Here is a 230,686-nt window from a genome sequence, read left to right on the forward strand (position 1 = left end):
AGCTGGCCAGCACCCAGCAAGCCCACCTGGGCTACTGGCAACAGGCCCTGGGCGAGCCCCTGCCGCCGCTCGAACTGTTCAGCTATCGCCCGCGCCCGCAGGTGCTCAGCGGCCAGGGCGCACGGTTGTCGTTCCAGGTCGCCGCGGCCCCGGCCCAGGCACTGAAACAGCTGTGCCTGGGCCATGGCGCGACCTTGTTCATGGGCCTCTTGGGGGTGCTGCAACTGAACCTGTACCTGCACAGCGAACGCGCCCAGGCGGTGATCGGCACCGACGTGGCCAACCGCGAGCACAGCGAGACCGAGGGCCTGGTGGGCTTCTTCATCAACCAGCTGGCGCTGCGCGTCGATGTCGGCGGCAACCCCAGCTTCAACGCCCTGCTGCAACGCCTGCGGCCTCAGGTGCTGGAAGCCTTCAGCCATCAGGCGTTGCCGTTCAACACCTTGGTGGAGGTGCTCAACCCGCCGCGCAGCCTGGCCTGCAACCCGCTGTTCCAGGCCAAGCTGGTGCTGCAGAACCACCCGGACGGCGCCCTTGAGCTGCCGGGCCTGACGATCGCGCCCGAACGCATCGAGCATGGCCAGTCGCAGCTGGACCTGCACCTGAGCGTGGAAGAAAGCCAGGGCAGCCTGGCCTGCACCCTGAAATACAGCACCGACCTGTTCGAGGCCCACAGCGCCGAAGCGTTTGCCGCAGCCTTCGTGAGCCTGCTCGAACAGCTGATCGCAGCCCCTGAAGTACCCGTGCAGACAGTGGTCGAACCGCTGCGCCGGCAGCTTCAGGAACAACGCATGCAGCACGTGAGCGCACGCAGCGAACAGAGCCTGGCCCGCCTGGGCAGCAGCCGTCGCCGCGCCCGCATCAGCACCGACTCTATGGAGGGATAAGACATGAACGGCCCCGCGATTGCCAAACTCGGCGGCATGCGCCGCAAAACCATCCGTGTGGATGAAGACGCACTGGTCCATTTCACCCCGCTCAACCCGGGCAGCACCTACACCGCGGTGTGCGAACCGGCCGGCCCCGGCATCAGCCTGGTGGCCTGGGCCGAGGCCAACCGTGAGCTGATCGAGCGCAAACTGCTCGAACACGGTGCGCTGCTGTTTCGCAACTTCCAGGTGGACAACGCCGAAGCCTTCGACAACTGCATCAGCGCACTGTCCGGCGGCGCCCTGGAATACAAGTTCCGCGCCTCGCCGCGCACCCAGGTGGACCCGCGCCTGAACATCTACACCTCCACCGACTACCCCAAGGACCAGCGGATCTTCCCGCACAACGAACACTCCTACTCGCCGGTGTTCCCGCTGAAGATCTTCCTGTGGTGCGATATCGCGCCGCTGTCCCGCGGCGAAACGCCGATCGGCGACACCCGGGCGATCAGCCAGGCCATCGACCCCGAGGTGCGCGAGCGCTTCGCCCGCCTGGGCATCATGTACGTGCGCAACTATGGCGACGGCTTCGGCCTGCCCTGGCAGACCGTGTTCCAGACCGAGGACCGCGCCCAGGTGGATGCCTACTGCGCCAGCGTCGGCATCCAGACCGAGTGGAAAGCCGACGGCCGCCTGCGCACCCGCCAGGTAGGCCCGGCCCTGGTGCGCCACCCGCGCACCGGCGAGACGCTGTGGTTCAACCACGCCACCTTCTTCCACGTCAGCACCCTGCCGGCCAGCGTGCGCGATGCGCTGCAGGCCGACTTCGCCGATGACGACCTGCCGCAGAACACCTTCTATGGCGACGGCAGCCCGATCGAGCCGCAGGTGCTGGAACACCTGCGCGGTATCTACCTGCAGCACATGACCGAGTTCCCCTGGCGCCACGGCGACGTGCTGCTGCTGGACAACATGCTCTCGGTGCACGCACGCAACGAATACGACAGCCCCCGACGCATCCTGGTGTCGATGGCCGAAGCCCTGAACAGCACGGACGTGGCGCTCAAGCCCTGACGCGCCCCCACACGGTTCACGGTTTTCGACTCTGCCCCCTATTCAAGGCCTCCACATCATGTCCAGCATCGCCATCGAGGGCTTTCGCCCCGCCCTGCAACAAAACGCTCACTGGTCCCATGCCAGCGGGCGCGACGCCACCCTGTTCCTGACCTTCAGCCTGCCTGAGGGCACCGACCCCAGCCGCCTGCGCACGACCCTAGAGCAGGTGCTGGAGCAGCACGAGATCCTGCGCACCCGCCTGGTGGCCAGCCCCGGCATGCAACTGCCGGTACAGGTCATCGCCGAGCAACTGCTGATCGACTGGCGCGAGGTCGCCGACGACCTGCCCCAGCACGCCCTGCACAGCTTGCTGGGCGCGGCATTGGCCGAGGCCAGCCTGGCCGTCGCGCTGACCCAGGCAACGCCGCCACGGGCCTGCCTGGCGCTGCCGGCGGCCAACGCCGACCACACCACCCTGCAGCTGCTGTTGCAGCAATGGCAGGCGCTTTACCAGGGCCTGCCAGCGGACGAGGAAGCGGTGCAGTTCGCCGATTTCGCCGAATGGCAGTTCGAGCACCTGGGCAGCAGCGACAGCGACGCCGGGCGGGCCTTCTGGCAGCGCCAGCAGGCCGACGCCGCCGACCAGTACCTGGTGCAGCACCCGTTACAGCGCGGCGAGGCCGCGCTGCCGGCACAGCCAGCCTGCCTTGCGCGCACCCCGGACGCGGCCTTCCAGGACCACATCGGCAGCGCCCTGGCCGGGCTCGACGCTCCGGCCGAGGCGCTGTTCGGCTGGTGCTGGGCACTGCTGCTCAAGCGCCACCTGGGCCAACCACAGGTGCTTCTGGGCTGGGCCCACGATGGTCGCAACAGCGCCACCACGAACGCCCAGGGCCCCTACGGCAAACGCCTGCCGCTGCACCTGCAGCCGGACGACCAGGACACCCTGGCCAACGCCCTCGCCGGCTTCACCCAGCTGCTCGAACAGGCCCGCACCTGGCAGGAAGAATGGCCGGCCCAGGCCCAGGACACGCCCTTCGGCTTCCGCCTGCGCCAGCCGCTGGCCTCGGCCTGGCCGGTGCTGGCGGTGCACGGTGAAACCTGTGCCCATGCCCTGTTGCTGGAAGTCCTGGAACAGCCCGAAGGCTTTGCCTTCCACCTGCACTACGATGCCGCCCGCCTGGACGCCGACGCCGCCGGGCTGCTACTCGACCAGTTCCTCACCCTCGCCCTGCAGGCCAGCGCCGCCAGCCAGCGCGCACTGGGCGAGGCCTCGGGCATCAGTGCCGCGCACCAGGACTGGCTCGCGGCGCTGAACCGCACCGAGGTGCGGCAACAGACCCCGGCGCTGCTGCACCAGCTGTTCGAACAACAGGTCGCCGCCCGGCCAGAGGCCATTGCCGTGCGCCACGGTGATGCGCAACTGAGCTACCAGGCACTGGAGGCGCGGGCCAACCAGCTGGCGCACCAGCTGCGCGACGCCGGCCTGGCGCCGGGGCAGGCCGTGGGCCTGTTCATGGGCCGCGGCCTCGACGCGATCGTCGGCATCCTCGGCATCCTCAAGGCCGGCGGTGCCTACCTGCCGCTGGACCCAAGCTACCCGGCCGAACGCCTGAGCGACGTGCTCGAGCAGACTCGCGCCAACCTGCTGCTGAGCCTGAGCAGCCTGGAGACACAGCTGCCCAAGGGCGACTACCGCACCCTGTGGCTCGACCGCCTCGCCGAGCACGACCTGCCCACGCAGCGTCCGCAACCGCTGAACGACGGCGACAGCCTGGCCTACCTGATCTTCACCTCCGGCTCCACCGGCCGGCCCAAGGGCGTGATGGTGTCGCACCGCAATGCCGTGCACTCCACCGCCGCACGCCTGCTCGCCTACCAGGAGCCGCTGCAAGCCTTCCTGCTGGTGTCGGGGCTGGCCTTCGACAGCTCGGTGGCCGGGCTGTTCTGGACCCTGGCCCAAGGCGGCGAACTGTGCCTGCCCCAGGACGACCAGGTGCAGGACGCCCTGGCCCTGGGCCGACTGATCGGCGCCCGGCGGATCAGCCACACCCTGATGCTGCCGTCGCTGTACGGGCAGGTGCTGGAACAGGCCGCCGACCAGCTGGGCAGCCTGCGCTGCGCCATCGTCGCCGGTGAAGCCTGCCCGGCCAGCCTGGCCCGCCAGCACCGCCAACAGTGCGCCCAGGCGCAGCTGTACAACGAGTACGGGCCGACCGAGGGCACGGTGTGGTGCAGTTACTACCGCGCCCAGGGGGACGAACAGGGCGTGCTGCCGATCGGCAAGGCGATCGCCAACATGCAGATGTATGTGCTCGACGCCCAGCTGCGCCCGGTGGCCGCCGGCGTCAGCGGCGAAATCTACCTCAGCGGCGCCGGCATCACCCAAGGCTACCTGGGCCGCCCCGACCTCACCGCCGAGCGCTTCCTGGACAACCCGCTGAACCCGGCCGGCAGCCTGCTTTACCGCAGCGGTGACCTGGGCCGGGTCAACGCCCAGGGCGACATCGAGTTCCTCGGCCGCATCGACGACCAGGTGAAGATCCGCGGTTTCCGCATCGAGCTGGGCGAGATCGAGGCGCGCCTGCTCAACCACCCAGGCGTGCGCGAGGCCGCCGTGGTGGCACGCGCCAACGACACCGGTGACAACGAGCTGGTCGCCTACGTGGTCGCCCGCGATGCCTGCCCGGGCGCCACCGCGCTGCAGGCGCACCTGGGCCTGCAGATGCCGGAGCACATGGTGCCGAAAACCTATGTGATGCTGGCGGCCTTCCCCCTGACCCCCAACGGCAAGCTCGATCGCAAGGCCCTGCCGGCACCGGTGCGTGAGCGCCGGGCCAGCTACCGGGCACCGGCTACCGAGCGCGAAGCCACGCTGGCGGCGCTGTGGGCCGAGGTACTCGGCGTTGAACAGGTGGGCCTGGACGACAACTTCTTCGAGCTCGGCGGCCACTCGCTGACCGCCACCCGCCTGGTTTCGCGCCTGCGCAGCAGCCTGGGCCTTGAAGTGCCGGTGCGAGCGCTGTTCCAGCACCCGACCCTGGGCGCGTTCGTCGAACAGGCCCTGCCCCGGGCCGAGGCGTCGACACTTCCACCGATCCGTGCGCAGCGCCGCGAAGCGCCAGTGCCACTGTCCTATGCCCAGGAGCGCCTGTGGTTGTTCGACCGCCTGCACCCAGGCAGCACCACCTACAACGTGCCCGAGGCCGTACGCCTGCGCGGTGCCCTCGACCTGCCGGCCCTGGAGCGCTGCTTCAGCGTGCTGCTGCAGCGCCACGAAAGCCTGCGCACCACCTTCGCCCTGGACGGTGACCTGCCGGTGCAGCGGGTGCGAGCGGCCGAGGACTTCGCCCTGGGCCTGATCGACCTGGGCCGGCTACCCGAGGCGCAGCGCAGCGCGCGCCTGGGCCAGGAACTCCAGGCCCAGGCCGCGCACCGTTTCGACCTGGAGCACGGGCCGCTGTTGCGTGCCGGCCTGGTGCGCCTGGCGGACGACGAACACGTGCTGTGGCTGACCCTGCACCACATCGCCTTCGATGGCTGGTCGATGCGGGTCTTCACCCGCGAACTGATCGTCCTGTACAGCGCCTTCAGCCACGGCCAGGACTCGCCGCTGGCAGAGCCACAGTTGCAGTACGCCGACTTCGCCCAATGGCAGCGCCGTGAGCTGAGCCAGGCGGCGCTCAAGCCGCAGCTGGACTTCTGGCTGGGCCACCTGGGTGAGGACCGCAGCCTGCTGCAGTTGCCATGCATGCTGCCGCGCCCGGCCCTGCCCAGCCATCGTGGCGCCGAGCACAGCCTGATGCTGGGCCCGCAACTGGCCCAGGCCCTGCACGCCTACAGCCGCGAACAGGGCTGCACGCTGTTCATGACATTGCTGGCGGCATTCAACGTGCTGCTGGCAGGCCATAGCCAGCAATCGGCGATCCGCATCGGCATCCCCATCGCCAACCGCCATCACCAGGAGCTGGAGGGGCTGGTCGGCTTCTTCGTCAACACCCTGGCGCTGCGCACCGACCTGGCCGGCAACCCGCGTTTCGACAGCGTCTTGCACCAGGTGCGCGACAACCTGCTGCACGCCCACGCCAACCAGGACCTGCCGTTCGAGCAACTGTTGCAGGCCCTGCCCGGCGCCCAGCAGCACAGCGCGCCGCTGATCCAGGTGATGTTCGACCTGCACCAGGAGCGCAACCTGCGTTCGTCGGCGTTCGGCGACCTGAGCATCGAGCCGCTGAGCGAAGACCACGGCAAGCGCAGCACGCTGTTCGACCTGATGCTGGATGTCAGTGAGCGTGAGCAAGGGCTGATCGCCACCTTCACCTACAGCACCGACCTGTTCGAACCTGCCAGCATCGAGGCCCTTGGCGAGGACCTGCAGGCCCTGCTCGAAGCCCTGCCCGGCCAACCCGCGCCGTCGTTCGAAGCGCTGGTGCAACGCCTGCGGCCACAGCCGGCGGCGCACGCCGGGCAGCAGCCCGAGGCCCGGGAGCAAGTGGCGCAGCTGGTGCGCGAGGTGCTGGAACTGCAGACGCTGGATGAGCAGGCGCACTTCTTCGAGGTAGGCGGCAGCTCACTCAAGGCCGTGCTGCTGTGTGCCCGCGTGCAACAACTGTGGGGCACCCAGGTACCGGCCCACCTGGTGTTCCTCAACCCACGCCTGGACGACCTGCTGAACGTGCTGAGCCGCTACAGCCACGCCTGACCCTGACCCGCCCGCTGGCCAGGGCCAGCGGGCGGGCTCAACGGCAAAAGCACCGGCCCAGCCGGTGCAACCAGGGCTTGCGCCAGCACAACAACAGGCTCACGCCCAGGCCACAAGGCACCAGGGCCAGCACCCAGAACAACGTCCCCATCGCCAGCCCCAGGCCGGCCTGCCCCACCAGCCATGCCAGGCCCGATGCCAACAACGCTGACAGGCGCAGCGTCCGAGTACCGGGGAACGCCTGCGGCTGCATCACTTGCCGCCAATGGCCGGCCTGACTCAGGGCCAGCAACGCCAGGCCCAGCGTCTGCAGACCCAACCCCACCCCGCTCGCCAACCACTCAGGCATCCTTGACCTCCGCCAACCTGCGCACAGCCGCGGCGCGCCGCCGCAGGCGCCAGCCCAGGCCGCCGGCAATCAGGGCGCAGGCCAGCAGTGCCAGATCGACACCGGCCACCGCCCACAAGCCCTGGCTGAGCGCTCGCCACGGATGATCACCCGTGCTCCAGGCGTTCGACAGCACGGCCAGCAGCGCCAGCGCGCTGATCGCCATGCACTGCGTCGCCCACGGCGCACGGGCCTGCGCGCAACGGCCAATCACCCACAGCGCGTGCAGCCCGGCCAGCAGCCAGGCGGCGAAGAACACCCGCACCTCCCACTCGGCACGCCCGCTCAAGGCCAACGGCAGCCAGCGGTTGGCCACCAGCATGGCCAAGGTGGCCAGGGGCATGCCGGTGATCAGCACGCTGCACAACAGGGTCACCGACATCCCGCCCGGCTCCCGGGCAGGCTGCTGCAGGCGGCGCTTGGCCAGCCAGTACAGCAGGCCGCTGGCAAGCATCACGCAACCGCTCAGGCCTGCGAAGAAGTACAGGGCGCGCAAGGCGGGCTGGTGGAAGTGCGCCACGTGCAGCCCGGCCAGCACATCCAGGGTCGCGGCGGCTGGCGGCAGCCGCGATTCATGCAGCAACCGTGCGCTGGCGCCGTCGAAGTACAGGGTCTGCCCATCCAGGCTCAGGCGGTCAGCCAGGCTGCGGCTGACCTCGACATAGGCATTGGCGTCACCGGGATGCCAGACCCTGACGAACGCAGGCTCACCACCGCCCCAATGCTGGCGGGCCTGGGCCAGCATGCCGTCGAGCGAGGCCATTGGCCCTGGGGTGCCCGTCGCCGGGCGGCTGTAGGCGGCGTTGGCCTGCACCGCGAACTGCCCGGCCTGGCCTGGATACAGCGCATCGATGGCCGCCGGCAGGTACAGCGGGAACAGGATCAGCAGGCCGCTCAGCAGGATCAGCGCATGAAACGGCAAGGCGAACACGCCGGTCAGGTTGTGCAGGTCGAGCAACCGGCGGGGAGCCTTGTCGGCACGCAAGGTGAACAAGTCCTGGAACAGCCGCGCATGGATGCACACGCCGGCGATCAGGGCGATCAGCCCGACCATCGCGGCCAGGCCCAACAGCCGGGCACCGAGGTTCCAGGCATGGATGTTCAGGGTGTAATGAAGACGGTAGAAAAAGTCGCCGCCACGGCTACCGGCGGCGGCCAGCACGCCGTCGCCGCCAGGCTGCAGGAAGCGGCTGAAGCCTTCGCGCTCGACGCTCCAGGCCTGGAAGCGCAGCAGCGGGCGGCGCGCATCGGGCAACTCGACGTACCACTGCAGCAGCGCCTTGCCCTCGCTCAGGGCAGCCACCCGTGGCAGCACCTGCTGGTCCAGCGACAGCGGCGCGGGCGCCGGCGCCACCCGCAGCGCCGGCAGCATCCAGCTGTCCAGCTCGCGGTCGTACAACGCCAGGCTGCCCATGAAGAACGCGACCAGCAGCAGCGCGGAAAACCCCAGGCCCAGTACCCGGTGCGCCCACAGCATGGCCTGGCGGACACTGTCGAACATCAGCTCGCCCCCGCCAGCGCGCGCAGCGTCGCCAGCATCACCAGCGACACAGCGGCCAGGCACAGGCTGTTGCGCACCAGCCGTCGCGCGCACAACAACCAAAGCACCAGTGGCGGATAGAGCACGAAGGCGGCGATAGAGCTGCTCAGCACCGCCTCGCTGGGCGCTTGCCCAAGCCAGGCCAGGGCCAGCGCGGCCAGGGCGCTGAGTGGCCAGATGAACAGGTAGGCCAGCAGCAAGGCCAGCAGCAGCCACAACCCGCGCTGTCGGCCCCGGACGCTTGCCTTGTGTGACGCCGGTCGTTTCACCCTGTTCTCCTCGTTGCTTCACGGTGTTTCGACGCCCCAACAAACACGCCCCCGCCGGTGCCCTGCTGGATCAGCTGGGCACCGGCGGGGGCGTGCTTGCCGAGCATTGATGCTCGGCAGCGGCGCCGACGCAGTATGCCGGGCGGCGCCGCTGCTGTCGCGGGTCAGAACTTGGCGCGCAAGGTCAGCGATACCGCGCGAGGGTCACCGAAGATGTTCCCATCCTGGAAGGTGTTGATGCGCTGGTAGTACTTCTTGTTGGTCAGGTTGGTGCCGAGCAGGTCAGCCGACAGGTTCTCGTTGATCTGGTAGCCGATACCTGCGTCGTACAACGCGTAGCCGCTCTGCTGCAGCTTGGTGCCTTCCATGCCGATGCCGGGAACGTGCAGCTTGTTGTAGGTTTCGCTGACAACGCTCACGCCGCCCTGCACGCTCCACTTCTCGAGCTCGCCAGGCAGCTTGTACAGGGACCAGACCCGCAGCATGTTTTTCGGCAGGTAAGTCTGCAACTGCTCGTTGGGGCTGTCGTAGCGCTTGTAGGTGTGGGTGAAGTTGGCGGTGAGGAACCAGTCAGGCGTCATCTGCCCGGTCACTTCCAGCTCGTAGCCACGGGTACGCGCCTTGCCACCGGCCACCACGGCCCGCGAGTTCGGGTCGTTCATGTCGGGGATGGCGCGGTTCTCTTCCTCGATCTGGAAGGCCGCCAGCGAGGCATTCACCGCGCCGTCGAGGAACTCACCCTTGATGCCGAGCTCGTGCTGCTTGCCTTCGATCGGCTCGATGATGTTGTTGTTGATGTCCAGGTTGCTGACCGGCTGCGGGTTGAACACCTCGGCGTAGTTGGCGTACAGCGAGTAGTTTTCGTTCAGCTCGTAGATCAGCCCGTAGAACGGGGTGAACTTCTGCGACTCGCTCTGGCTGGCCTTTTCCGACGGCGAGCCGGCCTCTGGCTGGTGCTGGCTGCGGTGCATGTCGAGCCAGGTGACACGGCCGCCCAGGACCAGGGTCAGCGGGTCGGCGAGGCTGATGCGCATGTTGCCGTAGACCGCCTTGGAGCGGGTGTTGGCGACGTTGGTCGGCAGGCGGTCTGCATCCGGGAACGCCGGGTAGCCGAAGCTCGGCTGCGGGTCGTAGAGGTCCACGTCACCGAGGAAGCTGGAGAAGTAGCCGCCGTTGGAGGCGAACTCCGAACGCGAATAGTTGGTCCCCACCAACAGCTTGTGTTCACGACCGAACAGGCTGAACGGGCCGTCGGCGTACAGGTCGACTTCGTCCTGTTTCTCGCGGTAGTCGAACATGATCGAGTTCATCGACACCAGGTTGTCGGCCGGGTCGATGCCACCGCCATTGCGGGCGTAGGCCTGGGTCAGGTCGTAGTTGTTGTCGGCGTGGCGCACCGACAGCTTGGTCTTCCAGTCGCCGCCGAGCTGATGCTCGAGCTCGGTGAACACCGCGGTGCTCCAGAAGTAATCGCGGTTCCAGTTGGCGCCGTAGAAATTCTTGCGCGAGACGTCCGGCAGCGACATGGCCGCTTCGCCGGCGGCGTTGGTGTAGCGGAACGCCGGCAGCGAGCGCTGGGCGCCACGGATGTCGGTGTTCTGGTTGCTGGCACCGATGGTCCAGACGGTGTCCGGGGTCAGGTCGATGTCGACGATGCCGTAGGCCTGGCTGGTCTCACGCTTGCCGCTGCCATCGTAGGGGAACGCTGTCTTGTTCTCGCTGAGCACCAGGCGGCCACGGATGTTGCCGGCTTCGGTCAACGGCCCGGTGACATCGACCATGCCACGGTAGGCGTCCCAGGAGCCGGCGCTGATTTCTGCCGATACCGCCGCGTCAGCCTGCGGGCGCTTGCGCACCAGGTTGATGCTGCCACCCGAACCACCGGCGCCGGTCAGGCTGCCGGACGGCCCCTTGAGCACTTCGACGCGGTCGTACATGGTCAGGTCCGGCGACAGGAAGATCCGGTTGTCCATGGTGGTCGGCGTGCCGTCCAACTGCAGCGAGGTGATCTCGAAACCGCGCGAAAAGAAGCTCAGGCGGCTGGCGTCGATGCGCTGCACGGTCACACCGCCCACTTTGCCCAGGGCATCCTCGAGGGTGTAGAGGTTCTGCTTCTGGATGCGTTCCTGACCGATGACGTTGATGGTCTGCGGCACTTCCTTCAGGCGCAGCGGCACCTTGGTGCCCACCGAGACCGTCGGCGCTTCGGTCTGCATGCCGACGATGGTCTGGTCAGGCAGTGTGATGGACGCCGGCGGCGCCTTTTCCTCGGTGCTTTCCTCGGCCCAGACCGCCGGGGCGAGCAGCATGCCGCTGCTCACCAGCGGCACCAGCAGCCAGTTACCAGCCTTGCCTGGCTGGCGCCCCTTTTCAACTTGACTCATATCGCAAGCTCCTGTGCATGGCCTTTTTCGGGCCATTATTTTTTTAAGTGTTGTGCTATGAAAATCGCGCGCCGGTCACACCGGCGCCGGCAGTTCGCTGGACGCGCCTGCCCCGCTGCCGAGGGCAACAGGGTCATAGGGATGGAGCTGGCCGCCGTCGCACTTGAGCACGCGGTCGGCAATGGCGAAGTAGTGATCGTCGTGGCTGATGGCGATGATGGTCTTGCCCTGCGCCTTGAGCTCGGGCAGCAGCTCGCGGTAGAAGAACGCCCGGAAGCCCGGGTCCTGGTCGGCGGCCCACTCGTCGAGCAGCAGGATCGGCCGCTCCTCGACCAGCGCCACCAGCAGGGCCAGGCGCTTGCGCTGGCCCTGGGACAGGCGGGTGGTGGACAACCCGCCCTGGGCGTCGATGCTGACCTTGCGCTGCATGCGCAGGCGCTCAAGCCAGGCCTGGGCCAGTTGCGGGTCGAAATCGCCCTGGGGGCCGACCAGGCGCTCGAACAGGTAGAAGGTGGAGAACACCGTGGAGAAATGCGCGCGGTACCAGTCGCGCAACGCCGGGGTGATCGCCACGCCTTGCAGCTTGAGGGTGCCGGCACTGGGTTCGTAGAGGCCGGTGAGCAGCTTGGCCAAGGTCGACTTGCCGCTGCCGTTGCCACCGACGATGAACAGGATCTCGCCCTTGGCGATACTCAGGTTCACCGGCCCCAGACGGAAGCCATATTCGTCGGCCTGGTGCGGGTAGTCGTAGCTCAGGGCCTGCAGCTCGAGCATCGGCTGGCCGCTATCGACCTCGCCGCCGCTGGCCGAGGGTGCCTCGCGGTAGTCGGCGAAGGCCAGGGTCTGGATCTTGGCCAGGGACACGTTGCCGACCACCAGGGTCGGCAGGCTGCCGATCAGGTCGTTGAGCGGCATGCGCAGGAACATCAGCACCAGCACGAAGGCGCCGATCACCCCATTGCTCACCCCCAGCCAGGTGCCCGCGGCGAACAGCCCGCCGGCCAGGGCGAGGATCAGCGCCACGGTCCAGTTCAGGCTCAAGGTCCAGTAGCGGTCGGCATGCACCTCGTTGCGCCGCGCGTATTCGGCCGCCGGTTGCAGGTCGAGGGTGTAGAAGCGCTCCTTGCGCTGGGCATTGAGGGCCAGCTCGAATCGCCCCTCGATGGCACCCTGGTAAGCGGCATACAGGCGATCGTCGGTTTCCCGCACGCGCGTCATCAGTTGGCGCATCTTGGCGAACCAGCCATGGGCCAGCCAGGTGCCCAGGCCCAGGCCAACCGCGCAGATCAGCAGCAACTGCCAGGACAGCCAGGCCATGTACAGGCAGCCCCCCAGCATCAGGACCAGGTTGTAGAACACGAACGGCATGCGGTTGAAGGCCTGGCCAATACTGACGATGTCCTTGCTCAGGGTCGCGTACAGGCTGGCTTCGCCGATCTTTTCCAGTTGCTCGATGGAGGTGTCCAGCAGGCGCTTGACCATCTGCAGGCGCAGTTCGTAGACCACCCGGTGGCCCAGGGCCGTGAGCAATGCCTGGGAACCGAAACCGCAACCGAACAGCAGCACCAACAGGCCGAAGAACTTGGCCCCCAGGGCCAGGTTCATGCTGACGCTGCCGGCGATCAGCCGGTTGATCTCGTTGATCAGGCCGATGCCGGCCGCCGCGCTGATCAGGCTGGCCAGCAAGCCCAGGCTGAGCAGGGCGCGATGACGCTTGAGTAGTGATAGAAACAGGGTCATGCGAAATCCTCGGGGTGGCCTGTGCAATGGCCCAAATGGTTCACTCGAAGGCGAGCAGCAGCTTTTCGATCTCGGCCAGCTCATCGACGACCGGCGTGGCGCAGGCCTGCTCGATCACCGTGGCCATGTCGGCCAGCACCGGATTGGCGAACAACTGGGCCAGGGCGACCTCACAGGCGAAGTGCTGGCGGATGCGCGCCTGGATCCTCACCAGTTGCAGGGACTGCGCCCCCAGGCGGAACAGCTCGGCGCGCGGGGCGATGGGCCAGATACCGAGCACCTCGCGCCAGATATGCGCCAGGCCTTCCTGCCATGGACCGGCCAAGGCTTCGTCATCAGCTTCGCCGGCACCCTCCCACTCGGGCTCGGGCAAGGCCTTGCGGTCAACCTTGCCATTGGCATTCAGGGGCAGGCAGCCCAGGATCACGAACGCGCTCGGCACCATGTAGGCCGGCAGGCGCTCGCGCAGCTGCTGCTGCGCCCAGGCGCTGTCGAACGCGCCCGCGCCGTGGCACAGATAGGCCACCAGCAGTTCCTGGCCTGCCGGCGCCCGGCACAGGGTGACCACCGCCTGGGAGACACCCGGCAGGGCCACCAGCGCGCTTTCGATCTCACCCAGTTCGATTCGGAAACCGCGCAGCTTGACCTGGAAGTCGCTGCGCCCGAGAAACTCCAGGCTGCCATCTTCGCGCAGGCACGCCCGGTCGCCGGTGCGGTACAGGCGGCTGCCGGCCCCGCACCCCGGCGCCAACGGCTGGACGAAGGGGTTGGGCACGAAGGCGGCGGCGGTAAGCTGCGGACGGTCGGCGTAGCCACGGGCCACGCCGGCGCCACCGATGTACAGGTCGCCCGCCACACCCACCGGCTGCGGCTCGAGGTAGTCGTCGAGCACATACAAGCGGTTGTTGGCCAGCGGTCGGCCGATGGGCAGGATCGCGCGGGTGACGGCTTCGACGGCCTGTACCGCCGACCACACAGTGGTCTCGGTCGGGCCATAGACGTTCAGCAGGCGTACCTGGCGGGCCAGCAGGCGCTCGGCCAGCTCGGCCTTGAGCGCTTCGCCGCCGCACAGCAGGCGCAGCCCGGCCCAGGCCGGCGAGTCGTGCTCGACCAGCATCTGCCAAGTGGCTGGCGTGGCCTGCATGACATTGATGCCGTGGCGCTGCATCAAGCCGAGCAATGCGCCCGGGTCGAGGCTATCCGCGCGGCTGGCCAGCACCACGGCAGCGCCATGCACCAGCGGTAGGAACAGCTCCAGCCCGGCGATGTCGAAGCCCAGGGTGGTCACCGCCAGTAGCCGGTCGGCGGCGCTCAGTTGCACATGGGCCTGGATGCCATGGAGGAAGTTGACGAACGCCTCGCGCTCGATGTCGACGCCCTTGGGGCGCCCGGTGGAGCCGGAGGTATACAGGGTGTAGGCCAGTTGCCGAGGGTGTACCGGCAGCCCGAGGCCGCTCTGGGGCAGCCGTGCAAGCTCGCTGTCCAGGGTTTCCAGCAGTACCACCCGGGCCGTGCTGCCCACCACCTGCCGCAGGTTCGCCCGGGTCAGCACCAGCCGAGGACGGGCCTGGCCAATGATGTCGCTGTTGCGCGCGGCCGGTTGGCCGGGGTCGATCGGCAGGTAGGCGCCACCGGCCTTGTGCACTGCCAGCAGCGCCACCAGCAGGTCAGGCTCGCGCTCCAGGCAGATCCCCACCCGCTCGTCGCAACCCACCCCATTGGCCACCAGCCAATGGGCCAGGCGGTTGGCCCGGGCATCGAGGTCGGCGTAGCTCAGGGTCTGCTCGCCGCAGATCAGCGCACAGCGCTGCGGCGCGGCCGCGACCTGGCGCTCGAACAGCGCCAGCATGTCCTCGCCCGGTACCAGTGCCTGCTCGCTGGCGTTCCAGCCGTCGAGCTGGCGGGTGCGCTGGGCCGGATCGAGCAGCGGCAACTGCCACACCGAGGTGTCGGGCTGGTTCATCAGGCCGTCGAGCAGCAGGCTGTAGCCGGCCGCGAGGCGTTCGATGGTCGCCGGGGCGAACAGCTCCAGGCTGTATTCCAGCTCACAGAAGATGCCGTCGGGGCGTACCGCGGCATCTAGGGTCAGGTCGAACTTGGCGCTGTCCTGCGCCGGCAGGACACGCTCGATCTGCAGCCCCGGCAAGCTGAAGTTCACCGCCGCGCCGCTGCTGAGGTTGAACATGGCCTGGAACACCGGGGTACGGCTGGCGTCGCGCTCAACGTCGAGGTGTTCGAGCAGCAGCTCGAACGGCATCTCGGCGTGCTGCAGGGCGTCGAGGGACTCCTGGCGCAGCCGCTCGCACAGCATGCGGCCGGTCAACCGCGGGCCCAGGTCAACGCGGTAGACCAGGGTGTTGACGAAGAAGCCCAGCAGCTCGTCGAGCTCTTCACGGTTGCGCCCGCCATGGGGCACGCCCACCGCGAAGGCCTGCTGGCCGCTATGGCGAGCCAGCAGCAGTTGCCAGGCCGCCAGCAGGATCACCAGGGCGCTGCTGCCGCTGCTGCGGCAGAAGGCCTGGACCTGCTCGGCCTGCGCCTCTGGCAGTTGCCAGCGCAGGCGCTGCCCGCGCAAGCCCTGCTGCGCGGGGCGAGGGAAATCGGTGGGCAGTTCGAGCACCGGTACCTGGCTGCCCAGGTAGTGTTTCCAGTAGTCAAGGTCGGCCTGGGGCCCGGCGCCCCCCAGGCGCTCGCGCTGCCACAGCGCGTAATCGATGTATTGCACCGCCAGCGGCGGCAGGCGCGGGGTGTCGCCGCGCAGCGCCTGGGCATAGGCGCTGGCCAGGTCGGCCACGAGGATCGGGTTGGACCAGGCGTCGCTGACGATGTGGTGCATCTTCAGCAACAGCCCGTGACAGGCGGCGTCATAGCGGATCAGCTCGACCTTGAGCAGCGGCGCCTGGGACAAGTCGAAGGCAATGCCATCCTCGATGCTCAGCAAGCCCTGCAGATGTTCGCGCCGCTCGGCTTCAGCCACACCTGGCATGGCCCGCTCGTGCAGGACGAACACGGCCTCGGCCAGCAACTCCTGGCGCGGCTCGCCATCGACCTCGATGAAGCGCGTGCGCAGCACCCCATGCCGCTCGACCAGGGCGCTGAACGCCTGGCGCAGGGCCTGGACGTTCAGCTCGCCGTTGAACAGGAAGGCACGGGCAAGGTTGTAGGCAGTGGAAAGCGGCGCCATGCGCTGCAGGAACCACAGGCGTTGCTGCGCGAAGGAAAGGAGCTGCGGACCGTCATGGGCGCGCGATACGAGCGGGTCTGGCTGCGCCTGGACATCGCTTTGCAGGAGGGCAAACAACGCTTCATCAAGATTGTCCATCGGCGCTCATACTTCCTTATAAAAACCGACCAGCTATTTGTGCGCGAGATGTTATTCGCAAATGATAATTGATGTCAATTGAGTAAAATACTCACTACCTCTGCTGCCGCGCAAGGCGCTTCTAGCCACTCCTGCATCGTATACAACCACCTAGACGAGTCCTGTGCCTCGCCTATCACCATCATCACATTTAAAAATGAAGGGACCGTTTTTCATTTAACGCATGTCTGAAAGCAGTCTGCCAACTCAAGGTAAATACCAGATCCCCAGAAGGATTTTGCCATGAGACCTCCCTGCCTATTGCTCATATGCTCAGTACCACTTGGCGCCTTCGCTCAAGACATTCGTGAAAATTCGGATTTTGGCTTGATGCAGCGGCAGATCGATGCCATCGAGCTGTTGGCCGATCGAGCTCGTAGCAGCGCTACCGGTGCTGACCGAGTTCGTTATCGCTTCGACTATCCCAGGTTGACTGCGGACTTGGAGCGCGTGCGGGACGGTATCAACAACTATCTGTCGCCTTCCCGCGCGCAGCCAGCTGACCTGGTCGAGCTGAGCGTCGATTACCGTGCCGATGCGCTTCATTCGAGTAATTCCGATGAGCATGAGTGATGCCCAACTTAGCGCGTTCTCTGCCGTGGCCGGGTTTACGCCGCAACTCAGCTCGGCGCTATGGCGCTCATCGGTGTTGGTGCTCGCGTTGCTCTGGTGCACCTGGGCGCTGTGGACCGGCTACCGCGGTTGGGCGGCCGGCAACCTCAATTTTGGCGCACTCGGCGGCAGCACGCTGCGCCTAGCACTCGCCCTGATCGTGCTGATGTTTTTCATGCTGTCGTAATCCGGAGGCCCTGCCATGAAACTCTTCCACCATCGCCACCGCCCGCTTCTCCTGCTGCGGGAATTCTGTTCGAAAGTCCTGTTCGGCGGCCTGGTTTTGCTGAGCTCGACATTTGCCAGGGCCGACCTGCCGACCATGGAGGCCCCCTCTCGGGGTGAAGGTTCGGGGTTGATCGATACCATCAAGAACTACGCCTACGACGGCGGGATCCTACTCGGACTGTTGATCGCCACCCTCGCCTTCCTTGGCGTGGCCTGGCATTCGCTCACGGTTTACGCCGACGTACAGAACCAGCGGAAGACCTGGAAGGACCTCGGAGCCGTGGTCGGGGTCGGCGCGCTGCTGGTGGTGGTGATCCTGTGGTTCCTCACTAAAGCCGCGACTATTCTGTGAGGTCCGCATGTCCGACACCCCTGCCACGCTGCCTGACGGCACGCTGACCTTCCTGCCGGAGCGCCTTAACCGTGACCCAGCGGTCCTGCGCGGCCTCACCAACGACGAGATGTGGGTATCCCTGATCGTCGGTGCCGGGCTTGGTGTGATCTTCGGTGCGCCGCTGGCGGTGGCTACCGCCTCCATCGCCACCCTCCCCACCTGCATGTTCGTCTGCATGGCGTTGGTGTTGCTCGGCGGCGGCAAGCTGCTGCGCCGGGCCAAGCGCGCCCGCCCGGAAACCTGGTTGTACCGGCGCCTGCAGTGGCACCTGGCGGTGCACTGGGGCATCAGTTCGCACCAACTGATCCTGCATTCGGGGCCGTGGACCGTGCGTCGGACGCGCCGGCATAGGAGGGCCAACCCATGAGCCGCTTCCGCAACAAGGTGGATGCGCAGCAGGCGCATATTTTCAGCCTGCGCCTTGCCGTGGCCATCCTGGCACTGCTGTGCTGCGGGCTGTGGTACGGCTGGCAGGCAGCGCCCTCCGAACTCACCATTCACGTACCGCCCGATCTGCGCTCCGGCAGCACGCGCAAGTGGTGGGATGTGCCGCCCGAGAACATCTACGCCTTCGCCCTGTACATCTTTGGTCAACTCAACCGCTGGCCCACCGACGGTGAAGTCGACTACCACCGCGCGATTTTTGCCCTGCAGCCCTACCTGACGCCCGCGTGTAAAACGTTTTTTGACGGTGACTTCGACTATCGCAAGGCTGCTGGCGAACTGCGTGGCCGGGTGCGAGGGGTGTATGAGGTGCTCGGCCGCGGCTACAGCGACGACCCAGACCTGCGGGTGAAGCAGCTGGATAAGCACAGTTGGCTGGTCAAGCTCGACCTCAACGCCGACGAGTACTACGCCGCCGAGCCGGTAAAACGCGTGGTAGTGCGCTATCCGCTGCGGGTGGTGCGCTTCGACGTCGACCCTGAACGCAACAAGTGGGGCCTGGCGCTGGACTGCTACGAAGGCACACCGCAGAAGCTGACGCTGCCGGGAGGTGCGTAATGATGCGTGTCTTGATCCTGATTCTGGTGATGGCCAGCGGCTGGTGTTCAGCGGTCGGCGCCGTCGAGGTCAAATACTGGGACCGCCTGCCCTTGGCCGTTCCGCTCACGGTGGGCCAGGAGCGGGTCTTGATGCTGGACGAAGACGTTCGCATCGGGCTACCCAGTGCGATCGCCAGCAAGCTTCGCGTACAGTCGGTCGGCGGGACAGTTTATCTACGCGCCGCCGAAGCACTCCCCCCTACCCGGCTCCAACTGCAATCAGTAAAGTCGGGCGACATCATCCTGATCGATATCGAAGCGCTCGAGGGCAGCGAGTCGCTGGAACCGGTCAAGATCGTGGCCCAGGCTCAGGCGCCGGACACGGAGCCCCAGAAAGATGCAGCACCCGAAGCGACTCCGGTGCCGGTGGTGCTTACTCGTTATGCGGCGCAGAACCTCTATGCGCCTCTGCGTACCGTGGCGCCATTGCCCGGTGTGCGGCGTGTGCCTTTGACCGACTCCATCGCATTCAGCACCTTGCTACCGACCGAGCGAGTTTCGATCAAGGCGCTTGCAGCGTGGCGGCTGGGCGATTACTGGGTAACGGCGGTGAAGATCGTGAACCGCGGCCCCGGCAAAGTCGCGCTGGACCCGCGTCACCTGCAGGCCACGCTGTACGCTGCGACGTTCCAGCACGCAGACCTCGGCCTCGCTGGTACGCCTGAAGACACCACCGTCGCCTACTTGGTTACCCGCGACGGGGACTTGAAGCACGCGCTGCTGTTGCCTCCACCAAAACCGGAGGCTGCCGGTCATGAAAGCTAACAGCCTGCTGAAGTGGTTGGTGCCCGGGGTCCTGCTGGGCATCGTGCTGATCATCGGCAGATCCTGGATGGCCTCGCCGGAAAGCCAGACCGCGCACGATCCGGACAAGACCACACTTAGCGCGGAACAAGCCAAGGCCCTGGGCATCGCGGGCGACACCCCGCGCGACACCGTGGCCACGCTGATTGGCCAGGTCAAGGCGATGCGCAGTGAGATGCAGACACTGAAGAAAGGCAACGATGCGCTGCAGACCGAAAACAACCGGCTGCGCTCGCGCGAAGGTAATATCGACACACGCATCCAAAGCACCTTAAGCAGCGTCACTCAGCAGGTCACCGAGCAGCGCCAGCAAGCCAACGATGCCCGGCAGAAGGCCGAGCAGCAGCACCGCGAAACCCAGGGCCTGCTGTCCAGGCTCAAGGACCAGCTAACCAGCAAGCCGGCCGCGAAGTCGGATCTCCCCGCAGGCTTTGGCCTTGAGCCCGGCGACGAGCAACAGTTTTCGGGTGCGCAATCAGCGCCTGATGCAATGCAGTGGATCGAGCCGTCAAATGTCCGCGTCGGCCAGGATGACGCCAGCAAAGCTGAAGGCCCGCTGTCATCGCTGACGTCGACGTTCAAGGACCTGCACGGCCTGGACAACAACGCCATTGATCGCGGCCAGGACCGTTTGCGTGCCGTTGCCAAAGGTGAGCGTGACCTGGAGAACGCTCAGGACCGCGCCGAGGGCGCCAGGCCCGTTTACACCCTCCCGGAAAACTCGACACTGATGGGCTCGATCGCCATGACCGCGCTGATTGGCCGGGTCCCAGTGGACGGCACCGTGAACGACCCTTATCCGTTCAAGGTACTGGTGGGCCCGGACAACCTCACCGCCAATGGCATTGACCTGCCGGACGTGGTTGGCGCGGTCATGAGCGGCACCGCTGCCGGCGACTGGACGTTGTCCTGCGTGCGCGGCCAGGTCGAGTCGATCACCTTTGTCTTCAGCGATGGGACCGTCCGCACGGTGCCACAGCCGCAGAAGGTCGTCAGCCGCAATCGCAGCAGCACCCAAACCTCAGACACCGAGAAGATCCGTGGCGGGCTGGGCTACATCTCCGATCCCTATGGCATTCCCTGCATCTCCGGGGAGCGCCGTTCCAACGCCCAGCAATACCTGGGCAGCCAGAGCCTGATCACCGCAGCGGGGGCCGGCTTCGCCGCGGCCCTGGGCAGTGAGCAGACCAACACCTCGTTCATCAACTCGGCCGGCGGCAGCCTGGGCTTGACCCAGAACAGCGGCAACAGTGCGCTGAACTCAGTCATCAGCGGTGTCATTGGCGATATCCGTGAGTGGATCAACAAGCTCTATGGTGAAGCCTTTGCCGCCATTTACGTGCCGCCTGGGGCCAAGGTGGCCTTGCACCTGGATCACGAGATCAGCATCGACTACGAGCCGAAAGGCCGGAGAGTGAACCATGAAAGCCCATCCGTTTCGGTACTGGATCTGGATTAGTCTGCTGCTCGCCCTGCACCTGAGCGGCTGCTCCACCAGCAAGGAGGAAATGCTGCCCCATGGCGATCACACCATGCTGGACATCTGGAATGGCGGTGGCTCCGTCGGTTCCCAGCAGCAGTTGCAGGAAGCGCGTGGTGAACTGCGCCGTCCAGTGCTCGACCCTGAGCGCCTGATAGACGACCAAAGCGCTTACACGCGCACCGCTGCCAACGAGATCCGAACCCAGTTCCCGCGTCTGCCCAACCCGGACTTGGTCATGTACGTGTACCCGCACCTGGCCGGTACCCAGCAGACCCCGGTGCCAGGTTACTCGACGGTGTTCCCGCTGTACGAGAAGGTGCAGTACGCGCTGCCTGGTGAACGCCTGGACGATCTGTGATGGCCGATGACGCAAGTCGCGATCCCCCGCGCTGGAAGCCCTGGCGTGCGGCGCAGCGCCGGCGCGCGACGCTTGCCGACGAGGCCGCCCAGTATGCGCACAATCCTAGCTTTGCTGATCACCTGCCCTGGGTCGAATACCTTGAGGACGAGCAGTGCTTTCTGCTCGACGACAACCGCTCGGTGGGCGCGGTGTTCGAGCTGCAGCCGATAGGGACCGAGGGCCGTGAGCCCGAGTGGTTGATGGCGGCCCGCGACGCCCTGGAGGATGCGCTGCAGGACAGTTTCGACGAACTGGACCAGGCCCCTTGGGTGGTGCAGTTTTTCTGCCAGGACGACAGTGACTTTGCCCCGTACCTCGAACGCCTGGAGCGCTATATCGCGCCGAGGGCTCGCGGCACACCGTTTACCCAAGCCTTCCTCGCTTCGATGCAGCGTCACCTCGACGCCATTGCTAAACCGGGCGGGCTGTTCGACGACCATGTCGTGTCTCACCTGCCCTGGCGCGGCAGCAATCGGCGGATTCGCCTGGTAGTCTATCGCTGGCTCGGGGACCAGGGTGACGATGACGGGCAGAGCCCGACTCAGTTGCTGAACCGCACCTGCGACCGCCTGGTGGCCTCGATGCAGGCCTGCGGGGTCAACCCTCGACGATTGACCGGCCGCGACTTCTACACCTGGTTGCTGCCCTGGTTCAACCCGTCTCCAGCCCTCACAGGCGAATCCCCCGCAGCGTTCTATCGACGCGTGCCCTATCCGGAGACGGACGACGGCGAGGAGTTGCCGCTGCCGTTCGACCACGATTTCGCGGAGCGGCTGTTCTTCCAGGAGCCGCGCTCCGATAGCGAACAGGGCCTCTGGTACTTCGATCAACAGCCCCATGCGGTGATGGTGGTCGACAAGCTGCGTAGGCCGCCGCATATCGGCCAGCTTACCGGCGAAACGCGTAAAGGCGAGGCGTTGAACGCCTTGTTCGATCAGTTGCCCGAGCAGGCGGTCATGAGCCTGACCCTGGTGATCACGCCTCAGGATGTACTCGAGGAACAGCTCAACCGTCTGGCGCGCAAAGCCATCGGCGAAAACCTCGCCTCGACCCAGACCCGTCAGGACGTGGAAGAAGCGCGCGCGTTGATTGGGCGCCAGCACAAGCTGTACCGCGGCACCTTGGCGCTATACCTGCGTGGCGCCGATGAACAGCAACTGCGCCAGCGCTCGATTCACGCCGCCAACGTGCTGCTCGGCGCTGGCCTGCAGCCGGTGCGCGAGGGCGACGAAGTGGCCGCCTGCAACAGCTACCTGCGCTGGCTGCCGATGGTCTACAACCCGGCCCGAGATGCACGCAATTGGTACACCCGCCTGTTGTTCGCCCAGCACATCGCCAACCTACTACCCCTCTGGGGGCGCAGCATCGGTACCGGCAACCCGGGCATCACATTCTTCAACCGTGGGGGTGCACCGCTGTCGTTTGACCCGTTGTCACGTTTCGACCGCTCCATGAATGGCCACCTGCTGCTGTTCGGGCCGACCGGCGCCGGCAAGTCGGCCACCCTGGTCTCAATCCTGATGCAGGTCATGGCCGTGTACCGGCCGAGGCTGTTTATTGTCGAAGCGGGCAACTCCTTTGGCCTACAAGGCGATTACTTCGCCACGCTCGGCTTGTCCGTCAACAAGGTGCAGCTCAAACCAGGCAGTGATGTAAGCCTGGCACCGTTCGCCCATGCCCGGCGGCTGATCGAGCACCCGGATCAGGTGGCCAGCCTGTCGACCGAAGACCTGGATGAAAACGCGCCGGACAGTGATGAGCAACGCGATGTGCTGGGGGAATTGGAGATCACCGCACGGCTGATGGTCACCGGTGGTGAAGCCAAGGAAGAGGCACGCCTGACCCGCGCGGATCGCAGCCTGATCCGCGAGTGTATCCTCGATGCCGCCCAGCACTGCGCCGCGACCGAGCAACAGGTACTCACGCGTCATGTCCGCGATGCCCTGCGCCAGGTCGCCAGCGACGCCCGCTTGCCTGACAAACGCCGGGAACGCGCCCAGGAGATGGCCGAGTCCATCGACCTGTTCTGCCAGGGTTTTGAGGGCGCTCTATTTGATCGGCCCGGCACGCCCTGGCCGGAGAGCGATGTGACGATCGTCGACCTCGCCACCTACGCCCGTGAGGGTTATGAGGCGCAGATGTCGATCAGCTACATCAGCCTGATGAACACGGTGAACAACCTCGCCGAGCGCGATCAGTACCTCGGGCGACCGATCATCATGGTCACTGACGAAGGCCACATCATTACCAAAAATCCGCTACTCGCCCCCTTTGTAGTCAAGGGCACGAAGATGTGGCGCAAGCTGGGCGCCTGGTTTTGGCTGGCGACGCAGAACCTGGCCGACTTCCCCGACGCGGCGCAGACCATGCTCAACATGATCGAATGGTGGATCTGCCTGAACATGCCGCCGGCGGAAATCGAGGAAATCGCCCGCTTCAAGAAACTCACACCGGCGCAGAAGGCGCTGCTGCTCTCTGCGAGCAAGGCTTCGGGCAAGTACACCGAGGGCGTGGTCTTGTCGAAGAACCTGGAAACACTGTTCCGTGCGGTGCCCCCGAGCCTGTACCTCGCACTGGCCATGACCGAGCCCGAGGAAAAAGCCCAGCGCTGGCGATTGATGGAGGAGCACCAGCAGTCCGAGCTGGAGGCCGCCCTGCAGGTCGCAGCGGAGATCGATCGCCTGCGCAACATGTTGTGACCGATACCGCCAGGACTGTTCGCACCCCCTTAGTTCAGCAAAAAATCGACAAGAGCACATTTGTACTCTTTCGGTATTTTGCCTGATTCGCTCTGCCAAATCTGCCGCCAGAAGAAATCGATAAACCCGGGCTCAGTTTGCCTCCCCTCCTCCAGTGCCGGATCTGGGATGCTGAAACTTGGCGCATGGACGCACACCGCTGCCACCTTCTGAGCGTTGCCCATGAACGTGACCGTCTCTACCCGCCGCAGATCACCGATGCCCAAGAAGGCTGGCCGAAGTCGTGCGTTCACTGCGGCGGTTCTGCTTATCGCCACCGAGCAGTGCCTGGCACTGACCACCCCGACCATCATCGCCTCCGTCACTTCGCTGGAGTGCCTGGAATACCGGGTCGTCGGTATCTGCTACTGGCTGCTGTGCACGCCGTTCGGCTGCACGGTGCGCACCTCGCCGAAGATCCGTCATTTCATTCCCGAGCTAGTGGTGTCGAGCTACGCCGACACCGGGGGCAACCCCTGGAGCGAGATGTCCGCACTGTCGATGCCGACGTCAGCATCCCAAGGCGGTGGCAACCTCATCACGCCTTCGCTGCAGCGCGATAACCTGCCTCGGTTCAAGAATGTCGACGGCATCGGGCACCCCGGCGGGGCTGCCCTGACGGCCTTGGCGCACACGTTCGGCTATGCGTGCCCAAGCGGTGCCGTGCCGTTTGCGCCCTACTACCTCAGTACCCTCGACCCGCTGGCGTGGCGCCAGGCCATTCCCGAATCCGTCTACCCGCAAGCACTGGTGCCGGGAATGCGCGAGATCGGCAACCAGGCACTCGGCGACATGTGGGGTAGCGTCTACCCACGCCACGGATTTCTGGTGCAGCCCGACGACTTCAAGGCGGGTGCCGTAATGGCGCAGCGCGCCAGTGACTTCATCACCCGCATTGGCCAGCCGCACGTCTATCGGCCGCTGCAGCCGATGCCCGCGCCCGGCTACTGGCCACCGCAGCCGGTACTGGAGAACAACGTCAACAACCACCGCTGGCAATTGCTCACGCCGGTGATCCAAAGCACCTGCGCCATCTTCCCCAGCCCAACGATCCAGAGCGCCGACGGCGCCTATGCCTGGTCGCTGTGGCGGCCCTACCGCTGCTGCCAGCGCATGGGACAGACCTTCCTGTTCAGCATCGATTTTGACGGAGGCCAATGATGAAGACCCTCTCGCTCGGTTTGCTGTGCTTCCTCGTCTGTGCCGTGGGCCACGCCGCCGAGAACGGCTACCACCTTGGTGACCAGGCTCCGGTGCTGGATGACCGGGTGATGTACACCATCGGCGGTGGTTCGGCGGCAGGAGCGCCCTCCTCGCTTTACCGACCCAATGGCCTTGGCGTGGGCATGTCATGGCGCGCCAACATGATGTGCGGAAACATGAACCTCTCGAACACCCTGCAGAACCAGCTCAATGGCGCCACGCAGGGTTTCCAGCAGATCATGGGCAACGTGATCCAGAACGCCACACAGGCAGTGATGTCGCTGCCGGCGATGATCATCCAGCGCGCCAACCCCGGGCTGTATGAGCTGCTGAGCAATGGTGTTCTGCAGGGACGGATCGACTTCGACCGCTCCAAGCTCACCTGCCAGGCAATGGCGGCGAAGATGGCCGACAAGGTCGACCAGGCCGGCTGGGGCGCGCTGGCGCAGAACCAGGAGATGCAGCACAACCTCGAGCAGTCCGGCGGGGATGCCGTGACGGCAGTGAAGGACACCGAATCCAATAACGGCAACAACGGCGTCAGTTGGGTCGCTGGGCAAAAAGCCGGTGGCAACGGCCAGCAACCCATCCGGGTGACGTCGGACGTCGTCAAAGCCGGCTACAACCTGCTGCACAACCGGGCGGTCGAGGATACCTCTGCTCTGGGTTCGGGTTGCCAAAATGGCGCCATCTGCCAAGCCTGGTCGAGTCCCGAGGAGGCCTCCGAGTGGGCGACGCGTGTGCTTGGGGAAACCGAGGTGCAGACCTGCGACGACTGCGAGACGCTGCGCGTGACTGCCGGTACCGGCCTGTCACCGCTAATCCAGGAAACCTACACGGAAAACCTTGAAGGCTTGCATCGCATGGTCTCAGGCGCCGAGCAGCCGACACCGGAGAACCTGGGCAAGGTCTCCAGTCCCTTGTTGCAGGTCTCGCGCGGTGTCATCGAAGGGCTGCGCGACGACCCCGACCAGAACCTGCTGGCCCGACGCCTGGCCAGCGAGACCGCGCTATCGAGCGTCATTTACAAGGCGATGCTGCTGCAGCGCACGCTATTTGCCGGCAGCCACGAACCCAACGTGGCTTCGGCGCATCCTGCCACCAGCGCCCTCAACGGCAACGTGGAAACGCTGGAGCGCGAAATCCGCCTGCTGCAAACCGAGCTGCAGGTACGCCAGGCGCTGGCCACCAACACCGCCAGCCTGGTCCTTGATCGCCACGCCGGCGGTGCCGACGCCTCGCGTAGCATCGATCAGCGCGATCCGGAGCCGGACCGACTGCGCCGGGCCGAACAGGAGAGGAGCACGCCATGATCTTGTTTTCGGTGAGGTCCACGCTCGCACGTGTGCTGATGATCCTCGGCGCCATGCTGGGCATGTTGCTGATTGCTTGGATGGCGCTGCACCTGTCCGTGACCCTGTTGAATTGGCTCGAACCTGCACGAGGGACACCGCCCTACTTCGCGTGCTGGCGCGCGCTTATGTACACCCTGATTTTTGCCGGTTGGGCCGCAGCGTTGCGCAGGCGGCCCACGCATGCAGATCAACAACGGCTGAAGCGCCTGGGATTGATCGGCTTCAGCTCGATCATCCTGGTCGAGCTGTCTCGCGTGTGAGGTGCAGCCATGAACATGAGCACCAACAGCTATCTCGAGTACTACCTGTCGCTGCTGGCCTGGATCATCAATAACGGCATCTGGAACACGCTGGCGGACACCGGGCTGTTCGCCGCTCCGTTCGGCGCGATCATCCTGCAGGAATGGCTGTCGGCCCGCCAACAGGGTGCCGACGAGGGCAACAAGGGGCTGTTGTCGATCCCTCGCGTCGAGAACCGGCTGTGGATGAGCTACGTGGTCATATTGTTTGGCTGCATGCCGTTTTTCCCGCTGAACCTTTCATCCGTGAGCTTTGACGATGCTGCGAGTCAGCGGTGTGGCGTGTCCATGACCAAACCTGCGGATACGGCTTGGGGCACAACCTTCAACACTATCGGCGAGAAGTCAGCGAACGTGCCGGTGTGGTGGTTCCTGGTGCATGCCATGAGCAAAGGCATCACCGCCGCCGCGACCGCGTCGATCCCCTGCGCACCTGACATCCGTGCGATACGCATGGAGATCGACAGCTCGCGGATCAACGACCAGGTACTGCTGCAGGAGGTCGCCGACTTCACCCGGGAGTGCTACGGCTTTTCGCGCTCGCGGCTGTTTACCAATCGGCCCGAACTGGACGAATCGCAGAGCTACGACGCGTCCTGGATCGGCTCGACCTACCTGCTCAATACACCGGGTTACTACGATACCGATCGCTCGCGAATGCCCAGGGTCGATTGGCCATACGACGAGGCCCGTGATACCTCCCTACCCCAGCTCGACAACGGTGCCGGCTACCCCACCTGCAAGCAGTGGTGGGGTGATGCCACGGTCGGACTGCGCGATCGATTGGTGGCCGAGGTCGATCCGTCGCTGATGTCGCAGTTGCGAGGCTGGCTGACCGGGCGCACTTCTACTGAGATTGAAGACGCCACCCTTCGCGAATTGGTAAGCCCACGCCAGCAATCGTTGAGCATGGCACCTGGGCAGGTCTTCCAGGACTACGGCAGCAGTGCCCGGGGCGGTTCACTGACGCAAGGGCTCAACAACCTCGCCACCAACACCGGCCTGGCCTTGGGTTCGTTCAGCAATTTCCCGGCGATGAATGCCTTGCGTGCAGCCTTACCCATGGTCCAGGCCTTCCTGATCATGGGCACGATCATCAGCTTGCCACTGGTCCTACTGATCAGCACCTACCAGTTGAAGGCGCTCATGACGATCACGTTTGCACTGTTCACCCTGCACATGCTGACGTTCTGGTGGGAGCTTGCGCGCTGGGTCGATTCGAGCATGCTGGAAACGCTATACAACCAAGTGTCGGTCACAGACCAGGCACTGTTGTCGTTGCCGACGGCCGGATTCATGGACGGGACTGTCACCGCGCAGGTGATCGAGTACGTCATGGGCGCAATGTTCATTGTCTTGCCAGCGTTGTTCGTGGGCACCATGAGCTGGGCAGGTTATGCCGTGGGTAACGGGATCCAGAGCATGCTGGCAAGTGGCGGCAAGAATGCAACCGACGCTGCAAGCAAAGGCACAGCGCAATTGACGAGTGCCGGCAAGAAATCAATCAGGTGACTTAAAATCACCTATGTAATGGCCGTTGCTATCATAATCGCCAATATAGAGATCAGCACCCAGAGAGTCTGGGACTGATTCTTCTCGACTCGCCACAGGTTCGGCGCTCTCCCACCAGCTTCGAACTAGAGCAAATGCCAGACTGGTGACGATCAGCAAAATAAAAGAAAGAGCGACAGCAACAAGACCAAACACGCAAAGTGACATGCTGGCTGCCATAACCAAAAACTTTCTACATGGAGCTTGGGCCGGGCTCTGATAGCTAACTAACTTGGAGGCCAAATTTCGCCAGGCTGCTCCAAGGCTCGAACCCATACGGCCCGAAAATGAATGAGGACGGACTTGGCTACGCATCTTGTACCTCCCACAGGCAGATAGCCCGTTGGATCCAAGATTCAAGTCTACTCCTTTCCGCCCACGAACAGCACCGCTCATCGTTCAGCAGCGGACTGAAACACCGCCATGGAACAATGCGGACACTACGACTGAATCTGCATCTGCCCCACCATTGACCACAACCAACCTGCCTGATATTGAATAAGTGCAATCGCTGGTTATCCAGCATCCCAGGTAGCCATGACCTTCGAGGCTACGTCACACATGTGATGGTTGTCCCAAGTGCGATTAGCGTTCGGCAGCTCGCATGGTCACCGCTCCCGCGGTGATGAACGCCCTCTAAATCCCCGGGCTCCCAAAGCCTGCACCCTCGACGCGCCTACTCAACATTCCAGTGCTGGGAATTCTCCCGCACGGGTGGAATTCCTCCGCACCTCTTGGAGGATTTCATCATGCTGCGCTTCACAGGCTCTGAACTTCACGCGGTGTTGGCCGAAGCCGGTATCAATGGCTGCAAAGTGATGCTGGTAAAGGACCACGGCGTTTACCTGATGGCGGAGATCGGCGAGAGCAAACCCGATGGAAGCGGCCGCAAGCGAGTGGCGTATGCCATTGGCTGCAACCCCGAGGTCGACGACTTCGATACCTGGTGGAATCGCGCTAAAGACGAATTCGGCGGTGACGATTTCGCTGAGTACTTCGACATCGAAGATCCTGTCCTGGCCAGTCTTCGCGGGACAGCAGGATCTTTGGTGGTTGAAGCCACTTCCACTCACCTGTACTTGGCCGCCGAGGTCGAGCCCACGGGAAAATCTTGACCACCTGACCTAAGTCACAGGCGCTTCCAGAGGGCTCGCTGTCGGGACCTCTGGAAGCGCCTTTCCGGGTGCCTTCCGTTCCATCCGAGGTCGCCATTTATCAGAAAGCCAAAGCGCCCTTCCTTCCTTGGAACGCTCTGGATAGGCGTATTTGCGATGTTCCTGAGTGGCCATTGACCACCGCTCAACACAGGTTTTTTACTGCTTAGGCACTCCCAGCTCGCGGCAATATTTACAGCGACTAAGCCCCGCCACACTTCGACTGAGGTGCTCGCGCGATCTACTCTGGAGGTACTCATGTCAAGCCACTGCAGCCTCTCCACGGCCGTCGTGCTCAGCCCTGGCGTATGGCAGCAACTCATGGAGCCTGGCCCAGGAAACGTCTCCGCAGATCAGGTAGCACAACGTCTGGCCATCCTGCTCACCAGTGCTCTGGCGGCTGCTACTCATTCGTCACCCTGTCCAACTGATCTGCACATTCAGTTGCCACAGGACGGCGTGCCATCTGCGGCCGAACAACTTTCGCTGTTGCAGTTGGCCCACATCACGCCACGTAGCGCCCCTTCTTTCCTGCACATCCGCTTGCCAGCTGAGCATTCGGTGGATCTCAAAGTCCTCTGACACACCAGCACTTCCTCTGCCCTTACCCCAACCGGGAACACCTCCCGGATGGGGTGGCGTTCCCCTTCACAATCGGAGAACGTCATGTCCGACATCTATCTGGACGTCACCAACAAAATCGTCAGCGCCCTGAGCCAAGGCGTGATCCCCTGGATCAAGCCCTGGACCACCACAGCTTCAAGCGCTGACGGTCCTTTTCCCATCAACGCCATTACCAAGCGTCCCTACGCCGGCATCAACATTCCGCTACTGTGGGCGGAGGCGCGACTACGAGGCTTCACCCAAGATCGCTGGCTGACCTACAACCAGGCGCGCAAAGCCGGAGGCCATGTGCGCAAAGGCGAGCAATCCACCCTCGCGGTGCTGTACAAACCGATAAGCAAGGAAGCGCACGACGAGGACGGCCAAGTCGTTCGTGATGAACAGGGCAATATCAAGATGGTGCAGTTTGCGCTGCTTCGGACGCACTGCCTGTTCAACATCGAACAGACCGAAGGCTTACCAGGCGAGGAGCCAGCCTCCGCTGAGCACGCCGAGCCCGCGACCTTCATCGATCATGAACCGGCCGAGCAACTGCTGGTCGCCAGCGGGGCGCGCATCGAGCATCGCTACGGCGATGATGCGTTCTATCAGCCGATTCGTGATCTGATTCAGCTGCCTACCAAGGCGCAGTTCGAGGACGTCGGCAGCTACTACGCAACGGCTCTGCATGAGCTGACACACTGGTCGGGCCACCGGTCGCGTCTGAACCGTGAGGGTATCACCGGCGGGCATGCATTCGGCTCCACGGCGTATGCCTTCGAGGAACTGATCGCAGAAATGAGCGCCGCGTTTCTCTGCGCACTCACCGGTACCACGGGTGAGTTGCGGCACGAGGAATACCTGGCGTCCTGGCTGAAGATACTCAAGGAGGACAAACGAGCCATTTTCCGCGCCAGTGGTCAGGCCCGGGAAGCCTCTGAGTACCTGTTGGCCTTGCAGTCTGACCAAGCCACGGATACACCCGCACGCCTCACCGCGTGATTCCACACATCCAGCAAAAAGGCCCCTATCCGGGGCCTTTGTTTTATCTGCTGCGCGGCATCCGCCGCCGTCATAAAGCCAGTGATTACTGCAGCCAGCTCTCGACAGTGTCCGAGCCGTGCTCCTGCTTCCACTGCTTGAGGATCTTGTGGTTGCCGCCCTTGGTTTCCACAACCTCACCGCTCTGCGGATGCTTGTAGCGCTTCACCTCGCGAGGCTTGCGCTGGCTGCTGCTGGATGCACTCGCGGTCGGTACGCTCAGGCCCTTGGACGGATCCAAAATGCTGATCACCTGGCGCAGGCCCATGCCGTACTCTTCCAGCAACGCTTTGAGTTTCTGTTCAAACTCGATTTCCTGCTTCAAACCGGAGTCGTTTTTCATGGCATCCAGCTGTTGCAGCTGCGCGGCCAGTTGCGCTTCCAGTGCCTTGAACTCGGCAAGTTTGGACATGAATAATCTTCCTAGGCGTGGGACAAGTGCTGGGATAGTAACTGAGACCGCGGATTTAGCCGAGGGTTTACTTAAAGCGCACGCGCTCTTGCAAGGTGCCGGTTAAAACGACCTCGCTTGGTCGCTCAATCAGACAAGTGCTGACACAGGTGCGCCACAAGTTGCCGCGGATTTGCGCTGTTTCCAATCTTGAACACGATATCGCGCTGGCTGCGCGGCAGCTTTTTCGCACAGCGCTTGGCCGCAGATCGGATGGCCGCATCCGTGCCATGAATCCGATCGGCCAATAACACGACCAACACTGCATCACTCAACGTCATCCGCGCCCCTGCTCTAGAAATCGTGCTAGGCAGTCTACGCCCTGAACAAAGGGTCCGCTATTCCGAGCGGCCGCCGATCCCGATGCGCCTGGCTTCGAATTATCACACGCGTAAAAAGGGCCAAGGCGGTAAAGGGTAACGGCGGCAATGGAAGGGGGCGCAAAGGTAAGAGCTCTATCCGAAAAGGCAAAAGGACCTCCCGAACGAACAGCAGGTCATGCGATGAAACGCTGGTGGTTAACATTTCAAAAAGGTGAGGCGGCAGAGCCCACCCCCACGCTCATCGCCGAGGGCTTCATGCTCCCCCAGTCGGCCGAATCTCTGCTCGCCGCCGATCACCGGAGAAAGCTGCTCGAACGCATCTGGCAGTACACGGCCCTCTCCGAAGCACAATTTGATCAGCTCTACCTCGAGCCCATCCGCCGTTACGCCAGTTACGTACAGCAGCTCCCGGCGAGCGAAAGCCATCATCACGCCTATCCCGGGGGCATGCTCGATCATGGGTTGGAGCTGGTGGCCTGCAGCTTGAAGCTGCGCCAGTCCTACCTCCTCCCCAATGACGCGGCACCAGAAGACCAGGCTGCTCAGGCCGATGCCTGGAGTGCTGCGATTGCCTACGGCGCTCTGCTCCATGACATCGGCAAAATCGCGGTCGACCTGCAGGTCGAGTATCGGAATGCCGAACGCTGGCACCCCTGGCACGGCCCACTGAACCAGCCCTACCGTTTCCGCTACCACCCAGGCCGCGATTACAAGCTGCACGGCGCCGCGGCGGGGTTGCTCTGTACGCAGATCCTACCGCCCGCCCTGCTCGACTGGCTCAGCGATTACCCCGAGTTGTGGGGCCAATTGCTGTTCCTGCTCGCAGACCATTACGAGCACGCTGGGACCCTCGGGGAATTGGTGCTGCAGGCTGACCGGGTGTCCACCGCCCAAAACATCGGTGGCAATCCCGCGAAGGCTTTGCAGGCACCCAAGCACTCGCTGCAGCATCATCTGCTGACGGGACTGCGCCATCTGGTGAAGAACGAGTTCAAGCTCAACCAGCCCGGCGCAGCCGGCTGGCTAACTAAAGACCACCTGTGGCTGGTCAGCAAGACCACAACCGACAAGCTGCGCGCACATCTGCTGGCTCAGGCTGTAGACGGTATCCCCTCCTCCAACATCGCCTTGTTCGATGAGCTGCAATCCCATGGATTGGTGGAAGCGACGCCGGAAGGCAAAGCGGTTTGGAACGCCACTGTCACAGACGGTGACTGGCAGCACCGCTTCACCTTCCTCCTCCTGCAGCCGAGCCTGATTTGGGCCGATGAGCTCCGACCAGACTACTTTAGCGGCACGATTGAAGCGATGACGATCGCCCCCCTGCCAACTAGTGAAACCAGCGAATCGAGTATAGCTGGGCCGCAAACTGCCGCGGATGAGACGCGGCCGGCCGCCGCTCCCCAGAGTCAGGAGTTCGATTACCTCGACGATCTGATGGATATGTTGGAGGAGCCGCGTCAGCCTGAGACCAACTCAAGCACTAGAAGCGAGCAGTCTGCAAATGCGCCACCCCAGGATGCGGAGGGGATTGCGTTTCTAGAGTGGCTGCGCGAGGGCATTCAGCACCATCGATTACTAGTAAATGAGAGCAGGGCTAAGATCCATACTGTCAATGGAATGTTTTTCCTAGTCACTCCAGGTATATTCCAACGTTATGTGTTGGAACATTCAGAGCAGGCTCAAGGAGAGAATCCGTCCGATGAATGGCGACGAATTCAACGAGTTTTTGAAAAACTAGGCATTCATTTGAAGCGTTCGGATGGCAGGAACATCTGGACATGTGGAGTCAAAGGTCTTCGTAAAAGCAGCCTGGTCAATGGATACTTGATGCAAGAAAGCGAATCCATTGGAGCTAAGCTTTTACCGAACAACCCATATCTTACCTTAAGGGATTGAGAAGCGGTCGCCGCAAGCGCATCGAAAGGGAGTTCCTGAGTCTTCGGTCAAAATCGGTAACCGCCGTGGCTGCGGAGGCAGCGTTGGTGCACGAACGTAGCACGCCCGATTGCGCGGCAGCGTTCAAATGGGGATTACCGTACCGACAAGTGGTGGTAGAATGCCATCATTTTACAATCATGCAATGAGCATCGTTATGAACACTCCGCGAAAAATAAAAGGGAAAAAGTATACTGTTGACCTGTCAATCCTATCTGCTCGGCGTGAAGAAAAGGCGCAGCAAACGGCAAATAGAGTAGCAAACCAGGTGTGCGAACTTGATCGCGGAAAAGAATACGACTTAATATTTCAGCTGGCGAGCCACCCCAAACTACCTGAAATGTTAAACCCAGTATATGCATTCGACAGAAAGCATTACGACGCACTTATTTTCAGCAATCGACTTAGTGCCGACGGCTTCATGCATTGGACCCTTGGACTCTTTTATAAAAATGAAAAAACCTTAAGCGAGTTCCTAGAACTACAACAAAAAGTTACATTCAAAATATTGAAAAATGAACCTGATGCCGCATTCAGTCTACTTGATGAAATTGACAGCCTCAGCAAAAGTTGGTGGTCCATCCATACCAGGACTCACATCACAAAAGAAATAAAAAAAGAAGACACTAAGAGCTTCTTATCTACACTGCAAGACTTATTTCCAAAGGCGAATGTATCAAATTCAATAATCAAATTGCAGCTAATGTCAGAAGGTAGCGCTATAGGTGTTTATCTGAATGACACTCGCTCCAGGCTCGCGGAATATCGTAGCTCTGGTATACAACAAGCTATAGAGCATGGCGGTATTGAGTCTTGCACGCACCTGCCAAAATATTTAGATCCAGACAGAAGAGTTGAACTCTATCACTTAAAATCTGAAGTCGCCGAATCAATCATAGATCAGTTTGTAACATTCAAAGAGGTCGTATTTGAAAAAATTGCAAATGGGTCTCTTTCGAGAGATCTGAAAGACAAGATTTACAAGATAGCTGATCGACTTGGCGACCATCCACTTAAACATGCAATAACAGCCAAAAACTCAACCTCAGAACAAACCTTAAGCGTCGTAAATGACTACACTATTGGAAACTATAGCAATGTAGTACTAACAATTGGAGAAATGCTCAAAAACGAAAATCCAGCTATATTTGGATTAATTGAGATATATGCAAAATCAAAAATATACCTCGAATCAAACAATTCCAGAGAAACATTTCTAGATCAGCTGGCTGGCGACCTCTCCTCAATACTTCAGTGCGAAAAAAACACAGTCGAAAAAATTGAGAACCTAAGCAAGCTAACGGTAAAATTTAAAACTGAAGCATGGGCGAAATCCCTATCTTTCCATCTACTGTCCATACTTGAGGAGACAACGGAGCCACACAGCCTGGAGCTAGCCCGGTTGGAAACAGTCGCTCTCGGCGACTATAACACTCCAAAAGCTCTACATGGCAAATCGGCTGTCAACCTAATAAACCATGAACTGCTAACGATGCTGCCTAGCTACCGAGCAGCTAAGTACTTTACACCCCAAGAAATTGGTAGAGATCTAACCGAGTCAACCTTCCCAGTTAAATCCGATTATCTGAAATTAAAAGCACATACATTTCTGGAGTCCGGAGCGCTAATAGAAGCAGCATACTTCGCAGTTGCAGAATACCAAAAAAACAATGTTAGCTTTCACCATCTGCCATTCGGGCGAATCTGCGATGAGATGAACGATATTGAACCAGATTCGGACAACGATAGAATAGTATGCCTTGCAGCTCTTGACATATATCACAAAGAATTCAATAGCAGATTCGAAGAGTTAAAATCGGAAAAGTTTGAAGACTACATTTTTTCAGCAAAAACACACCGACTATCTTCAGTATTTAGTGCAAGGGAGCTAACACCTAATGAGGTTTACTTCTTGCATCAGATCTGCATACCGTCACAGCTCGATAACTTATTCCAATACAAATCGAATGATGAAGTAGTTCATGAAAGAGTTGCCATTATCGATCTTCTGATCAAGGCCAGACCCCAAATTGAAAAACAGCTGCGCCTAGAACGCGACAGCGTGCTGGAAGGTCTGTTCGTTGAAAAACTAAGAGCAAAAATCGAGTCTGGAAAACTTTACGTTGACGTGCAAGAGATTGAAGCACAACGCAAACATGTATATGCGGCTCTATTTAATCAAGCTAAATCGATACCCGGCGGCGTTGCGCTGAGTCCTTTACCAGATACTAACTCGCTTGAAGGATCAAGAGATCTATTCAGGCTGTCGGACACAAACGCGATCGCGGCAACCGAAAAAGCAGAGATCCTTTACACCATATTCGTAACTGCAGTGGATGATTTTGCACTGAATGAAAACTACGGCCTTGACAAATACCTGAGCGCTGAAATTCGCCATATTGTTTTTGAAGCACAACTTCGATCATGTTTTGAAAAAACCCATTTGGTCACTCCTCAAAAAGAAGGTGTCTACACTGAGAATACCCATTGGAAAAAGCATTATCAGTATGTCAATACCTGGGTAGTCAGCTCCATTGATGCTGTGCTGCGTGAATTTTCCAAGAAGGTAGATGACACACTATCCCTCACAAATGAACAGTTCAGAGTAGATGTACGACAAGAGAATTCAGAAGGCATATTCGATTTTAAAGCTTACCATCACCGATTGGTACGTATTTCAGAGATTGTCGAGTCTTCCGAAAACGCAGAGCATTTCTTCAAGGCGCTTATTGACTATATGTGGGAGATCGCCAGCGAGAGTGCTCGTCGAGCTCAGCTTCTAATAGCGAACGACCTAGCAGGCGATATCAACGACCTGCTAAACGGCCTTGAGGATGCTATTGCGGCTGCTAAAGCTGATACTGCCATGCTTGATCTGACGCAAGAAATAAAAACCGCCAGATCAATGTTCACGAAGGAAATCGAGGTTGTACTTAACTGGTTCAAATTTGTCGGAGATCAAAGCACTGACAGTCTAGAGCGCCTGGGAGTGGTTATTGAAGCTTCGGTCTCATCCTTTGAGTCCATATATGGCCACGGCCACCACAGCCTTCAATTTAGTCAAAGCAAGAGCAATCTACTATTGACTTACCGCGAATCCCGCTCTCTCTTCATTGCCATATTCACAGCGCTTGAGAACGCACAGAAATACAGTAAGGATAGCTCGCCTATAATTCTGGAGCACCAAGTAACAGAAAGCAGGAACACGATCAAAATCATTAATTCTGTATCAATACAACTTGCAACTGAGCTTGACGATATAATTACGGCGCAGAAACTCAAGTGGACTCCAGAAAACCTATGCCTCAACACAAGCGAAGGCGGAACAGGCCTCTACAAGATCTTCAGCATCTTAACTAGTTGCTCAATAGGCTTTGAATTTGACATAACCCGAGACAATGATACCTTTTCGGCAATAGTGGAGTTGAATAATGAAAGTTTTAGTGATAGAAGACAACCCGCTTAAAAGGCAAAAAGTCATGGACTTTCTCAGCACTCATCCTGACTTAATCGTTTCAGAAGCCGCGTCATACAACTCCGGACTAACACTGGCACATGAAATAAACTTTGACTTTCTCATCGTCGACATGAGCATGCCGACGTTTGATCGAAGTGAATCCACTCAGGGTGGTAGGTTCAGGGCACTCGGGGGAAAAGAAATCGCAACCAAACTTTCTAAAATGAAGCGCCTCCCTCCTTTCGTCATACTAACTGGATACAAAGACTTCAGCATTGATACGCAAAGCCTTAGCATAGATCAAATCCACGACTTACTGGGCACACTTGGCGACTCATATAAAGGCTGTATAATATTTGAGTCAAGCGACTCTACGTGGCAGGATGAACTTGAAAAAAGGATTGTTGAAATAAAATGCTGAAAGTGATATTTGTTGACGATTCTAAGCCCAGACAAGCCTTGTTTGAAAATGCCGTAAGGGAGTCTGGCCTTATCAACCATTTTACATTGATCGCTTGTGAAAGCGCTGACTCTGCGCGCTCTGAACTTTTAGAGCCCGCAGACATTCTCATACTCGACGTACTGATTCCCAAAAAGGACGGTGGAATAGCTCAAGCATCTCATAGCGCGTCACTGCTAGATGATTTAGACAATACGGCTAAGCCTTTTATTCGCCCCAGAACGATAATAGGCCTAACTGCCGACATTGATAGATTAGCCGCGCACCAGAGCAAGTTTTTATCCACCGCATCACTTGTTCTTGAAGGAAGCCTAAGCAAGCTGGATTGGCTTGCTACTTTGACCTCTCAAATAAAGGCTCACGTGGAAGCTGCCCAGCGAACTGCTCGCCTGGTGAAAGACAACTTACTCATTACTATCCATGGAATTCGAACACATGGTTCATGGCAGGCCGACTTAGTACAAGACATTAAAAAATACTCTCGATCTTTCGAGTTCGCAGAGCAAAAGTATGGATATCTAGACCTCCTTTATTTTTTCTTCCCCGCAACAAGACAAAAGAAAGCTCGAGCGGTCGGCGCAAGAGTTGCTCGTATTATCGACCTAAATCAGGACAAGCAAATTTCTATAGTTGCCCACAGCTTCGGATCAATAATATTGAGCGAAGCATTTAAGCAAATCTCGGCGTCATCAACAGTTGAAAACATTATAATTTGTGGCTCTCCACTTCTAGAGTCGACATCTATAGACCACATAGTAAGCCGCTCAAAACTAACAGTAAATGACTGCGGAACCAGCGACAGCGTACTAATTCTTTCAAAACTTTTCGTGCCAGGGCTAGGCTTTGCCGGCCGGGTAGGCTTTCAGAGAGAGCATACTTCAAGCTTCATGAACCGATACTTCAAGGGAGGCCACAGCTTATACTTCAGCAAAATAGAAGACGGGAATGATTTTTACAGTAAGCATTGGTCTCCCATCATTAACGGACAGGCGCCTGAAACTATCGATAGCCGCCCAGACCCCGTATTTAATGATCTCACCGCCCCTATAGCAAGGATGGTATCCATAGTCTTTTCGTCAAGCTATACCTATATCATAACTGCATTAGCCGCGCTGTTGATTTTTGCTATATTGCGCTAACTCTTAGTGCTTACTTAGCCTGATTGAGTACATTAGTACAGCCCTCAGATACCGAAGATAAAGCTCCAAGCAACTATCTCAACGGTTTAGGAGTAGGATACTGTGGATAGACCTGCAATACCGATGGAAATCCAAAGGACGGTAGTACTCGAGGCTGGCCATCGGTGTGCAATCCCAACGTGTCGACATCCGCCGCCGCGTTGTTTCCTTCTTGGCGTTCACGCGCACAGAAAAGGTAGACCATGCCTCTCGACACCAGGCAGCGAGTTCTGGCCTCTTCTAGCATCACTCTAGGGGACAGCGGCGTCACCTAGCTGTGCTTCACACAGGTCACTGGCGGTAAGCTGCGTCTCCTGTAGGCTATTGGCGAAGCCACGTGAGCGCCTTCAACAACGGCACTTATGGGTCGAAACTAACCGGTAACACAAGCATATCTTCTACATGCGCCGCTCTCGAAAACAACCCCTCGTGACTCGAGTCAGTACGCCTTGGATTAGATCAGCACGTCCATCACAATCCGCAGCAGGCCAGAGAAAGCCTAACTGTAAATGGGGGACCAGGTGGGGGACCAAAAAAGCTAAGGCACAAAAAAGCCCTGATAAATCAGGGCTTTAATGAGAATTAATGGCGGAAGCGTAGGGATTCGAACCTTCCAGCGCCCCACCCCCTCGCCTAATCGCCATTTCGCATGAAGGGATGCAAATGCCCGAGACTCTGCCGTTTCTGAATTCGTGACAAACGGCTGTTGAAATTCGGTGGGGCAAAAAAGTGGGGCAAAATTGCTAACCAGACGAAAGCGGACAGACATAAAAAAATCCAGTCACCATTAAGTGACTGGATTCTTTGGAGTTATTTGGTCGGGACGGAGTGATTCGAACACTCGACCCCTTGCACCCCATGCAATGCCATAGGGTTCGATAGCGGTCCATCGTGACCGGCTGCTATCGACCAATTCATTCGAAAGGTTGAGCCGTAATTCATGCTGAGCTAGCTGAACAGACCCCACTGAGAGAGATATAAAAAATCGCCATTCTCGATTGCGCATCCTCCTGAGGTTGTCGATGGGTTCAAAATAGTTTTGGCTCAGACCATCGAGCAAGGCAGTCGTCTGACACGCCTGAGCTTTTGAAACCTTGAATCAACGATGCGAGCCCTTCTCAGTGCCCTCGTCGGGGCTAATGACATCATCAAAGGCTTGTAAGTCAGCGAACCGGATCCACTCCTCAAACGCAATCCGGATGCACGTGCCAACGGGCCCTTCAACTTCGCCGGCCGCGAACACGAACTGGTGCTCAATGGCGATGTGCCAAACAACATCCTGCTCAAGGGCAACATCGATATCCACAACTGGAACTCTGGCGCCACGCCGAAAGTGCCGAGCCAGACCAAGTACGGCTGGCAGAACACCAACGCCAAGCTCAACAGCGCATACGCGGCCACCCGTCTAAGCCTGGCGGACCCGTTGAAGCTGATTGTGGGAAGCCGTCTGGATTGGTACGACAACGAAACCACCTACCCCTACCGCAATACAGAGGCGCATTTGAAAGTCACTCGCCACGTGACAAAGTACGCCGGACTTATCTATGACCTGGACGCTCATCACTCGGTCTACGTGAGCTACACCGATATCTTCAAGTCACAGAGTTTCATGGATGTCAGCGACGGGATCATCGCGCCCATTACCGGCAAAAACTATGAACTGGGCATAAAAGGTGAGTACTTCGATGGTGCTTTGAACGCGACAGCGGCGATCTTCCAGATCGACCAGGAAAACCGCGCCAATTCCGTGACCGGTCGCGACCTGTGCCCGACCTATCCGACCACCGCGTGTTATGAATCGGCGGGCAAGGTTCGCAGCAATGGCATCGAACTGGAGGTTCAGGGCCAGCTGACACCTAACTGGGAGTTGGGCGCGGGGTACACGTTCACCGAGGCGAAGTATGTCAAAGACAGCCTATCCAATGAAGGACGATTGTTCGACACCGACATCCCGCGTCACCAGTTCAAGATGAGCACCACCTACCATCTGCCTGGGCAATGAAAAAGTGGCGTGTGGGCAGCTCGCTGTATGCGCAGAACCGCATCTACAGCACCAATGCTACGAAGACGTTCATCATCGAGCAGGAGGGCTACGCGCTGGTCGATTTCATGATTGGTTTCAAACCGACCAGCCACATTGACGCCCAGTTGAACCTGCACAACGCGTTCGACAAATCTTATTACAACTCCTTCAGCAACACGGTTGCGGTACCAAGCAGCGTGTATGGTGATCCGCGCAACCTGATGCTGTCGGTGAAGTACATTTTCTGAGCGTATGCACAACGAGCACGCCGAACACCTGTGAGCCCGAGCAGACCGCGGCCTGATGGATCAATACGCGTAACGCAATGTTGTCATGAAGTTACGTGGCGCCCCGTACAACCCTCCCGCAGTGGTCGTCAGGTATTCCTTGTCGAACAGGTTGTTGACGTTCACTGTCGCCGACAGCGTTGGCAAAATCTGATAGCGCGCCATCAGACTGGTCACGGCATAGCTGCTCTGGGTGGTGGCGTAGCTCAAGGCATAACCCGACTCGCTCTGCCAGTTCACTCCCCCACCCACGGTCCATTTGTCCAGTTCGCCTGGCAGGCGGTAGGTGGTGAAAAGTTTGACACTGTTACGTGGGATTTCCGTGACGATGCGCTGGTCGTCGTCATTGAAACTGACGTTGTAGGAGTATCCACCTGAGACCTGCCATCCTTCAGCAAGCTCGCCATTGACTTCCAACTCGACGCCTTCACTGGTGGTGCCGCTCTCCGCCCGATAGGCCTGATAACCGTTAGGCTGCAGGCGGTTACCGTCGGCCACGGCCAAGTTGTCCTGCTCGACGCGGAATAGCGCCAAGCTGGCGTTCAAGCGGCTGTCGAGAAAGGCTGCTTTAAGGCCGACTTCATAACCGGTACCTTCCAACGGGTCGAGCGGCGAGCCATTGACGTCGCGGATTCGATCGCCTTGCGGGTTGAAAATCTGGGTATAGCTGGCGTAAGCGGTCCAGGTGTCATCCAGGTCGTAGACGAAACCGGCGTAGGGAATGACAATACCGCTCTCGGTGCGCTCGACTTTCGTGGTCGCGTCAGTGCTGTACAGCCAGCTTTTGTTCTCACGCTTCCAGTCCACCACCCGCGCCCCCAGTATCAGGCTGGCTGCATCGGTCAGATGCCAGCGCGAGGTGAGGTAAGCGGCGTACTGGGTTTCGGTCATGTCGCTGGCGCCTACCTTGTTGAACACTGGTTTGGGCGAATGACCGTTCCACGTGAAGATGTTGTCGATGGCATCGTCGTACCCGGTCCACGAACCCTGCCAGCCCCCGTAGTTCGGCGTACCGCGCTCTTCGATGCGAGACAGAGTGGCGCCGGTGATCAACTCATTCTCCCTGCCCAACAACGAGAAAGAGCCGGTGGCGTAAGCATCGAGGTTGTCTTGTGTCGGCGCGGCCTGCCAACGTGTCGGCATGATGGTAGCGCCGCCACCTGTCACGGGGTCTATCTCGCCATCCACGTAAGCGATGACTGAGTCATAGTCGTTGCGCGAATGACTGTACTCGACCTTGCCGCTCCAGCCATTGGCAAAGTGTTGCTCGATAGAGGCAAACAAGGTGCTCTGTTCGCGATCATAGTAGCTCCAGTCCGGGGAGGTATTGAACGAGCGCTTGAAGTCAGTCCTTTCACCCGTCGTGGTGAACAGCGGAAAACCCGTGCGCATAGGAGCATTGCTGTGGGTTACCTGGTGGTTGAAGCCCACGGTGAGCAATGTCGAATCACTCAGGTCCAGTTCGGTAATACCGTAGAGTGTGGACAGTTCCTGGCTGAATCGGTCGATCCAGGCATGCTGGTCCTTGTGGTCTGCGACGAAGCGCCCGCGAATATTGCCTGCATCGTTCAACGCACCGCCCACATCCACACTCAAGCCATAGCGATCCCAATTGCCTGCCTCGGCCGACAGCAGAACCTGCGGGTCAGTGGTCGGCCGCTTGCGGATAAGGTTGATGGTCGCCGACGGGTTGCCCAGTCCGCTGATCAGACCTGTGGCGCCGCGCACCACTTCCACCCGGTCATACATGGCAGTGTTCTGGGTGTAGTTGTCCATGTTTGCCGAAGTTGGTACTCCGTCGATCTCGAAGTTGCGGATGGCGAAACCTCGGGACATGTAGGTTGTGCTGTCGGCACCCAGGCTCTCACGAATCACCGTCACGCCCGGAGTGGCATTGAGGGCGTCGGTGAGGTTATCGAGCTTCTGGTCTTCCAGTCGCTGACGCGTCAACACGGTGATCGACTGGGGGGTTTCCTTCAGCGACAGGTTCAGGCGAGTCGAGCTACTGGATGACTCAGTGGTGTAGGACCCCGAACCTTCGGTGGTGGACCCAGGCGCCTTACCGGAAATGCTCAGTGCGGTCAGTTCTACCGCGGTGTCGCCTACTGCGGCCTTGGGCATCAGCAGGTAACCGCCGTTGCTTTCGCGGCGCACCTGCAAGTCGCTATCTGCCAGCAAGCGTGACAGGCCTTCCTCCAGGGTGTACTCACCGCGCAGACCTGGTGAAGTCAAACCCTCGGTCTGTTCGCTGGCGAACGACAGCGTTATACCGGCCCGATTGGCGAATTGCCCCAGCACCAACCCCAGTGGTCCCGGTGCGATGTCGAAGCGCGCGACCTGTTGCTGGGCAATGGCAACCCCTGGCAGGACCACACAAGGGATGACGGCGAACCCCAAAGCCAAGTGGATAGCGCGAGCCAGGGGGCTCGCCGCTTGCAGCAGACGACGGGACATACAGATTTCCTTCGGTTGGCGTGGCAAAAGCGCGGCAGTGATCGCCGCTTCAATGCTTGGCCGTATGAGAATGCAAATCGGTAACCCCTGAGGCGAATTTTTTAAACGGCGTCGATACGCACCCAGTAACGGGTCAGATAACGCACGCGGATTGGCAAGGCGTGTGCGAGGTTTTCCAGCACGGTATCGATGTCATCCAGGCGGAACGATCCCGTCACTCGCAAACCGAAGACCGCATCGCTACAGGTCAGATAACCAGCGCGGTAGCGACTGATTTCACGCACCACGTCCCCCAAACGCCAGTCCAGCGCCATGAGCATGCCTTGCGTCCAGGAATCGCTGGCCGGCGGCAACGTGCTGACGGGGTTGAATCGAGATTGATCGAAGCCCGATTGCTGCCCGGCCTCCAGGCGCAGCTTGGCGCTGAGCGCCTGCGCCGGGCGCAACTCCACGGCATGCTCGAACACCCGCACGTCGCTGCGACCATCGTGGCTGTAGACACTGAAGCGAGTACCGAGGGCGCGCACGCTACCTTCAGAGGTGTGGACTACCAACGGGCGTCGAGAAGCGTCTTTAGCGGTCTCTAACAACACTTCACCCCGGTAGAGGCAGATTTCCCTCAGTCTGTGGTTGAAGTCCGCATCAATTGCACTGTCGGTGTTGACCAACATCCGGGTGCCGTCACTCAACCGTACATCGCGGCGCTCGCCCTTGCCGGTGCGATACTGCGCCATACGCGAATTAAAGGGCTCCACCGCATAAAAACCGACGCCCGCCCCCCCTGCGGTGAGAAGTACGGCGAGCATCTTCGAAACCGCCCGGCGCCGGGCGCGAACACCAGCCAATGCAGGCAAGGCCATCTCTGGTGAAAGTATTGCCAAACGGCGCTGCAGCTTTTCCACTTGACTCCATGCCTCGGCATGCCGGGCATCCTTCGCCAACCAAGCCTGCCAGGCCCTCCATTCGTGCTGATCACCCGGCGCTGCGCTGAGTTGCACATACCAGGTGGCCGCCGCTTCAAGAATATTTCGATCTGGCACAGCGTCAACCCTGAGCCAACAACAGGCAGTTGGTGAGGGCGCGAATCATGTGTTTTTTTACGGTGGTCACCGACACGCCAAAGCGCTCGCCCGCCGCTACGTAACTCAGACCTTCCAATTGCACGGCAAGAAAGATCGTGCGGGTACGTTCGCCGAGATTGTCGAGCATAGCGTCAACTTCAGTCAGCGTTTCAATGATAAGCAGGCGGGTTTCCGGCGAAATGTCCATCGGCTCGGGGCGCAGCGCCAGCACATCCAGATAGGCCTGCTCTACCGCCTGGCGGCGAAAGCGGTCGATCATCAGCGCTCGAGCGATGGAGCTTAGGTAGGTCCGCGGCTCACGAATCGCCTCGGCATTGCGCGCTGCCAGTACCCGCAGGAAAGTATCCTGAGCTAGGTCCGCGGCATCAGCGGTATTGCCCAGCCGCGTGCGCAACCAAGTTTTCAGCCAGCCGCTGTGCGCCTGATACAACTGATGAAGAGGGGTCGAATCGAGAGCGTGCATGGCGGCCTGCATATGAGAATGCTTCTCTATATTTTTTGCGAAAGACTGTGGGGATGGCAAGGAATTTATTGCGCGCAGTGATCAGAGATCAATGCGCCTGCGATTCCAGTGTGTGCACCCGTTCATTGTTGATAGGGTTTGCATCTTCAGACTGTCACCTCAGGAGAACGTGGTGATGGGGCCGTTCAGTCTGGGAGCTCGACCAACTGATTTGGATTGGTAGCTGCCGTGCGTGAAAAACGCCCCGATACCGACACGGCCCGACCGCCTTCCGGCCATCCCGCCATGGAGGTACACTGAATTCCAGCGTGCACCACCTCGTCAGCTGTCAGAAATCGCCGTTCTCGATCGCGCATCCTGCTGGGGGTATCGCGGGTATTTTTGGGGTATATTTATAATTTTTCGACCCTGAAACGGCGCCCTAGAGCCATGTCAAGATGTTCTTTGGCGACCCTGACAGTCTTTAGGGGCTTCGTGCATGCTTGTTAGGCCCTGTACGAAAAGAGATGTCGCAAATACCCATGGAGCAAGCCAGTGAGGCCATCGCGGCATAACTTTTCGCGAGCTTGTTGAAGCGGGTCACTATTCGGCGGTTCTCTTTCAGCCAGCCAAACATGCGCTCGATGATATTGCGCTGTCGGTATTTGGGCCGGTCAAACAGTCTTGGTAAGCCAGGCTTGAGCTTGCGCTTCATCGAGCGCAACGGGATGACGGTCGCAGTGGCGAGCAGCCATTTGCAGCGCTTGCGCGGGCGGCCACGTTGGCTCGATGGAGTGCTGACCTCGTCCAACAGTGGTTGTGCGTAGCTGATGTCACTGGCTTGACCGCCGGAGAGGAGAAAGCGCAGCGGTGTTCTGTTGGCGTCGCAAAGCATGTGGACTTTGGTAGTCAGGCAGCCGTGACTGCGACCTAGAGCATGATCGGCAGGCTCGTCAGCCCCCCTTTTTCCCCGGCGCCAGATGAGGCTTGGGGTTGCGTGTACTGCGGTTGAGTCGATCATCCAGGTTTGCAGATCGATCAAGCCTTGCTCATTCAATCTCGGATGCAGACGTTTGAGCATCTGCTCGAAAGTCCCTTGGTTTCGCCAGCCCCGAAACCGTTGATACGCCGTTGACCATGGGCCGAAGCGCTCAGGCATATCTCGCCATGCAGCACCCGAGTAAAGCACCCACAGCACGCCATCGAGCATCAGGCGGTTGCTTAGTCGGGGCCGGCCTCGGCCATGGGTTTCGATGAAGAGATCGGAGACACATCCCAGGCCTCGTCCGTGAGTTCGTAGCGCCTTGCCATCACAGAATTCCTTTCCGTTAATGGCGCGTGACTCTACAAAACCTCAGCGCTGGAGGAGCGACGATTAGGATTCTCGGGATTTCGTACAGAGCCTACGTTAGCTGAGTGAGGCACCAATGCAATGCCAAAGCCCGCCCTCCTTGGTCCGATAAGCCCAACGAGCCAGCTATTGGCAAAATCAGGCCCACTCACTAAAGAAATATTCACTTACAAATTTTAAAAGAATCTCATTTTGAGCTTGGATTGCGGTCTTATTCGGCTCAATGCGCATTATTTTCTTAGAAAAAACCGGTAAAAAACGCGATCCCGCCCCCCTATCGTTGATTGGATCCACATCTTGAATTGTCATGAGGGGGTCGGTGATCATGCTGGCACATCAACATGCAATGGAGCTCAATGATGTCGTCAGCAGCACTGAAAATTGACGAGTCGACCTCGTCGACTATCCGCCAAAGCTTGTCCAAAGGCCAAAGCACCAACCCTGCAATCCAGCGCCTGCGCTCTCGCGTACTGACCGAGTCGGATGTTGGCCAAGTCATTACCAGCTACGACCGCATGCACCACCGTCACAACCGTTCGTGAGTCACCCGCATGGACGCCGCTAAGTTCTCGTCGTTTTTGGTTAAGGTGGCATCGCGATGCAACCTCGATTGCGATTATTGCTACGTCTACCACCACGCGGATCAGAGTTGGCGCTCCATGCCCAAGTTCCTCTGCCTCGAGCATCGCGAGGCATTTGCCCGCCGGCTCGCAGAATACATCCAGGCCGCTGATCTCAAGCATTGCGCAGTCATTCTCCATGGGGGGGAGCCGCTATTGGCCGGGGCGCAGATACTGGCCGACTTCGCAGCCCTGCTCCGCAAGCAATGCACCATCCAGGTTGATGTCAGCATGCAAACTAATGGATTGCTGCTGACTCAAGAGGCGCTCGACATCCTTGCAGCAGCAGACATTGGTGTATCTCTGAGCCTGGATGGCCCGCGCGCCGCAAACGACAAACATCGTTTGACGAGAAAAGGGCGTTCCAGCTTTGAAGCTACCGAGGAGGCCCTGAAGCGGCTTGAACAGTATCCATCCATTTTCGCAGGCGTGATTGCCGTCGTGGATGCGTCCACAAGCGCGACGGAAATGTTCGAGTATTTCAACCAGTTCACCATCCCACGCCTGGACTTCCTGCTGCCTGATGCCCATTGGCTGCGTCCACCTCCCGGTCGAAATCAGAATCCCGGGCTGTATGAGCAGTGGCTGGTGAACGCCTTTGATGTGTGGTTTGACCACTATGCCCATATTCCGTTGAGGACGTTCGAGGCCTTGCTAGATGTCTGTTCAGGCTTACCCTCCGGGACAGACGCATTTGGCTTCGGTGATGTTAGCCTGCTGTCGATCGAAACGGACGGCAGTTACCACGATCTCGATGTCCTAAAGGTGACCCAAGACGGAGCAACACGCCTAGTAGGTACCGTTGTGGACACGCCCATTTCCGAAGTCGCACACTCTGCGGCAATAGCTCAGCATCGTCGGTTTTTGCGCAAAGAAGGATTGTGTGACACCTGCAAGTCCTGCGAGATAGTCGACATTTGCGGTGGTGGATCCCTCCCCCACCGCTTCGCTGAGAACGGATTTGTCAATCCAACCGTGTACTGCAACGAAATGAAGCGCCTGGTGAGGCATATCAGCCAACGTCTGAGCGAACACCTAGCGCTTTGTTCAGAAGATGAAACTACGCAGCCTCTGCCGGATGCATTCGTTCTGGATGAGTTTGAACTGGCTGAGAACGCTGCCACTCATCTGTCGCACCTCTACGACAGTGCTGTGGTCGATGCCGTGCAGCGCATGCGGGACGCATTGCAACTTTACGCTGATGACGACTGCGCGGTTCAACTGCTGTCTCTAGACGGCACTCGCTTTGAACATATCGCCGCATTACCCGGGTCGATCGCTTGGGCCAGCGCCGTCCTCGCGCAGCATCGCGGGCACGCCTTGTTTGCAGTCGACGGCCAGCCGATCGATATCAACACTGCTTATCTGAGCAATCTCGTTCGACATGCTGAGCAGCTTCCCCCTTGTTCTGAACTGGCCATAGCCAAAAACGATCTCTGGCTCAGAGCCCCTTTTGGCACATCCATCTATTTCGAAAGTGAGGAGTTGACCCCGGCTGGTGTCGAGCTGGTCAACCAGGCGCTAGAGATTGTCCGGGCCTGGCGACCGGCGTTGGCTGCGGAGATTCTAAAAGCCTGCAGCGCTGTTCAGTTCGTACGAGATCCTTCAGCGGATCCTCGCAAGATCGTTTCTTTCAGCGATAACTCAGTCCCTGGCGCGTTGTATGTGTCCATCTCGCAGGGAGATCGACTGATTGATCCCTACGATCTGGCTGATTCGTTGATCCACGAACACCGCCACCAAAAACTGTATCTGCTCGAGCGCTTTGCACCGACGGTAGAACGCACCTCTGCCCAGGTCGTCTCGCCATGGCGAGAAGATCTGCGCCCACCTTCTGGCTTACTGCATGCTGTGTTCGTATTCGTTGAGCTTCGGCGGTTCTGGTTGCATGTAAGAGATCACGGGCCCGCTCAGCTTAATTCGCGGGCGGTCAACCAGCTCGCAGATACTGATCTGCATCTCAGCCAAGCGTTTGTCACACTGCAAAGCTGCCCTTTGACTGTTATGGGGCAGAACCTAGTCGATGTTCTCCAACGAGCAGCTCTTGAAGGTGATCAGCAGTATGAGTCGAACCCTGACCATTCCGCTCTCCAGACTGTCAACTGATCCTCAGATCCGACACGGGCAACTACGCGACTACTTTTGCGACAAGGACGCAGTGGCCACGCAGGTTGGTGATCAATGGTCATTGAGTTTGTATTGGTCTGACGACCCCTACCGCTACGTGGATCCTCGACTTGAAGAGGGGCTTGCTTGGTGGGGTGGACAACTTCGGTACCAGGACATGTCGGCAGCACGTAAGCGCAGGGGCAAAGTGCTGCTGTCGCTCAATGACACCTGGACACTGGAGAGCTGGAGCGAATGGCTTGCAAAGCAGCCGAAATCTTGCGAAGTCGTCGTGCTCCATGTTGATGACCATATGGATCTAGGTGCGCCTCGGATATTCATGGAGTCTGCCGCATGGTTGGATCCCATTGATAACCGGCAAATCGACCTTCTGAAGCCCGAGTCGATCACTCGCGCCATCCATAGCGGTGCATTAGGCATGGGAAGCTTCCTCACACCATTCCTCCACAGCTACCCCCTGACTGACGTGCGTCACCTCTGCCAAGCACCGAAGTGCATCGGAACGATTGATTCGGTGATCAAGCTCAAAACCGATGCCGATTCCCTGCTAGATCCTTCTGCGAGGAGGCTCGCTGTTTCGTTGGAGGAGGACGCGCCCGGTGCAGGCCAGGGGCGCTATCGTTTTACGTCCGACCTAGATGCTTGGCTTGAAGGCTTGAGTGCAAGCGATGCCGCCATTCTGCTGCACATAGATATGGACTACTTCTGCAATCGCTACGATGGAGACAGCGATCACATTGAACAGCCGGGCCCACTGGACGTGTCGCTACCCTGCGTATTACTGATGATCGACAACCTGATCGATGCATTACGCCGGCACAACCTTCTGGATCGACTTGCAGATATCGTGATCGCGTTCTCGCCTGGCTTCTTCCCTGCCGAGTTCTGGAAGCCAAGCTGTGACCGTCTTCTGTCGGGTTTAGGAGAGGCACCGTGGCAAGACCGGTAAAAGAATCGAAAGCACGGGCGACGCCTCGCAAAACGCCGAAGCCACCCGCCGTGCCCGCGAAATCCAAGCTCGGCCCGATTGCCCGTGAACATGTCCACTTCGTTCGCACCCCAGGAACCCGCGATCATGGTGGCGGGCCTGGCGGAGAGGCATGGATCATCCTGGCTGAAGGGAAACGGGCAGGCACAGCCTACATCAATATGGTCGAAGACCCTCAAAGAGGCCTTCACGCCTCTTTTCATGTCTTTTTGAACCGCCCCAGTCAAGGTCGGCAAATCGGTCGAACAGCCTATGAGCTGTGCTGCCAGGAAAGTCAGCACGACATCATCTTCGCCCACATGCGAAAATCAAACATCGCGTCACGTAAAGCCGCAGAGCATGCAGGCTTTGTGAATGCATCCGCTCCAGACGACGCTCAGTTGGTCATGGTGTGGCGTAAACCCAAGCCCACCGCTGACACCGCCCCATTATGAAGAAGGACAGCACGCCTATGGCCAGTCGTTAGCCGGCCACCTTGAAACGTTAGGGCAACGGCGACCTGCATGAACGCTCACTCATTTCCTTCAATTTTTTCTCTCGGATCTCTTACATGGACATGAATCACCCTGCGGTTGAGTTGGAAGCGGCAATAAAGCGAATCAAACCCACTAAGGACACCATCCTTGTGATCGGAACAGGGTTGAGCATGGCACTGACCAACGGTGACTACAAACAATTGTCCTGGATTGGATTGATTCGCAGTGGCTTCAGCTATGCAGTAGATCTCGACAAGATCACGCAAACCAAAGCTGATACCTGGCTCGCTCTTCTGGAAGGTGCTCCCAGCACAACTGAGATACTTCACGTGGCGGGACTTCTGTCGGATATCCTGTCGGAAGGAGACGCCTTTGACTACACCGCCTGGCTCAAGAAAGAGTTCGGTGAAATCGAGGTGCGCAACAATGAGTTGGCCGCAACCATCAAAGCCTTGTCCGAAGCTGGTGTTAAGATTTGCACCCTCAATTACGACTCGCTTCTAGAGGACGTCACCACACTCATGCCCGTTTACATGTCCGACTCGGATGAGGTCATTGAGTGGTTCAAAGGTGACCGAAAGGGGATCCTGCACCTGCATGGGCACTGGAAGAAACCTACTTCGTGTATCCTTAGTAAACAGAACTATCAGGATACGATAAAAAGCAGCACTCGCAATTTCTTCCAGCAGCATCTTACCGTCTTCCAAAACCTGGTCTTTGTTGGCTGCGGCGGTACTTTCGAGGATCCAAATTTCGACAAAACACTAGGCTGGCTCAGGGAGGAGCTCCAATCTACCAAACCGGCGACGTTTGCCCTCGTAAAAAACTCAGAGGTAAACAAGCGTAAAGCAGATCCGGCCTGGAAAAATATAGTGGAACCCGTCGGCTTTGGTTCCGAGCATTCAAGCTTGCTCCCTTTTCTACACGGTCTGTTCGCGCACCTGCTCGATCAAAGCCCTCCGACGTACCCCGACCTCACCGGCAGCAATCCGATCCAACGGATGGAGCAAGGAGAGAAAGCTGCAAGCCTGGATGCCATCCATTTCACTCTGACGCCGTCGCCACAAGCCGAAGGAGTGAGGCACGGGGAAAACTATCAAGCAGAGCAGCTCCTAAAAAACCATCGGCGCCTATGGTTGGCCGCAGATTGGGGCATGGGTGAAGAGGAGTTCGTAGCTGCACTGATTCAGCGTGCGTCAACTAAACCACCTAAAGTCTACGCAGTAAACATCGGTAATTTCATCGACAAATCCTCGTTCACCAGTCAGATCGAGGAACTGATCGGGGACTCCTTTGCCTCCTTCTGCAGTTCGTTAGCGCTGGTAGAGCATCCCTATCTTATTCTCAAAGATGCTCCTTTTGACTCCAGCGCAGACAAGGGCAAGCTGCATTCTGAACTGCGGGGTATCACTGATATTCTGACATCGTACTGCCCAAACCTAAAGATCATCGTAATCAGTCGCACGTTGCCCGATTGGCGACATGAAGCCGTTGAATTGACCTCACTAGATGGCGCAGATACCAGAGCGTACATTGAATTGCACCCGCTCTATCAAGGCGGCCTGGGCAACGATGACTTTACCCAGCTCCATGAGCACACCACTGGTGTTCCCCAGCTGATCAAGGAAGCCCTAGGTAAGCTGGTGGTAGCATCGCTGGAAGACGTTATCAGTGAACGCAGCGGATCGCGGGTCAATTTAGCAGGCCGGTTCAGCGATTCCATCAAAGCGCTGGCAACTTCCCAGGAAATCGAAAAACGCTACGCCTTCTCCCTACTGAAAAGCTTATCGGCTTTCCCATACGGCGAGTATCTGGAGAACATCAAGCGCGTTGACAGAACCAAGAAATATACGATCGCCCACGTGGTCATCCTCCAGCGCGAAGGTTTCATCTACGTCGAGGATCAGGACAAACTTGGCCACACAGGTACCCGCGGATCCAAAAAAAGGCTGATCGTCACTCGCGCGGTACGGCAATGGCTCATTCAGGAAACGAAGCCTAAAGAAGTCGCCAAGATTAATAACCAAGCGTACAAGCTCTATTTCGGCGACGACTGGGAGGTGCAAAAGCCAAGCTTCCACCTGATCTTCAAAGCCAGTGACATCACCGAAAAATCATCGGAAATCAATAATGCAAAATACTTTATTGTTGAAATTGTTGCTGAGGGCGCGAAAAATCCGCGGTGGCGTACCGTGGGCATTGACCTAGCCTCTCAATTTTGCGCGACCGTGAGCAAGAAATCGTATTACAAGGTCGTACAAGATCTCTACATCTCATTGAAACCCATGCTCGATGATAATGAAAAGAAGCATCTGTATTGGTATTTCATTTATCAGTGCGCTCAGTCATTAAGAATGTTTGACTCCAAGGCAGCCAAGGACGAGGCATTGCAAATGCTGCTGGATTGCCTCGAACATTTGAAAGAGCCTAAATTAGAAGGCTCCATAAAACTGCATATTGCGATGATTTACTCCGCTCGCAAAGACCATAAGAATGCTTTGGAATACGCCACTCAAGCGGAAAAACTGACGAAGGGCAGCATTGCCATGCAAGCGGCGCACATTGCGCTCAAGAACAGCAATCTAGCCACCAAAGAAGCCGAGATTTCGAAAATTCAGGCAAAAGCAAAAACTAAAGCTAGCACGCTCTATTCGAATATCGCATTGGATCGCGCGGAAGAATTGGCCGAAGGCCAGGCCAAGGTCGATGCCTTAAAAGCTATCGTTGATTACTGCCATGAGCACAAAGATCTTTACAACCACATTCGCGCCACTCTTGCCCATGCGGATACGCTACTCCAGGTGAAAGGCTCTTTGGAATCTAAGGAAATCTCGGCCCTCATCAGTATTTACCACCACTTGCACCATGACAACCTGAGCAACCTACACGAAAAGTGCCACCGAGTGCTTTGGGGGGCATTCGAGCGCAACAATGACTTCATCAACCTGCTACAACTATTTAAATATAGTTCACTTTATTGGCGCCTCAGGGACAATCAGAAACCCGAATTGGACGCACTCGAAAAGTTCAGGGTTTTGAGCCTGCCGTCGTCCCTTCCAGAGCGAGACCCGGCCACGTCCTATTACTATGGTCGTCTCGCAACAATAGACAATTAACGTCGAAGGGGCGACGCAGCCCTACCACTCATGGTGAAGAAAAAATGGAGCAGAAGGCGTGAGCGCCGAAGCGAAGCTGGCCCGCAAAGCTCAAAATGTGACAAGAGTCACAAAACAGCGAGGGCTGAGCACCTCTGACATCAAGTGCCCAGACCACACGCTCTATCTCGAGGGTATCGAGGTATGCTCAACCCCCGCGTGCGCCAGCGAGATCACGCCAAAGCCTAAGCTTTATGACGGAACCAAGAATCCAGAAAGTGCTGATTGATGCAGGGGTGTTACTTGACCACCCGGACATCATCTCCAGCATCCGTAACAAACACAATGTGCCGATTCTGTTAGCGGAAGCGATACCGATCCTGATTGACTATCGGACGCAGCCTTCCGCTCAGGGCCGCAATGCCGAGCGCGTACTGAGCCAGATCCAAGGTACCCATGCTTCGCAAGCGAAGGCGTTCCCAACCAAAGAACCGATCTTCGAAGGCGACTTGCTCGCTGAGTTCATCTTTGACGGTGACCCGGCCTACATCCTCAAGCGCCAGACATTCGCAGCCCAAAGCGCTGCGGGTCGACTCTTGGAGGTGGCCAATCAATACGGCATGACGCTAGTCACATGTGACGACCATTTGTTGGCCCAAGCGAAAGCCAACGGTGTGCCCTGTCACAAGTGGCCATCCACAACGCCCGCTCGACAGACCACGATGAAACCTGTTGCTGCTTCCCCCTCAGTTGAGCTGACGCCATTTACCCTACACCGAACTCCCAAGAGCGTGGCAATGCAACGCTTGCCCTGCAAAGCACTGCCAGGCGTTGGGGAAGTGGTAACGACACCTGCCGGGAAGGCTCTGAAGCTGACTAAGCAGATCAGCCAAGGTGGCGAAGGCGTTATTTACGCAACTTCAAACCCTGGCCTGGTCTGCAAGATTTACCACGCGGAAGAGCTCACCGTGTTCAGGCGTCAAAAGATCGAGCTGATGGTTACCAGGAGGATCGAGCGCCCAGGCATCTGCTGGCCGACAGATGCGGTGTTCAATCAACACTCGGAGTTCGTGGGGTATCTGATGCCCATGGCGCAGGGCAAAACATTGTTCTCAGGCGTTTTCGTCAAGCCTGAGTTCTTGATCAATTTCCCAAGTTGGGGTCGGATTGACCTGCTCAATCTGTGCTTGGCCTTCCTCGAACACATTCGCTACCTACACAGCATGAATATCCTCGTGGGGGATATTAACCCCCACAACTTGTTGGTCACCCAGGACAGCAAGAAGCTATGGATGGTCGATACGGACAGTTTTCAGATCGAAGGATTTCCGTGTCCTGTCGGTACCGTCACGTTTACAGCCCCAGAAATTCAGAACGTCGACTACAAAACGTTCATGCGCACCAAGGAGCATGAGCTTTTCGCCGTGGCCACGATGCTGTTCATGATTCTGTTTCCAGGTAAGCCACCCTATGCCCAGCAAAATGGTGGGACACTGGCGGACAACATCAAGGCTAAAAATTTTCCGTATCGCGATTTCGACGACAAGGAAAATTTCTCAGGGGAGAATGCTCCAGAAGGCATCTGGCAGTCCATCTGGAACCATTTGAAACGTGATGTTCGTGTTGCTTTTCAGCATACGTTCCGCGAGAGGAAACACGTCTCGCTAGAGGAATGGATCAAGCTACTTAGCCGATATCGCCACAACGTGGCGAGCAAGTACTTCGGGAACGAAGTCTTCCCGACTTCGTTTTATTTTATCCGGGATCCGATCCAGGTCGCCTGTGGCAGGTGCAACAAGACGATCACAGCCTCAAAAAACCTCATCGACAAGAAGGCGCTAAAAGGTCACAAGGTCTGCTGCCAGGACTGCCACAAAAAACACAGACTCACGCGCATGGCTCGGGAAAGCTACGAGAAGGGTCAGCAAGCTGAGCGCAATAATCAAGGCCGCCCAACACCTCCGCCGCCGATCACTCGGCCTGTCGTGTCGCCTTGTCCAGTTCCCGCTCAGCCACAACCTCGACCTCAGCCGACGGCGCAAGCTCAAGCGGCGCAGAGCCGTCCGGTGCAGGCACAACCACCTCGCCCTCAGCTCCAGCAAACTAGCCCAACGCAGAACAATCGCCCCCATTCACCTGCTCAGCCGCAACGCCCGGCGCCCCAGAGTGTCCGCTCGCAGTCCCTGACAGGTAGGCGCAAATCCAAAGTAGCGGTCTTTCTGGGCAAGCTATGGCGCGCCCTCTTTTCCAACTGAAGCACCGATAGGAGATCAATCGTGGACGACGACTTCATCCTCAGCCAAGAAGACTTGGTAGATAATCCGACAGCGAGGGTACCCATCTGCCTGGTATTGGATGTGAGCGGTTCTATGGCCGGCGAGCCTATTCGCGAGCTCCAAGCTGGTGTGCAGATGTTTTACGAGGCAATCCGGGAGGATGAGGTTGCCCGGCACGCTGCAGAGATCAGCATCGTTACTTTCGGCAGTGAAGCGAAACGAACGGTCGAATTCATGGCGATAGGCCGTCAGGATGTGCCTGCCCTAGTTGCCGAAGGCACGACGGCCATGGGCCAAGGCGTGAACCTCGCTCTGGATCTGCTCGAAGTGCGCAAAGAAGATTACAAGCGCGCCGGCGTCGACTATTTCCAACCCTGGATGGTCATCATGACTGACGGTGAACCTACGGACGATATCAGTCGTGCAAGCCAGCGTGTGCGCGCCCTGTGCGAGAGCAAGAAGCTGACGGTGTTCCCGATTGCGATAGGTGCGGCTGCGAATCTGGAAACGCTGGGAATGCTGTCTCCCGGACGCCCTCCGTTGCGACTCAAAGCGCTTAACTTCAAAGAGTTCTTCCTCTGGTTGAGCCGCAGTGTTTCACGTGCGTCGCAATCAACGCCTGGTGAAAAAGTGATTTTGGATACGGCAGGCATCGCCGCTTGGGGGCAGCTGTAAAATATGTCTGAAACGAGCCGCAGCTACATCTATCGGACATCATGTGGGCAGCACACAGGACGGTCGCACATCCTGAGTGGATTGCCATGTCAGGATTACGCTGCGGCTCGCACTCAGCAGGATTTCGCGTGCATTGCTCTGGCCGACGGTGCTGGCTCGAAAACCCACTCAGCAGATGGTGCACGTGCGGTGGTGAAAGCTGTGATGCGTGCATTGGCTGATCGCTTCGAGGAGCTGTGGACGCTGTCTCAAGACGATCCAGCCGAGGCGTGCGCGGAACTACTAGCGGGTTGTCGGAGCGCTTTGGAACGGCAAGCTATCAGGTTGTGCTGCGAGTATTCGGAGCTAGCGAGCACCTTGTTATTCGTCGCCCATTCCAAGGGTCGATACCTTGCCGGTCATGTGGGGGATGGTTGCGTTGTACATCAGCAAGAGGATGGGCAGATAGCCGTTCTGTCACACCCTGAAAACGGCGAATACACCAACACAACCTTTTTCATGACTGACAAAACCGTGGAGCAGCACTTCCGGCTCTACCGCGGAGAATGTGGCCTAGGTTCAGGGTTTGTAATCATGAGCGACGGTACAGCCGAAAGCCTGTATCGAAGAGCCGACAGATCACCTGCCACTGCAGCGGTAGGCAAGATCATCGCGTGGTGCTGCACGGCATCAGCGAAGAAAATGAGAGACGCGCTGACGGCTAATCTGGAAAATTCTTTTGCCTCCAAAACCACCGATGACTGTTCCATCGCTGTCCTTTCCTTGACGACCTTAACGAGATCTGCGAGCGCCTAGCGGCGCTTGGCTCCATCTCGCCCAGTGTCTCATGATCGTCATTGCCCCCACCATTTTCAGACCATCCGCAAATAGAGTTCAGCATCACGGATTAACGTGCTGGATCGTGTCCCAGGAAGTGGTGTAACTCATCCTGCGGCGCTATTGAGCGTCCTCCCCGCCTATGCTTGATCAGAAAAAACCAAGATTGACCGCGTAAGGATTATTCCTTACCATTCAATCAATAGATCCGGAGAACACTCATGCCTGCCATCCACGAAATCGCCACATTGACCTCGAAGGGACAGGTCACACTGCCCAAATCCGTTCGCCAGCTTTTGGGCATTGACACTGGTGGCAAGATTGCATTCGACGTACGCGGCGGTGAAATCGTGGTCAGCCGCGTAGACGCCATCCACGAAGACCCTGCCATCGGTGCATTCCTGGGTTTGCTGGAGGCTGATATCCGAAACGGACGCAACCTCACCACCCTGCCGGAAGACTTGGCGCAAACCATGCTCGCCAACGCAAATCACTGCGTAAACCTGGACGAAGATATCGACGGTGAGGTCGTGCTCTGATGGTGCGACATGGCTGGACACTGTTGTTCCATGAGGGTGTGACTTTACAGCTACGCAAATTGCAAGAAGCCGCCGCCCGGGCCGAGCAGAACGACCCGCAAGGCTTTGAAAGCAACGCCAACGTGAAGCTGTTTCGGGCATTGAGCCATCTGATCATGGAGGCTGTGCCTGCCGACCCGGGCCGTGATGAGTTCCGCCAAGGCAATACGCTGGGCACCGCCTACCGACATTGGCGCCGTGCAAAAATCGGCAGGCGCTTTCGGCTCTTCTTTCGCTACGACTCAAGATCCAAGGTCATCGTCTATGCATGGGTCAACGACGAAAACACCCTACGGTCCGCAGGCAGCAAGTCCGATCCCTACGCCGTATTCGAGAAGATGCTGGGCCGCGGCAACCCTCCTGATGACTGGGATGCGCTGACTGCTGCGACGCGTAGCGACTGGGACAACCCCAAAGCGTAAGCGGCACGCTTTGGCGAGTGATAGAACCTTCAGCACCGCCCCTCAGTGCTTCCACTATCGTCCACTCGTAACCACTGCAAAAAGGGGTACTTCTGGGGGTACAAATTCAATTTCCCACTCATAACCTTTTGATTTATATCGATGTCCAAATGTTCTTTGGCTTGCCTGAGAGCTTATGATCCGCACGTCGAGACTATAAATGTGAGAGTGCCGAGGGAACTAGGGGCGATTCGTGCGTTACCGATAATATCATCGCGGATCAGCTCATCGCGCGAAGCACCATAAAGCAGGTCTCTAATATTCAATGCGTCCAGCGCCCCTTCTGCATGGTCACCGCACACTCGATCGGCGATCAGCCCCATAGTGGCCAGGAGCACCTGGGGCGCTGCTGGTGCCAAGCCCCCTGATGCCGCACCAGTTGGCCGATCTCACTCGCCGGCTACGTCGGCAGCCACTGCAGCATATCCTTCAGGCAGTCATTTGGATCATGTCCCTTTTCTACGTACGCTAGATCAGACTCATGATTGCTGTTGCCCGTTTGCCCTGCGTAGCGCGCCAGCGAACAGCCAGTTCGTGCAGCGTCCACGACCGTTTCTGGTTCTCGACCTTCCCTTCAGATTGGGTCCCGGATTATGCTTGATGGCAGCCCTTAGCCATCAGAATGGTTCATGACCTAAGGATCAGTTGCAGACATGGAAGAGGATAGTGAAGTGCTATCTAAGGAACGCGCGTGGGCGCTGATTCGTGGGACAGTCACAATCATCAATCTTGATCAAAATCCTGTCAGCGCAAGCACCCGTGGTGCATTGCTCACGGAAAAGGGAATTCTACGTGCCACTTGATCAATGGATCTCGGACTTTCTGTCCGGGCGTGGGCTGAAAGAGCCAGATGGACGCCCCCTTTTCGCTTACAAAACTTCTTTTGAAGAGTTTGAGGTACTCCGCCAACTCCTGCAGAAGCTTCCCGCAGGGCAAAACATCAATCCTTGCTACCCTCAAGCTTGGCTGCTGTTCGCCGCTGAGTGGTGGAAACGAGAATATCCCGGTGGCGCATGGCGCTGGGGGCCGCTGTGCGAGGCCGCCGGCCAGCGGGGAATGACCCACGATAAGACTCGCAAGCTGGTCATTGATGGGCGCTGCTTATGGCGTCTGCAGACCGACATAAAGGATGAAGGTAAGCGCTTCATTGGCCTGGTCGCGGTGAATGGCGGTTTGCCCATGCGCCTGGTCGAATCGGCGCAGGGCGCGCTATCCGGCCTGCTGCGCATGGTCACCGAGCAGGCGCTGGGCTACGGCCTGCACGATGAGCAACTACGTCAGGCGATCGAGGCCCAGGCAGCGCTTTTGCCCGTCTGCTACCAGCAGGCGCCGGTTTATGAGTTGCTGGACAATCTGGCTAAGGCGGTGCTTCATATCCGCAGGACCTATGCCCTGCAAGGTGCCGATGATCCGATTGCAAAGCTGCAGGAGGAATGCCCTCAGTGGGAAGAGCTCTTTCCCATCGCGCTCGACAGTCAGGCCGCAGCCAGCCTCATCAAGGGTCTGGTCCGGGGCATTGTCACCATCACGCCCAATTCCAGACGTCCCCCCTTTCAGATTCAGCGTGGCCTACGCTTCAGCTCCGACGGCTCCAAACCCGTCTACGAGCTGACCTTTGCAATGCAGGCACAAGCCAAACGAGATCAGGTTGCCGCATCACTGGGGTTGGCTTCTGATCGACTGCCACCACACTTCCAGATGCTGCTGCGCATCGGCGAGCGGGAATACCTGGTCGGCGAAGCCCTGCTCAGGGATGAGGAGTATCAGCTGATAGCCAGGCAGCTGCCGGCCATTCACAACCTAAATGAGGCCGCGCAATTGATCGTCAGTCGCTGGGGCGCGACACTGCACATCGCCGACCTGCCTGGAGGCGAAGCGCTGAGCCCAGACGAGCCGTTGATATTCGAGAATGCCTATCCCTTTGCTCGATTGCTCGCTCAAGGCGATGCGCTGGTCAAGGGAGAATCGGCGCTGGCAGTCATGCCGGCAAAAACCATAGTGTTTACAGAGGATGGCGAGGTTCGCGAGCTTCACGATTGCCTTTCCGATGAGCAAATGCTGTTGGAACTTCCGGCCGGCACAACCCGGCTCACTTACCGCAAACAACCTTTCATTGTCACCGTAAGCGCCAACGCTCCCCACCACCCCGAAGCCTACTGGCAAGGCAACAGCTTGGAGGCACTCTCCATACCGGGCCTGCTGTACCACGGCACACCGCGCCTTCGAGTAGAACAAAGTGCAGGCTTATCCAACTTCGCACCCGCCCATGAGCTGTTTGTTCGCACGCAAGGCAAGGAGTTACCGCTCGCCCAGGCCCAGTCACCGGGGCTATGTCGGCTAATTTGGCGCAGGAATGGCCAGCGCCTGCTAAACACCCGTGCCGTGCTCCTCCCAGAGGGCGCGTCCGTCACCTACGTGCCAGGTGCCTGCGCCCTTGAAGGAAGTATTCGTCTCACCAACTGGCCTGACTTGCCCGTACGCTGCGAGAACGTAGAGATTGAGCTGAAAAGCCGCCATGATGGGAAAGACTTGGTTCTCATACTAAAGAGTTCGAGCGCCCGGCCCAAAACCTCGGTGTCGCTATGCCTGCAATGGCCCGATGGCGAGCAAAGGATCACGCTGCCATTCCCTGGCAATGGGATCACTCTGCAGCGCAACAGTACCCCTCTCAAGCCGAATCAGGCCTTGACCATTGAGGAGTTGATTGGTTGTCGCGCTGTACTGATGTCGTCACAGGGCGCTGAACACTGGCAGGTTCGCCTAACGTCCAGTGGAATCGACGCCCGCTCCACTCTGTCCCAGGAAATTCGCTACACCGGGATTCGCGAAATTCGTCTGTTCGAGCTGATCCCGGCGATCCAGCAGATGCTTTCCTGTCGCCCAGGACTCGATCATGCTGTCCAGTTGGAGCTTATGCATGCTCACCAGACACGTGCTCGCCTTCAAGTAGGACGCTATTCGACACGCATCCGCCTACACAGCCAAAGAGAGATGGCGTCCCTGAGCGATGGTGGTCGCGATCTTCTGCTTGAACAGACCCAGGCCGAAGGCCTGATGCTGGGTTTGCCACTGGCGGAGCCAGACCATGAGCCGGTCAGACTGCCACTACATTTCTCCGAGCAAGTGTTCACCGGGAGCTGGCTAGTTAGACTGCCGACAGATGTAGTAGGCCCCTGGCTGCTGTACACCCCCGACGACTCACTGTTGCACAGTCGCCCGACCGTTGTCCCTCCGACCACAAGCGACCTTTCGAAGGCATTTACCCCGCTGACCCAGGCGCTCTGCGAGGCGGATGATAAAGAGCGCATGCTCCTGCTCAGATCGGCCCTACACTCGATGACCGCTGATCCGCAGGCCGCGGATTGGCAAAGGTTGGAGCTGCTGTTGGACCGATTGCACCACCTGCCGCTGGCCAGCTTGGATATTTGCCAGGCACTGATACGTGAGCCGCAGGCTCTTGCCATGGCAACACTGCTGCTGGACGGTTTCTCCACCCGCCTGGCTGAACGCCTACCCTCCGAGTTGCCCTTCGAGTGGTTGCTTATCGCACCAAACCACTGGTTCGACACCTTCGCGAAAATTCGCAAGCAGTTTGCCGCCAGCGATGCCCGCCTCTTGTCGGTCATTCGCAACGACATCCAGAGCAAGAGCCAGTACCTGTCCCGCTGGCAACCCGCGCTGCGCTTCATTTTCGAGCAGGGCTTTCACCGCTACTTCGATCTCGAAAGTCCGGATGTTGGATTCTTCCTGAGAAATCCCTCAATGCTCACGGGAATTTGGTTAGATCGACTTTTTGACGATGGAGAGAAATCTGCCATGCAGCAGATGTTCCACCGTAATCCTGCTGAAACCCATCAATATCCTGGCGCAGGGAATACAGATATCGGGGCATTCTTGAAAACTACTCACGGCCAAATGCTACTCCGCCGCAGCAAGCTTCCTGCCAACGACTTCAAGTTGGCCGTAGTGATGCTGCCTTTCATGGCTGCCTTCGATACCCATGCCGGTCATGGCCAACAATGGCAAGCCGACCCGACGCGCCTGTTCAGTCTCAGAAACGCTCGCCAGTTCGATACGGTCTGGTTTGATTTGGCCTATCAGCTAGGCCTAGTCATGGCACAAGTCGACTCGATCCAGAAGTGATGAATCCCATGCTCTATCAAAAGAATTATTTTTCCGCCCTGACCACCAACCTCAGCATCCGCAGTGAACGTGCGGCTCAGGGCCTGCTCAGCCTTGGCAATCCCCATCTGCGTCAGTTCCTACATGATCAGCTGACCGCATCTCCCGGAACTCCGGGTGCCTGGCTTGCGGATCCGGTTTTCGAGCCGACCTTTGGCTGGGATGAAAGCGATGAAACCATGAGTTCTCTGGCAGGAGGCAGCTTGCTGCACCGACGACTTGCCGAGGCCATGGCTTCCCCGCCCAAGGATCTTGCCCAGGAGTACTCCTTCCCCGGCGACCGCCATCTATTCACCCATCAATTGGCGGCCTGGAAAATCCTCAACAGTCCGGAGCGGAAATCTCTGGTGGTGACCAGCGGCACCGGTTCGGGCAAGACCGAATGCTTTCTGGTGCCCGTCCTCAACCATTTGGCAAAAGAGATCGAGGCTGGTGAAGACCCAGAAGGTGTTCGCGCCCTGTTTATCTACCCGCTGAACGCGCTGATCAACTCGCAGCAAAACCGCTTGGATGCCTGGACCGATGGTTTTGGCGGCCAGATTCGACACTGTCTGTACACCGGCGCCCTGGAAAATGAACGTAAGGCTTCGGACCAGCAGTACAAAGGTCAGGTAATCGACCGTAAGAGCCTGCGCGAACGTCCGCCACAGATGCTCGTAACCAATGCCACCATGCTGGAATATATGCTCATACGCAAAGACGATGAGCCCATCCTGAAGAAATCTGCGGGCAAACTGCGGTGGATCATTCTTGACGAGGCGCACACCCATATCGGCTCCCAGGCTGCCGAAATGGCACTATTGCTACGGCGTGTGATGCTTGCCTTCAAGGTTGAAGCGAAGGATGTGCGTTTTGTTGCGACTTCGGCCACTTTTGGCTCGGATGAAAAGACCATCGAAAGCCTGCGCGAATTCCTCGCTGACATAGGCGGAGTTGCTCCGGAACAGGTAGAGGTAGTGCAGGGCCATAGGGATATCCCCGGCCTGTTGGATGTGACGCCCGATGCCAAGCATGACCAGCCTGCCGCCATTGCAGCCATCGATGCCGAGCAGGAACAATCCGCTCCGCGCTACCAGCGCCTCGAGTCCAGCCCGACAGCCAGGCGTCTACGTTCCTTGTTCATTCCTGCGGGACAAGTGAAACCACAAAGCCTAAAAGGGATGACCCGGGAGTCCGATCTAAGTCCTGTCCAACTGCTGGCCTGGCTGGATTTGATGTCAGGCACCAAGAATGCCGCTGGCATTTCCTTCCTGCCATTACGTGCCCATCTCTTCCATAACGTGATCCCAGCGATCCGAGCCTGCGTGGACCGTAACTGTACACACAAGGCCAGCACCGCACTCAACCATGCCGACTGGCCATTTGGCATGGTGTATACGGAGGAGCGAACCCATTGCAACTGCGGCGCGCCGCTCATGCCGCTAGTTTCCTGTGAAGAGTGCAACGAGAGTTTCTTGCAGGCTGTTGCTACCAACCATGGGAAACTGATCGACCCATCACAACAGCAGGTCGATGAATTCTCCTTGGACGAGGAAACTGCCGATACAAATGATCCGACTGAAGACCGCATCTCACTAACCCAAACCCTGATAACCAACCGACCAGTCAACTACAGCTACCCGGAGTTTCTGGATCCTACCAGCCAGAAGCTGATGTTCGACGGCCCCAAGGACGGATACATCGGGCTGCAGCTATTCAGCAGCAACAAAAATGAATGCCCATGCTGTGGTGCAACCATTCAAGGGCGCAGCCTATTGCGCCCCGCACGTATTGGCACCCCCTTCACCCTGAGCACAGTGATTGGAACCCTGCTGGAGTTCTGCACGTCAGACTCGATGCCGACAGGCAAGCCGTTCCAGGGCCGCAAGCTGATCTCCTTCACTGACAGCCGCCAAGGTACCGCTCGTATTGCGGTCAAGCTGCAGCAGGACTCCGAGCGCAACAGAGTTCGAGGACTGGTTTATCACCGCCTTTTGCAAGCGCAGCCCGCCTGCACTCTATCAGGGGAGGAACAGCACGAACTGCATGAGCTGCTGGAACTTGAGGCAGCGGAGAAATTGGGGCGCTTCGAGCAAAAGTACTTACAACAGTTGCTGGAAAAGCAGGCTGAATACGCCAAAGGTGCAGAAATCAGCTGGACCGATATGGTCAACCATCTGGCCGGCACGCCGGAGCTGCAGATGGCCATGCTGGACTATTATCACAGCCTCGCCCCGAAGACTTTTGGCAAGCAAGACAGCATCGCCCTAGCCAGTATGCTTCTCGCACGCGAGTTCTATCGCCGACCAAAACGTGCCAATAGCTTGGAAACACTGGGACTGGTGCAGGTTTGCTATCCCAAGCTGGCAAGCATCAGCAGCAAGCCCATGGCCTGGCCTGCGCACCAGACGGTCGAGTCCTGGCGCTCTTATCTGAAGGTGCTGTTGGACTTCTTCGTTCGTGAAAACACCGCTCTGAATATCGACAAGCGGTGGCAATCGCTGATCGGCGCCAAAGTCAGTCCCAAGTGGGTGGTAGAGCCTATTTTCGATGGTAAGGCGGACAAGCTTTCCCGGCGTTACACGCGCTGGCCGGCAGTCAATACCGTCAATGGCATTCAATCACGCGCAATCCTGATGCTCTGCAAGGCTTTCAACTACTCCACGTCTACACACAGGGATCAAATTGACTCGATCCTGAGGGAAGCCTGGCATGCACTTACCCAGCAGACGAAGCTGCTGATTTCGTCCGGCGACGGATATCAGCTTGATCTCAAGGACGTGAGCTTTCGTCTGCCCAACGAGGTCTATCTCTGCCCTGTATCTCGGCGCTTTATCGACACGCCGTTTGAGCAGCTCAGCCCTTACACCCCCCGTACCGACCGTAACATGGTCATAAATGTGTTGCCCTACACCTTGCCCCGCCCACCGGAAGCCCTTCTGCATATTTCCGGCGATGATGGACTGCTGGCGATCCGCGAATGGCTAAATCAGCACCCTGATATTCAGCAGCTTCGTAAAGCTGCTCTCTGGTCGGACGTTATGGATCTGGTCATTGAGGGCGGAAACTATTTCCGTGCAGCCGAGCACTCGGCCCAACAATCCAAAAGCAAACTGGATGTCTACGAAGCCCTGTTCAAGACAGGCAAGCTGAACCTGCTTAGCTGTTCGACCACAATGGAGATGGGGGTAGACATCGGCGGCATTAGCGTGGTGGCCATGAATAACGTCCCACCGCACCCAGCCAACTACCTGCAGCGGGCTGGCCGTGCAGGCCGCCGCCGCGAAGGACGCTCTCTGGCCTTGGCCGTCTGCAAGAATACCCCGCATGACCAGAGCGTGTTCAACAGCCCACTCTGGCCCTTCAACACCCCCATGCGCATGCCCAAGGTGTCTCTGCAAAGCCCCGATCTGATCCAGCGTCACGTCAATGCCTGGTTGCTCTCGCACTGGCTCAAGCACGTTGTCACAGCCCAGGAAATCAAGTCGATGACTGCTGGCACGTTCTTCCTCGAAGGCGAAATGCCCATGTCGCTGGCGACTCGTTTCTGTCTGTGGTGCAACAATCAGGCAAGCAAAGTGGAGCCACTGGTGGCTCAGGCCCTCAAAGACATCACTTGTCGCAGCATTCTTGATTCAACTCCGCAGCCTGCACTGCTTAAGCGCACCAGCACCAACCTGAGCGGAATCACGCAGGCATGGCAACAGGAGCACTCGGCCAGCTACGCGCAACTGCAGCAGATTGACGACAAGAAAGCCGCAGCCTCCCGCGCCATGGAAGCCCAGCTCAGTCGCATTGAGAAGGAATACTTACTCAGCGAGCTGGCTAACCGGCGCTTCCTGCCGGGGTATGGCTTCCCGACGGACATCGTCAGCTTCGACAATCGCTGTATGCAGACCCTGAAGCAGGAAGAAACTGACAAACGCGAGGACAACCGCGCCCGCTATCGCTCGCTGGCATCTCGAGACCGTATCACCGGGCTACGCGAATATGCACCAGGAGCCGAACTGGTCATGGACGGTCTGGTCTACAAATCATCCGGCATCACACTGAACTGGCACGCCCCGGCATCTGCCGAAAACGTTAAGGAGCTGCAGCTCTTCAAAAAAGCTTGGTTCTGCCGTCATTGTGGGGCCAGCGACGCCGCAATCAACCCAGGACTGGAAATCAACTGCCAGGAATGCGGTGCCCCTATCGGACGGGAGGATATCCGGGAGTATCTGGTGCCTGCAGGCTTTGCCGTGGACTTCTTCGACGAACCGCACAATGACATTAGCCAGCTGCAATATGTGCCTGTCCAGGCTCCGTGGCTGAATGTACCTGCTAACTGGATCTGCCTGGCCAACCCGGCATTCGGTCAGTTCCGCTTCAGTCAGCAGGCCCACCTGTTCCACTACACCTCAGGAGCCAGCCAGAAGGGCTTCGCCATCTGTCTTGAGTGCGGGAAAGCAGAGCCCATGCTAAGCCATCCCGATACGGCTGCTCCAGCCAACGAACAACATCTGCCAGCCATCTTCCGCCAGAAGGCGGAACACAAACGCCTGCGCGGCGGCAAGAGTGACGATGGGGAGAATATCTGCCCCGGCAGCCACAACAACTGGAAAATCAAGCAAGGTATCCACCTAGGCCATGACAGTCTCACCGATGCGCTTGAGTTGGTACTACGCAATCCCTCCAGCGGTGAGCTCTTGTACGATGATGTCTCTGGCTATTCGATCGCGGTAGCACTTCGGGAAGCGATCGCAGCGGAACTGGGCGTGCAAACTGAGGAGTTGGGTTGTGACTGCCGCCCGATCAGGGTTGATGGCTATCCTGCCAGTGCCATCCGGGTCTTCGACCTGCGTAGCGGTGGGTACACCACACAGGCAGCAGAGCGACTGAATGAGTCCAGCCTGTGGCAGCGGGTTATCAGCCGTCTCGACAGCTGCAACTGCACGCATGCCTGCCAGCGTTGCTTACTCAGCTTCGACACTCGCTTTGAGGCTGATCGCCTCGATCGCCATGCCGCACTGGCATGGATCAATCAGGCCTGGCTTGCCGGGCTGGCACTGCCAACCGAGCTCGCGGTCTTCGGCCCGCAAAGCCGGGCGGAAATTTCCACCCTACAGGAAGCCGTCGAGCAGGCTCTCACCCAGGACGACACTGCGAAGACCCTTGCTGTTTATCTCTCGGCTCCAGCCGAAGACTGGGATCTGGCCGTCGCACGCCGTCTGCGACATCAACTGCAAAGCTGGGAAGCAGCCGGGCATCAGGTGCAATTGCACATACTGGATAGCACCTATGCAGCCCTGCCAGCTGACCAGAAGGAATGGCTTGTAAGACTCACCTTCAGCGGCATCCAGATCTGCCTCCATGAGACCATGCCGGATCTTGGTGCTCTAGCGCTGAACATCACCCTGCAGGGGCCGCGATGCAACACCGCCTGGGCCAGCGACAATGTGCACCTGACTATCCCGGGCCATACTTGGGATCTAGCTGCGGCCGGTGCGCGGATTGTTCGGGGAGCACCACCCGCGCTGCTATCAGATCGAATACTGAATGCACCTGACCTGATGCCAACCACAACCCCCGGCCTGATCAAGGTTGAGATCGGAGGTCAGTTGGATGGTTCGCTCAGCGGCTTTGCCAAACGCTTCTGGGAACATCTCAGAAATGAGGCAGGTAGCATCCTAGACGAGGCATTGTCAGGCGATGACCCTATTACAGAGCTGGTCTACAGTGATCGATATGTATGCAGCCCGCTGGTCGTGAACCAGTTGGTCAACGTTGTTCATGAGCTTGGACGAGTCAGTGCTACCAACTTCGCCATCCGCATCCAGGGTCGCCAGTACCAAAAGGATGACAACCGGGCGCCATGGCAATGCCGGCATGACTGGCACTCATCTCGCGAGCGCGACGATGCCATCTGCCAAGCATTGGAATACTGCGGCCTTAGCGGCGAGGTGCTCAGCCTTTCGTCCTTGCCGCACTTCCGCCAGTTGCACCTGCAACTCCGCTCCGGCAAAAAACTGACGGTCCAGCTTGATCAGGGACTTTCGTATTGGGAGGCCGACCGTAGCGAGAAGTCCTATATGCTCAAATTCGACTTCGCAACGAATCAACTTGGAGAGGAAATTCTGGAACATATCCGGTGCAGGGTTGTAGCTGCCAGCGATGAGAACACCCAGGTTTTCCTTTCCGTTACCTGATAGCCCCGTAATGTAGGGCCGGCTCACGTCGGCCATTTACAATAAACTGAGACAGGCTCGGGTCAAATCAACTCCACTGACCATGGCGTCACTTCTTCAATGGACCATGTCACCATGTTCAACCGTAAGGGGCCGGCGAACACACCTTACGAAGGAGCACCGCCGCCTGGCGACTCGCTACTGTAAACTCGCAACAAGTTATGCAGCGATGGTCACATTGGCCTGCTGCCGGCGGTGCTTACGACACCTCTTTTCGTACAGTGCCTAGGACTCGTTATCTACCACGTGCTTGTGCCCCGCAGAAAAGTGGCGCTTTGCTATCTATATGGGTAGCATGGCCTAATCTCCCGCAACCTGATGTCGATAGACGACGGTTAAGAACAAGGAAGTCTTATGCGCCAGATGGTCACACGCTGCCCGGACTGTTTCTCCTCCTTTAGCCCCCTTACTCCTTTCTCTAAGCCTTCCCGGCATCACTGGCTGCCATCAGCCCCTATGCGTCCTTTCCACTCTTCGTTAGCACTTTCCGTTTTTCAATGAACTCGTGCGACCAGCGCGGCCTGCACACCGGCCTATTCATCATCATTTCCAAGGAGTATCGCGCATGAACACTCCCTTTGACCCATCGAAATTTACGGCTCCAAAAGCCAAGCCACTGCCCGTTATCCTTTTGCTTGATGTCAGCGGCAGCATGGGCGGAGAAAAGATCGACAACATGAATGAAGCGGTGCGCGACATGCTCGACGTGTTCCGTGGCAACGAGACCAGCGAGACCGAAATCTGGGTCTCGATCATCACGTTCGGCTCAGAGGTCACACTGCATCAACCCCTGGCCAGTGCCAACAACATTCAGTGGCAGACACTTGCAGCCAGCGGCATGACCCCGCTGGGTGTCGCGCTTGAAATGGCCAAGGCAATGATTGAAGACAAGGACGTTGTGCCATCGCGCGCTTATCGCCCGACCGTGGTGCTGGTCTCGGACGGACAACCGAACGATGGCTGGAAAGGCGCGTTGCGTGACTTCGTAAACGAAGGACGCTCCGCGAAATGCGATCGTATGGCCATGGCCATCGGGGCCGATGCCGACGAGGCGGTTCTTGGAGCATTCATCGAGGGCACGCAAAACCCGCTTTTCTACGCAGAAAATGCCCGGCAAATGAAAGACTTCTTCAAGTTTGTGACCATGTCGGTGACCCTCCGTACCAAATCGCAGGCACCTAACGCCATACCGCCAGCGAGCTCGATCAATGTCCAGCCAACGACCATTGGCGCCCGACAGGAGTCAGCGGTGCCGACGGCACCCGATGCAGATGATGGAGGCTACTGGTAATGGCACAGGCAATTGGCGATCCGGAAGAACTAGAGCGCTTTGCGTATGCACTGCAAAGATTCACCGACGCGCTGAACGACAGTGTTGGCGCTCTGGATGGCGCATTCCTGTCGCTCGGTGACACCTGGCAGGACGAGAAGCGCTCGCAGTTCGAAGACGAGTTCAACATGCTCGTCCAGCAACTCCATCAGTTCAACGCGAATGCGACTGAGCAGGTGCCCTACTTGATCGCCCTGGCGTCACGCCTGCGCGATTACCTTCAGAGCTGAGGACGTCGCAAGGGCAATGGCACTCGTATCCATAGGGCAAGTGGAAAATCTCGAAGACCTCGTACGCGATCTGCAGGCCATCCATGTGGCCCTGGAGTTATCCTGCCGAGCACAGGTTGCCTTGGCAGAGCACAAGTACGAAGACGCTCGAAACGCCTCACAGCACAGCGAGGGCTTGCTGGACAACGCCATACAGCTGGAGCTGGACGCCAGCCAGGCCTCCGAGGATGCCCGACAGGCCGTGGACACTGCATACGCCAGTCTCGACGCTGCCGAGAGCTCGCTGTCCAGTTGCATCGCTCAACCGCTCGCCGAAGACGGGTCGAATCCTGATTGCTCCTGGGAGCAAGACTGCGCTGAGCAGGCCAGAGCCGAAGTGGACCAGGCCTGCAACGCACTGGAGCAGGCACGGGTCGATCACGAACGGGCCATGGAGAACCGCATGGCCATGGAACGTCGCCTGGAAATGACCAGGCAAGCGGCCTCGATGGCCGCGCAGGCACTGGCGCAAGCGCAGCAGGAGTGCAATGCACGGCTTCTCGGCGTCGGCCAGGCCATTGATCTCGGTGTTACACGCCTTTCTGCGGCCCAGCAAGCGCTGGAGGCCTACCTGGCGACCCATCCCGTCGCTGCGGACTTCCATTCCTGGCTGAAGTGGGACCCGGTAAAACAGGGTGGCGTCGTCACACCAGATGTACTGCGGGATCGAATGAACCTGTCGGCGGAGCATCGGCAGATGCTCCAGGAGTACCTGTACGAACGAAATCCCGAGTATCGGGCGAAGGTCGACAGGTTCCGCGAGCAATGGGTTGCCGCGAAAGGCGATGTCGAGCGCAACGGGGTCGTGCGCAAGGTCCGCATTGAGCTGTGCGGCGAATTCGGTGAGCAACTGGCTCGCCACGCCCTGGCGCCACTGGGTGGTCGCATCGAGACACAAGGGCGGACGTTCGTTGGCGACAACGGCCGCTACACCAAGACCGACCTGCTGATAACCGACCTGCGTGTCCCAGTCGTACTGGGGCGTGGGCCGGGCATGGGGGCACCGGTGGGCGGCTCGCTGGCGTTGGAGGTGAAATGCGGCAAAGCCCAGTACCTCTTCGCGCAGAAGGACCACATGGTGTTCCAGGCCGAAGGACACAAGCAAGCGGATGCGCAATGCACGCTCTGCTCGCGGGACATCAAGGACCTTTCGCCCGAGAAAGAGAAAGAATTGCGCGATGCCTTGCGCGAGGCGGGCTCGCCTCTGATAGGCATGCTGCCGAGCAAGAACGAGATAGACCGGTCCTGTCTTGATTTCATCCGCCAGAGCCAGGAGGAACAGCCATGAAAGTGCGATTCGCCATAGTGGAGCCTGCCATCCTTGAACAGGTCCGGGCAGGAGTGGAACAGTTGCAACGCGCGGTCGATACCGGTGACATGGATGACGTGGACGAGGCCACGGCGCACTTGCTGAACTTGACCGCAGGCTGCCGTTCGATCGACCTGTCCGAGGAGCGGTGGCAGAGGTTCCTGAGCGAGATCAGGCGCGAGGATCCGGACTTCGAATCCCGTTACCTGCTGCCGGGCAAGCGTTGTACGTCGTTGTTTCCAGGCATCTCCACCGATGCGCATGTCCTGGAAATCCCCATGGACGATGAGTCGGGAGATGTCGATGTTTGACGATGTCATGGGTCTGATGGCGGCCTGCGCAAACAGGTTCAACACCGGGGTGCGGGATGGATTCGGCATCTCCATCGCCAACGAAGTGCTCTCCCCGATCCAGGAGAACATCGCCTGCCTGCGGAGTTTCAACGAAGACTACCAGCGTCAGGTCACGGCCATCGACGGCATCCTCGAGGAAGCGCAAGACGTCGGAACTTCACGAGGGGAGCGTGATGTATGAAGGGATCGCCCGAGCATCCGGACCAAATCGTCTCCAGGGTCATGCAAGCCATCGCCGACTATCAGGAAGGCCTGGCCCGCATCGACCGTGAGTTCAATGCCGCCGCGAGCAGAAGAGAGCAAACCCTTCAGGGGCTGCGCAAAGACTTGCAAACGCCCCTGGCTGCCTCGACGGAAGAGGCCTTGCGGCGGCTGGCAGATGAAGAACGACAGACGAACGCCAGCCGCGCGCAGCGGACAACGGCCTGGCGATCGGCGTTCGTGCGGCAATGGGAAGGTATCGCCACGGACGCGATGCGTTCGGGTGAGCGGCTTCGCCGCGAACAGCCAGCGTTGACGGATCTGGTCCCTACGACATCATGGGCGGTCACAGAAATGCCTGCGCGTCTGTACCTCGGCTCCCGGCAACTGGGCTTCGAGGACCTCTGCTGTTCGACGCCAAACGCCATCCCCTTCCCGTTCTCCAGCGCCTTGGCGTTTTCCCAAGGCCACACGGGCCATGCTCAGTGGATATCCGGCCTGCTGCTGCGCTTGCTTTCTGCCCTGCCCCCGGCGCAGCTGGAGTTGACGTTCATCGATCCGCTGCGACTGGGACAATCAGTCGAGCCGTTCCTGCCCCTGCTCAAGGTCGAGCAACTGGTACCGGCACAGCGGGTGCTGACGCGCGCGGACGAGATCGAGACTGCGCTCGGCCGGCTGACGGATGACATCGAGGAACTGCTCCAGCATCGCTTCAATGACGAGTCCGCGAACTGGTCGGCGTACAATGCGAAGAACCCCGACTGCCGTCTTGCGTACAAAGTGCTGGTGCTGTTCGATGCGCCAGAGCAACTGTCCGAAAAAAGTCTGTGGTTCCTCCAGCGATTGTGCGAGAACGGCCCGCGCTGCGGCGTCCTGCCGATCATCGCGATCAACGAGCACCGCCTGCAGGACCAGCGCTACGAGAAATTCCGCGCAACCGCAGCACAGGCTGTCGCAGCGTTCGACGCCCTGTTCGCGACGTCGTCCGTCGCGCGCAACGGCCTTTCATCGAGCTGCAAGACCGAGCAATGGCCCAGGCAGGAACAGCTAGGCCCCTACCTTTCGGCGCTCGCCGAAGAGTGTGCCCGGCAGGCGCGCTTCAGCCGGTCGATGAAGGATCTCTGGTCCGGTTTCTCCAAGGGCGCCACGACCTGCACAGGCTTCGACATCCCGATCGGCTGGTCAACCGCGGGCGCGCCCGCTTCCTTCGTCCTCGGTGCCACAACGTCCGAACACCATGCACTGCTCGCTGGCAAGACCGGGTCAGGCAAGTCGAACCTGCTGCACGTCCTGATCCACTCCCTGTGTCAGCGCTATTCACCGGCGGAAGTCGACCTTTATCTGCTGGATTACAAGGAATCGACGGAATTCAGTGTCTATGCCGACCCGCCCCTTCCCCATGCCCGGCTGGTCGCCACGGAAAGCGATCCCGAATACGGCATCACAGTCCTTCGCCACCTGGTGGATGAATTGCAGAGGCGCGGGCGCATGTTCAAGGAAAACAAGGTCTCTGACTTCGCTAGTTTCCGCGCCAGCACAGGTGAGCAGCTACCCAGAGTCCTCCTGGTCATCGACGAGTTCCAGGTGCTCTTCGCCGGCACACGCTCAGTGGCAGAGGCGGCAGAACACTTCCTGTCGCAACTGTTGAAGCAGGGGCGCTCATTCGGCATTCATGTCCTGCTCGCGACGCAGACTCTCAAGGGCATCAATGCCATGTCCCTGGGGAGCATCATCACCCAGTTGGGCTGCCGCATCGCCCTGGCCTGCGGCCAGGAAGATTCGGCGATGATCCTGAGCGCGAACAACTGGGCCGCGGCGGAGCTGCAGAGCCCGCCCGAGGGCATCATCAACAATGCCAACGGGGCCAGGTCCGGCAACGTCAAGTTCCTGATACCCCTAGCAGACAGCGACACTTGCCGCGAACACATCAGCACGCTGGCGCAACATGCCTCGCGTCAGGGCATGGCGGACAAGACCCGGATCTTCAATGGTGCCCACCTGCCTGAGCCGCCTTGCGCCACTACCTACCAGAACGTCTGTTCAGGGGACGGTGCCCTGCTCCTCGGGCAACAGCTGACGTTCGACGCCGACATGCTCACGGTCCCGCTCATCCAGCGCACGGCCTTCAATGTCCTGTTCAGCGGCTATAACGATGCCATCCACGACGGTTTGCTCAACGCAACGCTGTCCAGCCTGGTGGCATCCAGCCGTTTCGACGAGATCATCTTCTTCAACGCCCGCGGCGTCACCGCGAAAGGCGAATTCACCTCAGGGACGCGCGCGCCCGGCGGTCCCGTGCAAGTGTTCGACGACATCGCGGCACTCCCGTTGCAAGCGATAGCCGATGCCATCGGCAGTCGCCGCGTCGCCTTGATCATCGACGGTCTCGATTCGGAAAGACTGCTGCACCCACCGACCGCGTTCAGGCCCCCCAAGCCGGGTGAACCACTCGGCCCTGGCGATCTGCTCAAGCGCATTGCCGAGGATGGCCCGCGTCAGGGGGTGTTCGTATTCGCCTTCGTCGAGCGCTGGCAGCGCTGCGCATCGACCTGCAAGGAGCTTCTTTCGTACTTCGAACTGCGCCTGGGGTATTGCATGAGTGAAGATGACGCCGGCTCGCTGGTCTCCACCGGCATCGGCAAGTTCAAAGGTCTCGAAAAGCCCAACCGGGCCGTTCTGGTAAACCGAATGACCAGCGAAACGACCTGGTTCCGCCCCTACGTCGCCAAGAGTTCCCTATGAAGAAGTTTTTGCTCACCTGGTATGGCATCACGGACTTTCGCGCGTCGCTGGGATTCGAAAGCACGGAAGGTCCGATTGCCGCAGCGCTGGCGGCAGAGGACTATAGCGAAATCGTGATTCTTGGCTACACGCGAAACGACCTCCAGGATCACGTGTCGGCACCCACCTGCGCGGACCTGGCGACACGGCTGGCGGCGATCCATGCTGCCAACCAGCAACAGGATCGCGGCGTTACCAACGATTTCGTCTCCAATTTCGCCAATACGCCTGCCGCCCACGCGCACTTCGCCCGCTGGCTGGAGGCGCAACTGCCACGGTTTGCCAGGCAGGCACGCATTTCGCTGAAGAGCGAAACACTCCGCGAGCTGAACGACTCCGAAGGCATCTACGCCTGTGCCATGCGCGCCCTGGATTTTGTCGCCAAGGCCGCTGGCGAGAAACTCGTGACGCTGTACCTGAGCCCTGGCACGCCGGTCATGGCGTTCATGTGGGCACTGGCGGCCCTGGCTCATCCTCACCTGAAGAAACGCCTCATCGTCTCGCCCGTTGTCGGCAAACCGCCGGAAGCCATTGCCCTGCCCGCCGAATGGCTGGAGCGCCACGGTGCCAGCCAGGCCGCGATCGGCAATGCCCACAAAGGGTTCGCCGTGACCTATCACCTCTTCGGCGAGCAACGCATGCCAGCCCTGCTGGGTATCCGCCAGTTCGCCTCCGACCGGCATGTGTTCGTGAACTCCCTGGACTTCCCGGCGGCCTGCATGAGCGCGTTCATCCAGGAAGCGGACTTCGACGAACTCCCGGTCAACCCGTGGGACGCCATGGACGTGCAGGAAAGAATCATCGCCCACGCCAGGACCTTGCCGCCTGGCGCGCGTATCGGCATGAACCTTACCGGCGGCACCAAGCTGATGTTCGCCGGCGCGCTCTCCGCAGCCCGCGCACTGGGTGCAGTGCCCTTCTACTTCGACAGCCGCAACCAGCGCGTGACCTATGTCGATAGCCTGCGTCGGGAGACCATCCGGCCCATCGACTCGATCGAAACCTTCCTGCTGCTCAATGGCGATGGGCTGAAAGTGTCGACCGTCGAGCCCCAGGACGAGTTATCGCCGGACCGACGCCGCCTGACCAAGACACTGTGGAAATACCGGAGCAAAGTCGCTGACGCCTACCCCGAATTGTGCAGGTACAACAACGAACACGAAAGAAGCCTGCAAAGAGGTGAGCCACTGATACCGTTTCGCATCGAATGCCACGGGTTCGTATTCGCCTTCACTCGGGAAGCCGAGGCATCGGTTGTCGGCAACGGCCTGAACCTGCACTTCAAGCATTGGGCGGGCTTCGCCAAATACATGTCCGGTGGCTGGTTCGAAGAGTTCGTCTATCTGCAGTGTAAAACCTACGAGGAGCGCGGCGTCATCCGGGACCTGCGAATCAACCTCACCCTGCAACTCAACCAGGACGGTTCATTCCATCGCGACGTGCAACACAACGAGCTCGACGTCACCTTTACCGACGGGCATTCGCTCTACATCGTCGAGTGCAAGGCGGGCAAGGTCACGCAGGAGCAAGTGATGAAACTGCAGAACCTCGTCCGCTTTTATGGTGGTGTCGAAGGTCGCGGCATCGTCGCCTGCTGCTTCCCTCCAAGGTCGGACTCAGTGCGCAAGAAAATCAGCGACGCGAAGCTGGCACTTTGTTGCGGCGGCTCCTTCCTGGAACAGCTCGATAGCTTGATGAGCGGGATTGCCGCACGCGCCAGGCTGGCCAGGGAGCCGGCATGACGCTCTTTCTGGTGTGCGACACCTCCGGCAGTATGAGCGAGGGAGGCAAGCCATTCATCACGAGGACGGTGGTCACGACTATCGCCCAGTGGATGCTTCTGGCGGGTAGAAAGGAACAGATCAGGTTGTGTGCCTGGGGTACCGAAGCGGTCTTCGACGACTGGACCATGACCGACGACTACCCGGAACACATGCTGGTGTGCCGCGGCACCTCCAGCGCGACCGCCCTGACCCGTCTGCTGGGTGATTCACCGAACAGAAAAATACTGCTGCTGACCGACGGTTTCTGGTCCAGCACCGATGCCCGACACCTGAAACAGTGGCGGTCGCGGCTTCCCGACGACTCGGTACGCGTCATCAAGATCGGTGCGGACGCCAATCCGCAGCTCAAGGGTCCGGACGTTTTCCTAGCCGAGGACCTGTTCGCTGCGCTGGACGAATGGCTGGAAGCGCCCTCGGCATGACGCTGTGGAAGAGCTTCGGTGCCAGCGTTCCAGGCCCCGCGCACCTGGCTGCCGGCCTCCCCAACCAGGACGCATGGGCAGCCTTCCACCGCGACGGGGGAGACGGCATCGTGGTTTCCGACGGCCTCGGTTCGAAGCCGTTTTCCAGTTTCGGCAGCAATGCAGCCTGCCAGGCTGTAGCACAGGCTTTCCGCTCCCGCACCGAAGCCGACCCGGCGCCCCTGCTACAACGCATTACGTCGAACTGGCTGTCTCTCGTCGCACCACTCGAACCCCGTGATTGCGCCGCCACGTGCCTGTTCGCCTTCCGGGCGGGAAACGGCGTGATCCACCTGGGAATGCTGGGCGATGGCCTGGTCGCCGCAATCAGGTCGGATGGTTCGGTGATGTCCCTGGCGGACGACAAGTCGCAAGGCTTTTCCAACATCACGGCAGCACTTTCCCAGCGTGTGTCCGAGCGGGACTGGCAGGTCGCCTCGCTGCCGGAGCGGGATTGCCTGGCCATCCTGCTCTGCTCCGACGGCGTGGCGGACGACCTGGAGGACATTCCCGGCTTCGTGACCGGCTTGATCGATGCGCACCGTTCGCTGGCCGCGGTCACCGCCAGCCGGCGTCTTCAAGCGATGCTCGATAAATGGCCCACCCCAAAGCACAGCGACGACAAGACCATCGCCTGTCTCTGTCGCGAGGAGATTCACCATGGACAAGACTGAAGGAACACCGCCGCTGTGCGACGAATACGGTAATCACCATACGCTTGCCGATGAGCTCGCCAGGGGCGGTCAAGGCGTCGTGTTCCGCACCAAGGACGCGGACCTGGCCATCAAGCAACCGCTCAATCCCCAAGGTGAGCCGGACACCAGCAGCGACCTGCTTCAACGCTTCAAGAATATCCGCCTGCTGCCCCTGCCACCGCGCATTTCACTGTCGTTACCGCTGGCCATCCTGCGGGATCAGCCAGGGTACGTGATGCGCCTGCTAAACGACATGACGCCCTTCAGCGTCTTCGATCTCGACGGCAAGACGAAAAAGGTCCTCGAAGAACAGCAGCTCATTCTTCCTGAATGGCTGGCGAAGGTCCCTGACAGGGACTTGGCATTGCATCTCGTCCATTACGCTCGTACGGGCTCGACCCGCCGCCGCTTGTTCGCGCTGTCGGAATGCGCCGCCATCCTCGCCCGCCTGCATTGTGCGGGCATCGTCTATGGCGACATCTCCAGCAACAACGCCTTCATCGGTGCGCAATCGAACGATGTCTGGCTCATCGATGCCGACAACCTGCGATTTGAATTGGCCAGCGGAGGTATCTCGGTCTACACGCCGGCTTACGGTGCACCGGAAGTGGTGCGGGGCATCGATACCGCGCGCCCACGCTCGGATTGCTGGGCATTTGCCGTCATGGCCTTCAAGACCCTTGCACTCTGCCATCCGTTCATCGGCAAGGCAGTGCTCGAGCCCGAGGAAGATGACGGTGGCTGGGACTCCGAGCCAGATGAAGACGGCCAGACTGCCGACCTGGATGAACAGGCGTACGCGGGGTATCTGCCCTTCATCGATGACGCGAAGGATGACTCCAACTCTGGGGTTGGCGGGCTGCCGCGTGCGCTGGTAGCTACGCATGGGCTTCGCCGGCTCTTCCAGGAAACATTCGGGGCCGGGCGACTACAGCCGCATCGCCGCCCCACCATGGCGCTCTGGGCGATGGAGCTGAAAAAGGCGTTCGACCGCTCGCTGCACTGCAATGCCTGCACGATGAGCTACCTGTTCGACGAACACACCAACTGCCCTTATTGCGATGCACCCCGTGCGCCGTTTGCCCGCGCCCAGACATCGCGGGGCGAGATCGTGATTCCCTCCACCACCCAGCATTTCGCCCTGCCGCACCGACTTTTCCATCCTTTTTCATTCGAGCATAACGAGACGCAGGCGTACGAAGTCGACCTTGACTTCGCCGCCAGGACGGCACGTCCTGTCCGAGGCACCCCTGCTTTCCCCGATAGCTTGACCTTCACCTTCGAGGCGGGCGTGCAATGAAGTTCCAGGACATACCAGCCGATATCCTTACCATCCGCATCCAACCGGTTGGCCACGGCTCGGTAGAGTGGCGCGACCAGGCCGTCTATTCGATCGAGAACGATCTCTCGCGCCCCAATGAGTTCGACCTGCGTCTCAAGGACGCAATGATCGCGGTGCAGACCGTCACATCTATCGATAACCGGCGGCTGAACGCCGAACTCGCCATTGGCCGCGCACTGCTCGCGCAACTGGCCAATCGTGCTGCCGACGGCAGCATGGAACTGCAGATCGCCTTTTTTTCCGGCCCGTGCCTGGAGATGGGTGAACTGGAAATCGGCGTGGACGACTATGCCGAACGAGCAATTGCAGACCTCGAGCGCCGCAGAAACGGTCCTAAGGGTGAACAACTCTACAAGCTGCTGGAGCGCCATTTCTGCTTTCGGCAAGGCGACATCGACTTCTTTTTCCTGACCGCAGGTCCGGCCATCGACGAGATGCTCAAGCCCGACCCCGTCCAGGAAGAGGAAGCAGCAGACGCTAACGACCTGGTGCCGGATCCGGAATCGCAAGCTAGCCAGGACGCAGCGCCCAGTGCCGTACAGCCCGCTCGAAGCCAGCAACCAAACCGCAGCAACTCGTTCTGCATCAGCGGGAATGGATTGCGCTTCGTAGCGACAGAGACGCCGTTACCCCAGGGCAAATCGATTTTCCTCACCACACGCTTGACCAAGGCCCGCAAGCATCCGGACCGTGCACTACGCCTGGTCAAGGGCAAGCTTCACTTCGCAGACTGGAGCCGGACCGGACATATCCGTCTCCTCGCCAAAGCGCAGATGACAGCCTTGACTCAGGACCACGTCAGTTACTTGAGGAAATGGGATGAGTTCGGCGATCTCGAAGGTGAACTGCTGCTGGACAAGGCGCGCCTGGTGGGGGTATTGCACGTCGCCGGCAGCGTCGAGAACAGGGACGGAACCGTGGCCGTATGCGTGACCCAAGCCTCCGAGGCCGCACTCAAGGCCCTGGAAAAGGGCCAGGTCGGCGAACTCCGGTGGGTAGAGGAACTCCCGGACTATCTGCTGGATCCCGCCCTGCGCTTCAAGGATTTCGCCAGCGGCATCGAGCACACGGCGGAACGGGAACCCACGCCCCCCCAGGAAGAGACACAGGTCAGAAATAGGCATTACGGGGTGAGCGAGTTCGACAAGGCATCGAACACTCTCAAGCTCAAGACTGAAAGGCTGCCGGAAAAGTCGGGCATGCTCATCCTCTCCCTGGCAGGCGAGGTTGCCCAGATCAAGCGCCGCCTGGTGGCGCGCCGGATGATTCTCGAAGGCCGGGCCGCCAATCCCCAGCTCGGCCTGCTGATCGAGGAAAAAGGCGTCATTACCCAGACCCGCAGGCCGTCACCTGTCAAGCCGCTGACGGCGTTCGTCCTGGACAAGGTCTTCAAGAACACGCCCACGCCAAAACAGCTGGATGCCATCAGCTGTGCCTTGGAAACCCCAGACATCGCCCTTATCCAGGGACCTCCCGGAACCGGCAAGACTACGGTCATCGCGGCCATTCTCGAGCGTTTGAACGAAATGGCGGACAAGCGTGGCATCGCCATCAAGGGCCAGGTGCTGCTGACAGGGTTTCAGCACGACGCGGTCGAGAACATGATCGAGCGCCTGTCGCTCAATAGCCTTCCCGTTCCGAAATTCGGCAAGCGCTCCAATGCAGCCACGGATGACGCCAGCCTATTCGAGGAGCGGCTCGATGAGTGGTGTGGGAAGCTCGCCGCCGAATTGCGTGACCGCAACCCGCAGATCGCCGAAATCGAACAGGAAACGGAGATCAGGCACCTGTACCTGCAATACCTCCAGACGCCGACACGGGTACTCGGCGCCCGCCTGGCCTCCCGGATCGCAGCGCTCGGCATTGCGGTCCTGGGCGAGGAGCGGGTACGTCAGGCCGAGAACCTGCAGAAGAAAATGGGCCTGGAAGAAAAGCTCAATGACACCAGCCACCAATGGCTCGACGTTGTGCGTCGCCTTCGCTGCCGGCCGGAAAGCTTTGCCGACGATGGCCCCGAGCGCGCCGCCGATGCGCTGGTCGATCTCGGCGAGGTGCTGGACAGCGAGGACCTTGCGTTGCTCGACGATGCCAGCCTGTGGCGTAACGAAAATGGCCTTCCGCCGTTCCTGCAGCGGTTGGCGGCACTGAAGAGGACGCTGCTCACCCGCTTCAGCGCCCCCCCGGTTTTCCGCATCGAGAAAGCCAACGACGAGATCGTCGTCCTGGCAGACGTAGCAATCGAGCAGATCAAACTCAAGGGACACTCGGGCCGGGACAGGAAGTCCGCCGCGCTGGCGGAGTTTCTCGCCCAGCTCGACAACAATCCGCGCGCCATGCTGGAGGCTGTATCCGACTACAGCTTCGCCTTCGCCGCGACGTGTCAGCAAAGTGTCAACCGCAGGATGCAATTCCAGAAAGGCATCAAGGGGGGCGACACCAACCTGAACCAGCAGCGCCTGGAATACGAGTACGTGATCGTCGACGAAGCCGCTCGCGTCTCGCCACGTGACCTGATGGTGCCGATGGCACAGGGCAGGCGCATCATCCTGGTCGGCGACCACCGCCAGCTGCCGCATATTATCGATGACGAGGTCGCACGCCGGATGGAAGACGGCGAAAACGGCCCGTCGGAAACCGACTGGCTGAAGAAATCGATGTTCCACTACCTGTTCTCGGAACGCCTGAAAACCCTGGAGGAAGGCGACAACATCACTCGCCGGGTCACGCTGGACAGGCAGTACCGCATGCATGAGCTGCTGGGCGACTTCATCAGCCGCAACTTCTACGAGCGCTTCGACCCCTCCGAGAAGTTCGGCTCAGGAAGGCCAGCAGTCAATTTTGCCCACGCCCTCCCCGATACCGGCGGAAAACCCGCCGCGTGGTTGGAGGTACCCGTGGAAAAAGGCAAGCACCGACGCAGCGGGACCAGCTGGATTCGCCCGATCGAGGCCACGGTGATCGTGCACCAACTGCTCGCATGGATGAATTGCGAGGCAGGCAAAGACCTGACTTTCGGGGTGATTTCCTTCTACAAGGCGCAGGCCGAGTACATCAGGCAGCAGCTCGGCACGCTCGGCGACAATGACAAGCGACTGCGTATCGGCACGGTTGACTCGTTCCAGGGCATGGAGTTCGACGTGGTGTTCCTATCGACGGTGAGGACCGTGCCGCAGTCGTGGAAACCCGCTACCGATGACCGCGAAAAACAGGCGCAATCACTGTTCGGTCACCTTTGCCTCTACAACCGCCTGAATGTCTCGATGAGCCGCCAGAAGAAACTGCTGGTGGTGGTCGGCGACCCGAGCCTGCTGGATGGCGATCTTGCAGCCGAGTTCATTCCCGGGCTCGTTGATTTCCATAAGCTCTGCCGCGAACAAGGAGTCGTGCTGGAATGTTGAAACTTCTGGATTACGGCACCCCTGATCCCTTCGGGGCAATTGTCGGCCGACGCCGCAATCTGTCCTGGCCCGTCGATGCCTACCGGATCACCCTGCCCAGGCCTGACGAAGACGGCCTGAGCCTCAACCCGTTCGAGCAGGTCATCCTCAGTCTGCTCTCCCTTGGGAGGATGACCTCACAGGCACTGGCCGAGGACACGTGCATTCCGCGCGACCTGGTCGAAAGCATTCTGTTGCGCCTTCGGGACAGAGGGTTGATCGACGATCTCAACAGCGTCCTCGAAGCGTCCGACAGCAACACGGCAAGCGAGGCCAACAACCCGGCATTCGTGACCGCGCTGCTGTTTCGCGAACGGGTCAGCGGGCAGGTCCTGCCCTTCATGCAACTGCTGGAGAACCAGCCGTTGTGCAAGCAGGAACAGAAGCAGGCCGCCTACAGGATCCGATCCATCAGTACCGGATCCGCACCGCTCACCCAGCGCGATGTGATCAAGGTGGCGCGAGCGATGCAGCGCAGATCCGCAGTTTTCGGGAAGGGGCAGCAATTGCCGGCACTGCACAAGATCGTGATCATGGACAAGCCGGAACAGTACTACCTGGACTGCCCTATCGCCATTCAGAGACGCGACGGCGAGTTCCGCATCGCAGACCCCTTCGGCAACGGTTTTTCACTGATACTTGAACGGGCATTCGAACAGTTGCTAGAGCAGGACGAGCGTACGGCGGACTGGCTGGGCAAGTGGAAGGCAGCGCTGCGTCAGCCACGCTCGCCATCCCCCGATCAGCGTGCAAAAGAACCCTTCGACACACCTTCCAACCAGTTGCGCTACCCCAAGCTCCTCAGCAACTTGCGGCTGCTGCCGAACGCCGCGTTCCGCTCGATCGCCCAGCTCTATGCCGCCGTGGAGTGGTCGTTGTTCCATGCCTGTGCCAGGCGCCCCTTCGAAGGTGATATTCAGCGCTTGAAATTCACCCCGCAGGCGGAGCACGCACAACTGCTTGGCCTCGCGGCCAGCAAGGTTGGGCTGCTACCACCGGGAGCCGGTTTCAGGCCTGTCCGGGAGGGCAAGCTACGGGACTTCCAGGAGGGAAAGGCAGAGCTGGAAACGCTGCTCGCCCTGAGCATCCTTCGCGCGCAGGACGATGACTCTCATCCTTTGCGACATCTGGCCGCGCGCGATCCCGCACTGATCAGCCACCTGCTCGAAATCAAGAAGGCACGTGACGAGAAGGGGCATGGGAAAGGCAGTGCCGACGCCCCGGAATCGGAGTTGCTGGCAGAACCGCTGGTGCGCGAGATCATCGAGACCATGGTGCCGGAGGTGGCCTTTTCCCGCGAGCCGACCGCCAGCAGCAACCCTGACTCCTATGCGGACGTGTTGCTGGATGCCCGTGCTGGCATCCAGGACGAGTTTGGCTTCGGCGCATTCAATCGCCTCGGGGCGAACGTGAAAGAGCGGCTCGTCCATGCGGAACGGGTCTTTCTCTCTTGGCAGGAGGGAGACGATGCCCTGGCGTTCGCCCGCGATCTCTATGCGGCTGTGCAGTCCGTCCTCGAGCTGTCGCTGAACCATTGGCTGCCACCGGACATGGCAGATGCGCTGCTGATCGAGGTAGCGCAAGACAAGGCCATCGCGGCCGGCCTGTGCCATCGACTGCCGTCAAGCCTGCACACCGTGAGGGCTTCGGTTGTACGCCAGACGCTGCAAGGCAGCGGCCAGTCGCTCGGGGCCTGCATGATCGCCTTCCTGCTGATGGCCGACGAGCAGACCCTAAAGTCGATCGCGGCGACCCAACCGACCTTTGTCGACGATGTAGCCGCGCTCATCGCCAGACGCGGGCACGGTAATGAACCACTGCCACTGGCAAGCACGGATGTCGCGAAGCTGCGCGAGGCATCGTACAAAATCATCAAAACACTGATCGAGGTATAGGAAATGGAGCACTCCGACAAGAGGGAAGACGTCGCGAAGCAGGATGCCGCCGCGCACTTGCTGCGTGACGCCGAAATCGCGCTCCGCGAAGCAGCTATTGCCAAGGGCCAGCAAACCCTGGAGGAAAAAGAGCAGCGGCTGACTTCCCAGCAAGAGGCCCTCGCCAGAAAAGCCGCCGAACTCAGCAAGCGGGTAGAACAGCTCAAGGTCGTCGAACAGCAACGCGCAGCGAGCCATGACGAAGAGCGCGTAGCCTTGAATACGGAATTGCGCCAGAAGCGCGCCGAGGGCGAGCGCCAGATGTCGGAAATCCGCGAGCAGCAGCTATCGGCGCTGGAAGAGGAACTTGCCAATCTCCGGGGCAAACGCCTGTCGGAAGTGTCGGCCGCCGGCGACGCCGAGCGCGAGCGCATCCGCGAAGAGCTCAGCAGGCAGCGTGAGGCCTGGACCAGGCAACAGGACGAGGCCCGCGCGCGACTGGATGCAGAAGTGTCCGAACTGGCAAGGCAGAAGGGTGCATTGACCGCCCTGCAAGGCGAAGTGCATGGGCGAGCGATGGAGCTGGAAGCCGCCGAGCGCAACCTGGAACGCAAGGAGCAGCGGCTCGAGGAGCACGCCAGGCGGCGTAGTGAAAAATTCGCGGACGAACTCGAGAGCAACCTGGAGGAAGAGCGCCGGTCGCTGGAAATGCAAAAGCAGTCCTGCATCGAGGACAACCGGCGCCTACGTGAAACCGTTGCCAAACAGGCCGACCTGCTGGGCCTGTTCGAGCTCCTGAAACGCCAGCTCGGGGACACGGACCCGTCCGAGATCCTGCGAAACCTGAACAGCCAGACCGATGAACTGAAGCGCCTGCGCGAAGAGCTCGCCAACCGGCCCACCGAGGAGATGCGCGACAGAGCCCGCGCGCTTGAAAGCGAAACCAAGGCCCACAAGGCCCGGGCGGATGAGCTTGAGCGACAGATCGCGATCAGGGAAGCGGAGTATGAACAGGTCGGTCAGCTACGCCGGAAGAACTCCGAGCTCACTGCGGAAAACCAGTCATTGATGCAAAAGGCTTCGATCTTCGAAGGCGCGGCAAACGAAGCGCAAGTCGAGCTCGACCGGCTGCGGGCCGCTTATGAACGCCCTGCCGAGGTCGAGGCGCGGCACAAGGAAATCGAACGGCCACATTTTGCCGTGGACCGAGCCAGGCTGCCGGTGAAGGCGCAGATCGACGAGCTGACCTGGCTCAGAGGTATCGGCAATGCGTGCAGCCACTACGGCCTGAGTTTCAACCCACGGATCCTCAACGCCTTCCACACGGCCCTGAAGACCGCAGAGTGGTCGCCCCTGACCGTGCTCTCGGGCGTCTCCGGTACCGGCAAGTCCGAACTGCCGCGCCTGTACGCCCACTTCGGCGGCATTTTCTTCGAGCCGCTGTCGGTGCAGCCAAACTGGGACTCGCAGGAGTCCATGCTCGGCTTCTTCAACTCAATCGACAACAAATTCGACGCCCAACCGGTGCTGAACTTCCTCGCACAGAGCCAGAAGCCCTGGAGCGAGGACTACCCCGGCCTGTCCGAGGCCATGTGCCTGGTCCTGCTCGACGAGATGAACCTTGCCCATCCGGAGCTGTACTTTGCCGAATTCCTGAGCAAGCTCGAACTGCGCCGTGGCAGGAAAGGCAGCGACGTGCCCTGGCTGCCGGTGAAGGTCGGCGCAGGCATGCCAGCCTACAAACTACCGCTGGGCCGGAATGTGTTGTGGACTGGAACGATGAACCAGGATGAAACCACCAAGTCTCTTTCCGACAAGGTGCTGGACCGCTCCATCATCGTCAATTTCCCGCGGCCGACCGAATTGAAACGCCGCCTGAAATTGCTGCCGCTCGATGAGCGCAATCGCGGCCCGGCGCTGCACAAATCCGTCTGGCAAAGCTGGCTGGCAGAGGGCAGCAGCTTCTCGGAAGACGAAGTCAAGCCGTACATGGCCTTCATAGAGGCGTTGAATGGAGCACTCTGCGTGGCTGGCCGGGCACTTGGCCATCGGGTATGGCAATCCATCGAGTACTACATGGCCAACTACCCGGAGGTCCGGGCGGCGAAGAATGACAACTCCCCATCCCGACTTGCCGAGGCGATGCATACTGCGTTCGAAGACCAGCTGGTACAGAAGGTCATGCCCAAGCTCCGCGGCATCGACACCCGCGGCAAGAGCAAGACCGACTGCCTCGACAAGATCCGCCACCAGTTGGACAGGGGCATCGCTGGCCGTCCTTTCCACCTCACCGAGGACTTCGATATTGCCTGCGAACTGGGCTACGGCCAGTTCATCTGGCAATCGGCGAACTATCTCAACGCGCCTGGTTCGTCAACAGCGCCGACACAGGTCGACCACCCTGCCCCCACAGCCTCGAACACCCAGGAAGAACCGCCGTCACTGTTCAACATCGGCCTGACTGATCCTGACGAGCGCCGTAGGGCTTGGAACCTGAGGTCCCCGGAGAAACGAGACGAACTGCGCAAGACGTTGGAGGAGAACGCCAGGAAAGGGGGAATCACCGGCCATGACCAGTGAGCACCTGTCGAGCCTTGACTCCGTGCCCCGCAACAAGGCGCACGACAGCACCGCCATCAGCGAGGTGCTCGAGCAGTCGGACTGGTTCTGCCATGCCGTCGACTTCGACCCCAGGAGCGGGCAGGCACTGCCGCAATCGCTGTCGGTGTTTCTGGCCAGGATCGAAGGGTACTCACCGCCCGAGACCGGGTCCCCGTACCGCGACCGCCTATGGCGCATCACCGAACATTGCAGCGCGGCGGTGGATCGGCTTGTCCACTGCCTCAACGAGGCTCCTCGCCGGGAACACGCTTTACTGCCCGCCCATGCGGTACGCGAACTCGATGCCAACAGTTTCATCAAGCTGAGCAATCGCCCGGGACGCACACTGAGGGAAAAGCTGGCAGGCAACCCCTATCTGCAAGGCGTTCGGCGCTCCCAGTCCGTCGACCTGCCGGAGAACCGCCTGTTCAAGGCATGCATGGTGCGTCTGGCGCAATACCTGGAGCTGTGCGTCGAGCGCCATGAACACCAGAACGACCTGTTGTTGACGATTCTGTCCTGGCTGCGCTCCGGCGAAGCGCGGGACATTGGCCGCTGGGAGAACCTGCCGCCCAACAACACGCTTTTGTCACATCGCGATTACCGACAGGTATGGGACGCCTGGCGTTGGCTGCAGTCCCTGGAGGATGACACTGCTCGCGACCTGTCCGAGGTCCACGCACGTCGCCAGACCCGGCATCGCTGGATCACCTACAGCCGTATATGGAGCGAGGGCCGCCACTACCTGGCGGACATGCCGGTTTTCTTCGACTTCGATACCTTCGAGATCCGTCCCTGGTTCAACAGCGTCGCGATGCAGTCGGTACAGGAAAAGATCAAGCGCGGCGCCAGGATCGAAATCCATACACCGGTGTGCGTCGATCTGGCGACCTCACTCCCACGCTATGCTGCGGGCAAAATGGCCAGGCACCTACCTGGTTCTTTTGCATGGCAACTATGGCAAGGCGAGGATGCCGAGGTAGCACTCGACCTGTTTACCTCCGACGCGATCTATCGGCACCCGCAGGTGACGACCCTATTCCCGACGGACCTGTTCTTCTCCCAAGCCGCGCACGAGCACTTGGAGCGCGCCGCACACGCCTTCACCGGCAGGCTGCAGGAAATGTTCAGGCACGACACGCTGATCTGGCTCGTGCCCGATGTCCTCAATGATTTCGAACTCGACGTCACCCGACGCAATCTCAATGCTCGCTTCCAGGGCGCAGTGCCCCTGCCGCGCAGTATTGCCGCCGCGATTCAACACGTGGACTACTCGAAAGTGAGCGCTGGCTATCCGATAGTCGTGATCGACAATGTCGGCGGCAAAACCTGCGTCACGAAACTGGTCGCCAGGCTCGAGCCGGCCCTCAAGGACAAACTCCCGGAAACGAGAGGTTTCTACTGGGAGCGGCATCCTTCGGTGATCATTTCGGACACCCCAGCGGATGAGTCGGAACCCGGCTGCGCCATTACGTCTATCGATGGCCAGAACCAATGGCAACCGCCAGCTATCGCCGCCAGGCCTCCCGTCCTCGACAACTCGGTGCTGAAACAGGACCCGCGCATCGGCGGCTTCGCCTTCGCCATCACCGTGACGCAAAGCCCGGTATCCGGAGGCCTTCATTTTCATACGCTGCAACAACGTGCGGGAGATATCCCCCTGTGGCGCGACGAGATACCTGAACTGACGATCAAGGTGTTCAAGGACGGACGTCCTCAGCGCTTCCAACTGGTGTCCCGTGGCACGACGGTCACGCCGATCCGTGGCAGGCCAGTCAGCATAGAGGTAAAGGAAGATTTCACCCTCCCGGCGGACAGGCCGTTCTACCAGTTCCCCCTCTTCCTGGGCGACAGCCGCGAAGACTTGGGCTACTCGGCCCGCCTGGACTCCTGCGCGTTTCCACTCAAGGAAAGTGTCGACTGTGCGCTCCACCTGACGTTCGAATACGGTGCGGACGCCCCCTATCAGCTGACCTTCATGCCGCGCAATGGCGCGTTTGCACAGGTGCAGGCTACCTGGCGGCGTACCAGGGACCTGGTCGTCAGCGATGCCCCCGCTCCGGAGTACCCCGCTCCGATGGCCTGGGCCGATCTGCGTCATTTGCCAAAACCCGGCAGCAGTGAAACCACTGACTTGCTCAACTGGATAACCCGCGCGATCGCACGACTGGACCAGGATATCTACATCCGTCCCAAGGCCAGGGCCAAGGCCGTGATCAACAAGGAGTGGCGCCCTGACAAGAACGGAGGCTATTTCACGTTCGCTACCACCAGCGCCACTCAGGAACGAGTGTTCGTCCATCAGAAAAATATCTTGGACGGACATCTGTACACGGACTTCGGCGTTGGCGACACCATTTCATACGAACGCCATGAGCAGGGCGGCAAATGCTCTGGCCGTCGGGTTGCCGGCGAGTATCACGAGGAGGTGGAACGACTCAAGCGGTTCGACGAAACAACCAGCAAGAATCTCGTTATGCAGATCCGCAAATCTGTCTATTACCCCATCATCCAGATATGGCGCGATGGTCGCTCCATCGACGATATCGACTGCCCCGGTGTTTTTGCCAAAGCAGCCCGCAGCAATATCGACTACCTCGTTTCTCTGCTGCAGGAAAACGATTTTCCAACGTCGGTGAAAAGTGTAATTCTCGTGCTGATGTGTTGCATGCACAAGAACGTCCCAAGTGGCTTCATCCAGCATCTGTCCGGGCAGCTCGAGAACGGCAGCATTCGCAACCCACAAGCCATTGGCTTCGCCCTGGGACGCCTGGATCAACCCTGGCAGCGGGCGCTTTTCTCGGGCCTCATGCGCAACATCACGGAAAGCGTTCTGCGCACCTTCGCTTGTGCGATCTGGCGAGACCGGCACTTTGTTGAACAATTCGAAGCGACCCAAATGACAATGGTGCTGAAGTCTCTCAACCTGGCGTTGGGGCAGATCAATCCATGCCCGGGAATAAAAGGTGCCGATGACAACAGAGCTGCTGTCAACTGGATGCGCACAACCACCGAGTTACTTGAACTCCTGCTGGGTGTGCTTCGAACGCGAGATGCAGCGGATATGCAACTGAGGATGTTGCTCCAGCCTCATCAGCAGATCACCAAGGCCTTGGCCCGCAGCGTCGAGCGGGTGAGCGAACTCGTTGCACAATCGACTGTCGCTTTGTCTTGCCGGGTACAGATCAATATCGAAAAACCCGAAGGTGATCATACCCCGGACCTGCTTTTTGCCCTGCGCCTTTATCTGACCGGCGACGATGGCGCGAACGCGATCCACATCACCAGAATTTCCGACAGTCAGGACGCATGATCAGCGCAAACCCAGGCGAAGGTGCCTGGGTTTGGTGAGGTTGTGGTCGACGATGGGCGTTGGAAGGCTTCGTACGCGGGAGTAACGGGAAGGCCGCGCTTGCTGGGCATGCTGTGTCCGTATGCCCAGCTCAGCAACTTCCTTCCCAACCTCACTCACTCGGACTATAGGCCTCCAATGGAACCGACCCCGTGCCAAAACACGCAGGGAACGGGTCCGCCGAATTCATCCCCTTCACTGGCGTTCGCAGGTATCGCTTCCAGTCATCGGCAACATGGCGCAAGTCGATTTCATCATCGAACGACGTATGTCGGCAGGCATCCATGCGCGCCTCGACCGCGTATTTGAGAAGCACGAATGAAGCCAGTTGTTCCTGGTCGAACGACTGCGCGAGATAGGGATAGTGGATCGCCAGCTCAGCCTCGCCCTTCTCCTGCAATTGCCGGTTCACCCGGCCGAACAACCTGTCCACACGCCCGACACGCTGCTCGTTGTCACCGGGTGTCCAGGCAATTCCGTAGTGGTGCACCTTGCTGCATTGAAGATGCAGGTTCACACCCTCCTGAAAGACCGAAGTCGCTACCAGCACGTTGGGGTAGAACGGGCTGTTAAAACCGAGAATCAAGCGCCGGCGATCGCCGGAATGACTACTGGCGTACCAGGCAGGGCTTTGCAGGCTGGTAAGAATGCGCCAGTCCTTTTTCCAGTCGGCCAGTCCGTGGGCCGTGATCTTTCCACAGATCTGCTCGAAGCAATCCAAGGCCGCAATGAAGTACTGCCGAATCAACGAGTCGTGAAGGCGCGGGCTCAGCCAATCGATGAAATCCAGATAACGACGTTGAACATCGCCCCCCGTATGCTGGCGACGAAACTCCGTGAACCAACTGTAGAGCTCAATGATGACCGGGCTGGCAAACAGAAAACCCGCTTTTACATAATTGGCGAAATTTTCTGCAATCGCTCGGCCGTGTGGCCCAAGCGCCAACCACGCCTCCAGCCGCCGGCGTGTGGCATCAGGCAACCCTTCATACATCAGGCCCCACAAGGTCGGCATCATTTCTTCGTATTGTTCACCCGCTGGCGACGCGTGTTCCCCGTGCAGCACAAGACGCGCTCGCAGCGCCGCACCGCCATAGTCGTCCCGATTACGCTCGCCCACGCGCTTGCGGTCATACCCGGTGTATCCGCCCTTGCGGTAGTCACTTGCCGGCTCCAGCAACAACGAAAACAGACTGTCCGGCTTGCGCAAGCGCAAGCTGAAGTTCGAGCAATCCGTACTGCGGTCCTTTCCCTGTTTCTTGACCACGAACAGGTCAGCAATGTGCGAGGCCAGTTTTTCATCACCCTCCAGGCCATCAATGGCTTGCGCCTGGTCGTCATCGTGAAGAAGATCCTCGTCGTCCGATTCTTCGGCCGTCTGCTGGCAGACATACCGGCTGAAAAACGCCCGCGACCAGTTCTTCTTCTGCCACCCCTTCAACAGCCTTTCCGAGTCTTCCGGACGCCAGGCCTGGACGATACGCCGCGCCAGCTTCAGGTCACTGTCCGCGTTCATGCGCTGGGTAATCTCCCGCACCGAAGCGATCCGCCGCACAAATACCAGGTGCTTGTGCTCGTGCAATGGTAATCGCGTGTCGAAGACATCCTCGGGCTGACATTCATGCATCAGCGTATCGTACTTGGGATGATCAGGGTGGCTCTGGAAGTACTCACGGTGCAGCTGGGTAAGCTGAGTCAGGATCCCGGTATCCGGAGCACCGGAAAATGCCTGAGCGGAGTGTTCCTGTTCCAGCGGTGCGGTCGCGCTGGCCGCGCTACCTGGCTGGGTACCAACGGACTCGAAGCCTTCGAGATAGCCGTACAGGAACCTGCGGCCGCCACTCTTATGGCCTTGTTGCTGCACCAGCTTCTTCTGGTACAGCGCGAAAAACATCTCGGCCTCGGGGTTGTTATGGAAACTGGCTGGCAGCGTTTTTTCATGACGGTAGTTATATTTGTTACGGTAACCCTCAGCCCCCTGCATCAGGCGCAAACGACGCAATGCGTACTGGGTCAGCAGCTTATCCGGAGCGGGTTGCGACCCGTCAGCCGGTGGGTCGATGAAGTAGCCGAGAATGGAGGCTATGTCCCGAAGCGAGGAATGGCTGGGCGTCGCGGTAAGCAACAAAACTTTCTGTGCGAGCCGCCCCCCCACTTCCCCGAAGAACTTTCGTGCGGCCTTGGCACGTTGAGAACCGCCATCGGCATTACGGAAATAATGAGCCTCATCCACAACGACCAGGTCGAAACCCTTGTTTCCCAGCGATGACTTGAGCTCACGGTGAATCCTGGCAGCCTCAACCTGGGCTTTGCCGGCCACATCACCCGATTGCTTGTCCTGCCACTCAACCAGGTTGCTGAGGGAATGGATAGTGGTGAAGTAAAACTGCCCGCTGCCCTCCTTCACCGCATCACTCAGTTCACGAAGCCGCTTGTAAATCTGCGCCTCGTGCAACGGCTTTTTCTCAGGCCCATTGCAGGTCAGGTGCGAACCGCCTTTATAGTGATCGCGCAGGAACGCGGCATACTCACGCGCCCACTGGTGGCAGATGTCTTCCCTGGGAGCCATGACCAGCACCTTGGCATTGGGCTTCAGCTTCCACAGCAACGCGATGATGCCCAATGCCTGGAACGTCTTGCCCATGCCGACCTCATCGGCCAGCAATGCCACATTGTGCATGGACAACTTGTTCCACAAACCGGCAACACCTTCGATTTGCCGGGCGGGCATGGAGATGTCCTGGCCCGAGTACTGCCACGCGTCATTGCCTGCGTCGAAGTTGATCCAGTTCGCGACCTGTTCCGGCTTCAAACCACCCCAGTCGATTTCACGCATAGCCACACTCCTTCTGCACGCGGCGAACATAGGCCAGCTTTCTTTGCAGCTCCTTTGGCAAGCGCGGCGTCTGCACCTTCAGTGTCGACCACAGTTCGTCCCCAGGCTTACGGTGCCCGGCCTTGCGGTACAGCCCGGCGGCCAGTTGGTGAAGCGAATTGACCTCCTGGGCCAGGAACCAGTTGAACACGCTGGGCTGGCTGCCGCTAATCTGCTGGCGTGCCTTGGCCGCCAGTTCCTGAAGGCAGCCCGGATGAACGAATGCCCATTGTTCGATATCGGAAGCTGCGCGCAAACGCTCGCGATACTGCTCGATTGCCTGGAACAACCGGAAGTAAGACAACGCGTCCTGTTCGATGACAGGTGAAGGCGCCGTTGGGTCCTCATCCGGCCCGGCACCATTGCGCAGGCAGGCACGCAACACGGTGTTGTTATCGCTGTTCGGATCGACCCCGGCCACCAGGCTGTCGAGCAGGTCCTTCAGCGATTCGAAACCTTGTACACGCCGGAACGACTGGTCGCTCTCGACAATGATGCCCCTAAACACCGCTGGGCCCTTCTTGCGCAGAAGAATGGCGTAGCTATGGTCGGCGAGCATGGCCTCGTTATCCGGCGTCACCTGCTCGATCGGTATCAGCAACCACTTGCCCTGCTGGCGCCGTGTGCGCCACTGCAGGGGTATCGGTTCGCTTACACCCGGCAACTTCAGCCAATAAAGATTGCCGGGTTTGTCTACCCACCAATTGCCTGATACCGAAAAACAGGCACGCTTCCAGTCGTAGTGCACCTGCAGGTCGAAGGGCAGCTCTTGCGGCACATCCAGGCGATCCTCCGCCAACAACTGGTCGCTGGCAAAATCGGCCTCGGTGACGCCAATGCGCGCTCCCAGCATGTCTGCGTTGCGTTTGACGTTCAGCACGATACCGGCTTCGATATTGCGCTGATCAAAACTGCTGGTCCCGGCATGGGTGAAGTTCCACGAGCCGATCGCCAGGCGCCCCCCCTGATGGGTGTGAAAGAGCCAGGCCTTGGCATGGGTGATTTCGGTGAGCGGATCAGGCGCAGACGGGTTTTTGTGGAACGCGAGCGCGTCCGTCTTGATGCAGGCCGCCAACGCTTCGCTCCAGGGCGTCCGGAGGTACCGGCCCTCCAAGCGGTCTGCGACCAGAGCCACCTTCAAATCAGGATTACCTGTTTGCGCCCGGAGTCGCTCCAGCAAGTCGGGCATGTCGGCCGCCAGGTAGGGGGACCAGACCTGCAGCGAGGTGATGCGGTCCTGCACCATGAGATGCTCAAGGAAGGTGCGTTTGTCGAAACTGTGCACGAATTGCCAATCACGCCCCTCGGCCAGACGAGGCTGGGTGCGCCAGCGGAGCTCAAGCTCCAGAGGCTCGGCCAAGGCATCGAAGAACTTCTGAATCTGCCTGTATTGCTCGTTATTGCAGACGCGCTGGAAGGTGAACACCTCCTGATTGCGCCCCCAGCCGCCGACGCTCAGGTTCGCGCTGCCCGCACCCAACACCATGTCCCCTTTCTTACTCTCCAGAAAGATGAGCTTGGGATGAAACAACGTGTGCTCGGTAAAACCAGGGTAAGTGTTCAGGGCGCGAGCAGACACACAGTGAACGTTGATGGCCGTGCGCTTGTACTGGTCGGCCCCCATCATTCGCTTGTCGCAGAACACCCGGAAGTCGATGTCTTTCTCAACCAGGTGTGTCTGGAAACCTTCGAAGTCCAGGCGGTTGCGCGGCGGGTCCATATTCAGCACTGCCGGCAGCAGATGGGATTCGACAAAACCCAGATTGAGGTTGAAGGTGGTCAGCCAGACCCGTTTGAGCTCGCCCATTTCCTTCAGTTGCTGCTTGAAGGCCTCGATCAGTTTCATGCGGCCACCCCGTGCAAGCCCGCAAGCAAGTGCCGGAACTGGGGAATGTAGTACTGGTGCACCCAGCCACCCAACGGTCGCTCGGCAGGGGTCGGCTCACTGCGGGGCCGCACATGAATCTTTAGCTGGTTACCATCTGCCCGGGTCACCCACGGCGACTGGCCACGACTTTCCATGATGAGCGCGTGATAGCTCAACAATGCGTCCATCTGTGCGTCGGCACCGCCCTGCCCTGCCACGTTCAACAAACTTTGCAGACGTGCTTGCCCGGTAGTGGAAAGCACCGTCGTCATGGACGTGTCTGCATTGATGGCTGCCGCACAGGTGGCCAGGGTCGAGGTATTACGCCCCAAGGCTTTCCAGCGCTGCCAGACCCTTCTGACGGGCTGGGACTTCTCGGCCAGCATCAGGTGGAACAACAGGTCCACCTCGCTGAGCAGCGGTTCCAGCAAGCGTACATGCGCGAGCTTTCGCTGTGCGTCTTTCGCCAGCGGCTGCTTCATCGCCTCCTCGAAGACATTCGCAGCAGACCCGTCGCCGTGCTTGGGCGAACTCAACACGTTATACAAGGCTCCCGGGGCACCCCGATCCAGGCCTGTGATGGACAACCAGAAATCGCATGTTCTGGCACCTACCGCCGCCGATGACGCAAAGGCCTCGACCATAGCCTTGGGAAGCGTTGCTGGTATGTCCTGGAAGGCAGTCTTAGGCTGGCTGCGACTGCTTGCCAGCAGGTCTTTCAAGTGAGGACGCAGGAGGTTGTAGAGACGAAAAAGCGTTGGGGTTTTGCTGATCAACGCATCTACGTCTTTCCACAGCAGCGTGGCTGTGGGCAGGTTGTAGCGATAGTGACGGTCGAAGAAGCCCATTTCCACCAACGGCGTCTTGTAGCGGCCGCTCACGCCCAGCAGGGTTTGCCGAACCAGCACCTGCGCTTCGGGGACATGGCTGAAGGTGAGCGAAGGGTTCCCTGTACTGTCGAACCAGACTCTTCGCGCCTTGCTGATCCCCAGCACGCCAGTGGTTTCGAGGCCCGCGGTATTTTCATGGGCGATGACGCTGTAGACGTTGAGGTTTTCCAAGTACACCAAACAGGCATGCTTGAACTTGAGGTCGTGTTTGCCGTTGTAGATCTTCCTCAACCCGATGCCTAGCGCAATCGAGTCGTCCTCGACCAGGCTCTTGATCAAGAAGTGATTGAACAGGTTCAGGGTGAAATTGCGGATATCGTTGGAAATGGAACTGATCCGGTTCTGGAAAATCTGCTGGCCAAACCCAGACCAGATCACCTGCAACCCCAAGGGGTCGATATTCAGTTCATTACCGAGGCTTTCGTCGTACTCGGTCAGAAAAGCATCTAGCAACACACCCGGATACCTCTAAAACGGACAATCCCTTTGTATCCGCCCTTGAAGCTGGCTGGATCCAACCCGGCCCGAAAAATTGCATTTTGCCACTATCACTGTCAAGGCCGGTGCCGTCGTCGAGCAGGGTATTTTTCAAGCCAGGATGCCCTGCTCCGGGGTAGTGAAAAAAAATGATCCGCGCTTCATCTTCTGGATCCGCAGGGCTAATCCACCTCCCCTCATATTTGATGTGCTCGGGCCGTTATCACACAGTCAGGGTGGATATAGCTGCCGCTCGAGGCAAGCGCCCCCTAAAGGCGCGGCCTCGCCCTGCTTCTGGCCCTCTCGCCATGTAGCTACTCTGAAGTCCAGGGTGCACCACCACGACAGCTGTCAGGAATCGCCATTCTCGATCGCGCATCCTGCTGGGGGTATCGAAGGGTATTTCTGGGGGTACATTTCTGCTTCTGCAAACCACAAATACTGCCCCAGAGCCCTGTCCAAATGTTTTTCGGCAGCGACGAGAACATGTAAAGACAACATGGGCGTATTCGAGTAGAGCAGGTTGACGCCACTCAATGGCGATCCATCACGTGCAAGCCTGCTCGAACGAACCATGTCACCTCGGCGCTCCCGCATGCGGTGGAAGCCCGCAACGCCGGCGAAGTTCCGCTTTTCTCGCACCCATGCCCTGCTGTTGTTCACCCGCTAAATGTTTGTCCTGCGGCCCTTCAGGCACCTGGTCCGAAAAGCCGCGAATATTTGCAGTGCGATGAGTGCCTGCCCAGTCACAACTGCACACAGACCTTCCTGTGTTCGACCAGAGGTAAGCCATCATGGCTAACAATCAAGACAAGGGCGGCGATCAAACCCGTAGCACCGACACCAACGCAGGTCAGCAAGGGGGACAGGGCTCGGCTGGCGACATGACCGACCGGCAGAAAGGCGGCCAGCGGCCTGAAGACAAGACCAACAAGGATTGGACGCAGTCCCAGGATACCGGGCGACAAGGCGGGCAATCGGTTGAGCAGCCTGACGAAAGGGAAAACCTTTCCGACACTGGAAAAGCCGGTGGCCAGCAGCGCGACCAAGGCCCGGGCATAGACAAGGAGCGCTGATTCCGAAGCGGTCCAACCAGGGCGACAAACGTTCGCCCTGGGGATCGCATTGAACAGCCCCTGTACCGGTGGATTGGAAGGCAGCTAAAGCCCTTTACGAGGTGTCAGAACATGATCGACCCCAATCATCCAGATCCTTATGTCGATGAGGTGCCGCTCGATCCCGGCGAACAACTAACCACGCCTGCCCCAGAACAAGAGGCACCCGACTGGCCGGAGGGCCAGGTGCCACCAGAGGAACAATCCGACGGATGACAAAACCCACCCCAGCGCCACTCGTCAATCCTGCTGAACCCTCTCGCTCCCCTGCCAGTCGCTACTGATGAGTACTTGAACACAGGGGGCTATGGTGAGCGAGATCCGTATTGGTATTGCCGGTTGGCGCTGTGGCTCTTGGCGCAAGGACTTCGACCCCGAGGGGCTACGCCAGGACGACGAGTTGGTGACCGAGCCAGGGGTCGAGCCGCAGGTGCCGCTATGAACGGAACCCTGCCCGCCCCCCGCTGCATCATCGACAAGGAGACCGCCGTACATCACCTGACGGTACTGACCCTCAATGTGCACAAGGGCTTCACCCTGTTCAACCGCCGTTTCATCCTGCCGGAGCTGCGCGAGGCGGTCCGCACTACTGGGGCCGATCTGGTCTTCCTGCAAGAGGTGCACGGCAGCCACCAACAGCATGCCGAGCGCCATCCGACCTGGCCGACTGCACCTCAGTACGAGTTCCTCGCCGACAGCATGTGGCCGCAGTTCGCCTACGGTCGCAATGCGGTCTACCCCCATGGCGACCATGGCAACGCGTTGCTGTCCAAGTTTCCGATCCGCGCCCACGACAACCTCGACGTCACGATCCGTGGCAACGAGGAGCGTGGCCTGCTGCACTGCCGGCTCGAAGTACCCGGCCATGAGCAGGTGCACGCAATCTGCGTGCACCTAGGCCTGCGTGAAGGCCATCGCCAGCAGCAGGTCGATCTGCTGCTGGCGTTGCTTGACAGCCTGCCGCCGGACGAGCCGGTCATCGTCGCCGGCGATTTCAACGACTGGCGTCTGAAAGCGGATGCGCGGCTTTCGGGCCACCTGCTCGAGGCCTTCGGCAAGCCGGCACGCAGCTTTCCCGCCCGCCTGCCGCTGCTGCGCCTGGACCGCATCTACCTGCGTAATGCACACGCTTGCCAGGCACGCGTGTTGTCCAGATACCCCTGGTCACACCTCTCCGACCATGCCCCACTCGTGGCGCAGGTGACGCTATGAAGCAGCCCTGGTGCGACGGCAACCACATCGAGTTGCTGATAAACGGCGAGCAGTACTACCCGCGCGTGTTCGAGGCCATGGCCCAGGCATGCGAGGAGATCCTTCTGGAAACCTTCATCATCTACGACGACAAGGTCGGCCAACCCTTGCGCCAAGCCCTGATCGACGCCGCGCGGCGCGGGGTACGGGTCGAGGTGGTGGCGGACGGCTACGGCACCGCCGACCTGCCCGAGAATTTCATCTCCTCGATGACCGAGGCCGGGGTGCGTTTCCATTCATTCGATCCACAACCACGGCTGGCCGGCATGCGCACCAACCTGTTCCGCCGTTTGCACCGCAAGATCCTGGTGATCGACGGAAAACGCGCCTTCATCGGCGGCATCAACTACAGCGCCGACCACCTTGGCGACTTCGGCCCGCAGGCCAAGCAGGACTATGCCGTGGAGGTCGTCGGCCCGGTGGTGGCCCAAGTGCACGCCTCCACCTGCCGGATGCTCGCGCCGGTGCTGGAAAACGCCAACCAGGTCGAACCGAGCAGCGCCGCCGGCTCGGCCAGTGCGCTGCTGGTGGAGCGCGACAACCTTCGCCATCGTAACGATATCGAGGTCTGTTACCTGCAAGCGTTTCGCGAGGCCAGGCAACGCATCGTCGTCGCCAACGCCTATTTCTTCCCCGGCTACCGCCTGCTGCGCGAACTGCGCAACGCCGCCCGGCGCGGGGTCGAGGTGACGCTGATCCTCCAGGGGCAACCGGACATGCGCTGGGTGCGCACGCTCTCGCGGCTGCTCTACAACTACCTGTTGCGCGACGACGTGCGCATCCACGAGTACTGCCAGCGCCCGCTGCACGGTAAGGTGGCGTTGGTGGACAACCATTGGTCCACCGTAGGCTCAAGCAACCTCGATCCCCTGAGCCTGTCGTTCAATCTCGAGGCCAACCTGCTGATTCGCGACCGTACGTTCAACGATGTGCTCTATCGGCACTTGAGCGAACTGACCCGCGAGCACTGCAAGGTCGTGACGCTGGAGCGCATGGTACGTGGCTACTGGTGGCGCGCACCCTTGATCTTCCTGGGTTTCCACATCACCCGCTACTTCCCGCGTATCGCCGGCTGGTTCCCGGCGCACCGGCAGCGCCTGCAGTCGCTGCAAGCTGACAGCGAGGCCTCGGCCGACTACCACGGGGGCAAGACCTGATGGCCACGCCACGCTGGAAGACCTGGGGCAAACGCCTGCTGACCGTGCTGTTTCTGGTGTTGATCCCGATACTGCTGTTCACCCTGGCACGTAACCTGGACTGGAACGAAGTCCGCCACTCGCTGCTGGCCTACCGCCTCTCGACCCTGGCCATGGGGTTGCTGCTGGCACTGTGCAGCTACCTGGTATTCGCCAGCTACGACCTGCTCGCCCGCGCCTACACAGGCCATCAACTACCAGCGCGCCAGGTGTTACCGGTGGCGTTCGTGTGCTACGCATTCAACCTCAACTTCACTACTTGGGTCGGCGGCGTGGCCCTGCGTTATCGCCTGTACAGCAGGCTGGGTCTGGATACCCCGACCATCACCCGCATCCTGACCCTGGGTCTGTTGACCAACTGGATGGGCTATCTGCTGCTGGCCGGCACGGTGTTCGCCCTCGGTATGGTCAAGCTGCCGGAAAGCTGGGCGGTGGGCGCCGGCGGCCTGCGCCTGATCGGCGTGCTGATGGTAGCGATCGCATTGGCCTACCTGTTCGCCTGCGCCTTCGCCAGGCGGCGCACATGGGACATGCGCGGGCACGAAGTCACCCTGCCGAGCCTGCGTCTGGCGTTGTGCCAGGTGGCCCTGGGCGCAAGCAACTGGGCGCTGATGGCGGCCTTGATCCACCTGCTGCTGCCGCCGGAGCTGTTCTATCCCTCGGTGCTGGGTGTGTTGCTGATCAGTTGCGTGGCGGGCGTGGTCGCCCATATTCCCGCAGGGCTCGGCGTGCTCGAGGCCGTGTTCCTCGCACTGCTCCACGGCCAACTCGGCCAGGGCACGCTGGTTGCCGCGCTGCTGGGCTATCGAACGTTGTACTACCTGATCCCACTGTTGTTGGCGGTGGTGACGTACCTGGTCCTCGAGAAGCGCGCCAAGGCCTTGCGCCGACAGGCCGGGCCGGCCCTAGACAAGCGCTGATGGGCCCAAGGATGCGCGGATCATCACCTACTACTACAACACCCCAAGCCTGAGCCAGGCGCGTAGCGATTGCGAGCGTCCACACGAGGCAAGCCCAGCGCTGTGCCCTTGCCCTTGCCCTTGCCGTTGCCCTTGCCGTTGCCCTTGCCGTTGCCGTTGCCGTTGCCGTTGCCGTTGCCGTTGCCGTTGCCGTTGCCGTTGCCGTTGCCGTTGCCGTTGCCGATCAAGAGTTTAGCGCCATAGCCGCTAGCGACAGCTAAAGCCAGCCCAGGCGCCGCCCCTAACTTCGCGACTTCAGGAGGCTGAGCGTAGGCGTCTGGAGGGCCCTGGTGCGCAGCACCCTTCGGCGTTAGCCGAAGGCGCGAGATGTAGACTTGCGCAGCAAGTCGGAGGCCGCGCGGGCCCGGAGGACGCCGGAGCGAAGGGACCCGGAGCGCAGCGGAGGGCCGTATGAATGGAGCGAGCGGTTTTTGGTTACTTTTTTCCAAGAAAAAAAGTAACCCGCCGTAAGGGCGGAAAGGTGACTCTGCGTCTTCATCGCAAATGAATGCACTTAAATCTATTAAAACCGACGCCGACCGACTTTGACTTTGACTTTGACTTTGACTTTGACTTTGACTTTGACTTTGACTTTGACTTTGACTTTGACTTTGACTTTGACTTTGAGAGAGTGTGTTTTGAAAACTATATGCGCATTCATTTACGATGAAGACACAGAGTCACCTTTCCGCCCTTACGGCGGGTTACTTTGGTCTTGGTGTATGGACCGGACACATGGTGGACACGTGTGCGGAGACATGGTGGACACTTTTCGGCAAGCAATCTGCCGGGAATACGACCATGCCTTGGAACGCGAGAGATGCCATGAGCTTGAGAGAAGAGTTCGTTAACCTGGCCAATCACCCGGACGCCAACATGAGGGAGCTGTGCCGCCGGTTCGGCATTAGCCCTCAGACGGGTTACAAATGGCTCAACCGATTTCGACAGGACGGCCTGCCTGGCTTGCAGGAGCGCTCTCGAAAGCCGGCCGTCAGCCCTCGCAAGACTCAGCCTGGGCTAGAAGAGGAAGTGATTGCCATCCGTAAGGAGCACTCCACGTGGGGTGGCCGAAAGATCAGTCATCTGCTTGATCAGCGAATCTGTGCCAGCACCGTAACCAATGTCCTGCATCGGCATGGATTGATCACCGCAGAGGCCTCTGAGGCTGCTAAACCATGGACACGCTTTGAGCGCGAAGCCCCAAATGATCTGTGGCAGATCGATTTTAAAGGCTTCTTCCAAACGGCCCAGGGACCTTGTTATCCGCTGACGCTGATTGATGACCACTCTCGCTTCAACCTTGTGATACAGGCCTGCGCACATCAGCGCACAGGGTTGGTCATGGAGCACCTGACCGATCTATTCAGCCGGTATGGACTGCCTGCGCAGATCAACGCGGATAATGGCTCGCCCTGGGGAGCACCAAGAAATCCTGGAGAACTCACACCGCTAGGTATCTGGCTGGTTCGCCTGGGAATTCGACTGACTTTCAGCAGGCCAGGCCACCCACAAACCAATGGCAAGGATGAGCGATTCCATCGGACGCTCAAGGCCGAGGTACTGACAGGGCGCAGCTTTCGGGATCTGCGAGAAGCGCAGGAAGCTTTCGACCTCTGGCGGGGCATCTACAACTACAAGCGTCCTCATCAGCAACTGGACTACAAAGTGCCGGCAGATCGCTACCAGATGAGCAGGCGGGCTTTCCCAAGCCGTCTACCGACCATTGAATACGGTCCCGACGATATTCTGGTGAAGCCCTACAGCAGTCAGTTCCGCTTCAAGAAGCGCTCATTTCGGATAGCGAAGGCGCTAGCGGGCTATGTGTTAGCGCTCCGCCGTAGCGATCAAGGAGCTGACCATTTTGATGTTTACTTCTGCCAACACAAGCTGCGAACCATCGACTTCAACAACCCCGACGGTAAGCGATAATGTGTCCACCATGTCCCCGCACAGGTGTCAACGATGTCTCAAGTCCATACATCTTGGCCAAAGTAACCAAAGCCGCCCGCTCCCATCATACGGCCCCTGCGCTACGCTCCGGGGTCCCCTCGCTCCGGTGCCTTCCGGGCCCGCGCGGCCTACGACTTGCTGCGCAAGTCTACATCTCGCGCCTTCGGCTTACGCCGAAGGGTGCTGCGCACCAGGGCCCTACAGTCACCTCCACTCGGCCTCCTGAAGTCGCAATTTGTGTTGCCTGGACTATTGCGCGCTTAGAAGCAAGATCAAAAGCAGATCAAGATCAAGATCAAGATCAAGATCAAGATCAAGATCAAGATCAGCAGAGTTGCTATTGAACCGTGGGCACAGCGATATATTGATTGGCCCTTCGCCGAAGATACCAGCGAAAGGGCCATGGAGAGAAAGGGAACTTACGGTGAAATAGGATCACTCGCCGGGAATGTTTCATCCAGCGCATTATCAACAGAACTTTCCTTCGGCTGGGTCAGCTCACCACATTTACAGTCGGCCATACGACAAGGCTCGCCATCACGATGGCCCCTCGCGCAGGCCTCGCAGCAATAGGCCTTGCCATCCTGGACCACGGCATTGGCATCCACAGTGCAGGAACAGTGGTTGCAAGAACAGCGTTGCTCGTTCATCAGGGTTCTCTCCTGTCGTCATCGGGCACCACGTCATCACTCCACGGCTCGCCGTCCAGCGGCGCGGAGCGGGCCAATTCGACCTCGTCCAGGCCGATGCCGCCACCGATCTCGTGGGCCTCCACCTGGCGCAGGGTCATATCTGCCGGGCCGCCTGCCGTCCCGGGCTCATCCGCGTCCCAGGCATCGGTTTCATCAAACAGCGTCTCGGGGCCCAGGTCATCAAGACGGACATTGTCCTCGAGCAGGCTCCCGCTCAGGGTCTCGCCTCCGGTCATGCGTTCGCTGAAATCCAGCTCGTGGACACTACCCATGCGGTCCTCGGTGTCGTCGATCTCAATCTGCGGTCTTGGGTCATCGGGTCTAGACATGAACGTTCTCCGTCAGTGGGTTTCACACGGTCGACTGCCCCCACGAAGAAATGATTCAGAGTTTCTTCCAAGCCACCGCCCCGCGCTTTTTTTGAACTCCGCACCGCGCCGCCATCTCCCAATCTTGAGACCCGCGAACCGTCCCGGAGCACGTCATGGCCAAGCCCCTGCAGGAGTACCAGCGCAAGCGCGACTTCGACGCCACACCCGAGCCAGCGGGCCAACGCGCCCGCCCCCGCCCGGCCCATGCGCTGCAGTACTGCATCCAGAAGCACGACGCCAGCCACCTGCACTACGACTTCCGCCTGGAGCTCGACGGCACCCTCAAGAGCTGGGCGATCCCCAAGGGGCCCTCCCTCGACCCCAAGGTCCGCCGCCTGGCGGTGCACGTGGAAGATCACCCGTTGGACTACGCCGATTTCGAAGGACGCATCCCCGAAGGGCACTACGGCGCGGGCGACGTGATTGTCTGGGACCGAGGTGTCTGGCAACCCGAAGGCGACCCGCGCGAAGCCTATGCCAAGGGCAAGCTGCGCTTTCGCCTGCAGGGCGAGAAGCTGTCGGGGGTGTGGAATCTGTTTCGCACCCACCTGGCCGGCAAGAAAGAGCAGTGGATGCTGGTCAAGTCCCATGACGGGCAGGCGCGCAGCGAAACCGACTACAGCATCGTCGAAGCCTTGCCAGACAGCGTGCTGAGCGAGCGCACCCTGCCGCCGCGGCGCCCCGCCAAGGCGAGCACCTCTACACGCAAGCCCAAGGCCGGCCGCAAAGCCCTGCCGAAAGTGCTGCAGCCGCAACTGGCTACCTTGGTCGACTCCCCACCCAGCGGCGACTGGCACTATGAAGTCAAGTTCGATGGCTACCGGATTCTGGCGCGCATCGACGGTGACGACGTACGCCTGTTCACCCGCAATGGCCACGACTGGAGCACCAAGATGCCCCGTCAGATCGAGGCACTCCGCGCCCTGGGGCTCGACGCAGCATGGCTGGACGGCGAGATGGTGGTGGCCGGCGACAACGGTGTGGCCGACTTCCAGGCCCTGCAGAACGCATTCGACACCGAGCACGACGAACGCATCACCTATTACCTGTTCGACTTGCCCTGGCTGGGAAGCGAAGACCTGCGCGACTTACCGCTACAGGCGCGACGCGCCACCCTGGCCAAGCTGCTGGAAGGCAATGCTTCGCCGCTGCTGAGGTATTCCGCCGATTTCAAGGAATCTGTCGACTCGCTGCTCGACAGCGCTTGCCGGCTGGAACTCGAGGGGCTGATTGGCAAGCGTGCCGACAGCCCTTATGGGTGTCGGCGCAGCAGTGACTGGATCAAACTCAAGTGCAAGCAGCGCCAGGAGTTCGTGATCGTCGGCTACACCGACCCCAAGGGCAGCCGCCACGGCTTCGGCGCCCTGCTGCTGGCCCTGCACGATCACGACAGCGGCCAGTTGCGCTACGCCGGCAAGGTCGGCACCGGCTTCAGCGCCGCCACCCTGGACAGCATCCTCGCCCGGCTGAAACCGCTGCAGACCGCCAAACCACCCCTGCCCAACCCTCCCACTGGCGCCGAAACCCGCGCCGTGCATTGGCTCAAGCCACAGCTGCTGGCCGAAGTCGCCTATGCCCAGATGACCCGCGAAGGCATCGTGCGTCACGCGGTGTTCCACGGCCTGCGCGACGACAAACCCGCCACCGCCATCGACCTGGAGCAGGCCATGCCCGCCAAGCGCGCAGCACAAACTAAACCCGAGGCTCTGGGTACCCTGCGCCTGACCCACTCCGACCGCGTGGTCGACGCAACCACCGGCGCCACCAAGCGCCAGGTCGCACAGTACTACGCCCAGGTCGCCGACTGGCTGCTGCCACAGCTGAAGGATCGGCCTGTAGCCCTGGTTCGGGCACCGGATGGCCTGGCCGGCGAGCTGTTCTTCCAGAAAAACCCCGGCCAGCTGCATATCCCCCACGTGCTCAGCTACAGCAAGGCCCAGGCCGGCCAGACGGCCATGGTGCTCAACCGCGCCGACAGCCTGTTGGGCGCGGTGCAGATGAACACGCTGGAACTGCACACCTGGAATGCCACCACCAAGGACTTCGACAAGCCCGACCGCTTCGTCCTCGACCTGGACCCTGATCCCGCGCTGCCCTGGAAAGCCATGCTGGAGGCCACCCAGCTGACCCTTACCCTGCTCGATGAGCTGGGCCTTAAGGTCTTTCTCAAGACCAGCGGCGGCAAGGGCATGCACCTCGTCGTGCCACTGACCCGGCGCGCGGGGTGGGACGAGGTGAAGGACTTCAGCCATGCCCTGGTCGAACACATGGCCGGGCTGTTCCCCGATCGCCTCAGCGCGGTGTCCGGCCCGAAGAACCGGATCGGACGGATATTCATCGACTACCTGCGCAACGGCAAGGGTGCCACCACCGTCGCCGCCTACTCGCTGCGGGCCCGCGAGGGCCTGCCGGTATCGGTGCCGATCTGGCGCGAAGAGCTGAGCCAGCTCAAGGGCGCCAACCAATGGCACATCGGCAACCTGCAGGCACGGCTTGCCGAGGTGGACGATCCGTGGGCCGAAATGGCCAGGACCCGTCAGTCGATTACCGTACGTATGCGCAAGCAACTGGGGATCGACTGATGGAACGATGGCCGAACCTGCGTGACGGGAAGAAGAACACCCAAGGAGCGCCGAGCCCATGAGCAACATCCAGGACTTCGACCTGAGCAACCTCGATCACCTGTTGTGCCGTTTCAGCGGGCGACCGCGGGCCATTGACCTCGATACCCTGCTGCTGGAGCTACTGCATGCGCTGCAAGCCGATCACCTCGACCTGCTCCCCCTGCCGGGCCAGGGGCGGACTCTCGACCGCTGGCGGGCTCTGGCACGGGTCGCCGGTTGCGATCTCAGCCTGGCCAAGCTTTATGAGGGCCATACCGACGCCTTGGCGATTCTCGCCGAGTGCGGTGCCGCTCATCATGCCGGCAAAGGGATCTGGGGCGTGTGGGCTGCGGAGCCACCGGATGCCCGCACCCACATCGTCGCCCAGGACGGCGAGCGGGTTCGCCTGCGAGGCCGCAAAGCCTGGTGTTCGGGGGCGTTGCAGATCGACCGCGCGCTCGTGACCGCCTGGGAAGGCGACCAGCCGCAATTGGTCGCCATCGAGCGGTCCCATCTCAGCCAGCGTATCCAGGTCGATCACTGGCAGGCCGTTGGCATGGCCAGCACCACCAGTGTCACCCTCGAGTTCGACAATTCGCCGGGGCTGGCCATCGGCACGCCCGGCCAATACCTGGCCCGCCCGGGATTCTGGCAGGGCGGCGCGGGCATCGCCGCCTGTTGGTATGGCGCAGCGCAAGCCCTGGCGCAATACCTGCGCGAACACTGTCGCAAGCCCCGGCCCGACCCACACGCCGATGCCCACCTGGGCGCGGTCGATGCTGCGTTGTTCGGGGCCCGCGCCGCCCTGCGCGAATGCGCCGCCTGGATCGACCAGCACCCTCGCGACGACGCCAGCTTGCAAGTGCGCCGCACCCGCGCCCAGGTCGAGCAAGCGGTCGAGCAGGTCATCCGGCATGTCGGCCGTGCGCTCGGCGCCACACCGTTCTGTCGCAGCAGCCATTTCGCCCGGCTCAGTGCCGACCTGCCGGTATACCTGCGCCAAAGCCACGCAGAGCGCGACCTGGCCGAGCTGGGCCAGCAACTGACCGGCTCGCCGGCAAGCGTATGGCAACTATGAGCCAGAACCTGATACAGGCCGCCACCGGCACGCCATGGAGCGCCTGGCAGCAGTCCACTCAGCTGGCCCGCGCAACCTGGCTGAAGCCCGACCGGCTATGCCCGCCCGGCAGAAGGCTGGTGCTGCTGGCGCCGCATCCGGACGACGAGATCCTCATGGCCGGCGGCCTGTTGGCCAGCTTCCAAGGCCGTGAACAGGACGTGCTGCTGATTTCTGCCAGCAATGGCGAGGGCAGCCATCCGCATTCCTCGCAGTGGACCGAGCGTCGCCTGCGTCATCAGCGTCCGCTGGAAAGCCGGCATGCCTTGCAGCTGCTGGGCCTGGACCTCAACCGCCTCGATTGGCGACGGCTCAACCTCAAAGATGGCGCCCTGCCCCATGATGAAGCCTTCCTGGTCACCCACCTGGCGCAATTGCTCCAGCCCGACGACCTGCTGCTGACCACCTGGCGCGGCGACGGGCACTGCGATCATGAGGCGGCAGGACGTGCCTGTGTCCGGGCGGCCCAAGCGCGCCGTGTGCAACTGGCCGAGGTACCGGTGTGGGCCTGGCATTGGGCCGCACCCGACGATCCGCGCCTGCCCTGGCCCCAAGCACACCGCCTGCAGCTCGACGAAGCGCGCCTGGCGCGCAAACGCGAGGCCTTGGCCGCCCATGCCAGCCAGTTGCAACCCGATGGCGATCATCCGCCGGTAGTGCCCGAGCAGCTGCAAGCCTGCCTGCTGCAACCCTTCGAACTGGTCTTCCTGTCAATGGAGTCGCCATGAGCCTCGACGCACAGTACTTCGCTGACTTGTATGCCGACAGCGATGACCCGTGGGCCTTTCGTACCCGCTGGTACGAACGCCGCAAGCGCGACCTGGCCTTGGCCTGCCTGCCGCGGCAATGCTATGAACGCGTATTCGAGCCGGCCTGCGCCAACGGCGAGCTGAGCGTCCTGCTGGCCGAGCGCTGTGCCGACCTGCTGTGCCAGGACCTCGACGCAACGGCCGTGGCCTTGGCCCGCCAGCGTCTTGCGGGCGTAGGCCACGCCCGCGTCGAACAGGGTCACCTGCCAGGCGACTGGCCGGGTGGTCAGTTCGACCTGATCGTGCTCAGCGAGATCGGCTACTACCTTGGCCCCACCGACTGGCTGCAGGTGATCGAACAATCGGTGGCCAGCCTGGCCCATGACGGCGGTCTGCTGGCCTGTCACTGGCGTCATCCCATCGCCGGCTGCCCGCAGGATGGCCGCGAGGTGCATGCCCTGCTGGCCAGGCACCTGCCGCTTTACCCGCTGCTGCGCCACGAGGAGGCTGACTTCCTGCTCGAATACTGGTCGTGTCAGCCCAGCGTCGTGAGCCTCGACGAGACCTGCCCATGATCGCCGTCATCATTCCTGCCCACAACGAAGCCCGTCGCCTTGGGCACTGCCTGGCCGCCGTCAAACGGGCGGTGGTGCAGGCCGAGGCGGCGGGCCTGGAGGTGGAGGTGCTGGTAGTGCTCGATCGCTGCGTCGACGCCAGTGCGCGCATCGCCCGTCACCATGGGGTGCATACCCTGGCGTTGGAGGCCGGCAACGTCGGCATCGCCCGGCGCCTGGGCGCGGCATGGATGATCGAGCGCGGCGCCCAGTGGCTGGCCTTCACCGATGCCGACAGCCGTGTGCCAGGGCACTGGCTGGTGTCACAGCTGCAATGGCATGCGGATGCGGTATGCGGCACGGTGCATATCGAGCGCTGGCAGCCCTGGCAGAATACCGCTTTGCGCCAGCTCTACCTCAGCCGTTACCAGGCCCGGGATGGGCACCGGCATATCCACGGCGCCAACCTGGGGGTATGCGCCAAGGCCTATGAACGCGTCGGCGGTTTCCAGCCCTTGCCGGCCCACGAGGATGTGCAGCTGGTGCTGGCCCTCGAGGCCAGCGGTGCGCAGATCGTCTGGACAGCGGCGCATAGCGTGGCCACCAGCAGCCGGCGGGACAGCCGCGCACGCCAGGGCTTCGGTGATTACCTGAGGGGACTGGAAGGCCAGCTACCGTAGCGATTGTGCAATTGGCTATGACGCTTTGCGCGGTCGCTTGGCCGCCGGTTTCTTCGCCTTGGTCTTGCCGCCGAGGCTGCGCTTGAGCAGCTCGGTGAGGTCGATGATGTCCGCCCCCTTCTCGGCCGTCGTGCCCTCGCCTTTGTCCACGGTCGCGATCTTGCCCTTGCTGGCCTTCTCCTCCACCAGGTCGAGGATGGTCTGGCGAAACGCATCATGGTATTCGTCAGGCGTCCAGGCTCCGCTCATGTCTTCCACCAGGCGCCGGGCCATGTCCAGCTCACGCTTGTCGACCTTGCTTTGGGTCACGCTGTTGTCCAGCTCCAGCGTCTGGAGCCCACGCACCTCCTCGGGCCAGCGCAGGGTGATCAACACCAGTGCATCTTCCAGCGGGCGCAGCAGCGCCAGGTGCTGGCGGGTGTGCAGCACCACGGTGGCCAGGGCCACCTTGCCGGTGCTGTGCAGGGTCTCGCGCAGCAAGGCATAGACCTTGCCGCCACGGCGGTCGGGGCTCAGGTAGTAAGGCGTGTCGAACTGCTGCAGCGGGATGTCGCTGGCGTCGACGAACGAAAAGATATCGATGGTCTGGGTCGCCTCGGGCCTGGCCTTGCGAATTTCCTCCTCGCTGATCACCACGTAGCGGCCCTTTTCGTACTCCACGCCCTTGACGATGTTGTCTTTGTCGATGTCCTTGCCGGTGATCTTGTTCACCCGCTTGTAGCCGACCGGCTCCATGCTGCGCTTGTCCAGCCAGTCGAAATCCACACGCTCGCTGCGCACGGCGGTGTTGAGCGAGACGGGGATGTGCACGAGGCCAAAGCTGATCGCGCCTTTCCAAATTGCCCGGGCCATGGTCGGCTCCTACGTATCGAAGGGTTGACCGGTCTGGCTGTAGCGCAACGCGCCACAGCGATCGCAACACTGGCAGTGAAGCCCGGCGACTTCACACGCCAGCAGGCTGCGCCACTGGCAGCCACGCAGCAGGCAGACAAGTTTCATCAGCCACCTCCCTGGCCCTGGGACGTCCAGGCCCTTATTGAAACTGACTGCACGGCGCCGCGAAGGTTTATCCGGATTACTCAGGGCAACGAGTTGCCACCGGTCACGCCGAACACTTCGCCGGTGATCTAACTCGACTCTTGGGTGACCAGCAGTTCCACCGGTAACCGGCAAGGCTTGACTCTACCGTTAGGGGCAGACTTTACCCTTGGCACTTCATTGTCTGGAGTTCGTCATGAAGAGCAAACGCATGCTCGTAATCCTCGGCCACCCTTCGAACGACAGCTTTTGCGGAGCGGTGACCGAACGTTATGTCGAGGCCGCCACGCAAGCAGGCCATGAGGTACGTCTGCTGCGCCTGGACACCCTGGAGTTCGATCCGGTCTTGCACGATGGCTATAACCAGATCCAGTTGCTTGAGCCCGATTTGATCGACGCACAAAACGACATTACCTGGGCCGAACACCTGACATTGGTGTACCCGATCTGGTGGGGCGGCATTCCGGCGTTGCTCAAGGGGTTCTTCGACCGCGTGTTTCTGCCCGGTTTTGCCTTCAAGTACCGCAAGGGCTCGCCCTTCCCGGACAAGCTGCTCAAGGGCCGCACGGCTCACCTTCTGGTGACCATGGACACGCCGCCGTGGTACTACCGCTGGGTGTATCGCATGCCGGGCCTGCACCAAATGCGCAAGACCACCCTGGAGTTCTGCGGCATAAAACCGCTGAAAACCTTGACCTTCGGTCCGGTACTGGGCTCCAAGCCGGAACAGCGTGAAGCCTGGCTCAAACAAGTCCAGGCGGTCGCCAGCCGCTGATCGCCCCCGGTTGGGCCGTGCCCCTGCGCTGCCCAGCCAAGTCTCCTCCTGTGACACCTTGTCCAACCACGCTTCCCGCCCCCTGACGCTTGTGCAAAGATGTCGCGCGCCTGTACGAGCGCACGACATCTTTTCGCTTCTGATGCGTCAAAAAAGGGACTTTCATGTACATCGGCAAAGCCGCCCAGCTGTCGGGCACCACCGTCAAAAGCATTCGACATTACGAAGAAATCGGCCTGTTGCCGCCCCCGCAACGCGAAGGCAAATACCGCATCTACAGCCAGCAAAGCGTCGAGCTGCTGACCTTCATCAAATGCGCCCAGCAACTCGGTTTCAAACTCAAGGAAATGCAGGCCATTCTGCAGGATCATCGCGGCCAGGAGCTGCCCTGGGATCTGGCCATGCAGGCCATCGATAACAAAAAGCAGGAATTGATGGGGCAGATCCAGGCCTTGCAGCAAGTGCATGACGGCCTGGTCGAGTTTGAGCTGAGCCTCAAGGATGCGCAGATGCAATGCCAGTTCGAGCACCTGGAAAAAGCCCGCTGAATCCGCACCGCCGCCCCTGAACGGCCATGGCGCCCCGTGCCCTTTGCAGCACGCAGGCGCCCCGGCGATTTAGCCTGGCACGCCCTCAGCCGTACACCGTCACCGACGTGGTCAGCAACGTCAGCATGCCGAGGATGCCCAGGCGGACTGACTTGAGCCAGAACATCATCATCAAGGTCACCGCCAGCAACGCCAGCGAGAAGCTCAACACCTGACCCTGGGTGATTTCCTGCAACACTCCGGTCCAGATGTACGGCGTGCCGGCATGGGTGACTTGCAGGTTGGCCGGTTTGTTGATGAGCAGCCAGGCGTCCAGTTTGTCGAGCATCGCCTGGTAATCGCCCGCCACGGAGGACGTCATGGTGAACAACGTCACCGCCTTCGATTAATCGGCATTGAGCACGTTCTGCAAGTCGGTGCCACCACCGTTCTCGAACATCATGATGTGTTGTTCGATAAGTGAATTTTCGACAAACCGGGTGGCGTCGCCGAACACCGCTACTGCGTGATCCAGCACGCTGGTTTTCGGCAAGGTGCAACCGTACTGACGGCCCAGTTGGAAGCTCAGGTCGACGATGTCCAGCGAGTCGGCGCTGAGGTCGTCAACGATACTGCTGTGCTCTGCCACGTCGCCCATTTCCATCACCAACAACTGCGCAAGGATCTCCCGTGTACTGTTGATAACGCTGTCCAATTCCAATGGATTGTTCATTGACTGTTTCCCTACAAAAGCCGCATTGAATGAATGAAGTCATCGGGCCAGAAAAGCTGTTTTCAGGCCAAATCTGTCGAGGGCCGGGAGTCTAAAGTCTCCCCTTAAGGGGAGAGTCAACTTGCCATCATTGCTTTTAAGAGAAATCCCGACGAGCCCTTAAACCCTTGGTTTAAGCACTTCAATGGTGTTTGCACAGGAAGTGTAAATTGACAAAATCAATGGCTTGAAACAGCACGGTAGTTCCAGATTGGGCGCCCGAAAAAAGTGCACATCGAGAGCGCTAACACTTATTTGGCGTGAGAAGAGATCCAGCACTACCACTGGGCAACGCCATATGCTGACCCGTGCCGATTCGCCGATCGCCTGATCGTCCGCAATGCAACTCATTGCTCAAGCGGGCAGCACAACACCGCGCGCTTCGAAATATCGGCTCAATGTGGACGCATCCGCCTCAGGATCAGCCAGCGCGACATAGGTGTCAGGCCGCAACAGATAAGCAGCATTTCTGGCAACGCCGGCTTTCTCGTACGCCGGCCCCCAAGGGAAAACATGCAATGCAATGCCGTGCTGCGCGCACCATTGGGCCAAGTTTGCCTTGGCCTCACCGTAAACATGCACTTGCCACTCGATGGCTGCCAACGAATCGTAGTTGTCCGCCGTGCCCCCAGGCAGCCAAGGCAGGCGATCACCCCCCTGGACCTCGCCTGCCTTGCCTTGGCTCAGCGGGCTGTCGCGGTAATCAAGGGTGGTTTGCGAAACCACGCGGAACAGGTACTCACGCACGCTCGCACGCTTGTACGCAACGCTGGCGAAGATCGGTGCGATGCGCGTGCGCACAAAGTCAGCCAACCCGCCCTGGGCGGTAACGACGGTGAACAGCTTGTCAGTGGTCTCTACCAGCGTGCGGGCAAATGCCTGGCGTTCGATCTGGTAGCTGTCGAGCAAGGTCTCGGGCGCCTTGCCTTTGACCACCGCTGCCAGCTTCCACGCCAGGTTGATCGCATCCAGAATGCCGGTGTTCATGCCCTGCCCGCCTGCCGGGCTGTGGACATGCGCGGCATCGCCGAGCAGAAACGCTCTGCCCCGGCGGAAATGGTCCGTGACACGATGATGAACCCGGTAGCTGGAAAACCAGTTCACTTCGCTGATCTTGAGGTTCAAGCCGTTGATGGCATCGTGGCCAACGTCCGCGAACGTCAGTTGCTCGGGATGCTCGGCACGCTCGTCTCGCACGGTGCCAATCAGGCGGTATTGGTCCTTTTCGCCATAACACAGGAGCAGCACAAAGTCGGACTGGTCAAAAGCGATGTGCGCCTCACCCGCAGGCTCGATGCCCGTTACCCTGACATCCGCGACATAGAAAAGCTGCTTATAAGTGCCGCCCTCGAAAGCGCTGCCGATCTGATGTCGAACGAGCGACCGAGCGCCGTCGCAGCCCGCCAGGTAAGCCGCGGTCAGGACCACTTCCTGCCCATCGGCCTGTTTCAGCATGGCCGTGACGTGGCTTTCACCCTCTTCGAAGCGCAGCAGTTCGGTCTGCCAGTGCACGTCCACGCCGAGGGCATGGAGTTGCTGCATCAGCAGGCGCTCATGGCGATCCTGGGGGTAGATCAACACGAAGGGGTATGCAGAAACCGCTCTGCCGGCATCGACCAAGGGAATGCGCGCTCTGTGGCTGCCTCGGGCCCACATGTTCATGGCAGGTGTTTTATAGCCGGCATCTATCACTGCATCGGCTATATCGAGCTGGCGATAAAGCTCTAGCGTGCGGGCTTGAACAGCCATGGCACGAGAAGCTTCGCCGGGCCCACTGTTCTTGTCGACGATCGTTACGCCGACGCCTTGCTTGGTGAGCCAAAGAGCAAGCACCAGCCCGGTCGGGCCGGCCCCAACAATAAGAACGTCGGTTTGCGCCGCCATGATCTCACCTCGAAAATAAATGGCCACTGCGTCATGAATGTTCCCGAGCGCAGCCAAAGTCCATCCGCAATTTTCTATTGATACCCCGAATACCTCTCGGTAGAGTCCTTCCTCCCTCCTTTGCGGCCAGATCTGCCGTGCACCGCCCAGGCGTTAACTCGCGAAGCGGTCATACAGGTTGCCGACACTTATACGGGCGCTATCAACGAACGCGCCTCATTTCCGCTATCAAGTGTAAAGGCTGATTCCATGATCATTCGTCAGGCTACCCATGCCGACCACCCACAACTGCTCAACCTCTGGCTGCGCTCTGTTCGCGCCACTCATCACTTCCTACAAGCGTCCGATATCGAGGCATTGCTACCTCAGCTTCGGGATGTCTACCTGCCCGCCGTTGAGTTATGGGTTGCGGTAAATGCCGAGGACTGTTCACTGGGCTTTATCGGGCTCAATGAAAACCACGTAGAGATGCTCTTCATCGAACCCGATCTGCGCGGCAAAGGTATTGGCCGCGCGCTGCTGGATCATGCCCGCAATTCGCGCAATCAGCTGAGTGTTGACGTGAACGAGCAGAACCCCGAAGCGGTAGGGTTCTATTTGCATTACGGGTTTGCGCAAACAGGTCGTTCGCCGCTGGATGGCGAGGGGCGCCCCTTCCCTTTGCTGCACATGAGCCTGCATCACTAGCCCAATAATCCCATCGACCCCAAATGCCTGTTGACTAAACACAGTCGCCTTGCGCACTATCCCGATGCACCTCTTGGCAACGGATCAACCATGACTCCCAACACTGACCACATGCTGACTGCCATGGGCCTCTACGCCCAGGCATGCGCGTGCGTGTCCGTTGCCAAGAAATCCAAGAAACAGTCGCTCATTTGACCGGGGCGCTGTCCCGTCAGATGAGCTGACAGGACAGATAGCGCCAGGTCTCCCCCGCTTGATTCCCATCCCCTCCTCTGACGTCGACTAATCGGTCTGCCTGAGGAGTAATGCATGTCTAATTTGCGCGGTATCTGGGTTGCACTGGTCACACCTTTCCGTTCGGGGCAGGTCGATTTCGACGCCCTTCAAGGCTTGGCCAAGAAGCTCCTCAATGAAGGTGTGAGAGGCTTGGTGGTATGCGGTACCACGGGTGAAGCTGCGGCGATGAGCAAGGATGAACAGCTCGAGGCGCTGGATGCCGTGCTTGAAGTCGCCCGGCCAGGCCAAGTGATCATGGGGCTCTCGGGCAACAACCTGCAGGAAGTCCTGGCGTTCCAGCAGAAAATCCAGCGCCGCGACATCGCTGGCGTGCTTGTCCCTGCGCCCTACTACATCCGCCCATCACAACAAGGCATCGAATCCTTCTTCCAGGCCGTGGCTGATGCATCGTCAGTGCCCGTAGTGGTCTACGACATTCCGTATCGGACAGGTGTGAGGATCGAGCGCGAGACACTCCGACGGATCGTGCGTCACTCGAACATTGCCGCGGTGAAAGACTGCGGTGGCGATATCGAAACAACGATGGCACTGATCAACGACGGCCATGTTCAAGTGTTAACCGGAGAGGATATCCAGATATTCACCAATCTCGCCCTGGGAGGTGCCGGCGCCATCTCGGCATCAGCTCACATCCATGCTGAACTCTACGTGCAACTGGTGCGCCACATGGACGAAGGCGACGTTGGTAAAGCTCGCTCGGTCTTCTATCGGCTTCTGCCCTGGATTCAATCGGCATTTGCGGAGCCGAACCCCGCCATGGTGAAGGCAGCGCTCTCTGTTCAAGGGCTCATCGCCAATGAACTTCGTGAGCCCATGCAACCCTGCAGCGCACTGGCCATGGAACGGCTCCGGTCAGTCCTGCCGTCGATAATGCTATGACCGAACTCGGACGGTGGCTTTCGCCGAGCCACCTCCAGGTACCCGCATTACCATGAGCGATGGAGACGGTCGCAACTGGTCGCGTAAACCGAGCATTCGCAACGCGTATGCGGCTGCTCGGTTGCAATGCCAACAAACGCCTGCGATCAAAACCCGACAGTGGCCGAAACCAGATACGTCCGTGGCGTAGACAAGCTCAACCCCGGCTCACTGTCATCGGACGCCCCCGCCGAAATCCAATACTGGTCATCCAACACGTTCTCGACACTGGCACGCAGGGTGACGTCCTTGTCCGAGACCTTGAAGGCATAACGCGCGCCCAGGTCGAAGCGCTCCCAGCCATCGATCTTCTTGCTGTTGGCCTGGTCCAGGTACTGCGAGCTGGAATGAATGCCTCGCGTGGTCAGGGTCAGCCCCGGCACCTTCGGCACATCCCATTCAGCACCCAGGCTGACGTTGTATTCGGGCGTGGCCGGGGCGCGGTTGCCGTCGGCAATGCCGCCCACGGTACCGGTCAGCTCGCTGTCGATGAACATAACCCCACCGAGCAGGCGCACGCCTTTGAGCGGCTCGCCGAACACATTCAACTCGATACCCTTGTTCTCACGCTTGCCGTTAGGCCCGAACACCCGCGTGGCGGCATTGGTTTCGTAGGCTGGTTGCTTGATGCGAAAGGCGCTGGCGGTCAGCCCGAAGGTGCCCAGGTCGTACTTGGCGCCCACCTCGACCTGGCGGCTGATGAAGGGTGCGAAGATCTGGTCGGAGTTGATCGAGGTCGATGGCGCGATCTTGCCCTGGCTCAGGCCCTCCATGTAGCTGGCGTAGAGCGAGAACTGCTCACTGACCTTGAACACCACGCCACCCGAGGGCGAGACTTTTTCCTCGTCGTAGGCGGTGACGCCTTTGACGTCGTTGCTCCAGTCGTCGACCTTGACCCGTTGCCAGCGTGCACCCAGGGTCAGCAGCAGGCGGTCGTCGAAAAAGCCCAGGGTATCGGCCAGCGCCACGCCGGTGAAACGGTTCTCGGTGTACACCTCGGCATCCTGGCGCGTTGGCCTGCCGGGCGTGGGGGTGGCTACCGGGTTGTACAGATTGCTGGGCGCTGCCGCGTAGCGCGCCCCGCCGTTGGTGAAGTCCATGTAGAAGTAACTCGCCGACAGGTTCAGCTCATGGCTGACCGGGCCGGTGGTGAACCAGTTACGCAGCCCGGCCATGGCCGTGCGCACCGACTCGTCGCGGGTAAAGTCCCGGGGCAAGACGCTGAAGTCGCCGGCGTCGTTGCTGACCGGCACGTTGTGCCGCAGAAAATCATGGTTGCTCTCGCGTGCACCGAACGCGGCATAGGCCATCAGCGAATCGCTCAGGTCGTACTCGGCGTTCACCGCGCCGAAGGTGTCCTCGGTGCGTGCCTTGCTCCAGGCCTGGGCATAGTTACGGCGCACATCCTTGGCGTCTGGCACCTTGGCGTTTGCGCCGATCAGCACCCGCTCCTGGGGGGCATTGGTGTCGCGCTGGGTGTGGCCGATGTCGGTGGACAGGCGCAGCCGCTCACCGCGAAAATCCAGGCCCAGCACGGCCATTTCGCGCTTGACGCTCTGGTGATCCCAGTTGGTGTCGCCGGCCTGCTTCACCGCGTTGAAACGCAGGCCGAACTGGTCGCCCTCACCAAAGCGCCGGCCAACATCCACGGCACCGCCCACCTGGCTGTCGGAGGCATAGCTACCGGTGAACTCGGTCAGCGGCTTGTCGCCCGCGCGCTTGGGCACCACGTTGATACCGCCACCCACGCTGCCACGCGGTGAGATGCCGTTAATCAGCTGGCTCGGCCCTTTGAGGATATCGACGCGGTCGGCCATTTCCATGTCGATGGAATAGGTCGGCAACACGCCATACAGCCCGTTATAGGACACATCGCTGTTGAACAGGCTCAGGCCACGGATGGTGAACTGCTCGAAGCGCCCGCCTGCCGGGTTGGTGGCGCGCACCGAAGGGTCGCTGGCAACCAGGTCATTCAGGGTTCGCGCCTGCAGGTTCTTCACCGTCTGGCTGGTGTAGGTGGTCATGCTGAACGGCGCTTCCATGAAGTCACGCGAACCGAGCAGGCCTAGCGCGCCACGGCGAGCGACCTGGCCACCGGCATACGGCTCGCCATCGTCCCCCAGGTGCCCGCTGTTGATGGTGGTTGGCGCAATTTCCAGGGCGCTGGAGCCCTGGCTTTCCGGCGCCAGGATGTAGGCGTCGGCGCCTGCCGACTGCAGGCGCAAACCGCTGCCCTGCAGCAGGCGGGCAAAGCCTTCCTCGACACTGTAGGTGCCCGACAGCCCGGCACTGTCGCGGCCATTCACCAAGGCAGGGCTCACCGACAGGTTGACGCCCGACTGCGTGGCGAAACGCGTCAACGTGCTGCCCAGGCTACCGGCCGCGACTGCATAGCTGCGCCGAGCGGCGTCATCGGCCCAACTGACAGGGGTAAAAAGCGTGGTGGCGCTCAGGCTCAGCACCAGGCCTACACGCTGCAAAGACTGACGGCCTGAACGGCAAGGCATTACTACGGACATTGGGGCAAGCTCTCGTTTTCAGTTCACTTGCCTGGAATGACCGGTGAGGTGAAAAAAAGGGACATGCCTCACACCTGATTATTGCGCGGCACCAGGGTGACCCAATACCGCGTGCGCGAATGCACCTCCAGCGGCAGGCTCGCCGCCAACAGCGACAGCACGCGGTCGGTGTCGTCGAGGCGGAAGCTACCCATTACCCGCAGGTTTTCCAGCACCGGGTCCCAGCGCAACAACCCCGGGCGGAAGCGCCGCAGCTCGCGCAGGAAATCGCCCAGCGGTTGGTTCTGGGCGATCAGAACGCCCTCTCGCCACCCCGGCAGCGAAGCGTCGAAGCTGCCGACCTGGCCTGCGCCGCCAACCTTCAAACGGACCTGCTCACCTTCGCGCAAGAGCAGCGCAGGGCCGTGCAACGGTTGCAGTTGCACCGCACCGCTGGCCACTGCGATCTGGCAGTCACTGTCATTGAGCCGCACACAAACTTCACTGCGGCTGACAATCACCCGACCGTAAGGCAGGTGCAGGGTCAGCCCTGCGCTGCCAGCCACCTTGAGCGCCATCTCGCCGCGCACCAGGGTCAGCTCACGCTTGCCCAGGTCGACATTGACCGCGCTGTCGGTATTCAACTGCAGCAGGCTGCCGTCGGCCAGTTGCAGTTTTTTCTGCTCGCCGATGGCGGTGTACACATCGGCCATCCACACCTGCACCGGCAACTGCCGCCCGATCAGCCAGGTAGCTGGCAACAGTGCGGTAATGCCCAATGCGCGCTTGATGGCGGTGCGCCGCGCCAGGTCCGGACGATCCAGCGAGGCCATCGCCAAGGTTGGCGGCAGCCCGGAAAAGCGCTGGCGCAGCAGCTGCGCCTTCTGCCAGGTGGCTTCATGGCTGATGCTGCTGTTGCGCCAGTGTTCAAGGCGGGCATGGTCTTGTTCAGTGGCCGTGCCTGACTCCAGCAACGCCAGCCACCGAGCCGCCGCGCGTGCCACCTCGATTGCCTCGCCGCTGGACGCCGCACGCATCACAGGTCCACCAGCAGGCAATGCTCGTAGGCCTGCGCCATGTAGCGTTTTACCGTGCGCTCCGACACCTCCAGGCGCTCGGCGATCTCGCGATAGCCCAGGCCGTGCAACTGGCTCCACAGGAATGCCCGGCGTACCAGACGAGGCAACCCGTCCAGCAGCTCATCCAGTGCCTGCAGCGTTTCCAACAGCAGCCAGCGCTGCTCTGGCGACGGCACACACGCTTCCGGCAGCTGCGCCAACGCCTCCAGATAGGCCTGTTCCAGGCTGCGGCGGCTGTAGAAATTGCTCAACAGGCGCTTGCCCACGGTCAGCAGGTAGGCACGTGGCTCACGCAGTTCCTCGAGCTTCTGCGCGCTGGACAGTACCCGCAGGAAGGTGTCCTGGCTCAGGTCGGCGGCATCCCAGCTATTGCCGACACGGCGGCGCAACCAGTGCTCCAGCCAGCTGCGATGGTCGCGGTACAGGGCACTCAGGCGGTGATCGGGTGGCGTAGCGGCTTCAACCATGTCGTGAGGCTCTGCACATCAGTTAATGCGATTGATTCTATTTAATAACAACGTCCCATTCCAGATTTATATCCGAGGACATCTCGCAGGGATTGCTTTGCCGCGCACTAAACCGGTAACTCGGTCGTCAGCTTGACCTTCTCCATGGGCACTTCGGTCTTGACGTTCTGCACCACATCCAGGCTGGTCAGATGGGCCACCTGGAACCGCCGGTAGGCTTCCAGGTCCGCCGCCACCACCCGTAGCAACAGGTCGCAGTCGCCCGCCATCACATGGCACTCCACCACCTCGGGCAGCTGGCGCACCGCGTTGATGAAGGTATCGGTGGTTTCCTGGTCCTGGCGCTTGAGCCACACCCGCACGAACAGGGTCAGGCCCAATGCCACCTTGGCCGGGTCCACCAGCGCCACGTAGCGCTCGATTACCCCCGCGTCCTCCAGCAGCCGTACCCTTCGCAGGCACGGCGACGGGGACAACCCCACTTGCTTGGCCAGCTCCTGGTTCTGCAGGCGCCCGTCCCGCTGCAGGGCACGCAGTATACGGCGGTCGATGGCATCAAGCTTGATTGGCATTGAAAACCTCAAATCGAGTGTTGTTGGTAGCAGATGCCAAATCCTCAGCGAGGCATTGCAATTACGCAAGCCTATTTCAACCTTACATTGGAATAATTCTCCTCCACTGGAGGTGACCATGAATACCCTTGAACCCACCCTGAACGATCCCACCGCCCCCGACAGCGAACTGCGGCGTGGCGCCGTGGCCGCCCTGCCGATGCTGCTGGGTTTCATCCCATTCGCCCTGGTACTCGGTGCGCAGGCGTCGCAACACCAGCTCAATGCTGGTGAGGTTGCGTTGATGACCGGCCTGAACTTCGGTGGTGGTTCGGAGTTCGCCGCCATCGAACTGTGGACCTCGCCCCCGGCGATACTGGTGATCGTCGCCATGACCCTGCTGGTCAACAGCCGCCACCTGCTGATGGGCGCTACCCTGGCGCCCTACCTGCGCCACCTGCCCCTGAAGCAAGCGCTTGGCGCCGTGTTTTTCATGTGTGACGAGAGCTGGGCCATGGGCTTGGCCGATGCCCGTCGGCGCAATGGCTTCAGCCTGCGCTACTACATGGGCGTGTCGCTGTGCCTGTGGGCCACCTGGGTAACCTTCACTACCCTGGGGGCGCTGGTCGGGCCGCTGCTGGGCGACCTGCGCAGCTATGGCTTCGACATGGCTTTCGCCGCCGTTTTCCTGGTACTGCTCAAGGGCATGTGGAAAGGCGTGCACGCCGCCCTGCCCTGGCTGTTCAGCCTGGTAACCGCCGCGCTGTTCCACCTGTTGATCCCCGGCGGCTGGTACGTCCTCGCGGGCACCGTGGCAGGCCTGGTCAGCGCCTACCTGTGGGCCAAGCCATGATCGACATCACTACCCTGGCCACGATCCTCGGCATGGCCCTGGTCACTTACCTGACACGCGCACTGGGCTTTTTGCTGTTGCGCAATCGCGTCATGGGGCCGCAATTCACTCAAGTGCTCAGCGCCGCACCTGGCTGTGTGCTGATCGCGGTGATCGCGCCCAAATTCGTCAGCGGCGACCCCGCCGACTCGATCGCACTGGCCCTGACCCTGTTGGCCGCCACGCGTTACTCGATCCTGCCGGTGGTGCTGTTCGCCATCGTTGTCACCGGTGCGTTGCGTGCGGTGCTGCATTGATCCCGGCAGCGGTAAGAGCGTGGTGGCCTGGCGCACTCGCAGTACTCTGTTGACGCTGGGGGTTGGGATGGGGGTGTTGTGGGCGCTGAAATATTGGGGGATGTGACAGGAGTTGGGGCGTGATGCCCTAGGATCAGAGGGCGCTCCCGAAAGCCGATGAATACAGCCTCAAACAATCATTAACTACAGAGTGTTTATGCCCGCCAGGGGCGTGTAGCCGTTTTTCCACACTCGAACAGGAATGCTCCTTCCTGCATGCGAGACACCTTCTGACTTCTTCCTGAATACCGCCTCGGTATGGTTTCCCTCCTGCATTTTCAGGTCGCCCGACCGAGGCCATTGCACTGCACCACCCACCTTGTGGGAGCGGGCTTGCCCCGCGATGCGTAGCCACCAGGCGACCTCCTTTCCAGCAAGGAGCGCCAAACCAAATGGCAACCCCCCCCGGCAAGGCCAGCCCTTCAGGCAAGGGCATTTTACAAGTAGCGATCACACCACTCGCCGAAATCCAGGCCAAGGACGTCGGCCGTGGCGCCGCAGTGTTCGACGCCTGGCTACGTGAAATCAGTGCCGGCCATGCCACCCTCGAGCGCCTCAAGACCGTCGCCGGCAATGTGCCAGTGGCGGGAAACAGCATCGCCCTGATCGAAGCACTGAGCGCTATCGTTACCCTGGCCCGCAGCCAGGTACCCGACCCACTCGACTGCGCCACCTTTGCCCTCAATCTGATCGCCTTGGTCACCTCGCCCGCCGGTGAGGCACCAGCGCGCATGAGCTTGCGGCCGATGCTGCTGTTCGTGCGCCAGGAGGGTAAGCAGGTGCTCGACGATGCCTCGGTCGAACTGCTGGCCGGCCACCTCAACGCCGATATCGTCGGCAGCCTCGATAATTTCGTCAGCCAGGCCACCGGCAAACTCAAGGGCATCCTCGCCGAGGCCGCCACCCTCGGCGAGCAGATCATCCTCGACATTGCCAGTGGCCTGGCCACCCTGGCCGAAGGCGCCGGCCCAAGACACGCCCGCCCGGCATCCACCCCAAGCAGCGCGCTGATGCACAACCCGCTGGCCACGCTCGACAACTACCTGGCCGGTGCCTTCAGTGCCTACAAGTGCGCTGGCAAGGGTATGACCAGCGCCAACGTCAGCCCCACCTTCAGCCCTACGACCAAGGCCGAACTGCTGGCCCACAGCGCGCACCTGCGCACCTTGGCGCCTCTGGTGCGCGGCATGATCCTCAAGCTGGGCGATGCCAGCAGCCCCGGCTCCATCGAGGCCCTGAGTCAGACCCTGGCCAGCAGCGTCAAACAGTGGCGCCAACGCAACCCCCAGGTGGTGGTGGCCAACATCAAGCCAGGCGGCACCAGCAAGGCTCGCCACCAGCTGGCCGAAGGCAAGCTGGAAACCCAGAAAGAGCAGGCGCCCGCGTCCCAGGCCGCCAACCCGTGCAAGAACGGCGCCCCGGCCAACACCTGCAACAGCATCAACTTCGCCCTGGGCAGCGAGACCCTGCAGCACACCGATTTCAGCCTGCCCGGCCCGTTCCCCATCACCTGGACCCGCACCTACCACTCGCGCCTGGCCGCCCTCGACAGCGGCAGCCTCGGCGCCCGCTGGATCACCGCCTTCACCACCTGCATCGATGTGCAGGACGATGGCCTGCTGCTGCACGATATCGATGGCCGCAGCCACGCCTACCCACTGCCCAAGGTCGGCAAAACCCATTACGACGCGGTGGAGTACCGTGGCCTGACCCGCACCACCGACACCCAGCTCATCCTGTCGCGCGGGCAGGAGCGCCACGAGACCTACGAGCGCGTCGGCGAGCGCTTCCACCTGGTGCATATCGTCATGCGCAACGGCGTCGGCGCGATGCTGCACTACGAGCACAGCCACAACGGCCGCCCGGTGCTGTCGGACATCAACACCTACGCCGACAACGACCCGACCAAGGTGCACCTGCAACTGGGCACGCTGCTCGATGAGCACGGCCATATCCAGGGCCTGTGGCAGGTGGTCGACGGCAAGCCGCTGCGCCAATTGTGCGCCTACCACTACGACGACCAGGGCGACCTGATCGCCGCCCAGGACGAACACGGCGCCGCCTGGCGCTACCAGTACCAGCACCACCTGATCACCCGCTACACCGACCGCACCGAGCGCGGCCTCAACCTGGAATGGGACGGCAGCGGCCCCCACGCCCGGGCGATCCGCGAATGGGCCGACGATGGCAGCTTCGAAACCCGCCTGGCGTGGGATGAGCACATCCGCCTGACCACCGTGACCGACGCCCACGGCGGCCAGACCCGCCACTACTACGACGCCGAGGGCTACACCTACCGCATCCAGCACGCCGACGAGCGCTCGGAGTGGCTGTTCCGCGACGCCCGCAAGAACGTGATCCGCCACCTGCACGCCGACGGCAGCCAGGATCGCTACACCTACGATGAACGCAGCAACCGCCTGCAGCACATCCGTGCCGACCACAGCGTGGTGCACTACGCCTACGACGACAAGGACCAGCTGATCAAGATCAGCGATGCCGAAGACGGCCTGTGGCTGCGCGGCTACGACGATGCCGGCAACCTGGTCGAAACGGTCGACCCGCTGGGCAACAAGACTGAATTTGCCTACACCTCGACGGGACTGTTGAAGGCGATCAAGGACGCCAACGGCAACGAAAAGAAGATGGCGTACAACGACGCCGGGCAAGTGCTCGAGTACACCGACTGCTCTGGCAAGACCAGTAAATGGGCGTACGACGAACTGGGGCGTCTGGTGCAGGCCAGCAATGCGCTGGGGGAGAAGACTCAGTTCATGTACGAGGCCGGTCAACTGGCGAAGGTGACCTATCCGGACCTGACCGAAGAACGCTTCCACTACGATGCCGAGGGCCGGTTGCTGGCCCATGTCGATGCGCTGGAGCGGTCTACTACCTGGAGCTATACCCATGCTGGGTTGCCAAGTGAGCGTGTTGATGCAGCGGGGTACACGTTGTGCTACCACTGGGACAAGCTAGGTCGGTTGGTCTGCCTGGACAACCAGAACGGAAGTAGAGCGACATTCTGCTATGACCTGGTCGGACGCTTGTCGCAGGAAACCGGTTTCGACGGTTTGGCTAGGCACTATCGGTATGACGTGCATACCGGGCGGCTGGCGTTCACGCAGGTTGGCCAGCGTCGCGTAACCATGCGTTTCGATCGTATGGGCCGACTGATCGAACGTACTGCCGGCCTGGGTGAACAGGTGGAATCGGAGCATTATGCCTACGACGGCAATGGCCAACTGCTCCAGGCCCGCAATGCCGTCAGCATGTTGCAATGGTTCCATGACGAAGCCGGCAACATGGTCCGCGAGCACCAGCATTATCTGGGCATCGGCACACCCATGGTTGCCGTCTGGCAGCATGAGTACGATGCGTTGAACCAGCGTGTGGCAACCATCCGGCCCGATGGCCACAAGGTCAGTTGGTTGACTTACGGTAGCGGCCATGTCGCCGGCATGACGCTCGATCATCACGAAATGCTCGCCTTCGAGCGTGACGACTTGCACCGCGAAATTGTCCGTCACCAAGGCAACAAACTCATGCACAAGCAGCAGTGGACTACGCGGGGAAGGCCGCAAGAGCAATTGATTGGCGGTGCCGATGGCGAATCTGTCCTGCTCAAACGGGAGTATCAGTACGACACGGTCGGCCAACTGACCGGTATCCGCGATACGCGTCGTGGGCAATTGGCTTACCAATACGACCCGCTTGGCCGGCTGCTGCAGGCCGCCAGCCGTCTAGGCGTTGAAACTTTCGCGTTCGATCCCGCAGGCAACCTCATTGACGAAGCCCAACAACTCAATCGCCCTCTGGAAGAAAAGGCCAGGCATGGGAAGCTGATGGACAACCGCTTGCGCGAATACGGCGGTGTCCATTTCAAATACGACGAGCGCGGTAACCTGATTCACCGGCTGCATGAGGGCAAGCATGCTCATCTGACCTGGGACTTGTTCGATCGCCTGACGCACTACAACGATGACCGGCTCAAGGTCGACTACAGCTATGACGCGCTGGGGCGCAGGTTGCACAAGCATTCCGTTGCCCATTACTGGGATAGGCCTGAAGCCGGTACTGGCTGGAACCAGATGCAGCGAGCCAAACGACAGCGCGAGTTGAAATGCGGCTTCACGCTGTTCGGCTGGGATGGCAACGCGCTTGCCTGGGAGAGTTCCCCGCCACGTGACGACAGTGATACCGGCAGGACGGTGCACTACCTATATCTGCCAGGCAGTTTTGTGCCAGTGGCCCAAGCGGTGCGCAATGGTCCGGTTCGCCTGCACAAGCAACCAGACTGGAATGGCCGTGAATATGATTTTGACCAAGACCCTCTGTGGCACACCGAAGTGAAGCCTCAAACGTTCGACAGCATGTACTGGTACCAATGTGATCATCTGGGTACGCCGATGGAGTTGACGGATGAGGAAGGGCGTGTGGTGTGGGCGGCACGTTACACGGCTTGGGGAGATCTTGCCGATTTGCAGGATGGTCAAGATGCTATTGGCGCAGTGAGGAACCCGATACGCTTCCAGGGACAGTATCAAGATCACGAGACAGGGCTGCATTACAACCGGTTCCGCTATTACGATCCGAGGAGTGCTCGTTACGTATCGGAGGATCCGGTCGGGTTCATGGGTGGACTGAATGCATACGAGTATATCGGTGGAGATCCCGTAAGCGGTAATGATCCGTTGGGGCTGGCGCCGTGGGAATTGAATGGGGATGGCGACACCAGCATATGCACGTATTACGATTTTCGGTCTTGTGAGACTACAGGTGATCTAAGTAGTTACTACCAAACCGCTGCGAAGATATGCCGTGGGGGACGAACAGATGTGAATTTCGTGCTAGGAGCAGGTGTATTAAATGCATGGATTTGGGGTGGGCAGGATTCGAGTGCTGAAATTTCCGACAAGATCAGACGTAGTTTGATAGCCAGTGATAAAGCAGAGGTGGCAGTGCATGGGGTAAATGGCGTGACAGGAAATGCCATCGATGCTTATCATGACAAGGCATTCGGTGAGGCGGGACTGGGAACTCGTTTTTATGGAGGTAATATCTGGTTTCAAGGCATTTCACCTAACCCGGTTCCTTTTGATTCGGAGGGGGAATTCAGGTTCGATCCACGGCGTTTACTTCCTGCTGGAGATAGCCGTGAGTCTTTGGGTTGTTTAAAGGATTGAATTTAAAAGGATTGAGTTTATGAAATGGATCAATTGCTTGTTGCTGTTGAAGTTGGCTTTTTTTGCCTTATTGCTTCTTATTTATTTTTTGTTTTGCTATATCTCCCTGAAGGTTGGTGGCGGGGCTGATGTTCTCAGCTTTATTCGGCATGTAGTGCTGGTCACTGGATTGGTGCCTTTGCTTGCGTGGCTGATTTTGATTTTTTTTGCAGTTCCTCCGATTTTTATCAGGCTGGTCATTTTTGTTGTAGTGTTGATGGTATACCACTATTTCCTATTTGCGGTATCGGCACATTATGATGGGCTTTATTATTGGAGTGTTCAATTGGGTGAGGTGTTGATTTTCCTTTTGATGGTGCGAGTCGTGAGAGCGAGGGCGGAAGCTGAGCGAAACACCTGAGCTCAGTATTTAAGGGTGATTTATGTGAGCATTACAAGAGGGTGAGAGAGATCTGTCGCGGGAATGATTTTGTTGTTAATAGGGCTATTGCAGTCGGTCTTGCTAGTGCCTGGATTCGTGGAGTTGCATCAGCATCAAAAGCCGATGTGTATGATGTCATCAGGAATAGTCTGATTGCTAGTGACAAAGCAAAGGCGAGCACCCATGGCTCCAATGGCGTAACGGGGACTATGATTGATACATACCATGATTAAGCATTTGATGCGGCAGGGATTGGCGCGGGGTTCTATGGTGGGAATATATGGCCACAAAATATAGCACCTAACCCTGTCCCGTTTGACCCAGACGGTAAGCTACGTTTTGATCCTCGCAGACTGTTGTCTGAGACAAGCGAAAGTAAGTCGGTAGGTTGTTCGAAAAATTGAATGACCGAATTGAAAATTATGTGGTTGCTTAGCGTTGTCAAGGTGGTTGTGGCGATCCCATTTGTGTTGGCTTATATGTTTCTTTGCTATGTTGGGCTTGTGGGGGGCGACCTTCGAGTTTTGTTGATGTCGTGTTTTATGTGTTTTTGATAAATGGGCTTATTCCTTTTATTTCGTGGCTGGCTTTGATTTTTGCATCGAGCAGCACTGCTTTTGTAAGGCTACTTATTTTTCTATTGCTATTACTGCATTTCATTACGTTGTTGCTGTTTTTGGTGCGCATGGGCATTTTCTTTATTGGTGGCTTCAACTTACTGAAATGGCAGCTATGTGGTTGTTGGTTTGTTTGATTAAAGGGTGGCGCCTATTTGTGTTTGCGGGGCGATAACTAATGGTGCCTAGTGGGTTTATTTGTGTGCTCTTTTTGGGGGCGAACAGAGAAAAGGACAGATTCATTTTTTTCGCTCTAATTGCTGCCTGCGCGGAGCCGAAGGGGACACGAAACTCAGGCGATGACGGCTGAAGAGCTCAGTACGATTCGATAGGCCATCCAACGAGAAAACTGACCTGCAACAGTCGTTTCGTGGGCGATCCTATGCGAATCACCGGAAAATGTATCGTGCAGATGAAGCAGGGTAGGCGGAAATTAGAGTAGAGAAAAACAGTCCATCCCGGTTTATGGAGGAATATATGGTTTCAAGGTGTACCTCCCAACCCTATTTCTTTGATGCTGACGGTAAGCTCAAATATGATCTGCGACGATTGATGCCTGGCGCTAGTGACTCAGAGTCGCCAGGCTGTGCTAAGAAATAATTTTCTAGAGATCTCTGAAGGTGGTTTGTTGTGTTGAAGGCATTAAGGTTTTTCCTTGCGATTCCGCCGATTCTGGTTTATGTGCTTTTCTGTTATTTAGCGACACGGGGAGGAGAGCTCACTTTGCTTCAAATATTAAGGCATGTGATTCTTGTTACCGGGCTCGTGCCTCTCTGCTCGTGGCTACTGGTGATATTCAAGAGCACTTCAGCTACGATTGTAAAATCGTTTATTTTTGCCATTTTGATAACGATGTATCATGTTTTTCTTTTCGCAGTCTCCGCGCATCGCGATGGACTTCATTATTGGGGGGGTTCAGCTTGTTGAATTGTTGGCTTTGTTCGCATTTGTAAGATTTATTCGCAAGGGTCTAATTGATTAAGGTGGTCTAATCGATATCGTTAAGAGAGGGCGGAGTGCTAGATCCTGGCGCGAAGCCGCTGAAGTCAAATCTAGGGTTTCTCCGATCAAGTCAGCACAGGCCATCTCACCTGTGCTGAAATAGCCCTTCGTCCAACTGACCACTCTATTTGCCCTGTCGAATCTCTGGATGGTACGCCGGCAATTAAAGGCTGTAACACTGGATGCCCTGACGCCAGCCCTAGGGTCTGTGTGAAAAGTCTTGAGACGAAGGTCAGGCAAGGCGAAAACAGCCGAGGAAGCGGAGTTTACGGGTTGTAAATGAGCATTCCGAGGCTGTTTTCAACGCAGCATCACCGAGTATCAAGGCTTTTCACACAGAGCCTAGTAGGCCGCCAAGCGTACGTCGACACAATTGCAGCGCCTAGAAAATCGAGCGCCGCCCGCGCGGCGCATCGCTGGCAAGTCGCAGCGGCGAACCGCAGCTCCCACATTTGTTTCGGGCCAAATATTCCTGTGAAAGTACCGGCGCCAGCCTTGGCGCAAGGCTTGAGTCAGGTGGGGCGGCAGAGGTGCCTGCCGAGATTCCACGTCAATGCGCGCCGCTCACCCCCGCCGCAACCACTCGATAAACTGCGCAAACAACTCCGACTGCGAATTGACCTCCAGCTTCAGATACAGGTTCTTGCGGTGCATGCGCACCGTCTCCGGTGAGATCCCCAGTTCATGGGCGGTGGACTTCACCGAATGCCCCTGCAACACCATCTGCGCCACTTCCCGCTCGCGCTCGGTCAGCACCCCACAACCAAAGCTGTCGAACGCCGCCTGCACACTGCCCTTCCCCTCCGGCTGCTGCGCCAGCCCATGCCGCGCAAAACGCAGCAGCAGTTCACGCACCATCGGCTCGACCGCCTGCAGCAGGTGCAGTTGCTCGATACCCAGCCGGGCACCGCTGCAACCTTGGAACAGGCTGAGGGAGATCTTGCTGTCATTCTCCAGGTCGACGATGAAGTAGCTGTCCTCGCTGCAACCGGTGCCCAGGTAGTAGGCCTTGTAGTAGTCACTGTCGAAGAAGTTGTCCGGGGCGATGTCCTCAAGGTGGTAGAACCCCTGGGCCAGGCCCTTCTGCACCGCCAGGCAGAAGGGATCGAGCAGGTAGCCGGCGGCGAAATAGCGTTCCAGCACCGCCTCGTGGTAACGGTCCGGAATACCCTGCTGGTACAGCAGCTGCGGCGCCTGGGCCTTGCGCTCCAGGCTGATCAGCATCGACTCGGCGCCCACCAGCTGGCTGATGGCGGCCGCCAGCCAAGCCAACGCATCCGGGCCCTCGCTGTGGGCGAAGGCCTGTTGCAAGGCTGCGTGCCATTGCTGCAAGGCATGAAACGGCAGGCTTATTGTGGTGTTTTCGTGTGCTCGGCTCATGCCCCGCAGTCTACCGGCCGGGGCATGGGCGCGCACCTGTGGCGGCAGGTGGGTCATTGGCCGTGGTACAGGCCCTGTTCGGCCAGCTCCCGCGCGGCATCGAAGATGCAGCTGCGCAGGGTGTCGACGATCTGGTCCACCTGGGCGTGGGTGATGATCAGCGGCGGCGACATCACGTTCAGGTGCATGATCGGCCGCACCAGCAAGCCCTTGGCCTGGGCCCGCACATGGATACGCTCGCCGATGTTCACTGCATCGGGGAACAGCGCCTTGGTCTGCTTGTTGCTCACGAACTCGACACAGGCCATCAGCTTCATGCAGCGCACCTGGCCCACCAGCGGCAGGTCGGCCAGGGTCTGCAACTGCTGCTCCAGGTAGCTGCCGACATCGTTTACATGGGCCAGCAGGTTTTCCCGCTCGATGATCTCGATGTTCTTCAGCGCCGCCACGCAGCACACCGGGTGCCCGCTGTAGGTGAAACCGTGGGTGAAGCAGCGGCCCTTGCCGGGTTCGGCGATAACCTTCCACAGGCGCTCGGAGAAGATGCAGGCGCCCAGCGGCAGGTAGGCCGAGGTCAGGCCCTTGGCGGTGGTGATGATATCGGGCGTGACGCCGAACAAGGCCTCGGACGCGAAGAAAGTACCCAGCCGGCCGAACGAGGTCACCACTTCGTCGGCGACGAACAGGATGTCGTAGGTCTGGCACACCTGCCACATGCGCTGGAAGTACCCTTCGGGCGGGATGATCACCCCGCCCGAGCCCATGATCGGCTCGGCGAAGAAGGCGGCGACGTTGTCGGCGCCCAGCGAGAGGATCTTGTCCTCGAACTCGGCCACCAGGAAGTCGAGGAACTCGGCCTCGTCCATGTCGTCGGCGGCCCGGTAGAAGTTGGGGTTGGACACGTGGTGAATCAGCTCGTGGGCGTAGTCGAACTCCGGCACCCGGTCGGCGGCCTTGTTGCCGATCGACATGGTCAGGCAGGTGGAGCCGTGGTAGGCGTTGTAGCGAGCGATCACGTGTTTCTTGTGCGGCTTGCCGCGGCAGTTCTGGTAGTACTGGATCAGCCGGTAGGCGGTGTCTACCGCGGTGGAACCGCCGGTGGTGAGGAACACATGGTTGAGGTCGCCCGGCGCCAGGCTGGCAAGTTTCTCGCACAGTTCAATGGCCTTGGGGTTGGCCATGTCGGAGAACGGGTTGGAATAGGCCAGTTGGCGCACCTGGTCGGCGATGGCCAGGGCCATTTCCTCGCGGCCCAGGCCGATGTTGGTGCACCACATGCCGCCGACGGCATCGAGGAAGCGGTTGCCCTCGGTGTCCTGGATGTAGGCGCCTTCGCCGGCCTGGATGTTCAGCGCGCCCTGCTCGGCGTGCTCGTCGAACACATGGTAGCCGTGCATGTAATGAGCCTTGTCGGCCTGCACCAGGCGGTCGTTGTCAACGGTGGCGGCCAGCTTGCGAATGGGGGTAGCCATGAGCGGTTCCTTGTCGAAGCGATACGGTGAAAGGTGTCAGATGCCGGTCTTGACCGTGCTCCAGACCCGGGTGATGGCGCGCATGGCCTGCGGGTCCTGGGCTTTCTGGGTGAACAGGCGTTCGCGGGTCTGGTCGTCCGGGTAAATCGCCGGGTCGTTGCGGATATCGGCCTGCACCAAGGGCGTGGCGGCAGCATTGCTGTTGGCGTAGTGGATGTAGTTGGTCACCTCGGCCATGGTCTTGGGTTGCAACAGGTATTCGATGAAGCGATGGGCATTGGCCGCATGCGGGGCATCGCTGGGCAGGTAGAGGCTGTCGAACCAGATCAGCGAGCCTTCCTTGGGGATGAAGAACGCCAGGTTGATGTCCTTCTTCGCTTCCACCGCGCGGGCCTGGGCGGTGGCGTAGTCGCCGGACCAGGTCAGGGCCATGCACACGTCACCGTTGGGCAGGCTGGTGAGGTAGTTCACCGAGTCGAACTTCTTGATGAACGGGCGGATGCCCAGCAGGACGTCCTGGGCCGCCTTGAGGTCGGCGGGGGCGGCGCTTTTCGGGTCTTTGCCGAGGTACTTGAGGGCCAGCGGAATGACTTCGCTGGGGGCGTCCATCAGGGTCACGCCGCAGTCGGCAAAGCGCGAGACGATCTTGGGGTCGAACAGCATGGCCAGCGAGCCGATGGGCGCGTCGGGCATGCGCTGCTTGATCTTGTCGACGTTGTAGGTGATGCCCGAGCTGCCCCAGGTGTAGGGCGCCGAATAGACCATGCCGGGGTCGTAGGCTTGCATGCTCTGCAGCACGTGCGGGTCGAGGTTGGCCCAGCTGGGCAGCTTGGCCTTGTCCAGCGGCTGGAACACCTTGGCCTTGATCAGCGGCGGTACCAGGGAGGCGTTGAGCATCACCAGGTCGTAGCCGGAGCGGCCGGTGAGCAGTTTGGTCTGCACCGTTTCGTAGCCGTCGAAGGTGTCGTAGATCACCTTGATGCCGGTTTGCTTCTCGAAATCGGCGAGGGTGTTTTCGCCGATGTAGTCGGTCCAGTTGTACAACCTGAGTGTGTTGCCGTTGTCCGCTTCGCCGGCCAGGGTGGCGGTGGCGGTACAGCACAGCAACAGACTGGAAATCACCTTGAATGCCTTGCGCATAGCAACTCCATCATGTGATCAGGATCGGCTCGGGTGAGCGGATGGGGTAACTATCGGGGGGATTGCGGGTGGGGGCTATAACCCGAATGGGTGGGGGGCGATGCGATTTTGTGTCGGGCCAACAGGGCAGGCAGCGGAGATACCACAGGCAGGACTGGCCCGAAACAAACTGTGGGAGCGGGTTTACCCGCGAAGCGCCGCGCGGGCGGCGCTCGATCTTGAGAGCGCTGCAAGACTGCCGTCATGCACCTGGCGGCCCTCATGCGATCTCAAGACAGGCGGTTGGGCGTCACACCATCGATCTTGGAAAACCAGGATTCGGTGATGGCCTCCAAGTGCATGGAGGGATATCGCGTGAGGGCCACCAGGTGTCCGCCGGTGTTCTTGCAGCGCCTATGAGATCGAGCGCCGCCCGCGCGGCGCTTCGCGGGTAAACCCGCTCCCACAGTTTGTTTCGGGCCAATTACTCCTGTTGTTTCACCACTGCCTGCCCTGTTGGCATGGCGCAATTTCTCGGTGCGCGCTGCTATTGCGGCTTCAGTGGATACAGCGCGTCGTCAAATTGCTCCAGGCGCGGGAACACCATCGGCAAATCATCCGAAAGCTGCTCCAGCCGCTGCTGGTAACTGCGCAGGAAATCCTTGCGCGCTTCATCGCTGATATACGGCACATGCCACGCCACGAACGGCTCCAGCACCTCGAAGCCGACATAGGCCAAGGTGCCGCGCAGAATCGGCCGCAGCATGTCCTCCAGCGGCCCGTGGATCGCCCCTTCGCCAAACATGTGCTCACGCCCGCCCAGGGTCACGGTGACCAGCGCCCGCTTGCCCGCCAACCCGCCCTGGTCATAGAAACGCTTGCCGCCGTAGCACACCCCCGACACCAGCACCCGGTCGATCCAGCCCTTGAGCATCGCCGGCGCCGAGAACCAGAAGATCGGGAAGTTCAGCACCAGCAGGTCGGCCCACAGCAGCTTGTCCAGCTCCTGCTGGATATCCGCCGCGATGGACCCGCTCTTCACCCCCAGCCGTTGCTCCAGCGCATACACCAGGTACTCCGGGTTTTCCCGGTGGCTGAAGTCTTCGGCGCTGGCCACCGGGTTCCAGCCCATCGCGTACAGGTCACTCACCTGCACCTCATGGCCCTGGGCGCGGAAGGTCTCGGCCGCCTGGTCACGCAGCGCGGCAGTGAAGGATTGCGGCTCGGGATGAGCGTGAACGATCAGTACTTTCATGGATGTTCCTTAAACGGTTTCCAGGGGGGATTCGGTTTTGCGGGCCGCCAGCAAACGGTCGAGCCAGTCGGGGTCCATCTCCGGCTCGCAGGAGAACAGCAAGCCGGTGTAGTCGCGGTACGGCGGCCGGAAGATCGCTTCGCGGCTGCCGTGGTCGACCACCCTGCCCCGCTGCATCACCAGCACCTCGTCGGCGATGGCGCGCACGGTGGCGACGTCGTGGGTAATGAACAGGTAGGCCACGCCCAGCTCGCGCTGGATGCGGTCGAGCAGCTTCAGCACGCCCTCGGCCACCAGCTGGTCAAGGGCCGAGGTCACTTCGTCGCAGATGATCAGTTGCGGCTCGGCCGCCAGCGCCCGGGCGATGCAGATCCGCTGCTTCTGCCCGCCGGACAATTCGCGCGGCAGGCGATCCATGTACTTGGCCGGTTCCAGGTCGATCATGCGCAGCAGCTCGGCGACCCTCTCGCGCAGCGCCTTGCCCTTCAAACCCAGATAGAAACTCAGCGGCCGGCCAATGATGTCGACGATGCGCTGGCGTGGATTGAGTGCGGTGTCGGGGATCTGGTAGATCATCTGGATACGCCGCAGCTGCTCCTTGCTGCGCAGGCGATAGTCCGCCGGCAGCGCTTGCCCCTCATACAGCACCTGGCCCGAGGTCGGCTGCAGCAGGCCGCTGATCAAGCGTGCCGTGGTGCTCTTGCCACTGCCGGACTCGCCGATCACCGCCAGCGTCTGGCCGCGATACAGCTTCAGCGAGACATCGTGCAGCACCGGCTGATGGCCATAGCTTGCATCGACCTGGCGCACTTCCAGCAACGGTTGTTCATGGCTGGGGCAGGCCTTGGCAGAGGTATGGAAATTGCGCACCGCCCACAGCGATTGGGTGTAGGCCTGCTGCGGCGCACTGAGCATGATGCGGGTCTGCGCCTCTTCCACCAGGCTGCCATGGCGCAGCACCATGATCCGGTCGGCCATCTGCGCCACCACCGCCAGGTCGTGGCTGATGTACAGCGCGGCACTGCCGAAGGTCTTCACCGCATCGCGGATCGCCGCCAGCACCTCGATCTGGGTGGTGACGTCCAGCGCCGTGGTCGGCTCGTCGAAAATGATCAGGTCCGGGTGGCAAGCCATGGCCATCGCCGTCATCACCCGCTGCAGTTGGCCGCCGGACAACTGGTGCGGGTAGCGCTGGCCGATGCGCTCGGGGTCGGGCAGGCGCAGGATGCGGTACAGCTCGACCGCCTCGGCCTCGGCCTGGGCGCGGTCGATGCTGCCGTTGATCACGGCGGTTTCCACATGCTGGTCGATCAGCCGGTGCGCCGGGTTGAACGAGGCCGCCGCGCTCTGCGCCACGTAGGCGATGCGCAGGCCGCGCAGCTTGCGCAGGGTGTCGGCGCTGGCCTGGAGCAACTCGATGCCATCGAAGCACACGCTGCCGCCGGTGATCCGGCAACCGTCGCGCACATAGCCCATGGCGGCCAGGCCCAGCGTGGACTTGCCGGCCCCGGACTCGCCGATAAGGCCCAGTACCTCACCGCGCTTGAGGGTCAGGTCGATGCCTTTGATCAGCGGGTGCCAGGCGTTTTCGTAGTAGCCTTCGATACGCAGGTCACGGATCGTCAACAAGGTGTCTTGGCTCATGTTCAGCACTCCTTCAGGCCACTGGACAGATGCAGCACCCAGTCGACGACAAAGTTCACGCTCACGGTGATCAACGCCACCGCCAGCGCCGGCAGCAGCGGGCTGACGTCACCAAAGGTGATCAGCACCGCGTTGTCGCGCACCATGCTGCCCCAGTCGGCAGTCGGCGGCTGGATACCCAGGCCGAGGAACGACAAGGCGCTGATGAACAGGAAGACGAAGCAGAAGCGCAGGCCAAACTCGGCGATCAAGGGCGCCGCGGCGTTGGGCAGCACTTCCCGGCTGACCAACCACCACAGCCCCTCCCCGCGCAACCGCGCGGCCTCGACGAAGTCCTGCACCACCACGTTCATGGCCACCGCCCGCGCCAGGCGGAACACCCGGGTGGCGTCCAGCAGCGCGATCACCAGCACCAGCGAGGTGGCCGTGGTGCCGACTACGCTGAGGATCAGCAAGGCGAAGATCAGTTGCGGGATGGCCATCAGGATGTCCACCACCCGTGACAGGCCCTGGTCGATCCAGCCGCCCTTGATGGCCGCGACCAGCCCGCACAGGCCACCCAGCAGAAACGCCAGGGTGGTGGTCAAAAAGGCGATGCCCAAGGTATTGCGGGCGCCATACAGCAGGCGGCTGAACATGTCGCGGCCGAGGTTATCGGTGCCCAGCAGGAACTCCGGGCCCCAGGGCGCGAAACCCTCGCCCACCACCTGGGTTTCGCCGTAGGGCGCCAGCAGTGGCGCGAACACCGCCACCAGCAGGTAGGCGACTATCACCAGCAGGCCGAACTTGGCGCTCAGGGGCGCGCGCAGTAAAGGTGTGATCAGGCTCATGGTCTACCCCTTCGGGTGCATCAGGCGTGGGTTGCTGGCGATCGACAGCACGTCGGCGCCGGTATTGAGCAGGATGTAGGTGCCGGCGAAGATCAGGCTGCAGGCCTGCACCACCGGGATGTCGCGCTTGGCCACCGAGTCCACCAGCAACTGGCCCAGGCCCGGGTAGACGAACACCACCTCCACCACCACCACGCCCACTACCAGGTACGCCAGGTTCAGCGCCACCACGTTGACGATCGGCGCCAGGGCGTTGGGCAAGGCGTGCCTGAAGATGATCCGTGCAGGCGACACGCCCTTTAGCCGGGCCATCTCGATGTAGGGGCTGGCCAGCAGGTTGATCAACGAGGCGCGGGTCATGCGCATCATCTGCGCGATCACCACCAGGCTCAGGGTCGCCACCGGCAGCAGCGACACCTGCAGCACCTCACCCAGCGACGCCCCCGGCGCCAGGCTGGAGATGCCCGGCAGCCATTCGAGCTTGACCGCGAACACCAGGATCAGGATGTAGGCGACGAAGAACTCGGGGAACGACACCGCGCTCAGCGCACCGGTGTTCAGCAGCCGGTCGAACCAGCTGTTGCGGTAAAGCGCCGCGAGCATGCCCAGCAGCAACGCGGTGGGCACCGAAAACAGCGCCGCCAGCAGGGCCAGGCTGAAGGTGTTGCCCAGCCGCGCGCCGACCAGCTCGACGATCGGCCGCTGGTTGGCCAGGGACACGCCCAGGTCGCCGTGCAGCAGGCGCCAGGCCCACTGCACGAAGCGCTGCACGGGCGACAGGTCGAGCCCCAGTTGGGCGCGGAACGCCGCCACGGTTTCCGGGGTGGCCGACTGGCCGAGCATGGCCTGGGCGATATCGCCCGGGAGCATGCCGACGGCCAGGAAGATCACCACCGACACCGCGAACAGCGACAACAGGCCCAGGGCCAGGCGCTGCATCAGTAACTTGCCAAGGGTATTCACCATTGCACTCCTTCAACGCACGCGAAGTTCAGGCCTGCCACCAGCGCTCGATCACCCGCAGGCCATCGAGTTCGCCGTAGGGTGCGGTCTGCCCGCCATGCACCACCCGGGTCGAGCGTGCGGCCACGGAGCTGGCGAACAGCGGCACGATCGCCCCGCCATCGTCGCGGCACAGCGCCTGCATCTCGTTGTACATCTCGCGGCGCAGCGTCTCGTTCATTTCGCCGCGGGCGGCGTTGAGCAGCTGGTTGAAGCGCGGGTTGTCCCAGTGGGTCTCGTTCCACGCCGCGCCCTTGGCGTAGCCGATGCTGAACATGCGGTCGGCGGTCAGGCTGGAGTACCAGAACGAGGTGGTGAAAGGTTGTTTCATCCAGACATTGGAGAAGAAACCATCGGCCGGCTCGCGCACCACGTCGATGTCGATCCCGGCCTGGCGCGCCTGCTCCCTGAACAGCACCGAGGCATCCACCGCGCCGCTGTAGGCGGCATCGGAGGCCTGCAGGCGCACCTTGAGGCTGTCCATGCCGGCCTGGCGCAGATAGAAGCGCGCCTTGTCCGGGTCGTAGGCGCGCTGTTCCAGGGCCGGGTTGATGAAGCGGTTGGCCGGCTGCAGCGGATGGTCATTGCCGACCTGGCCGTAGCCATACAGCACCGAGGCCAGCAGCGCCTCGCGGTCGACCGCGTGCTTGAGGGCCAGGCGCACGTTGTTGTCCTTGAACTGTGCGCTGTCGGTGAGCATCGGGAAGGTGTAGTGCTGGGCGCCCTTGGTTTCCTCGATCACCAGTTTCGGGTTGCGCTTGAGCAGGGCCACGGTCTTGAGGTCGACCTTGTTGATCACATCGACCTTGCCGGTGACCAGGGCGTTGACCCGCGCGGCGCCGTCGGCGATGGCGAGCAGCTCGGCGCTGGCGAAGTGCGCCCTGCCCGGCTTCCAGTAGTCGGGGCTGCGCTCCAGGTCCATGCGCACGCCCGGCTCGAAGCCCTTGATGCGGTAGCCGCCGGTGCCGATGCCGGCCTGCCAGTCGGCCAGGCCGTCCTTGGCGGGCATGATCACCAGGTGGTAGTCGGCGACCACGTAGGCGAAGTCGGCGTTGCCCGAGTGCAGTTCGAACACCACGGTGTCGGGGGCGCTGGCATGAACCTGGGCGACATCGCCCAGTACGGTCTTGGCGGCGGAGGTAGATTTCTCGCCCAGGTGGTGCTGGATCGAGGCGACCACGTCGTCGGCGGTGAGGGTCTTGCCATTGTGGAAGGTCACGCCCTGGCGCAGGGTGAAGGTCCAGGTTTTCGCGTCCGGGCTCGAGACCCAGCGCTCGGCCAGCTCAGGGATGGCAGTGCCGTCCACGGCGATTTCGGTGAGGGTGTTGTACACCGCCGAGAAGCCGATGAAGGTGAAGGTGTCGACCCAGGAGCCCGGGTCCTTGGAGTCAGTGGTGCTGCCCCCCGCCAGGCCCAGGCGCAGGGTGCCACCGGGTTTTGGCATGGCATCGGCAGCATGACCGCCGAGTGGCAGGCCGAGGGAAAATGCCCCGGCGATGGCCGCGGCGGCAGCGCTGTATTTCAGGAAGTCCCGGCGCGGCAAACCGCCGTCGAGAATGGCCTGAGGACTGTTCTTGTTGTTATCGCTCATGCATGTGCCCCTGTTGAACCGCAAGGAATTGTTGTTCGGTCAAAGCGGAGTGCGTAGAAGCTGTGTATTATTTGTAATTGTTACCGTAACAAATACATTAGCGGCACGACAAGCTGTTTTCCAAAGGGCCCGAGCAGGGCAATTTTCATCGTGTAACATGAGCGTTTTCGCAGGGAGCCACTTCCTCCATGAGCCAGTCGACCCGCCTGATCACGGCTTCGTACATTCTCTCGTTCGTGGCGGCCAATGCCCCGCAGAAGCTGCGCACCGAGACCATCGCCAAGTGGGTGAAAGTGCACCCCACCCGCGTGCGCGGGCTGGTGTCGCAGATGGTCAAGGCCGATATCCTCACCTCGTACCGCGGCGCCCAGGGCGGCGTGACCCTGGCCCGCCCACCGCAGCAGATCACCCTGCGCGAGGTGTATGACGCGGTGCAGGAAAGCTCGCTGATCGCCGAGAAGATCGACAACCCGTTCGCCGGGCTGGAGGATCACTGCAAGGTGTTCGAGGTGTTCACCCGGTTGTTTGCGATGCTGGAGCAGAACATGCGCCTGGATCTGGGGGCGATCACGGCGGACCAGTTGTTCGTGGCGTTTGATACGCCCCAGGAGCAGGTTGGTTGAATCATCGAGGCCGCCACAGCCTTCTGTAGGAGCGGCCTTGTGCCGCGAAGGGCCGCAGAGCGGCCCCAGGCCCTCAAAGCTGGATCGCTTTCACTTCGACAAACTCAGCCAACCCCTCCTCCCCCCATTCGCGCCCATTGCCCGACTGCTTGTACCCCCCAAACGGCGCCTGGTAATTGAATGCCCCACCATTAACGAAGCACTGTCCCGCGCGCAGTTGCCGCGCCAGTTGCAGCGCTTTGTCCCGGCTGCCGGCCCACACCGCGCTGGACAACCCGAACGGCGAATCATTGGCCAGGGCAATCGCCTCGGCCTCATCGGCATAGGGAATCAGGCACAGCACCGGCCCGAAGATCTCCTCCTGGGCGATGCGCATACGGTTGTCGACATCGGCAAAGAGCGTCGGCGGCACGTAGAACCCGCGCTCGAAGCCCGGCGCCGTTTCACCACCGCACAGCAGGCGTGCGCCCTCCTCTTGCCCGACACGGATGTAATCCTGCACCGTGCGCCGCTGCCCCGCCGAACACATCGGCCCAAGGAAGCTGCGCGGATCCTGCGGGTCGCCCATCACCAGCCCACGCACCTCGTCCACCGCGATGTCCAACGCCTCGGCATAGCGCGACGCCGGCAACAGCATGCGGGTCAGCGCGGTGCAGGTCTGTCCCGAGTTGATCATCACGTCCTGCACGCCATAACGCACGGCCGCGTCCAGGTCGGCATCGGCGCCGATCAGCAGCGGCGACTTGCCGCCCAGCTCCAGGCACACCCGCTTCACCGACGGCGCCGCCGCCTGGGAGACACGTACACCCGCGCCGGTGGAGCCGGTGAACGAGACCATGTCCACCTGCGGGTGCCGGGCCAAGGCCTCTCCCACTTTCGACCCCGGCCCACTGACCAGGTTGAACACCCCGGCCGGCAAGCCGATGGCCTCGATCATCTCGGCCAGCACAAAGGCATGCAGCGGCGTTTCCTGGCTGGGCTTGACCACCACGGTACAACCGGCCGCCAAAGCCGGCGCCAGCTTGCCGATCAGCTGGTGCAGCGGGTAGTTCCACGGGTTGATGAACGCGCACACGCCCACTGCCTCGCGGTACACCAGCGAGTTGCCGACCTCGCGCACTTCGTCCATCAACCCGGCCAGCGCGATGTACTGCTCAAGCCCGACGATCGGCCCGTCCACCTGCACTGGCCGGCACCACTGCACCGGCATGCCCAGCTCGCTGGTGATCACCGCAGCCATCTCGTCGGCGCGGGCCTTGAGCTGGTCGGCCAGGGCACGAATGAACCCGGCGCGCACGCTGGAGGGCGTTCGCGACCAGTCGGCAAACGCCCGGCGTGCCGCCTGCACCGCCCGCTCCACGTCCGCTTCGTTACCCAGCGGCACCTTGCCGGCGACCGCTTCGCTGGCCGGGTCTATCACCTCGGCCATGCCCTGCCCCAGCGGCTGCTGCCAGCGGCCATCGATGAACAAACGGCTGTACTCACGCATTGCGTTGCGCCTCCATCAGCTCGCCGGCACACAGCACGATACGCCGGCAGGCTTCGCGCAAAGGCTCTGCCCCCAGCACCAGGCCCAGGCGAATATGCCCGGCCGCGCTCGGGCCGAAGGCCTCGCCGGCCAACACCGAAACCCCGTGCAGATCGAGCAGGCGGTTGGAAAATTCCTGCGCACTGAGCCCGGTTTCGCGGATATCGACCATCACGAACATCCCGCCATCGGGCTTGAGTGCGCGCACACCCGGGCAATCCGCCAGGCACGCGCAGACCAGGCCGCGGCGCTGGCGGTAGGCTTCACGCATCGCTTCGAGCTCCGGCAGTGGCTGCTCGAGCGCAGCCACCGCGGCGTCCTGGATGAAGTCCGGCGAGCCGTACAGCATGCACAGCGCCAGGTTCTCCAGGTGCCCGGCCAGGGCCGGCGAACCCACCACCCAGCCCATCCGCCAGCCGGTCATGGCATGGGACTTGGACAGGCTGTTGAGCGTCGCCGTACGTTCGGCCATGCCCGGCAGGCTGCCGGGGCTGATGTGCTCGCCGTCGAACAGCAGCTCGCTGTACACCTCATCGCTGATCAGCCACAGGTCGTGGGCGATGCACAGCTCGGCAAGGGCTTCCCAGGTGCTGCGCGGCAAACTGGCGCCGGAGGGGTTGTGCGGGCTGTTCAGCGCCAGGGCGCGGGTACGCGGAGTGATTCGCGCTGCCACATCCTCGGGCTGCACACGGAAGCCATGCTCCGGGCGTACGGGCACAGGTACCACTTTCGCCCCACAGGCGCCGAAGACCGCTTCGTAGGTGACATACATCGGCTCGGCGACGATCACTTCATCGCCCGGCTCCAGCACGCACTGGGCCACGCAGAACAGCGCGCACTGCGCCCCCGCCAGCACCGTCACCTGGTCGGCCGTCACCGCCTGGCCGCTGCGCTGCTGGTGCCGCCGGGCGATGGCCTCGCGCAGGCTGCGCTTGCCACGCACGTCGGCGTAATGGGTGTTGCCGGCCTGCAGGCTGTCCATCGCGGCCTGGACGATAGGCGCCGGGGTGTCGAAATCCGGGTCGCCCACCGACAGCAGCAGCACGTCGCGACCCTGTTCGAGCATGGCCAGGGCGCGGTAGTGGATCTCCCAGGCGGCAGCGCCGTCACCGGCGATCCGTTGGGTCAGGGAAGAAAAACGCATGGCAAATATCCTGTTGTGCGGGATGGGCTCAGCGCGCGCAGGCGTGCTTGAGCTCGATCAGGGTCACGCCGTTGCGGGAGAAGCCGCCGCGCAGGTCCCGTTGCAGTTCGTCGAGGCTTTGCGGCTGGGCGACCGTGCAGCCGAACGCGCGGGCCAGGCCTGCGAAGTCCGGGTTGCGCGGCAGCACGCCGATGGGCTCGATGTCCAGGTTGAGCATGTCGTCACGGATCTGCCCCAGCGCGTCGTTGTTCCACAGCAGCACCACCAGCGGGCGGTCCAGCTCTTCGACGGCAGTGGCCAGTTCCTGGGCGGTATAGAGGAAGCCGCCGTCACCCACCAACACCAGGCCTGGGCGCTCGCTGCTGCCGAACATGCCGCCGATACCCGCAGGCAGGCCGTAGCCCAGGGTGCCGTAGCCGGTCGGGTGCAGCCAGCTGCGCGGCGCCCGGCTGTTGAACACGTAGTTGCCGGTGTAGGCCAACTGAGTCATGTCGGTACTGATGAAGGCGTTGTCCGGCAACTCGGCGGCGATGCGCTCGAGGATGGACTGGTGCAGCGCCTGCAACGGGCCGTGGCTGGCCTGCACCGCGCTGCGCAACGTGGCCACCGAGGCGCTGGCCGTTGTGGCATCGCGCACGCTGTCCGGCAGTTGCTCGAGCAGCGCAGCCACGGTCTGCCGGGCATCGCCGTGCAGCGCTACCGCGCAGGGGTAGAAGTCGTTGAACTTGCGCGGGTCGATATCCACCCGCAGCAGCTCGCCGTTCAATGGCAGGCGCTCGCGCCAGAAGTCGGTGTCGGCCATTTCGGTACCGACCGCCAGCACCACGTCGGCCTGGGTGATCAAGTCCCAACCGGGCTCGACGCACAGGCTGGAGCCGGCGTTGAGCGGTGAGTCCAATGGCGCCAGGCCCTTGCCGGCCACGCTGGTGAAGAACGGTGCGGCCAGGCGCTTGCTCAACAGTTGCAGCTCGGCCGCAGCGCCCAGCGCGCCCCCCCCGGCAATGATCATCGGGCGTTTGGCCGCCGCCAGTTTGCTGGCCGCCTGCTCCACGCTTGCAAGATTCGCCGGGCCGCGCCCGGGGCGGCGCGCCACCTCATTGCTCCAGTCCCGCGCCACGGGCGCCGCCAGCACATCCAGCGGCACCGAGATATGCACCGGGCGCGGCCGTTCGCTGTCGAATACCGCATAGGCGCGGGCGATCAGCTCCGGCAGGTCCTCGACCTTGAGGGCCACCGCCGAGAACGCGGTGATCGGCGCGGTCATGGCGCGCTGGTCCTGGGTCTCGTGCAGGCAGCCCCAGCCTTTGCCCAGGCTGGCCGTGTGGTTGACGCTGGAGATCACCAGCATCGGTATCGAGTCGGCGTAAGCCTGGCCAATGGCGGTGGCGGCATTGGTCACGCCGGGGCCGGTGATGATGAAGCACACCCCCGGCTTGCCGCTGACCCGCGCATAGCCGTCGGCCATGAAGCCGGCGCCCTGCTCGTGGCGGGTGAGCACATGGCGGATGCCGCTGCCGGGCAGGCCGCGGTACAGCTCCAGGGTGTGCACGCCGGGGATGCCGAAGACGGTGTCGACGCCGTAGTTGGCCAGCAGGCGCACCAGCGCCTGGCCACCGGTCAATGTGTTGTTCGTCATGTTCATGTCCTTACACCTGGCCGAGGCGGATCAAGGCATCGACCGCGGTGGTGCCGGTGGCACCGACCATCAATGGGTTCACATCCAGCTCCAGCAACTGGCTGGCGTTCTCGCAGGCGTAGTCGGCCACCGCGCGGATGGCGGCGACCAGCGCGTCCAGGTCCGCTGCGGGCTTACCGCGAAAGCCCTGCAGCAAGGCGGCGCTGCGCAGGCCGAGCACGGCGTTGCGAATGGCGCCGTCGGTGGTCGGCAACAGCAGGCTCTTGCTGTCCTTGAGCAGCTCGACGAGGATGCCGCCGGCACCGATGACGAGCGCCAGGCCGAAGTCCGGCTCGCGCTTGATGCCGACGATCAACTCGGCCAGCGGTGCGCTGGCCATGGGTTCGAGCAGCACCTGGTCGAAGACGACGCCGGGGGCGTAGGCGGCGATGCGTGCGCGCATTTGTTCCAGCGCCCGGCTCAGGGCCGCTTCATCGCCCAGGTTCAGCGCCACGGCGCCGGCCTCGGTCTTGTGCGGCAACTGCGCACTGACGGCCTTGAGCACCAGCGGGAAGCCTACCGTGCGCGCATCGGCCAGCGCCTGCTGCGGGCTGCTCAACACGCCATTCGGCACGGGCAAGCCAAAGCCACGCAGGGCCTGCTTGGACTCCCACTCATTGAGCAGATGGTTGTCACCGCCAAGTGCCTGTGGGCACAGCGGCACCAGCGCCGATTCGCCCAGGGCCAGCAGCGCCTCGCGTTTTTGCCCATAGCGGGCCACCCGCCCCCAGGCCGCCAGGCCGTCTTCCACCCCTTGCAGGGCCGGTACACCGGCCGCGTGCAATCGCTCGCGGGCGCTGGCCGGCAGCAGTTCGGGGAAGGCCGAGGTGACGAAGCCGGTCTTGCCATGGCGCTGCAGCGCCTCGCAGAACAGCCCCAGCAGCAGGTCGCACTCCTTGCGTTCGCCGGTGAACTCGGCGGGGTAATCCAGCACCAGCATGGCCGCGTCGGCGTCGCTGCGCAGGGCGCTGTCGAGCATGCGCTGCTTGGCCTCGCCGTCGCCCCAGATTGCCGTGGTGAAGTCCAGCGGGTTGACCAGGTTGGCGTAGGCCGGTAGCACCTGGGCCAGCTCGTCGACCTGGCTGCTGTCCAGGGCAGGCAGGCGCAGTTGGTTGCCTTCGCTGTAGTCGGCGATCAGCCCGGCGTCCCCCCCTGAGCAGGCCAGGGCGATCAGGCTGTCGCCCTTGGGCAGGTTGCCGCAGGCGGCGGCCTTGAGGGTTTCGACGAAGCTCACCGGGCCACTGACACGGATCACCCCAAGGCGCTCGAACAAGCTGTCGTACAGGGCGTCGGAGCCGGACAGCGAGCTGGTATGACTCAACGCCAGTTCGGCGCCGATCTGCGACACGCCGGTCTTCAGCGCGATGATCGGGATGCCCTTCTCCAGCGCCTTGTGCGCGGCGCGGGCAAAGCCCGGCACGTTCTTCAAGCCTTCCAGGTGCAGGCCGATGGCCGTGACCCGTGGCTCGTCGAGCAGCACGTCCATCAGTTCGGCGATGCCCAGCTGGGCCTGGTTGCCCACCGAGGCCATGTAGGCCACCGGCAGCGAACGATCGCTCATGGACAGGTTGTAGGCAAAGTTGCCGCTCTGGGTCAGCACCGCCACGCCCTTGTCCACCGCCTTGCCGCCGTGGGCCACGGGCCACAGGGCGGCGCTGTGCAGGTAGTCGAGCAGGCCGTAGCAGTTGGGCCCGAGCAGGGCCATGTCGCCGGCGGCGGCCAGCAATTGCTGTTGCAGGGCCAGGCCTTCGGCGCCGCTTTCGGCGAAGCCCGAGGCATAGCAGATCGCCCCACCCGCGCCCTTGGCGGCCAGCTCGGCGACGCAGGCCAGGGTCAGTTCGCGGTTGGTGGCGATGAACACTGCGTCCGGCGCGCAGGGCAGCTCGGCCACACTGCGCACGCACGGCACGCCGTCGATGCTGTCGTGCTGCGGATTTACCAGCCACAGCTGGCCCTGGTAGCCGCCGTCGGCGCAGCGCTTGAGTGCGCGGGCCATGCTGCGCCCGCCGATGAAGGCCAGGTGCCGGGGCGCCAGCAGGCGCTTGAGGTTGTCACGAATGGCGTTGGACATGGCGAGGCTCCGGTCAGCGCAGCAGCGGGCGCAGCAGTTCGCGGGAGATGATGTGGCGCTGGATCTCCGAGGTGCCTTCCCAGATCCGTTCGATCCGCGCGTTGCGCCAGATCCGCTCCACCGGGCCTTCGTCCATCAGGCCCATGCCGCCGTAGATCTGCACGGCCTCGTCGGCCACCTTGCCCAGCACTTCGCTGGCGAACAGTTTGGCCATGCCGGCCTCGCCGTCGGTCATGCTGCCCTGGTCCATCTTCCAGGCGGTGTGCAGGGTCAACAGCTCGGCGGCGCGGATCTGCGTGGCCATGTCGGCCAGCTTGAACGACACCCCCTGGTAGCTGCCGATCGCCTGGCCGAACTGTTTGCGGTCGGCTGCCCATTGCAGCGACGCATCCAGCGCACGCTGGGCCTGGCCGACGCAGTTGGCGGCGACCATCACCCGGCCTGCGGTCAGCCAGGCGTTGGCCACCTCCCAGCCCTTGCCGACTTCACCGAGCACCTTGCTGGCCGGCACCCGGCAGTCGTCGAAGAACATCTCGAAGGTGTGGTAGCCGCGGTTGCTCACGCATTTCGGGCCGCGGCGGATGGTCATGCCCGGGGTGTCGCGGTCGACCAGGAAGGCGGTCACCGCGTTGCGCTTGCGGCCGTTGTGCTCATAGGTGTCGGTGACGGCGAAGACGATGGCGAAGTCGGCGTGCCCGGCATGGCTGATGAAGTGCTTGCTGCCGTTGAGCACGAAGTCGTCGCCCTCGCGCAGGGCGCGGGTCTTGATGGCGTTGGCGTCGGAGCCGGCGCCCGGTTCGGTCAGGGCGAAGCAGTCGATCTTCTCGCCCTGGATGCACGGCAGCAGGTAGTCGTCGATCTGCTGGCCGGTGCAGGCCATGAGGATCTTCGAGGGCCGGGCGACGAACACGTGCAGCGCCCAGGAGACTTTCGACAGCTCGCGCTCGATCAGCGCCTGGGACAGGTAGTCGAGGCCGCCGCCGCCCACTTCCTCGGGCATGTTGAAGGCGTAAAAGCCGGCGGCGATGGCCTTGCCGCGGATCTGCGCAGCGAGTTCGGGGGAGACTTCATCGGCGCGGTCCACGGCCTCTTCATGGGGCAGCAGCTCCTTGGCGACGAAGCTGCGTACGGCATCCACCAACATTTCTTGTTCTTGGGTCAGTTGGAAATTCATGGCCTGTTCCTGGGTAACCGGGGGAAAGAGGGAGTACTTATTTGCCGATGAAGCGTGGCGCGCGTTTTTCGCTGGCGGCGCGCAAGGCCTCGGCACCGTCTTCGCTACGCCCGCAGAGCAGGCCGGCGGCCAGTTCTGCGCTGAGCTGTTCGGCCAGGCTGCGCTGGGCGCCGTCACGGATCAGGCGCTTGGTCTGGGCATGGGCGAAGGTCGGACCCTGGGCCAGGCGCGCAGCCAATTCGGCGGCGGCCGTGGCCAGTTGCTCGTCGGCGACCACTTCACCTACCAGGCCGGCGGCCAGGGCACGCTCGGCGCCCCACAGTTCGTCGAGGAACAGCAGGCGCTTGGCCTGTTCGGTGCCGATCAGCCGAGGCAGGTGCCAGCTGGCGCCGGCGTCCGGCGAGTAGGCCATGCTGGTGTAGCCGGCCTTGAAGCGGGCCGATTGCGCGGCCAGGCGCAGGTCGCAGCACAGCGACAGGTCCATGCCGGCGCCAACGGCGGTGCCGTTGATGGCGGCGATGGTGGGTTTATCGAGGCTGTGCAGGCACTGCATCAGGGCGTGGGCGGTTTCGGTCCAGCCGTAGGTTTCCAGTGCGCCGCGGGCTTCGGCCTCGGCCCATTCGGCAAGGTCGGCACCGGCGCAGAAGCTGCGGCCGGTGCCGGTCAGCACCACCACGCGCACGGCCGGGTCGCTGTTGCAGGCATCCAGGGTGGCGTGCAGGTGTTTGAGGGTTGGGATGTCCAGGGCGTTGCGCTGGTCGGGGCGGTTCAAGGTGATCCAGGCGACGCCGGCTTCAACCTGGATGAGTAGGGACGACGGAGCAGTCATGACGGGCCTCGGATTGTTGTGATTGTGCTGAGGGTGGGTGACTTGAGGCTCATGCTAAACGAGTGTTCAACAAGGAGGCAATTGGGGGAGAAGGCGGTGTTACAACTTCGAACAAGTGGTGGGGAATCTGGGGGAAGAGCGGGATCGCGATTGGGCTGGAAGGTGCATGGCGACAGGGTTGCAGCGCCTATCAGATCGAGCGCCGCCCGCGCGGCGCATCGCTGGCAAGCCAGCTCCCACATCTGTTTCGGGCCAGTCACTCCTGTGACTTCATCACTGTCCGCCTTGTTTGTACGACTCGATTTCGAAGTGGGCGCTGAAGGCCCTGCGCCTGACTTGAGACATGCACCAAGGCGGGCAGCGGTACCTTCACAGGCATAATTGGCCCGAAACAAATGTGGGAGCTGGCTTGCCAGCGATGCGCCGCGCGGGCGGCGCTCGATCTTGAGGGCGCTGCAAAATCACCGGCGGACACCTGGTGGCCCTCACCCAACTCCCCGGCAAACACCTACCAAATCCCCCTCAAACCACCGGCACTTCCACCGCCACCCCCTGGCGCCTGCGCTGCACCACGAAATACGCCGCATAACACAGCGCAATAAACCCAAAGCCCCAATACAACGAAGGCCGCTGGGTCTCATCCATCGCCAAAAACACAAACAGCGAACTGCACAAGGTGATGCACAGCAACGGCACCAGCGGGTACAGCGGCGCACGGTACTTGAGCTCGCTCACCTGCCCGCCCTCGCGCAGGAACTGCTGGCGGAAGCGGTACTGCGCCAGGGCAATCACGATCCAGGTCACCGTCCCCGACATGCCGCTTACCGCCATCAGCACCATGAACAAGGTGTCCGCCGCGACGAAGCTGGTCATCAGCGAGACCAGCGCGAAGCACAGGGTGATGAACAGCGCGCGCAGCGGCACACCTCGGCTGCTCAGCGGCGACAGGCTCTTGGGCGCCATGCCGGTCTTGGACATCGCCCAGAGGATACGGGTGGAGGCATACAGTCCCGAGTTGCCCACCGACAGGATCGCGGTGAGGATCACGAAGTTCATCAGGTCCGCCGCATAGGGAATGCCGACCATGTCGAACACCTGCACGAACGGGCTTTCCATCAGCCCGGCCTGCTGCCAGGGCACGATCGCCGACAGCACCACGATGGCCAGCACATAGAAGATCAGCACGCGGAACACCACGTTGCGCACCGCCCGCGGAATGCTCTTTTCCGGCTGGTCGGTTTCACCCGCCGCCACGCCCATGATCTCGCAGCCCTGGAAGGCGTAGACCACGGTCATCATCACCGCGAACACCGCCGACAGGCCGTTGGGGAACAGCGATTCACCGATCAGGTTGCTCATCATTGGCGCCGGTGCCCCGCTGGTCAGCGGGATGGCGCCGAAGATCACCAGCACCCCGACGACGATGAAACCGAGAATCGCCGCCACCTTGATGCCGGCAAACCAGTATTCCGCCTCGCCGAAGGCACGGGTCGCCAGCGCGTTGATGCCGAACAGCACCGCCACGAACAGCGCCGACCAGTACCAGATCGGCACCCCCGGGAACCAGCGTTCCATCAGCATGCCGGCGGCGGTGAACTCCAGGCCCACGGTGGTGGCCCAGCTCATCCAGTACACCCAGCCGATCATGAAGCCGGTGGCGGGGCCGATGAATTTCGTCGCATGGGCCTGGAACGAGCCGGACACCGGCATCTGCACCGATAGCTCGCCCAGGCAGACCATCACCAGGTACATCAGCAAACCGGCCACCAGGTAAGCCAGGATCGCGCCCACCGGCCCGCCCTGGTTGATGGTCACGCCCGAGCCCATGAACAGCCCGGTACCGATCACGCCACCGAGCGAGAGCATGAAGATGTGCCGGCTCTTCAATGCCCGTGTGAGTTGGATACCTTCAGCTTTACGGCCTTTCATTATTGTTATCTCCAATAAGCCTTGAGGGCCGCGTGTGCAGCGGCTGCCCCGATTATTGGAAAGCGATGTAAGGCCCGATTGACCGTAAAGATCGAAGATGTAAAAAGTCGTAAGTTTTTTGTCGCTCAGGCGGCCAACAGTTCCGCCAGGCTGTGTTCGGCGCGCAGCAGCTGCTCACTCAGCGACGCGGCCATGGCCTGCACCGCGGTTTTATCCCGCGCCAGGGCGTGCGTTTCGAGGCTGCGCAACGTGGCGGCCAGCCCGCAAAATCCCAAGGAATCACTGCTGCCAGCCAGCCGATGGGCCAGGTGAGTCACCTCGGTACAGTCACCCGCCGCGACCGCTTCAAGCAGTGCCTGGCGCTGCTGGTGCAGCGCGTCACGCAGACCGGCCAGCAGGCCTTGCAACTTCTGCGCGCCGAGCAGGGTGCGGTGGGTATCCAGCAAGTCGTGGTCCAGCCAGGTAGCCGGTGCCGGTTGCTGTTGCTGGTCCTGGCCTGCCAGCGCCTGGCGCAGGTTGGCAAGCTTGAGCGGCTTGCCCAGCACGCCCTGCATGCCGGCATCCAGGTAAGCGCGCACCAGCCCCGGTTGGACACTGGCGGTCAGTGCCAGAATGCGCGTGTCCCGATTGGCGGTATCGCCCGCACGCACCTGTCGGCACAGCGCCACGCCGCTGATGCCCGGCAGGTGCACATCCAGCAGCAGCAGGTCGAAGCGCCGCTGTGCGCACAGTTCAAGCCCCTGCTCGGCATCCTCGGCCAGCCACACCCGGTGGCCGTCGCGCTCCAGCAACCCGCGCACCACCTCACGGTTAAGCGCCACGTCCTCCACCACCAGAATGTCCAGGGGCGCCGTGCTTGCAACGGCAGCCGGCAGCGCCTCGGCCTGCTGCACGGCCTCAAGGTCGAGCTCGAACCAGAAGCAACTGCCCTCCCCCTCGCGGCTACGCACGCCGATCTGCCCGCCCATCTGTTCGACCAGGTGCTTGCTGATCGCCAGCCCCAGGCCCGTGCCGCCATAACGCCGCGCCACCGCCTCGCTGGCCTGGACGAAGCGGTCGAAGATCTTCGGCTGCATCGCTTCGCAGATACCGATGCCATCGTCGCTGACACTCAGTCGCAGGTGCTGGCGCCCGGCCTCCTCCCGCAGCACCTCCACCTCGACCAGGATCTCGCCGCCCTCGGTGAACTTGATCGCATTGGCCAGCAGGTTGCTCAGCACCTGGCGCAGGTACTGCTCGGCACCGCGCTGGTGCGTGGCCAATCGTGGGTCGATGCGGCACAGTACCAGGCTGTCGTTGGCCAGGGCTCGGGGTTCGAGCAGCGTCAGTACTTCGTCGCACAACTGGCGCAGGGAGAAGCCGACGGTTTCCGGGTGGCTTTCGCCTTCTTCGAGCCTGGCGAAATAGAGCACTTCGTTGAGGATGCCCAGCAGCCCTTCGCCGGCCTTGTACAGCGCCTCCAGGCGCTTGCGGTCCTGCGTCGCCAACCCGGCGTCGCGCAGCAGTTCGGCCATGCCGAGGATGCCGTTGAGCGGCGTGCGCAATTCGTGGCTCATGGTGGCGAGGAAGCGCGACTTGGCCAGGTTGGCCGCCTCGGCGTCGTCCTTGGCGCGCAGCAGGCTGGCGGTGCGGCGCTCGACCTGCTTCTGCAGTTCGTCGCGGTTGTCCTGCAGGGCCAGGCGATCGGTCTCGCGGCGCTCGATATCGCTGAGGATTGCCCGGCGCATGTCGTCCAGTGCCAGTGCCACGCTGTCGATCTCGTCCGGGTACGCTGAGCGGCGCTTGTTCAGGCGCAGCGGTTCATGCCACTGCCCGGCACCGATGCGTCGGGCGAAGTCGGCCATCACCTGCAAGTGGCGGGTCACCAGGCGATAGAACAGCCCCGACAGCGCCAGCGCCAGCCCGCACAGGAACACACTCATCCACAGCAGGCTGGTCAGGCCGGTGGCGAACAGACGGCGGTGCACCGCGCCAAGGTCGATGCTCACCTCAAGCTCGCCCAGATGGCGCACCGGCCCGGAAGGCGGCTGGAAATCCAGGGCAAAGCGCTCGACCCGCAGCGGCCCCGTTGGCGCCGGATCCCCTTGCTGCAAGGTGAAATCGTCGCTGTTCAGGCGCACCCGCGCCACATCGGAGAAGTCCACCAGCCCACGCAACTGCACGTTCAACTGCTCTTGGTTCAGGTCCCACAGGCTGCGCTCGAGGCTGGCCAGGTAACCGGCACGAATCAGCTCCATGCGCCCATCGATGTCGCGCATTTCGCGGCGGTACTCGAAGTACAGTTGCACACTGCTGGCCAGCACCGTGAAGCACAGGCTGAACAGCAGGATGAACAGCAGCAGCCGACGCAGCAGGCCACCCGGTTGCAGGCGGGTCATGGCTGCCTGACCATGTCGCGGTAGGTGACCTCGCTTTCATGCAACCAGCGCTCCAGCTCGCCGGCATCGGTCATTTTCTGCAACTGCACGTCGATCTCGTTCATGTGCTCACTCAAGGGCGAGTGGCGCGACACCGCCACGCGCAGGTAGTCGACACTCAACGCAGGCCCCAGCGCGACGATGTCCCGGGCACCGGGCAGGTGCTCGACGAACAGCTGGCCGGTGCGCCGCTCCTGGATCACGAAATCGATGCGCCCGCGGATCAGCTTGCCGAAGTTCTGCCCGCTGTCCGACACCCACTCGATGTTCTGGTGCCGCGCCACGAAACGGTCGAAGTCGGCGCCGTAGCTTTCGCCGAACAACAGCCCGCCACGGTACCGGGCCAAGTCTTCGAGGGTTGCAAACTTCAGCGGCCGCTGGCGATTGGCAAACACCGCCACCTCTTCGCGCAGCACCGGCACCGTGGAAAAGCGCATGGCCTGGGCGCGTTGCTCCGAGGCGTAAGCCAGCACCACATCCACCCGCCCTTCGGCGGCGTCCAGCAGGCACCGCTGCCAGTTGCCCAGCACCACCATCTCGACCCGGTAGCCCAGCCGCCCGAACAGCTCGCGCACCACCGTCGGCGCCAGGCCGCGCGGTTGCTTGCCATCGCTCCAGGACACCGGCGGGTAGACCGGGTAATCGCAGTAGCGAACGGTTTCGGCGGCCTGCAAGGCGCCGCTCAGCAGCAACGCCAGCAGGCCGAACAGGCGCCGGATCACGCGGCCACGCTGGCGGTGAACAGGTAGCCGGCGCCGTGGATGGTGATGATCAGCTCGGGTTCGGCAGGGTCGTCGTGCAGCTTGCGCCGCAGGCGCCCGACCAGCACGTCGATGGAACGGTCGTTGGGCACCCACTCGCGGTTGCGGATCTGGTCCATCAACTGGTCGCGGCTCAAGGTGTGGCCGCTGTTGCGCAGGAACACGCTGAGCAGCTGGAACTCACCGTGGGTCAGCAGGGTTTCGCCACCTTGCGCATCGATCAGGCGGCGGCGGTCGCAGTCCAGCGCCCATTCCCCGAACTGCTTGAGGGCGGCAGACGCCTGGGTGGCGGGCCGGGTGCCCTGGGCGTGGCGCACGCGGCGGATCAGGTTCTTGGCCCGCGACACCAGCTCGCGAGGGTTGAGCGGCTTGCTCACGTAGTCGTCGGCGCCGCATTCCAAGCCGACAATGCGGTCGATGTCGTCGTTGCGGCCGGTGATCAGGATGATTCCCACCTCCGAACGCACCCGCAGCTCGCGGGTCAGGGTCAGGCCGTCCTTGCCGGGCAGGCGGATATCCAGCATCACCAGCTCCACCGGCTGCTCGGCCAGCAGCGCCTCGGCCTGTTCCGCGGTGGCGGCGCAGTGGACGGTATAGCCTTCCTGGGACAGGTAGGCCTGGAGCAAATCACGAATCAGCGGATCGTCGTCGACGATCAGTACCCGAGAGGTCATTGCGTTTGGTCCTGAGTCGCCCGTGGGCGTGTTTCTTATTAGAGTGGGCCAAGACTAGCGATTGCTGAACGGTCGATCAACAGCCCTCGGCCGGCAGGGTGAAGCGTTGCCGACCGCCGGCTTGCAGGCCGTCGACCCAGGCTTCGCAGATCTGCACGCCCTGGGCCGGGGTGAAGGTGCCGGGGTTCAGGCCCGACTCCAGCCACAGGCCGTCGAGCAACGCGCTCAGGCTGATGGCAGCGAGGTCGGCGTCGAAGCGCTCCCACCCCTCCTCCCGTGCCAGTTCGCTGAGCAGGCTGCGCAGTTCGCGGCGGTATTCGCCGTAGGAGTGGTCGTGCACCTGGTTGATCGCCTCGGCGGTTTTCACCGCGCCCCAGAACGCCAGCCAGGCGTCGAGCAGTTGCGGGTCGAGCAGTTCGGCGCTGAACGAGCCACGAAAGAACGCCGACAGGCGCTCGCGGGCGTTGGGCGCGACCTGGTCCATGGCCTCGCGCAGCAGCTGCATCACCCGGCCGGTGACGGCCATGTAGGCTTCGGCGACCAGTTCGTCCTTGCCGGAATAGTGATGGCTGATCAGGCCGACCGACACGCCGGCCTCGGCGGAGATCTTGCGGATCGAGGCGCCCTGGAAGCCATGGCGTTTCAGGCAGGCCAGGGTGGCCTCGACCAGATTGGCCTTGCGCAGTTCGGGCAGCATGCGGCTGAAGCGGGCTTCCTGGGACATGGGTGGGTCTCGTGGCGGGTGCAGTTGAACGACTGTATAGCAAGTCCGACAACTGGCGATACCCTGACGCTGACTGTAGGAGCGGCCTTGTGTCGCGAAAGGGTCGCGAAGCGGCCCCAGGACCTATGATTGCCGGGGCTGCTACGCAGCCCTTTCGCGGCACAAGGCCGCTCCTACAGGGGATCGCGCAGGCTCTGGTTAATCGCGATAGCCCGGCGCCACCTTGTCCAGCAAGCGCAACAACGCCGCCCAGGCCAACTGCATCGCGTCCGGATCGGCCAACTGCCCCTCCCGCAACGGCCGCCCGGGGTCATTGAACTGCCGCTCGGTGTGCGCGCACACCTCATGGGGCGGCAACACCAGCTTGCCGCTGGCCTGGGCGGCGAGCTGGATCTCGCAGGCTTTCTCCAGGTAATACATGCGCATGAACGCCTCGCTCACGCTGCGCCCTACGGTCAGTTGGCTACCATACTCCTCAATAATGTGCTGCAACCCGGATTTTGGGTTTCCTGTCTCTCGGAATATAACTTTCCTCTAGAATTGCGAGTAATTACAATTACATTCTCTCGGATAAGCATCACAGCATTAGCAGTTAACTCACCAAGCAAAGATTTGTTAAGCGTATCTTTTGCAACAATCTTAATTTACGAACTACGCCCAAAACTCCTTCCCATCCGAGTCTATCCATACAACCCCAGCTGGGGCTTCTGTGATAAACCAAAGTCCGAAGCCATCAAGATCGTCTTCACCGGGATCTTTAGGCCACGCTTCCTTGAGCACGTCTAGCTGATCCTGGATGGTACCAACAAGGAAAAGGCCATCATGCGCAAGTCTTATGTTCCCCTCCAACATCAAACGCTCCATCAGGGAGAAGAACAGACTGACTCGGCGCGCGCAATCAACAGTCGAACCGAAAAGTTCAACCGACATATGCTGCCATATAACGCCCATTGAGAGCCCAAACGCGCTTCGCAACACCGACTTATAGAGCACCTCAATCATTTAAAATTTACCCTCACCATTCTTACGCCATTAGTGGACCTATCCATAACATCTATCGTCCAAGAAGCCCCTGTCTGCTGCGAGGAAGTGGAAAAATCTCGAAGGAATATTCGAGGTCCGACGCCAGTCTTGGCTGTATATATCACTCCCTTCCCAGGGACAACTATAGCTACAGGCATACTTTCAACCCAGCCAAACCCCTAAAGATTGAGCGGTGTCTTTTGCACCTATTCAGGAATGATTTGCAACTCACTCCATAGTGGCTTCAACCCTAGGCTCTCCATATGGGCCTCAACGTCGACAAAGGCCTTAACCCCAATGTTATCGTACAAAAGCCATGAGGCCTCGCACTCTTGACATACGAACAAACAAGTGTCGACATCTATAACTCTAGCCTTGACAACATCTCCCTGCTCACATCTTGGACACAACAGATAAAACCTCTCTATTTAACAGGAGTATCCGTGTGCCTTTTTCTTACCGGCCAAAGCCACGAGTATGGCCGAGTGAAGCCATAGGCAAACCTCAACACACCAATAAGCCAGCCCAATTGCGCCCATGAGAAATCACCCTCAAATCACTGAAACTGGAGTTATCCCGAATCTCGTGGTCAGAACATAAGACTCCAAGCCATTTGAATCAGGAACAATCACCAGAGACCCTACTTCCCCAAAATCAAGCGCTAACTCACCTTCCACTTCAAAACAGGCACGCTCAATTTTATGATTCAAGAAATCAAAAACCAGAGCACCGGTGGCAGGTTCTTCACCGTGCCCCCATTGCTCACCCCCCTTATTGCACCTAAAAGGACACTGCATTAATACGGTCACTCCATTCCCGAAAATCAGAACCTGAGAGCCCACGCCGACAGTTACACCGACCAGCATGGCCGAGGTCAGCTCTTTCAAATCTAATTCATCAATCATAACTTCCTCTTACCCCCTAGGCGGTACAGTGTTGGGTGGCAGAGGAACGTGCGTGTCTCCCCTTGTACCCGCTCCACCCGTGGCTGGGTTAACAGGTTGTCCATTTTTCACGAATATCCAGTAACCATTCTCCAAGCCGGGAACAGGCGTTGAACCTGGAGGCATCAACCGGATATATGAGCTACCTGGAGCACTTGGATTATTGACTAGTTTGCAACGCATCGGCATCAAGCTTTCCTACTAGGTGACCCATTCGAGGATCGTTGAGCTTGGCGAATACCGGTTCAGCAATCGAGATTTTTTGCGGAACCAGCAATTCCACCTGTGCCTTTACACCAACTTTTTATGAGCGACCGCCCTCAAGCTCTCGCCTATACGAGTCCAATATATTGGACCAATTTCTCAAAAGCTGATCTTCGCCCTCTAAGGAAGGATCTGCCGCCGGCATATATCTGACAATAGGAGCAACAGACTCCGGATAGTCGAAATCCGCATACATCTCTTCAACAACCCCCAATGGATCTTGATATTTATCTCTATTTATGAAGGCCCACAAAAAAATCAGAAACACCCAGACTTTCTCTAAGCCCCTGTCATCTCGCACATCCTTAGCCGCAAGACGAATAACGCACTCCCGAATATTACTAACTTCGTCACCAGCCAGGCAAGCCAACTCATAATGATCCGCAGAGGACTCAGCAGAAAGCCTTTTGAGAGAATATTCAACAACCCCTGCCGGAGATAAATAACCACGATCCAATCCGCACTTAATCTCCCCCCAGCTCAACCAAGGCGCTTCTGAGAAGCAAAACCCACCATCTAAGTCTATATGCATACCTGACCTCTTACCTTGGCAACCTAGATGGAACTTGGTTGGGCGTACCCGTAATTCTTCCTGCCGGGATAAATCCCTGATGAGTCAACTCACCCTTCGAGTTGACGAGCCACTCAAATATCCCTTGTTTTCCATCCACAGCTCCTCCATCTCGGTAAGGTTGTACGACTTTCCATCCCCACCACGAATAGTGAAAAGCCTTCCTTTCTCTGGAAAAACTAGTTCTGCAGCAAGTGAATGCGCAGCATCGTTTCCAAGGGATACGGCTTACGATCGCCACCGACCTTCGGGTAGTGCGACTCAATCAACGCGACCTATCCGCTCCGCGGATCGACCTGTTCCTTCCCTGATAGGAAACGCTCACGGCGGTTTGCTTGCGCTTACCGGCACATTCGAAATCGGAGAAGTTCATCTGGCTCATGGGCAAGGCTTGCTACGGTAGTTGAACGGAAGGCTATTTCAGCACAGATCGAGTGGCCTGTGCTGGCTTGTTCGGAGAATCCTTAGCAGTTAACTCATCAAGCAAAGATGTGTTCAACGCGCCTTGTGCACCAAAGAATAACTAACAATGACGCTGATTGATCAACTCATCCAATCAACGTCAAAATCGGCTAGTTGAGCTGCAAGTCCCGCCTCACACTCAAACCAATAATCGAATCCTTCATCGTCACTTTTTTTTAAATACATATAGCATCCACCGGTATCGCCACAGCGATCATCATCAATAAGTACTTTCCAGCCAGAATACTCGCCACCAACAATAACACCCTCTCGAATTACAGACATATCTACATCCTATTCCGTGTAGGGCACATGATTGTTAGATACATAACGTCCAGTCACAGGGTCTTTAACTCCAAAATGCACATGCGGAACTCCTGGAGCATGTGCTCCCGATAGAGATCCTGAGTCGATACGAAATTCCCTCGTGCCGTCTGCGCTGTGGAACAGATGGTCTGGCTGACCGTCTACTGCTCAACCTGCCTGAGGTCGATGCACTTGTCAGAGGTCTATCAGGCTACCCAATGGGTACTCTCCCCCTGTCGGCGACCCGCCAACGATGAGCCGGGCTCCGCTTGTGCGCGGATGCGTGCCTCATGTTTGCTGGCCAAAGCCACGAGAATGGCCAGGTGATGAGAATCGAGACGATCAATGCCCAGGGATCGACGATTCCAACACAGGTGGTTCACTACACTTTCTTTCACAAGACGGCTGGAGGCAATCTCCAGCCGCTTTTGTCCGCATCTACCTGTACCCTGACGTCACGTACTGCCCACTTTTTTCTCGCAATAGAGGCAAGGCTCTACACCATAATTGCCTCAACGAAATATTCAGGATTTCCGCAGCTACAGTCCGCCCTATAAATACTATTGATGCAGCTGACGAGTGAGATTGCGGAACTTTTTTCGCATCTCTGGCTCCCAGCATAGTTGTGCACGATGGACGGCCTAAGCTATTTTTAGCAGTTCTTCGACCATAAATTTGTCGACTTCCCTGAAGACTACTTCTATTTCGCGCCATTCGTCACCATTCCAATCAAGTACGGAGTCACGCAAAACCTCAAGATATACCTGGAGATCCTTTCTTGGCAATCCTGGAAGAGCCGCATGCACAAAGACGATTTTTTGGCATGGAATCCAGCCGAGATCTCTCAAGCAGTCATATAAGGCATTCCAGTTAAATCCAAAACACCCTGGCAACCAAAGCAAATAATACAGCGCCTTTATCAATTCCTCTGCATTCCCAATGGCAGGGTCAACCCGCACATAAAAGACCTCAGCCGCATCATATGAAGGTGGGATATCCACAAACGTGAATGGCAACATTTTCGACCGACCTCAATTTTTTATATGAATGAAGGTTTTGTAGTGATCGGCTGTGTAATACATTTCGCCACTTTTTCCTACGACGATTCGCTGCCCCCTGGTCTTGCAATACTCGGCATAGAATGGACGTCTTCAGTTTAGTAACTGGCAGGTTTCTCAGGTAACCGCCGCTTTTCGGCTGCGCTACCTGATTACGCTGGTCACCGCCACTGGTCAGCGAAACATTACCACTCGTCTTGACCTGGCTGCCGACGCCCACTATCTGGGTGAATTCGCCGCGTTAGTGTTCGGCGCCCAGCGTAAATTGATCCGCCAGCCGGTGCAGGCACTGTCCTTCCACCACCCTGGCTGACTGAAGGCTTCGGAGTTCGCCCGCCACCAGCCGTCACCACAGCCAGCAACACCTGGCCGAGCCCTTGCTTAAACTCGGACTCTTGGCTCAATGCAGACGTAACATCCTACATTGTATCTTCATTGCTCTGTCCATCGACAAAGCTAATGACGGCTCCGACCTGGACCTTACCATCCGCTTTTAATTCTTTAACTTCCCCCTGAAATCTCAATTATTTTCTATCTGCTTTACCGGATCCCAACCATCAGGTTTGAGCTGATGCTTACTCCACCATTGCATCCCCTCAAAAATCCACTTTTCTCGTAATTCAGAATGAGCGACTGTCGAATCATCGTACCCAAACTCTGTCCCGCAACACGGGCAGATATTATACGAAGCGCATCCAAAACCATCATACGCTGGCTCATCGAGACCAGGGTAAAAGCACACTGGACAAATATGTATTTGATCATTACTGGGCATTAAAATAATCCAAATTTGAACCCTTGCCGTGCACTGCAGGATCAGGTTTGTAGTAGGTCATAATACTTCCCCCACTGGATACGACGCCAAACTCATCGGTGCCTGGGTTGTAGCGTACGATATCTCCATTAGGTCGTGTTTTTTCAAGCACGCCAGCGGACTTAGAGGCTGTTAAAAATTTATCAGCTTGTGCTTGATATTCAAGCGAACTTTTAGCTCCAAAGTCGCTGCCATGACGAGCAAAATGGTCATCAAGCTTGGCTTGGTCGGCAAACTTCGCCCCACTACCAACGCCTGTTCCCCCCGCGGGCCCCGTCTTTCCACCACCCTGGCTGACTGAAGGCTTCGGCGTTCGCCCACCACCACCCGTCTACCTGCACCCTTAGGTCACTTACCGCCCACTTTTTTCTCGAAATAGAGGCAAATCTAGACACCATAATTGCCCATACGAAATACTCAGATTTTCCGCCAGCAACATCCTCCAGAAAAATATTCCGCACCCTTTGATTACTTGCCAAGCTGATAAGAGGGCCGACTCCTGAAGTCGCTTTTGCACCAACTTATTTCTAGCTTTTTACTTCCGCAACCCCACCAGATGCTTAAATGGTCCATCATCTAAATCAAGCCCCATATCCGTAATTAATCGAACTGCCTCCTGATATTCTTCGTCCGTGATAGAAATATCAAACTCACAAATATGATCGCATAATATCTCGAAGGCCAGACTTTCCTCATTGTACGCGACATAGTCCAATGCCCCTTGGAGCAGACCCGCGTCCAACCGGCCGTAGAATTTATTCCCAAATTTAATAATACGGTCTGCAAACATAAAATTTACCTAATCGGCTTATAAGGTGGAACCGGAGCATCATCAGGAAATGCGGTAACCACTTTCCCTGTAGCTGGCTGGTATACAACTCGCATACGCACTCCATCACGAGCTTCATAAGCAACCCACTTGGCAGGGTCCCCTTTAGCCGTATAAGCCCCCCGATTCCTGTCTGTGCGTACCACTTAGTGTTCGGAGAGGTCGTAATATCGCCGACCGCATGAACAATTTTCTCTCCTGACCAACTTTCAGGGAAAACGGTCTTCCCTTGCTGTCCTGGCCACATGTGGCCGCCGCTTCCAGGTTTATCTCCATAAAGAATATGCTGCTTTGCTTCAGGAGAAAGGATATCAACGTAATCTTTTCCAGGTGCTTTTGCACCAACAACCATACCCCCGTCACCTGCTCCCCCCGTGGGCCCCGTCTTTCCACCACCCTGGCCGACTGAGGGCTTCGGCGTTCGCCCACCATCCGCCGTCGCCACACCCAGCAACACCTGGCCGAGCCCTTGCTTAAACTCGGACTCCTGGCTCAATGCAGACACAATCTCCTGCATTGCAGCTTCATTGCTCTGTCCAACGACAAAGAGAATGAATGTGCTCTTGAAGTTTTCGGCCTTACCCGACGGCCCTGTAAGAGGATTCTTCGTTATCTAGGCGCGCAACGCTAGATGTGGCGCGGTCTGCGCCCGGCTCGATCCAAGCCCACCCAAAGCAGACCCGACATGGGCATTCGACCCGTCATGCACACTCTGGACGAACTAAATCAGCAGACGACGAAAGCCCCTGGCGGTTATGCCTCCGTTAATCTCCCTCTCTCTGCATTAACAATGGGCACCTGTGCCTTTGCACCATTAGACTTTAGGCACTAGCGAAAAAAGACCATCAGGCATTAAACAGCTAAGAATATAACTAGCCGCTTTGCCTGAACTACGCTTAGTAAAATCAGAATCCGACTCACCGGGACCTTGATCGCAGTACCAACTGTCGTACGTTAGCTCCGCTTTATCACCAACCAATTTATATACATCTCCCCCAAGAATTGCGACACCAAGAGCTTCGAGTTCATAAATAGCATGCAAAGCATCATCACGACCCAAGGCCCAATTCCGCACCCCCAAACCATCTAGCGACACGCCCCTACTTAGAATAGGGTCAACTTGCTCCGACCATATAGTACTCATGGATCACTCCGCCGACGTCGGCCTGAATAGACGATGATTAATTGAGCCATCCGGCTCTTTTATAAACTCAAAAACGCCTTGTTTTCCACGATACTCACCAGGGATTTTCAGCATATCTCTTACCACACCATCTCCCCCTGTAATCTTCGTCACCTGTCCGGCACTTTGGAACGTCGTAACGCTTTCCGGGAATCCATGAAGATCTCCAGTCTTGATCTGACCTAACACTTTATCTGTATATTTCGCACCTGCAAAGAAATCATCCGCTACCGGACTTCCACCTTTTGCACCAACAACCACACCCCCGTCACCTGCTCCCCCCGTGGGCCCCGTCTTTCCCCCCCCCCTGGCCGACTGAAGGCTTCGGCGTTCGCCCACCACCACCCGTCGCCACACCCAGCAACACCTGGCCGAGCCCTTGCTTAAACTGGGACTCTTGGCTCAATGCAGACGCAATCTCCTGCATCGCAGTTTCATTGCTCTGTCCAACGACAAAACCAATGACAACGGCGATCTCGACCTTGCCCTCCTTCTTTAATGCTTTGACTTTTTCCTGCAACAAGGGTTGGTCTGCAAGCAATTTCGTGAGCAACACGTCACACAGCTCAGGCGATTGCCTGCAGGTGTCTCGCAACCTCTTATTGCGCTCTTCATCGAGCTGAGCGTACTCCTCCCTGATACCCTCTTTGCATTTCTGATCCAGGCACTCGTCCTGGCGCTTCAGCATCTCCTCCACTTCCTCGTGGAGCAGATAGTTGTACTGCGTAGCCGTCCCCGCCACCCAAGCCCCAGTCTGCAGCGCCGCCTCGTCTCCACCTTGAGCAGCGGCCGTGAGCACCCCGATCACCTGCGAGTTCATCGTCAGCAAGCGTTTCTTCTGCTCGGGGTACCGCCGCTGGCAGTGATTGCCCCCTTGCGGTTGTCGATGCGCGCGGCCGAAACGTCGACTTCGCTGGCCACTAGGCTGGCACCCTGGTTATCCAGGGTTTGTGTGGCACCGACGCCGATCTTGCGGCTGGCAATCACGCTGCCGCGGTTGGTCACCTGATCAGCGGTTAGCGTTACATCCCCGGCGGCATTGCGGCTGCCATCGAGGTTGACGCCGGCATCGATGCTACCGCCGTTGTTCAACCGGCCACCGCTTTCGAGGCGAATGCTGTCATGGGCCGCCAGGCTCTTTTGGCTGTCGAGATCCCCCTGAGCCTTGATCGTCAGGTCGCGGCCCGCATAGACCGGGCCATCGAGCTGAACGCTATCGGCGTTGACCTTGACCGCGCCGCTGGAAACCACCTGAGCCATTGTGAGCTTGCCGTTGGCATCGATCTGGATGTCCCCGGCGCTGGTGGCCATGTTGCCCGCCAGACGCACGCCGACACCCTTTTCCGTTCCCACCAGGCGAATGGCGCCGGCATACATCCCGCCCAATGCGGAGCTGTCGATGGCCAGCTCCGGCGCCTGGCTGCCGTCAGCGGCTCGGGCGACAGCAGTGAGGTCATCGGCCTTGACGTCATTGCGCCCAGTGATGACGTTCAGCTTCTTGGCGTAGATCTCGGCGTTGATCTGGGCGCTGCGGGTAATCACGTCGAACTGCTCGACCTTGCCCGCCCGGAACCCAGTGCCCTCGAAGTTGACGCTGCCACCGTCGACCTGGAAGCGCTCGACACGGCCTTTCTCGATCACAGGCTTGCCCGTAGTGAGCGTCACCCGCGGGGTGTTGATGAAACCGCAGCCGTTGCACGTGATGCCATAAGGGTTGGCGACGATCACATGCGCCGACTGCCCCGCCACTTCGGTATAGCCACGCAGTTGGCTGGGGCTGTTACCGGTGACTTCGTTGAGAATGACCGACGCAGCCCCGCCTTTCAGGTTGGGGTTGCCCAGGATGATCCCGCCCAACTCGGTGGGCTGGGTTCGGTTGGGGGCATTGTTGAGAATCAGCCCCTGACTGCCGACGTTGTAGTCCTGGAACTGGTTGTGTGACAGCCCGCTGCCATTGGGCGTGGCAATGTTGACAATGGGTACGCCATTACCCGCCTGTCCAAGCGTCGTCCCTGGTGCGCTGACTACCAGCCCCTCGGCCTGTACCAGCAACGGTTGCCAGAACATGGCATTCGCAAGAATGAACGCCAACCCACGCTTGGGCAGGCCGAGGAAGTGTTCCCGGCGTGTCAGGGCAGCTGAAGGCTGGCGTGCAAGGAAGGCGAACTGGCGAACGTCCATGGTCGAGAATCTCGTATCGGTCTAAACAGAAAGCGCAACGGCTAGAGGAAGAAATCGAGGCGGAAGTAGGTGGGTGTCTCCCGCGCTTCGATCGGCCCGGGCCGCTCCAGTGAATGCGCGAACGTCACGCTGGCGGCCATGTTCTGCCCCCGGGCGAACAACTCCAGCGAGTGACTCGACATACGTCCGTGCATTTCGGCGTTGTAGCGGTCATGGCGAATGACACCCTGGTCGTAGCCAAGGCCGATGCCGTACTCAGCCAGCACCGGGCGCAGCCAGTCGATGCTGACCGGGCGATTCCAGCGCAGGTCGCTGCGCCAGTAGCTGCCACTGTCACCTGACAGGCTCTGGTCCTTGTAACCACGAATCGACGACTGGCCGCCCAGGCTCATACGCTGCGGGCTGAACAGCACATCCTCGCTACGCTGGCCGGTCACCAGGCTGCTCAGGCTGAAGGACTCCCCCCACAACTGGAAGGGCTGCAGGTAGCTCAACGTCGCGGTGTACTTGCGATAGCGGGCATCTTGTTGTCCAGGGCGGGGGGCGTGATTGCCCTGGGCGTCCAGGGCGCCGATACCGTTCTGCATGCCCAGGTCAAGGTTGATATAGGCATTGCCGACCCGTCGGCCATGGTTGATGCCGAACTGTGCCTCGCTGATGCGATTGCTGCTGTTCCTGAGCTTGCTGTCTTCGATGAAATTGTTGGTGCGCAGGTGCGCAAGCCCTGTGCTTACCGAGGTCTTGCTGACAGCATCGCGAAAGATCACCCGCTCCAGGTACAGCTGATGATTCTGGCTTTCACCGCTCTGCTTGAAGTCGAAACCCAGGGCCTGAATCTGCGAGCGGTATTCACTTTGGCTGTACGTGTAACTGAGGTTCCACCAACCAAACGGCACACTGTAGCGAAGCATCGCGTTGTTCGAGGTTTTCTGGCGATCGCTGACCGCGTCATGTCCGCCGCGCAACAGCAGTTGATCGGACAAGCCCAGGGGGCTGTCCCAATCGAATGAGGCCCCCCACTGCTGCTCACCGGTACTCGCCTGCCCATCGTTATGCCGTGACAAACCCACCCGCCATGGTTTCTGTCGGGTATTCCTGACCAGCACCTCACTGCCGCCAATACGCTCGCCGGGCGCCAGTTCCATCTTCGCGTTGTTCGACGGCAGGCGATTGAGCTGGTCAACCATCTGCTCGATTTCGCGCAGGTTCAGCAGGTCACCGGGCTTACCGGGAAAGCTCATGGCCAATTCGCGTTCGGACAACCCACTGTCCTCGGCGCTACGAACACGCTCAAGGCGCCCCTCGACGACAAGCACCTGCAAAGCGCCGCTGGACAGATCCTGTTGCGGCAGATAGGCACGGCTGGTGACCAGCCCCTTGCCGAGGTAATGATCGGTGATTGTCTTGAGCAACAGATCGAGCTGCGCCACCCCCAGGCACTGGCCAGTGAAGGGAGTGAGCAGGCGTTGGCGCTCGGCACTCGACAGACTGTCAGCCCCTTCCAGGTCGATGGAACTGATCGGGAAGCAACGCTCATCGTTGGACGCTGAAGGGGTTACCGGGTTGCCGGACTGCCCCGGCAGGTTCTTGAGATCCTCCAGGCGACGGCTCTGCTCCTCGAGCAAGCGGTCCTGGCGCTCGCGGATAAGATCCGTATCGCCAGGGGTCGCCGCCGATACAGTGCTTGGGAACAACAAGGCGCCAAGGATCCCTGTGGTTCGTAAGAAGTGGTTCGTCCTGGAAAACATTTAATGGTCACGTGCGCATGATGTCACTACGACATCATTGGGCGCGCGATTCTACCAGTCGACTTGTTGACGTCAATTTTTTGCGCTTATCAGGACGGCCCTGACAACGACGTCCACCCGCCATGCCTTCAATCGCGATAGCCAGGCGCCACCTTGTCCAGCAAGCGCAACAACGCCGCCCAGGCCAACTGCATCGCGTCCGGATCGGTCAACTGCCCCTCCTCCAACGGCCGCCCGGGGTCATTGAACTGCCGCTCGGTATGCGCGCACACCGCATGGGGCGGCAACACCAGCTTGCCGCTGGCCTGGGCGGCGAGCTGGATCTCGCAGGCTTTCTCCAGGTAGTACATGCGCATGAACGCCTCACTCACGCTGCGCCCTACGGTCAGCAGGCCGTGGTTGCGCAGGATCATCACCGGCTGCTGCCCCAGGTCGGCCACCAGCCGCTGCTGTTCGCTCAGGTCCAGCGCCACGCCCTCATAGTCGTGGTAGGCGACCTTGCCGTAGAACTCCATCGAGATCTGGTTCACCGGCAGCAACCCGCACTCCAGCGCCGCTACCGCGCAACCGGCGCGGGTATGGGTGTGCAGCACGCACTGCGCATCTTCCCGGGCACCATGGATGGCGCTGTGGATCACAAAACCCGCCGGGTTCACCGGATAAGGCGAAGGCTCGACGGCATGGCCGTGCAGGTCGATCTTCACCAGGTTGGAAGCGGTGATTTCATCGAACATCAAGCCGTAGGGGTTGATCAGGAAATGATGTTCGGGGCCCGGCAGGCGCACCGAGATATGGGTGAAGATCAGGTCGGTCATGCGAAAGTGCGCGATCAGCCGGTAGCAGGCCGCCAGCTCCTCGCGCAGGTGTTGTTCGGTAGGCATGGTCACGGGTTCCAGGTTTATGAGGGGTGGCTGGAGAGTAGAAGACTGTCCAGCCGCGATGGGTTACTTGCTGGCCGCCCAGGCGTTGAAGCGCTCCTCCAGCTCTTCGCCATGATCGACCCAGAACTCGACGTTCATGGCCAGGGCGCCCTCGAGGTTCTGCTTCGAGGTCGGCACCCACTTGGCCAGCTCCGGCGCCAGCGCGGCAGCCGCCTGGGTGTTGGTCGGGCCGTAGGGGATCTGTTCGACGTAACGCACCTGCGCTTCGGGCTGGTTGGTGTAGGCGATCAGCCGCTCGGCCTGCTGCACATGTTTCGAGCCCTTGATGATCGCCCAATAGTCCATGCCGTACAGACTGCCGGGCCACACCAGCGCCAGCGGGCTGCCGTTCTGTGCGGCGGCGGCGATGCGGCCGCTGTAGGTCGAGGTCATCACCACGTCGCCGGCGGTCAGCCATTGCGGCGGCTGGGCGCCCGCCTCCCACCACTGGATGCTGGGCTTGAGCTGGCTCAGCTTGGCGAACGCGCGGTCAACGCCTGCCGGGGTGGCCAGCACCTTGTACACGTCCTCTACCTTGACCCCATCGGCCAGCAGGGCGAACTCCAGGTTGTACACCGCGCGCTTGCGCAGGCCGCGCTTGCCCGGGTACTTCTTCACATCCCAGAAGTCGGCCCAGGAGGTCGGCGCCTGGGCCAGCTTGTCGCGGTCGTAGGCGATCGCCACGCTCCACACCAGCGCCGCCGAACCGCATTCCTGCGCGGCGTCGGCAATCAGCTGGTCCTTGTGGCCCAGCTTGTTCCAGTCCAGCCGCTCGTACATGCCTTCATCACAACCGCGCAGCAGGTCGGGTCCTTCGATCTGCACCACGTCCCAGTCGACACTGCCGGTGTCGACCATGACTTTGATCCGCGCCATCTCGCCGTTGTACTCGGTCTGGATCAGCTTGCTCTTGTCCTGGGCGCTGAACGGCTGGAACAACGCCACGTCCTGGGCCTTCTGCCCGGCACCGCCATAGCCCACCACGACCATGTCCGACCCCGCCTGGGCGCTGCCCAGGCCAAGCCACAACAGCACCGCGTACAACCCGGGTTTTCGTGCAAAAGCGCTCATCGATGGACCCTCTTTGTTGTTTTTGTGAGGTTCGCCCCTGAGGCGGGGTGCTGTCGAAACTAGACAACGACCAGTAAAAAAACAAGTTGATTTTTTACTATGGGTACACTTTTATAAGAAAAAACAACAACACCCCCGCTGGAGCCTGCCCGTATGTCGACCGCCTTCACGCACCTGTTCGAACCGCTGCAGCTCCGCGGCAAGCGCCTGAAAAACCGCATCATGTCCAGCGGCCACGACACCTCCATGCCCACCGACAATTTGGTCAACGAGCGGCTGATCGCCTATCACAAAGCCCGTGCCGAGGGCGGTGTCGGACTGATCGTGCTGCAGGTGGCCGGGGTGCATGACAGCGCCCGCTATACCTCCCATGTGCTGATGGCCACCGACGATGCCTGCATCGACGGCTACCGACGCCTGGCCGAGGTGTGCCACGCCCAGGGCACCGTGGTGCTGTCGCAGATCTTCCACCCGGGCCGCGAAATCATGGAGTCCGCCGACGGCCTGCTGGCGGTCGCCTATAGCGCCTCCGCCGTGCCCAACGAGCGCTTCCGGGTGATGCCGCGCGAGCTCGACCAGTTGATGATCGACGAGATCGTCGCCGGCTACGCGGCTGCGGCGCGGCGCCTGCACCAGGCTGGCATCGACGGTGTCGAAGTGGTCGCCAGCCACGGCTACCTGCCCGCGCAGTTCATCAACCCGCGGGTCAACCGCCGCAGCGACGGTTACAACGGCGGCCTGGAACAGCGCCTGCGCTTTTTGCGCGAGATCCTTGCCGCCGTACGCGCCGCCACCGACGAGCAGTTCATCGTCGGCCTGCGCATCAGCGCCGACGAACGCGATGCCGAGGGCCTTACCGAGGACGAATCGCTGGCCGCCGTGCAGGCCCTGCAAGCGAGCCTGGATTACGTGCACATCGTCGCCGGCAGCTCCGCCTCGCTGGGCGGCGCCATCCATATCGTCCCGCCGATGGCCATCGAGGCGGCGTACCTGGCCCGCGAAGCCGGTACCTTCAAGTCGCGCCTGCAGATACCGCTGTTCGTCACCGGCCGGATCAACCAGCCCCAGGAAGCCGAACTGATCCTCGCCCGTGGCCAGGCCGATGTATGCGGCATGACCCGCGCGCTGATCTGCGACCCGCAGATGCCGAACAAGACCGACAGCGGCCGCGCCGAGGATGTGCGCGCCTGCATCGCCTGCAACCAGGCCTGCATCGGCCATTTCCATCGCGGGCTGCCGATTTCCTGCATCCAGCACCCGGAAACCGGGCGCGAACAGCAGTACGGCAACCTGCCCGCTGCCAGCGTGCGCAAGCGGGTCATGGTGGTCGGTGGCGGCCCCGCCGGCATGAAGGCCGCCGCCGTGGCGGCGGCACGCGGGCACCAGGTGACGCTGTATGAGGCCAGCGCGCAACTGGGCGGCCAGGTGCTGCTGGCGCAGTTGCTGCCCCGGCGCAGCGAGTTCGGCGGCGCCAGCACCAACCTGCAACGGGAGATGCAGCTGGCTGGGGTCGAGGTAGTGCGCAATACCCGCGTCGACCGCGCCCTGGTCGAGCGCGAACGCCCGGACGCGGTGATCGTCGCCACCGGTGCCGAGCCCTACTGGCCGGCGTTCGAGCGTGGCGGCGAGCTGCAGGTGGTCGATGCCTGGCAAGTACTGCGCGACCAGGTGAAGCTCGGCCGTTCGGTGCTGGTGGTGGACTGGCGCTGCGACTGGATCGGCCCCGGTATCGCCGAGCGCCTGGTGCGCGCCGGGCACCAGGTGCAGCTGGCGGTCAACGGCACCCATTGCGGCGAGAGCCTGCCGTTGTATGTGCGCGACCAACTGGCCGGCGAGCTGCACAAGCTGGGCATCCCGATCACGCCCTATGCCCGCTTGTATGGCTGCGACGACAACAGTGTCTACCTGCAGCACACCGCCAGCGGCGAGGCGATGATCTTCGAAGGCATCGACACCCTGGTGCTGTGCCAGGGCCATCAGCCGGTCGACACCCTGGCCGAGCAGATCAAGGACCTCACCCAGGTGCAGCGCATCGGCGACTGCCTGGCCCCGCGCACCGCCGAGGAAGCGATCCATGAAGGCTTGAAGGTCGCCGCCGCCTTGTGAGCCTGTTTATACTCCGGGACTTTGCAGGGCCGACTGGAAACCGCCATGAATCGCCACATTGCCAAAGCGCCGCCACCTGCCGAGGACGGCAGCCCCGCGCCGCAGTTTCTCGGCACCCGCATCCGCGGCCTGCGCAAGCGCCGCGGCATGACCCTGGCCGAGCTGGCCGAACAGAGCGGGCTGACCGCCGGCTACATCAGCCAGCTGGAGCGCAACCTGTCCTACCCGTCGATCCCGGCGCTGTTCAACATCGCCCGCACCCTGGGCGTGACCATCCAGTGGTTCTTTGCCAGCGAAGCGATCACCGCCCCGGAAGACGAGGGCTATGTGGTGCGCAGGAACAGCCGGCTGAGCGTGCATTACGAAGACGGCATCGTCGACCAGCTGCTCACCCCGCAGCCCAGCCGCGAGCTGGAAATGCTGCATTCGCGCTTCCCCCCGGGCACCTACAGCGAGCAAAGCTACAGCCATGACGGCGAAGAGGCCGGTTACCTGCTGTGCGGGACCTTCGAGCTTTGGGTAGGCGAACGTCACTTCCAGCTGAGCGAAGGCGACAGCTTCAGTTTTTCCAGCCAGGAGCCGCACCGTTACGGCAACCCTGGCGACGTCGATGCGGTGGTGATCTGGGTGATCACCCCGCCGACCTTCTGAGCCCAGCACAAGAACAACACAAGGTGCCGCCCCATGACCGATCTGATCCTGCACGAACTCGACGAAGGCCTGCTGACCCTGCGCCTGAACCGCCCGGACAAGCTCAATGCGCTGACCAACGCCATGTACACCCGGTTGGCCGAGTTGTTCGAGGCGGCCAATGACGACCCGCAGGTCGAAGTGATCGTATTGACTGGCAGCGCCGAGTGCTTCACCGCCGGCAACGACCTGCCGGACTTTCTCGACCAGCCGCCCACCGACCTGAACAGCCCGGTGTTCCGCATGATGTGGGCGGTGCTGGCGCTGGACAAGCCGTTGATCGCAGCGGTTGCGGGCCCTGCGATCGGCATCGGTACCACCCTGCTGCTGCATTGCGACCAGGTGTTGGTCACCCGCGATACCAAGCTGCGCACGCCGTTCGTGCCGTTGGGCGTATGCCCGGAGTTCGGCGCCAGCCTGTTGCTGCCACGCCTGCTGGGGCACGCGCGGGCCGCGCAGGTGTTGCTGTGCAGCCAGTTGCTCAGTGGCGAGCAGGCCGTGCAGTGGGGGCTGGCGACCGAGCTGCTGGAGGATGGCGCACAATGCCAGGCCGCCGCCGTGAAACTGGCCCGACGCCTGCAGCGCCTGCCCAGCGATGCCCTGCGCATCAGCAAGCAATTGCTCAAGGATGCCCATCGCCAGGAGCTGGCGGCGACGGTTGAGCGTGAAGGCCTGGCGTTCATCGCCCGCCTGCAGACGCCCGAGGCGAAAGCGGCGCTGCGGGCGATGGTCAAGGGATGACCACAAACGCTTTGCGGCCCTTTCGCCGGCAAGCCGGCTTCCCACCTGATCGCGCCGAACTCAAGACCTACACTCTGCCTGTGGGAGCGGCGGTTCGCCGCTGCGGTTTACCCGCGAAGATGACACCTCGGTGCCTGGCACGGGCTACGCCCGTGTTCGCGGGTGAACCCGCTCCCACAGGGATCGCGCAGTTGTTGGAGTGGCGAGCAAGACAGTTGCCGCCACCTGGCCACGCTGACCTCAAGCAATGCAAGCAAGGGCGGCATGGCAGCCCCGGCGTCAAAAAACAAACCAGACGTACCTTTACGGAGACCTGAATGCTGCGTGTGTTCGAGCGATGGCTAGACCCCTTCCCACCCGATGAAGTCCCGCCGCCACCGGTGGGGCTGCTGCGTTTCCTGTGGGCCTGCACCCGCGGCGCCCGCGGCTACATCCTCGCCCTTGCGCTGTTCAGTGCCGGCGTATCGATCTACGAAGCCTGGTTGTTTTCCTTCCTCGGCCAGGTGGTCGACCTGCTCCCGGCCTGGCAGGCAGGCACCGCCGCAAGCGGTGAAGAAAGCCGCGTGCTGTGGGGCATCGGCCTGGTGCTGCTGGCCAGTATCGGGCTGGTGGCGCTGCGCACCCTGATGCAGCACCAGGTGCTGGCGATCAACCTGCCGTTGCGCCTGCGCTGGGACTTCCACCGCCTGATGCTGCGCCAGAGCCTGTCGTTCTTCTCCGATGAATTCTCGGGCCGGGTCACCACCAAGGTGATGCAGACCGCGCTGGCGGTGCGCGAAGTGCTGTTCACCTTCATCGAGATCATTCCCGGCATCGGCGTATACTTCATCGCGATCATCGCCCTGGCCGGCGGTTTCGCCCTGCAACTGATGCTGCCGTTCATGGCCTGGCTGGTGCTGTTCGGGCTGGCGATGCTGTACTTCGTGCCGCGCCTGGGCAAAGTCGGCCAGGAGCAGGCCCATGCGCGCTCGTCGATGACCGGGCGCATCTCCGATGCCTACACCAACATCACCACCGTGAAGCTGTTCTCCCATTCCAAGCGCGAAGCGCACTTCGCCCGCGCGGCCATGGAAGACTTCAAGCTCACCGGTTTTCGCCAGATGCGCCTGGTCAGCCAGTTCGAGATCGTCAACCAGGCGCTGGTGGTCGCCCTGATTCTCGGTGCCGGCGGCTATGCCCTGTGGCTGTGGCACCAGGGCCAGGTCGGCGCCGGCGCCGTGGCGGCGATCACCGCCATGGCGCTGCGCATCAATGGCATGTCGCACTGGATCATGTGGCAGATGACCTCGCTGTTCGAGAACATCGGCACCGTGCAGGACGGCATGGCCACCCTCACCCGCGGCCCCAAGGTGCAGGATGCGCCGAACGCTGGCGTACTGCAGACCCGCGGCGGCGCGGTGACCTTCGACAAGGTGAGCTTCAACTATGGCGGCGAACGCCAGGTGCTCGACGACCTCACCCTGCACATTCGCCCCGGCGAAAAAGTCGGGCTGGTGGGCCGCTCGGGTGCCGGCAAGTCCACGCTGATCAACCTGCTGCTGCGCTTCTACGACGTCAACAGCGGCACGATCCGCATCGACGGGCAGGACATTGCCGAGGTCACCCAGGACAGCCTGCGCAGCGCCATCGGCATGGTTACCCAGGACACCTCGCTGCTGCACCGCTCCATCCGCGACAACATCGCCTATGGCCGCCCCGAAGCCACCGATGCGCAGATTCGCAGCGCCGCCGCCAATGCCCAGGCCGATGGTTTCATCAGCCAGCTCAGCGACAAGCAAGGCAACAACGGCTACGACACCCTGGTGGGTGAGCGCGGCATCAAGCTGTCCGGCGGCCAGCGCCAGCGCGTGGCCATTGCCCGGGTGATGCTCAAGAACGCCCCGATCCTGCTGCTGGACGAGGCCACCAGCGCGCTGGATTCGGAGGTCGAAGTGGCCATCCAGGAAAGCCTCGACGAGATGATGCAAGGCAAGACCGTCATCGCCATCGCCCATCGGCTGTCCACCATCGCGGCCATGGATCGGCTGATCGTCATGGACGAGGGGCGCATTGTCGAGCAAGGCCCCCATGCCGAACTGCTGGGCAAGAACGGCACCTATGCACGGCTGTGGCAGCACCAGAGCGGTGGGTTCCTGGGCGAGGACCAAGGGGTGGTCGAGAGCGTGGAGTAGGCCTGGCGGGGGGCTGCGTTGCCCCCCACCGGTCAATCAGGTGCGGAACCGTCGCACCAGCGTATCCAGCTCATTCGACAAGCCCGCCAGGCTCTGCGAATCCTGCCGCGCCGCCTGGGCCAGCTCGGCCACCAACTGCGCATCGCCGTGAATCTGGCTGATGTGCCGGTTGATGTCCTCGGCCACCTGGTGCTGCTCTTCGGCCGCCGTCGCAATTTGCGTGTTCATGTCGCGGATGACGTCCACCGACTCGCGGATCTGGCCAAAGCTGTCGCGGGCCAGGCCGATGCGGCTGACCGACTGCTGCGAGACTTCCAGGCTGGCGTGCATCTGCTCGGCGACCTGCGCGGTACGGCTGGCCAGGTTGCCCAGCAAGCCGTCGATCTCTGCGGTGGAGTCGGCGGTGCGCTTGGCCAGCGCCCGCACTTCGTCGGCAACCACCGCAAAGCCCCTGCCCTGCTCGCCGGCACGGGCCGCTTCGATCGCCGCATTGAGGGCCAGCAGGTTGGTCTGTTCGGCAATTGAACGGATCGTGCCGAGGATCGACTGGATGGCATTGCTGTCGCGCTCCAGTTGCTGGATCGACTGGGCCGACTGCTCGATCTCCTGGCTCAACCGATCGACGCTGTGCACCGCGGCGTCGATCTGCTGCTGGCCGTCACGGGCCTGCTGCTGGCCGCTGTCGGCCGATTGCGCGGCCTGGCTGCAGGAGCGGGCGACCTCATTGGCGGTGGCGACCATCTCATGGAAGGCGGTGGAGACCATGTCCACCGCTTCACGCTGGCGCCCGGCAGCCTCGGCCATATCATGGGCAACGCGTGTCGAGCTGTCGGAGGTGCTGAGGATTTTGCCGGCGGCCGCACCGATGTGCTGGATCAGGCTGCGGATGGCACCGAGGAACTGGTTGAACCAGTTGGCCAGTTGCGCCGTTTCGTCACGGCCACGGATGTCCAGGTTGCGGGTCAGGTCGCCCTCGCCCTGGGCGATGTCCTCCAGGCCGCGGCTGACATTGTTGATCGGGCGCACGATCAGGTTGGCGAACGCGGTACCGACAACGGCGAACAGCGCAGCCAGCAGCAGCGCGATAGCGCCGATCAGCCAGCTCAGGCGCGAGGTGCTGCGCATCACTTCGTCGTGGCGGATCAGGCCGATGAAGGTCCAGCCCAATTGCTCGTCAGGGTAGATGTTGGCCATGAAGCGCTCGCCATTGATCTCGACCTCAAGCAGGCCTTTGCCGGCCTTGGCCAGGTCGGCGTAGCCATCGCCGAAACTGGCAAGCTGTTTGAAGTTGTGGCTGGCATCACGGGGGTCGACCATCACGTTGCCGTTGTTCTCCACCAGCATCACGTAGCCACTGTCGCCCAGCTTGATCTGCTTGAGGATCTCGGTCAGCCCTTTGAGCGACACGTCGATGCTGACCACGCCGCCCGGGTTGCCCAGTGGGTTGGCGACGGCGCGCACGATGCTGACCTGCACGGTGTCATCGGCGGCCCAGTAATAGGGCGCCGTGCGCAAGGTCTTGCCGGGGTTGGCGATCGCCAGCTGATACCAGGGGCGCTGGCGCGGATCGTAGTCGGCGAAGTCCTTCACGGCGGGCCACCCCACGTAACCACCGTCGGCCAGCCCATAGGACACGTAGGCATAGCTGGGGTGGGCGTCCGCCAGATGGGTCATGAACTGGAAAATCTGCTGGTCCCGGGCGCCAAGCTCATTGCCGGTGCTGGCGCCCAGGTACTTGTTGACCTCACTGCCCGTGGCCGTGACCAAAGGTTGCGCGGCCAGGTAGTTGACGTTCTGCTCGATGCCCTGGAAGAACAGGCTCATCGCATTGCCTACCTGGCGAATTTCCCGCGTGCTGTTGTCGAAGAAATTCTCTCGCGCCTCACCGCGCAGATTGAGGACAACCAGCATGGCAACCAGGCCTATCGGTATCACTGCGATCCCGGCAAAGGTCCACATCAGCTTGTGCTTAATGTTCATTCATCCCCCTTGAACCCGCGCAACGTTCACCCGGCCAATAGCCGTCGTTAGTGGGTCGCCATCTGGCGAGCATTGGTTTTTTCGCGACGCTGGTAGGCCAGCAGCAAGCCGGCGTACCAGAACGGCATGACGTACAGCGCAGTGCGGGTATCCGGCTCCAGGGCCAGCAAACACAGGACGAACAACAAAAACACCTGCGACAGCGCTGCGCAGGCCTTGCCGCCCGGGAGCTTGAAGGTGGATCGCTGGTGCGCCTGCGGGTTCTGCCGGCGGTAGGCAAAGTAAGCCATCAGGATCAGTGACCAGGTGACGATGATCATCACTGCCGAAATGGTCGACACCAAGGTAAACACCGTCATGACTTCCGGGATCACGAACAGCAGCGTCAAGGCCAGGGCCATGCATACACCCGAGAACATCAGCGCACGGACGGGCGTGCCCGTGCCCGACAGGCGCCCGAATGCCAAGGGTGCCTGGCGCTGATGGGACAGGCCGTAGAGCATCCGCGATCCCGAATACACGCCACTGTTGGCCGATGACGCCGCCGACGTGAGCACGACAAAGTTGATGATGCCGGCAGCGGCCGGAAGCCCGCCCAGCAGGAACAGCTCGACGAACGGGCTGCGATTGGCGGGGACGTTGGCCCATGACACCACACTGATGATGCACGCCAGCGCCGCGACATAGAAAAGCAGGATACGCACCGGGATGGTGTTGATGGCCTTGGGCAGGGTTTTCTCCGGGTTCTTCGCCTCGGCGGCGGCAGTGCCGACCAGTTCAGTGCCGACGAACGAAAAAATCGCGATCTGAAAGCCCGCCAGGAAGCCCAGGATGCCGTGGGGCATGACCACGCCCGGCGCAACCAGATGGCTGAAGGACGCCGTCACGCCCGCTGGCGATGTGTAGGCAGTGGCAACCATTACCAGCGCGGTGATCACCAACAGCACGATGGCAACCACCTTGATCAGCCCGAACCAGAACTCGACCTCGCCGAACGCCTTGACCGCGAGCATGTTGAGGCCCAACAGCAGGAACATCGTGGCAAAGGCCGGCAGCCAGGTGGGCAGATCGGGGTACCAGTACTGCATGAAGCCCGCCACCACAACCACATCACCCACGGCCGCCACCACCCAGCTGAGCCAGTAGGACCAGCTGAGAATGTACCCGGCGCGTGGCCCCAGATAGTGGTGCACGAGGTCGGCGAACGAGCCCATTTCGAGGTTGGCGAGGAGCATCTCGCCCATCGCCCGCATGATGCAGAAAACGAAGAAGCCGATGATCGCGTACACCAGGATGATCGAGGTGCCCGACAGCGCGATGATCTTGCCTGAGCCCATGAACAGGCCGGTGCCTATGGCGCCACTGATCGAGATGAGTTGGATGTGGCGATTTTCGAGCCGCCGCTTGAGCACACGGCCATCTTCTGCTGTCGCGTCAGGCGCGTCACAGGTGTGTTGCATCATTAACCTCTTATTCTTTTTGGTAAAACCTGGTCTTTAACCACACCCTTGTAAAACTGGCACGCACGTACAGTTCTCTTGAGTACTTGAAAGTTGCAAGACAGGGATGGGAAACCACACAGACGACAATAAAAATCCAGTGACGTAATTTCACCGGACTGGCTAGCTTTTCGAAACTCGGAACTATTGAGCCGACTTATTCTGCCAGTCGACCTGGCCAAGCGGAACATAACAAACTGCGCACACCGCACCCCGCTTCATACAGAGTGCCAGCCTCGGCTGACAGAGTGTCCAGTGGCACGGCCGGAACCTGCAGGCCGAGTGATCACATTTTGAACGTGGACAGCAAAATGCTGGTTTCGGTGTTCTCAATATGGGGGATCGAGCGAATGGAGTTCAGCACCCGATCAAAGCCTTCCAGCGTGTCGGCACGCAGTTCCGCCATCAGGTCCCAGCGGCCGTTGGTGGTGTGGATGGCGACCACATTGGGGTGCCCGCGCAACGCACGCTTGACCTCGGCAGCATGGTGGCCACTGATGGCGATGCTGGTGATGGCCCTTACCCCCTGCTCGGGAGCATCCGCGCGCAGGCGGATGGTGTAGCCCAGAATCACGCCCTGTTCTTCCAGCTTGGTGATCCTGTTCTGCACCGTTGCCCTGGCGACCCCCAGTTTTTTCGCGAGCGTCAGGACTGGCGTGCGCGCATTGTCCCGCAGCAGCGCGACCAGCGCCCGATCAATATTATCCATGTTGAATACCAGGCTGTTCAGATTGTCATTTGAGGGGCGCAGATTGTGTAGAAGTCTTTCAAAACTGGCAACCTGCACGCTTCATATTGACGCCTTCTTTCATCACAATTTTCCGGCAGTTGATATTGCACACCCGGCGATTAAAACGCGCTTGCCAAGTGCACTGTTTAATTGACACCCCCGACACGCTCGGACTTGATTCGTGCCTTGGGTGCATTTCCATTAAAACAAACCCGACGCGCAGCCGATGTTGCTGCACGCACTCAACCCCGGTAATAACAAGATGGCATTTCCAATACGTTCGATTCAGGCACCTGCGGCAGTGGTCATGGTCCGGCCACATGCCTTCACCCCCAACCCGGAAACCGCAGCAGACAATTCCTTCCAGAGCGCCAACCCTGACATCGCCATGGCAACCCTCGCCGAAGTGGCGCGTGACGAAGTCACCCAGGCGGCGCAGCGGCTCATGGCCGAGGGTGTGCGGGTTCACCTGTTCGATGACCTGGGCGAGCACGACACCCCTGACTCGGTGTTCCCCAACAACTGGTTCTCCACCCACCCGGGTGGCCATGTCGCCATCTACTCGATGTACTCGAAGAACCGTCGCCGCGAGCGCCGGGCCGATGTCATCGAGATGCTCAAGCACGAGTACCGGGTGCAGGACGTGATCGACTACTCGGGCCTGGAGCAAGACGAGCTGTTCCTGGAGGGCACAGGTGCGATGGTGTTCGACCACTTGTCCAGGGTCGCCTACACCGCGCGCTCGAACCGCGCCGACCCGATAGCCCTCGAGCGGTTCAGCACCCACTTCAATTTCGAGCCGATGGTGTTCGATACGGCGGATGAAAATGGTTCGCCGATCTACCACACCAACGTGCTGATGTGCGTGGCGACCGAGTTCGCCCTGGTGGGGTTCGACACCTTCACCAACAAGGCACGGGCCGAAGAGGTACGCATGCGCCTGGTCGAATCCGGCCGAGACGTGATTGACCTGAGCAACCAACAGATCAACGAGTTCGCGGGCAACGCCATCGAGCTGTCTGGGCGGGATGGGCGGCTTCTTGCACTGTCGCGCCGAGCATTCAACAGCCTCACGGCCGAGCAGCGCCAGCGCATAGAGCGCTCGGCGCGGCTGGTACCGCTGGACGTGCCGACGATCGAAATGGCGGGTGGCTCGGTGCGCTGCATGATCGCGGGCATTCATCTTTCCCCTCGCCAATAGGGCCCAGCGCGAGCTGTCGTGACTGCGTCTGCAACGACTCGATCGGTCGCAGCCCAGCCCCATCACGACAGGTTTCATTGCGGCCTATCCGGGACACTTCCGAGGGCGGGTTGCGGTGCCGAGAGCGCCGCCAGCCCGCCCTACCAACAAGAACGGAAACCCCGACATGACTCGACACGCCCTTAGCCGCATCGCCATCGCCCTGCTGCTCGCCAGCGGCGCAAGTTTCGCCCACGCCGCCCCCTTGCTCGACACCGGCCGCAGCGACGCACCCGCTGCTGCGACCCTGGCACACAGCAACGCATGGCTGGAAATCGACCCGCTTGCCTTCGAGCACAACATCGCGCGTATCCAGAAACTGGTCGCCGGCAAAAGCCAGATCTGCGCCGTCATGAAGGCCGACGCCTATGGCAACGGCATTGCGCTGCTGGTGCCAGCGGCCATGCGCATGGGCGTCAGCTGCATTGGCGTTACCAGCAACGAAGAGGCACGCGTGGTCCGCGAAAAAGGCTTCAAGGGGCGGCTCATGCGGCTGCGCATCGCCAGCCTGGGCGAGGTGCAGGATGCGCTGCCCTATGCCATGGACGAGTTGGTCGGCAACCTGGAAGTGGCGCAGCAACTGGATGCCCTGGCCAAGCGCAGTGGCCAGCGGCTGAAGGTGCACCTGGCACTCAACTCCGCCGGCATGGGCCGCAACGGCGTGGAAATGGGTACGCCCCAAGGGCTCAAGGACGCGGTTGCCATGGCTACCCTCGGGCATCTGGAGGTGGTCGGCATCATGACCCACTTCCCAGTGGAGGAGCGTGAGGATGTGCTCAAGGGCCTTGCCCGATTCAAGGAACAGTCGGCGCTGCTGATCCGCCAGGCCAAGCTCGATCGCAGCAGACTGCTGCTGCACTGCGCCAACACCTTCACCACCCTGGAGGTGCCTGAAGGCTGGTTGGACATGGTGCGCCCGGGCGCTGCGCTATACGGCTACCCCGTGGGCGGCCACAAGGAGTTCGAGCGTGTCATGCAGTTCAAGTCGCAGGTGGCAGCGGTCAACAGCTACCCGGCCGGCAGTGGCATCAGCTACGACCACACCTATACCCTGAGCCGTGACTCGCGGGTGGCCAACATTCCCGCAGGCTATTCGGACGGCTATCGTCGCGCTTTCTCCAACAAGGCTTCGGTGCTGATCAATGGCAAGCGCGCGCCGGTGATTGGCAAGGTCACCATGAATACCCTGATGGTCGACGTCACCGACATCCCAGGGGTCAAGGCGGGCGATGAAGTGGTGCTGTACGGCAAGCAAGGGGCTGACGAGATCACCCAGGCAGAACTTGAGACCATCAATGGGGCGTTGCTGGCCGACCTCTACACGGTTTGGGGCAACTCGAACCCGAAGGTGTTGAAAGCCAAGTGATGGCGCGTAGCATCGCCTGATGCTGCAGTGACTGTCAGATCGAACGCCGCGCGGGCGGCGCTCGACCTGGCAAGCACTGCAAGTGCTACCGCCTTGCGTTCAGCGCACCTGCCCCGCAATCAACCCCAGCGCGATCACGATCATTACCATCCCCGACACCCGCCCGACCACCTGCGCCGCCGCCGGCCGGGTCCGCAGCACCGCCTTGGCGCCATACCCCACCATCAGGTACACCACCAGCGAACTGGCCAGGTGCACCAGCCCCAGCAGCAGGATCTGCAACCACACCGGCCAGCTCGCCTGCGGGTCGGTGAACTGCGGCAACAGCGCCAGGAACAGCAGGAACACCTTGGGGTTGAGGCCGCTCACGCAGAAACCCTTGAACGCCCAGCGCGACCCGGAATCCGTCACGCCACCTTCCCCGGCCTCGGGCACCGCCGGGCGCAGCAGCAGGTTGCCGCCCAGCCACAGCAGGTAAACGCAGCCCGCCAGGGTCAGCAGGGTCAGCGCCAGCGGGTGCCCGGCGATAAGGCTACCGACCCCGGCCGCGACGACCAGCGTCACCAGAAAATGCCCCGAGAGCATCCCCGCCACCGCCGGCATCACCCAGCGCCCACGCATCCCGGCGGAAATGGCATAGGCCCAGTCGGCACCGGGGGTGATCACGAACAGCAAGGACACGGCCCAGAACGCCGCCAATACACTCATGGCCACTTTGAATCTTCCTTCCACAGGGGTTTCGTTGGAAGCAAGATTACGGATATCGCCCGGGGATTTTCTTTCGTATATTCCCCATCCCAGCCAGCAACCTGGAAGATTCTTCCCTCATGGACCGAACCGATCGAAAGATCCTTGCCGAACTGCAAAAAGACGGGCGCCTGTCGGTAACCGAACTGGCCGAACGCGTGGGCTTGAGCCTGTCGCCCTGCCACCGCCGGCTCAAGGCGCTGGAAGAGTCCGGCGCCATCCTCGGCTACCACGCCCGCCTGGCCCCCAGCGCCCTGGGCCTGAACTTCGCCGCGCTGGTGTTCGTCACCCTGCGCGAGGTTACCCGCCAGCCGGTGGCGGACTTCGAAGCGGCGGTTTCGCAGATACCGCAGATCGTCGAGGCGCAGCGGCTGTTCGGCGACCCGGATTACCTGCTGCATGTGGTGGCCAAGGACCTGCCGGCGTTCCAGAAGCTGTATGACGAGCAGCTGACCAGCATTCCCAATGTGAAGCGGTTGAGTTCGACGTTGGTGATGAAAGAGGTGATCCAGGATCGGTTGTTGCCGATGTAGTTTTTTCAGTTTTTCGGTTGCCTGTGCCGGCCTCTTCGCGGGTAAATCGCAGCGGCGAACCGCCGCTCCCACAGGTGCACCGCCATCACTGTGGGAGCGGGTTTACCCGCGAAGAGGCCGGCATTGTCCCTCAAAATCCATGCTCCATTCATGTGCATGCCGCACCAACAACGGCCATGCCGGCCTCAGTCACCAACCCTATCGCGCCGCCTCCCGCCGCCTCCCGCCACTTGGCACCCACCTTGCTACCGTCCCCCGCTTAACCTTTTGCCAGCCTTAGCTTTTTTAAGGTTCATGAGCACAAATTTACTAATTTCCCCTTGCCTGCCCCGCCGCCATCATCGCTCCAACAAGAACGCGTCGCCCCTTGTCGGCACGCGCCCGGCAACTTCGGTTGCGCCCTCCTTGCCTTGGAGTCATTCATGACCAGTGCAGCCAATTCGGCACCCCTCATCGAGAAACACACGATCGGCTACGTGCCGCCGCAAGACCGCCATGGAAAGGTAAGGGATCTGTTCACACTGTGGTTCGGCGGCAACATCGCGCCGCTGCCGATCGTCACCGGCGCCTTGGGCGTGCAGCTGTTCCACCTCAACCTGGTATGGGGCATCGTCGCCATCCTGGTCGGCCACCTGCTTGGCGGCGTGCTGATGGCGCTGCATTCGGCCCAGGGCCCGCAGATGGGCATCCCGCAGATGATCCAGAGCCGTGCCCAGTTCGGTTCGCTCGGCGCGCTGCTGGTGGTGGTGATCGCCGGGGTGATGTACATCGGCTTCTTCGCCTCCAACATCGTCCTGGCCGGCAAGTCGCTGCACGGCGTGGTCGACAGCGTGCCGGTACCGGTGGGCATCGTCGTCGGCGCGCTGGGCTCGGGCATCATCGGCATCATCGGCTACCGCTTCATCCACGTGCTCAACCGCATCGGCACCTGGGTGCTGGGCATCGGCATCGTGGTCGGTTTCGGCTACATCTTCAGCCATGTGCAGAGCGACGACTTCCTCACCCGCGGCGGCTTCAACCTGGCCGGCTGGCTGGCCACCGTGTCGCTGGCGGCGCTGTGGCAGATCGCCTTCGCCCCCTATGTGTCGGACTACTCGCGCTACCTGCCGGCCGACGTGAAAGTGTCGTCGACCTTCTGGACCACTTACCTGGGTTCGGCGCTGGGCTCGAGCCTGTCGTTCATCTTCGGCGCCGTCGCCGTGCTGGCGATCCCTGCGGGCATGGACACCATGGACGCCGTCAAGCTCGCCACCGGCACCCTCGGCCCGGTGATGCTGGTGTTGTTCCTGCTCAGCGTGATCAGCCACAACGCCCTCAACCTGTATGGCGCGGTGCTGTCGATCATCACCCTGGTGCAGACCTTCGCCCACCGCTGGATCCCCACCGCCAAGAGCCGCGCCGTGCTGTCGCTGCTGGTACTGGCCGCCTGCTGCGTGGTGGCGGTGTTCGCCTCGGCGGACTTCATCGGCCACTTCGTCGACATGGTGCTGGTGCTGCTGGTGGTGCTGGTGCCGTGGACCGCGATCAACCTGATCGACTTCTATGTCATCCATAAAGGCGACTACGACATCCAGTCGATCTTCAAGGTCGATGGTGGCATCTACGGCCGCTATAACCCGCAAGCGCTGCTGGCCTACGCCATTGGCATCGTGGTGCAGATCCCGTTCATGAACACCCCGCTGTATGTCGGCCAGGTGTCCGCCTACATCAACGGCGCCGACCTGTCCTGGCTGGTGGGCCTGGCGGTGACCACGCCGCTGTACGGGTGGCTGGCCAGCCGCGACAGCGCTTACCGTCGTCGCCAGACGAGCGCCAAGCTGGCGGCTGCGGCCTGACCAAAGTCATTGGCAGCGCTTCATGCGAGGGCCCATCGCAGGCTTCGCCAGCTCCCACAGGTAATGCATTTCGGTCACACGATGCACAGCCTTGTGGGAGCTGGCGATAGCCTGCAATGAGGCCAGCACAGGGTGGCTTGGCTTCAATCCTTACAACGCCACCAGCCGCTCCCGCAGAAACTCCACGAACACCTGCACCGGCCGGGCCACTTGCCGGCGCTGCGAGTACACCGCCGACAGCTGCAGCGCCGACAGCGTCCAGTCCTCCAGCACCTGCACTAGGCGCCCGTCATCCAGGGCCTTGCCGACGATGAAGGTCGGCAGGTAGGTGATGCCCATCCCCGCCACCGCCGCATCCCTGAGCATCTCGCCATTGTTGGCGCGCATGCGCCCGCTCACGGCGATGCTGGTGCCCTTGCCCTCCCCCTTGAACTGCCACTGCACCTGCCGCGCATGCCCGTAGGGCAGGCAGTCGTGCCCGCGCATCTGCTCCGGCGCCAGCGACGTGCCATGTGCCGCCAGGTAAGCGGGACTGGCGCAGTACACCCGCTCCACCGCCCCGATACGCCGGGCCACCAGGCTTGAGTCTTCCAGGATGCCGATGCGCAGGGCCAGGTCGTAGCCCTCGCCGATCAGGTCCACGGCGCGGTCGCTCAGGTCCACCTCCACATCCACGCCGGGGGTGCAGTTGCAGGAACTTGGTCAACCGGCAACCCAGATGGGCGATGGCGAACGACAGCGGCGCGCTCAGGCGCAAAGTGCCGCGCAGCTCGACGGTCTGCCCGCTGATGGCCTGCTCGAGCAACTGCACTTCATCGAGCAGGCGCAGGGCGTTCTGGTAGTAGCGCTCGCCCAGGGGCGTGGCATCCAGGCGCCAGGTCGAGCGGTTGAGCAGGCGCACGCCCAGGCGTTCTTCCAGTTGCATCAGGCGCCGGCTGACGAACTGTTTGGACAGGCCAAGGCGCTCGGCGGCGGTGAAACTGCCTGCGGCTGGCGTGACGGTGACTGCGGTGCGCTACAACGGCATGATCCACGACTACGGGCTGCTCAACCCGCTGAGCCAGATACCGGCGGTGAAGGCCGCGATGCGCCAGCCGGCTGGGGAGTTGAAGGTGCACTTGCAGTAAACGCGTGAAACCCGATGGGCCGCCTGGCGGCCCATTGTGCTGCATCTGGCCCACAGCAAATCCGTCAGTTCATGCGCGGTCGAAATTGACGAACAGATACAGGAAGGCCATGCATGCCAGACTGACCGATATGCAGTAAAAACTAAGTTTCATGCGTTTTTTCAGATAGGGAGGGAACAAGCGACTGTCCTCTGCATCCAACCACCCCTGACGGATACCCAATCTTGGCCAGATGATGCCCGCCGTCATCGCACTCACGGTCGACAATCTGAGTTTCAGGGTAAAGGCTCCCCCGTTCCTCAGCTCTTCGTGGAGCCCGCTGCTTCTGTGAAGCGCTTCGCACATCACATTGAAGTGCCGCGTTGCGGCGATTTGCAGCATGATCGCAAGCCCGGTCAAACCGACAGCGAAAGGTACAAGAAGCAGGGCCAGCTTTATGCTGGAAGGCCACTCGCTGACATCAATCATATGTGACCTCATACAACATCTCTCCGGACTCAGCGCCAAGAAACTCGCCAACCTTAGTTCCCGCAAAAGAGCTGATGCCTATGGTTGCAATACCGCAAGTAGCGCGGCCCCATGGTCCCAAATTACAGATAACCTTCACAGCCGTTTTCCCCATTACTCCTGCCAAGCCACCGCCTGCAACGCTTCCGACAAAACTACCCGTTTCAGTAAATCGGATCTTCTTGCATGCCTCGGTTTCGCCGGCCCGACAAACTTCCTGTACTTTCAGGTAAGACGACGTCGCCCCCAACCCTATCGCTACATACGCGCCAGTTTTCAAAAACTTCGCCATCTTCGCCACTTCATCCAGGTGCGTCGCATACCCCGGTATCGCACCCGGCGCCCCGGCCTTGGACCAGTGATGCACGAGGCTCCTGGTCGAAATCCCCAAGCCCTTGCGCAGACTTTCATGCCCGCCCAGGTTCAGGTACTTACCCAGAAACGCACTGCGCAATTGCGCATTCAGCTGCTGATACAAAGCCTGGCGTGAGGCAAAGAACTGCGGGCTCTTCAAGTGCCCATGCAAACCGAACTCCCGCTGATGCAACTGTTCGATCCCCTTGAGCGTATCGCTCACCTGCCCCAGCCCGCGCGACAGCATGTCCTTGCCCACGCCCATCGACAGGCTCGCGCCACTGAGCACCCCGGCGATCTCGCCGATGTGCTCCATCATGAAGTTGGCTTCCTGTGCGTCGAGTTCGGCCAGGGCGTCGCGCGTCAATTGCGCCGCTGCCATCAGCTCGGCCTCTTGCCGGGTGCAGGCATGGTGGTTATCGAGGTCGCCGAGGACGAAGATCTCGCCAGCCTTGAAACCTTGATCGAAAGTGGGATTCAGGCGTTTAACCCGAGCGATCGGCAGCGTGCGATCCTGCTCCAGCAGCTGCGCCAACAGCCGCGGCCCGGACATGCTGCGGGGTACGACATAAAACCCCGGCTCCAGCAGCGCACGCGGCGTAGCCGATGCCGTGGCCATCTGTGGCTGGAAGCGCGATGCTGCGACCGAGTCGGCTCTTGGGGCAGCACCAGCGCCAGCCGGCGCCGAGCGTGCACGCGTCGCCATGCCCAAAGGCGCCACCACTCGGTTACTGCCACTGGGGCATCCGCACGCCACCAGCGAACCGTCGACCGCCACCTCCCGACCGTTAGACATGAACCACGAAATACCTTCGACTACCGTGCCGCGCTGGCCGCAAACCGGGCACTCGGTGGTGGCATCACCTCTGCGCAGCACCTGGATGCGTCACAACGATGGTTCGGATTATCAGCAATGCATATCGCCCCAGTGGTCGTGACATCCCCGTCCAGCGCCTGCCCTTTACCACCGATATTGACCCTGTTCATGTTTCCCTCTGCAGATGCAAAGCAGCGGAAACTAGCAGCACTCAGGGCGAAAACACGGGGGCAGTCCGGCGCTTGGGAAATACCCTACACATAATGCGAAAACGAACTACACGGCTGATATTTTCACTGCCCGCTGCGCAACATCCCCTTGGGCACATACTTGCCAATCTCATACTTGCCAATCGCCGCCCGGTGCACCTCATCCGGCCCATCGGCCAGGCGCAGGGTGCGTTGCATCGCATACATGTAGGCCAGCGGGAAGTCGCCACTGACACCCGCGCCACCATGGATCTGGATGGCCCGGTCGATCACCTTCAGCGCCACGTTCGGCGCCACCACCGTGATCTGCGCGATCTCGCTGCGCGCCACCTTGTTGCCCACGGTGTCCATCATGTACGCGGCCTTGAGCGTCAGCAGCCGGGCCATGTCGATCTCCATCCGTGAGTCGGCGATCTTGTCGATGTTGCCGCCTAGCCGCGCCAGTGGCCTAGCGGTGACCACGCCGCTGTACTGGTGGCTGGCCAGCCGCGACAGCGCTTATCGTCGGAGTCAGGTGAATGCCAAGCTGGCTGCTGGGGTCTGATTGCCCCGGTGACACGTAACAAAAAGACCCGCTATTGCGGGTCTCCTGCGGCCAAACACCAAGGCATCAGACGCGCTTGAACTGCACCAGAAGTACAACAAAAGCCATCCAGAAAACACCGATAAAGATGCAATACATACTTAGCTTCATGCGTTTTTTCAGATAGACCGGGAAATCACGACTGTCCTCCGGGTTCAGCCAACCTTGACGAATGCCCAACGCAGGCCAAAACATCCCAGCCGTCATGGCACTAACTGTCAACATTCGAAACTTTAGCGTCAGCGCACCACCGTTTCTCAGCTCCTCGCGAAGACCTTCGCTTCGCTGCAACGCGTCGCACATCACCTTGAAATGGCCCGAGGCTGCAATGTGCAACTCAATCGCAAGCCCAGCCAGCCCCACAGCGAACGGAGCGAGTAACAACACTATCCTCAACTCTACAGGCCACCAGCTCAAATCAATCATAAGCAGTCTCGTACAATATCTCGCCTACCTCTTCCCCAAAGAACTCACCGAGCTTCCCAATACCGAGGGAAGATGCGCCGATTACTGCTATTGCGCAGGTGGCCCGCCCCCATGGTCCAAATCCACAGACTGCTTTGATGGCAAGCTTTCCGACAGCTCCACCGGCCATACCTCCCGCGATCCCCCCTGTAAAACTACCCGTTTCGGTAAACCGGACACGTTTACACTCTTCAGTCTCTCCCGCACGGCAAGCCTCGTAGATTTTCATATAGGAAGATGTCGCCCCCAGGCCCACCGCCACATGCCCTCCATATTTCAGGTACTTTGTCATCTTCGCCACTTCATCCAGATGCGTCGCATACCCCGGTATCGCCCCCGGCGCACCGGCCTTGGACCAGTGGTGCACCAGGCTTTTCGTAGAGATCCCCAACCCCTTGCGCAGACTTTCATGCCTGCCTAAATCCAGGTACTTGCCAAGAAACGCACTGCGCAACTGCGCGTTCAACTGTGCATACAACACCTTGCGCTCAGCAAAGAACTGCTGGCTGTTCAAATGCCGGTGCAAGGCGAATTCCCGCTGGTGTAACCGCTCGATCCCCTTGAGTGTGTCCCCCACCTGCCCTATCCCACGGGCCAGCATGTCCTTGCCTACGCCCATGGACAGACTGGCGCCGCTGAGCACCCCGGCGACTTCGCCGATGTGCTGCATCATGAAGTCGGCTTCCTCCTCGCTGAGGATCGCCAGAGACTCTCGGGCGCTGCGCGCCGCTGCCATCAAATCGGCCTCTTCGCGAGTGCAGGCGAAGCTGTTGTCGGGGGCGCCGAGCACGAAGAGCTCGCCGGCCTTGAAGCCTTGGTCGAAGGTGGGGTTGAGGCGGCCCACCAGCGACATGGGCAGGCTGCCCTGCATCGTGGCCAGTTGTTGCAGCACCTGCTCGCCGGTCATGCTGCGGGGCACGATATAGAACCCGGGTTGCAGTGCGGAGGGTACCGTAGTGGCGGCGTGAGTGGCGGGCATGGGCTGCTCGGCAACACCACGCGGGGCAGCCCGGGGATCGCCGGGTACCGGCGTCGACACCCCCCGCGCCTGGCTGGGCATCCCCTCCAATGGGGCGATCAGGCGATTGCTGCCCAGCGGACAGCCACAGCGCACGCGCGCGCCGTCGACGACGGTGGGTACGCCGTCCTGCAGGAAGCGAGGGTCGCCATCGATGAGTGTGCCCACCTGGCCGCAGCGTGGGCAGGGCGTGGTCGAGTCGCCTTCGAGCAACCAACCGCCCCCGTTCACGTTGCCCGCCGCCCGTTTGCCGATGCAGGTGGCGCCCGTGGTGGTACGGTCGCCATCGAGGCCTTGCGCCTTGTCGAAGATAACGATGCGCAGAGTCATCGGCCGGCACCCGATGCGCGGCCGTTGAAGCTATTCCTTGTCATGCGGCGTTTCCTTGTGCGCGGAAAACGCCGAACGCTAGCAGCTCAACGGTGGCGCTGGAGCCAGCAAAGGCAGCTCAGGAAACGCCCTACGCCAAAGGCGGTGCATTCGTACTTTCACCCAGATGCTGAACAACAAAAAAACCGCCGAAGCGGGTTTTCTGCCAGGCTCAATGCCCGCTACGCAACATCTCCTTGGGCACGTACTTGCCAACCTCATACTTGCCGATCGCCGCCCGGTGTACCTCATCCGGGCCATCGGCCAGGCGCAGCGTGCGCTGCATCGCATACATGTAGGCCAGCGGGAAGTCGCCACTGACCCCCGCGCCACCGTGGATCTGGATGGCCCGGTCGATCACCTTCAACGCCACGTTCGGCGCCACCACCTTGATCTGCGCGATCTCGCTGCGCGCCACCTTGTTGCCCACGGTGTCCATCATGTACGCGGCCTTGAGCGTCAGCAGCCGGGCCATGTCGATCTCCATCCGCGAGTCGGCGATCTTGTCGATGTTGCCGCCCAGCCGCGCCAGTGGCTTGCCAAAGGCTGTGCGCTCGACCGAGCGCTTGCACATCAGCTCCAGGGCGCGCTCGGCCATGCCGATCGAACGCATGCAGTGGTGGATACGGCCTGGGCCAAGGCGGCCCTGGGCGATCTCGAAGCCACGACCCTCGCCGAGCAGCACGTTGTCATAGGGCACGCGCACATTCTCGAACAGCACCTCGGCGTGGCCGTGGGGCGCGTCGTCGTAGCCGAACACCGGCAGCGGGCGGACGATCTTCACCCCCGGCGCGTCCGTGGGCACCAGGATCAGCGAGTGCTGCTGATGGCGCGGGCCGTCGGGGTTGGACAGGCCCATGAAGATCATCACCTTGCAGCGCGGGTCGCAGGCGCCGGAAGTCCACCACTTGCGGCCGTTGATCACCCACTCGTCACCGTCGCGCACGGCCGTGGCGGCCATGTTGGTGGCATCCGACGAGGCCACGTCCGGCTCGGTCATGGCAAACGCCGAACGGATCTCTCCGCGCAGCAGCGGCTCCAGCCACTGGCGCTTCTGCGCCTCGCTGGCGTAGCGCACCAGCACTTCCATGTTGCCGGTGTCCGGCGCCGAGCAGTTGAACGGCTCCGGCCCCAGCAGCGAGCGGCCCATGATCTCGGCCAGCGGCGCGTATTCGAGGTTGGTCAGCCCCGCGCCGTATTGCGACTCGGGCAGGAACAGGTTCCACAGGCCCTCGGCGCGGGCCTTGGCCTTGAGTTCCTCCATGATCGCGGTGGGCTGCCAGCGGTCGCCTTCTGCAACCTGGCGCTCGAACACCGGCTCGGCCGGGTACACATAGGCGTCCATGAATGCGCTGACACGCTCGCGCAGTGCCTGGACCTTGGGCGAATAGGCGAAATCCATCGGGGCTACCTTCAGTCAATGAAGAACATGGACGCAGCCTAGAACAGCCGCCCTTCATCCACCTAGTCTATTTTCACTGTGTATTAACATTCATAACCGATATATGATCGGCTGATAATTCCAATGAAGAGCGGCGCCATGAACCTCAGCAAGGTCGACCTCAACCTGTTCATCGTCTTCGACGCCATCTACACCGAAGCCAACCTGACCCGCGCCGGGCAGATTGTCGGCATCACCCAGCCGGCGGTGTCCAACGCCCTGTCGCGCCTGCGCGAGACCTTCAACGACCCGCTGTTCGTGCGCACCGCCCAGGGCATGGTGCCCACGCCCATGGCGCAGAACATCATCGGCCCGGTGCGCAACGCCCTGTCGCTGCTGCGCACCTCGGTGCAAGAGAGCCGCATCTTCAACCCGCTGCAGGCCAGCAAGACCTTCCGCATCAGCATGACCGACCTCACCGAGGCCGTGATCTTGCCCCCGCTGTTCCAGCGCCTGCGCCGCCTGGCCCCGGCGCTGGTGATCGAGAGTTTCCCGTGCAAGCGCCGCGAAACCACCAAGGAGCTGGCCGCCGGGCGCCTTGACTTCGCCGTCGACGCACCGCTGAACACCGACCCGCAGGTGCGCCACGTCAAGCTGATGCAGGACCGCTACGTCTGCGCCATGCGCCCCGGCCACCCGCTGGCCGACAGCGCGCTGACCCTCGACAGTTACCTGGGCATGACCCACATCCATATTTCCAGCCGCCGCAACGGCCTGGGCTACGTTGACCTGGCCCTGGGCAAGATGGGCGTGCAGCGCCGCGTGGCACTGCGTTCGCAACACTACCTGATGGCTTCGCAGGTGCTGCAGCAGACCGACATGGTCATGACCGTGCCCGAGCGCTTCGCCCGCCGTCACCAGTTGCGCCACCAGCCGCTGCCGGTGGAAGTGCCGGCCCTGGAAACCCACCTGTACTGGCACGAAAGCACCGACCAGGACCCGGCCAACCGCTGGATGCGCGAGCAGATCATCGAACTGTGCGAGCGGGTCGCCAGCCAGGAGCAGAAGGCGCTGGAAAACGCCTGAGCACTGCGGCAACGGCCCCGCCGCGCTTGCAATGCCCCGACCTTTCGGTAAACCTTGCGCCGCCCTGCCCCGGGCATTCCAGATTCACGGCACAAGGAACGCAGCATGGCTATCAGGACCCTGGTGATCGGCGCCTACGGCAACTTCGGGCGCATCATCAGCCGCCACTTGAACCAGATGCCGGGCGTGCAACTGGTCATCGCCGGGCGCAACGCTCGGCAGCTCGCCCAGCTCGACGCACAGCTGAGCAGTACTGGCGCATCGCTGCACGGCAGCTGGTGCGGTGATGCCATGGCCCCCGGTTTCGCCGAGGCCCTGCGCGAACTGGGCATCGACTGGGTGATCCACACCGGCGGGCCATTCCAGGGCCAGCCTTACCGCGTCGCCGAGGCCTGCATCGAGGCCGGCGCCAGCTATTGCGACCTGGCCGACTGCCGGCTGTTCGTCAACGGCATCGCCCAGCTCGACGCCCGCGCCCGCCAGGCGGGTGTGGCGCTGCTCAGTGGCTGCAGCTCGGTGCCCAGCCTGTCGTCGGCGATCCTCGACGAACAACGCCAGCGCTTCAGCCACATCGAGTCGATCGAGCACGGCATTTCCTCCTCTGCCAAGATGCCCGGCTTGTCCACCATCGAAGGCGTGCTCGCCTATGCCGGGCGGCCGATCCGCCAGTGGCGCGATGGCCAGCCCTGCGAGGTCGACGGCTGGCTCGGCCTGCAGCTGCGCCACCTGCCAGGCCTGGGCTGGCGCTTGCTGAGCAATGTCGACGTGCCGGACATGGACATCTTCGCCAGCCGTTACGGCGCGCGCACCTTGGCGTTCAAGGCCGGTGCCGGGCTGATGGCCGGCGGCCTGGCCAACGCGACACTGGCGCTGCTGGTGAAGTGCGGGCTGGTACGCGACCCATTGCCCTGGGCGCGGCGCCTGCATCGGCTGGGCCTGCGTTTCGAACGCTGGGGCGATGGCAAGAGCGCGATGTACCTGGACGTGCGCGGCCTGGACGAAAATGGCCAGCCCCTGCGCCTGCGTGCCCAGGTCAGCGCAACCAATGACAAAGGCCCCGAGATCCCCAGCTGTGCCGCAGTCGCGCTGATGGCCAGGCTGACCGAAGGCTATCAACCAGCAGCAGGTGCCCGCCCCTGCGTGGGCGAGATCAGCGTTGCGCAGTACCTGGCAGCCATCGACGCGCCGGACAAGATCCGCTACAGCGTCAGTTTCCAGCAGGGGCGCGACTGAGATGGATTACTTGCTGCTGAAATACCTGCATGTGATCGCCGCCGTGTTCCTGTTCGGCTTCGGCATGGGCTCCTACCTGTACCTGATCGCCGCCCACCGCACAGGCGATGCGCGGGTGATCGCCGCCGTGGCCAGGATGGTGGTGCGCTTTGACGCCTGGATCACCACCCCGGCCGGCGTCCTGCAACTGCTGACCGGCTACGCCATGGTGCGCATGGCTGGCATGGACTGGTCGATGGACTGGCTGCGCGCCGCGCTGGCGATCTTCTTCGGTGTGGGTGCGCTGTGGCTGCCGGTGCTGTTGTTGCAAACCCGCCTGCAGGCCCTCGCCGCCCAGGCCGCCGAGGCGCACTCCCCGCTTTGCCCGCGCTATCACCGGCTCTACCGTTACTGGATGTGGATGGGTGTGATCGGATTCGCCGGGATGTTCCTGATGGTGCTGGTAATGGTGAAAAAACAGGCACCGTGGCAATGGCTGTGACCCTATAAGCAACAAGAGGAGAATTTTTTTCTCGCAACACTGCGAAGCGTAGAAGGAATTATTCTGAAACAACCTAGCGGACGAGCATTAGGAAAAACCTTTGCCCATCAGGCCTCGTAACATGCCGTACATGGATGCCGACTGGCGGCGTCCCGCACGGACAAGCCCTCGCTATGCACAACGCCCCCCTCTATTTCGATTACGCCGCCACCACCCCTGTCGATGACCGAGTCATCGAGGCCATGCTTGGTTGCCTGGGCCGTGCCGCCAACTTCGGCAACCCCGCCTCCAGCGGCCACAGCTTCGGCCAGGCCGCCCGCGAAGTGGTCGAGCAGGCCCGCCGCCAGGTGGCCGAACGGGTCGGCGCACAGCCCGACGACCTGGTGTGGACCTCGGGCGCCACCGAATCCAACAACCTTGCCCTCAAGGGCGTCGCCCAAAGCTACCCACAGCCCGGGCACCTGATCACCAGCCAGCTGGAGCACAAAGCCGTGCTCGACACCGCGGCCGAGCTGGAGCGCCAGGGCTGGGCGGTAACCCGCCTGGCACCTGACGCCCAGGGCCTGATCCAGCCCGACGCCGTGCAGGCAGCGCTGCGGGCGGACACCCGGCTGGTGTCGCTGATGGCGGTGAACAACGAACTGGGCACCCTCACCGACTTCGCCGCCATCGGCGCGCGGGTACGCGAACACGGCGCCCTGCTGCATGTGGACGCGGCCCAGGCGGTGGGCAAGGTGCTGATCGACCTGGCCAACCAAGCGGTAGACCTGATGTCGTTCTCGGCGCACAAGGTGTATGGCCCCAAGGGCATCGGCGCGCTTTATGTCGGCCCCCGCGCCCGCAATGGCCTGCGCGCGCAGATGCATGGCGGTGGCCATGAGCGCGGGCTGCGCTCCGGCACCCTGGCCACCCACCAGATCGTCGGCATGGGCAGCGCCTTCGCCCTGGCCGGGCAGCCAGGGGACAGCGAGCACCAGCGCCTTGAGCAACTGGCCCGGCGCCTGCGCGACGGTCTGCTGGCGCTGCCGGGCGTGTCGCTCAATGGCTGCGCCGTACAACGCATTCCCCATACCCTCAACCTGTGTATCGACGCCAGCGGCTTCAACAGCCGCCTGCTGGCCAACGAACTTGCGCTGTCCACTACCTCGGCGTGCAACTCGGCGAGCAATGCGGCCTCCCATGTGCTGCTGGCCCTCGGGCTGGATGAGCGCCGGGCGCGCAACAGTGTGCGCCTGAGTATCGGCCGCTACACCAGCGAGGCCGAGGTGGACCAGGCGATCGCGGTGTTCGGGCGGGTGATTGGGGCGGCCGCTGCGGCGCTCTGGTAATCAGTGAGCGCGGTTCGCCGGCAAGCCGGCGAACAGGCACACGCAGCCACCGCCGGCGGTCTGCGCCCAACTGGCATCGCGACACCTTTGCCCCGCACAGGACGTGCCCCATGGCGCTGCCCCTCTGGCTGACCTTCTCGCAGGCCTGCCTACTCGGCAACCTCACCACGCAGCTGCTTCCGTTCAGCTGCGTAGCCATGGGGGGCGGCGCGTTGCTGGTGCTGGCCAGCCCCCCCAAGACCCTGGTGTTCTTCTGCGCCTTCCTGCCGCAGTTCCTCGAGCCCGGGTGGCCGATTTTCAGCCAGTTCGCGGCGATGTACCTGAACACGGCGTTGATCGTCTGCCTGGTGCAATGCGGCGATTATCGAGACAGGCGCTGTCCAAGACCTGATAAAAATGCCAGTAGACGTGGGTTTCGAGGGCCTCATAACCTGTCGGCAGCTGTATCGACATCCCCTTGCAAGCGGAGCGTGCAACATGTCAAAGACAGATTTGGAGACCCTGATCCGGGAAAACCCGGAGTATGGTGGGGTAGCGCAAAAAAGCAGCGCAAGCGCAATATTCAAAGGCAAGATGATCTGGCCATCAGGGCGAATGGTGACCCTCAAACCAGTAAGCGTCTACCTGAAAGACAGTGAGAGCTTAAAGGACTATGTCCTGGCGGGCGCCATTCTTGACGCCCCCCTTGATCGCGTCGTCGTATCCATTCGCAAAGACAGCAAAGACAACGTCTACCCTGTGACCAGTTTGCCAGCTGGCGATGTGGCCATGGGTATCATTTATGAAGGCTTACCATCCAAAGAAGTAACAGGGAAAGTCGGGTTTCGTCACAACGCCGGAAACCTTGAGATCTATATGATTGAGGTCGCCTTCAAACTCGAGTTCAGTAAGATCCAGAACAAGGACCTGATGGCGGAATGGGGGAAGAACCCCTCCCCTGGCGAGATGTTGACATTCAAGCTTTCTGAAGGTCATTTCATGTTTTAAGTGCCTGGACTAGGGCTTGTACGAAAAGTCGCCGAGCGGAGAACAGGCAAGGCGAAAACAGGCGAGGAACGGCCGGGGTCGCGTTCGAATTTACGTGTTGTAAATGAGCATTTTAGACCGGGCTGGCGCACTAGCCTGTTTTCAACGCAGCATGATCGTCGCGCAGGCACTTTTCGTACAAAGCCTAGGCTGCTCTATGGCTACCGATACTGCATGGTGAGAACTTCAATTTAAATAGCGCTGGTCAGGAAGCAGATTTAGCCACCTCCTGCCCAGACGTATTGCCAGAACACTGTTCATTGATCCGCTGTACACCCGAGACGGCGTGAATATTCAGCCCAGATTGAATAACACCGCTGCCCGAATCAGCGCCATGAACGCCCGCTCATTGAGGCGGTCGCCTTCGAACAGATCGATGGCGCGTCGCGTGCCGCCTTCGAAACTGGCATTGAACAATCCGGTCGGGTCCGCAAGTTCCGCGCCTTTGAGGAATGTCAGCTTCAGCTTGTCCTTGTAGCATTCGCCAGTGCAGATGACACCGGCATGGAACCAGACGGGCGTGCCGCGCCATTTCACTTCCTCGCGCACGATCGGGTCGGCCCGACGGATCAAGGCGCGCACTTGCGCAAGGCGGTGGCCTCGCCAGTCGGTCAAGGCGGCAATACGGGCATCGATCAGCTGCGAGGCGGTGGGGTTGGACAAGGAAAGATCCTCCAACAGTGAGGGCATGAGTATTTACCATACCCTGCAATTCTTTCGGCCCGCAGCCGCACTTTTTCAGAACCGTCTTGCCTGTGAACGCCCCGCATCCGTAAGACATGTCCGAGTTTGAAACTAATTGCTTCAGCCCGGCCAGCCTAGGAACGATCCCACGCGCCTGCTGGAAGTTGCTGCATTGTCGGGGAAAAACCTCAGGGATGGCTTCACCGGGTCATCGCATTAGGCCCAGGCGTCTGCGACCCGGACGCCTTCAGCGCCCTGGCCAAGGCGCTGATCGATGATATGGAGGGGGAATGAACAGGACGAGCGAGAAGGCGTCACTGGGGCCGCGATGCGGCCCATTCGCCGGCAAGCCGGCTCCCACAACGACCGCGCGGCCCTGAAGGCTGATGCTGAACCCGTGGGAGCCGGCTTGCCGGCGAAAGCGCCGCACGGCGGCGCCTCTACTTCAGAGGAAAGTGAACACCTCGGCCGCCGGCAACCGCGACTTGCCCAACCCGGCATTAAAGTCTTCTTCGCTGTGGTACCCCAGGCTCAACACCACCACGCTGGTAAAGCCACGTTCGCGCAGGCCCAGCTCGGCATCCATCACCTTCGGATCGAACCCTTCGATCGGCGTGGCATCCAGCCCGTAGGCGGCGGCGCCCAGCAGCGCGGTGCCCAGTGCCAGGTAGGTCTGCTTCTCCATCCAGTGCTGCAGGTCCTTGTTGTCGTGGCGGTGCAGGTTGACATAGAAGCGGCGGCTCTGGTCCTGCCCGGCCTTGGCCTCGTCGCTGCGGAAACGACCGTCCTTGCCTTCCTGCTCAAGCACCGCCTGCAGGTGCGCCTCGGTCATGTCGGTGCGCGTAGCGAACAGGATCACATGGGAGGCATTGAGGATCTTCGGCGTGTTGTAGGCAAAGCCCACCTCGGTGCTCTTGGCCAGGCGCGCCTTGCCTTCGTCGGTGTCGGCAACGATGAAGTGCCAAGGCTGCGAGTTGACCGAGGACGGGCTGTGGCGCAATTGCTCGAGCAGCGCATCGATGGTGGCCTGGGGGATGCGACGGCTGGCGTCGTAGGCTTTGGTGGTGTAGCGGCGCTTGGCCAGGGCAACGGTGTCCATCTACGGTGACTCCTTGGATGATCGGGATTGAGGCGCATCTTATCTTCCCGGCTGCAAAGAAAAACCAGCACAATGCAGCAACACTTTCATCCCTGGAGTGAAAATGCTGCGCATCACCGACCTGGAACTGTTCGCCCGTGCCAGCGCCCTGGGCAGCTTCACCGCCGCCGCCCACGAGGCCGACCTGCTGCCCGGCCAGGTGGCGGCGGCGATCAAGCGCCTGGAGCGCGAGCTCGATGTGCGCCTGTTCGCCCGCACCACCCGCAGCCTGCGCCTCACCGCCGAGGGCGAGCTGTACCTGCCCACCGCCCAACGCGTGCTCGACACCCTGCGCCAGGGCCGCGAAGACCTGCACGGCAACCACAGCAGCCTGCGTGGCGTGCTGCAGGTGGCCGCCCCCTCGGACCTGGGGCGCAACCTGCTACGGCCCTGGCTCAGTGCGTTTCGCCGCGAGCACCCGGGCTTGAGCCTGCGCTTTTTGCTCTCCGACCAGATGGCAGACTTCTACCGCGACCCGGTGGACGTCGCCATCCGCTACGGCCTCAACGAAGACGCCAACTACATCGCCCTGCCCCTGGCGCCGTGGAACCGCCGGGTGGTGGTGGCCGCCCCCGCCTACCTGGCCCGCCACGGCCGGCCGCAGACACCCGAAGCACTGCAACAGCACGACTGCCTTTTGTACTCGCAACAGAGCCGGGTGTACGACAAATGGCGCCTGGGCAACCGCACCGTGCAGGTACGCGGGCCGCTGTTCAGCGACGACGCCGACGTGGTGCGGCGCTGGGCCCTGGAAGGCGAAGGCATCGTCTACAAGTCGTGGCTGGACGTCAGCGCCGACATCGCCGCCGGCGCCCTGGAGATCCTGCTGCCCGAACACCCCGGCGAGCCGACCCCGGTCACCCTGGTATGCCCGCACCGCAAGCAGCTCACCCCCGCAGTGGCGCAGCTGCACGGCTGGCTGCGCGACCGCTTCGCCACGCTGCGCCCGGAGGGTGTATTGCAGCCGGTCGGCCCCGGCGTATAGTGGCGCTTCCCCCGACTGCAAGGAGCTGTCACCCATGCCGAGCCTGGAATTTCTGCTCACCGCCCTGATCATCGTGCTGATCCCCGGCAGCGGGGTGATTCTCACCGTTTCCAGCGCCCTGGTGGCCGGGCGTCGCGCCTGTTTGTGGACCGCCCTGGGCTGCACCCTGGGGATCGTGCCCCACCTGCTGGCCTCGGTGCTCGGCCTGTCGGCGCTGCTGCACGCCAGCGCCCTGGCCTTCCAGGGGCTGAAGTTCGCCGGGGTGGCATATCTGCTGTACCTGGCCTACGCCACCTGGCGTGATCGCGCGGCCTTCGCCGTGGATGAAAAGGCCCCGCCGGCCGCTGCCACTCAACTGGTGCTCAAGGCCTGCCTGCTGAACATCCTCAACCCCAAGCTGACCCTGTTCTTCCTCGCCTTCCTGCCGCAGTTCATCGACCCCCACGCCGGCTCCGCCGTGGTGCAGATGCTCGGCCTGAGCGCGGTGTTCATGTTGATGACCTTCGTCGTGTTCGTGCTCTATGGCCTGCTCGCCCACCTGTTCCGCCGCGCGGTGATCGACTCGCCCAAGGTGCAGGCCTGGCTGCGCCGGGGCTTTGCCGCCTCGTTCGCAGGCTTGGGCATCAACCTGGCATTCGCCCAGCGTTAAGCGCTGCACAATCGTTCTAAACCCCAGGGCCGGTTCTGCGTTATGGTGCGATTTCTTCCTTGACCACAGCCCTTTGCAGGTGTTTGGAATTCGCGTCCGACTCATGCCGCGATAGGGGCGCGCAGCGGCCCCAACAGGCTCAGACTGAATGCACATTCAAAACACCTTGAACAGGCTGCAACTTGATCGGCCCTCACCATGAGCCACTGGATCGACCTCAAACAGGACGCCGACACTGGCATCGAGTCGGTCCGCGCCCATTTCACCGGCCACGCCTACGACCCGCACTGGCACGACAGCTTCCTGGTCGGCGTCACCGAACAGGGCGTACAGCAGTTCAACTGCCGCCGGGTGCGCCACCAGAGCACACCCGGCCAGGTGTTCCTGCTCGAACCCGGCGACCTGCATGACGGCCTGGCGCCCACCGCCGAAGGCTTCACCTACTCCACCCTGTACCTCGACAGCCACTGGCTGGAAAACCAACTGCGCACGCTGTTCGAGCAGGCGCCCAGCGACGCCCTCCCCAGCTTCGCCGCCACCCTGCACTGCGATACGCGGCTGGCCGGCGCCACCAGCCGCGCATTCAACGCCTTGCACCAGCAGGACCTGCGCATCGTCCGCCAGACCGCCATCGACGACCTGCTGGCCTGCCTCACCGGCCACCTGCAGTGGCGCCGGCGCCTCGACCCTGACCCGCGCCTGCCGCTGACCGCGCAAGTGGCCCGCGACTACCTGCATGCGCACCTCGACCAGGACATCGGCCTGGACGACCTGGCGCGGGTCTGCGGCGTCGATCGATTCCGCCTGACTCGCGCCTTCAAGGCCGCCTACGGCCTGGCCCCGCATGCCTACCTGATCCAACTGCGCCTGGCCCGTGCGCGGCAGCTGCTGGCCCGTGGCCAGAGCCCAGCCGAGGTCGCCACGGCACTCGGTTTCGCCGACCAGAGCCACCTGGGCCGCTGGTTCCGCCGCGCCTACCGGCTCACGCCGGCGGACTACCGCAAACGCTGCTCAAACCTTCCAGACTGAAGCCAGGGCGGTTGCGAACATGAGGCCACGATCAACCGGAGCCTCGACCATGTCCAACAGCCTCTTGCCCTTCGCCCTCTTCGCCCTGGCCTCGAGCATCAGCCCGGGGCCGACCAACCTGCTGATCCTCGCCCAGGGTGCCCAGCACGGCGTGCGCGCCAGCCTGGCGCCCACCGTGGCGGCCTGTGGCGCGGCGGCTGCGGTGGTGCTGCTGGTTGGCCTGGGCCTGGGCGAACTGCTGCTTGATCACCCGTTGGCGCAACAGCTACTCGGCTGGGCGGGCGCGCTGTGGCTGAGCTGGCTGGCCTGGCGCATGCTGCGTAGCGCCGGTGCGCCGCTGCAGGCCGGTGGCAACGCAGGCTTCGGCCCATTGCAGGCGGCCACCCTGCAGCTGGTCAACCCCAAGGTCTGGCTGATGGCGCTGGCGATGATCAGCCTGTTCGCCACCCCGGCCCTGCCGCTTTGGTGGTTGACCCTGGTGTTTCTGCTGATCGCCCTGCCGAGCATGACCGCCTGGGCGCTGCTGGGTGCTGGCAGCGCGCGCTGGCTGAATTCGCCCCGGGCATTGCGCCGGTTCAACCAGAGCCTGGCGGGGTTGTTGCTGGTGTCGACCTGGTCGGCGCTGCTGTAGCGCCCCCAGGGCCTGACTCACTTCAATCAAAGTAATAACGATCAAGGCTGCCCTTGCCGAAGTACCGCTCGTACTCTTGGATCGCGTAGAGGTCCATCATTCCAGCAATGTAGTCGGTCACCACGCGTTGCTGGCTGTCATTGATCGTGCGTAGTTCCGGCGGCAGAAGCATGTTGTTCTTGTTGTACTGCGGGTCGCTGTAGACCTCGAACAGCTTTCTGATTACCTGCTCGCCCTTCTTTTCGTACAACTGCACATCCTTTTTTCGCAGAATTGCTTTGAAAAGCAGTTTCTTCAGGCCCTCAGCCAACTTGGCGTGTTCTTTGTAGCCCAATTTGCCGTCGACCAGTCCGATATCGGAACAGAGGATGTGAACGATCTTGGAGGTCAGCTCCTTTTTCAGCACCATGGCGTACTCTTCCGAAGTGCCTAATCGCTTAGCCTGCATGGCATCGGTTTGAACCTCCTTGGCCAAGGTCTCGATAACTGGGTAGGCCTCGCAGAAACGCTCGCTGATTTTGAATTCATGAAGAATCTCGCCAAGGCTGATCAGGCCGAAGCTCAAGGCATCCTCAAGGTCGTGAGCGGCGTAGGCAATCTCGTCGGCCAGGTCCATGATTTCGGCGTCGATGCTTTTCACGATTTGTAGGTCGTGCTCTTGCAACTCGGCACTGAGGAACGCGTAGTCATCGTCATAGAGGAATTTCTTCGGATTGCTCCGGCGCAAATGAAAATACTTGGTCACCGCCATGAGTGTGCGTACGTTCAAGTTCAGGCCGTCGTAAGCATGGTGCTTGCGCTCCAGGGTGCGCAGGATGCGAAACGCCTGAGCGTTGCCCTCATAGCCTCCACACTCACTGCAAAGTTCGTCGAGCACGGTCTCGCCATGATGGCCGAACGGGGGATTGCCAATGTCGTGAGCCAGCGCAGCCGCCTCGACGACCACGGTTTCCTTCATGTCCAGATCGCTGGCAATAGAGCGGGCAATTTGGGCTACCTCAAGACTGTGGGTCAGGCGATTGCGATTGAAGCGCCCCGCATCGATTCCCAACAACTGCATCTTGCCTTGCAGGCGTCGGAACGAGGATGAGTACAAGATTCGCGCATAATCTCGCATCAATGCCTGGCGCCCAGTCGAACGTCCATGGTCAACAGCATGGACGCGGTATTCCAGTACCGCGACCCGCGCTTCCTGCTCCTTGGCATAGTCAATAACTTCTCTGTCGTACATGGCCTCGTCCTTTCATCCAATGTTATCTCCGAAGGACATAACTAGATGACCACGTAAAAGTCGTCAAACAACTTTATGTTTGCCGCAGACGTCTTCCTTGCTTTGATCCCAATGCACCTGTCCAGATCGCATGCAGTACACTCGCACCTTCACTGCGCCCAAGGCCCCTGCCCCATGCCCCGCTTGCCAAGACTGCTGTTGCCCCTGCTGCTGCTCACCGCCCTCGCCGCCTGCGACCAGGCACCCAGCCGCGACGAAAAGATCCGCTCCAGCCTGCCCCTGCAGGAAGCCTACGAGCACAACATCGGGCGCATGGCGCAGCTGTTGGCCGTAACCCACCCCAAGCTGCCCGAAGAACAGATCAAGACGGTACTGCGCAAGCACCTGACCGTCGAGGACCAGCGCCAGGACCTGTATCGGCTCTACAGCGAAAAGAACTTCGACGATGGCGAATTCGACACCATCGTCGCCGCCACCCGCGACCCGGCCAAGGCCAAGGCGCTGGGCGAAACCGATGAAGGCAAGCGGCTGAGCGAAAAACTGACCGCGCTGATGCGCGAGAGCGCCAGGGACCCGAAAGTGCAGGCCTTGGTCGAAGCGCGCATGCAAGAGGTCGAGGACGAACTCCAGGCGTTGCAGCAAGCCGCTCCATGACAGTGGCGCTTTACGCCCTGATGCACGACGCAGGCGGGACATGTAACAAGCCTTGTCTTAAAACTGTCACCTTTCGGTCATAGGATTGACCCCGATCTGCCATTTCCCCTCAAGGATGATTCAGCCATGCGTCGTGTCGTGTTCAACCAGAAAGGCGGTGTAGGCAAGTCCAGCATTGCCTGTAACCTGGCCGCTGCCAGTGCCGCCGAGGGCTATCGCACCCTGCTGGTGGACCTCGACCCTCAGGCCAACGCCACCTTTTACCTGACCGGCCTGGTCAACCACGACATCCCGGCGGGCATCGCCGATTTCTTCCGCCAGACCCTTGCCCCCGCGCCGGCCACCGGCAAGAAGCACCGCGTGGCCATCACCGAAACCCGCTACGCCAACCTGCACCTGATCACCGCCAGCCCCGACCTAGCCGACCTGCAAGGCAAGCTGGAGAGCAAGTTCAAGATCAACAAGCTGCGCAAGCTGCTGGTGGAGCTGTCGGCGGACTACGAGCGGATCTACATCGACACGCCACCGGCGCTGAACTTCTACACCTTCAGCGCCCTGGTGGCCGCCGAGCGCCTGCTGATCCCCTACGACTGCGACAGCTTCTCGCGCCAGGCGCTGCTTAACGTTATGGCCGAGGTCGACGAACTGCGCCAGGACCACAATGCCGCGTTGCAGGTTGAAGGTGTGGTGGTCAACCAGTTCGCCGGGCGCACCGCCCTGCACCAGACCCTGGTCGACCAGTTGCGCGGCGAAGGGCTGCCGGTGCTGCCGGTGTACCTGAGCAACTCGATCAAGATGCGCGAGTCCCATGAAGCGGCCGTGCCCCTGGTGCACCTGGCGCCGCGCCACAGGCTGGCGCAGGAGTTTGTCGAGTTGCTGGATGTGCTGGAGCGGGCGGCGTGAGGGGGGTGTGGGGGTTCAAGTGGCCGACTTAGTCGCGCGTGTGGGCGGGCAGGCGTAGGGTGGTAATTTTGCAGCGCTCTCAAGATCGAGCGCCGCCCGCGCGGCGCTTCGCGGGTAAACCCGCTCCCACAGTTTATTTCGGGCCAATTATTCCTGTGAAAGTACCGGTGCCTGCCTTGGTGCATGCCTTGAGTCATGTGGGGCGGCGGCAACGCCCACACTGAAACCGCGTCGTACCAACAAGGCGGACCAGGTAATGGCACAGGAAAGACTGGCCCGAAACAAACTGTGGGAGCGGGTTTACCCGCGAAGCGCCGCGCGGGCGGCGCTCGATCTCATAGGCGCTGAAGATACCCAGCCGAACACACAGCAGCCCCTACCACCGCCGCCCCTGATCACGCTCACCGCTACCACCGCTGTAACGCGTGTCCTGCCCGCCCTGAATATTCGACCGACTACTGGAAGAGCTGCCATCGCTGTAGCGCGTATCCTGCCCACCCTGAATATTCGCCCGGCTGCTGGAAGAGCGGCCATCGCTGTAGCGCGTGTCCTGCCCACCCTGGATGTTCGAGCGACTACTGGAAGAACTGCCGTCGCTGTAGCGCGTATCCAACCCACCCTGAATATTCGAGCGGCTGCTGGAGCGGCGCCCGTCGCTGTAGGTGGTATCGAAGCCGCCCATGATATTGGCGCGGCTGGTTGAGGTAGTGCCGTCGCTGTAGCGGCAATCCTCGCCGCCCTGGATGTTCTTGCGGCAGCTGTCGGCCAGGGCCGAGGCGCACGGCAACGTCAGCAATGAGGCCAGTAGCAGATGGGTGGGTTTCATGGCAGTCCTTGTCGGCAAATTACATTCAGCATCACGCGGCCTGCATGTATCCACCAATGCTCGCTAAAGCACAAGTGTCTCGAGCAGGCCAATCGCCACTAGATGGCACTCGCTCCAGGCGGGCATGCAGATTTACCCACCCAAGCCTCTGTTCAGCTCAAGCCAAATAGTTATAAGATAACGTTTCATTTGACATTCATTCCTGCCTGCGACCCCTTGCCGATGACCAGCGCCACCGCCTCCCCCACCCTGATCACCCAGCGCCTGCAGAGCATCGATGCCCTGCGCGGCCTGGTGATCCTGTTCATGCTGCTCGACCACGTGCGCGAAACCTTTTTCCTGCATCGCCAGGTCAGCGACCCGATGAGCATCGACGCCACCGACCCCAGCCTGTTCGCCAGCCGCACCCTGGCCCACCTGTGCGCGCCGGTGTTCGTGCTGTTGACCGGGCTGTCGGCCTGGCTGTACGGCGAGAAGTACCAAGGCCGCAGCGACGTCTCGGCATTCCTGTTCAAGCGCGGGCTGTTCCTGGTGGCGCTGGAGTTCACCCTGGTCAACTTCGCCTGGACCTTCCAACTGCCGCCGAGCGTGATCTACCTGCAGGTGATCTGGGCCATCGGTATCAGCATGATCGCCCTGTCGCTGCTGGTGTGGCTGCCGCGCCCGGCACTGCTGGCGCTGGGTGCGCTGATCGTGGCCGGGCACAACCTGCTCGATGGCCTGCATTTCGGCCCGGAGTCGGCGCTGCACGTGCCCTGGGCGATCCTGCATGACCGTGGCTGGCTGCAAGCGACCGACAGCCTGCGCCTGCGCACCTCCTACCCGGTGCTGCCGTGGATTGGCGTGATCGCCCTGGGTTATGGCCTGGGCCCGTGGTTCGCCCGCACCAGCAATGCCGCCGAGCGCCAGAACCGTTTGCTGTTGGCCGGCACCGCCGCACTGCTCGGTTTCGCCGTGCTGCGCCTGCTCAACGGCTACGGCGAAGCGCCGTGGAACAGCTACCCAAGTGTCACGCAAACCCTGATGAGCTTCTTCAACATCACCAAATACCCGCCGTCACTGCTGTTCCTCGCCCTTACCCTGGGCACCGGCCTGTTGCTGCTGCGCGGCTTCGAGCGCGCAGGGTCCGCCCGCTGGATCAGCATGCTGGCGGTGTTCGGCGCCGCACCGATGTTCTTCTACCTGCTGCACCTGTACGTGCTCAAGCTGCTTTACCTGGCCTGCGTGGCGCTGCTGGGCCTCAACCACGGCGACTATTTCGGCTTCGACGGCATTGCCGCGGTGTGGCTGAGTGCCGTGCTGCTGGCTGCGGCGCTGTACCTGCCGGTGCGTGGGTTCGCCCGCCTTAAGGCACGCCGGCGCGACATCGCCTGGCTCAAATACCTGTAAAGGCGTTTTCACCCGGCGGGTGATGGTCTACCATGCCGCCCGCCGGTTTCCACTCGGAATTAATAGGGAATCCCCAGGCCGCCACACGCGCGCCAAAGGGAACTGCCCCCGCAACTGTAGGTGCCGAGCCCGCGCCATCGATGCCACTGGACCTTGTGTCCGGGAAGGCTGGCGCAGGGCCAGGACGCACCAGTCAGGAGACCTGCCGGCACATGTTCACCAACCGGCGGGGTGTCCGGGATGGCCATCCGTTAGTTGCCTCGGGCGCCCTGCCCGAAGCCTGGCGATGCCTGTCCGTGCTCATTCCGTGCACCCTTCGACAGGAGATCGCCCGACCATGCTGCCCCGTATCGCCACCCTGCTCGCCGCCATGTCGCTGACCGGCCTGGCCCAGGCCGCCGCCACGCACTACCCGCTCACCGTCGAAAACTGCGGCGTGCCGCAAACCTTCGCCCAGGCGCCCGCGCGCGCCGTGACCATCGGCCAGGCCGGCACCGAGATGCTCTATGCGCTGGGCCTGGGCGACAAACTGGCCGGCACCTCGCTGTGGTTCAACAACGTGCTGCCCGAGTTCAAGACGCAGAATGACAAGGTCGAGCGCCTGGCCGACAACGACCCCAGCTTCGAAGCGGTGGTGGGCAAACGCCCGCAACTGGTGGCCGTACAGTTCGAATGGATGGTCGGCGCCCAGGGCGTGGTCGGCACCCGCGAGCAGTTCGCCGAGCTGAAGATCCCCACCTACCTGCTGCCGTCCGACTGCGAAGGCAAGGACAACCTGGTCGGCGCCGACGGCACCCGCCTGCAGCCGTTCAAGGTCGAGACCATCTACAAGAGCGTCAGCCAGCTGGCCGAGATCTTCGACGTGCAGGACCGTGGCACGGCGCTGAACGCGCAACTCAAGGGCCAGCTGGAGCATGCCAGACAGCAACTGGCCGGCAAGGACCTTGCCGGCACCAGCGCACTGTTCTGGTTCTCCAGCGCCGACCTTGAGATCGACCCCTACGTCGCCGGCCGCCAGGGCGTGGCCGACTTCATGCTGCAGACCCTGGGCGTGCGCAACGTGGTCGAGTCCAGCGAAGAATGGCCCACCGTGGGTTGGGAAACCCTGGCCAAAGCCAACCCCACCTGGCTGATCATCGCCCGCATGGACCGCCGCCGCTTCCCCGCCGACGACTTCCAGAAGAAGCTCGAATTCCTGCGCAGCGACCCGGTAACCAAGAACATGGACGCCGTGAAAAACGGCCGCATCATAGTCCTCGATGCCGACGCCATGCAGGCCGGCATTCGCCTGTTCCGTGGCCTTGAGCGGTTGTCCGCAGCCTTCGCCAACGGCCAAGCGCCACAACCATGAGCCGCCTGCTGCCCCTCGCCATTGCCGCGCTGGCCGCCCTGCTGCTGGCCATGCTCGCCGGCATCGCCATCGGCGAAACCCGCCTGAGCATCGACCTGGTCTGGCAGGTGCTGGCCAACCAGCTGTGGCAGGCCGGCCACGCCCTCGACCCGATCGACGCCGGCATCGTCTGGAACTACCGGCTGCCGCGCACTCTGGTCGCCGCCGCCTGCGGCGCGGGCCTGGCCACTTGCGGCGTGGTGCTGCAGGCGTTGCTGCGCAACCCGCTGGCCGAGCCCTACTTGCTGGGCCTGTCCGCAGGCGCCTCGACCGGCGCCGTGGCGGTCGGCCTGCTTGGCCTGGGCGGCGCAGCGCTGTCGCTGTCCGGCGGCGCCTTCATCGGCGCGCTGGCGGCGTTCGGCCTGGTGCTCTTGCTGTCGCGCGCCAGTGCCAGCAGCCACAACAACGCCCAGGTGATCCTGGCAGGCATTGCCGGGTCGCAACTGTTCAACGCCCTGACCGCCTTCCTGATCACCAAGTCGGCCACCGCCGAGCAGGCGCGCGGCATCCTGTTCTGGCTGCTGGGCAACCTCAGCGGCGTGCGCTGGCCGTCGGTGTGGCTGGCACTGCCGGTGGCCGTGCTTGGCCTGGCGGTGTGCCTGTGGCACCGCCGTGCACTGGACGCCTTCACCTTCGGCGCCGATTCCGCCGCCTCGCTGGGCGTGCCGGTACGCCGCACCCAGTTGCTGCTGATCAGTTGCACGGCGCTGGTGACCGCGGTGATGGTGTCGATCGTCGGCGCCATCGGTTTCGTCGGCCTGGTCATCCCCCACGCCCTGCGCCTGCTGCTCGGCCCCGGCCACAGCCGCCTGCTGCCGGCCAGCGCCCTCGGGGGCGCGCTGTTCCTGATCGTCGCCGACATCCTTTCGCGCACCCTGATCGCCGGCCAGGTGATCCCCGTGGGCGTGGTCACCGCGCTGATCGGTGCACCGGTGTTCGCGCTGATCCTGGTCAGCCGCCGGGGGCGCCCATGACCGTGATGAACTCGCTGGAAGTCGCCCCGCTCGCCTGCCAAGGTTTGAGCCTGCGCCTGGGTGACCGCGAGGTGCTGCAAGGTATCGACCTGGCCGTGCGCCCCGGTGAAACCCTCGGTATCGTCGGCCCCAACGGCTCGGGCAAATCCACCTTGCTCAAGCTGCTCGCCGGCCTGCGCACGCCCACCACGGGCAAGGTGCACTTGCTCGGGGAACCCTTGGCGACACTGCCACGCCGGCGCATCGCCCAGCAGCTGGCACTGGTCGAGCAACAGGCCGACACCCAGGACGCCATCAGTGTCTTCGAAGCCGTGGCACTGGGCCGCACACCCTGGCTCTCGGCATTGGCGCCCTTCGGCAAGGCCGACCGCGCCATCGTCGAGCAAGCCCTGGCCGATGTCGACGCCAGCCACCTCAGCCAGCGCATCTGGCGCGAGCTGTCCGGTGGCGAACGCCAGCGCGTGCACATCGCCCGCGCCCTGGCCCAGCGCCCGCAACTGCTGCTGCTCGACGAGCCGACCAACCACCTGGATATCCAGCACCAGCTGAGCCTGCTGCAACAGGTCCAGGCGCTGCCGGTGACCACCCTGGTGGCCCTGCACGACCTCAACCAGGCGCTCACCTGCGACCGCCTGGCCGTGCTCGACCAGGGCCGCCTGGTGGCCCTCGGCAAGCCCGAAGCCGTACTCACCCCAGAGCGCCTGCTGAGCACTTTCGGCGTACACGCCCACTACCTAACCGATCCCTTCGACGGCGCGCGCATCCTGCGTTTTCGCGCCCCCTGAACCAGGAAGTTCCGCCCATGCCGCCCCGCTCCGCCGCCCTGCTGCTTGCCGCCTTGCTGACCACCACCGCCACCCAGGCCGAGGTGTTCGAAGTGAAGATGCTCAACCGCGGCGCCGAGGGGGCGATGGTCTACGAGCCGGACCACCTGCGCATTGCCCCGGGCGACACCGTGCGCTTTCTGCCGACCCAGGCCGGGCACAACGCGGCGAGCATTCCTGGCCTGCTGCCGGCAGGCGCCGAAGCGTTCAAAAGCAAGCTCAACCAGCCGTACGAATACACCTTCAGCCAGCCCGGGCTGTATGGCATCCAGTGCATCCCGCATCTGGCGATGGGCATGGTGATGCTGGTGCAGGTGGGCGAACCCACGCCGGCGCAGTTGCCAGGCGCCCTGCCCGCCCGCGCGGCCAGCCGCCTCGCCGCGCAGCTGCAAAAGCTGGAGGCCGCGCAATGAAACCGCTGTTCATCGCCCTGCCGCTGCTTGGCCTCAGCCCGCTGGCCCTGGGCGAATCTGCCCAGTCCAAGGCCAATGGCATCGTCGAAGACAGCAGCTGGAGCCTGCTCAACCGCACCGTCTACGACCAGCGCGACTACCGCAACGGCGGGCGCAACAGTGCCGCGCGCAACGCCTACAAACCCCGCGCCGAACGCAGCGGCAAGGCCGAGGAATGGGCCTACGGCCTGATGGGTACATTCAGTTCCGGCTTCACTCAAGGCCTCATCGGCGTGGGCGTCGATGCCCATGCCTACCTTGGCGTGCAGCTCGACAGCGGCGGCGGCCGCGCCGGCAAGGCGCGCCTGCTGGCCATCGACAACGACGGCCACCCCAAGAGCGAATACAGCCGGGGTGGCGCGGCGGTCAAGCTGCGCGCCTCCAACACCGTGCTGGCCTACGGCGAGCAACGGGTCAAGACCCCGGTGTTCAGCTCATCAGACAGCCGCCTGTTGCCCGAGACCTTCACCGGCTGGTTCCTCACCAGCAACGAGATCGACCGGCTCAAGCTGGTGGCCGGGCACTTCAACGAAGGTACCGACCGCAATGCCTCCAGCCACGATCAAGGCTTCGTGGTGAACTACTCCAACGGCCGCCAGGGCAACAGCTTCGACCTGGCAGGCGCCGTGTGGAACCCGACCGCCAACGTCAGCGCCAGCCTGTACAGTTCCCGCTACCAGGACACCTGGAACCAGCACTACCTCGGCAGCACCCTCAGCCACGCCTTCGACGACCAGCGCAGCCTGAGCCTTGACCTCAACCTGTACCGCACCACCGACACTGGCAAGGCCCTGTCCGGGCGCATCGACAACACCACCTGGAGCCTGGTCTCGCGCTACGCCCAGGGCCCGCACGCGTTCAGCCTGGGCTGGCAGCAGGTGGACGGCAACACGCCGTTCGACTACGTCAGCCGCGGGGCGATCTACCTGGGTAACGCCGTGCAGTTGTCGGACTTCAATGCGCCGAACGAGAAGTCGTGGCAGGCCAGGTATGACCTGAACATGGGGGCCTATGGCGTGCCGGGGTTGAGCCTGACGGCCTTGTATGTGCGTGGGTTCGATATCGATGGCACCCATGTCGATCCGCGTGGGGGGTATGCGTATCTGGGGTATGGCAAGGATGGCAAGCACTGGGAGCGGGACCTGGAGGCGCGCTATGTGGTGCAGAGTGGGGCGGCCAAGGGGGTGGCGGTTTCGCTGCGGCATAACGTGCACCGGGGGGATACGGCGCAGGCGGAGCTGGATGGGGATCAGATTAGGGTGGCGGTGGAGTGGCCGATCAGCGGGGGGTTCTGAGGGTCCTTTGACGACCGGATGTGGGCCACCAAGTGCAGGGCGACAGATGTGCAGCGCCCTCAAGATCGAGCGCCGCCCGCGCGGCGCTTCGCGGGTAAACCCGCTCCCACAGTTTGTTTCGGGCCAGTCTTTCCTGTGCCATTACCTGGTCCGCCTTGTTGGTACGACGCGGTTTCAGTGTGGGCGTTGCCGCCGCCCCACATGACTCAAGGCATGCACCAAGGCAGGCGCCGGTACTTTCACAGGAATAATTGGCCCGAAACAAACTGTGGGAGCGGGTTTACCCGCGAAGCGCCGCGCGGGCGGCGCTCGATCTCATAGGCGCTGCAAAAACACCGGCGAACCTCAGCGAACCTCAGCGAACCTCACCGCCTGCGCCGCAGATAGCTCTCCAACGGATCCTTGCTCAACCCTTCCTGGGCCTGGGCCACCGAGGCGATGAACAGCGAGAACAGCTCCGACTGCTTGGCGATGTCCAGCTTGCTGTACACATGCTTGCGGTGGGTCTTGACCGTGTCCTCGCTGATCCCCAGCCGTTCGGCCAGCGAGCGGATGGAATGCCCGCGCAGCATGTACTGGGCCACCAGGCACTCGCGCTCGGTCAACAGCGACGAGCCGAACTGGGTCAGCGCGGCGTTGATCTGGCGCCCCAGCGCACTTTCGAAGCGCCCTCCCAGCGCATCCGCATCCAGGTCCCCCCAATGCCGGCGCACCACGGCCAGCACCCAGGGGGCGATGCGCTTGAGTTCGTCGACCTGCTGCCGGCCCAGGCGGCGGGTGCTGGCCAAGGCCACGGCGATGGTCAGCTTGGGCCCCAGGGGCACGATGTAGTTCAGCTCATCCTCGAGCCGCGCATGCTGGTAGAACGACACGTAGTATTCGCTGCGCTTGAAGTGGTCCGGTGCCACATCGCTCAGTCGGTAGCAGCCTGGGGCAATGCCCTCGATGCAGGCCCGGTAGAACGGGCACAGCAGGTAGAAGCCTTCCAGGTACTTGCCGATGCTGCCCTCGGGCATCCACGGCCCCTCCTCGTCCCGCTCGAACAAGGCCGAAGGCAGCCCTTGATGGGGGAACAGGAACACGGTGATGGCGTGGGAAGGCGCCAGGTAGTTCAGCGCGGCGAACAGCGACTCGACGAACGCCGACGTGCCGATGCAATCGACCACGTGGGCGATCTGCTCGAACCACTCTGCGGATTGAAGGCGGTCTCTGCTCATCTGCTTGCCTCTTGAATCGGAAAAAGCCGTTGCATCGCTGCAACGGCGTTTCCCATCTTTCCATGCCCGGGGCGGGCTCACCAGCGTGCAGTTACGCGGGGGTCAGCGTGCCGCCCAGGCATTGAAGCGCTCTTCCAGCTCTTCGCCGTGGTCGACCCAGAACTCGGCGTTCACCAGTTGAGCCTCGGCCAGGTTGGCCGGGGCCGTTGGCAGTTGCTGCTGGATGTCGGCCGGCAATGCATTGACCGCATCGGTACGCACCGGGCCGTAGGGAATGTGGCTGGAGAAGGTTTTCTGCGTGGCGGCTTGGCTTGCGAAGGTGATGAACTGCTGCGCCAGCTCCTTGCTCTTGGAGCCGCGCACGATGGCCCAGTGGTCCGGATCGTACAGGCTGCCTTGCCAGACGATGCCAAGCTTCGAGCCGTCCTTCTGCGCCGAGGCGATGCGCCCGTTGTAGGCGGCGGACATCACCACATCACCGGCCACCAGCCATTGCGGCGGTTGCGCGCCGGCCTCCCACCACTGGATGTTCTGCTTGATCTGGTCGAGCTTTTTGAAGGCCCGGTTGACCCCCTCTGGCGTGCCCAGCACGGTGTACAGGTCCTGGCGTGGAACGCCATCGGCCAGCAGCGCGACCTCGAGGGTGTACTTGGCGCCCTTGCGCAGCCCGCGCTTGCCCGGGAAGCGCTGGGTGTCCCAGAAGTCTGCCCAGGAGGTCGGCCCATTGGCGAGCTTCTGGGTGTTGTAGGCCAGCACCATGGACCAGACATAACTGGCCACGCCGCACTCGCTCACGGTACCGGGCAGGTAGTTGGCCTGGTCGCCCAGCAGGGCCGGGTCGATGCGCTCGAACAGGCCCGCCTCGCAGCCGCGGATCAGCTCGGGGCTTTCGACCTCCACCACGTCCCAGGACACATGGCCGACATCGACCATGGCCTTGACCTTGGAAAGTTCGCCGTTGTATTCGCCGGCCACCACCTTACCTGCCCCACTCTGCTCGAAGGGCTGGAAGTAGGCGGCCTGCTGCGCGGCCTTGGTGGCGCCGCCAAAGGAGATGACGGTGAGGCTGGAGGTGCCGGCAAGGGCGGGAAGACTGGCAGCGGCGAGCACTGCAAGGCTGAGTGACGCGGTGATGGTACGCATGGAAACTCCCTCACGATTTATGGTTGTGTGTATCGAGGCAGTTGGGCCAGTCGGCCCGAGCCCGCAGTGCCTTGCGGCTTGCGGGGGATATCTTGTTGTGGGTGGTTCGTGGTGCATGGCTGGACAGCGGTGGCGCCTTCAAGATCGAGCGCCGCGCGGGCGGCGCTCGATCTTCCAGGCGCAACACATCCAAAGGCCAACACCTCCCAGCCCCAACCCCTTACCGCAACTGGAACCAGGTGGTCTTCAACTGCGTGTACTTGTCGAACGAGTGCAGCGACAGATCGCGGCCGAACCCGGATTGCTTGCCGCCACCAAACGGCACCGTGGTATCCAGCGCATCCATGGTATTGACCGAAACCGTACCGGCCTTCAGCGCCTTGGCCACACGGTGGGCGCGGTTGAGATCGTCGCTCCACACCGACGCAGCCAGCCCGTAGATGCTGTCATTGGCCAACTGCACCGCCTGCTCTTCGCTGTCGAACGCGCTGACGGCCAGCACCGGCCCGAAAATTTCATCGCGGGCAAGGCGGCTATCACTGCTGACGTTGCCGAAAATCGTCGGCGTGATGAAGTTGGACGAACCATTGAAAGTCAGTTGCTCGCCACCGCTGAGCAACGTCGCGCCCTCCTCATGCGCCTGGCCGATCGCCCGCACAATGCGCGCGGTCTGCTCGCTGTCGACGATCGCGCCGGCGGCACTGGCCGGATCGAGCGGGTCGCCCGGCAGCCAGGCCTGGGCCTTGGCGATTACCCGTTCAACGAACTCGTCGTGGATCGAGCGCTGCACGTACAGCCGCGAGTTGGCCGAGCACACCTCACCCTGGTTGAAGAAGATGCCGAACGCGGCCTTCTCGGCGGCCAGGTCAAGGTTCTGGCAATCGGCGAACACCAGGTTCGGGCTCTTGCCGCCGCACTCCAGCCACACCTGCTTAAGGTTCGACTGGGCCGAGTACTGCATGAAGTACTTGCCCACCTGGGTGGAGCCGGTAAACACCAGGCAATCGACGTCCGGGTGCAGCCCCAGGGCCTTACCGGCCTGCTCACCCAAGCCCGGCACCACGTTCAGCACGCCCTCGGGGATGCCCGCCTCCAGTGCCAACTGGCCGAGGCGCAGGGCCGAGAACGGCGACTGCTCGGCGGGCTTGAGCACCACGCTGTTGCCGGCGGCCAGGGCCGGCGCCAGCTTCCAGGCGGCCATGTCCAGCGGGAAGTTCCACGGCACCACGGCGGCAATCACGCCCAGGGGTTCGCGGGTGATGGTGGCCAGCGCATTGGCGGCGGTGGGCGCGACCTGGTCGTAGACCTTGTCCAGCGCCTCGCCGTACCAGGCGAACACCCCGGCCGCGCCGGGCACGTCGATGTTGTAGGCATCCATCACCGGCTTGCCCATGTTCAGCGAGTCCAGCAGCGCCAGTTCTTCGCGGTGCGCCAGCAGCAGGTCAGCCAGCTTGATGAGGATTTTCTTGCGCTGGGTGGGGGCCATGCGTGCCCAGGGCCCATGCTCGAATGCGCGGCGGGCGCTGCGCACGGCCAGGTCGACTTCGACTTCAGCGCAGGCCGCCACCCGGGCGAGCAACTGGTTGGTGGCCGGGTTGATGGCGTCGAAAGTCGCCCCCGAGGAGGCCTTCACCGAGTGGCCGCCAATCAGGGCGGTGTCGATGAATGTTTGGCGGTTGGCCCGCTGCTGCCAGAAGGAAAGGTCGAACACGCTGCGCTCCCACATCGACCGCGTTCGCGGTCAGTTGTTATTAATGTGAGCCGATGGTGCGCCACTCTGGACGGCGGGAAAATTAGTAAAAATGTTCTCCAGACCTATGAAAAAGCTCTCTAGGCTCTGTACGAAAAGTATGGTCATCCATCGTTGTGGGAGCGGGCTTGCCCCGCGATCTGCCGCAACGCGGCAGCAAAACCTGGATTCGCGGCGTCTTTGACACTATTTGATATCGGGTATAGGAGCGCTTCGCACTCCATCGCGGGGCAAGCCCGCTCCCACAAAACTTTTCGTACAGTGCCTAGCCTCACCAGCCCTCAGTCCGGCAAGCGATAGCGCTCGGCAAAGTACTGGCGGAAGAACTCCACCGCCACCCGCACCTTGGCCGAGCCGGCCAGCGGCGCGGTGTACACCGCCCAGATGTCCGCCGCCTGCTGGTAGTCGGGCAGCACCTGCACCAGCCGCCCGTCTTCGATGCTGTCGTGAACATCCCACCATGAGCGCAGCAGGATGCCCCGCCCGTCCAGGCACCACTGGTGCGCCACCTCGCCATGGTTGCTCGACAGGGCGCCGGTCACCCGCACGCTCTCCTCGCCTTGCGGGCCTTCAAGGTGCCACAGCCCGAACGGGTGGTCGCGCTCCTTGATCACCAGGCAGTCATGGCTGGCCAGGTCCGCCAACACCTTGGGCGTCCCTCGCTCGGCCAGGTAGCCGGGCGCTGCGCACAGCACCCGGCGGTTGCGCGCCAGCGGCTTGGCGATCAGGTGCGGGGCGATGACGTTGCCGACGCGGATGTCCAGGTCCACCCCTTCGGCGATCAGGTCCACCAGGCGGTCGTGCACGTCCAGGCGGATGTCCAGCCGTGGGTAGCGTGCCGCCAGCTCCGACAAGGCCGGCGCCACGAAGCGCCGGCCCAGGCCCAGGCTGCTGGCGATGCGCAATTGCCCGGCGGGCTCGCGCTGGCCGGCGTTGAGGTCGTCGCCCATGCGTTGCAGGGTCTCGAAGATCTGCTGCGCCCACTGGTAGACCCGCTCGCCCTCTTCGCTCACCGTCACCCGCCGGGTGGTGCGGTGCAGCAGGCGCACCCCCAGGCTCTCTTCGAGCAGGCGGATGCGCTTGCTGACGAACGCCGCCGACATGCCGCGCTCGTCCGCCACGGCGGCAAAGCTGGCGCGGCGCGCTACCTGCAGGAAGATATCGAGGTCGTCGAGGTTCGGCAGATTATTCACGATTCGTGCACCAAGAATTGATCGAATAGCGGATTATCTCCGCAGCGCGCCCTTATAGCATGAGTGCATCCTCCCTGAACACGAGATGCGCCCCCATGACCAAGACCTTCAAAATCGCCGCCATCCCCGGCGACGGCATCGGCAACGAAGTCCTCCCGGAAGGCATCCGCGTGGTCGAGGCCGCCGCCCGCAAGCACGGCCTGAACCTTGAGATCGAATTCTTCGAGTGGGCCAGCTGCGACTACTACCTGGCCCACGGCAAGATGATGCCGGACGACTGGTTCGAGCAGCTCAAGGGCTTCGATGCCCTGTATTTCGGCGCCGTCGGCTGGCCGGACAAGGTCCCGGACCACATCTCGCTGTGGGGCTCGCTGCTCAAGTTCCGCCGCGACTTCGACCAGTACGTCAACATCCGCCCGGTGCGCCTGTTCCCCGGCGTTCCCTGCCCGTTGGCCAACAAGCAGCCAGGCGACATCGACTTCGTGGTGATCCGCGAGAACACCGAAGGCGAATACTCGTCGCTGGGTGGGCGCATGTTCGAGAACACCGAAAATGAATTCGTCCTGCAGGAGTCGGTGTTCACCCGCCGTGGCGTCGACCGCATCCTCAAGTACGCCTTCGAAGTCGCCCAGACCCGCGAGCGCAAGCATGTCACCTCGGCCACCAAGTCCAACGGCATGGCCGTGAGCATGCCCTACTGGGACGAGCGCACCGCCGCCATGGCCGCGCACTACCCCGAGATCAGCTGGGACAAGCAACACATCGACATCCTCTGCGCGCGCTTCGTGCTGCAGCCGGAGCGCTTCGACGTGGTGGTGGCCTCCAACCTGTTCGGCGACATCCTCTCCGACCTGGGCCCGGCCTGCGCCGGCACCATCGGCATCGCGCCGTCGGCCAACCTCAACCCTGAGCGCAAGTTCCCGTCGCTGTTCGAACCGGTGCATGGCTCGGCGCCGGACATCTACGGGCAGAACATCGCCAACCCGATCGCGATGATCTGGTCGGGTGCACTGATGCTCGAGTTCCTCGGCAAGGACGGCGACGACGCCCGCTACCAGGCCGCCCACGACGACATCCTCAAGGCCATCGAAACCGTGATTGCCAATGGCGACACCACCCGTGACATGGGCGGCAGCCGCTCGACCCAGGACGTGGGCAAGGCGATTGCCGAGTTGCTCGGCGCCTGACCTGTCGGCCCTTTCGCGGGTAAACCCGCTCCCACAGGTCTAGTGCAGGCCTTGTGGGAGCGGGTTTACCCGCGAAACAGACGAAACCAATCATCCGGATTGTCCGACGATTCTATTGCCACTCGCCCAGATTCAATGCAGAATCTGTTAACCAAAAGATATTTGTTATCTATTAGTTAACAGAAAGGAAAAACAACACCCGATACGGACTTCCCAACGCCTGACTCCAACTACAAAAAAAAATGCCCCTGGAGACAATTGATGTCCCCCAACAATAAAAAGATTGATGTGTTCCTGATTGCCGTGAGCCTGGTTGCCGTGCTGCTCACCATGATCGGCCTTGCTGCCTTTCCCGCACAAGCGGAAAGCCTCGCCAACCAATTGTTCGAAGTGGCCACCCGCACCTTCGGTACCAGCGTTCAGGTCCTGGTGTTCGGCAGCTCGCTGGCGGTGCTGTATCTGGCCTTCAGCAAGTACGGCAACATTCGCCTGGGTGCCGGCAAGCCGGAATACTCCACCACCACCTGGGTGTTCATGTTCATCTGCGCCGGCATGGGTTCCTCGACCCTGTACTGGGGCGTGATGGAGTGGGCCTACTACTACCAGACCCCCGGCCTGAACATCGCGCCGATGTCGGCCCAGGCGCTGGAATACAGCGTCAGCTACTCGTTCTTCCACTGGGGTATCAGTGCCTGGTCGATCTACGCCCTGGCCTCGCTGGCCATGGCCTACCACTTCCATGTGCGCAAGAAGAGCGGCCTTAACCTGGCATCGGTGATCGAAGCAGTCACCGGCTTCAAGGCCACCGGCCCGGTCGGCCGCGCTGTCGACCTGATCTTCCTGCTGACCATGATGGGCGCGCTGACCGTATCCCTGGCGCTCACCGCCTCGACCCTGACCCGTGGCCTGGCGGACCTGGCCGGCACCCCCAACACCTTCACCGTGCAACTGCTGGTGATCGGCGCGGTGGCGCTGCTGTTCTCGCTGAGCTCGTACATCGGCATCGACGGCGGCCTGCAGCGCCTGTCGAAGATGGTCTGCGTCGGCGCCCTGCTGTTCGCCGCCGTGGTGCTGCTGGTCGGCCCGACCCAGTTCACCCTGAACAACACGGCCAACTCCATCGGCCTGATGCTGCAGCACTACGTGCAGATGAGCCTGTTCACCGACCCGGCCGGCGACGGTGCCTTTACCCGCAACTGGACGGTGTTCTACTGGCTGTGGTGGGTGTCCTACGCGCCGGGGGTGGCCATGTTCGTCGCGCGCGTGTCGCGCGGCCGGTTGATCAAGGAAGTGGTGTTCGCCCTGCTGCTGGGCGGCAGTTTCGGTTGCTGGTTCTTCTTCGGCGCGCTGGAAAGCTACAGCATGCACCAGTTCATCAACGGCCAGATCGACGTACCCAAGCTGCTCAGCACCGCCGGTGGTGAAGCGGCGGTGACTGACCTGCTGCTGGCCCTGCCGTGGGGCACGCTGTTCCTGGCGGCGTACCTGTTCATCATGGCGGTGTTCTGCGCCTCGCACATGGACGCCGCCGCCTACGCCGTGGCCGCCACCAGCACCCGCAACCTGCGTGAAGGCGAAGACCCGAGCCCCACCCTGCGCCTGTTCTGGTGCGTGGTGCTGACCCTGGTGCCGCTGGCCATGCTGTTCGCCAAGGCGTCGCTGTCGACCATGAAGACCGCCGTGGTGCTCACCGCGATCCCGTTCATGGTGATCCTGCTGGTGAAGATCTACGGCTTCTTCAAGTGGCTGGCGGCCGACTACGGCCAGGTACCGGCGTACCGCATCGAGGAAGAGGCCACCCGCCTGGCGGGTGAGGAGCCGCAACAGCAAGCGCCACGCAGCGCAGCGGCGGTGCACTGAAACGAAAACCTGTGTCGCCCTATCGCCGGCAAGCCGGCTCCCACAATGTCCGCAGCGCTACATGACCCTGTGGGAGCCGGCTTGCCGGCGATAGGGCCACAATCAACAACCTTGAATTCAGATCCATTCAAATTTTTTTGCCCAGCTTGTTAACCAATAGATACGCGTTAACCAATAAGAACCGAGATAGAGCCATGAACGATTTCAAACGCCTGCCCGCCGATTTCTGTGCCAACCCCGAAGTGGCCTTCACCTTGCCGGCCAAGTTCTACACCCAGGCCGCGGTGTTCGAGCACGAGAAGGAAGCGATCTTCGCCCGCAGCTGGATCTGCGTCGGCCACCGCAGCGAAGTCGCCGAGAAGAACGCCTACATCACCCGCCAGGTGATCGGCGAAAGCATCATCATCGTCCGTGGCCGCGACGACGTGCTGCGCGCGTTCTACAACGTCTGCCCGCACCGTGGCCACCAGTTGCTCGAAGGCAGCGGCAAGGCCAAGAACGTCATCACCTGCCCGTACCACGCCTGGGCCTTCAAGCTCGACGGCGAGCTGGCCCACGCCCGCAACTGCGAGAACGTCGCCAGCTTCGACAAGGACAACTCCAGCCTGGTGCAGCTGCGTGTCGAAGAGTACGCAGGCTTCCTGTTCATCAACATGGACAACGACGCCGCGCCCGTGGAAGACCAACTGCCAGGCCTGCAAAAGCGTATGCGCGAGGCCTGCGCGGTGATCGACGACCTGCACCTGGCGGCACGCTTCGTCAGCGACACCCCGGCCAACTGGAAGTCGATCGTCGACAACTACCTGGAGTGCTACCACTGCGCCCCGGCCCACCCTGGTTTCTCCGACTCGGTGGACGTTGGCCAGTACAGCCACAGCCTGCACGGCAACTGGACCCTGCAGTACGGCCTGGCCAAACCTTCGGAGCAGTCGTTCAAGTTCGATGAATCGGTCAAAGACCCCTCCTTCGCCGGCTTCTGGGCCTGGCCGTGCACCATGTTCAACGTGCCGCCAGGGGCCAACTTCATGACCGTGATCTACGAGTTCCCGGTCGATGCCGAAACCACCCTGCAGCACTACGACGTGTACTTCCTCAACAAGGACATCACCGAAGAGCAGCAGAAGCTGATCGACTGGTACCGCGAAGTGTTCCGCCCGGAAGACCTGCGCCTGGTCGAGAGCGTGCAGAAGGGCCTGAAATCCCGCGGCTACCGTGGCCAGGGCCGGATCATGGTCGATGCCCAGCGCAGCGGCGTCAGCGAGCACGGCATTGCCCACTTCCACAACCTGATCGCCGTCGCCCACCTGGACGACTGAACCACCCCCGTTAGCTGTCCCGCCCCGCGCCAGGGCCTGGCGCGGGGCTTCGTTGTCGAGGTATGCCATGGCCAAACAATACGAAATGTTCAAGGTGCGCGTGACCGAGGTGGAACAGGCCACGCCGCAGATCAAGCGCTTTACCCTGGCCCGCAGCGACGGTGCCGCCCTGCCCGCCTTCACCGGCGGCAGCCACGTCATCGTGCAGATGCAGTCGGCCTGCGGCGGCCAGTTCAGCAATGCCTATTCGCTGATGAGCGACCCGCGCGCACTGTCCAGCTATCAGATTGGCGTGCGCCTGGAAGAGCAGTCCAAGGGCGGCTCGGCGTTCATGCACCAGCAGGTCGAGGTGGGCAGCGAGCTGACCATCTCCACCCCCAACAACCTGTTCGCCCTCGACCCCGGCGCCGGCCGCCATGTGCTGATCGCCGGCGGCATCGGCATCACGCCGTTCCTGGCGCAGCTGCATGAGCTCGAAGGCAGCAGCACCCCCTACGAGCTGCACTATGCCTTCCGCGCGCCCGAGCACGGCGCCTTCCAGGCTGACCTGCAAAGCGGCCCGCATGCCGACAACACGCGGTTCTACATCGACAGCCTCGACCGCAAGCTCGACCTGGCCGCCCTGTGCGCCGGCCTTGCCGACGATGCCCACCTTTACGTATGCGGGCCCAAGCCGCTGATCGACGCAGTGATCGCCACCGCCGCCGCCGCCGGCATCGCCGAGTCACGGGTGCACTGGGAACAGTTTGCCGCAGCAGCACCGGCCGCAGGCGCCGCCTTCACCGTGGTGCTGGCCCGCTCCGGGACCGAGTTGCAAGTCGAGGAAGGCATGACCATCCTCCAGGCCATCGAAAAGTCCAAGGCCGCCAAGGTCGAGTGCCTGTGCCGCGAAGGTGTGTGCGGCACCTGTGAAACGGCGATTCTCGAAGGCGAGGCCGAGCACTTCGACCAGTACCTGAGCGATGAGGAAAAGGCCGCGCAGCAGACCATGATGCTGTGTGTGTCGCGGGCGAAATCGGCGCGCATCGTGCTGGATCTGTGAACGGAACTCCTCCCACCCTTGGCGCTCTTAACATCATGCAGTAATACCCCTGGGCTTTACCTTCGCGGAGGATTCACCATGCGCCACTTACTGCTTGTTCCCTCGCTGCTGCTTCTTCTGCCTGCCGGTGCCGCCCTGGCCAAGGTCGATGCCGGTGATGTCGCCACCTCCGCGGGGATCTCCGCGTCGCTCTACTCGACCTTCAAGGACGACAAACGGATCATCCCCGCCCAGGACGAGCTGACCGCCTTCATCGCCAGCGGCGGTGCCATCCGTGGCGTTTACCTGGAGTCGGCGTTGGCGCAGGCACGCCAGGCCAACCCTGGCCTGCAGGCCAGCGACGAGGAACTGGCCAGGGCGCTGCTGTCGCAGGATGATCCGGTCGCGCATCACTGACCTGCGCCTGCAAAGGTGCCGCTCTGCGGCCCAATCGCCGGCAAGCCGGCTCCCACAGGTATCTCAATCCCCCTGTGGGAGCCGGCTTACACTGGCATCTCAATCCCCCTGTGGGAGCCGGCTTGCCGGCGATTGGGCCTTCAGGAAAACGCTGAACAGGCCTCGCGCATGACTTGCCAGGTGCGCGCATCCGCCGGCACCAGGTGCTCGATGCGCAATGACTCGACCGTAATGTCCTGGGGCATGCCAAAGGTGGTGAAAGTCGACATGAAGGTCAGCTCGCCCTGTGGCGACGCCAGGCGCGTCAACAGCAGCGGCGGCAATACGCCCTGCGCAGGTTCAAGCTCGCCTGGCAGCGCCATCTGCGCCAGGCGCTTTGCCAATACCGGATTGCTCAGCGACTCCTGACGGGCACGGTGCCAACCCACCGCACGAATCTCTTCGGCATTGAGCAAATAGTCACCCAGCCCGCCGGGCGCAAACAGCATGGCCAGCATGTTCAACCCCTCCACCTGCGACGGCGGCAGCCCAAGCAAGGCAAACAGCGCGGCCGTCGCACTATTGGCCGCCAGCACGTCCCAGTTACCGTCGATAACGATTGCCGGTGCGGGGTTGTTGGCCTGCAACAGGTGCTCCATGGCATCGCGCACGGCCGCCAGCGCCGGGGCATCCAACGGCGAGGCCTGGTAGCGCGGCGCCAAGCCTGCGGCGAGGAACACCTCGTTGCAGCGCTCCAGTGGCGCATCCAGCGCGCTCAGCAGGGCATGCAGGGTGGCAATGCCTGGCCGCGCCCGACCGGTTTCGATGCAACTGAGATGACGCTGCGAAACGCCGGCACGCAGGGCCAGCTGCATCTGGCTGAGCCCGGCCTGGCGGCGCAACTGGCGCAACGGCGAACCTGCGGTGGACGTTGGCCGGGTGGGGTGAAAGGTGGAATTGTCCATGGGCTGAGCCTGCGAATGTTCAGGTGAGTCGTCCATGACCTCTGAGGTCATTGCTGGGCTGGGACCCTATCACTAGTGTTCGGGCATCGAAACCACCTCGGAGCTCCCACCATGCGCAAACCCTGGCTGGCACTCGCCACCCTGATCGCCTTGACCCTCTACACCTGCTGGACCATGGCCCATGCCGAACAATCGTTGCTGGCCTTCGGGCTGCAACTGATCAGCAGCCCGGACACTCTGCAGGTGGTCATCGACCTGTACCTGATGGCGGCGCTGGCCTGCCTGTGGATGTGGCGCGATGCCCAGCGCCATGGGCGCCCGGGGCGCAGTGTGCTGCCCTACTGCCTGCTGACCCTGGTGTTCGTTTCGATCGGCCCGCTGCTGTACCTGGTCGTGCACGGGTTCAGAGGCCATCGGCCATGATCACGGTGTTCGCCGCCAGTGTGTTGCTGCTGTTCCTCAAGATGCTGGCGATCTCCTGCTACCAGGGGTATTACCGCTTGCGTCACCTGACCTTCGTCAACGCCGAGGATGCCGCCGTGCTGGGCCGCACGGCCGCGGCCCAGGAGCGCCCCGAAGTACGCCGCGCCGCCCAGGCCTGGGCCAATGACCTGGAGAACATCCCGCTGTTCTTCGTGCTCGGCGGCCTGGCAATCACCCTGCACACACCTGAGCTACCGACCATGATGTTGTGCGCATTGTTCACCGCTGCCCGGCTGGCCCATACCCTGGCCTACCTGGCGGCCTGGCAACCCTGGCGCACACTGGCATTTGCCGTTGGCCTGGGCTGCCTGCTGGGGCTGGCCGGGATGATCGCCGCCCGCCTGTGCTAGCGCTGCCGCGCCAGCAGGAAGGCGCCCAGCCCCAGCACCGGCAAAGCCGCGCCCAGCAACGCCACGCCCACCCAGCCGAAGTGCGCATACACCCCGCTGGCCAGCGCCGAACCCACAGCCCCGCCCAGGAAGATGCTGGTCATGTACAGCGCATTGAGGCGCCCGCGGCTGGCGGGGTCGAGCGCATAGACCTCGCGCTGGCCGATCACCATGTTCATCTGCACCGCAAAGTCCAGCAGCACCCCGGTCAACCCCAGGCCGATCACGCTCATGCCCGGCGTGGTCAGGCCCAGCAGCAAGGCCAGCGGCGCCAGCCCCATTGCCAGCAACGAAGCCTGTCGGCCATGCCCGGCATCCGCCAGGCGTCCGGCCAGCGGCGCGGCCACCGCCCCTATGGCGCCAACCAGGGCGAACAACGCGATCTGGCTTTGCGACAGGCCATGCTCTGCGGCCAGGGCCAGCGGCACCGCTGTCCAGTACAAGCTGAAGGCGGCAAACATCAGCGCCTGGTACAGCGAGCGCTGGCGCAACAACGGGTAGCGGCGCAACAGTACCAGCAGCGAGGCCATCAGCCCGGCATAGCTGGCCTTGTGCTCGGGCTCCCGGCGCGGCAGGGTCAGGGCCAGCAACAGGATGATCGCCAGCATCACACCCGCCGCGCCGATGAACACCATGCGCCAGCCGAAATGATCGGCCACCAGGCTCGACAACGGCCGGGCCAACAGGATGCCCAGCAACAGGCCACCCATGATGTTACCCACCACCCGCCCGCGCTGGTGCTCGGGCGCCAGGTGTGCGGCCAGCGGCACCAGCATCTGCACCGCCACCGAACTGAAGCCGATGAGCAAGGCATAGGCCAGGAACAGCTGGCCCTGGCCATGGCCGCTGTTGCCGGCCAGCAGCAGGCTGACGGTCGCCAGCACTGCGGTGGCGATCATCAGCTTGCGGTTTTCCACCAGGTCAGCCAGCGGCACCAGCAACAGCAGCCCGAGGGCGTAGCCCAGCTGGGTCAGCGAGACGATCCAGCTGGCGTGCGCGGCGGACAGGCCCAGGTCAGGCGCGATCAGCCCGACGATGGGCTGGGCGTAGTAGATGTTGGCGACGATGGCGCCGCAACAGAAGGCCAGCAGCGTCACCAGGGCGCGGCTCAGGCCGGGCGCTGACGGCTGGGCGGCAGCGACGGAAAGATTCATGGGGGTAGCCTCGCTAAGCGATGGAGAAGTGCGGGCATGGTGCCGGGAAGCAGCGCGCGGCAGAATCCGTCGGCAACGCAACAAGGCTTTGCGCCCCGCGCAACGGCTGGGCTCTGTACGAACAGTTTTGTGGGAGCGGGCTTGCCCCGCGATGGAGTGCGAAGCGCTCCTTTACCCAATATGTATGGACTTGAGACATCGCTGCCGCGTTGCAGCAAATCGCGGGGCAAGCCCGCTCCCACAACGATGGATGAACTTACTTTGCGTACAACGGCTAGGGCGCCAGCAATGTCTCACAGAACGCAACGAACGCATTCACCCGCCGCGACCCGCGGTGGTTGGGCAGGTATAGCGCGTTGATGGTGGCGCTGGCAGCGCCCGGGCTCACCTGCCAGTCGGCGAACAGCCGTTGCAGGCGCCCGGCCGCAACATCCTCGCGCACCAGCCAGTCGGCCAGCAGCGCCACGCCGCTGCCGGCGATGGCGGCCTCGCGCAGCAGGTCGGCGTTGGCGCTGCGCAACGGGCCGGTAACGTCCAGCTCCAGGCGCTGTTCACCTTGCTGCAGACGCCAGGGCCGGGCCGACTGGCCATAGCGAAAGCGCAGGCAGGCGCGGGTGCTCAGTTGCCGAGGGTCGTCCAGCGCGGGGCCTTGGGCCACATAGGCCGGGCTGGCCACCAGCCAGCGCTCGAACTGGCCCAGCCGACGGCACACCAGCTCGTCGCTGGGTGCGGGTTCGCCGAGGCGGATGGTCAGGTCATAGCGGCCATCGAGCAGGTCATCGAAGCGGTCGCTGAGGTCGATGTCCAGTTCCAGGCCTGGATGGCGGGCCAGGAAGGCGCCCAGGTGCGGGGCGATCACCCGCCGGCCGAACTCCACCGGCAGGCACAGGCGCAGCACGCCGACGGGCTCCTCGCCACGGTCGGCGACGCTGGCATCGGCCTCGGCCAGGGCTTCGAGAATGTCACGGGCACGCTGGTAGTAGGCGGCACCGGCCTCGGTCAGGCTGACCTGGCGGGTCGAGCGGTTGAGCAAGGTGGCGCCCAGTTCGCTTTCCAGCGCATCGACCAGGCGCGTCACCGACGAGGTCGCCACCCCAAGCCTGCGTGCTGCGGCGGAAAACCCCTGGGCCTCGACGGTCGCCATGAACACCTTGAGCGCCAGCAGCTTGTCCATGGCAGTTTTCCCTGGGGCAAAGCCAGGAACCTTCCTACAATCAGGCCCTGGAATCAACCACGGACGCGCCCCTCATGCCGGACAACCTGTTCACCGCCCTGCCCGCACTCGACCCACAGGCCAGCGAGCAGTTCGACGACCTGCTGCAACGCCCGGGCCTGCGCATCGAGCGCATCGTCTCCAGCGGCCAGGCCAGCCCGCCGGGCTTCTGGTACGACCAGGACGAAGGCGAGTGGGTGGTGGTGCTCAGCGGCAGCGCCGGGCTGCGCCTTGAGCACGAGACCGAGCCCCGTGTATTGCGCCCGGGCGACCACCTGGATATCCCGCCGCACTGCCGGCACCGGGTCGAATGGACCGAGGCCGGCGTGGCCACCGTGTGGCTGGCGGTGTTCTACCGCGGCTGAACCAAGGCGACCGGGGCTGGCGCGGCTTGCAGCCGATAGAAGCGCCACGGCAGCAACACGGCGGCCACGGCCAGGCCGCTGGCGAAACCGACCCACACCCCCACCGCACCCAAGGAGGAATGGAAGGCCAGCCAGTAACTGAGCGGCAGCGCCAGCAACCAGTAGCTGACCATAGTCACCCCCACCGGCCAGCGGTAGTCCTGCAGCCCGCGCAAGGCCCCCAGCGCGGTGGACTGCAGGCCGTCGGCCACCTGCATCGCGGCCACCACCACGAACATCGGCACAGCGATGGCGACCACCTGCGGGTCGTCGCTCATGGCCTCGGCGATTCGCCGGCCGAACAGCACCAGCAGCACGGTGGCCAGCAGCATCCATGCGCTAACGCTGACGAAGGTGGCGCTGCCAATAGCCCGGATGCGGGCGCTCTCACCACGGCCCTGGGCCTGGCTGATGCGGATGCTCACTGCCGCCGCCATGCCCAGTGGCAGCATGTACAGCAGCGCGCCGATCGAGTGCACCACCTGGTTGGCCGCCAGTGCGGCGTTGCCCAGCCAGCCGAGCATCCAGGCGGCGATCACCACCGCGCCGGCTTCGGCCAGGTAACCCATGCCCAACGGCCAGCCCTCGCCGAACAGCGTGCGCCAGCGCAAGCTGTGCCCGCGCGGCAGCTGGCGATAGCGCGCCAGCGACGGTGCCAGGCACCAGTAAGCCAGGGCCAGCAGCAGCGCCAGCGACTCGGCGAGCACCCCGGCGATCCCCGCCCCCACCAGCCCCAGCGTCGGCAGGCCGAAATGGCCATGGATCAGGCCGTAGCTCAGCGGGATGTTGAACAACACCGCGCTCATCACCAGCCATACCGCCACCCACGGGCGGCCAATGGCTTCCAGCACGTCCTTGAACACCACGATCAGGCAGTAGGGGATCAGGAACACCGCCATGGCCTGCCAATAGGGGGTCAGCAGCGCCACGTCCGGCAGAGGCACGCCCAGCCACTGCAGCAGCGGCAAGGCGGCCAGCATCGCCAGGCAGCCCAGGGTACCGATCAGCAACCCGTAGCCAAGGCCTGCGCGCAGGGTGCGCGCCACTGTCGCCGGGTCATCGGCGCCGAAGGCATGGCCGACGCGCACACTGAGGGTGGCGAGCATGCCATAGAGCCCCGCATGGAAAATCAGCCCGGCGCTGCTGGTCAGTGCCACGCAGGCCAGCACCACGGTGCCGAGCGAGGCCAGCAGCACGGTGTCGGTCAGGCTGATCAGCTCGGCAGCGGACAGGCCCAGCACCAATGGCAGGGCCAGGCGCAGCAAGCCTGGCAGCTCGGCAAGCCAGGAAACGGCGCTGTGCTTTACAGAAGCAGTCACGGTGAATACCTCGAATTGACATACGCCGCGTATGCTAATGCCATTTATTGACATACGCAACGTATGCTAATTTGCACGGCATCGCTTTCAGTTGGAGCCAGCCATGCCCACCTCTCGCCGTAGCCGTGCCGCCATGAGCGCGGACACCACCGAACGGCTGATCGCCGTTGCCCGTCGCCAGTTCACCGAGAAAGGCTTCAGTGCCGTGGTCATGGACGACCTGTGCGCCGAAGCCGACCTGACCCGTGGTGCCCTGCATCACCATTTCGGTGGCAAGGCCGGGCTGTTCACCGCGGTGGTGCAGAGCTTGCTCGATGAGATCAACCAGGCGCTGGATGTGCGCTACGCTACCCATGAAGACCCCTGGGAGGGGTACATCGACACCTGCCTGCACTACTACGACCTGCTGCGCGACCCGGCCCTGCGACGCATCCTGCTGCAGGATGCGCCGGGGGTGCTGGGCCTGCGCTTGCGCGAGCTGGAAGAGGCCAGCTATATCGGGCCCATGGCCCAGGGGCTGGTGGAGTTGCAGGAGGCTGGGCGGTTACGGGCGTTTGACGCGGTGGCCATGGCGCATCTGATCAATGGGGCAATGGGCGATACCGGTATCTGGGTGGTGGCCCAGGATGATCCGCAGGCGGCGGCGGAGCGGGTCAAGGGGGCGCTGCGGTGTTTGCTGGAGGGGTTGCAGTGTTGAAGGGGTGAGTTGGGGCTGCCAGGTGTATGGCGGGAGGCTGGGTGAGGGCCACCAGGTGCCTGCCGGTGTTTTTGCAGCGCCTATGAGATCGAGCGCCGCCCGCGCGGCGCTTCGCGGGTAAACCCGCTCCCACAGTCTGTTTCGGGCCAATTATTCCTGTGAAAGTACCGGCGCCTGCCTTGGTGCATGCCTTGAGTCATGTGGGGCGGCGGCAACGCCCACACTGAAACCGAGTCGTATCAACAAGGCGGACAAGGTGATGGCACAGGAAAGACTGGCCCGAAACAAACTGTGGGAGCGGGTTTACCCGCGAAGCGCCGCGCGGGCGGCGCTCGATCTTGAGGGCGCTGCAAAAACACCGACGAACACCTGTAAGCCCTAACGCGATAACAGCCATGCCCATCAATACACAAAATCCCCTACGACCATCGTCGCACCACCACATTCCCCCCGAAGATCTCGAACCCCAGCCCTATTTTCCCTTCATGATCTAGTCTTTTAGCCACACATTCCCGCTCCAACCCCTGCGACAATCAGCCCCAGCAACAAATGTACTAACTTGTTAATTAGCTTGCTAAGGGCTTAAACTGCGCCGCATTCCACCTGCGAGATCCCTGGCATGAAAGACAACCCCCGCGCCACTGGCGCCCCCACAATCATCCTGGTCGGCTTGGGCGTGATCGTCGCCCTGCTCGGCCTGCTGCTGGCCGCCGGCGGCATCAAGCTCGCCGGCCTCGGCGGCTCCTGGTACTTCCTGGTCGGTGGCCTGGCCATGGCCATCGCCGGCCTGCTCATCGCTCGCCGCAAACCCGCCGGCGCCTGGCTGTACGCCGTATTCCTGTTCGGTACGCTGATCTGGGCCGTGGCCGATGCCGGCCTGGTCTT

The 230,686-nt window shown here is 61.5% G+C and carries 187 protein-coding genes, 14 pseudogenes and 1 riboswitch (2 of these 202 cut by a window edge); of the genes and pseudogenes, 110 read left to right on the forward strand and 91 right to left on the reverse strand.

Annotated elements, in window-relative coordinates; all coding sequences use genetic code 11:
- The 3 genes in view from LOY51_RS15130 to LOY51_RS15140 are tightly spaced (at most 58 nt apart) and all read left to right on the forward strand, a layout consistent with a single transcriptional unit that may run on beyond the window.
- Positions 1 to 887, forward strand: partial view of a non-ribosomal peptide synthetase gene (locus LOY51_RS15130; RefSeq protein WP_258641827.1) — the 3' end only. 3,880 nt of this gene lie to the left of the window's left edge; the window shows 887 of its 4,767 coding nt (coding positions 3,881-4,767); its start codon lies off the left edge, out of view; it ends in the stop codon at positions 885 to 887.
- A gap of 3 nt (positions 888 to 890) precedes the next feature.
- The gene (locus tag LOY51_RS15135) at positions 891 to 1,943 is read left to right on the forward strand and encodes a TauD/TfdA family dioxygenase (protein ID WP_125859235.1); all 1,053 of its coding nucleotides are present in this window, start codon (positions 891 to 893) and stop codon (positions 1,941 to 1,943) included.
- Between the two features lie 58 nt (positions 1,944 to 2,001).
- The gene (locus LOY51_RS15140) at positions 2,002 to 6,627 is read left to right on the forward strand and encodes a non-ribosomal peptide synthetase (RefSeq protein ID WP_258641829.1); all 4,626 of its coding nucleotides are present in this window, start codon (positions 2,002 to 2,004) and stop codon (positions 6,625 to 6,627) included.
- Positions 6,628 to 6,664: 37 nt separating this feature from the next.
- On the opposite strand, the gene LOY51_RS15145 is transcribed toward LOY51_RS15140, so the two are convergent.
- From LOY51_RS15145 to LOY51_RS15170, 6 genes are all read right to left on the reverse strand, one after another.
- Positions 6,665 to 6,976, reverse strand: coding sequence for a DUF3325 family protein (locus LOY51_RS15145; RefSeq protein WP_104961196.1), 312 nt, complete (start codon positions 6,974 to 6,976; stop codon positions 6,665 to 6,667).
- Positions 6,969 to 8,516 (reverse strand): PepSY-associated TM helix domain-containing protein, encoded by a 1,548-nt coding sequence (locus tag LOY51_RS15150; protein WP_104961195.1) that lies wholly within the window; start codon positions 8,514 to 8,516, stop codon positions 6,969 to 6,971. The genes LOY51_RS15145 and LOY51_RS15150 overlap by 8 nt, the downstream gene beginning before the upstream one ends.
- Positions 8,516 to 8,824 carry a hypothetical protein gene (locus tag LOY51_RS15155; protein WP_125859237.1) on the reverse strand — a complete coding sequence of 103 codons (309 nt, stop codon included), beginning with the start codon at positions 8,822 to 8,824 and terminating at the stop codon, positions 8,516 to 8,518. Before LOY51_RS15155 ends, LOY51_RS15150 begins: the two co-directional genes overlap by 1 nt.
- Before the next feature lie 164 nt (positions 8,825 to 8,988).
- Complete coding sequence (locus tag LOY51_RS15160) at positions 8,989 to 11,208, reverse strand: TonB-dependent siderophore receptor (RefSeq protein WP_104961193.1); 2,220 nt, start codon at positions 11,206 to 11,208, stop codon at positions 8,989 to 8,991.
- 75 nt (positions 11,209 to 11,283) lie between these two features.
- Complete coding sequence (locus LOY51_RS15165; RefSeq protein ID WP_258641835.1) at positions 11,284 to 12,948, reverse strand: cyclic peptide export ABC transporter; 1,665 nt, start codon at positions 12,946 to 12,948, stop codon at positions 11,284 to 11,286.
- A gap of 40 nt (positions 12,949 to 12,988) precedes the next feature.
- On the reverse strand, positions 12,989 to 16,270 hold the full coding sequence (locus LOY51_RS15170; RefSeq protein ID WP_258641837.1) for a non-ribosomal peptide synthetase: 3,282 nt from the start codon (positions 16,268 to 16,270) through the stop codon (positions 12,989 to 12,991).
- Positions 16,271 to 16,639: 369 nt separating this feature from the next.
- Between LOY51_RS15170 and LOY51_RS15175 the strand changes: the two genes are divergently transcribed.
- Genes LOY51_RS15175 through LOY51_RS15215 form a run of 9 tightly spaced genes read left to right on the forward strand, consistent with a single transcriptional unit; the run spans position 16,640 to position 23,972 of the window.
- A complete protein-coding gene (locus LOY51_RS15175) occupies positions 16,640 to 16,882 on the forward strand; it encodes an integrative conjugative element protein, RAQPRD family (RefSeq protein WP_445081725.1) in 243 nt (80 codons plus the stop codon).
- Positions 16,869 to 17,108, forward strand: a complete 240-nt coding sequence (locus LOY51_RS15180) for a TIGR03758 family integrating conjugative element protein (RefSeq protein ID WP_186556098.1) — start codon at positions 16,869 to 16,871, stop codon at positions 17,106 to 17,108. Before LOY51_RS15175 ends, LOY51_RS15180 begins: the two co-directional genes overlap by 14 nt.
- A gap of 15 nt (positions 17,109 to 17,123) precedes the next feature.
- Positions 17,124 to 17,501: a TIGR03745 family integrating conjugative element membrane protein gene (locus LOY51_RS15185; protein WP_186556099.1), complete on the forward strand. Its 378-nt coding sequence runs from the start codon at positions 17,124 to 17,126 to the stop codon at positions 17,499 to 17,501.
- Positions 17,502 to 17,508: 7 nt separating this feature from the next.
- A complete protein-coding gene (locus LOY51_RS15190; protein ID WP_186556100.1) occupies positions 17,509 to 17,910 on the forward strand; it encodes a TIGR03750 family conjugal transfer protein in 402 nt (133 codons plus the stop codon).
- Positions 17,907 to 18,545 (forward strand): PFL_4703 family integrating conjugative element protein, encoded by a 639-nt coding sequence (locus LOY51_RS15195; RefSeq protein ID WP_258641841.1) that lies wholly within the window; start codon positions 17,907 to 17,909, stop codon positions 18,543 to 18,545. The genes LOY51_RS15190 and LOY51_RS15195 overlap by 4 nt, the downstream gene beginning before the upstream one ends.
- Positions 18,545 to 19,351 (forward strand): TIGR03749 family integrating conjugative element protein, encoded by an 807-nt coding sequence (locus LOY51_RS15200; protein WP_258641843.1) that lies wholly within the window; start codon positions 18,545 to 18,547, stop codon positions 19,349 to 19,351. The genes LOY51_RS15195 and LOY51_RS15200 overlap by 1 nt, the downstream gene beginning before the upstream one ends.
- Entirely contained in the window at positions 19,341 to 20,849 is a 1,509-nt protein-coding gene (locus tag LOY51_RS15205) for a TIGR03752 family integrating conjugative element protein (protein ID WP_258641845.1), read from the forward strand. Before LOY51_RS15200 ends, LOY51_RS15205 begins: the two co-directional genes overlap by 11 nt.
- Positions 20,812 to 21,231: a TIGR03751 family conjugal transfer lipoprotein gene (locus tag LOY51_RS15210; RefSeq protein WP_258641847.1), complete on the forward strand. Its 420-nt coding sequence runs from the start codon at positions 20,812 to 20,814 to the stop codon at positions 21,229 to 21,231. Before LOY51_RS15205 ends, LOY51_RS15210 begins: the two co-directional genes overlap by 38 nt.
- Positions 21,231 to 23,972 carry a conjugative transfer ATPase gene (locus LOY51_RS15215; RefSeq protein ID WP_258641849.1) on the forward strand — a complete coding sequence of 914 codons (2,742 nt, stop codon included), beginning with the start codon at positions 21,231 to 21,233 and terminating at the stop codon, positions 23,970 to 23,972. The genes LOY51_RS15210 and LOY51_RS15215 overlap by 1 nt, the downstream gene beginning before the upstream one ends.
- Positions 23,973 to 24,001: 29 nt before the next feature.
- Here the strand turns inward: LOY51_RS15215 and LOY51_RS15220 are convergent, their stop codons facing one another.
- Complete coding sequence (locus LOY51_RS15220; protein WP_258641851.1) at positions 24,002 to 24,196, reverse strand: hypothetical protein; 195 nt, start codon at positions 24,194 to 24,196, stop codon at positions 24,002 to 24,004.
- Here LOY51_RS15220 and LOY51_RS15225 point away from each other — a divergent pair.
- The 4 genes from LOY51_RS15225 to LOY51_RS15240 are packed head-to-tail and all read left to right on the forward strand — an operon-like array spanning position 24,195 to position 28,380.
- Positions 24,195 to 25,172 carry a TIGR03756 family integrating conjugative element protein gene (locus tag LOY51_RS15225; RefSeq protein ID WP_258641852.1) on the forward strand — a complete coding sequence of 326 codons (978 nt, stop codon included), beginning with the start codon at positions 24,195 to 24,197 and terminating at the stop codon, positions 25,170 to 25,172. The two genes, LOY51_RS15220 and LOY51_RS15225, sit on opposite strands and share 2 nt — an antisense overlap.
- The gene (locus tag LOY51_RS15230) at positions 25,172 to 26,527 is read left to right on the forward strand and encodes an integrating conjugative element protein (protein ID WP_258646655.1); all 1,356 of its coding nucleotides are present in this window, start codon (positions 25,172 to 25,174) and stop codon (positions 26,525 to 26,527) included. Before LOY51_RS15225 ends, LOY51_RS15230 begins: the two co-directional genes overlap by 1 nt.
- Positions 26,524 to 26,829 carry a hypothetical protein gene (locus tag LOY51_RS15235; RefSeq protein ID WP_258641853.1) on the forward strand — a complete coding sequence of 102 codons (306 nt, stop codon included), beginning with the start codon at positions 26,524 to 26,526 and terminating at the stop codon, positions 26,827 to 26,829. The genes LOY51_RS15230 and LOY51_RS15235 overlap by 4 nt, the downstream gene beginning before the upstream one ends.
- 9 nt (positions 26,830 to 26,838) lie before the next feature.
- Positions 26,839 to 28,380: a conjugal transfer protein TraG N-terminal domain-containing protein gene (locus tag LOY51_RS15240; RefSeq protein ID WP_258641854.1), complete on the forward strand. Its 1,542-nt coding sequence runs from the start codon at positions 26,839 to 26,841 to the stop codon at positions 28,378 to 28,380.
- On the opposite strand, the gene LOY51_RS15245 is transcribed toward LOY51_RS15240, so the two are convergent.
- Positions 28,369 to 28,734, reverse strand: a complete 366-nt coding sequence (locus tag LOY51_RS15245) for a hypothetical protein (RefSeq protein WP_258641855.1) — start codon at positions 28,732 to 28,734, stop codon at positions 28,369 to 28,371. The two genes, LOY51_RS15240 and LOY51_RS15245, sit on opposite strands and share 12 nt — an antisense overlap.
- 434 nt (positions 28,735 to 29,168) lie before the next feature.
- Here LOY51_RS15245 and LOY51_RS15250 point away from each other — a divergent pair, with 434 nt between their 5' ends.
- The 3 genes from LOY51_RS15250 (at position 29,169) to LOY51_RS15260 (ending at position 31,178) form a co-directional block, all read left to right on the forward strand.
- Positions 29,169 to 29,534: a DUF3085 domain-containing protein gene (locus LOY51_RS15250; protein ID WP_085663843.1), complete on the forward strand. Its 366-nt coding sequence runs from the start codon at positions 29,169 to 29,171 to the stop codon at positions 29,532 to 29,534.
- 297 nt (positions 29,535 to 29,831) lie between these two features.
- Entirely contained in the window at positions 29,832 to 30,155 is a 324-nt protein-coding gene (locus LOY51_RS15255; RefSeq protein WP_258641856.1) for a hypothetical protein, read from the forward strand.
- Between the two features lie 84 nt (positions 30,156 to 30,239).
- On the forward strand, positions 30,240 to 31,178 hold the full coding sequence (locus LOY51_RS15260) for an ArdC family protein (RefSeq protein ID WP_258641857.1): 939 nt from the start codon (positions 30,240 to 30,242) through the stop codon (positions 31,176 to 31,178).
- An 85-nt stretch (positions 31,179 to 31,263) separates the two neighbouring features.
- Here the strand turns inward: LOY51_RS15260 and LOY51_RS15265 are convergent, their stop codons facing one another.
- Together LOY51_RS15265 and LOY51_RS15270 are read right to left on the reverse strand one after the other, a co-directional pair.
- The gene (locus LOY51_RS15265; RefSeq protein WP_258641860.1) at positions 31,264 to 31,629 is read right to left on the reverse strand and encodes a histone-like nucleoid-structuring protein, MvaT/MvaU family; all 366 of its coding nucleotides are present in this window, start codon (positions 31,627 to 31,629) and stop codon (positions 31,264 to 31,266) included.
- 125 nt (positions 31,630 to 31,754) lie between these two features.
- Positions 31,755 to 31,949: a DUF7740 domain-containing protein gene (locus LOY51_RS15270; protein WP_258641862.1), complete on the reverse strand. Its 195-nt coding sequence runs from the start codon at positions 31,947 to 31,949 to the stop codon at positions 31,755 to 31,757.
- Between the two features lie 222 nt (positions 31,950 to 32,171).
- Between LOY51_RS15270 and mobH the strand changes: the two genes are divergently transcribed.
- The 6 genes from mobH (at position 32,172) to LOY51_RS15300 (ending at position 41,295) form a co-directional block, all read left to right on the forward strand.
- Positions 32,172 to 33,890, forward strand: coding sequence for a MobH family relaxase (gene mobH / locus LOY51_RS15275; RefSeq protein WP_258641864.1), 1,719 nt, complete (start codon positions 32,172 to 32,174; stop codon positions 33,888 to 33,890).
- A 196-nt stretch (positions 33,891 to 34,086) separates the two neighbouring features.
- The gene (locus tag LOY51_RS15280) at positions 34,087 to 37,395 is read left to right on the forward strand and encodes a hypothetical protein (RefSeq protein ID WP_258641865.1); all 3,309 of its coding nucleotides are present in this window, start codon (positions 34,087 to 34,089) and stop codon (positions 37,393 to 37,395) included.
- The gene (locus LOY51_RS15285; RefSeq protein ID WP_258641866.1) at positions 37,361 to 37,807 is read left to right on the forward strand and encodes a response regulator; all 447 of its coding nucleotides are present in this window, start codon (positions 37,361 to 37,363) and stop codon (positions 37,805 to 37,807) included. The genes LOY51_RS15280 and LOY51_RS15285 overlap by 35 nt, the downstream gene beginning before the upstream one ends.
- On the forward strand, positions 37,801 to 38,985 hold the full coding sequence (locus tag LOY51_RS15290; protein WP_258641867.1) for an alpha/beta hydrolase: 1,185 nt from the start codon (positions 37,801 to 37,803) through the stop codon (positions 38,983 to 38,985). Before LOY51_RS15285 ends, LOY51_RS15290 begins: the two co-directional genes overlap by 7 nt.
- 1,288 nt (positions 38,986 to 40,273) lie before the next feature.
- Complete coding sequence (locus tag LOY51_RS15295) at positions 40,274 to 41,026, forward strand: TonB-dependent siderophore receptor (protein WP_258641868.1); 753 nt, start codon at positions 40,274 to 40,276, stop codon at positions 41,024 to 41,026.
- Between the two features lie 11 nt (positions 41,027 to 41,037).
- The gene (locus LOY51_RS15300) at positions 41,038 to 41,295 is read left to right on the forward strand and encodes a TonB-dependent receptor (protein ID WP_258641869.1); all 258 of its coding nucleotides are present in this window, start codon (positions 41,038 to 41,040) and stop codon (positions 41,293 to 41,295) included.
- 60 nt (positions 41,296 to 41,355) lie between these two features.
- Here LOY51_RS15300 and LOY51_RS15305 read toward each other — a convergent pair whose 3' ends face one another.
- The 5 genes and pseudogenes from LOY51_RS15305 to LOY51_RS15325 all read right to left on the reverse strand — a co-directional run bounded on the left by LOY51_RS15305 (position 41,356) and on the right by LOY51_RS15325 (position 46,990).
- On the reverse strand, positions 41,356 to 43,788 hold the full coding sequence (locus tag LOY51_RS15305) for a TonB-dependent siderophore receptor (RefSeq protein WP_258641871.1): 2,433 nt from the start codon (positions 43,786 to 43,788) through the stop codon (positions 41,356 to 41,358).
- 101 nt (positions 43,789 to 43,889) lie between these two features.
- On the reverse strand, positions 43,890 to 44,828 hold the full coding sequence (locus LOY51_RS15310; RefSeq protein ID WP_258641873.1) for a FecR domain-containing protein: 939 nt from the start codon (positions 44,826 to 44,828) through the stop codon (positions 43,890 to 43,892).
- 4 nt (positions 44,829 to 44,832) lie between these two features.
- Complete coding sequence (locus tag LOY51_RS15315) at positions 44,833 to 45,333, reverse strand: sigma-70 family RNA polymerase sigma factor (protein ID WP_258641875.1); 501 nt, start codon at positions 45,331 to 45,333, stop codon at positions 44,833 to 44,835.
- Positions 45,334 to 45,818: 485 nt separating this feature from the next.
- Positions 45,819 to 46,623 (reverse strand): annotated as a pseudogene (locus tag LOY51_RS15320) (IS5 family transposase).
- A 178-nt stretch (positions 46,624 to 46,801) separates the two neighbouring features.
- A complete protein-coding gene (locus LOY51_RS15325) occupies positions 46,802 to 46,990 on the reverse strand; it encodes a hypothetical protein (protein WP_258641878.1) in 189 nt (62 codons plus the stop codon).
- 32 nt (positions 46,991 to 47,022) lie between these two features.
- On the opposite strand from LOY51_RS15325, the gene yhhA reads away from it, so the two are divergent.
- The 27 genes and pseudogenes from yhhA (at position 47,023) to LOY51_RS15455 (ending at position 90,913) form a co-directional block, all read left to right on the forward strand.
- Positions 47,023 to 47,205, forward strand: coding sequence for a YhhA family cyclophane-containing RiPP (yhhA, locus tag LOY51_RS27185; protein ID WP_374046954.1), 183 nt, complete (start codon positions 47,023 to 47,025; stop codon positions 47,203 to 47,205).
- Between the two features lie 9 nt (positions 47,206 to 47,214).
- Positions 47,215 to 49,389 carry a cyclophane-forming radical SAM/SPASM peptide maturase YhhB gene (yhhB, locus tag LOY51_RS15330; protein ID WP_258641879.1) on the forward strand — a complete coding sequence of 725 codons (2,175 nt, stop codon included), beginning with the start codon at positions 47,215 to 47,217 and terminating at the stop codon, positions 49,387 to 49,389.
- Entirely contained in the window at positions 49,346 to 50,359 is a 1,014-nt protein-coding gene (locus tag LOY51_RS15335) for a hypothetical protein (RefSeq protein WP_258641881.1), read from the forward strand. Before yhhB ends, LOY51_RS15335 begins: the two co-directional genes overlap by 44 nt.
- A complete protein-coding gene (locus tag LOY51_RS15340; RefSeq protein WP_258641882.1) occupies positions 50,344 to 50,832 on the forward strand; it encodes a GNAT family N-acetyltransferase in 489 nt (162 codons plus the stop codon). Before LOY51_RS15335 ends, LOY51_RS15340 begins: the two co-directional genes overlap by 16 nt.
- A gap of 116 nt (positions 50,833 to 50,948) precedes the next feature.
- Positions 50,949 to 53,990: an SIR2 family protein gene (locus LOY51_RS15345; protein ID WP_258641883.1), complete on the forward strand. Its 3,042-nt coding sequence runs from the start codon at positions 50,949 to 50,951 to the stop codon at positions 53,988 to 53,990.
- 257 nt (positions 53,991 to 54,247) lie between these two features.
- Positions 54,248 to 56,224 carry a protein kinase domain-containing protein gene (locus LOY51_RS15350; RefSeq protein ID WP_258641884.1) on the forward strand — a complete coding sequence of 659 codons (1,977 nt, stop codon included), beginning with the start codon at positions 54,248 to 54,250 and terminating at the stop codon, positions 56,222 to 56,224.
- Positions 56,225 to 56,245: 21 nt separating this feature from the next.
- On the forward strand, positions 56,246 to 56,920 hold the full coding sequence (locus LOY51_RS15355; RefSeq protein ID WP_258641885.1) for a vWA domain-containing protein: 675 nt from the start codon (positions 56,246 to 56,248) through the stop codon (positions 56,918 to 56,920).
- Positions 56,921 to 56,923: 3 nt separating this feature from the next.
- Positions 56,924 to 57,715, forward strand: a complete 792-nt coding sequence (locus tag LOY51_RS15360) for a PP2C family serine/threonine-protein phosphatase (RefSeq protein WP_258641887.1) — start codon at positions 56,924 to 56,926, stop codon at positions 57,713 to 57,715.
- Between the two features lie 242 nt (positions 57,716 to 57,957).
- Positions 57,958 to 58,275 carry a type II toxin-antitoxin system PrlF family antitoxin gene (locus LOY51_RS15365; RefSeq protein ID WP_258641888.1) on the forward strand — a complete coding sequence of 106 codons (318 nt, stop codon included), beginning with the start codon at positions 57,958 to 57,960 and terminating at the stop codon, positions 58,273 to 58,275.
- Positions 58,275 to 58,736: a type II toxin-antitoxin system YhaV family toxin gene (locus tag LOY51_RS15370; protein WP_258641889.1), complete on the forward strand. Its 462-nt coding sequence runs from the start codon at positions 58,275 to 58,277 to the stop codon at positions 58,734 to 58,736. Before LOY51_RS15365 ends, LOY51_RS15370 begins: the two co-directional genes overlap by 1 nt.
- A gap of 831 nt (positions 58,737 to 59,567) precedes the next feature.
- Positions 59,568 to 62,918: an STY4851/ECs_5259 family protein gene (locus LOY51_RS15375; protein ID WP_258641890.1), complete on the forward strand. Its 3,351-nt coding sequence runs from the start codon at positions 59,568 to 59,570 to the stop codon at positions 62,916 to 62,918.
- An 8-nt stretch (positions 62,919 to 62,926) separates the two neighbouring features.
- Complete coding sequence (locus LOY51_RS15380) at positions 62,927 to 69,124, forward strand: DEAD/DEAH box helicase (protein ID WP_258641891.1); 6,198 nt, start codon at positions 62,927 to 62,929, stop codon at positions 69,122 to 69,124.
- A 151-nt stretch (positions 69,125 to 69,275) separates the two neighbouring features.
- Positions 69,276 to 69,392: pseudogene (locus tag LOY51_RS15385) on the forward strand (IS5/IS1182 family transposase); the annotation flags it as partial.
- Between the two features lie 336 nt (positions 69,393 to 69,728).
- Positions 69,729 to 70,454, forward strand: coding sequence for a vWA domain-containing protein (locus LOY51_RS15390; RefSeq protein ID WP_258641892.1), 726 nt, complete (start codon positions 69,729 to 69,731; stop codon positions 70,452 to 70,454).
- Complete coding sequence (locus LOY51_RS15395) at positions 70,454 to 70,723, forward strand: WXG100 family type VII secretion target (RefSeq protein WP_258641893.1); 270 nt, start codon at positions 70,454 to 70,456, stop codon at positions 70,721 to 70,723. The genes LOY51_RS15390 and LOY51_RS15395 overlap by 1 nt, the downstream gene beginning before the upstream one ends.
- A 16-nt stretch (positions 70,724 to 70,739) precedes the next feature.
- A complete protein-coding gene (locus tag LOY51_RS15400) occupies positions 70,740 to 72,050 on the forward strand; it encodes a hypothetical protein (protein ID WP_258641894.1) in 1,311 nt (436 codons plus the stop codon).
- On the forward strand, positions 72,047 to 72,382 hold the full coding sequence (locus LOY51_RS15405; protein WP_258641896.1) for a hypothetical protein: 336 nt from the start codon (positions 72,047 to 72,049) through the stop codon (positions 72,380 to 72,382). Before LOY51_RS15400 ends, LOY51_RS15405 begins: the two co-directional genes overlap by 4 nt.
- Positions 72,375 to 72,605 (forward strand): hypothetical protein, encoded by a 231-nt coding sequence (locus tag LOY51_RS15410; protein WP_146146882.1) that lies wholly within the window; start codon positions 72,375 to 72,377, stop codon positions 72,603 to 72,605. The genes LOY51_RS15405 and LOY51_RS15410 overlap by 8 nt, the downstream gene beginning before the upstream one ends.
- Entirely contained in the window at positions 72,602 to 75,367 is a 2,766-nt protein-coding gene (locus LOY51_RS15415; protein WP_258641897.1) for an FtsK/SpoIIIE domain-containing protein, read from the forward strand. Before LOY51_RS15410 ends, LOY51_RS15415 begins: the two co-directional genes overlap by 4 nt.
- Positions 75,364 to 77,148, forward strand: coding sequence for a Card1-like endonuclease domain-containing protein (locus tag LOY51_RS15420; protein WP_258641898.1), 1,785 nt, complete (start codon positions 75,364 to 75,366; stop codon positions 77,146 to 77,148). Before LOY51_RS15415 ends, LOY51_RS15420 begins: the two co-directional genes overlap by 4 nt.
- Positions 77,145 to 77,612: a vWA domain-containing protein gene (locus tag LOY51_RS15425; RefSeq protein WP_258641900.1), complete on the forward strand. Its 468-nt coding sequence runs from the start codon at positions 77,145 to 77,147 to the stop codon at positions 77,610 to 77,612. The genes LOY51_RS15420 and LOY51_RS15425 overlap by 4 nt, the downstream gene beginning before the upstream one ends.
- Complete coding sequence (locus LOY51_RS15430; RefSeq protein ID WP_258641901.1) at positions 77,609 to 78,325, forward strand: PP2C family serine/threonine-protein phosphatase; 717 nt, start codon at positions 77,609 to 77,611, stop codon at positions 78,323 to 78,325. Before LOY51_RS15425 ends, LOY51_RS15430 begins: the two co-directional genes overlap by 4 nt.
- A complete protein-coding gene (locus LOY51_RS15435; protein ID WP_258641903.1) occupies positions 78,312 to 79,646 on the forward strand; it encodes a protein kinase domain-containing protein in 1,335 nt (444 codons plus the stop codon). The genes LOY51_RS15430 and LOY51_RS15435 overlap by 14 nt, the downstream gene beginning before the upstream one ends.
- Positions 79,643 to 83,086, forward strand: coding sequence for a DEAD/DEAH box helicase (locus LOY51_RS15440; protein ID WP_258641905.1), 3,444 nt, complete (start codon positions 79,643 to 79,645; stop codon positions 83,084 to 83,086). The genes LOY51_RS15435 and LOY51_RS15440 overlap by 4 nt, the downstream gene beginning before the upstream one ends.
- Positions 83,080 to 85,020 (forward strand): hypothetical protein, encoded by a 1,941-nt coding sequence (locus LOY51_RS15445; RefSeq protein ID WP_258641907.1) that lies wholly within the window; start codon positions 83,080 to 83,082, stop codon positions 85,018 to 85,020. Before LOY51_RS15440 ends, LOY51_RS15445 begins: the two co-directional genes overlap by 7 nt.
- 3 nt (positions 85,021 to 85,023) lie before the next feature.
- Complete coding sequence (locus LOY51_RS15450) at positions 85,024 to 87,579, forward strand: DUF8727 domain-containing protein (protein ID WP_258641908.1); 2,556 nt, start codon at positions 85,024 to 85,026, stop codon at positions 87,577 to 87,579.
- Entirely contained in the window at positions 87,569 to 90,913 is a 3,345-nt protein-coding gene (locus tag LOY51_RS15455) for a DUF2357 domain-containing protein (RefSeq protein WP_258641909.1), read from the forward strand. The genes LOY51_RS15450 and LOY51_RS15455 overlap by 11 nt, the downstream gene beginning before the upstream one ends.
- A gap of 151 nt (positions 90,914 to 91,064) precedes the next feature.
- Here the strand turns inward: LOY51_RS15455 and LOY51_RS15460 are convergent, their stop codons facing one another.
- Genes LOY51_RS15460 through LOY51_RS15470 form a run of 3 tightly spaced genes read right to left on the reverse strand, consistent with a single transcriptional unit; the run spans position 91,065 to position 97,040 of the window.
- On the reverse strand, positions 91,065 to 93,788 hold the full coding sequence (locus tag LOY51_RS15460) for a DEAD/DEAH box helicase (protein WP_258641912.1): 2,724 nt from the start codon (positions 93,786 to 93,788) through the stop codon (positions 91,065 to 91,067).
- Positions 93,781 to 95,673, reverse strand: a complete 1,893-nt coding sequence (locus LOY51_RS15465) for a phospholipase D-like domain-containing protein (RefSeq protein ID WP_258641914.1) — start codon at positions 95,671 to 95,673, stop codon at positions 93,781 to 93,783. Before LOY51_RS15465 ends, LOY51_RS15460 begins: the two co-directional genes overlap by 8 nt.
- Positions 95,670 to 97,040 carry a hypothetical protein gene (locus LOY51_RS15470; protein ID WP_258641917.1) on the reverse strand — a complete coding sequence of 457 codons (1,371 nt, stop codon included), beginning with the start codon at positions 97,038 to 97,040 and terminating at the stop codon, positions 95,670 to 95,672. The genes LOY51_RS15465 and LOY51_RS15470 overlap by 4 nt, the downstream gene beginning before the upstream one ends.
- Positions 97,041 to 97,855: 815 nt before the next feature.
- On the opposite strand from LOY51_RS15470, the gene LOY51_RS15475 reads away from it, so the two are divergent.
- From LOY51_RS15475 to LOY51_RS15500, 6 genes are all read left to right on the forward strand, one after another.
- Positions 97,856 to 98,137, forward strand: a complete 282-nt coding sequence (locus LOY51_RS15475; RefSeq protein ID WP_125858861.1) for a hypothetical protein — start codon at positions 97,856 to 97,858, stop codon at positions 98,135 to 98,137.
- Positions 98,138 to 98,248: 111 nt separating this feature from the next.
- Positions 98,249 to 98,392 (forward strand): hypothetical protein, encoded by a 144-nt coding sequence (locus tag LOY51_RS15480; RefSeq protein ID WP_190305984.1) that lies wholly within the window; start codon positions 98,249 to 98,251, stop codon positions 98,390 to 98,392.
- 94 nt (positions 98,393 to 98,486) lie between these two features.
- Positions 98,487 to 98,618, forward strand: coding sequence for a hypothetical protein (locus LOY51_RS15485; protein ID WP_374046853.1), 132 nt, complete (start codon positions 98,487 to 98,489; stop codon positions 98,616 to 98,618).
- Positions 98,615 to 99,388, forward strand: coding sequence for an endonuclease/exonuclease/phosphatase family protein (locus tag LOY51_RS15490; RefSeq protein WP_258641919.1), 774 nt, complete (start codon positions 98,615 to 98,617; stop codon positions 99,386 to 99,388). Before LOY51_RS15485 ends, LOY51_RS15490 begins: the two co-directional genes overlap by 4 nt.
- Positions 99,385 to 100,584 carry a cardiolipin synthase ClsB gene (gene clsB / locus LOY51_RS15495; RefSeq protein WP_258641921.1) on the forward strand — a complete coding sequence of 400 codons (1,200 nt, stop codon included), beginning with the start codon at positions 99,385 to 99,387 and terminating at the stop codon, positions 100,582 to 100,584. Before LOY51_RS15490 ends, clsB begins: the two co-directional genes overlap by 4 nt.
- On the forward strand, positions 100,584 to 101,543 hold the full coding sequence (locus LOY51_RS15500) for a lysylphosphatidylglycerol synthase domain-containing protein (RefSeq protein WP_258641924.1): 960 nt from the start codon (positions 100,584 to 100,586) through the stop codon (positions 101,541 to 101,543). The genes clsB and LOY51_RS15500 overlap by 1 nt, the downstream gene beginning before the upstream one ends.
- A gap of 23 nt (positions 101,544 to 101,566) precedes the next feature.
- On the opposite strand, the gene LOY51_RS15505 is transcribed toward LOY51_RS15500, so the two are convergent.
- Positions 101,567 to 101,770: a hypothetical protein gene (locus tag LOY51_RS15505; protein WP_258641927.1), complete on the reverse strand. Its 204-nt coding sequence runs from the start codon at positions 101,768 to 101,770 to the stop codon at positions 101,567 to 101,569.
- A 613-nt stretch (positions 101,771 to 102,383) separates the two neighbouring features.
- Here LOY51_RS15505 and LOY51_RS15510 point away from each other — a divergent pair.
- A complete protein-coding gene (locus tag LOY51_RS15510; protein ID WP_258641705.1) occupies positions 102,384 to 103,511 on the forward strand; it encodes an IS481 family transposase in 1,128 nt (375 codons plus the stop codon).
- 440 nt (positions 103,512 to 103,951) lie between these two features.
- On the opposite strand, the gene LOY51_RS15515 is transcribed toward LOY51_RS15510, so the two are convergent.
- Together LOY51_RS15515 and LOY51_RS15520 are read right to left on the reverse strand one after the other, a co-directional pair.
- On the reverse strand, positions 103,952 to 104,182 hold the full coding sequence (locus tag LOY51_RS15515; RefSeq protein WP_125858865.1) for a metallothionein: 231 nt from the start codon (positions 104,180 to 104,182) through the stop codon (positions 103,952 to 103,954).
- Positions 104,182 to 104,553: a phosphotransferase system, HPr-related protein gene (locus tag LOY51_RS15520; RefSeq protein ID WP_258641929.1), complete on the reverse strand. Its 372-nt coding sequence runs from the start codon at positions 104,551 to 104,553 to the stop codon at positions 104,182 to 104,184. Before LOY51_RS15520 ends, LOY51_RS15515 begins: the two co-directional genes overlap by 1 nt.
- Positions 104,554 to 104,708: 155 nt before the next feature.
- On the opposite strand from LOY51_RS15520, the gene ligD reads away from it, so the two are divergent.
- Genes ligD through LOY51_RS15545 form a run of 5 tightly spaced genes read left to right on the forward strand, consistent with a single transcriptional unit; the run spans position 104,709 to position 110,298 of the window.
- Positions 104,709 to 107,177 carry a DNA ligase D gene (gene ligD, locus LOY51_RS15525; protein ID WP_258641930.1) on the forward strand — a complete coding sequence of 823 codons (2,469 nt, stop codon included), beginning with the start codon at positions 104,709 to 104,711 and terminating at the stop codon, positions 107,175 to 107,177.
- A 58-nt stretch (positions 107,178 to 107,235) separates the two neighbouring features.
- Positions 107,236 to 108,276 carry an acyl-CoA dehydrogenase family protein gene (locus LOY51_RS15530; RefSeq protein WP_258641932.1) on the forward strand — a complete coding sequence of 347 codons (1,041 nt, stop codon included), beginning with the start codon at positions 107,236 to 107,238 and terminating at the stop codon, positions 108,274 to 108,276.
- Positions 108,273 to 109,043: a PIG-L deacetylase family protein gene (locus LOY51_RS15535; RefSeq protein ID WP_258646657.1), complete on the forward strand. Its 771-nt coding sequence runs from the start codon at positions 108,273 to 108,275 to the stop codon at positions 109,041 to 109,043. Before LOY51_RS15530 ends, LOY51_RS15535 begins: the two co-directional genes overlap by 4 nt.
- Positions 109,040 to 109,639, forward strand: coding sequence for a class I SAM-dependent methyltransferase (locus LOY51_RS15540; protein WP_125858869.1), 600 nt, complete (start codon positions 109,040 to 109,042; stop codon positions 109,637 to 109,639). Before LOY51_RS15535 ends, LOY51_RS15540 begins: the two co-directional genes overlap by 4 nt.
- Positions 109,636 to 110,298 carry a glycosyltransferase family 2 protein gene (locus LOY51_RS15545; protein ID WP_125858870.1) on the forward strand — a complete coding sequence of 221 codons (663 nt, stop codon included), beginning with the start codon at positions 109,636 to 109,638 and terminating at the stop codon, positions 110,296 to 110,298. The genes LOY51_RS15540 and LOY51_RS15545 overlap by 4 nt, the downstream gene beginning before the upstream one ends.
- A gap of 15 nt (positions 110,299 to 110,313) precedes the next feature.
- On the opposite strand, the gene ku is transcribed toward LOY51_RS15545, so the two are convergent.
- Positions 110,314 to 111,150 carry a non-homologous end joining protein Ku gene (ku, locus tag LOY51_RS15550; protein WP_125858871.1) on the reverse strand — a complete coding sequence of 279 codons (837 nt, stop codon included), beginning with the start codon at positions 111,148 to 111,150 and terminating at the stop codon, positions 110,314 to 110,316.
- Positions 111,151 to 111,159: 9 nt separating this feature from the next.
- A complete protein-coding gene (locus LOY51_RS15555; protein WP_190305985.1) occupies positions 111,160 to 111,297 on the reverse strand; it encodes a PSPA7_2676 family Cys-rich small protein in 138 nt (45 codons plus the stop codon).
- Between the two features lie 235 nt (positions 111,298 to 111,532).
- Between LOY51_RS15555 and LOY51_RS15560 the strand changes: the two genes are divergently transcribed.
- Entirely contained in the window at positions 111,533 to 112,111 is a 579-nt protein-coding gene (locus LOY51_RS15560; protein WP_125858872.1) for an NAD(P)H-dependent oxidoreductase, read from the forward strand.
- 164 nt (positions 112,112 to 112,275) lie between these two features.
- The gene (locus LOY51_RS15565) at positions 112,276 to 112,659 is read left to right on the forward strand and encodes a MerR family transcriptional regulator (RefSeq protein ID WP_003253954.1); all 384 of its coding nucleotides are present in this window, start codon (positions 112,276 to 112,278) and stop codon (positions 112,657 to 112,659) included.
- 88 nt (positions 112,660 to 112,747) lie between these two features.
- On the opposite strand, the pseudogene LOY51_RS15570 reads toward LOY51_RS15565, so the two are convergent.
- From LOY51_RS15570 to LOY51_RS15580, 3 genes and pseudogenes are all read right to left on the reverse strand, one after another.
- Positions 112,748 to 113,125, reverse strand: a pseudogene (locus LOY51_RS15570) (transporter); the annotation flags it as partial.
- A pseudogene (locus LOY51_RS15575) lies at positions 113,108 to 113,371 on the reverse strand (acyl carrier protein); the annotation flags it as partial. The pseudogenes LOY51_RS15570 and LOY51_RS15575, both read right to left, overlap by 18 nt.
- Before the next feature lie 393 nt (positions 113,372 to 113,764).
- A complete protein-coding gene (locus LOY51_RS15580; protein ID WP_258641936.1) occupies positions 113,765 to 115,294 on the reverse strand; it encodes an FAD-dependent oxidoreductase in 1,530 nt (509 codons plus the stop codon).
- A 249-nt stretch (positions 115,295 to 115,543) separates the two neighbouring features.
- Between LOY51_RS15580 and LOY51_RS15585 the strand changes: the two genes are divergently transcribed.
- Positions 115,544 to 115,981, forward strand: coding sequence for an acetyltransferase (locus LOY51_RS15585; RefSeq protein WP_258641938.1), 438 nt, complete (start codon positions 115,544 to 115,546; stop codon positions 115,979 to 115,981).
- A gap of 309 nt (positions 115,982 to 116,290) precedes the next feature.
- Positions 116,291 to 117,157, forward strand: a complete 867-nt coding sequence (gene dapA, locus LOY51_RS15590) for a 4-hydroxy-tetrahydrodipicolinate synthase (protein WP_258641939.1) — start codon at positions 116,291 to 116,293, stop codon at positions 117,155 to 117,157.
- Between the two features lie 146 nt (positions 117,158 to 117,303).
- Here the strand turns inward: dapA and LOY51_RS15595 are convergent, their stop codons facing one another.
- From LOY51_RS15595 to LOY51_RS15610, 4 genes are all read right to left on the reverse strand, one after another.
- On the reverse strand, positions 117,304 to 119,715 hold the full coding sequence (locus tag LOY51_RS15595) for a TonB-dependent receptor (RefSeq protein WP_258641941.1): 2,412 nt from the start codon (positions 119,713 to 119,715) through the stop codon (positions 117,304 to 117,306).
- A 68-nt stretch (positions 119,716 to 119,783) separates the two neighbouring features.
- The gene (locus LOY51_RS15600) at positions 119,784 to 120,731 is read right to left on the reverse strand and encodes a FecR domain-containing protein (protein WP_258641942.1); all 948 of its coding nucleotides are present in this window, start codon (positions 120,729 to 120,731) and stop codon (positions 119,784 to 119,786) included.
- Positions 120,731 to 121,240 (reverse strand): sigma-70 family RNA polymerase sigma factor, encoded by a 510-nt coding sequence (locus LOY51_RS15605; protein ID WP_125858877.1) that lies wholly within the window; start codon positions 121,238 to 121,240, stop codon positions 120,731 to 120,733. Before LOY51_RS15605 ends, LOY51_RS15600 begins: the two co-directional genes overlap by 1 nt.
- Before the next feature lie 107 nt (positions 121,241 to 121,347).
- Positions 121,348 to 121,812 (reverse strand): Lrp/AsnC family transcriptional regulator, encoded by a 465-nt coding sequence (locus tag LOY51_RS15610; RefSeq protein ID WP_125858878.1) that lies wholly within the window; start codon positions 121,810 to 121,812, stop codon positions 121,348 to 121,350.
- Between the two features lie 118 nt (positions 121,813 to 121,930).
- Here LOY51_RS15610 and LOY51_RS15615 point away from each other — a divergent pair, with 118 nt between their 5' ends.
- From LOY51_RS15615 to LOY51_RS15630, 4 genes are all read left to right on the forward strand, one after another.
- The gene (locus tag LOY51_RS15615; RefSeq protein WP_125858879.1) at positions 121,931 to 122,644 is read left to right on the forward strand and encodes an AzlC family ABC transporter permease; all 714 of its coding nucleotides are present in this window, start codon (positions 121,931 to 121,933) and stop codon (positions 122,642 to 122,644) included.
- Positions 122,641 to 122,940, forward strand: coding sequence for an AzlD family protein (locus LOY51_RS15620; protein ID WP_125858880.1), 300 nt, complete (start codon positions 122,641 to 122,643; stop codon positions 122,938 to 122,940). The genes LOY51_RS15615 and LOY51_RS15620 overlap by 4 nt, the downstream gene beginning before the upstream one ends.
- A gap of 431 nt (positions 122,941 to 123,371) precedes the next feature.
- Positions 123,372 to 128,162 carry an RHS repeat-associated core domain-containing protein gene (locus LOY51_RS15625; protein WP_258641944.1) on the forward strand — a complete coding sequence of 1,597 codons (4,791 nt, stop codon included), beginning with the start codon at positions 123,372 to 123,374 and terminating at the stop codon, positions 128,160 to 128,162.
- A 19-nt stretch (positions 128,163 to 128,181) separates the two neighbouring features.
- On the forward strand, positions 128,182 to 128,562 hold the full coding sequence (locus tag LOY51_RS15630; RefSeq protein ID WP_125858882.1) for a hypothetical protein: 381 nt from the start codon (positions 128,182 to 128,184) through the stop codon (positions 128,560 to 128,562).
- A 561-nt stretch (positions 128,563 to 129,123) separates the two neighbouring features.
- On the opposite strand, the gene LOY51_RS15635 is transcribed toward LOY51_RS15630, so the two are convergent.
- The 9 genes from LOY51_RS15635 to LOY51_RS15675 all read right to left on the reverse strand — a co-directional run bounded on the left by LOY51_RS15635 (position 129,124) and on the right by LOY51_RS15675 (position 140,495).
- The gene (locus tag LOY51_RS15635) at positions 129,124 to 129,270 is read right to left on the reverse strand and encodes a hypothetical protein (RefSeq protein ID WP_258641946.1); all 147 of its coding nucleotides are present in this window, start codon (positions 129,268 to 129,270) and stop codon (positions 129,124 to 129,126) included.
- A gap of 1,496 nt (positions 129,271 to 130,766) precedes the next feature.
- Positions 130,767 to 131,582, reverse strand: a complete 816-nt coding sequence (locus LOY51_RS15640) for a LuxR family transcriptional regulator (protein WP_258641948.1) — start codon at positions 131,580 to 131,582, stop codon at positions 130,767 to 130,769.
- Positions 131,583 to 131,635: 53 nt separating this feature from the next.
- Positions 131,636 to 133,054, reverse strand: a complete 1,419-nt coding sequence (locus LOY51_RS15645; RefSeq protein WP_258641950.1) for an aminotransferase — start codon at positions 133,052 to 133,054, stop codon at positions 131,636 to 131,638.
- A gap of 36 nt (positions 133,055 to 133,090) precedes the next feature.
- Positions 133,091 to 134,194 carry a polyamine ABC transporter substrate-binding protein gene (locus LOY51_RS15650; protein ID WP_258641952.1) on the reverse strand — a complete coding sequence of 368 codons (1,104 nt, stop codon included), beginning with the start codon at positions 134,192 to 134,194 and terminating at the stop codon, positions 133,091 to 133,093.
- A 526-nt stretch (positions 134,195 to 134,720) separates the two neighbouring features.
- Positions 134,721 to 135,428: an NAD(P)H-dependent oxidoreductase gene (locus tag LOY51_RS15655; RefSeq protein WP_258641955.1), complete on the reverse strand. Its 708-nt coding sequence runs from the start codon at positions 135,426 to 135,428 to the stop codon at positions 134,721 to 134,723.
- A 9-nt stretch (positions 135,429 to 135,437) separates the two neighbouring features.
- Positions 135,438 to 137,072: an ABC transporter ATP-binding protein gene (locus LOY51_RS15660; RefSeq protein ID WP_258641958.1), complete on the reverse strand. Its 1,635-nt coding sequence runs from the start codon at positions 137,070 to 137,072 to the stop codon at positions 135,438 to 135,440.
- Between the two features lie 2 nt (positions 137,073 to 137,074).
- Positions 137,075 to 137,902: an ABC transporter permease gene (locus LOY51_RS15665; protein WP_110992877.1), complete on the reverse strand. Its 828-nt coding sequence runs from the start codon at positions 137,900 to 137,902 to the stop codon at positions 137,075 to 137,077.
- A 3-nt stretch (positions 137,903 to 137,905) separates the two neighbouring features.
- A complete protein-coding gene (locus LOY51_RS15670; RefSeq protein ID WP_110992889.1) occupies positions 137,906 to 138,865 on the reverse strand; it encodes an ABC transporter permease in 960 nt (319 codons plus the stop codon).
- A 28-nt stretch (positions 138,866 to 138,893) separates the two neighbouring features.
- On the reverse strand, positions 138,894 to 140,495 hold the full coding sequence (locus LOY51_RS15675) for an ABC transporter substrate-binding protein (protein WP_258641962.1): 1,602 nt from the start codon (positions 140,493 to 140,495) through the stop codon (positions 138,894 to 138,896).
- 188 nt (positions 140,496 to 140,683) lie between these two features.
- Between LOY51_RS15675 and LOY51_RS15680 the strand changes: the two genes are divergently transcribed.
- On the forward strand, positions 140,684 to 141,118 hold the full coding sequence (locus LOY51_RS15680; protein WP_125464342.1) for an RrF2 family transcriptional regulator: 435 nt from the start codon (positions 140,684 to 140,686) through the stop codon (positions 141,116 to 141,118).
- Positions 141,119 to 141,191: 73 nt separating this feature from the next.
- Here LOY51_RS15680 and LOY51_RS15685 read toward each other — a convergent pair whose 3' ends face one another.
- The 27 genes and pseudogenes from LOY51_RS15685 to LOY51_RS15815 all read right to left on the reverse strand — a co-directional run bounded on the left by LOY51_RS15685 (position 141,192) and on the right by LOY51_RS15815 (position 169,418).
- Positions 141,192 to 142,607, reverse strand: coding sequence for an aldehyde dehydrogenase family protein (locus tag LOY51_RS15685; protein WP_258641965.1), 1,416 nt, complete (start codon positions 142,605 to 142,607; stop codon positions 141,192 to 141,194).
- Entirely contained in the window at positions 142,600 to 143,790 is a 1,191-nt protein-coding gene (locus LOY51_RS15690) for a pyridoxal phosphate-dependent aminotransferase (RefSeq protein ID WP_258641966.1), read from the reverse strand. Before LOY51_RS15690 ends, LOY51_RS15685 begins: the two co-directional genes overlap by 8 nt.
- Positions 143,791 to 143,818: 28 nt before the next feature.
- Positions 143,819 to 145,426, reverse strand: coding sequence for a 5-guanidino-2-oxopentanoate decarboxylase (locus tag LOY51_RS15695; RefSeq protein WP_258641967.1), 1,608 nt, complete (start codon positions 145,424 to 145,426; stop codon positions 143,819 to 143,821).
- A 10-nt stretch (positions 145,427 to 145,436) separates the two neighbouring features.
- Positions 145,437 to 147,536, reverse strand: coding sequence for an acetate--CoA ligase family protein (locus tag LOY51_RS15700; protein WP_258641968.1), 2,100 nt, complete (start codon positions 147,534 to 147,536; stop codon positions 145,437 to 145,439).
- Positions 147,537 to 147,549: 13 nt separating this feature from the next.
- Positions 147,550 to 148,710 (reverse strand): acyl-CoA dehydrogenase family protein, encoded by a 1,161-nt coding sequence (locus tag LOY51_RS15705; protein WP_125858894.1) that lies wholly within the window; start codon positions 148,708 to 148,710, stop codon positions 147,550 to 147,552.
- A 37-nt stretch (positions 148,711 to 148,747) separates the two neighbouring features.
- Positions 148,748 to 149,539: an enoyl-CoA hydratase/isomerase family protein gene (locus LOY51_RS15710; RefSeq protein WP_125858895.1), complete on the reverse strand. Its 792-nt coding sequence runs from the start codon at positions 149,537 to 149,539 to the stop codon at positions 148,748 to 148,750.
- Positions 149,540 to 150,047: 508 nt separating this feature from the next.
- Positions 150,048 to 151,468, reverse strand: a pseudogene (locus LOY51_RS15715) (amino acid permease).
- Between the two features lie 125 nt (positions 151,469 to 151,593).
- On the reverse strand, positions 151,594 to 153,846 hold the full coding sequence (locus LOY51_RS15720) for an ATP-binding protein (protein WP_258641973.1): 2,253 nt from the start codon (positions 153,844 to 153,846) through the stop codon (positions 151,594 to 151,596).
- The gene (locus tag LOY51_RS15725; protein ID WP_374046955.1) at positions 153,843 to 154,604 is read right to left on the reverse strand and encodes a substrate-binding periplasmic protein; all 762 of its coding nucleotides are present in this window, start codon (positions 154,602 to 154,604) and stop codon (positions 153,843 to 153,845) included. The genes LOY51_RS15720 and LOY51_RS15725 overlap by 4 nt, the downstream gene beginning before the upstream one ends.
- The gene (locus LOY51_RS15730) at positions 154,604 to 155,320 is read right to left on the reverse strand and encodes a response regulator (protein WP_232884501.1); all 717 of its coding nucleotides are present in this window, start codon (positions 155,318 to 155,320) and stop codon (positions 154,604 to 154,606) included. Before LOY51_RS15730 ends, LOY51_RS15725 begins: the two co-directional genes overlap by 1 nt.
- A gap of 76 nt (positions 155,321 to 155,396) precedes the next feature.
- Entirely contained in the window at positions 155,397 to 156,044 is a 648-nt protein-coding gene (locus LOY51_RS15735; protein ID WP_125464352.1) for a TetR family transcriptional regulator C-terminal domain-containing protein, read from the reverse strand.
- Positions 156,045 to 156,242: 198 nt separating this feature from the next.
- A pseudogene (locus LOY51_RS15740) lies at positions 156,243 to 156,503 on the reverse strand (class II aldolase/adducin family protein); the annotation flags it as partial.
- A gap of 192 nt (positions 156,504 to 156,695) precedes the next feature.
- Positions 156,696 to 157,046: a DUF596 domain-containing protein gene (locus tag LOY51_RS15745; RefSeq protein ID WP_223811830.1), complete on the reverse strand. Its 351-nt coding sequence runs from the start codon at positions 157,044 to 157,046 to the stop codon at positions 156,696 to 156,698.
- A gap of 572 nt (positions 157,047 to 157,618) precedes the next feature.
- Complete coding sequence (locus LOY51_RS15750; RefSeq protein ID WP_125858900.1) at positions 157,619 to 157,972, reverse strand: hypothetical protein; 354 nt, start codon at positions 157,970 to 157,972, stop codon at positions 157,619 to 157,621.
- Positions 157,973 to 158,315: 343 nt separating this feature from the next.
- Entirely contained in the window at positions 158,316 to 158,807 is a 492-nt protein-coding gene (locus LOY51_RS15755) for a DUF2247 family protein (protein ID WP_258641981.1), read from the reverse strand.
- A gap of 221 nt (positions 158,808 to 159,028) precedes the next feature.
- Positions 159,029 to 159,228, reverse strand: a pseudogene (locus LOY51_RS15760) (IS5/IS1182 family transposase); the annotation flags it as partial.
- A gap of 161 nt (positions 159,229 to 159,389) precedes the next feature.
- Complete coding sequence (locus LOY51_RS15765; RefSeq protein WP_258641983.1) at positions 159,390 to 159,593, reverse strand: hypothetical protein; 204 nt, start codon at positions 159,591 to 159,593, stop codon at positions 159,390 to 159,392.
- Between the two features lie 662 nt (positions 159,594 to 160,255).
- Positions 160,256 to 160,633, reverse strand: a complete 378-nt coding sequence (locus LOY51_RS15770) for a barstar family protein (RefSeq protein ID WP_258641985.1) — start codon at positions 160,631 to 160,633, stop codon at positions 160,256 to 160,258.
- Positions 160,634 to 162,021: 1,388 nt separating this feature from the next.
- The gene (locus LOY51_RS15775; RefSeq protein ID WP_125858906.1) at positions 162,022 to 162,276 is read right to left on the reverse strand and encodes a MafI family immunity protein; all 255 of its coding nucleotides are present in this window, start codon (positions 162,274 to 162,276) and stop codon (positions 162,022 to 162,024) included.
- Positions 162,277 to 162,281: 5 nt separating this feature from the next.
- A pseudogene (locus tag LOY51_RS26990) lies at positions 162,282 to 162,688 on the reverse strand (EndoU domain-containing protein); the annotation flags it as partial.
- A gap of 441 nt (positions 162,689 to 163,129) precedes the next feature.
- The gene (gene imm40 / locus LOY51_RS15785) at positions 163,130 to 163,459 is read right to left on the reverse strand and encodes an Imm40 family immunity protein (protein ID WP_125858907.1); all 330 of its coding nucleotides are present in this window, start codon (positions 163,457 to 163,459) and stop codon (positions 163,130 to 163,132) included.
- A gap of 3 nt (positions 163,460 to 163,462) precedes the next feature.
- Positions 163,463 to 163,759 (reverse strand): hypothetical protein, encoded by a 297-nt coding sequence (locus LOY51_RS15790; protein ID WP_258641990.1) that lies wholly within the window; start codon positions 163,757 to 163,759, stop codon positions 163,463 to 163,465.
- Positions 163,760 to 163,766: 7 nt separating this feature from the next.
- Positions 163,767 to 164,327, reverse strand: coding sequence for a hypothetical protein (locus LOY51_RS15795; RefSeq protein ID WP_258641993.1), 561 nt, complete (start codon positions 164,325 to 164,327; stop codon positions 163,767 to 163,769).
- A gap of 23 nt (positions 164,328 to 164,350) precedes the next feature.
- Positions 164,351 to 165,679 (reverse strand): annotated as a pseudogene (locus LOY51_RS15800) (filamentous hemagglutinin N-terminal domain-containing protein); the annotation flags it as partial.
- 41 nt (positions 165,680 to 165,720) lie between these two features.
- The gene (locus LOY51_RS15805) at positions 165,721 to 167,427 is read right to left on the reverse strand and encodes a ShlB/FhaC/HecB family hemolysin secretion/activation protein (RefSeq protein WP_258641994.1); all 1,707 of its coding nucleotides are present in this window, start codon (positions 167,425 to 167,427) and stop codon (positions 165,721 to 165,723) included.
- A 128-nt stretch (positions 167,428 to 167,555) separates the two neighbouring features.
- Positions 167,556 to 168,308 (reverse strand): class II aldolase/adducin family protein, encoded by a 753-nt coding sequence (locus LOY51_RS15810; protein WP_125858911.1) that lies wholly within the window; start codon positions 168,306 to 168,308, stop codon positions 167,556 to 167,558.
- A gap of 63 nt (positions 168,309 to 168,371) precedes the next feature.
- A complete protein-coding gene (locus LOY51_RS15815) occupies positions 168,372 to 169,418 on the reverse strand; it encodes an ABC transporter substrate-binding protein (RefSeq protein ID WP_125464355.1) in 1,047 nt (348 codons plus the stop codon).
- Positions 169,419 to 169,571: 153 nt separating this feature from the next.
- Between LOY51_RS15815 and LOY51_RS15820 the strand changes: the two genes are divergently transcribed.
- From LOY51_RS15820 to LOY51_RS15835, 4 genes are all read left to right on the forward strand, one after another.
- A complete protein-coding gene (locus LOY51_RS15820; RefSeq protein ID WP_258641997.1) occupies positions 169,572 to 171,524 on the forward strand; it encodes an oxidoreductase in 1,953 nt (650 codons plus the stop codon).
- A 45-nt stretch (positions 171,525 to 171,569) separates the two neighbouring features.
- A complete protein-coding gene (locus LOY51_RS15825) occupies positions 171,570 to 172,175 on the forward strand; it encodes a cupin domain-containing protein (RefSeq protein ID WP_125858913.1) in 606 nt (201 codons plus the stop codon).
- Positions 172,176 to 172,208: 33 nt separating this feature from the next.
- Positions 172,209 to 172,955: an enoyl-CoA hydratase-related protein gene (locus LOY51_RS15830; protein ID WP_258642000.1), complete on the forward strand. Its 747-nt coding sequence runs from the start codon at positions 172,209 to 172,211 to the stop codon at positions 172,953 to 172,955.
- Positions 172,956 to 173,272: 317 nt separating this feature from the next.
- Positions 173,273 to 175,126 carry an ABC transporter ATP-binding protein gene (locus tag LOY51_RS15835; protein WP_258642002.1) on the forward strand — a complete coding sequence of 618 codons (1,854 nt, stop codon included), beginning with the start codon at positions 173,273 to 173,275 and terminating at the stop codon, positions 175,124 to 175,126.
- 36 nt (positions 175,127 to 175,162) lie between these two features.
- Here LOY51_RS15835 and LOY51_RS27190 read toward each other — a convergent pair whose 3' ends face one another.
- The 4 genes and pseudogenes from LOY51_RS27190 to LOY51_RS15850 all read right to left on the reverse strand — a co-directional run bounded on the left by LOY51_RS27190 (position 175,163) and on the right by LOY51_RS15850 (position 179,314).
- Positions 175,163 to 175,930: a methyl-accepting chemotaxis protein gene (locus LOY51_RS27190; RefSeq protein WP_374046956.1), complete on the reverse strand. Its 768-nt coding sequence runs from the start codon at positions 175,928 to 175,930 to the stop codon at positions 175,163 to 175,165.
- A gap of 90 nt (positions 175,931 to 176,020) precedes the next feature.
- A pseudogene (locus LOY51_RS27195) lies at positions 176,021 to 177,106 on the reverse strand (HAMP domain-containing protein); the annotation flags it as partial.
- 47 nt (positions 177,107 to 177,153) lie between these two features.
- On the reverse strand, positions 177,154 to 178,566 hold the full coding sequence (locus LOY51_RS15845) for an amino acid permease (RefSeq protein WP_258646660.1): 1,413 nt from the start codon (positions 178,564 to 178,566) through the stop codon (positions 177,154 to 177,156).
- 325 nt (positions 178,567 to 178,891) lie between these two features.
- Positions 178,892 to 179,314, reverse strand: coding sequence for an Lrp/AsnC family transcriptional regulator (locus tag LOY51_RS15850; protein ID WP_125858917.1), 423 nt, complete (start codon positions 179,312 to 179,314; stop codon positions 178,892 to 178,894).
- A 283-nt stretch (positions 179,315 to 179,597) separates the two neighbouring features.
- On the opposite strand from LOY51_RS15850, the gene ctlX reads away from it, so the two are divergent.
- Both ctlX and alr read left to right on the forward strand, forming a co-directional pair.
- Entirely contained in the window at positions 179,598 to 180,536 is a 939-nt protein-coding gene (gene ctlX, locus LOY51_RS15855; protein ID WP_374046855.1) for a citrulline utilization hydrolase CtlX, read from the forward strand.
- Positions 180,537 to 180,702: 166 nt separating this feature from the next.
- Positions 180,703 to 181,941, forward strand: coding sequence for an alanine racemase (gene alr, locus LOY51_RS15860; RefSeq protein ID WP_258642007.1), 1,239 nt, complete (start codon positions 180,703 to 180,705; stop codon positions 181,939 to 181,941).
- 99 nt (positions 181,942 to 182,040) lie between these two features.
- On the opposite strand, the gene LOY51_RS15865 is transcribed toward alr, so the two are convergent.
- Positions 182,041 to 182,655: a LysE family translocator gene (locus LOY51_RS15865; protein ID WP_125464361.1), complete on the reverse strand. Its 615-nt coding sequence runs from the start codon at positions 182,653 to 182,655 to the stop codon at positions 182,041 to 182,043.
- Between the two features lie 113 nt (positions 182,656 to 182,768).
- On the opposite strand from LOY51_RS15865, the gene LOY51_RS15870 reads away from it, so the two are divergent.
- Together LOY51_RS15870 and LOY51_RS15875 are read left to right on the forward strand one after the other, a co-directional pair.
- The gene (locus tag LOY51_RS15870) at positions 182,769 to 183,221 is read left to right on the forward strand and encodes an Lrp/AsnC family transcriptional regulator (protein WP_110992853.1); all 453 of its coding nucleotides are present in this window, start codon (positions 182,769 to 182,771) and stop codon (positions 183,219 to 183,221) included.
- Between the two features lie 422 nt (positions 183,222 to 183,643).
- Positions 183,644 to 185,056 carry a purine-cytosine permease family protein gene (locus LOY51_RS15875; RefSeq protein WP_125858920.1) on the forward strand — a complete coding sequence of 471 codons (1,413 nt, stop codon included), beginning with the start codon at positions 183,644 to 183,646 and terminating at the stop codon, positions 185,054 to 185,056.
- A 150-nt stretch (positions 185,057 to 185,206) separates the two neighbouring features.
- On the opposite strand, the pseudogene LOY51_RS15880 reads toward LOY51_RS15875, so the two are convergent.
- A pseudogene (locus LOY51_RS15880) lies at positions 185,207 to 186,044 on the reverse strand (LysR family transcriptional regulator); the annotation flags it as partial.
- Here LOY51_RS15880 and LOY51_RS15885 point away from each other — a divergent pair.
- A pseudogene (locus LOY51_RS15885) lies at positions 186,028 to 186,183 on the forward strand (alpha/beta hydrolase); the annotation flags it as partial. The pseudogenes LOY51_RS15880 and LOY51_RS15885 sit on opposite strands and share 17 nt — an antisense overlap.
- Before the next feature lie 69 nt (positions 186,184 to 186,252).
- Here LOY51_RS15885 and LOY51_RS15890 read toward each other — a convergent pair.
- From LOY51_RS15890 to LOY51_RS15905, 4 genes and pseudogenes are all read right to left on the reverse strand, one after another.
- Positions 186,253 to 186,651: a hypothetical protein gene (locus tag LOY51_RS15890; RefSeq protein ID WP_110992851.1), complete on the reverse strand. Its 399-nt coding sequence runs from the start codon at positions 186,649 to 186,651 to the stop codon at positions 186,253 to 186,255.
- A complete protein-coding gene (locus tag LOY51_RS15895; protein WP_258646664.1) occupies positions 186,644 to 187,750 on the reverse strand; it encodes a hypothetical protein in 1,107 nt (368 codons plus the stop codon). Before LOY51_RS15895 ends, LOY51_RS15890 begins: the two co-directional genes overlap by 8 nt.
- A gap of 93 nt (positions 187,751 to 187,843) precedes the next feature.
- Positions 187,844 to 187,921, reverse strand: a pseudogene (locus LOY51_RS15900) (hypothetical protein); the annotation flags it as partial.
- 233 nt (positions 187,922 to 188,154) lie between these two features.
- Positions 188,155 to 188,520, reverse strand: a pseudogene (locus LOY51_RS15905) (acyl-CoA dehydrogenase family protein); the annotation flags it as partial.
- Between LOY51_RS15905 and LOY51_RS15910 the strand changes: the two are divergent.
- Entirely contained in the window at positions 188,456 to 188,614 is a 159-nt protein-coding gene (locus LOY51_RS15910; RefSeq protein WP_258646729.1) for a hypothetical protein, read from the forward strand. The pseudogene LOY51_RS15905 and the gene LOY51_RS15910 overlap by 65 nt on opposite strands.
- A 66-nt stretch (positions 188,615 to 188,680) precedes the next feature.
- Here LOY51_RS15910 and LOY51_RS15915 read toward each other — a convergent pair whose 3' ends face one another.
- The 3 genes from LOY51_RS15915 to LOY51_RS15925 form a co-directional block, all read right to left on the reverse strand.
- Positions 188,681 to 189,079 carry a hypothetical protein gene (locus LOY51_RS15915; RefSeq protein ID WP_258642011.1) on the reverse strand — a complete coding sequence of 133 codons (399 nt, stop codon included), beginning with the start codon at positions 189,077 to 189,079 and terminating at the stop codon, positions 188,681 to 188,683.
- Positions 189,072 to 190,466, reverse strand: coding sequence for a PAAR domain-containing protein (locus LOY51_RS15920; protein WP_258642012.1), 1,395 nt, complete (start codon positions 190,464 to 190,466; stop codon positions 189,072 to 189,074). Before LOY51_RS15920 ends, LOY51_RS15915 begins: the two co-directional genes overlap by 8 nt.
- 211 nt (positions 190,467 to 190,677) lie before the next feature.
- A complete protein-coding gene (locus tag LOY51_RS15925) occupies positions 190,678 to 191,907 on the reverse strand; it encodes an acyl-CoA dehydrogenase (protein ID WP_258642014.1) in 1,230 nt (409 codons plus the stop codon).
- 138 nt (positions 191,908 to 192,045) lie between these two features.
- Here LOY51_RS15925 and LOY51_RS15930 point away from each other — a divergent pair, with 138 nt between their 5' ends.
- From LOY51_RS15930 to LOY51_RS15950, 5 genes are all read left to right on the forward strand, one after another.
- The gene (locus tag LOY51_RS15930; RefSeq protein WP_125464364.1) at positions 192,046 to 192,972 is read left to right on the forward strand and encodes a LysR family transcriptional regulator; all 927 of its coding nucleotides are present in this window, start codon (positions 192,046 to 192,048) and stop codon (positions 192,970 to 192,972) included.
- A 105-nt stretch (positions 192,973 to 193,077) separates the two neighbouring features.
- Complete coding sequence (locus LOY51_RS15935) at positions 193,078 to 194,205, forward strand: saccharopine dehydrogenase family protein (RefSeq protein ID WP_258642017.1); 1,128 nt, start codon at positions 193,078 to 193,080, stop codon at positions 194,203 to 194,205.
- Position 194,206: 1 nt separating this feature from the next.
- Positions 194,207 to 194,686, forward strand: a complete 480-nt coding sequence (locus LOY51_RS15940; protein ID WP_125858924.1) for a DUF2269 family protein — start codon at positions 194,207 to 194,209, stop codon at positions 194,684 to 194,686.
- A 173-nt stretch (positions 194,687 to 194,859) separates the two neighbouring features.
- The gene (locus tag LOY51_RS15945) at positions 194,860 to 196,014 is read left to right on the forward strand and encodes a cysteine desulfurase family protein (RefSeq protein WP_125858925.1); all 1,155 of its coding nucleotides are present in this window, start codon (positions 194,860 to 194,862) and stop codon (positions 196,012 to 196,014) included.
- Between the two features lie 477 nt (positions 196,015 to 196,491).
- Positions 196,492 to 197,001: a hypothetical protein gene (locus tag LOY51_RS15950; RefSeq protein WP_190305988.1), complete on the forward strand. Its 510-nt coding sequence runs from the start codon at positions 196,492 to 196,494 to the stop codon at positions 196,999 to 197,001.
- A 333-nt stretch (positions 197,002 to 197,334) separates the two neighbouring features.
- Here LOY51_RS15950 and LOY51_RS15955 read toward each other — a convergent pair whose 3' ends face one another.
- Positions 197,335 to 197,730, reverse strand: a complete 396-nt coding sequence (locus tag LOY51_RS15955) for a DUF1801 domain-containing protein (protein ID WP_125858927.1) — start codon at positions 197,728 to 197,730, stop codon at positions 197,335 to 197,337.
- 439 nt (positions 197,731 to 198,169) lie between these two features.
- On the reverse strand, positions 198,170 to 198,823 hold the full coding sequence (gene nfsB, locus LOY51_RS15960; protein ID WP_125858928.1) for an oxygen-insensitive NAD(P)H nitroreductase: 654 nt from the start codon (positions 198,821 to 198,823) through the stop codon (positions 198,170 to 198,172).
- A gap of 103 nt (positions 198,824 to 198,926) precedes the next feature.
- Here nfsB and LOY51_RS15965 point away from each other — a divergent pair, with 103 nt between their 5' ends.
- From LOY51_RS15965 to LOY51_RS15980, 4 genes are all read left to right on the forward strand, one after another.
- Positions 198,927 to 199,847 (forward strand): LysR family transcriptional regulator, encoded by a 921-nt coding sequence (locus tag LOY51_RS15965; protein WP_125858929.1) that lies wholly within the window; start codon positions 198,927 to 198,929, stop codon positions 199,845 to 199,847.
- 34 nt (positions 199,848 to 199,881) lie between these two features.
- Complete coding sequence (locus tag LOY51_RS15970; protein ID WP_125464371.1) at positions 199,882 to 200,496, forward strand: LysE family translocator; 615 nt, start codon at positions 199,882 to 199,884, stop codon at positions 200,494 to 200,496.
- 198 nt (positions 200,497 to 200,694) lie between these two features.
- Positions 200,695 to 201,525, forward strand: coding sequence for an AraC family transcriptional regulator (locus tag LOY51_RS15975; protein ID WP_125464372.1), 831 nt, complete (start codon positions 200,695 to 200,697; stop codon positions 201,523 to 201,525).
- A gap of 49 nt (positions 201,526 to 201,574) precedes the next feature.
- Positions 201,575 to 202,156, forward strand: coding sequence for a LysE family translocator (locus LOY51_RS15980; RefSeq protein ID WP_258642022.1), 582 nt, complete (start codon positions 201,575 to 201,577; stop codon positions 202,154 to 202,156).
- Positions 202,157 to 202,178: 22 nt separating this feature from the next.
- On the opposite strand, the gene dgt is transcribed toward LOY51_RS15980, so the two are convergent.
- Positions 202,179 to 203,387, reverse strand: a complete 1,209-nt coding sequence (gene dgt, locus LOY51_RS15985) for a dGTP triphosphohydrolase (RefSeq protein WP_258642025.1) — start codon at positions 203,385 to 203,387, stop codon at positions 202,179 to 202,181.
- Positions 203,388 to 203,561: 174 nt separating this feature from the next.
- On the opposite strand from dgt, the gene LOY51_RS15990 reads away from it, so the two are divergent.
- Positions 203,562 to 204,041, forward strand: a complete 480-nt coding sequence (locus tag LOY51_RS15990) for a DUF2059 domain-containing protein (protein ID WP_125858933.1) — start codon at positions 203,562 to 203,564, stop codon at positions 204,039 to 204,041.
- Between the two features lie 126 nt (positions 204,042 to 204,167).
- Positions 204,168 to 204,944: a ParA family protein gene (locus LOY51_RS15995; RefSeq protein WP_125858934.1), complete on the forward strand. Its 777-nt coding sequence runs from the start codon at positions 204,168 to 204,170 to the stop codon at positions 204,942 to 204,944.
- 376 nt (positions 204,945 to 205,320) lie between these two features.
- Here the strand turns inward: LOY51_RS15995 and LOY51_RS16000 are convergent, their stop codons facing one another.
- A complete protein-coding gene (locus tag LOY51_RS16000; RefSeq protein WP_125464377.1) occupies positions 205,321 to 205,770 on the reverse strand; it encodes a hypothetical protein in 450 nt (149 codons plus the stop codon).
- Between the two features lie 222 nt (positions 205,771 to 205,992).
- Between LOY51_RS16000 and LOY51_RS16005 the strand changes: the two genes are divergently transcribed.
- The 6 genes from LOY51_RS16005 (at position 205,993) to LOY51_RS16030 (ending at position 212,094) form a co-directional block, all read left to right on the forward strand.
- Positions 205,993 to 207,159 carry an acetyltransferase domain-containing protein gene (locus LOY51_RS16005; RefSeq protein WP_125858935.1) on the forward strand — a complete coding sequence of 389 codons (1,167 nt, stop codon included), beginning with the start codon at positions 205,993 to 205,995 and terminating at the stop codon, positions 207,157 to 207,159.
- A gap of 26 nt (positions 207,160 to 207,185) precedes the next feature.
- Positions 207,186 to 207,383, forward strand: a riboswitch (cobalamin riboswitch).
- A 113-nt stretch (positions 207,384 to 207,496) separates the two neighbouring features.
- Complete coding sequence (locus tag LOY51_RS16010) at positions 207,497 to 208,510, forward strand: ABC transporter substrate-binding protein (RefSeq protein WP_125858936.1); 1,014 nt, start codon at positions 207,497 to 207,499, stop codon at positions 208,508 to 208,510.
- Positions 208,507 to 209,523 (forward strand): FecCD family ABC transporter permease, encoded by a 1,017-nt coding sequence (locus LOY51_RS16015; protein WP_125464380.1) that lies wholly within the window; start codon positions 208,507 to 208,509, stop codon positions 209,521 to 209,523. The genes LOY51_RS16010 and LOY51_RS16015 overlap by 4 nt, the downstream gene beginning before the upstream one ends.
- The gene (locus LOY51_RS16020; RefSeq protein ID WP_125858937.1) at positions 209,520 to 210,308 is read left to right on the forward strand and encodes an ABC transporter ATP-binding protein; all 789 of its coding nucleotides are present in this window, start codon (positions 209,520 to 209,522) and stop codon (positions 210,306 to 210,308) included. Before LOY51_RS16015 ends, LOY51_RS16020 begins: the two co-directional genes overlap by 4 nt.
- A gap of 17 nt (positions 210,309 to 210,325) precedes the next feature.
- A complete protein-coding gene (locus LOY51_RS16025; RefSeq protein WP_125858938.1) occupies positions 210,326 to 210,760 on the forward strand; it encodes a pseudoazurin in 435 nt (144 codons plus the stop codon).
- Positions 210,757 to 212,094 carry an OprD family porin gene (locus tag LOY51_RS16030; protein WP_258642029.1) on the forward strand — a complete coding sequence of 446 codons (1,338 nt, stop codon included), beginning with the start codon at positions 210,757 to 210,759 and terminating at the stop codon, positions 212,092 to 212,094. The genes LOY51_RS16025 and LOY51_RS16030 overlap by 4 nt, the downstream gene beginning before the upstream one ends.
- Before the next feature lie 365 nt (positions 212,095 to 212,459).
- On the opposite strand, the gene LOY51_RS16035 is transcribed toward LOY51_RS16030, so the two are convergent.
- The 4 genes from LOY51_RS16035 to LOY51_RS16050 all read right to left on the reverse strand — a co-directional run bounded on the left by LOY51_RS16035 (position 212,460) and on the right by LOY51_RS16050 (position 217,397).
- On the reverse strand, positions 212,460 to 213,311 hold the full coding sequence (locus LOY51_RS16035; protein ID WP_110992827.1) for a helix-turn-helix transcriptional regulator: 852 nt from the start codon (positions 213,309 to 213,311) through the stop codon (positions 212,460 to 212,462).
- Positions 213,312 to 213,413: 102 nt separating this feature from the next.
- Entirely contained in the window at positions 213,414 to 214,454 is a 1,041-nt protein-coding gene (locus LOY51_RS16040) for a gamma-aminobutyric acid-binding protein (protein WP_110992826.1), read from the reverse strand.
- 220 nt (positions 214,455 to 214,674) lie between these two features.
- The gene (locus LOY51_RS16045; protein WP_125858940.1) at positions 214,675 to 216,165 is read right to left on the reverse strand and encodes an aldehyde dehydrogenase; all 1,491 of its coding nucleotides are present in this window, start codon (positions 216,163 to 216,165) and stop codon (positions 214,675 to 214,677) included.
- 320 nt (positions 216,166 to 216,485) lie between these two features.
- Positions 216,486 to 217,397: a LysR substrate-binding domain-containing protein gene (locus tag LOY51_RS16050; RefSeq protein WP_125858941.1), complete on the reverse strand. Its 912-nt coding sequence runs from the start codon at positions 217,395 to 217,397 to the stop codon at positions 216,486 to 216,488.
- Positions 217,398 to 217,492: 95 nt separating this feature from the next.
- On the opposite strand from LOY51_RS16050, the gene LOY51_RS16055 reads away from it, so the two are divergent.
- From LOY51_RS16055 to LOY51_RS16075, 5 genes are all read left to right on the forward strand, one after another.
- Entirely contained in the window at positions 217,493 to 218,584 is a 1,092-nt protein-coding gene (locus tag LOY51_RS16055; protein ID WP_125464387.1) for a tartrate dehydrogenase, read from the forward strand.
- A 261-nt stretch (positions 218,585 to 218,845) separates the two neighbouring features.
- Positions 218,846 to 220,444 (forward strand): BCCT family transporter, encoded by a 1,599-nt coding sequence (locus tag LOY51_RS16060; RefSeq protein WP_258642036.1) that lies wholly within the window; start codon positions 218,846 to 218,848, stop codon positions 220,442 to 220,444.
- 194 nt (positions 220,445 to 220,638) lie between these two features.
- Entirely contained in the window at positions 220,639 to 221,760 is a 1,122-nt protein-coding gene (locus tag LOY51_RS16065) for an aromatic ring-hydroxylating oxygenase subunit alpha (protein ID WP_125858943.1), read from the forward strand.
- 67 nt (positions 221,761 to 221,827) lie between these two features.
- Positions 221,828 to 222,802, forward strand: a complete 975-nt coding sequence (locus LOY51_RS16070) for a PDR/VanB family oxidoreductase (RefSeq protein ID WP_125858944.1) — start codon at positions 221,828 to 221,830, stop codon at positions 222,800 to 222,802.
- 78 nt (positions 222,803 to 222,880) lie between these two features.
- Positions 222,881 to 223,198, forward strand: a complete 318-nt coding sequence (locus LOY51_RS16075; RefSeq protein WP_258642039.1) for a DUF2388 domain-containing protein — start codon at positions 222,881 to 222,883, stop codon at positions 223,196 to 223,198.
- A 140-nt stretch (positions 223,199 to 223,338) separates the two neighbouring features.
- On the opposite strand, the gene LOY51_RS16080 is transcribed toward LOY51_RS16075, so the two are convergent.
- The gene (locus LOY51_RS16080) at positions 223,339 to 224,142 is read right to left on the reverse strand and encodes a helix-turn-helix domain-containing protein (RefSeq protein WP_258642041.1); all 804 of its coding nucleotides are present in this window, start codon (positions 224,140 to 224,142) and stop codon (positions 223,339 to 223,341) included.
- Between the two features lie 111 nt (positions 224,143 to 224,253).
- On the opposite strand from LOY51_RS16080, the gene LOY51_RS16085 reads away from it, so the two are divergent.
- On the forward strand, positions 224,254 to 224,565 hold the full coding sequence (locus LOY51_RS16085; protein ID WP_125858946.1) for a DUF2834 domain-containing protein: 312 nt from the start codon (positions 224,254 to 224,256) through the stop codon (positions 224,563 to 224,565).
- Positions 224,562 to 224,975: an MAPEG family protein gene (locus LOY51_RS16090; RefSeq protein ID WP_125464394.1), complete on the forward strand. Its 414-nt coding sequence runs from the start codon at positions 224,562 to 224,564 to the stop codon at positions 224,973 to 224,975. The genes LOY51_RS16085 and LOY51_RS16090 overlap by 4 nt, the downstream gene beginning before the upstream one ends.
- Here the strand turns inward: LOY51_RS16090 and LOY51_RS16095 are convergent.
- Positions 224,972 to 226,168 carry an MFS transporter gene (locus LOY51_RS16095; protein WP_258642045.1) on the reverse strand — a complete coding sequence of 399 codons (1,197 nt, stop codon included), beginning with the start codon at positions 226,166 to 226,168 and terminating at the stop codon, positions 224,972 to 224,974. The genes LOY51_RS16090 and LOY51_RS16095 overlap by 4 nt on opposite strands.
- Before the next feature lie 274 nt (positions 226,169 to 226,442).
- Positions 226,443 to 227,342, reverse strand: coding sequence for a LysR family transcriptional regulator (locus LOY51_RS16100; protein WP_125858949.1), 900 nt, complete (start codon positions 227,340 to 227,342; stop codon positions 226,443 to 226,445).
- A gap of 74 nt (positions 227,343 to 227,416) precedes the next feature.
- Between LOY51_RS16100 and LOY51_RS16105 the strand changes: the two genes are divergently transcribed.
- Positions 227,417 to 227,746, forward strand: coding sequence for a cupin domain-containing protein (locus LOY51_RS16105; RefSeq protein WP_125464397.1), 330 nt, complete (start codon positions 227,417 to 227,419; stop codon positions 227,744 to 227,746).
- Here LOY51_RS16105 and LOY51_RS16110 read toward each other — a convergent pair.
- On the reverse strand, positions 227,734 to 229,104 hold the full coding sequence (locus LOY51_RS16110; RefSeq protein WP_258642049.1) for an MATE family efflux transporter: 1,371 nt from the start codon (positions 229,102 to 229,104) through the stop codon (positions 227,734 to 227,736). The genes LOY51_RS16105 and LOY51_RS16110 overlap by 13 nt on opposite strands.
- Before the next feature lie 103 nt (positions 229,105 to 229,207).
- Here LOY51_RS16110 and LOY51_RS16115 point away from each other — a divergent pair, with 103 nt between their 5' ends.
- Positions 229,208 to 229,801 carry a TetR/AcrR family transcriptional regulator gene (locus tag LOY51_RS16115; protein WP_125464399.1) on the forward strand — a complete coding sequence of 198 codons (594 nt, stop codon included), beginning with the start codon at positions 229,208 to 229,210 and terminating at the stop codon, positions 229,799 to 229,801.
- Between the two features lie 619 nt (positions 229,802 to 230,420).
- On the forward strand, positions 230,421 to 230,686 hold the beginning of the coding sequence (locus LOY51_RS16120) for a glucose/quinate/shikimate family membrane-bound PQQ-dependent dehydrogenase (RefSeq protein ID WP_258642051.1). It continues 2,152 nt past the right edge of the window; 266 of the gene's 2,418 nt are visible here — the first part of the coding sequence; the start codon lies at positions 230,421 to 230,423; its stop codon lies off the right edge, out of view.

The sequence above is a fragment of the Pseudomonas sichuanensis genome (assembly GCF_024749065.1).
GTDB lineage: Bacteria > Pseudomonadota > Gammaproteobacteria > Pseudomonadales > Pseudomonadaceae > Aquipseudomonas > Aquipseudomonas sichuanensis.

Coding starts and splice junctions, on each gene's coding strand:
- LOY51_RS15195 (WP_258641841.1), top strand. CDS start 17,907: ATGAGCCGCTTCCGCAACAAGGTGGATGCGCAGCAGGCGCATATTTTC.
- LOY51_RS15335 (WP_258641881.1), top strand. CDS start 49,346: ATGAGTCGAACCCTGACCATTCCGCTCTCCAGACTGTCAACTGATCCT.
- LOY51_RS15290 (WP_258641867.1), top strand. CDS start 37,801: ATGCTGAAAGTGATATTTGTTGACGATTCTAAGCCCAGACAAGCCTTG.
- LOY51_RS15265 (WP_258641860.1), bottom strand. CDS start 31,629: ATGTCCAAACTTGCCGAGTTCAAGGCACTGGAAGCGCAACTGGCCGCG.
- LOY51_RS15580 (WP_258641936.1), bottom strand. CDS start 115,294: ATGGCGGCGCAAACCGACGTTCTTATTGTTGGGGCCGGCCCGACCGGG.
- LOY51_RS15565 (WP_003253954.1), top strand. CDS start 112,276: ATGTACATCGGCAAAGCCGCCCAGCTGTCGGGCACCACCGTCAAAAGC.
- LOY51_RS15730 (WP_232884501.1), bottom strand. CDS start 155,320: ATGACCTCTCGGGTACTGATCGTCGACGACGATCCGCTGATTCGTGAT.
- LOY51_RS15915 (WP_258642011.1), bottom strand. CDS start 189,079: ATGATTGATTTGAGCTGGTGGCCTGTAGAGTTGAGGATAGTGTTGTTA.
- LOY51_RS15845 (WP_258646660.1), bottom strand. CDS start 178,566: ATGCAACACACCTGTGACGCGCCTGACGCGACAGCAGAAGATGGCCGT.
- LOY51_RS15585 (WP_258641938.1), top strand. CDS start 115,544: ATGATCATTCGTCAGGCTACCCATGCCGACCACCCACAACTGCTCAAC.
- LOY51_RS15630 (WP_125858882.1), top strand. CDS start 128,182: ATGAAATGGATCAATTGCTTGTTGCTGTTGAAGTTGGCTTTTTTTGCC.
- LOY51_RS15945 (WP_125858925.1), top strand. CDS start 194,860: ATGCACAACGCCCCCCTCTATTTCGATTACGCCGCCACCACCCCTGTC.
- LOY51_RS15685 (WP_258641965.1), bottom strand. CDS start 142,607: ATGCGTGAGTACAGCCGTTTGTTCATCGATGGCCGCTGGCAGCAGCCG.
- dapA (WP_258641939.1), top strand. CDS start 116,291: ATGTCTAATTTGCGCGGTATCTGGGTTGCACTGGTCACACCTTTCCGT.
- LOY51_RS15515 (WP_125858865.1), bottom strand. CDS start 104,182: ATGAACGAGCAACGCTGTTCTTGCAACCACTGTTCCTGCACTGTGGAT.
- LOY51_RS15650 (WP_258641952.1), bottom strand. CDS start 134,194: ATGCGCAAGGCATTCAAGGTGATTTCCAGTCTGTTGCTGTGCTGTACC.
- LOY51_RS15245 (WP_258641855.1), bottom strand. CDS start 28,734: ATGCGTAGCCAAGTCCGTCCTCATTCATTTTCGGGCCGTATGGGTTCG.
- LOY51_RS15920 (WP_258642012.1), bottom strand. CDS start 190,466: ATGACTCTGCGCATCGTTATCTTCGACAAGGCGCAAGGCCTCGATGGC.
- LOY51_RS15390 (WP_258641892.1), top strand. CDS start 69,729: ATGAACACTCCCTTTGACCCATCGAAATTTACGGCTCCAAAAGCCAAG.
- LOY51_RS15560 (WP_125858872.1), top strand. CDS start 111,533: ATGAAGAGCAAACGCATGCTCGTAATCCTCGGCCACCCTTCGAACGAC.
- LOY51_RS15950 (WP_190305988.1), top strand. CDS start 196,492: ATGTCAAAGACAGATTTGGAGACCCTGATCCGGGAAAACCCGGAGTAT.
- LOY51_RS15510 (WP_258641705.1), top strand. CDS start 102,384: ATGCCTTGGAACGCGAGAGATGCCATGAGCTTGAGAGAAGAGTTCGTT.
- LOY51_RS15360 (WP_258641887.1), top strand. CDS start 56,924: ATGTCTGAAACGAGCCGCAGCTACATCTATCGGACATCATGTGGGCAG.
- LOY51_RS15675 (WP_258641962.1), bottom strand. CDS start 140,495: ATGAGCGATAACAACAAGAACAGTCCTCAGGCCATTCTCGACGGCGGT.
- LOY51_RS15545 (WP_125858870.1), top strand. CDS start 109,636: ATGATCGCCGTCATCATTCCTGCCCACAACGAAGCCCGTCGCCTTGGG.
- LOY51_RS15895 (WP_258646664.1), bottom strand. CDS start 187,750: ATGGCGACGCGTGCACGCTCGGCGCCGGCTGGCGCTGGTGCTGCCCCA.
- LOY51_RS16115 (WP_125464399.1), top strand. CDS start 229,208: ATGCCCACCTCTCGCCGTAGCCGTGCCGCCATGAGCGCGGACACCACC.
- yhhA (WP_374046954.1), top strand. CDS start 47,023: ATGTCGTCAGCAGCACTGAAAATTGACGAGTCGACCTCGTCGACTATC.
- LOY51_RS15475 (WP_125858861.1), top strand. CDS start 97,856: ATGGCTAACAATCAAGACAAGGGCGGCGATCAAACCCGTAGCACCGAC.
- LOY51_RS15955 (WP_125858927.1), bottom strand. CDS start 197,730: ATGCCCTCACTGTTGGAGGATCTTTCCTTGTCCAACCCCACCGCCTCG.
- LOY51_RS15440 (WP_258641905.1), top strand. CDS start 79,643: ATGAAGTTCCAGGACATACCAGCCGATATCCTTACCATCCGCATCCAA.
- LOY51_RS15260 (WP_258641857.1), top strand. CDS start 30,240: ATGTCCGACATCTATCTGGACGTCACCAACAAAATCGTCAGCGCCCTG.
- LOY51_RS15230 (WP_258646655.1), top strand. CDS start 25,172: ATGAAGACCCTCTCGCTCGGTTTGCTGTGCTTCCTCGTCTGTGCCGTG.
- LOY51_RS16095 (WP_258642045.1), bottom strand. CDS start 226,168: ATGAATCTTTCCGTCGCTGCCGCCCAGCCGTCAGCGCCCGGCCTGAGC.
- LOY51_RS15190 (WP_186556100.1), top strand. CDS start 17,509: ATGTCCGACACCCCTGCCACGCTGCCTGACGGCACGCTGACCTTCCTG.
- LOY51_RS15820 (WP_258641997.1), top strand. CDS start 169,572: ATGTCGACCGCCTTCACGCACCTGTTCGAACCGCTGCAGCTCCGCGGC.
- LOY51_RS15345 (WP_258641883.1), top strand. CDS start 50,949: ATGGACATGAATCACCCTGCGGTTGAGTTGGAAGCGGCAATAAAGCGA.
- LOY51_RS15435 (WP_258641903.1), top strand. CDS start 78,312: ATGGACAAGACTGAAGGAACACCGCCGCTGTGCGACGAATACGGTAAT.
- LOY51_RS16065 (WP_125858943.1), top strand. CDS start 220,639: ATGAACGATTTCAAACGCCTGCCCGCCGATTTCTGTGCCAACCCCGAA.
- LOY51_RS15805 (WP_258641994.1), bottom strand. CDS start 167,427: ATGTTTTCCAGGACGAACCACTTCTTACGAACCACAGGGATCCTTGGC.
- LOY51_RS15305 (WP_258641871.1), bottom strand. CDS start 43,788: ATGTCCCGTCGTCTGCTGCAAGCGGCGAGCCCCCTGGCTCGCGCTATC.
- LOY51_RS15615 (WP_125858879.1), top strand. CDS start 121,931: ATGAATACCCTTGAACCCACCCTGAACGATCCCACCGCCCCCGACAGC.
- LOY51_RS16060 (WP_258642036.1), top strand. CDS start 218,846: ATGTCCCCCAACAATAAAAAGATTGATGTGTTCCTGATTGCCGTGAGC.
- LOY51_RS15755 (WP_258641981.1), bottom strand. CDS start 158,807: ATGCATATAGACTTAGATGGTGGGTTTTGCTTCTCAGAAGCGCCTTGG.
- LOY51_RS15490 (WP_258641919.1), top strand. CDS start 98,615: ATGAACGGAACCCTGCCCGCCCCCCGCTGCATCATCGACAAGGAGACC.
- ligD (WP_258641930.1), top strand. CDS start 104,709: ATGGCCAAGCCCCTGCAGGAGTACCAGCGCAAGCGCGACTTCGACGCC.
- LOY51_RS27190 (WP_374046956.1), bottom strand. CDS start 175,930: ATGGCCGAGGCTGCCGGGCGCCAGCGTGAAGCGGTGGACATGGTCTCC.
- LOY51_RS15220 (WP_258641851.1), bottom strand. CDS start 24,196: ATGGGCAACGCTCAGAAGGTGGCAGCGGTGTGCGTCCATGCGCCAAGT.
- LOY51_RS15850 (WP_125858917.1), bottom strand. CDS start 179,314: ATGGATAATATTGATCGGGCGCTGGTCGCGCTGCTGCGGGACAATGCG.
- LOY51_RS15215 (WP_258641849.1), top strand. CDS start 21,231: ATGGCCGATGACGCAAGTCGCGATCCCCCGCGCTGGAAGCCCTGGCGT.
- LOY51_RS15185 (WP_186556099.1), top strand. CDS start 17,124: ATGAAACTCTTCCACCATCGCCACCGCCCGCTTCTCCTGCTGCGGGAA.
- LOY51_RS15365 (WP_258641888.1), top strand. CDS start 57,958: ATGCCTGCCATCCACGAAATCGCCACATTGACCTCGAAGGGACAGGTC.
- LOY51_RS15925 (WP_258642014.1), bottom strand. CDS start 191,907: ATGGATTTCGCCTATTCGCCCAAGGTCCAGGCACTGCGCGAGCGTGTC.
- LOY51_RS15150 (WP_104961195.1), bottom strand. CDS start 8,516: ATGTTCGACAGTGTCCGCCAGGCCATGCTGTGGGCGCACCGGGTACTG.
- LOY51_RS15705 (WP_125858894.1), bottom strand. CDS start 148,710: ATGAATTTCCAACTGACCCAAGAACAAGAAATGTTGGTGGATGCCGTA.
- LOY51_RS15445 (WP_258641907.1), top strand. CDS start 83,080: ATGTTGAAACTTCTGGATTACGGCACCCCTGATCCCTTCGGGGCAATT.
- LOY51_RS15980 (WP_258642022.1), top strand. CDS start 201,575: ATGTCCAACAGCCTCTTGCCCTTCGCCCTCTTCGCCCTGGCCTCGAGC.
- LOY51_RS15825 (WP_125858913.1), top strand. CDS start 171,570: ATGAATCGCCACATTGCCAAAGCGCCGCCACCTGCCGAGGACGGCAGC.
- LOY51_RS15655 (WP_258641955.1), bottom strand. CDS start 135,428: ATGAAAGTACTGATCGTTCACGCTCATCCCGAGCCGCAATCCTTCACT.
- LOY51_RS15400 (WP_258641894.1), top strand. CDS start 70,740: ATGGCACTCGTATCCATAGGGCAAGTGGAAAATCTCGAAGACCTCGTA.
- LOY51_RS15690 (WP_258641966.1), bottom strand. CDS start 143,790: ATGCGTTTTTCTTCCCTGACCCAACGGATCGCCGGTGACGGCGCTGCC.
- LOY51_RS15835 (WP_258642002.1), top strand. CDS start 173,273: ATGCTGCGTGTGTTCGAGCGATGGCTAGACCCCTTCCCACCCGATGAA.
- LOY51_RS15250 (WP_085663843.1), top strand. CDS start 29,169: ATGCTGCGCTTCACAGGCTCTGAACTTCACGCGGTGTTGGCCGAAGCC.
- LOY51_RS15500 (WP_258641924.1), top strand. CDS start 100,584: ATGGCCACGCCACGCTGGAAGACCTGGGGCAAACGCCTGCTGACCGTG.
- LOY51_RS15420 (WP_258641898.1), top strand. CDS start 75,364: ATGAAGAAGTTTTTGCTCACCTGGTATGGCATCACGGACTTTCGCGCG.
- LOY51_RS15995 (WP_125858934.1), top strand. CDS start 204,168: ATGCGTCGTGTCGTGTTCAACCAGAAAGGCGGTGTAGGCAAGTCCAGC.
- LOY51_RS15765 (WP_258641983.1), bottom strand. CDS start 159,593: ATGTCTGTAATTCGAGAGGGTGTTATTGTTGGTGGCGAGTATTCTGGC.
- LOY51_RS15605 (WP_125858877.1), bottom strand. CDS start 121,240: ATGGTTGAAGCCGCTACGCCACCCGATCACCGCCTGAGTGCCCTGTAC.
- nfsB (WP_125858928.1), bottom strand. CDS start 198,823: ATGGACACCGTTGCCCTGGCCAAGCGCCGCTACACCACCAAAGCCTAC.
- LOY51_RS15660 (WP_258641958.1), bottom strand. CDS start 137,072: ATGAGCCAAGACACCTTGTTGACGATCCGTGACCTGCGTATCGAAGGC.
- LOY51_RS15145 (WP_104961196.1), bottom strand. CDS start 6,976: ATGCCTGAGTGGTTGGCGAGCGGGGTGGGGTTGGGTCTGCAGACGCTG.
- LOY51_RS15990 (WP_125858933.1), top strand. CDS start 203,562: ATGCCCCGCTTGCCAAGACTGCTGTTGCCCCTGCTGCTGCTCACCGCC.
- LOY51_RS15750 (WP_125858900.1), bottom strand. CDS start 157,972: ATGATTGATGAATTAGATTTGAAAGAGCTGACCTCGGCCATGCTGGTC.
- LOY51_RS15635 (WP_258641946.1), bottom strand. CDS start 129,270: ATGCGCACCAAAAACAGCAACAACGTAATGAAATGCAGTAATAGCAAT.
- LOY51_RS15770 (WP_258641985.1), bottom strand. CDS start 160,633: ATGTTGCCATTCACGTTTGTGGATATCCCACCTTCATATGATGCGGCT.
- LOY51_RS15165 (WP_258641835.1), bottom strand. CDS start 12,948: ATGACCCTGTTTCTATCACTACTCAAGCGTCATCGCGCCCTGCTCAGC.
- LOY51_RS15410 (WP_146146882.1), top strand. CDS start 72,375: ATGTTTGACGATGTCATGGGTCTGATGGCGGCCTGCGCAAACAGGTTC.
- LOY51_RS15430 (WP_258641901.1), top strand. CDS start 77,609: ATGACGCTGTGGAAGAGCTTCGGTGCCAGCGTTCCAGGCCCCGCGCAC.
- LOY51_RS15970 (WP_125464371.1), top strand. CDS start 199,882: ATGCCGAGCCTGGAATTTCTGCTCACCGCCCTGATCATCGTGCTGATC.
- LOY51_RS16105 (WP_125464397.1), top strand. CDS start 227,417: ATGCCGGACAACCTGTTCACCGCCCTGCCCGCACTCGACCCACAGGCC.
- dgt (WP_258642025.1), bottom strand. CDS start 203,387: ATGTACGACAGAGAAGTTATTGACTATGCCAAGGAGCAGGAAGCGCGG.
- LOY51_RS16005 (WP_125858935.1), top strand. CDS start 205,993: ATGACCAGCGCCACCGCCTCCCCCACCCTGATCACCCAGCGCCTGCAG.
- LOY51_RS15210 (WP_258641847.1), top strand. CDS start 20,812: ATGAAAGCCCATCCGTTTCGGTACTGGATCTGGATTAGTCTGCTGCTC.
- LOY51_RS15520 (WP_258641929.1), bottom strand. CDS start 104,553: ATGTCTAGACCCGATGACCCAAGACCGCAGATTGAGATCGACGACACC.
- LOY51_RS15315 (WP_258641875.1), bottom strand. CDS start 45,333: ATGCACGCTCTCGATTCGACCCCTCTTCATCAGTTGTATCAGGCGCAC.
- LOY51_RS15680 (WP_125464342.1), top strand. CDS start 140,684: ATGAGCCAGTCGACCCGCCTGATCACGGCTTCGTACATTCTCTCGTTC.
- LOY51_RS15405 (WP_258641896.1), top strand. CDS start 72,047: ATGAAAGTGCGATTCGCCATAGTGGAGCCTGCCATCCTTGAACAGGTC.
- LOY51_RS15935 (WP_258642017.1), top strand. CDS start 193,078: ATGGCTATCAGGACCCTGGTGATCGGCGCCTACGGCAACTTCGGGCGC.
- LOY51_RS15910 (WP_258646729.1), top strand. CDS start 188,456: ATGTCGATCTCCATCCGTGAGTCGGCGATCTTGTCGATGTTGCCGCCT.
- LOY51_RS15555 (WP_190305985.1), bottom strand. CDS start 111,297: ATGAAACTTGTCTGCCTGCTGCGTGGCTGCCAGTGGCGCAGCCTGCTG.
- LOY51_RS15285 (WP_258641866.1), top strand. CDS start 37,361: ATGAAAGTTTTAGTGATAGAAGACAACCCGCTTAAAAGGCAAAAAGTC.
- LOY51_RS15975 (WP_125464372.1), top strand. CDS start 200,695: ATGAGCCACTGGATCGACCTCAAACAGGACGCCGACACTGGCATCGAG.
- LOY51_RS15695 (WP_258641967.1), bottom strand. CDS start 145,426: ATGACGAACAACACATTGACCGGTGGCCAGGCGCTGGTGCGCCTGCTG.
- LOY51_RS15175 (WP_445081725.1), top strand. CDS start 16,640: ATGCAGCGGCAGATCGATGCCATCGAGCTGTTGGCCGATCGAGCTCGT.
- LOY51_RS15965 (WP_125858929.1), top strand. CDS start 198,927: ATGCTGCGCATCACCGACCTGGAACTGTTCGCCCGTGCCAGCGCCCTG.
- LOY51_RS15775 (WP_125858906.1), bottom strand. CDS start 162,276: ATGTTTGCAGACCGTATTATTAAATTTGGGAATAAATTCTACGGCCGG.
- LOY51_RS15160 (WP_104961193.1), bottom strand. CDS start 11,208: ATGAGTCAAGTTGAAAAGGGGCGCCAGCCAGGCAAGGCTGGTAACTGG.
- LOY51_RS15735 (WP_125464352.1), bottom strand. CDS start 156,044: ATGTCCCAGGAAGCCCGCTTCAGCCGCATGCTGCCCGAACTGCGCAAG.
- LOY51_RS15535 (WP_258646657.1), top strand. CDS start 108,273: ATGAGCCAGAACCTGATACAGGCCGCCACCGGCACGCCATGGAGCGCC.
- LOY51_RS15875 (WP_125858920.1), top strand. CDS start 183,644: ATGACCAGTGCAGCCAATTCGGCACCCCTCATCGAGAAACACACGATC.
- LOY51_RS15135 (WP_125859235.1), top strand. CDS start 891: ATGAACGGCCCCGCGATTGCCAAACTCGGCGGCATGCGCCGCAAAACC.
- LOY51_RS15815 (WP_125464355.1), bottom strand. CDS start 169,418: ATGAGCGCTTTTGCACGAAAACCCGGGTTGTACGCGGTGCTGTTGTGG.
- LOY51_RS15890 (WP_110992851.1), bottom strand. CDS start 186,651: ATGATTGATGTCAGCGAGTGGCCTTCCAGCATAAAGCTGGCCCTGCTT.
- LOY51_RS15930 (WP_125464364.1), top strand. CDS start 192,046: ATGAACCTCAGCAAGGTCGACCTCAACCTGTTCATCGTCTTCGACGCC.
- LOY51_RS15240 (WP_258641854.1), top strand. CDS start 26,839: ATGAACATGAGCACCAACAGCTATCTCGAGTACTACCTGTCGCTGCTG.
- ku (WP_125858871.1), bottom strand. CDS start 111,150: ATGGCCCGGGCAATTTGGAAAGGCGCGATCAGCTTTGGCCTCGTGCAC.
- LOY51_RS15280 (WP_258641865.1), top strand. CDS start 34,087: ATGAACACTCCGCGAAAAATAAAAGGGAAAAAGTATACTGTTGACCTG.
- LOY51_RS15255 (WP_258641856.1), top strand. CDS start 29,832: ATGTCAAGCCACTGCAGCCTCTCCACGGCCGTCGTGCTCAGCCCTGGC.
- LOY51_RS16080 (WP_258642041.1), bottom strand. CDS start 224,142: ATGGACAATTCCACCTTTCACCCCACCCGGCCAACGTCCACCGCAGGT.
- LOY51_RS15810 (WP_125858911.1), bottom strand. CDS start 168,308: ATGCCTACCGAACAACACCTGCGCGAGGAGCTGGCGGCCTGCTACCGG.
- LOY51_RS15830 (WP_258642000.1), top strand. CDS start 172,209: ATGACCGATCTGATCCTGCACGAACTCGACGAAGGCCTGCTGACCCTG.
- LOY51_RS16100 (WP_125858949.1), bottom strand. CDS start 227,342: ATGGACAAGCTGCTGGCGCTCAAGGTGTTCATGGCGACCGTCGAGGCC.
- LOY51_RS15170 (WP_258641837.1), bottom strand. CDS start 16,270: ATGGACAATCTTGATGAAGCGTTGTTTGCCCTCCTGCAAAGCGATGTC.
- LOY51_RS16090 (WP_125464394.1), top strand. CDS start 224,562: ATGATCACGGTGTTCGCCGCCAGTGTGTTGCTGCTGTTCCTCAAGATG.
- LOY51_RS15180 (WP_186556098.1), top strand. CDS start 16,869: ATGAGCATGAGTGATGCCCAACTTAGCGCGTTCTCTGCCGTGGCCGGG.
- LOY51_RS15325 (WP_258641878.1), bottom strand. CDS start 46,990: ATGATCACCGACCCCCTCATGACAATTCAAGATGTGGATCCAATCAAC.
- LOY51_RS15370 (WP_258641889.1), top strand. CDS start 58,275: ATGGTGCGACATGGCTGGACACTGTTGTTCCATGAGGGTGTGACTTTA.
- LOY51_RS15700 (WP_258641968.1), bottom strand. CDS start 147,536: ATGTCCAACGCCATTCGTGACAACCTCAAGCGCCTGCTGGCGCCCCGG.
- LOY51_RS15270 (WP_258641862.1), bottom strand. CDS start 31,949: ATGACGTTGAGTGATGCAGTGTTGGTCGTGTTATTGGCCGATCGGATT.
- LOY51_RS15870 (WP_110992853.1), top strand. CDS start 182,769: ATGGACCGAACCGATCGAAAGATCCTTGCCGAACTGCAAAAAGACGGG.
- LOY51_RS16020 (WP_125858937.1), top strand. CDS start 209,520: ATGACCGTGATGAACTCGCTGGAAGTCGCCCCGCTCGCCTGCCAAGGT.
- LOY51_RS15710 (WP_125858895.1), bottom strand. CDS start 149,539: ATGACTGCTCCGTCGTCCCTACTCATCCAGGTTGAAGCCGGCGTCGCC.
- LOY51_RS15140 (WP_258641829.1), top strand. CDS start 2,002: ATGTCCAGCATCGCCATCGAGGGCTTTCGCCCCGCCCTGCAACAAAAC.
- LOY51_RS15200 (WP_258641843.1), top strand. CDS start 18,545: ATGATGCGTGTCTTGATCCTGATTCTGGTGATGGCCAGCGGCTGGTGT.
- LOY51_RS16035 (WP_110992827.1), bottom strand. CDS start 213,311: ATGAGCAGAGACCGCCTTCAATCCGCAGAGTGGTTCGAGCAGATCGCC.
- LOY51_RS15595 (WP_258641941.1), bottom strand. CDS start 119,715: ATGTCCGTAGTAATGCCTTGCCGTTCAGGCCGTCAGTCTTTGCAGCGT.
- LOY51_RS16025 (WP_125858938.1), top strand. CDS start 210,326: ATGCCGCCCCGCTCCGCCGCCCTGCTGCTTGCCGCCTTGCTGACCACC.
- LOY51_RS16070 (WP_125858944.1), top strand. CDS start 221,828: ATGGCCAAACAATACGAAATGTTCAAGGTGCGCGTGACCGAGGTGGAA.
- LOY51_RS15395 (WP_258641893.1), top strand. CDS start 70,454: ATGGCACAGGCAATTGGCGATCCGGAAGAACTAGAGCGCTTTGCGTAT.
- LOY51_RS15450 (WP_258641908.1), top strand. CDS start 85,024: ATGGAGCACTCCGACAAGAGGGAAGACGTCGCGAAGCAGGATGCCGCC.
- imm40 (WP_125858907.1), bottom strand. CDS start 163,459: ATGAGTACTATATGGTCGGAGCAAGTTGACCCTATTCTAAGTAGGGGC.
- LOY51_RS16075 (WP_258642039.1), top strand. CDS start 222,881: ATGCGCCACTTACTGCTTGTTCCCTCGCTGCTGCTTCTTCTGCCTGCC.
- LOY51_RS15645 (WP_258641950.1), bottom strand. CDS start 133,054: ATGGCTACCCCCATTCGCAAGCTGGCCGCCACCGTTGACAACGACCGC.
- yhhB (WP_258641879.1), top strand. CDS start 47,215: ATGGACGCCGCTAAGTTCTCGTCGTTTTTGGTTAAGGTGGCATCGCGA.
- LOY51_RS15465 (WP_258641914.1), bottom strand. CDS start 95,673: ATGAAACTGATCGAGGCCTTCAAGCAGCAACTGAAGGAAATGGGCGAG.
- clsB (WP_258641921.1), top strand. CDS start 99,385: ATGAAGCAGCCCTGGTGCGACGGCAACCACATCGAGTTGCTGATAAAC.
- LOY51_RS16040 (WP_110992826.1), bottom strand. CDS start 214,454: ATGCGTACCATCACCGCGTCACTCAGCCTTGCAGTGCTCGCCGCTGCC.
- LOY51_RS15455 (WP_258641909.1), top strand. CDS start 87,569: ATGACCAGTGAGCACCTGTCGAGCCTTGACTCCGTGCCCCGCAACAAG.
- LOY51_RS15205 (WP_258641845.1), top strand. CDS start 19,341: ATGAAAGCTAACAGCCTGCTGAAGTGGTTGGTGCCCGGGGTCCTGCTG.
- LOY51_RS15415 (WP_258641897.1), top strand. CDS start 72,602: ATGAAGGGATCGCCCGAGCATCCGGACCAAATCGTCTCCAGGGTCATG.
- LOY51_RS15460 (WP_258641912.1), bottom strand. CDS start 93,788: ATGCGTGAAATCGACTGGGGTGGTTTGAAGCCGGAACAGGTCGCGAAC.
- LOY51_RS15745 (WP_223811830.1), bottom strand. CDS start 157,046: ATGATTGAGGTGCTCTATAAGTCGGTGTTGCGAAGCGCGTTTGGGCTC.
- LOY51_RS16000 (WP_125464377.1), bottom strand. CDS start 205,770: ATGAAACCCACCCATCTGCTACTGGCCTCATTGCTGACGTTGCCGTGC.
- LOY51_RS15620 (WP_125858880.1), top strand. CDS start 122,641: ATGATCGACATCACTACCCTGGCCACGATCCTCGGCATGGCCCTGGTC.
- LOY51_RS16015 (WP_125464380.1), top strand. CDS start 208,507: ATGAGCCGCCTGCTGCCCCTCGCCATTGCCGCGCTGGCCGCCCTGCTG.
- LOY51_RS15610 (WP_125858878.1), bottom strand. CDS start 121,812: ATGCCAATCAAGCTTGATGCCATCGACCGCCGTATACTGCGTGCCCTG.
- LOY51_RS16030 (WP_258642029.1), top strand. CDS start 210,757: ATGAAACCGCTGTTCATCGCCCTGCCGCTGCTTGGCCTCAGCCCGCTG.
- LOY51_RS15480 (WP_190305984.1), top strand. CDS start 98,249: ATGATCGACCCCAATCATCCAGATCCTTATGTCGATGAGGTGCCGCTC.
- LOY51_RS15425 (WP_258641900.1), top strand. CDS start 77,145: ATGACGCTCTTTCTGGTGTGCGACACCTCCGGCAGTATGAGCGAGGGA.
- LOY51_RS15665 (WP_110992877.1), bottom strand. CDS start 137,902: ATGAGCCTGATCACACCTTTACTGCGCGCGCCCCTGAGCGCCAAGTTC.
- LOY51_RS15540 (WP_125858869.1), top strand. CDS start 109,040: ATGAGCCTCGACGCACAGTACTTCGCTGACTTGTATGCCGACAGCGAT.
- LOY51_RS16010 (WP_125858936.1), top strand. CDS start 207,497: ATGCTGCCCCGTATCGCCACCCTGCTCGCCGCCATGTCGCTGACCGGC.
- alr (WP_258642007.1), top strand. CDS start 180,703: ATGACTCGACACGCCCTTAGCCGCATCGCCATCGCCCTGCTGCTCGCC.
- LOY51_RS16085 (WP_125858946.1), top strand. CDS start 224,254: ATGCGCAAACCCTGGCTGGCACTCGCCACCCTGATCGCCTTGACCCTC.
- LOY51_RS15625 (WP_258641944.1), top strand. CDS start 123,372: ATGGCAACCCCCCCCGGCAAGGCCAGCCCTTCAGGCAAGGGCATTTTA.
- LOY51_RS15600 (WP_258641942.1), bottom strand. CDS start 120,731: ATGCGTGCGGCGTCCAGCGGCGAGGCAATCGAGGTGGCACGCGCGGCG.
- LOY51_RS15530 (WP_258641932.1), top strand. CDS start 107,236: ATGAGCAACATCCAGGACTTCGACCTGAGCAACCTCGATCACCTGTTG.
- LOY51_RS15720 (WP_258641973.1), bottom strand. CDS start 153,846: ATGACCCGCCTGCAACCGGGTGGCCTGCTGCGTCGGCTGCTGCTGTTC.
- LOY51_RS15225 (WP_258641852.1), top strand. CDS start 24,195: ATGAACGTGACCGTCTCTACCCGCCGCAGATCACCGATGCCCAAGAAG.
- LOY51_RS15380 (WP_258641891.1), top strand. CDS start 62,927: ATGCTCTATCAAAAGAATTATTTTTCCGCCCTGACCACCAACCTCAGC.
- ctlX (WP_374046855.1), top strand. CDS start 179,598: ATGGCATTTCCAATACGTTCGATTCAGGCACCTGCGGCAGTGGTCATG.
- LOY51_RS16055 (WP_125464387.1), top strand. CDS start 217,493: ATGACCAAGACCTTCAAAATCGCCGCCATCCCCGGCGACGGCATCGGC.
- mobH (WP_258641864.1), top strand. CDS start 32,172: ATGAAACGCTGGTGGTTAACATTTCAAAAAGGTGAGGCGGCAGAGCCC.
- LOY51_RS15235 (WP_258641853.1), top strand. CDS start 26,524: ATGATCTTGTTTTCGGTGAGGTCCACGCTCGCACGTGTGCTGATGATC.
- LOY51_RS15640 (WP_258641948.1), bottom strand. CDS start 131,582: ATGAGCCGAGCACACGAAAACACCACAATAAGCCTGCCGTTTCATGCC.
- LOY51_RS15940 (WP_125858924.1), top strand. CDS start 194,207: ATGGATTACTTGCTGCTGAAATACCTGCATGTGATCGCCGCCGTGTTC.